The organism is Ferriphaselus amnicola, assembly GCF_000974685.2.
In the GTDB taxonomy this organism is placed as follows: Bacteria; Pseudomonadota; Gammaproteobacteria; order Burkholderiales; family Gallionellaceae; genus Ferriphaselus; species Ferriphaselus amnicola.
This window is the reverse complement of the sequence record NZ_AP018738.1, coordinates 1826003-2056688: the sequence shown is the minus strand read 5'-3', so window position 1 is coordinate 2056688 and position 230686 is coordinate 1826003. Positions and strand designations below refer to the sequence as shown.

At 56.2% G+C, this 230686-nt stretch carries 217 protein-coding genes and 2 tRNA genes (2 of these 219 cut by a window edge); 140 read left to right on the top strand and 79 right to left on the bottom strand.

Translation table 11 applies throughout. The annotated features are described in order from the left end of the window. Nucleotides 1-1671, top strand: partial view of a chromosome segregation protein SMC gene (gene smc / locus OYT1_RS10245; protein ID WP_062626266.1) — the end only. Its footprint begins 1824 nt before the window's first position; 1671 of the gene's 3495 nt are visible here — the last part of the coding sequence; its start codon lies off the left edge, out of view; its stop codon occupies nt 1669-1671. A gap of 18 nt (nt 1672-1689) precedes the next feature. Here smc and OYT1_RS10240 read toward each other — a convergent pair whose 3' ends face one another. Together OYT1_RS10240 and OYT1_RS10235 are read right to left on the bottom strand one after the other, a co-directional pair. After that, entirely contained in the window at nt 1690-1878 is a 189-nt protein-coding gene (locus OYT1_RS10240) for a hypothetical protein (protein WP_062626265.1), read from the bottom strand. Nucleotides 1879-1996: 118 nt separating this feature from the next. Then, nucleotides 1997-3481, bottom strand: coding sequence for a leucyl aminopeptidase (locus OYT1_RS10235; RefSeq protein WP_062626264.1), 1485 nt, complete (start codon nt 3479-3481; stop codon nt 1997-1999). Nucleotides 3482-3518: 37 nt separating this feature from the next. Between OYT1_RS10235 and lptF the strand changes: the two genes are divergently transcribed. Both lptF and lptG read left to right on the top strand, forming a co-directional pair. Beyond that, nucleotides 3519-4649: an LPS export ABC transporter permease LptF gene (gene lptF / locus OYT1_RS10230; RefSeq protein ID WP_062626263.1), complete on the top strand. Its 1131-nt coding sequence runs from the start codon at nt 3519-3521 to the stop codon at nt 4647-4649. After that, nucleotides 4646-5722, top strand: a complete 1077-nt coding sequence (lptG, locus tag OYT1_RS10225) for an LPS export ABC transporter permease LptG (protein WP_062626262.1) — start codon at nt 4646-4648, stop codon at nt 5720-5722. Before lptF ends, lptG begins: the two co-directional genes overlap by 4 nt. On the opposite strand, the gene OYT1_RS10220 is transcribed toward lptG, so the two are convergent. Genes OYT1_RS10220 through OYT1_RS10210 form a run of 3 tightly spaced genes read right to left on the bottom strand, consistent with a single transcriptional unit; the run spans nt 5719 to nt 7051 of the window. Continuing rightward, entirely contained in the window at nt 5719-6144 is a 426-nt protein-coding gene (locus tag OYT1_RS10220; RefSeq protein WP_062626261.1) for a DUF3106 domain-containing protein, read from the bottom strand. The two genes, lptG and OYT1_RS10220, sit on opposite strands and share 4 nt — an antisense overlap. Then, nucleotides 6144-6488: a DUF3619 family protein gene (locus OYT1_RS10215; RefSeq protein WP_062626260.1), complete on the bottom strand. Its 345-nt coding sequence runs from the start codon at nt 6486-6488 to the stop codon at nt 6144-6146. Before OYT1_RS10215 ends, OYT1_RS10220 begins: the two co-directional genes overlap by 1 nt. Beyond that, complete coding sequence (locus OYT1_RS10210; RefSeq protein ID WP_062626406.1) at nt 6485-7051, bottom strand: RNA polymerase sigma factor; 567 nt, start codon at nt 7049-7051, stop codon at nt 6485-6487. The genes OYT1_RS10215 and OYT1_RS10210 overlap by 4 nt, the downstream gene beginning before the upstream one ends. A 153-nt stretch (nt 7052-7204) precedes the next feature. Between OYT1_RS10210 and OYT1_RS10205 the strand changes: the two genes are divergently transcribed. The 5 genes from OYT1_RS10205 to OYT1_RS10185 all read left to right on the top strand — a co-directional run bounded on the left by OYT1_RS10205 (nt 7205) and on the right by OYT1_RS10185 (nt 13412). Next, nucleotides 7205-8911 (top strand): acetolactate synthase 3 catalytic subunit, encoded by a 1707-nt coding sequence (locus OYT1_RS10205; protein WP_062626405.1) that lies wholly within the window; start codon nt 7205-7207, stop codon nt 8909-8911. Continuing rightward, nucleotides 8911-9402, top strand: coding sequence for an acetolactate synthase small subunit (ilvN, locus tag OYT1_RS10200; RefSeq protein ID WP_062626259.1), 492 nt, complete (start codon nt 8911-8913; stop codon nt 9400-9402). The genes OYT1_RS10205 and ilvN overlap by 1 nt, the downstream gene beginning before the upstream one ends. A 19-nt stretch (nt 9403-9421) precedes the next feature. Beyond that, complete coding sequence (gene ilvC / locus OYT1_RS10195) at nt 9422-10438, top strand: ketol-acid reductoisomerase (protein ID WP_062626258.1); 1017 nt, start codon at nt 9422-9424, stop codon at nt 10436-10438. 155 nt (nt 10439-10593) lie between these two features. Continuing rightward, a complete protein-coding gene (pssA, locus tag OYT1_RS10190) occupies nt 10594-11346 on the top strand; it encodes a CDP-diacylglycerol--serine O-phosphatidyltransferase (protein WP_062626257.1) in 753 nt (250 codons plus the stop codon). A gap of 62 nt (nt 11347-11408) precedes the next feature. Beyond that, complete coding sequence (locus OYT1_RS10185) at nt 11409-13412, top strand: ABC transporter ATP-binding protein (RefSeq protein WP_232013170.1); 2004 nt, start codon at nt 11409-11411, stop codon at nt 13410-13412. 10 nt (nt 13413-13422) lie between these two features. On the opposite strand, the gene OYT1_RS10180 is transcribed toward OYT1_RS10185, so the two are convergent. Next, nucleotides 13423-14868, bottom strand: coding sequence for a transglycosylase SLT domain-containing protein (locus OYT1_RS10180; protein ID WP_232013168.1), 1446 nt, complete (start codon nt 14866-14868; stop codon nt 13423-13425). Between the two features lie 178 nt (nt 14869-15046). Between OYT1_RS10180 and OYT1_RS10175 the strand changes: the two genes are divergently transcribed. After that, complete coding sequence (locus tag OYT1_RS10175; protein WP_062626254.1) at nt 15047-15736, top strand: flagellar brake protein; 690 nt, start codon at nt 15047-15049, stop codon at nt 15734-15736. Between the two features lie 3 nt (nt 15737-15739). On the opposite strand, the gene OYT1_RS10170 is transcribed toward OYT1_RS10175, so the two are convergent. Genes OYT1_RS10170 through OYT1_RS10160 form a run of 3 tightly spaced genes read right to left on the bottom strand, consistent with a single transcriptional unit; the run spans nt 15740 to nt 18044 of the window. Beyond that, nucleotides 15740-16087 carry a SpoIIAA family protein gene (locus OYT1_RS10170; protein WP_062626253.1) on the bottom strand — a complete coding sequence of 116 codons (348 nt, stop codon included), beginning with the start codon at nt 16085-16087 and terminating at the stop codon, nt 15740-15742. Between the two features lie 11 nt (nt 16088-16098). After that, entirely contained in the window at nt 16099-16938 is an 840-nt protein-coding gene (locus tag OYT1_RS10165) for a DMT family transporter (protein ID WP_232013164.1), read from the bottom strand. Next, a complete protein-coding gene (locus tag OYT1_RS10160) occupies nt 16938-18044 on the bottom strand; it encodes an aromatic ring-hydroxylating oxygenase subunit alpha (protein WP_062626251.1) in 1107 nt (368 codons plus the stop codon). Before OYT1_RS10160 ends, OYT1_RS10165 begins: the two co-directional genes overlap by 1 nt. Before the next feature lie 148 nt (nt 18045-18192). Here OYT1_RS10160 and OYT1_RS10155 point away from each other — a divergent pair, with 148 nt between their 5' ends. Continuing rightward, entirely contained in the window at nt 18193-19371 is a 1179-nt protein-coding gene (locus tag OYT1_RS10155) for an MORN repeat-containing protein (RefSeq protein WP_145983703.1), read from the top strand. Nucleotides 19372-19375: 4 nt separating this feature from the next. On the opposite strand, the gene OYT1_RS10150 is transcribed toward OYT1_RS10155, so the two are convergent. The 3 genes from OYT1_RS10150 to OYT1_RS10140 all read right to left on the bottom strand — a co-directional run bounded on the left by OYT1_RS10150 (nt 19376) and on the right by OYT1_RS10140 (nt 22859). Further along, on the bottom strand, nt 19376-20725 hold the full coding sequence (locus tag OYT1_RS10150; protein ID WP_062626249.1) for an NTP/NDP exchange transporter: 1350 nt from the start codon (nt 20723-20725) through the stop codon (nt 19376-19378). Nucleotides 20726-20811: 86 nt separating this feature from the next. Then, nucleotides 20812-22605, bottom strand: a complete 1794-nt coding sequence (gene feoB / locus OYT1_RS10145; protein ID WP_062626248.1) for a ferrous iron transport protein B — start codon at nt 22603-22605, stop codon at nt 20812-20814. Further along, entirely contained in the window at nt 22602-22859 is a 258-nt protein-coding gene (locus OYT1_RS10140) for a FeoA family protein (protein WP_062626247.1), read from the bottom strand. Before OYT1_RS10140 ends, feoB begins: the two co-directional genes overlap by 4 nt. Before the next feature lie 119 nt (nt 22860-22978). Between OYT1_RS10140 and dapA the strand changes: the two genes are divergently transcribed. Genes dapA through OYT1_RS10125 form a run of 3 tightly spaced genes read left to right on the top strand, consistent with a single transcriptional unit; the run spans nt 22979 to nt 25777 of the window. Then, nucleotides 22979-23857: a 4-hydroxy-tetrahydrodipicolinate synthase gene (gene dapA, locus OYT1_RS10135; protein ID WP_062626404.1), complete on the top strand. Its 879-nt coding sequence runs from the start codon at nt 22979-22981 to the stop codon at nt 23855-23857. A 21-nt stretch (nt 23858-23878) separates the two neighbouring features. Beyond that, entirely contained in the window at nt 23879-25006 is a 1128-nt protein-coding gene (gene bamC, locus OYT1_RS10130) for an outer membrane protein assembly factor BamC (RefSeq protein ID WP_172588540.1), read from the top strand. A gap of 3 nt (nt 25007-25009) precedes the next feature. Then, nucleotides 25010-25777, top strand: coding sequence for an MBL fold metallo-hydrolase (locus OYT1_RS10125; RefSeq protein WP_062626245.1), 768 nt, complete (start codon nt 25010-25012; stop codon nt 25775-25777). A 60-nt stretch (nt 25778-25837) separates the two neighbouring features. Here OYT1_RS10125 and OYT1_RS10120 read toward each other — a convergent pair whose 3' ends face one another. After that, entirely contained in the window at nt 25838-26038 is a 201-nt protein-coding gene (locus OYT1_RS10120) for a hypothetical protein (protein WP_084611946.1), read from the bottom strand. Nucleotides 26039-26257: 219 nt separating this feature from the next. Then, nucleotides 26258-27469, bottom strand: a complete 1212-nt coding sequence (gene dapC / locus OYT1_RS10115; protein WP_062626243.1) for a succinyldiaminopimelate transaminase — start codon at nt 27467-27469, stop codon at nt 26258-26260. A 46-nt stretch (nt 27470-27515) separates the two neighbouring features. On the opposite strand from dapC, the gene OYT1_RS10110 reads away from it, so the two are divergent. The 3 genes from OYT1_RS10110 to zapE all read left to right on the top strand — a co-directional run bounded on the left by OYT1_RS10110 (nt 27516) and on the right by zapE (nt 30833). Beyond that, nucleotides 27516-28394, top strand: coding sequence for a DMT family transporter (locus OYT1_RS10110; RefSeq protein WP_232013162.1), 879 nt, complete (start codon nt 27516-27518; stop codon nt 28392-28394). 68 nt (nt 28395-28462) lie between these two features. Further along, complete coding sequence (gene purT / locus OYT1_RS10105) at nt 28463-29671, top strand: formate-dependent phosphoribosylglycinamide formyltransferase (RefSeq protein WP_172588539.1); 1209 nt, start codon at nt 28463-28465, stop codon at nt 29669-29671. 13 nt (nt 29672-29684) lie between these two features. Continuing rightward, the gene (gene zapE, locus OYT1_RS10100; RefSeq protein ID WP_062626241.1) at nt 29685-30833 is read left to right on the top strand and encodes a cell division protein ZapE; all 1149 of its coding nucleotides are present in this window, start codon (nt 29685-29687) and stop codon (nt 30831-30833) included. Here the strand turns inward: zapE and OYT1_RS10095 are convergent. Next, complete coding sequence (locus OYT1_RS10095; RefSeq protein ID WP_062626240.1) at nt 30791-31129, bottom strand: hypothetical protein; 339 nt, start codon at nt 31127-31129, stop codon at nt 30791-30793. The two genes, zapE and OYT1_RS10095, sit on opposite strands and share 43 nt — an antisense overlap. 265 nt (nt 31130-31394) lie before the next feature. Between OYT1_RS10095 and OYT1_RS10090 the strand changes: the two genes are divergently transcribed. Next, nucleotides 31395-31832 (top strand): DUF2721 domain-containing protein, encoded by a 438-nt coding sequence (locus OYT1_RS10090; RefSeq protein WP_172588538.1) that lies wholly within the window; start codon nt 31395-31397, stop codon nt 31830-31832. Between the two features lie 19 nt (nt 31833-31851). On the opposite strand, the gene OYT1_RS10085 is transcribed toward OYT1_RS10090, so the two are convergent. Then, entirely contained in the window at nt 31852-32244 is a 393-nt protein-coding gene (locus OYT1_RS10085) for a S24 family peptidase (RefSeq protein WP_062626239.1), read from the bottom strand. Between the two features lie 155 nt (nt 32245-32399). Between OYT1_RS10085 and OYT1_RS10080 the strand changes: the two genes are divergently transcribed. The 4 genes from OYT1_RS10080 to asd all read left to right on the top strand — a co-directional run bounded on the left by OYT1_RS10080 (nt 32400) and on the right by asd (nt 35406). Further along, complete coding sequence (locus tag OYT1_RS10080) at nt 32400-32669, top strand: hypothetical protein (RefSeq protein ID WP_062626238.1); 270 nt, start codon at nt 32400-32402, stop codon at nt 32667-32669. Nucleotides 32670-32695: 26 nt separating this feature from the next. Then, entirely contained in the window at nt 32696-33376 is a 681-nt protein-coding gene (locus tag OYT1_RS10075; RefSeq protein WP_062626237.1) for a hypothetical protein, read from the top strand. A 20-nt stretch (nt 33377-33396) separates the two neighbouring features. Then, nucleotides 33397-34464, top strand: a complete 1068-nt coding sequence (locus OYT1_RS10070; protein WP_062626236.1) for an RNA methyltransferase — start codon at nt 33397-33399, stop codon at nt 34462-34464. 102 nt (nt 34465-34566) lie between these two features. Then, nucleotides 34567-35406, top strand: a complete 840-nt coding sequence (gene asd / locus OYT1_RS10065) for an archaetidylserine decarboxylase (protein ID WP_062626235.1) — start codon at nt 34567-34569, stop codon at nt 35404-35406. A 141-nt stretch (nt 35407-35547) separates the two neighbouring features. Here the strand turns inward: asd and clpB are convergent, their stop codons facing one another. After that, nucleotides 35548-38130, bottom strand: coding sequence for an ATP-dependent chaperone ClpB (gene clpB, locus OYT1_RS10060; protein ID WP_062626234.1), 2583 nt, complete (start codon nt 38128-38130; stop codon nt 35548-35550). A 151-nt stretch (nt 38131-38281) separates the two neighbouring features. On the opposite strand from clpB, the gene glgB reads away from it, so the two are divergent. The 4 genes from glgB to OYT1_RS10040 all read left to right on the top strand — a co-directional run bounded on the left by glgB (nt 38282) and on the right by OYT1_RS10040 (nt 42781). Continuing rightward, on the top strand, nt 38282-40462 hold the full coding sequence (gene glgB / locus OYT1_RS10055) for a 1,4-alpha-glucan branching protein GlgB (RefSeq protein WP_062626233.1): 2181 nt from the start codon (nt 38282-38284) through the stop codon (nt 40460-40462). 52 nt (nt 40463-40514) lie between these two features. Then, the gene (locus tag OYT1_RS10050; RefSeq protein WP_084611945.1) at nt 40515-40874 is read left to right on the top strand and encodes a DUF2934 domain-containing protein; all 360 of its coding nucleotides are present in this window, start codon (nt 40515-40517) and stop codon (nt 40872-40874) included. 105 nt (nt 40875-40979) lie between these two features. Then, complete coding sequence (pgi, locus tag OYT1_RS10045; RefSeq protein ID WP_062626232.1) at nt 40980-42614, top strand: glucose-6-phosphate isomerase; 1635 nt, start codon at nt 40980-40982, stop codon at nt 42612-42614. A 90-nt stretch (nt 42615-42704) separates the two neighbouring features. Continuing rightward, a tRNA-Pro gene (locus OYT1_RS10040) sits at nt 42705-42781 on the top strand. 315 nt (nt 42782-43096) lie between these two features. On the opposite strand, the gene OYT1_RS10035 is transcribed toward OYT1_RS10040, so the two are convergent. The 4 genes from OYT1_RS10035 to OYT1_RS10020 form a co-directional block, all read right to left on the bottom strand. Further along, a complete protein-coding gene (locus tag OYT1_RS10035; protein WP_062626231.1) occupies nt 43097-43363 on the bottom strand; it encodes a Txe/YoeB family addiction module toxin in 267 nt (88 codons plus the stop codon). Beyond that, nucleotides 43363-43620 carry a type II toxin-antitoxin system Phd/YefM family antitoxin gene (locus tag OYT1_RS10030; RefSeq protein WP_062626230.1) on the bottom strand — a complete coding sequence of 86 codons (258 nt, stop codon included), beginning with the start codon at nt 43618-43620 and terminating at the stop codon, nt 43363-43365. The genes OYT1_RS10035 and OYT1_RS10030 overlap by 1 nt, the downstream gene beginning before the upstream one ends. A gap of 66 nt (nt 43621-43686) precedes the next feature. Further along, nucleotides 43687-44751: an acetate/propionate family kinase gene (locus OYT1_RS10025; RefSeq protein ID WP_062626229.1), complete on the bottom strand. Its 1065-nt coding sequence runs from the start codon at nt 44749-44751 to the stop codon at nt 43687-43689. Next, on the bottom strand, nt 44739-47111 hold the full coding sequence (locus OYT1_RS10020; RefSeq protein ID WP_062626228.1) for a phosphoketolase family protein: 2373 nt from the start codon (nt 47109-47111) through the stop codon (nt 44739-44741). Before OYT1_RS10020 ends, OYT1_RS10025 begins: the two co-directional genes overlap by 13 nt. Nucleotides 47112-47258: 147 nt before the next feature. Between OYT1_RS10020 and OYT1_RS10015 the strand changes: the two genes are divergently transcribed. From OYT1_RS10015 to OYT1_RS09975, 10 genes are all read left to right on the top strand, one after another. Next, nucleotides 47259-48152, top strand: a complete 894-nt coding sequence (locus OYT1_RS10015) for a recombination-associated protein RdgC (RefSeq protein ID WP_062626227.1) — start codon at nt 47259-47261, stop codon at nt 48150-48152. Between the two features lie 101 nt (nt 48153-48253). Further along, nucleotides 48254-49270 (top strand): sensor domain-containing diguanylate cyclase, encoded by a 1017-nt coding sequence (locus OYT1_RS10010; RefSeq protein WP_062626226.1) that lies wholly within the window; start codon nt 48254-48256, stop codon nt 49268-49270. 168 nt (nt 49271-49438) lie between these two features. Then, nucleotides 49439-51844: an acyl-CoA dehydrogenase gene (locus OYT1_RS10005; RefSeq protein WP_084611944.1), complete on the top strand. Its 2406-nt coding sequence runs from the start codon at nt 49439-49441 to the stop codon at nt 51842-51844. Between the two features lie 22 nt (nt 51845-51866). Beyond that, on the top strand, nt 51867-52538 hold the full coding sequence (locus OYT1_RS14025) for an AMP-binding protein (RefSeq protein WP_331838566.1): 672 nt from the start codon (nt 51867-51869) through the stop codon (nt 52536-52538). A gap of 4 nt (nt 52539-52542) precedes the next feature. Then, nucleotides 52543-53694: an AMP-dependent synthetase/ligase gene (locus tag OYT1_RS14020; protein WP_331838565.1), complete on the top strand. Its 1152-nt coding sequence runs from the start codon at nt 52543-52545 to the stop codon at nt 53692-53694. 81 nt (nt 53695-53775) lie between these two features. Then, nucleotides 53776-55698, top strand: coding sequence for a diguanylate cyclase (locus tag OYT1_RS09995; protein ID WP_062626225.1), 1923 nt, complete (start codon nt 53776-53778; stop codon nt 55696-55698). 179 nt (nt 55699-55877) lie between these two features. After that, complete coding sequence (locus tag OYT1_RS09990; protein WP_062626224.1) at nt 55878-57224, top strand: ABC transporter permease; 1347 nt, start codon at nt 55878-55880, stop codon at nt 57222-57224. After that, nucleotides 57221-58408 (top strand): elongation factor P maturation arginine rhamnosyltransferase EarP, encoded by a 1188-nt coding sequence (gene earP, locus OYT1_RS09985; RefSeq protein WP_062626223.1) that lies wholly within the window; start codon nt 57221-57223, stop codon nt 58406-58408. Before OYT1_RS09990 ends, earP begins: the two co-directional genes overlap by 4 nt. After that, nucleotides 58405-58968 carry an elongation factor P gene (gene efp / locus OYT1_RS09980; protein ID WP_062626222.1) on the top strand — a complete coding sequence of 188 codons (564 nt, stop codon included), beginning with the start codon at nt 58405-58407 and terminating at the stop codon, nt 58966-58968. The genes earP and efp overlap by 4 nt, the downstream gene beginning before the upstream one ends. A gap of 251 nt (nt 58969-59219) precedes the next feature. Then, nucleotides 59220-60422 (top strand): ammonium transporter, encoded by a 1203-nt coding sequence (locus OYT1_RS09975; RefSeq protein ID WP_062626221.1) that lies wholly within the window; start codon nt 59220-59222, stop codon nt 60420-60422. 146 nt (nt 60423-60568) lie between these two features. Here the strand turns inward: OYT1_RS09975 and pstB are convergent, their stop codons facing one another. From pstB to ppx, 5 genes are all read right to left on the bottom strand, one after another. Then, a complete protein-coding gene (pstB, locus tag OYT1_RS09970; RefSeq protein WP_062626220.1) occupies nt 60569-61342 on the bottom strand; it encodes a phosphate ABC transporter ATP-binding protein PstB in 774 nt (257 codons plus the stop codon). Between the two features lie 18 nt (nt 61343-61360). Next, on the bottom strand, nt 61361-62206 hold the full coding sequence (gene pstA, locus OYT1_RS09965) for a phosphate ABC transporter permease PstA (RefSeq protein WP_062626219.1): 846 nt from the start codon (nt 62204-62206) through the stop codon (nt 61361-61363). A gap of 2 nt (nt 62207-62208) precedes the next feature. Further along, nucleotides 62209-63165: a phosphate ABC transporter permease subunit PstC gene (gene pstC / locus OYT1_RS09960; RefSeq protein WP_062626218.1), complete on the bottom strand. Its 957-nt coding sequence runs from the start codon at nt 63163-63165 to the stop codon at nt 62209-62211. Nucleotides 63166-63248: 83 nt separating this feature from the next. Beyond that, nucleotides 63249-64298, bottom strand: a complete 1050-nt coding sequence (pstS, locus tag OYT1_RS09955) for a phosphate ABC transporter substrate-binding protein PstS (protein ID WP_062626217.1) — start codon at nt 64296-64298, stop codon at nt 63249-63251. Between the two features lie 446 nt (nt 64299-64744). Next, the gene (gene ppx, locus OYT1_RS09950; RefSeq protein WP_062626216.1) at nt 64745-66238 is read right to left on the bottom strand and encodes an exopolyphosphatase; all 1494 of its coding nucleotides are present in this window, start codon (nt 66236-66238) and stop codon (nt 64745-64747) included. Nucleotides 66239-66401: 163 nt separating this feature from the next. Between ppx and phoU the strand changes: the two genes are divergently transcribed. Beyond that, nucleotides 66402-67127, top strand: coding sequence for a phosphate signaling complex protein PhoU (gene phoU, locus OYT1_RS09945; RefSeq protein ID WP_062626215.1), 726 nt, complete (start codon nt 66402-66404; stop codon nt 67125-67127). Between the two features lie 15 nt (nt 67128-67142). Next, complete coding sequence (locus tag OYT1_RS09940; RefSeq protein ID WP_062626214.1) at nt 67143-67757, top strand: ParA family protein; 615 nt, start codon at nt 67143-67145, stop codon at nt 67755-67757. 50 nt (nt 67758-67807) lie between these two features. Here OYT1_RS09940 and OYT1_RS09935 read toward each other — a convergent pair whose 3' ends face one another. The 4 genes from OYT1_RS09935 to OYT1_RS09920 form a co-directional block, all read right to left on the bottom strand. Further along, nucleotides 67808-68554 (bottom strand): GNAT family N-acetyltransferase, encoded by a 747-nt coding sequence (locus OYT1_RS09935; protein ID WP_062626213.1) that lies wholly within the window; start codon nt 68552-68554, stop codon nt 67808-67810. A 94-nt stretch (nt 68555-68648) separates the two neighbouring features. Next, on the bottom strand, nt 68649-69527 hold the full coding sequence (locus tag OYT1_RS09930) for a lysophospholipid acyltransferase family protein (protein WP_062626212.1): 879 nt from the start codon (nt 69525-69527) through the stop codon (nt 68649-68651). 40 nt (nt 69528-69567) lie between these two features. After that, the gene (locus tag OYT1_RS09925) at nt 69568-71184 is read right to left on the bottom strand and encodes a methyl-accepting chemotaxis protein (RefSeq protein ID WP_062626211.1); all 1617 of its coding nucleotides are present in this window, start codon (nt 71182-71184) and stop codon (nt 69568-69570) included. A 4-nt stretch (nt 71185-71188) separates the two neighbouring features. Beyond that, nucleotides 71189-73072, bottom strand: a complete 1884-nt coding sequence (locus OYT1_RS09920) for a GGDEF domain-containing protein (RefSeq protein ID WP_084611943.1) — start codon at nt 73070-73072, stop codon at nt 71189-71191. Nucleotides 73073-73363: 291 nt separating this feature from the next. Between OYT1_RS09920 and ppk1 the strand changes: the two genes are divergently transcribed. Continuing rightward, nucleotides 73364-75448 (top strand): polyphosphate kinase 1, encoded by a 2085-nt coding sequence (gene ppk1 / locus OYT1_RS09915; protein ID WP_062626210.1) that lies wholly within the window; start codon nt 73364-73366, stop codon nt 75446-75448. 6 nt (nt 75449-75454) lie between these two features. On the opposite strand, the gene OYT1_RS09910 is transcribed toward ppk1, so the two are convergent. After that, the gene (locus OYT1_RS09910) at nt 75455-75835 is read right to left on the bottom strand and encodes a hypothetical protein (RefSeq protein ID WP_062626209.1); all 381 of its coding nucleotides are present in this window, start codon (nt 75833-75835) and stop codon (nt 75455-75457) included. Nucleotides 75836-75924: 89 nt separating this feature from the next. On the opposite strand from OYT1_RS09910, the gene sixA reads away from it, so the two are divergent. The 6 genes from sixA to OYT1_RS09880 all read left to right on the top strand — a co-directional run bounded on the left by sixA (nt 75925) and on the right by OYT1_RS09880 (nt 81228). Further along, nucleotides 75925-76377 carry a phosphohistidine phosphatase SixA gene (gene sixA / locus OYT1_RS09905; protein WP_062626208.1) on the top strand — a complete coding sequence of 151 codons (453 nt, stop codon included), beginning with the start codon at nt 75925-75927 and terminating at the stop codon, nt 76375-76377. 156 nt (nt 76378-76533) lie between these two features. After that, complete coding sequence (locus OYT1_RS09900; RefSeq protein WP_062626207.1) at nt 76534-77616, top strand: porin; 1083 nt, start codon at nt 76534-76536, stop codon at nt 77614-77616. Between the two features lie 212 nt (nt 77617-77828). After that, a complete protein-coding gene (gene sdhC, locus OYT1_RS09895) occupies nt 77829-78200 on the top strand; it encodes a succinate dehydrogenase, cytochrome b556 subunit (protein WP_062626206.1) in 372 nt (123 codons plus the stop codon). Then, nucleotides 78194-78541 carry a succinate dehydrogenase, hydrophobic membrane anchor protein gene (sdhD, locus tag OYT1_RS09890; RefSeq protein ID WP_062626205.1) on the top strand — a complete coding sequence of 116 codons (348 nt, stop codon included), beginning with the start codon at nt 78194-78196 and terminating at the stop codon, nt 78539-78541. The genes sdhC and sdhD overlap by 7 nt, the downstream gene beginning before the upstream one ends. Beyond that, nucleotides 78541-80304, top strand: a complete 1764-nt coding sequence (gene sdhA / locus OYT1_RS09885) for a succinate dehydrogenase flavoprotein subunit (RefSeq protein ID WP_062626204.1) — start codon at nt 78541-78543, stop codon at nt 80302-80304. Before sdhD ends, sdhA begins: the two co-directional genes overlap by 1 nt. Before the next feature lie 75 nt (nt 80305-80379). Beyond that, complete coding sequence (locus tag OYT1_RS09880; protein WP_062626203.1) at nt 80380-81228, top strand: HDOD domain-containing protein; 849 nt, start codon at nt 80380-80382, stop codon at nt 81226-81228. Nucleotides 81229-81249: 21 nt separating this feature from the next. Here OYT1_RS09880 and OYT1_RS09875 read toward each other — a convergent pair whose 3' ends face one another. Both OYT1_RS09875 and ffh read right to left on the bottom strand, forming a co-directional pair. Then, entirely contained in the window at nt 81250-81774 is a 525-nt protein-coding gene (locus OYT1_RS09875; protein WP_062626202.1) for an HPP family protein, read from the bottom strand. Between the two features lie 10 nt (nt 81775-81784). Next, nucleotides 81785-83134 carry a signal recognition particle protein gene (ffh, locus tag OYT1_RS09870; protein WP_062626201.1) on the bottom strand — a complete coding sequence of 450 codons (1350 nt, stop codon included), beginning with the start codon at nt 83132-83134 and terminating at the stop codon, nt 81785-81787. 54 nt (nt 83135-83188) lie between these two features. Here ffh and OYT1_RS09865 point away from each other — a divergent pair, with 54 nt between their 5' ends. Further along, on the top strand, nt 83189-84001 hold the full coding sequence (locus OYT1_RS09865) for a cytochrome C assembly family protein (protein WP_062626200.1): 813 nt from the start codon (nt 83189-83191) through the stop codon (nt 83999-84001). A gap of 7 nt (nt 84002-84008) precedes the next feature. On the opposite strand, the gene fliR is transcribed toward OYT1_RS09865, so the two are convergent. From fliR to fliF, 13 genes are all read right to left on the bottom strand, one after another. Beyond that, the gene (gene fliR, locus OYT1_RS09860) at nt 84009-84797 is read right to left on the bottom strand and encodes a flagellar biosynthetic protein FliR (protein ID WP_062626199.1); all 789 of its coding nucleotides are present in this window, start codon (nt 84795-84797) and stop codon (nt 84009-84011) included. 3 nt (nt 84798-84800) lie between these two features. Beyond that, the gene (fliQ, locus tag OYT1_RS09855) at nt 84801-85070 is read right to left on the bottom strand and encodes a flagellar biosynthesis protein FliQ (RefSeq protein ID WP_062626198.1); all 270 of its coding nucleotides are present in this window, start codon (nt 85068-85070) and stop codon (nt 84801-84803) included. 11 nt (nt 85071-85081) lie between these two features. Beyond that, the gene (gene fliP, locus OYT1_RS09850) at nt 85082-85828 is read right to left on the bottom strand and encodes a flagellar type III secretion system pore protein FliP (protein ID WP_062626197.1); all 747 of its coding nucleotides are present in this window, start codon (nt 85826-85828) and stop codon (nt 85082-85084) included. Beyond that, complete coding sequence (fliO, locus tag OYT1_RS09845; RefSeq protein ID WP_062626196.1) at nt 85818-86264, bottom strand: flagellar biosynthetic protein FliO; 447 nt, start codon at nt 86262-86264, stop codon at nt 85818-85820. The genes fliP and fliO overlap by 11 nt, the downstream gene beginning before the upstream one ends. A 1-nt stretch (nt 86265) precedes the next feature. Next, entirely contained in the window at nt 86266-86727 is a 462-nt protein-coding gene (fliN, locus tag OYT1_RS09840) for a flagellar motor switch protein FliN (RefSeq protein ID WP_062626195.1), read from the bottom strand. After that, nucleotides 86724-87722: a flagellar motor switch protein FliM gene (gene fliM, locus OYT1_RS09835; RefSeq protein ID WP_062626194.1), complete on the bottom strand. Its 999-nt coding sequence runs from the start codon at nt 87720-87722 to the stop codon at nt 86724-86726. The genes fliN and fliM overlap by 4 nt, the downstream gene beginning before the upstream one ends. 5 nt (nt 87723-87727) lie before the next feature. Continuing rightward, nucleotides 87728-88270: a flagellar basal body-associated protein FliL gene (fliL, locus tag OYT1_RS09830; protein WP_062626193.1), complete on the bottom strand. Its 543-nt coding sequence runs from the start codon at nt 88268-88270 to the stop codon at nt 87728-87730. An 89-nt stretch (nt 88271-88359) separates the two neighbouring features. Next, nucleotides 88360-89463: a flagellar hook-length control protein FliK gene (locus OYT1_RS09825; RefSeq protein ID WP_062626192.1), complete on the bottom strand. Its 1104-nt coding sequence runs from the start codon at nt 89461-89463 to the stop codon at nt 88360-88362. A gap of 2 nt (nt 89464-89465) precedes the next feature. Continuing rightward, the gene (gene fliJ, locus OYT1_RS09820; RefSeq protein ID WP_062626191.1) at nt 89466-89924 is read right to left on the bottom strand and encodes a flagellar export protein FliJ; all 459 of its coding nucleotides are present in this window, start codon (nt 89922-89924) and stop codon (nt 89466-89468) included. Between the two features lie 10 nt (nt 89925-89934). Further along, the gene (gene fliI, locus OYT1_RS09815; protein ID WP_062626190.1) at nt 89935-91344 is read right to left on the bottom strand and encodes a flagellar protein export ATPase FliI; all 1410 of its coding nucleotides are present in this window, start codon (nt 91342-91344) and stop codon (nt 89935-89937) included. Then, nucleotides 91329-91964, bottom strand: a complete 636-nt coding sequence (locus OYT1_RS09810) for a flagellar assembly protein FliH (RefSeq protein ID WP_062626189.1) — start codon at nt 91962-91964, stop codon at nt 91329-91331. Before OYT1_RS09810 ends, fliI begins: the two co-directional genes overlap by 16 nt. Next, complete coding sequence (gene fliG, locus OYT1_RS09805; RefSeq protein WP_062626188.1) at nt 91957-92952, bottom strand: flagellar motor switch protein FliG; 996 nt, start codon at nt 92950-92952, stop codon at nt 91957-91959. Before fliG ends, OYT1_RS09810 begins: the two co-directional genes overlap by 8 nt. After that, nucleotides 92945-94642 carry a flagellar basal-body MS-ring/collar protein FliF gene (gene fliF / locus OYT1_RS09800; protein WP_062626187.1) on the bottom strand — a complete coding sequence of 566 codons (1698 nt, stop codon included), beginning with the start codon at nt 94640-94642 and terminating at the stop codon, nt 92945-92947. The genes fliG and fliF overlap by 8 nt, the downstream gene beginning before the upstream one ends. 151 nt (nt 94643-94793) lie before the next feature. Between fliF and fliE the strand changes: the two genes are divergently transcribed. Both fliE and OYT1_RS09790 read left to right on the top strand, forming a co-directional pair. Beyond that, on the top strand, nt 94794-95120 hold the full coding sequence (gene fliE / locus OYT1_RS09795) for a flagellar hook-basal body complex protein FliE (protein ID WP_062626186.1): 327 nt from the start codon (nt 94794-94796) through the stop codon (nt 95118-95120). 12 nt (nt 95121-95132) lie between these two features. Continuing rightward, nucleotides 95133-95597 (top strand): rhodanese-like domain-containing protein, encoded by a 465-nt coding sequence (locus OYT1_RS09790; RefSeq protein ID WP_062626185.1) that lies wholly within the window; start codon nt 95133-95135, stop codon nt 95595-95597. A 661-nt stretch (nt 95598-96258) separates the two neighbouring features. Here OYT1_RS09790 and OYT1_RS09780 read toward each other — a convergent pair. Next, nucleotides 96259-96603: a HopJ type III effector protein gene (locus tag OYT1_RS09780; protein ID WP_062626183.1), complete on the bottom strand. Its 345-nt coding sequence runs from the start codon at nt 96601-96603 to the stop codon at nt 96259-96261. Nucleotides 96604-96671: 68 nt separating this feature from the next. Next, a complete protein-coding gene (locus tag OYT1_RS09775) occupies nt 96672-97361 on the bottom strand; it encodes a Bax inhibitor-1/YccA family protein (RefSeq protein ID WP_062626182.1) in 690 nt (229 codons plus the stop codon). A 170-nt stretch (nt 97362-97531) separates the two neighbouring features. Between OYT1_RS09775 and typA the strand changes: the two genes are divergently transcribed. Continuing rightward, nucleotides 97532-99361 (top strand): translational GTPase TypA, encoded by a 1830-nt coding sequence (gene typA, locus OYT1_RS09770; protein ID WP_062626181.1) that lies wholly within the window; start codon nt 97532-97534, stop codon nt 99359-99361. A gap of 87 nt (nt 99362-99448) precedes the next feature. On the opposite strand, the gene OYT1_RS09765 is transcribed toward typA, so the two are convergent. From OYT1_RS09765 to OYT1_RS09755, 3 genes are read right to left on the bottom strand one after another with little or no spacing between them, the layout of a single operon-like run. Continuing rightward, complete coding sequence (locus OYT1_RS09765) at nt 99449-99979, bottom strand: YgjP-like metallopeptidase domain-containing protein (protein WP_062626180.1); 531 nt, start codon at nt 99977-99979, stop codon at nt 99449-99451. A gap of 3 nt (nt 99980-99982) precedes the next feature. Beyond that, nucleotides 99983-100852: a PA4780 family RIO1-like protein kinase gene (locus OYT1_RS09760; RefSeq protein ID WP_062626179.1), complete on the bottom strand. Its 870-nt coding sequence runs from the start codon at nt 100850-100852 to the stop codon at nt 99983-99985. Then, entirely contained in the window at nt 100852-101553 is a 702-nt protein-coding gene (locus OYT1_RS09755; protein ID WP_062626178.1) for an rRNA pseudouridine synthase, read from the bottom strand. The genes OYT1_RS09760 and OYT1_RS09755 overlap by 1 nt, the downstream gene beginning before the upstream one ends. Nucleotides 101554-101624: 71 nt before the next feature. On the opposite strand from OYT1_RS09755, the gene OYT1_RS09750 reads away from it, so the two are divergent. The 8 genes from OYT1_RS09750 to OYT1_RS09715 all read left to right on the top strand — a co-directional run bounded on the left by OYT1_RS09750 (nt 101625) and on the right by OYT1_RS09715 (nt 115643). Continuing rightward, nucleotides 101625-101867 carry a VF530 family protein gene (locus tag OYT1_RS09750; protein ID WP_062626177.1) on the top strand — a complete coding sequence of 81 codons (243 nt, stop codon included), beginning with the start codon at nt 101625-101627 and terminating at the stop codon, nt 101865-101867. Nucleotides 101868-101913: 46 nt separating this feature from the next. Beyond that, entirely contained in the window at nt 101914-103728 is a 1815-nt protein-coding gene (gene uvrC / locus OYT1_RS09745; protein WP_062626176.1) for an excinuclease ABC subunit UvrC, read from the top strand. Nucleotides 103729-104055: 327 nt separating this feature from the next. After that, nucleotides 104056-106191: a UDP-forming cellulose synthase catalytic subunit gene (gene bcsA / locus OYT1_RS09740; RefSeq protein ID WP_062626175.1), complete on the top strand. Its 2136-nt coding sequence runs from the start codon at nt 104056-104058 to the stop codon at nt 106189-106191. Between the two features lie 35 nt (nt 106192-106226). After that, nucleotides 106227-108956, top strand: a complete 2730-nt coding sequence (locus OYT1_RS09735; RefSeq protein ID WP_084611942.1) for a cellulose biosynthesis cyclic di-GMP-binding regulatory protein BcsB — start codon at nt 106227-106229, stop codon at nt 108954-108956. Between the two features lie 7 nt (nt 108957-108963). Continuing rightward, nucleotides 108964-110073: a cellulose synthase complex periplasmic endoglucanase BcsZ gene (bcsZ, locus tag OYT1_RS09730; protein WP_062626173.1), complete on the top strand. Its 1110-nt coding sequence runs from the start codon at nt 108964-108966 to the stop codon at nt 110071-110073. After that, nucleotides 110061-114554: a CotH kinase family protein gene (locus tag OYT1_RS09725; RefSeq protein ID WP_119283533.1), complete on the top strand. Its 4494-nt coding sequence runs from the start codon at nt 110061-110063 to the stop codon at nt 114552-114554. The genes bcsZ and OYT1_RS09725 overlap by 13 nt, the downstream gene beginning before the upstream one ends. 65 nt (nt 114555-114619) lie before the next feature. Then, a complete protein-coding gene (gene pgsA, locus OYT1_RS09720; protein ID WP_062626171.1) occupies nt 114620-115195 on the top strand; it encodes a CDP-diacylglycerol--glycerol-3-phosphate 3-phosphatidyltransferase in 576 nt (191 codons plus the stop codon). A gap of 22 nt (nt 115196-115217) precedes the next feature. Beyond that, nucleotides 115218-115643 carry a protein YgfX gene (locus OYT1_RS09715; protein ID WP_062626170.1) on the top strand — a complete coding sequence of 142 codons (426 nt, stop codon included), beginning with the start codon at nt 115218-115220 and terminating at the stop codon, nt 115641-115643. Here the strand turns inward: OYT1_RS09715 and nadB are convergent. After that, entirely contained in the window at nt 115633-117273 is a 1641-nt protein-coding gene (gene nadB, locus OYT1_RS09710) for an L-aspartate oxidase (RefSeq protein WP_062626169.1), read from the bottom strand. The two genes, OYT1_RS09715 and nadB, sit on opposite strands and share 11 nt — an antisense overlap. A gap of 149 nt (nt 117274-117422) precedes the next feature. On the opposite strand from nadB, the gene rpoE reads away from it, so the two are divergent. The 11 genes from rpoE to motD all read left to right on the top strand — a co-directional run bounded on the left by rpoE (nt 117423) and on the right by motD (nt 130677). Continuing rightward, complete coding sequence (gene rpoE / locus OYT1_RS09705) at nt 117423-118022, top strand: RNA polymerase sigma factor RpoE (RefSeq protein WP_062626168.1); 600 nt, start codon at nt 117423-117425, stop codon at nt 118020-118022. A 2-nt stretch (nt 118023-118024) separates the two neighbouring features. After that, nucleotides 118025-118525, top strand: coding sequence for a sigma-E factor negative regulatory protein (locus OYT1_RS09700; protein WP_062626167.1), 501 nt, complete (start codon nt 118025-118027; stop codon nt 118523-118525). Then, a complete protein-coding gene (locus tag OYT1_RS09695; RefSeq protein WP_062626166.1) occupies nt 118522-119484 on the top strand; it encodes a MucB/RseB C-terminal domain-containing protein in 963 nt (320 codons plus the stop codon). The genes OYT1_RS09700 and OYT1_RS09695 overlap by 4 nt, the downstream gene beginning before the upstream one ends. A 2-nt stretch (nt 119485-119486) precedes the next feature. Then, nucleotides 119487-119936 carry a SoxR reducing system RseC family protein gene (locus OYT1_RS09690; RefSeq protein WP_172588536.1) on the top strand — a complete coding sequence of 150 codons (450 nt, stop codon included), beginning with the start codon at nt 119487-119489 and terminating at the stop codon, nt 119934-119936. A gap of 19 nt (nt 119937-119955) precedes the next feature. Beyond that, nucleotides 119956-121368 (top strand): DegQ family serine endoprotease, encoded by a 1413-nt coding sequence (locus OYT1_RS09685; protein ID WP_062626164.1) that lies wholly within the window; start codon nt 119956-119958, stop codon nt 121366-121368. A 172-nt stretch (nt 121369-121540) separates the two neighbouring features. Next, nucleotides 121541-123625 carry a flagellar biosynthesis protein FlhA gene (gene flhA / locus OYT1_RS09680; protein ID WP_062626163.1) on the top strand — a complete coding sequence of 695 codons (2085 nt, stop codon included), beginning with the start codon at nt 121541-121543 and terminating at the stop codon, nt 123623-123625. 192 nt (nt 123626-123817) lie between these two features. Continuing rightward, the gene (locus tag OYT1_RS09675) at nt 123818-126799 is read left to right on the top strand and encodes a PAS domain S-box protein (RefSeq protein ID WP_062626162.1); all 2982 of its coding nucleotides are present in this window, start codon (nt 123818-123820) and stop codon (nt 126797-126799) included. A 297-nt stretch (nt 126800-127096) separates the two neighbouring features. Beyond that, the gene (flhF, locus tag OYT1_RS09670) at nt 127097-128371 is read left to right on the top strand and encodes a flagellar biosynthesis protein FlhF (RefSeq protein WP_062626161.1); all 1275 of its coding nucleotides are present in this window, start codon (nt 127097-127099) and stop codon (nt 128369-128371) included. Nucleotides 128372-128452: 81 nt separating this feature from the next. After that, nucleotides 128453-129163 carry an RNA polymerase sigma factor FliA gene (locus tag OYT1_RS09665; protein WP_062626160.1) on the top strand — a complete coding sequence of 237 codons (711 nt, stop codon included), beginning with the start codon at nt 128453-128455 and terminating at the stop codon, nt 129161-129163. Continuing rightward, nucleotides 129163-129903 (top strand): flagellar motor protein, encoded by a 741-nt coding sequence (locus OYT1_RS09660; protein WP_062626159.1) that lies wholly within the window; start codon nt 129163-129165, stop codon nt 129901-129903. The genes OYT1_RS09665 and OYT1_RS09660 overlap by 1 nt, the downstream gene beginning before the upstream one ends. 6 nt (nt 129904-129909) lie before the next feature. Continuing rightward, complete coding sequence (motD, locus tag OYT1_RS09655) at nt 129910-130677, top strand: flagellar motor protein MotD (RefSeq protein WP_062626158.1); 768 nt, start codon at nt 129910-129912, stop codon at nt 130675-130677. Between the two features lie 95 nt (nt 130678-130772). Here motD and OYT1_RS09650 read toward each other — a convergent pair whose 3' ends face one another. Together OYT1_RS09650 and flgM are read right to left on the bottom strand one after the other, a co-directional pair. After that, on the bottom strand, nt 130773-131222 hold the full coding sequence (locus OYT1_RS09650) for a flagella synthesis protein FlgN (protein WP_062626157.1): 450 nt from the start codon (nt 131220-131222) through the stop codon (nt 130773-130775). A 17-nt stretch (nt 131223-131239) separates the two neighbouring features. Beyond that, on the bottom strand, nt 131240-131557 hold the full coding sequence (gene flgM / locus OYT1_RS09645) for a flagellar biosynthesis anti-sigma factor FlgM (RefSeq protein WP_062626399.1): 318 nt from the start codon (nt 131555-131557) through the stop codon (nt 131240-131242). A gap of 239 nt (nt 131558-131796) precedes the next feature. Here flgM and dnaB point away from each other — a divergent pair, with 239 nt between their 5' ends. The 18 genes from dnaB (at nt 131797) to mutY (ending at nt 150854) form a co-directional block, all read left to right on the top strand. Continuing rightward, nucleotides 131797-133182 carry a replicative DNA helicase gene (gene dnaB, locus OYT1_RS09640; RefSeq protein ID WP_062626398.1) on the top strand — a complete coding sequence of 462 codons (1386 nt, stop codon included), beginning with the start codon at nt 131797-131799 and terminating at the stop codon, nt 133180-133182. 242 nt (nt 133183-133424) lie between these two features. Next, complete coding sequence (locus tag OYT1_RS09635; RefSeq protein WP_062626156.1) at nt 133425-133781, top strand: NADH-quinone oxidoreductase subunit A; 357 nt, start codon at nt 133425-133427, stop codon at nt 133779-133781. Further along, nucleotides 133772-134248 carry a NuoB/complex I 20 kDa subunit family protein gene (locus OYT1_RS09630; protein WP_062626155.1) on the top strand — a complete coding sequence of 159 codons (477 nt, stop codon included), beginning with the start codon at nt 133772-133774 and terminating at the stop codon, nt 134246-134248. The genes OYT1_RS09635 and OYT1_RS09630 overlap by 10 nt, the downstream gene beginning before the upstream one ends. A gap of 8 nt (nt 134249-134256) precedes the next feature. Then, nucleotides 134257-134853 carry an NADH-quinone oxidoreductase subunit C gene (locus OYT1_RS09625; protein WP_062626154.1) on the top strand — a complete coding sequence of 199 codons (597 nt, stop codon included), beginning with the start codon at nt 134257-134259 and terminating at the stop codon, nt 134851-134853. A 14-nt stretch (nt 134854-134867) separates the two neighbouring features. Next, a complete protein-coding gene (locus OYT1_RS09620; protein ID WP_062626153.1) occupies nt 134868-136121 on the top strand; it encodes an NADH-quinone oxidoreductase subunit D in 1254 nt (417 codons plus the stop codon). After that, the gene (gene nuoE, locus OYT1_RS09615) at nt 136121-136594 is read left to right on the top strand and encodes an NADH-quinone oxidoreductase subunit NuoE (protein WP_084611940.1); all 474 of its coding nucleotides are present in this window, start codon (nt 136121-136123) and stop codon (nt 136592-136594) included. Before OYT1_RS09620 ends, nuoE begins: the two co-directional genes overlap by 1 nt. A gap of 3 nt (nt 136595-136597) precedes the next feature. After that, nucleotides 136598-137863 (top strand): NADH-quinone oxidoreductase subunit NuoF, encoded by a 1266-nt coding sequence (nuoF, locus tag OYT1_RS09610; protein WP_062626151.1) that lies wholly within the window; start codon nt 136598-136600, stop codon nt 137861-137863. 12 nt (nt 137864-137875) lie between these two features. Continuing rightward, the gene (gene nuoG / locus OYT1_RS09605) at nt 137876-140218 is read left to right on the top strand and encodes an NADH-quinone oxidoreductase subunit NuoG (protein WP_062626150.1); all 2343 of its coding nucleotides are present in this window, start codon (nt 137876-137878) and stop codon (nt 140216-140218) included. Next, complete coding sequence (nuoH, locus tag OYT1_RS09600; RefSeq protein WP_062626149.1) at nt 140218-141234, top strand: NADH-quinone oxidoreductase subunit NuoH; 1017 nt, start codon at nt 140218-140220, stop codon at nt 141232-141234. The genes nuoG and nuoH overlap by 1 nt, the downstream gene beginning before the upstream one ends. 18 nt (nt 141235-141252) lie before the next feature. Then, nucleotides 141253-141735, top strand: a complete 483-nt coding sequence (nuoI, locus tag OYT1_RS09595; protein WP_062626148.1) for an NADH-quinone oxidoreductase subunit NuoI — start codon at nt 141253-141255, stop codon at nt 141733-141735. Nucleotides 141736-141750: 15 nt separating this feature from the next. Next, entirely contained in the window at nt 141751-142365 is a 615-nt protein-coding gene (locus OYT1_RS09590) for an NADH-quinone oxidoreductase subunit J (protein WP_062626147.1), read from the top strand. A gap of 24 nt (nt 142366-142389) precedes the next feature. Further along, complete coding sequence (gene nuoK / locus OYT1_RS09585; protein ID WP_062626146.1) at nt 142390-142695, top strand: NADH-quinone oxidoreductase subunit NuoK; 306 nt, start codon at nt 142390-142392, stop codon at nt 142693-142695. A 4-nt stretch (nt 142696-142699) separates the two neighbouring features. After that, nucleotides 142700-144799, top strand: coding sequence for an NADH-quinone oxidoreductase subunit L (nuoL, locus tag OYT1_RS09580; protein ID WP_062626145.1), 2100 nt, complete (start codon nt 142700-142702; stop codon nt 144797-144799). 25 nt (nt 144800-144824) lie between these two features. Continuing rightward, nucleotides 144825-146309, top strand: coding sequence for an NADH-quinone oxidoreductase subunit M (locus OYT1_RS09575; RefSeq protein WP_062626144.1), 1485 nt, complete (start codon nt 144825-144827; stop codon nt 146307-146309). Nucleotides 146310-146331: 22 nt separating this feature from the next. Then, entirely contained in the window at nt 146332-147783 is a 1452-nt protein-coding gene (gene nuoN, locus OYT1_RS09570) for an NADH-quinone oxidoreductase subunit NuoN (RefSeq protein WP_062626143.1), read from the top strand. Nucleotides 147784-147846: 63 nt separating this feature from the next. Beyond that, a complete protein-coding gene (locus tag OYT1_RS09565) occupies nt 147847-148392 on the top strand; it encodes an NUDIX domain-containing protein (protein WP_062626142.1) in 546 nt (181 codons plus the stop codon). Between the two features lie 8 nt (nt 148393-148400). Continuing rightward, nucleotides 148401-149798 (top strand): glycoside hydrolase 5 family protein, encoded by a 1398-nt coding sequence (locus tag OYT1_RS09560; RefSeq protein WP_062626141.1) that lies wholly within the window; start codon nt 148401-148403, stop codon nt 149796-149798. Then, a complete protein-coding gene (gene mutY / locus OYT1_RS09555) occupies nt 149799-150854 on the top strand; it encodes an A/G-specific adenine glycosylase (RefSeq protein ID WP_062626140.1) in 1056 nt (351 codons plus the stop codon). Between the two features lie 707 nt (nt 150855-151561). Here the strand turns inward: mutY and OYT1_RS09550 are convergent. The 3 genes from OYT1_RS09550 to OYT1_RS09540 are packed head-to-tail and all read right to left on the bottom strand — an operon-like array spanning nt 151562 to nt 153522. Next, nucleotides 151562-152317 carry a fused MFS/spermidine synthase gene (locus OYT1_RS09550; RefSeq protein ID WP_062626139.1) on the bottom strand — a complete coding sequence of 252 codons (756 nt, stop codon included), beginning with the start codon at nt 152315-152317 and terminating at the stop codon, nt 151562-151564. Nucleotides 152318-152325: 8 nt separating this feature from the next. After that, nucleotides 152326-152676: a hypothetical protein gene (locus tag OYT1_RS09545; protein ID WP_062626138.1), complete on the bottom strand. Its 351-nt coding sequence runs from the start codon at nt 152674-152676 to the stop codon at nt 152326-152328. A 3-nt stretch (nt 152677-152679) separates the two neighbouring features. Next, on the bottom strand, nt 152680-153522 hold the full coding sequence (locus tag OYT1_RS09540) for an NAD(P)H-hydrate dehydratase (RefSeq protein ID WP_062626137.1): 843 nt from the start codon (nt 153520-153522) through the stop codon (nt 152680-152682). 71 nt (nt 153523-153593) lie between these two features. On the opposite strand from OYT1_RS09540, the gene purL reads away from it, so the two are divergent. Further along, nucleotides 153594-157490 (top strand): phosphoribosylformylglycinamidine synthase, encoded by a 3897-nt coding sequence (purL, locus tag OYT1_RS09535; RefSeq protein WP_062626136.1) that lies wholly within the window; start codon nt 153594-153596, stop codon nt 157488-157490. Nucleotides 157491-157614: 124 nt separating this feature from the next. Here the strand turns inward: purL and OYT1_RS09530 are convergent, their stop codons facing one another. Further along, a complete protein-coding gene (locus OYT1_RS09530; RefSeq protein WP_062626135.1) occupies nt 157615-158286 on the bottom strand; it encodes a response regulator in 672 nt (223 codons plus the stop codon). Continuing rightward, on the bottom strand, nt 158279-159502 hold the full coding sequence (locus OYT1_RS09525; RefSeq protein ID WP_062626134.1) for a GAF domain-containing sensor histidine kinase: 1224 nt from the start codon (nt 159500-159502) through the stop codon (nt 158279-158281). Before OYT1_RS09525 ends, OYT1_RS09530 begins: the two co-directional genes overlap by 8 nt. Before the next feature lie 237 nt (nt 159503-159739). Here OYT1_RS09525 and OYT1_RS09520 point away from each other — a divergent pair, with 237 nt between their 5' ends. The 11 genes from OYT1_RS09520 to OYT1_RS09470 all read left to right on the top strand — a co-directional run bounded on the left by OYT1_RS09520 (nt 159740) and on the right by OYT1_RS09470 (nt 171058). After that, complete coding sequence (locus tag OYT1_RS09520; RefSeq protein ID WP_062626133.1) at nt 159740-162646, top strand: molybdopterin oxidoreductase family protein; 2907 nt, start codon at nt 159740-159742, stop codon at nt 162644-162646. Continuing rightward, nucleotides 162643-163365 carry a sulfite dehydrogenase subunit SoeB gene (gene soeB / locus OYT1_RS09515; protein WP_062626132.1) on the top strand — a complete coding sequence of 241 codons (723 nt, stop codon included), beginning with the start codon at nt 162643-162645 and terminating at the stop codon, nt 163363-163365. Before OYT1_RS09520 ends, soeB begins: the two co-directional genes overlap by 4 nt. Nucleotides 163366-163374: 9 nt before the next feature. Next, nucleotides 163375-164277, top strand: coding sequence for a dimethyl sulfoxide reductase anchor subunit family protein (locus tag OYT1_RS09510; protein WP_062626131.1), 903 nt, complete (start codon nt 163375-163377; stop codon nt 164275-164277). Next, nucleotides 164277-165257 carry a sulfite exporter TauE/SafE family protein gene (locus OYT1_RS09505; RefSeq protein WP_084611939.1) on the top strand — a complete coding sequence of 327 codons (981 nt, stop codon included), beginning with the start codon at nt 164277-164279 and terminating at the stop codon, nt 165255-165257. The genes OYT1_RS09510 and OYT1_RS09505 overlap by 1 nt, the downstream gene beginning before the upstream one ends. 7 nt (nt 165258-165264) lie before the next feature. Next, nucleotides 165265-165666 carry a hypothetical protein gene (locus OYT1_RS09500; protein ID WP_062626130.1) on the top strand — a complete coding sequence of 134 codons (402 nt, stop codon included), beginning with the start codon at nt 165265-165267 and terminating at the stop codon, nt 165664-165666. Between the two features lie 9 nt (nt 165667-165675). After that, nucleotides 165676-166503, top strand: a complete 828-nt coding sequence (locus OYT1_RS09495; RefSeq protein ID WP_062626129.1) for a universal stress protein — start codon at nt 165676-165678, stop codon at nt 166501-166503. A 135-nt stretch (nt 166504-166638) separates the two neighbouring features. Then, nucleotides 166639-166866 carry a sulfurtransferase TusA family protein gene (locus OYT1_RS09490; protein ID WP_062626128.1) on the top strand — a complete coding sequence of 76 codons (228 nt, stop codon included), beginning with the start codon at nt 166639-166641 and terminating at the stop codon, nt 166864-166866. Between the two features lie 30 nt (nt 166867-166896). Next, nucleotides 166897-167364: a sulfur carrier protein DsrE2 gene (dsrE2, locus tag OYT1_RS09485; protein WP_062626127.1), complete on the top strand. Its 468-nt coding sequence runs from the start codon at nt 166897-166899 to the stop codon at nt 167362-167364. Nucleotides 167365-167446: 82 nt separating this feature from the next. Further along, on the top strand, nt 167447-168754 hold the full coding sequence (locus OYT1_RS09480; RefSeq protein WP_062626126.1) for an OmpP1/FadL family transporter: 1308 nt from the start codon (nt 167447-167449) through the stop codon (nt 168752-168754). Between the two features lie 165 nt (nt 168755-168919). Further along, the gene (locus OYT1_RS09475) at nt 168920-169522 is read left to right on the top strand and encodes a DUF4126 domain-containing protein (RefSeq protein ID WP_062626125.1); all 603 of its coding nucleotides are present in this window, start codon (nt 168920-168922) and stop codon (nt 169520-169522) included. A 117-nt stretch (nt 169523-169639) separates the two neighbouring features. Continuing rightward, nucleotides 169640-171058, top strand: coding sequence for a phosphomannomutase (locus tag OYT1_RS09470; RefSeq protein WP_062626124.1), 1419 nt, complete (start codon nt 169640-169642; stop codon nt 171056-171058). 72 nt (nt 171059-171130) lie between these two features. Here the strand turns inward: OYT1_RS09470 and OYT1_RS09465 are convergent, their stop codons facing one another. From OYT1_RS09465 to OYT1_RS09405, 13 genes are all read right to left on the bottom strand, one after another. After that, the gene (locus OYT1_RS09465) at nt 171131-171751 is read right to left on the bottom strand and encodes a hypothetical protein (protein ID WP_062626123.1); all 621 of its coding nucleotides are present in this window, start codon (nt 171749-171751) and stop codon (nt 171131-171133) included. 196 nt (nt 171752-171947) lie between these two features. Further along, nucleotides 171948-172136, bottom strand: a complete 189-nt coding sequence (locus OYT1_RS09460) for a hypothetical protein (RefSeq protein ID WP_119283531.1) — start codon at nt 172134-172136, stop codon at nt 171948-171950. A gap of 87 nt (nt 172137-172223) precedes the next feature. Next, on the bottom strand, nt 172224-172568 hold the full coding sequence (locus OYT1_RS13580) for a hypothetical protein (protein WP_172588535.1): 345 nt from the start codon (nt 172566-172568) through the stop codon (nt 172224-172226). Between the two features lie 509 nt (nt 172569-173077). After that, complete coding sequence (locus OYT1_RS09450; RefSeq protein ID WP_062626120.1) at nt 173078-173950, bottom strand: TauD/TfdA family dioxygenase; 873 nt, start codon at nt 173948-173950, stop codon at nt 173078-173080. A gap of 2 nt (nt 173951-173952) precedes the next feature. Next, complete coding sequence (locus OYT1_RS09445) at nt 173953-174549, bottom strand: hypothetical protein (protein ID WP_062626119.1); 597 nt, start codon at nt 174547-174549, stop codon at nt 173953-173955. A gap of 2 nt (nt 174550-174551) precedes the next feature. Continuing rightward, on the bottom strand, nt 174552-175025 hold the full coding sequence (locus tag OYT1_RS09440; protein ID WP_062626118.1) for a sulfurtransferase TusA family protein: 474 nt from the start codon (nt 175023-175025) through the stop codon (nt 174552-174554). A gap of 34 nt (nt 175026-175059) precedes the next feature. Continuing rightward, nucleotides 175060-175389, bottom strand: a complete 330-nt coding sequence (locus tag OYT1_RS09435) for a TusE/DsrC/DsvC family sulfur relay protein (RefSeq protein ID WP_062626117.1) — start codon at nt 175387-175389, stop codon at nt 175060-175062. A 33-nt stretch (nt 175390-175422) separates the two neighbouring features. Then, a complete protein-coding gene (gene cas6 / locus OYT1_RS09430; protein ID WP_172588534.1) occupies nt 175423-176025 on the bottom strand; it encodes a type I-MYXAN CRISPR-associated protein Cas6/Cmx6 in 603 nt (200 codons plus the stop codon). Then, nucleotides 176022-176237 carry a DUF6967 family protein gene (locus OYT1_RS09425; protein WP_062626115.1) on the bottom strand — a complete coding sequence of 72 codons (216 nt, stop codon included), beginning with the start codon at nt 176235-176237 and terminating at the stop codon, nt 176022-176024. Before OYT1_RS09425 ends, cas6 begins: the two co-directional genes overlap by 4 nt. A 183-nt stretch (nt 176238-176420) precedes the next feature. Continuing rightward, a complete protein-coding gene (locus OYT1_RS09420) occupies nt 176421-177245 on the bottom strand; it encodes an alpha/beta fold hydrolase (protein ID WP_062626114.1) in 825 nt (274 codons plus the stop codon). A 72-nt stretch (nt 177246-177317) separates the two neighbouring features. Then, nucleotides 177318-178418 (bottom strand): FAD-dependent oxidoreductase, encoded by a 1101-nt coding sequence (locus OYT1_RS09415; protein ID WP_062626113.1) that lies wholly within the window; start codon nt 178416-178418, stop codon nt 177318-177320. Further along, nucleotides 178415-178978 carry a DUF1264 domain-containing protein gene (locus OYT1_RS09410; protein ID WP_084611936.1) on the bottom strand — a complete coding sequence of 188 codons (564 nt, stop codon included), beginning with the start codon at nt 178976-178978 and terminating at the stop codon, nt 178415-178417. Before OYT1_RS09410 ends, OYT1_RS09415 begins: the two co-directional genes overlap by 4 nt. 27 nt (nt 178979-179005) lie before the next feature. Next, nucleotides 179006-180418 (bottom strand): cytochrome B6, encoded by a 1413-nt coding sequence (locus OYT1_RS09405; RefSeq protein WP_232013158.1) that lies wholly within the window; start codon nt 180416-180418, stop codon nt 179006-179008. Between the two features lie 518 nt (nt 180419-180936). Here OYT1_RS09405 and dsrA point away from each other — a divergent pair. The 28 genes from dsrA to mog all read left to right on the top strand — a co-directional run bounded on the left by dsrA (nt 180937) and on the right by mog (nt 203674). Continuing rightward, nucleotides 180937-182232, top strand: coding sequence for a dissimilatory-type sulfite reductase subunit alpha (gene dsrA / locus OYT1_RS09400; protein WP_062626111.1), 1296 nt, complete (start codon nt 180937-180939; stop codon nt 182230-182232). Nucleotides 182233-182243: 11 nt separating this feature from the next. Further along, on the top strand, nt 182244-183341 hold the full coding sequence (dsrB, locus tag OYT1_RS09395) for a dissimilatory-type sulfite reductase subunit beta (protein ID WP_062626110.1): 1098 nt from the start codon (nt 182244-182246) through the stop codon (nt 183339-183341). 12 nt (nt 183342-183353) lie between these two features. After that, nucleotides 183354-183713 carry a sulfurtransferase complex subunit TusD gene (gene tusD / locus OYT1_RS09390; RefSeq protein ID WP_062626109.1) on the top strand — a complete coding sequence of 120 codons (360 nt, stop codon included), beginning with the start codon at nt 183354-183356 and terminating at the stop codon, nt 183711-183713. Nucleotides 183714-183724: 11 nt separating this feature from the next. Next, complete coding sequence (gene tusC / locus OYT1_RS09385) at nt 183725-184090, top strand: sulfurtransferase complex subunit TusC (RefSeq protein ID WP_062626108.1); 366 nt, start codon at nt 183725-183727, stop codon at nt 184088-184090. Nucleotides 184091-184100: 10 nt separating this feature from the next. After that, a complete protein-coding gene (gene tusB / locus OYT1_RS09380; protein WP_062626107.1) occupies nt 184101-184397 on the top strand; it encodes a sulfurtransferase complex subunit TusB in 297 nt (98 codons plus the stop codon). Between the two features lie 27 nt (nt 184398-184424). Beyond that, nucleotides 184425-184760, top strand: coding sequence for a TusE/DsrC/DsvC family sulfur relay protein (locus OYT1_RS09375; RefSeq protein WP_062626106.1), 336 nt, complete (start codon nt 184425-184427; stop codon nt 184758-184760). A gap of 75 nt (nt 184761-184835) precedes the next feature. Further along, nucleotides 184836-185561, top strand: a complete 726-nt coding sequence (locus OYT1_RS09370; RefSeq protein ID WP_062626105.1) for a respiratory nitrate reductase subunit gamma — start codon at nt 184836-184838, stop codon at nt 185559-185561. 1 nt (nt 185562) lies between these two features. Then, nucleotides 185563-187101 (top strand): sulfate reduction electron transfer complex DsrMKJOP subunit DsrK, encoded by a 1539-nt coding sequence (dsrK, locus tag OYT1_RS09365; RefSeq protein ID WP_062626104.1) that lies wholly within the window; start codon nt 185563-185565, stop codon nt 187099-187101. 26 nt (nt 187102-187127) lie between these two features. Next, nucleotides 187128-189098: an NAD(P)-binding protein gene (locus OYT1_RS09360; protein ID WP_062626103.1), complete on the top strand. Its 1971-nt coding sequence runs from the start codon at nt 187128-187130 to the stop codon at nt 189096-189098. Nucleotides 189099-189108: 10 nt separating this feature from the next. Continuing rightward, complete coding sequence (locus OYT1_RS09355; protein WP_062626102.1) at nt 189109-189480, top strand: hypothetical protein; 372 nt, start codon at nt 189109-189111, stop codon at nt 189478-189480. After that, nucleotides 189477-190208 (top strand): sulfate reduction electron transfer complex DsrMKJOP subunit DsrO, encoded by a 732-nt coding sequence (gene dsrO / locus OYT1_RS09350; RefSeq protein WP_062626101.1) that lies wholly within the window; start codon nt 189477-189479, stop codon nt 190206-190208. Before OYT1_RS09355 ends, dsrO begins: the two co-directional genes overlap by 4 nt. 1 nt (nt 190209) lies before the next feature. Next, complete coding sequence (nrfD, locus tag OYT1_RS09345; RefSeq protein ID WP_062626100.1) at nt 190210-191391, top strand: NrfD/PsrC family molybdoenzyme membrane anchor subunit; 1182 nt, start codon at nt 190210-190212, stop codon at nt 191389-191391. Between the two features lie 18 nt (nt 191392-191409). Next, complete coding sequence (locus OYT1_RS09340) at nt 191410-192810, top strand: cobyrinate a,c-diamide synthase (protein WP_062626099.1); 1401 nt, start codon at nt 191410-191412, stop codon at nt 192808-192810. Next, the gene (locus OYT1_RS09335; protein ID WP_062626098.1) at nt 192807-193406 is read left to right on the top strand and encodes a DUF4202 domain-containing protein; all 600 of its coding nucleotides are present in this window, start codon (nt 192807-192809) and stop codon (nt 193404-193406) included. The genes OYT1_RS09340 and OYT1_RS09335 overlap by 4 nt, the downstream gene beginning before the upstream one ends. 1 nt (nt 193407) lies before the next feature. Then, entirely contained in the window at nt 193408-194787 is a 1380-nt protein-coding gene (gene cysG, locus OYT1_RS09330) for a siroheme synthase CysG (protein WP_062626097.1), read from the top strand. Nucleotides 194788-194828: 41 nt separating this feature from the next. Continuing rightward, a complete protein-coding gene (locus OYT1_RS09325; protein WP_062626096.1) occupies nt 194829-196316 on the top strand; it encodes a 2Fe-2S iron-sulfur cluster-binding protein in 1488 nt (495 codons plus the stop codon). A gap of 24 nt (nt 196317-196340) precedes the next feature. After that, nucleotides 196341-197234 carry a hypothetical protein gene (locus tag OYT1_RS09320; protein WP_062626095.1) on the top strand — a complete coding sequence of 298 codons (894 nt, stop codon included), beginning with the start codon at nt 196341-196343 and terminating at the stop codon, nt 197232-197234. A 42-nt stretch (nt 197235-197276) separates the two neighbouring features. Continuing rightward, the gene (locus tag OYT1_RS09315) at nt 197277-197849 is read left to right on the top strand and encodes an ankyrin repeat domain-containing protein (protein ID WP_062626094.1); all 573 of its coding nucleotides are present in this window, start codon (nt 197277-197279) and stop codon (nt 197847-197849) included. Nucleotides 197850-197852: 3 nt separating this feature from the next. Beyond that, complete coding sequence (locus OYT1_RS09310; RefSeq protein WP_062626093.1) at nt 197853-198080, top strand: hypothetical protein; 228 nt, start codon at nt 197853-197855, stop codon at nt 198078-198080. A 14-nt stretch (nt 198081-198094) separates the two neighbouring features. Beyond that, a complete protein-coding gene (gene moaA, locus OYT1_RS09305; RefSeq protein ID WP_062626092.1) occupies nt 198095-199078 on the top strand; it encodes a GTP 3',8-cyclase MoaA in 984 nt (327 codons plus the stop codon). Between the two features lie 3 nt (nt 199079-199081). After that, the gene (gene moaC, locus OYT1_RS09300) at nt 199082-199567 is read left to right on the top strand and encodes a cyclic pyranopterin monophosphate synthase MoaC (protein WP_062626091.1); all 486 of its coding nucleotides are present in this window, start codon (nt 199082-199084) and stop codon (nt 199565-199567) included. Continuing rightward, the gene (locus OYT1_RS09295; protein WP_062626090.1) at nt 199564-199803 is read left to right on the top strand and encodes a MoaD/ThiS family protein; all 240 of its coding nucleotides are present in this window, start codon (nt 199564-199566) and stop codon (nt 199801-199803) included. Before moaC ends, OYT1_RS09295 begins: the two co-directional genes overlap by 4 nt. A 1-nt stretch (nt 199804) precedes the next feature. Next, nucleotides 199805-200230, top strand: coding sequence for a molybdenum cofactor biosynthesis protein MoaE (locus tag OYT1_RS09290; protein ID WP_062626089.1), 426 nt, complete (start codon nt 199805-199807; stop codon nt 200228-200230). 319 nt (nt 200231-200549) lie between these two features. Next, nucleotides 200550-200657 carry an excalibur calcium-binding domain-containing protein gene (locus tag OYT1_RS14015; RefSeq protein ID WP_232013255.1) on the top strand — a complete coding sequence of 36 codons (108 nt, stop codon included), beginning with the start codon at nt 200550-200552 and terminating at the stop codon, nt 200655-200657. Between the two features lie 88 nt (nt 200658-200745). Beyond that, nucleotides 200746-201231: a molybdopterin-guanine dinucleotide biosynthesis protein B gene (gene mobB, locus OYT1_RS09280; RefSeq protein WP_062626088.1), complete on the top strand. Its 486-nt coding sequence runs from the start codon at nt 200746-200748 to the stop codon at nt 201229-201231. Next, a complete protein-coding gene (gene mobA / locus OYT1_RS09275) occupies nt 201228-201806 on the top strand; it encodes a molybdenum cofactor guanylyltransferase (protein WP_062626087.1) in 579 nt (192 codons plus the stop codon). The genes mobB and mobA overlap by 4 nt, the downstream gene beginning before the upstream one ends. A 4-nt stretch (nt 201807-201810) precedes the next feature. Beyond that, a complete protein-coding gene (locus OYT1_RS09270; RefSeq protein ID WP_232013156.1) occupies nt 201811-203052 on the top strand; it encodes a molybdopterin molybdotransferase MoeA in 1242 nt (413 codons plus the stop codon). A gap of 79 nt (nt 203053-203131) precedes the next feature. Beyond that, entirely contained in the window at nt 203132-203674 is a 543-nt protein-coding gene (gene mog, locus OYT1_RS09265) for a molybdopterin adenylyltransferase (protein WP_062626085.1), read from the top strand. Nucleotides 203675-203720: 46 nt separating this feature from the next. Here the strand turns inward: mog and OYT1_RS09260 are convergent. Both OYT1_RS09260 and OYT1_RS09255 read right to left on the bottom strand, forming a co-directional pair. Further along, nucleotides 203721-203814: transfer RNA gene (locus OYT1_RS09260), tRNA-Ser, on the bottom strand. A 43-nt stretch (nt 203815-203857) separates the two neighbouring features. Further along, the gene (locus OYT1_RS09255) at nt 203858-205093 is read right to left on the bottom strand and encodes an aspartate kinase (RefSeq protein WP_062626084.1); all 1236 of its coding nucleotides are present in this window, start codon (nt 205091-205093) and stop codon (nt 203858-203860) included. A gap of 130 nt (nt 205094-205223) precedes the next feature. On the opposite strand from OYT1_RS09255, the gene recJ reads away from it, so the two are divergent. From recJ to prfB, 3 genes are all read left to right on the top strand, one after another. Further along, nucleotides 205224-207014, top strand: coding sequence for a single-stranded-DNA-specific exonuclease RecJ (recJ, locus tag OYT1_RS09250; protein ID WP_062626083.1), 1791 nt, complete (start codon nt 205224-205226; stop codon nt 207012-207014). A gap of 21 nt (nt 207015-207035) precedes the next feature. Further along, complete coding sequence (locus tag OYT1_RS09245) at nt 207036-208298, top strand: MgtC/SapB family protein (protein WP_062626082.1); 1263 nt, start codon at nt 207036-207038, stop codon at nt 208296-208298. Nucleotides 208299-208331: 33 nt separating this feature from the next. After that, a protein-coding gene (prfB, locus tag OYT1_RS09240) for a peptide chain release factor 2 (protein WP_110818379.1) occupies nt 208332-209436 on the top strand; the annotation gives its coding sequence in 2 pieces (ribosomal slippage) (nt 208332-208412 and nt 208414-209436; 1104 coding nt in all). Nucleotides 209437-209609: 173 nt separating this feature from the next. On the opposite strand, the gene OYT1_RS09235 is transcribed toward prfB, so the two are convergent. The 3 genes from OYT1_RS09235 to OYT1_RS13575 are packed head-to-tail and all read right to left on the bottom strand — an operon-like array spanning nt 209610 to nt 211464. Next, nucleotides 209610-210572, bottom strand: a complete 963-nt coding sequence (locus OYT1_RS09235) for a nuclease-related domain-containing protein (RefSeq protein ID WP_062626081.1) — start codon at nt 210570-210572, stop codon at nt 209610-209612. 14 nt (nt 210573-210586) lie between these two features. After that, on the bottom strand, nt 210587-210907 hold the full coding sequence (locus OYT1_RS09230) for a hypothetical protein (protein ID WP_172588533.1): 321 nt from the start codon (nt 210905-210907) through the stop codon (nt 210587-210589). Then, on the bottom strand, nt 210877-211464 hold the full coding sequence (locus tag OYT1_RS13575; protein WP_145983699.1) for a hypothetical protein: 588 nt from the start codon (nt 211462-211464) through the stop codon (nt 210877-210879). Before OYT1_RS13575 ends, OYT1_RS09230 begins: the two co-directional genes overlap by 31 nt. A gap of 581 nt (nt 211465-212045) precedes the next feature. Here OYT1_RS13575 and OYT1_RS09225 point away from each other — a divergent pair. Then, complete coding sequence (locus OYT1_RS09225) at nt 212046-212936, top strand: DMT family transporter (protein WP_062626079.1); 891 nt, start codon at nt 212046-212048, stop codon at nt 212934-212936. Nucleotides 212937-212984: 48 nt separating this feature from the next. Then, nucleotides 212985-215009: an excinuclease ABC subunit UvrB gene (gene uvrB, locus OYT1_RS09220; RefSeq protein WP_062626078.1), complete on the top strand. Its 2025-nt coding sequence runs from the start codon at nt 212985-212987 to the stop codon at nt 215007-215009. A 54-nt stretch (nt 215010-215063) separates the two neighbouring features. On the opposite strand, the gene OYT1_RS13685 is transcribed toward uvrB, so the two are convergent. After that, complete coding sequence (locus OYT1_RS13685) at nt 215064-215234, bottom strand: hypothetical protein (RefSeq protein WP_172588532.1); 171 nt, start codon at nt 215232-215234, stop codon at nt 215064-215066. Between the two features lie 153 nt (nt 215235-215387). On the opposite strand from OYT1_RS13685, the gene OYT1_RS09215 reads away from it, so the two are divergent. From OYT1_RS09215 to OYT1_RS09170, 10 genes are all read left to right on the top strand, one after another. After that, on the top strand, nt 215388-216095 hold the full coding sequence (locus OYT1_RS09215; RefSeq protein WP_062626394.1) for a type 1 glutamine amidotransferase: 708 nt from the start codon (nt 215388-215390) through the stop codon (nt 216093-216095). Between the two features lie 99 nt (nt 216096-216194). Next, nucleotides 216195-216626 (top strand): ribosome maturation factor RimP, encoded by a 432-nt coding sequence (rimP, locus tag OYT1_RS09210; RefSeq protein ID WP_062626076.1) that lies wholly within the window; start codon nt 216195-216197, stop codon nt 216624-216626. Between the two features lie 42 nt (nt 216627-216668). Next, nucleotides 216669-218141 carry a transcription termination factor NusA gene (gene nusA, locus OYT1_RS09205; protein ID WP_062626075.1) on the top strand — a complete coding sequence of 491 codons (1473 nt, stop codon included), beginning with the start codon at nt 216669-216671 and terminating at the stop codon, nt 218139-218141. A gap of 32 nt (nt 218142-218173) precedes the next feature. Continuing rightward, a complete protein-coding gene (gene infB, locus OYT1_RS09200) occupies nt 218174-220843 on the top strand; it encodes a translation initiation factor IF-2 (RefSeq protein WP_062626074.1) in 2670 nt (889 codons plus the stop codon). Next, on the top strand, nt 220843-221208 hold the full coding sequence (gene rbfA, locus OYT1_RS09195) for a 30S ribosome-binding factor RbfA (RefSeq protein ID WP_062626073.1): 366 nt from the start codon (nt 220843-220845) through the stop codon (nt 221206-221208). Before infB ends, rbfA begins: the two co-directional genes overlap by 1 nt. A 10-nt stretch (nt 221209-221218) precedes the next feature. Further along, the gene (truB, locus tag OYT1_RS09190) at nt 221219-222139 is read left to right on the top strand and encodes a tRNA pseudouridine(55) synthase TruB (RefSeq protein WP_062626072.1); all 921 of its coding nucleotides are present in this window, start codon (nt 221219-221221) and stop codon (nt 222137-222139) included. Between the two features lie 55 nt (nt 222140-222194). Then, nucleotides 222195-222464 carry a 30S ribosomal protein S15 gene (gene rpsO, locus OYT1_RS09185; RefSeq protein WP_062626071.1) on the top strand — a complete coding sequence of 90 codons (270 nt, stop codon included), beginning with the start codon at nt 222195-222197 and terminating at the stop codon, nt 222462-222464. A 100-nt stretch (nt 222465-222564) separates the two neighbouring features. Beyond that, entirely contained in the window at nt 222565-224700 is a 2136-nt protein-coding gene (pnp, locus tag OYT1_RS09180) for a polyribonucleotide nucleotidyltransferase (protein ID WP_062626393.1), read from the top strand. Between the two features lie 59 nt (nt 224701-224759). After that, nucleotides 224760-226616 carry a bifunctional tRNA (5-methylaminomethyl-2-thiouridine)(34)-methyltransferase MnmD/FAD-dependent 5-carboxymethylaminomethyl-2-thiouridine(34) oxidoreductase MnmC gene (mnmC, locus tag OYT1_RS09175; protein WP_062626070.1) on the top strand — a complete coding sequence of 619 codons (1857 nt, stop codon included), beginning with the start codon at nt 224760-224762 and terminating at the stop codon, nt 226614-226616. A 13-nt stretch (nt 226617-226629) separates the two neighbouring features. Next, complete coding sequence (locus tag OYT1_RS09170) at nt 226630-227289, top strand: YceH family protein (RefSeq protein WP_062626069.1); 660 nt, start codon at nt 226630-226632, stop codon at nt 227287-227289. Here the strand turns inward: OYT1_RS09170 and OYT1_RS09165 are convergent. Further along, nucleotides 227227-230686: the 3' portion of a bifunctional diguanylate cyclase/phosphodiesterase gene (locus OYT1_RS09165; RefSeq protein ID WP_062626068.1), read on the bottom strand. 671 nt of this gene lie beyond the right edge of the window; only the last 3460 of its 4131 coding nucleotides appear in the window; the start codon falls outside the window, past its right edge; its stop codon occupies nt 227227-227229. The two genes, OYT1_RS09170 and OYT1_RS09165, sit on opposite strands and share 63 nt — an antisense overlap.

The following is a 230686-nucleotide window of genomic DNA, read 5'->3' as shown; positions in this document are numbered from 1 at the left end:
GTGGCTGACGATATGGATGACGGGCTGGCGCGGCGGGGCGAGTTGCCGTTAGGTGCATGTTTCGTGACACCGCAAGGACACCAGATCGGGGCGCACAGTGTGGTATTCCATGCGCCGGACAGTGCGGTGCATGGCGTGTTGGCGCGCAGCCGCGAGATTGCTTTGCTTGAACAGGAGGTGGCGGAGCAGCGCACTGGCGTGGAGTTCGCCCGTCAGCAGATGCAGGATGCTGAGCACGCCTACCAGCAGATCGAAGCGCAGATCGCACCCGCGCGTCAGCAGGTGAACGAGGCGCAGCAACGTCAGCACGCTTTGCAGTTGCAGGCGCTGAAGCTGACACAGGCCAGCGAACGCAGCCGGGAGCGCCGTGCGCAAATCGTCCACGAGCTGGAGGAGATCGCCGCACAACTGGTAAGCGAAGAGTCGCAGCAGCAGGCGTTGGCGGGGCAGGTGGACGAGCTGCGCGACAGGATGATGGGCTTTCAGCCGCAGGTTGAGCAGGCGCAACGTCAGGCACATCAGCAGGAGTTGGCGTTGCGCCAGCAGCGTGCCCGCGCCCAGCAGACCCAGCAGGCTTTGCAGGAGGCAGGGTTCTATGCCAAAACCTGCGCCGACAAGATCGTCGATCTGGAGCAGGATTCCCATCGCGTCGCGGTATCGCTGGCGCAGATTGAGCATGACATTAGTCTGCTGCGCGAAGAGCAGGCTTCCTTGCAAGATGACGATGCACAGCAGACCTTGCAAACTGCGCTGCAAACCAAGGTGCGGTGCGAACAGGCGCTGGCTGAGGCTCGCAATGCGCTGGAGCAGGCCACGCAGGTGTTGTCACGGCGGGATCAAGAGCGGTTGGCGGGTGAGCAGCGTTTGCCGCCGCTGCGCGATAAGGTGGCTGAGCTGATGCTGAAGGAGCAAGAGGCGCGTCTGCACTACGAGCAGTGGGCGACCGAGTTGCACGGTGTCAACGAGACGGAGTTGTTGCCCTTGTTGGCCGACGGCGTGCGCCCCGGCGTGTTGCAGGCCGAGCTGAATCGGCTCGATGCGGAAATCGCAGCGCTGGGCGCGGTCAACCTCGCCGCGCTGGAAGAGTTGCAAGCCGCGCAGGAGCGTAAGACTTATCTGGATGTGCAGGCGGCCGATTTGCGCGAGGCGATGGATACGCTGGAAGCGGCCATACGCCGCATCGACAAGGAATCGCGCGATTTATTGATGGGCACTTTCAATGAGGTGAATTGCCACCTATCGGAACTGTTCCCTGTGCTGTTTGCGGGCGGCGAGGCGCGGCTGGTGCTGACCGGCGACGAGATCCTCGACAGTGGCGTACAGGTCATGGCGCAGCCGCCGGGCAAGAAGAACAGCAGCATCCACCTGCTGTCTGGCGGTGAAAAGGCGCTTACTGCCATCGCGCTGGTGTTCTCCTTGTTTCAGCTTAACCCCGCGCCGTTCTGTTTGCTCGACGAGGTGGATGCGCCGTTAGACGATACCAATACCGAACGCCTGTGCCAGCTCATCAGGAAGATGTCCGCCCACACGCAGTTCGTTTTCATCAGCCACAACAAGCTCACCATGGAGCTTGCGCAGCAATTGGTCGGCGTGACTATGCAGGAAAAAGGTGTGTCGAAGGTGGTGGCGGTGGATATCGAAGCGGCGTTGAAGCTGGCGGAGGAGTCCTGAGCTTCACTGCGTAGGTGTTTATTTCTTGAGTTCCTTCAACTGCTTCTGAATATCAGCGATTTCTGACTGGCTCAGAATCGCGGTATCCAGTTTCTTTTCAAGCATTTTGATCTTCTCGTCCCGAGCGGAAGGGTGATTTTTGCCACGAGCACTGACCAGCGCATCATGCACGACCTTGTCGAACCCGATGTAGTTGTGTTTCGTCATATTCCACTCCCCGAATCAACGCAGTAGCCGTATTACAACATAACTTGCTAACGGTTTGTGCAGTAGCTGCGCGGGATCGTGGCCTGTGACGCTCCATGAGCCCGCGCTGATCTGGCGATTACTTTCCGGCGCGATTCACTAGGAATTGCGTCAGCAAGCCGACCGGACGACCCGTGCCGCCCTTTTCCTTGCCGGATTTGTTGGCGGTACCCGCAATGTCCAAGTGTGCCCAGCGGTAGTCCTTGGTGAAGCGCGCGAGGAAACATGCCGCTGTGATGGTGCCACCTGCGCGACCGCCGATGTTTTGCATATCGGCAAAATTGGAGTCGATCTGGGCTTGGTAGTCGTCGTACAAAGGCAAGCGCCATGCGCGATCCCAGCTTTGCTCGCCCGCATCCAGCAGTTCTTGGGCGAGGTCGTCCTGATTGCTTAGCAGCCCACTGACTACGTGGCCGAGCGCGATGACACAAGCGCCTGTCAGTGTCGCGATGTCCACCACGCACTCGGGTTTGAATTTGGCGGCGTAGGTGAGCGCGTCGCACAGGATGAGTCGGCCTTCGGCGTCGGTGTTGAGGACCTCGATGGTCTGTCCAGACATGCTGGTGACGATGTCGCCAGGCTTGGTGGCTGTGCTGCTAGGCATGTTTTCGCAGGTGGGAATGACACCGACAACGTTGAGCGGCAGCTTCATCTCGGCGATGGCCTGAATCGTGCCGAGCACGCTGGCTGCGCCGCACATGTCGTATTTCATCTCGTCCATGTCTGCTGCGGGTTTTAGCGAGATGCCGCCCGTGTCGAAGGTGATGCCTTTGCCGACCAAGACCACCGGCTTTTGCTTCTTGTCGCCGCCGTGGTATTCCAAGCTGATGAGCTTAGGCGGCTGTGCGCTGCCGAGCGTGACGGACAGGAATGAGCCCATGCCGAGTGCTTCCATGTCGGCGCGTTCCAGTACGGTGACTTTTAGCTTGTGCTGTTTTCCCATCTCTAGCGCTTGTTCGGCAAGATAGGTCGGCGTGCAGATGTTGCCGGGCAGGTTGCCCAACGTCTTGGCCAGCGCGATACCGTTCGCGGTCGCTTGGGCTTGGGCGACGGCGGTTTCCAGTTTGCCACTGATCTTGCCAGTGCTGGCGAGAGTCAGGCTGCTGAGCTTGGCGGCTTCGGCGGGTTTGCTCTTTAGGCTGTCGCTGCGGTAGCTGACATCGCTCGCGGCCAAAACAGCTTGTGCAGCCAGCCAAGCGGCGTCGCGTCCGGCGACATCCCAGTCGGTGCAATATAGCGTGGCATCAGTCGCCGGGGTGGCGAGAACAGCGCGCATCGCGGCGCGCATCGCTTCTAGCGCGGTCTTGCTGTTGAGTTCGCTGTGCTTGCCTAGGCCAACCAGCAGGATGCGGTCAGCAGCGGCCCCAGTTAGTTGCTGCAATAGTACGGTGGCTCCTGCTTTTCCGTTGAGATCGCCGCGAGTGATCAGCGCGGTGAGTGCGTGATCGGAGGCTTTGTCCAGTGCCTTGGCGGCGTCGCTCAGCTTTCCGTTTTCATATACGCCAACGATGACGCAACCGCCGGGCTGTTTTTCCGGGCTAAGCTGTTTTGTGCTAAATTCCATTGCCGCTCCTTTTTTCATTGAACTGGTTTTTCAACCGATGCAGGATTATCCGCAAACTTCTCTTCAAAAGTCAAAGACAGTTCGCGGCGGACTGTTTCAACGCGAATTGCAACGTGAGTTCATGGCGACGGGTGCGCCGGTGTTTGCGGTGCTCGTGAGTCTTGTCGTGCTGTCTCAGTTGATTCGCCTGCTGACGGAGTCGGTGAGTGGTTCGCTGCCGGTGGATGGCGTGTTGGTGATGCTGGGATTCTCGGCGCTCAATTACCTGCCGGTATTGCTCTCGGTCAGTATGTTCTTGGCGGTGTTGCTCACGTTAACGCGTTGTTACCGCGATAGCGAGATGGTGACTTGGTTCTCATCTGGGTTGGGATTGACCCAGTGGATTCGGCCAGTGCTTGGGTTCGCCCTTCCGGTGGTTGCGCTGATCGGCTTGATGAGCTTAGTGTTTTCGCCTTGGGCGTTGTCGCAAGCGGATGAGTACAAACGTCGTTTGGACAGTCGAGATGATGTCGCGGCCGCTCAGCCAGGTATGTTCCGCGAGTCCAAGCAAGCTGATCGGGTGTACTTTCTGGAAGATGTCGATGTGCATAAAAAACGCATTGGCAATATCTTCGTGCAGTCCAATCAAAATGGGATCAATAGTGTCATGATGGCCAAGGAAGGCTATCAGGAGACTGCGTCCAATGGTGATCGCTTTCTGGTTCTGCTCAATGGTACACGCTATGAGGGAGTGCCGGGGCAAAGTGATTTCAGGATGGTGGAGTTCGCTCGCTATGCGGTCCGTATCGAAGCAGTGGAAACCAAGTTGCCCTTTGTGAATCCCAAAGCTTTATCCACGCTTGCTCTGGTTGAGCAGCCGACGAGTTGGCACTTGTCGGAGTTGGAGTGGCGGTTGGGTTTGCCTATCAGCGCCTTGATCCTTGCCGTTATGGCAATCCCTTTGAGCTTCGTTAATCCGCGTGCCGGGCGATCGCTCAATCTGATCATGGCCATCATGATCTATATGCTCTACAACAATATGATCAGCGTTACCAATGCCTGGGTGGGGCAGGGGAAGTTGGGGCCGATCGCTGGGCTGAGCTTGCTGCATCTGGCGATGCTGTTGTTGGTGGCGATGCTGTTCTATCGGCGGATGGCTGTGTTTTCTTGGCGAAGGCTGGCGCGATGAACTTACTTACCCGCTATTTGGCGCGTGAGATATACGCGGGCATCGCATTGGTGTTCGCCGCACTTATCCTACTGTTTGCCTTTCTGGATTTGATCTACGAGTTGAACTCGCTAGGACAAGGCAATTATGGTTTGGGATATGTTTTGTTGTATGTCTTGCTTACCGTTCCTGGCCACATTTACGAGCTGTTTCCCGTTGCGGTGCTGATAGGCTCAATCCTTGCGTTGGTGCAGATGGCGGCCCATTCGGAATTGACGATCTATCGCTGCTCTGGGGCGTCGTTAGGGCAAATGGTGCGCGCTTTGTTGGTGATTTCACTTCCCTTGGTGTTGCTGAGTTTTCTCTGCGGTGAATTCGTTTCGCCTCCCAGTGAAAGGATGGCACAGAGCTTGCGGCTCAAAGCGAGTAACGCACAGTTGCAGCTGAAAGAGTTTCGCTCCGGTGTGTGGGCGAAAGACGAGCACAGCTTCGTGAACGTAAAGAATGTGTTGCCGGATAGCTCATTGCTGAATGTGAATATCTACGAGTTTGATGAAGATCGTCATGTGCGTACGATGACGGTGGCGAAACGAGCGACTTTCATTCGGGCTGGTCGATGGAGGTTAGAGCAGGTCGCACAAACTGTGTTTGATGGACATGGAGCAACTGCGCGTATCTTGCCGGAAATGGAGTGGCAGTCTTCGCTTGGTCCTGGGATTTTGAATGTATTGCTGGTTGTTCCTGAGCAGATGTCGGCTTGGAGTTTGCGTCAATACATCAATCATCTTGAGGATAACCACCAGAAGACGGCTCGCTACGAGGTTGCATTCTGGAATAAGTTGGCCTATCCACTTTCTTTGCCAGTGATGTTGTTACTGGCACTTCCTTTTGCCGCTGTTCAGAATCGATCTGGTGGTGTGAGCGGCAAGATATTCGCTGGTATCGTGCTGGGACTGACTTTCCACTTCGTCGGTAAATTGTTTGGTAATCTTGGTGCAATCAACGATTGGCCAGCGCTGCTCAGTGTGGCGGTAATGCCGATCTTATTCCTAGTATTAGGATCGACGATGCTCTGGTGGACGGAGAGGCGCTAGGGCTGCTTTGCAGTAGCTGGAGTAGGCGCGCTGACGGGCTGAGGCGGCGTGCGTGTGGCTTGCTGCTCTTTCACCATACTCTTCACCATCTCCCGTTTTTCAGGTGGAACTTTCTGGAAGGCGGTGTATTTTTGGCGCGCTTGCACACGTTGTTGTGGGGTTAGTCTGCTCCAGTCCAATAGTCGATTATGCAGTCGAGTCTTTTGTTCTGGTGTGAGATTATCGTAGTGGTTCGCTAGTTTTAGCATATCTGCCTGATATGGATCTGGCAGATTGTTCCATTGACTGGCTAACGGAGAGAGCGCTTCCTGTTGCAACGGGGTAAGCTTCGCCCAAGGGATCGGCGATGCTTCTACGCCCGCCGATAACAGGCAGGCTGCGAGTGTCGCGTAACCGAGGTGGAGGCGGGTAAAGAACAGCATCAATCTGCGTACATTTCAACCGGCAAGTCATCGATCAGGATGGCGATATCTACCTCATCGTCGCTGGGCGCGGATAGCTGCTCCCAATAGGTGACGCAGCTGAACATGCCTAGCGCCAGCAAAAGAATCAATCCCCACTGCTGTAAGCGGTGATGCGAGTGTTCAGAGTGGGACGCAGTGTTGCCGCGTGACTCGGCCAAAACGGGGATGCGAATATCCTCAGTGTGAGCGGTGAGTGCTCGCTGACGTGCCTCGCTCAGTCGGACTAGCGTGGGTTGATCCAGTTGCGTCAGTGAGCGGTTCAGCAGTCGCTTGACTGAGTCAATGTTGAAGTCGTTGTTCATGGTAGCTTGATTCCTTTTGCATTGAGACATTCCGCGAGGGCGTGAGTGGCGCGCGAACAGTGAGTCTTGACGCTTCCCTCCGAGCAACCCATGATCGCTGCCGTTTCCGCAATATCCATCTCTTCCCAGTAACGCAGCAGAAATGCCTCGCGTTGACGCGCGGGCAAATCTTTTAGTGCCTCCTCAATGGCGGACAGGGTTTGTGCTTGCTCAAGTGAGGTCTCTGGAGCATCGTGCTGCTTGGTTTCATCCAACAAGGTTTCCAGCGGATCATGCTCTTCTTCGTTGTCGTGCCGAGGTGAGAGTGCTGACAGCAGCGTTGTCCACAAACCTCGCACTTTCTGGCGGCGGAAGTAGTCGTGGATGGTGTTTTGCAGGATGCGGTGGAATAGCATCGGCAGCTCTTCCACGGGTTTCTCAGGATATTTCTCGGCAAGTTTGAGCATTGCATCTTGCACGATGTCGAGCGCGGCATGTTCGTCGCGTACCGCATAGAGTGCGTGCTTGTAGGCGCGACGCTCGGTTGCGACGAGGAAGCCGGAAAGTTCGGCGTGGGTGGCCAGTTGAGTTACTCCGTTGAGGGTGGGCAAATACTAGCAAAATACAGACAAATTAGCGAAAAATGGATGACCGTACCGCGTCAGGGGTTGACCAAAGCGGCTGAAATCATTACCCTGCGCGGTTCTTTGATAGGGTGCATCCTAAGGTCACTACGTATGGAAATGACGGGCGCAGAAATAGCCATCCGCTGTTTGCAGGAAGAAGGAGTCGAATATCTGTTCGGCTACCCCGGCGGAGCGGTGTTGTTCATCTATGATGAGCTGTACAAGCAGGATAAGGTCAAGCATATTTTGGTGCGCCACGAGCAGGCTGCCATTCATGCGGCTGACGGCTATGCGCGCTCCACCGATAAGGTGGGTGTGGCGTTAGTGACCTCCGGTCCCGGTGCGACCAATGCCGTCACCGGCATTGCCACTGCTTACATGGATTCCATTCCGCTGGTGATTATCAGCGGTCAGGTGCCGACCAGCTTCATCGGTGAGGATGCTTTTCAGGAGGTCGATACCATTGGTATCACGCGTCCTTGCGTGAAGCATAATTTCTTGGTCAAAAATGCCAAGGATATTGCGACCACTATCAAAAAAGCGTTTTACCTCGCCAAGAGCGGTCGCCCTGGCCCGGTCTTGGTGGACATTCCTAAGGATGTGTCAGCGCAGAAGGTCGAGTTCAGCTATCCGACTTCGGTGAATATTCGCTCTTACAACCCTTCGCAGCATGGAGACATCGGCGCGATTCGTCAGGCCGCACAATTGTTGCTGAATGCCAAGCGTCCGATGATCTATGCGGGCGGTGGTGTGGTGCTGTCGAGCGCAGCCAGCCAGCTGACCGAATTGGTGCGTCTGCTCGGCTTTCCCGTGACCAATACCTTGATGGGCTTGGGTGGTTATCCGGCGACGGACAAGCAGTCGCTCGGCATGTTGGGTATGCACGGTACGCTGGAAGCCAATATGGCGATGCAAAACTGTGATGTGCTGCTGGCTGTGGGTGCGCGCTTCGATGATCGCGTGATCGGAAACGTTGCGCACTTTGCGCAGAATCCACGCAAGATCATTCACATCGATATCGACCCGTCGTCAATCTCCAAACGTGTGAAAGTGGACGTGCCTATCGTCGGTGATGTGGCGCATGTGTTGGGTGATTTACTGGCGGTGCTGCATTCCTCGCGCCAGCAGCCTGATGCGCAGTCGCTGGCCGCTTGGTGGGCGCAGATCGCCGATTGGCGCAGCAAGAATTCGCTGATCTATCGCAACTCGGATGAAGTCATCAAACCGCAGTTCGTGATCGAAACGCTGTACGACCTGACCGGCGGCGATGCGTTCGTGACCTCGGACGTGGGACAGCACCAGATGTGGGCAGCGCAATATTACAAGTTCGATCAGCCGCGTCGCTGGATCAATTCCGGTGGCTTGGGCACGATGGGCTTTGGTTTGCCTGCAGCGATGGGCGTGCAATTGGCGCATCCCGGCGCACAAGTGGCGTGTGTCACCGGCGAAGGTAGTATTCAGATGAACATTCAGGAGCTTTCAACCTGCAAGCAGTTCCGTCTGCCGATCAAGATCATCGCGCTGAATAACCGCTATCTGGGCATGGTGCGCCAGTGGCAAGAGTTCTTCCACGGCAATCGTTATTCCGAGTCCTACATGGATGCGCTGCCTGATTTCGCCAAGCTGGCCGAGGCTTATGGCCACATCGGTATTCGTGTCGAGAAGCCGTCAGACGTGCGTCCAGCTTTGCAGGAAGCCTTTGCGCGTAAGAACGATCTGGTGTTCCTCGACTTTCAGACTGACCCGACCGAGAACGTCTATCCCATGGTTCCAGGTGGCAAGGGCTTGTCCGAAGTGATTTTGGCGGAGGATCTGTAATGCGGCACATCATTTCTCTGCTGATGGAAAACGAAGCTGGTGCGCTGTCGCGCGTGGCGGGGCTGTTCTCGGCACGTGGTTACAACATCGAGTCGCTCACGGTGGCGCCTACAGAAGATGCCACCATGTCGCGCATGACCATCGTCACCAGTGGTTCTGACGACGTTATCGAGCAGATCAACAAGCAACTCAATAAGTTGATCGAAGTGGTTGCGGTGATGGATCTGACGGAAGGCGCACATCTGGAGCGCGAGCTGATGCTGGTCAAGGTGCGTGCGGTGGGTGAGGGGCGCGAAGAGTTGAAGCGCCTGACCGACATCTTCCGTGGCCGTATCATCGATGTGGATGCCAGTAGCTACACCATCGAATTGACGGGCACCGGCTCCAAGCTGGATAGCTTTGTTCAGGCGATAGATGCCAGCTTGATGCTGGAAGTCGTGCGTACCGGAGCATCCGGTATTGGTCGCGGCGAGCGAATTCTCAAACTTTAATTTAATCGACGAGGCAAACATGAAAGTTTATTACGACAAAGACGCAGACCTGTCCCTGATCAAGGGCAAGCAAGTGACCATCGTGGGCTACGGCTCACAAGGCCACGCACACGCACAGAATCTGAAGGATTCTGGCGTGAACGTGACAGTTGCGTTGCGCAAGGGCGGTGCTTCTTGGGACAAGGCAGTGAATGCGGGTCACCAAGTGAAAGAGATCGCCGATGCCGTGAAGGGCGCTGATCTGGTGATGATCTTGCTGCCGGATGAATCGACACCTGCGGTGTACCACGCTGACGTTGCAAAGAATCTGAAGTCCGGTGCTGCGCTGGCATTCGCGCACGGCTTCAACATTCATTACAACCAGATCGTGCCGCCCGCTGACGTGGACGTGATCATGATCGCCCCCAAGGGCCCAGGCCACACTGTGCGTTCCGAGTACCTCAAGGGTGGCGGTGTTCCCACGTTGATCGCTGTGTATCAAGACAACACCGGCAAGGCCAAGGACATCGCGTTGTCTTACGCAGCAGCCAACGGCGGCACCAAGGGCGGCGTGATCGAGACCAACTTCCGCGAAGAGACCGAGACCGACCTGTTCGGCGAACAAGCTGTGTTGTGCGGTGGAGCAGTCGAGTTGGTAAAGGCTGGCTTCGAGACATTGACCGAAGCGGGTTATGCACCAGAGATGGCTTACTTCGAGTGCTTGCACGAACTGAAGCTGATCGTTGATCTGATGTACGAAGGCGGCATCGCCAACATGAACTACTCCATCTCCAACAACGCCGAATACGGCGAGTATGTCACCGGCCAACGCGTGATCGCCGACCAGGCCCGCGCCGCGATGAAGGAATGTCTGGCTAACATCCAGAACGGTTCCTATGCCAAGCAGTTCATTCTGGAAGGTCGTACCAACTATCCAGAGATGACCGCCCGTCGCCGTCTGAACGCCGAGCATCCGATCGAAGTCGTCGGTGGCAAACTACGCGCCATGATGCCTTGGATCGGCAAAAACAAGCTGGTTGATCAGTCCAAGAACTAATCGTTGAAAAGGGTAAAGGGGGAAGAGGGATGAGCAGGATGCTGCTTTCCTCTTCTCCCTTTTCCTTTTTTGCGAGTATTTTCACCGCCCGTCTCATGGGCTGTGCCGCTGTCACGGTTGTGGCAGTTTTGCGCTAGAACTGATAGCCTTAGACCATGACCCAATTCCGTAATCGCAAACCTCTTGATCTGCGTCGTCGCAGCATCTATCTATTACCTAACCTGTTCACCACGGGCGCACTGTTTGCTGGCTTCTATGCCATCGTGCAATCTATGAATGGCCGGTTCGAGTTCGCCGCCATTGCTATTTTCGTCGCGATGGTGCTCGACGGATTGGATGGTCGCGTCGCGCGTATGACTCACACCCAGAGTGAGTTCGGGGCGCAATACGATAGTTTGTCAGATATGGTGTCATTCGGTGTTGCCCCCTCGTTGGTGATGTACGAATGGGCACTCAAAGGCTTGGGCAAGTGGGGCTGGTTCGCCGCGTTCATCTATTGTTGTAGTGCTGCGCTACGCTTAGCGCGCTTCAATACCAATATCGATGTGGTGGACAAGCGATACTTCCAAGGACTGCCGAGCCCAGCAGCAGCAGCTTTGGTTGCGGGTTTTGTCTGGGTGATGCTAGACAATCACTATTCCGGTGAGCAAATGCGCTGGTACGCAGCGGTACTCACTACCTTTGCTGGTGTGAGCATGGTCACTAACTTGAGGTTCTACAGCTTCAAAACCATCAACATGCGCAAGAGTGTGCCGTTCATCGTGGTCTTCATGATCGCCTTGTTCTTTATCTTGATCTCGGTCGATCCACCCATCGTGCTGTTCCTGCTATTCCTAGGCTACTGCTTATCCGGCTACGTGCTCTGGCTGCTGGACTTGCGAGCACGTCCATCAACTCCGCAACACTAGTTCCACCTTTCGCAATGCGTTTACATCAAAGCGATTGCGATGACTCATTATCAGGCGTGCCTGTGAGCGAAGTCCTGAGCGTTGAGTCACTGGTTGCGCAGTTGCGCAATGGCGCGGTCATTGTGGATGGAATATCGTTCGCTATCCGCCAGAGTGAGACATTTGCGCTTCTGGGCGAGTCTGGTTGCGGCAAGTCAATGACAGCACTTTCTTTGCTGCGCTTGATGCCGGATGGCGTAGCGCTGACTTCTGGCTCGGTGCGCTTGCAAGGTGATGAGTTGCTCCACTTGACGGAAGCAGAGATGTGCCGAGTGCGCGGCGGATGCATGGCAATGATTTTTCAGGAGCCGGGGCTGAGCCTGAATCCAGTGTTGACGGTGGGGCAGCAGATCGGTGAAGTGCTGGCTTTGCATGACCGGCTTGCTGGTACAGCGGTGCAGGCCCGTATCGTGGAGTTGTTGCAACAAGTTGGTATCCCCGACCCTGAGCGGCGTGCAGGCGAGTATCCCTTTCAGCTTTCGGGTGGCATGAAGCAGCGCGTGATGGTCGCGATGGCGCTTGCTGGTGAGCCTCAGTTGCTCATTGCCGACGAACCGACCACGGCACTGGATGTGACGATACAAGCGCAAGTGCTGCAACTGCTGCGCGATACGCAGGCTAGTAGCGGCATGGCAATATTGCTCATCACGCACGATCTCGGCGTGGTGGCTGAGATGGCGCATCAAGTGGCGGTGATGTACGCCGGACAGATTGTCGAGCGAGCCTCGCGTCCGCAACTGTTCTCGCAGCCTTTGCATCCTTACACTCAAAAGCTGTTTGCAGCCCTGCCTGATGCCCGGCGCGATGGGGCTCCGCTGGAAGCTATTCCCGGAAGTGTTCCCGCGTTGAATGCGATGCCAACCGGCTGTCGCTTTGCTCCACGCTGTGATCGGGCATGGGAGTTGTGTCGCGCCGAGGCCCCTGAGTGGACAGAGTTGGAGGGACGGGGGGTGAGGTGTCATCTGTATTCGGAGTCGGTAGTAGATCACTTGCAGTCATTAGCTGAAAAATCCGCACCAGCACCTAACGATTCGCCACCTGCTAGTCGCGACGAGCTTCTGCACGTCCGCAACTTAAAAGTCCACTTCCCTATTCGTCAGGGTATCTTGCAACGTACCGTCGGTCATGTACGGGCGGTGGACGGTGTGTCTCTGGAAATTGCTACTGGGCGTACGCTGGCGCTAGTGGGTGAGTCTGGTTGCGGCAAGACCACGGCGGGCAAGGCGATGTTGCAGCTGACAGCCCCTACGGCAGGCACCGTACGCTTCTGCGGGAACGAGTTGATCGGTTTGTCGGCTCAGAAATTGCGTGAGCACCGCGCAGGTATGCAGATGGTATTTCAGGATCCCTATGCTTCACTCAATCCTCGGATGCGGGTGGCGGAGATTCTGGACGAAGGTATGGCTGCCTTGGGCGTAGGAGGTGATGGAGCTTCACGGCAGGGGCTGATGGATGCCCTGTTGGAGAAGGTCGGGCTGAGTGCGGCAGCGAAGTGGCGTTATCCGCATGAGTTCTCCGGCGGTCAGCGCCAGCGTATCGCCATCGCCCGTGCTTTGGCGGTGAACCCAAAGCTGCTGATCTGCGATGAGCCGACTAGTGCGCTGGATGTCTCGGTTCAGGCGCAAATCCTGAATCTGCTCAAATCGCTGCAGCAGGAGTTGGGATTGAGCTATCTGTTCATTACCCACAATCTGGCAGTCGTAGAGTACCTAGCCCACGATGTGTGTGTGATGTATCTCGGGCGTATCGTTGAGCGTGGGGCGACGGCTAAGGTGTTGGGTAGCCCACGCCATCCTTATACGCAAGCCTTACTGTCGGCCGTGCCGCGCGTGGATGGGAGTGGTAGAGAGTTTGTGCACTTGATCGGTGAAATGCCATCTCCGGCAAATCCGCCACACGGTTGCCACTTTCATCCGCGCTGTCCTCAGGTGATGCCGCTGTGTCGAGAGCGCTATCCTGATGAAACTGTGCTGGATGGTGGGCAGCGAGTCCACTGCCATCTGTACGCTGGTTCGTTGAGCCGCTAGCGAACTGAAATCAGGGGTTGGATGCGACGTGTAGACGGCGGGTAGATTTGCTGTTGCGAGTGGTGGACTGCTTACCTGAGCGACTTAAGCTAGCCAGCTTAGTGCCTCGGGCTGGAGTCTCCCTGCGAGAAGAGACTTTGGTGCTGCGTTTGCTGGATTTGTCGCGTTTGCTCAACAGTGCAACTTTACTGCGCTCTTTGGACTTGCTCTTACTTCCCTTACTGTCCTTACTCTTTTTGGAGGAGGTCATGGCCAAGGCATTGGGAGCTAGGTGCAGATTGAAAGCTTCGAACTCATAATCTGCATCGCCGTCACGCATGGGAACTAGCAAAGTTTGCCCTGAGCTGATTTTGGCGCGAGCAGACAGACCGTTGATCGAAATCAGCTTTTCCACAGTCAAACCAAAGCGCGGGGCGACTTTGTCGAGACGTTCACCTTTGCGGGTTTGATAGCCTTGCCAACTCACCAGCGGCTGATCGAAGTGTTCAAGGTTGCTGTAAAAATCATTAACCTTATCCACGGGTAACAGGATGGTGTTGGTATTGTTTTGCAGCATCACTGGGCGGTTATGTGCTGGGTTGAGTGCAAGAAACTCGCCCATGCTGATATTGGCTAGCTTTGCGGCAACCTGAACGTCCATGTGTTCCTTGGTGGTCACGGCAGTGAAGTAAGGCTGATTCGGGACAGATGGCAGTGTCAATCCATAGTTCCACGGGCTGGCGATGATGTTTTTTACGGCGAGCAACTTAGGTATGTAGTTTCGAGTTTCTTCCGGCATGGTCAGGCTGGCATAGTCAGTCGGCAAGCCGCGTGCGCGGTTACGATCTTGGGCGCGTTGTACAGCACCTTCGCCCCAGTTGTAGGCGGCCAAGGCTAATTGCCAATCGCCGAATTGGTCATGCAGCTTTTGCAGGTAGTTTAGCGCGCCTCGTGTGGCGCTGAGAATATCGCGGCGACCGTCATACCACCAGTTTTGTTTCATGCCGTAGTCTTTCCCTGTGGAAGGGATGAACTGCCAGATGCCAGATGCGTTTGCGATCGAGTAGGCTGAAGGATTGTAGGCGCTCTCGATCATCGGAAGCAGCGCAACTTCGGTTGGCATGCCGCGCTTTTCGACTTCTTCGATGATGAAATATAGATAGCGTCCAGCGCGCTCGGTCATGCGCGCAACGTATTCTGGGCGGTTGGCATACCATTGCTCATGACGCGCAACCAATGGGCTATCCAGCTCGCTGAGTGTGAAGCCGTTGCGGATACGCTGCCAAAGGTCGTCTTGCGCCACTTCGTTCAGTAGCGGAGCCATCCGGTCGCTTTCGCTCACCGGAACTGGATGAGTGGCTTGAACTTGGGTGACGAAAGAAAGTGCTCCTGAATCGTCATCCGCCCAAGCTGACGCGAACGGAACGACCGTCAGTGCGGCAGAGATAAGCAGAGATGATAGGTGGCGATTCAGCACGGGCATTTTGAAGGGTGAAATTACTATCGTCCGATAGTACCTGACGCATCTTTGATGCGTCAACAATATGTTTTATCGATGAAATGTCGAGCTCTGTCGTGGGTTATTGTGGATCGAATTCCTTAGGCTGTGTTTTCACGGGATTTTCTATACAATCTCGGTAAAGGGGGCGGGAAAAATGAAGAATGCGGGCGAGTCTGCGAACATCCTGATGCTGGATCAAGTGAAGCTGCATGTGGGCGATATGATGCAGCTTCATATCCAGTCCGAGCAGGGGGATGCTCGTTATTATGTATCGTTGATCGGTTACCTCAAGGGGCAGAGTGTCATTGTCACGACCCCAGTGGCGGACGGTAAAGTGATGCTGATCCGCGAAGGTCAGCCATTCGTTGTCCGCTTTTTCGGCGGGAAGAATGCCTATGCGTTCAGCGCGATCGCAAAGCGTGTGACCAATGTGCCGTTCCCCCATCTACATCTCAGTTATCCCAAAGAGGTACGCGGGATGGCGGTGCGTCATAGCTCGCGCGCTAGAGTCAATTTGATCGGATCGGCGGTAACCAAACTAGGCAAACGCATTGCCTGTCAGGTGCGCGATATCAGCATGGGTGGGGCGCTGCTGGTAGCTAAGGAGGCGATGGGTGAGGTTGATGAGCACCTTGGGCTGAATCTGCGTGTGAAGGTCAGTGGCTTTGAGCACATCTTGGACTTGGAAGCCAAGATACGCTCATGTCACGACGAGGCTCCGCAAGCTGACTCAGCTGCCTTATTGTTGCACGGGGTTTGCTTCGATAATATGTCACCCCAAGATGGCTTGGTATTGACAGCCTTGCTGTACAACAGCCAACTGGGCCAAGCGGATGAGCTTTGATGGCTATTCAGCTACCCAAGCAGCCGCTTCAGTGTAATCGGCAAAGGCACGGATGTCTGCATCTACAAACGCGCGTGACAGCCAAGTTGCCCACGATTGCCATTGGTCATTAGTCACTACGGCGATTTTACTGAAGTCGTGTTGGTGGTCGCGACTGAAGAACTTGATCTCTTCCCAAGCTACATCCACCGTGTAACTCACCATATCGCGTAGGTCAAACAGCAAGTTCACCGAACCGGTGGACTTCAGTTTGTACAGCGTCTCTTCCTCGAATTGCTTGAAGTCGGCTAAGGTGAATTCGCCTAGTACAGCGGCGTTGAGTAGGTTTTCGGATTGTTGAATGGTGATCATGTTGTTTCCAGTTAGAGCTTGGTTGGCAGTTTCAATGCTATCACACCGCTGGCGATAATGAGAGCCATCCCCGCCCAGCTGGAGGGTGGCAGAGTTTCGCCCCACAGCACGATACCGAAAAGACTGGCAAATACCACTGTGCTGTAGGCGAGGCTACCGACAACTAGAGTCTTTCCTGTCCGATACGCGCTGGTCATGGCCAGTTGTGCGAGTGTTGCGCTTGTGCCCAATCCAAGTAGTACGGGTAAACTGCTCAGACTGGGTAAATGAATAGGGTTAAAGAGCATAGCGACTCCACTGGCAACGGATGCGATGAGGCTGAAGTAGAGCACGACTCGCCATTCTGGCTCCCCAAGTTTGCCGAGTTGCTTGACGTTGAGGTAAGCGACGCCGGCAAGGAAGCCCGAGATTAGGCCAAGAAAGCCGGGAATGATCTGTTCTTTTTCTAGGGTCGGATGTAGCAGCAAAACCACTCCGACGAAGCCGAGGGCGACAGCGGCAGCTAAATGCGGGGTTGGGCGATCGCCAGAAATCAGTACCGTCAGTAGAGCCAGGAATAATGGTGCGGTGTAGTTCAGCGTGACAGCCGTAGCCAATGGTAGCGCGGTGATGCAATAGAAAAACAGGGTTAGCGCGACGGTGCCAGAAATGCCGCGCCACGCGTGGGCACGCCAGTGCGGGGTGGTGAGCGTGCCGTTACGCTGGCGAGCGATGATATAGACGACGATCAATCCGATGAATGATCGCCAAAATACTAGTTCGATATTGGTAAAGGTGGCGGCACCGAGCTTTACGAATATACCCATACAGCCGAACAACAGTCCGGCAACGAGCATCCAGAGTGCTCCCATTACTTCAGGTGCGGATCCAGATTTCGGCGTAGGAACTCTTGGAAGTGCAGCAGTCCGTCTTCAGTGGGGGATTGATACGGGCCGACTTCTTCAATGCCCTGTTTGTACAAGGCGCGGCGGCCTTGGTGCATACGCAGGCAGATGATGTCGTCTTCCTCGGCTGTTTCGCGGTAAGCCTGCTTTTCGGCCTCAATGTAGTCCCGCTCGAATAGCACAATTTCTTCGGGGTAGTAGAACTCGATGATGTTGCTGCAAGCGTCTGGGCCGCGCGGGATTATCGTGCTGACCACCAGCGTGTTCGGATACCACTCGATCATGATGTTGGGGTAGTAGGTCAGCCAGATCGCGCCGTATTTCGGCAGCTCGCCATTGTTGTAGCGCAGCACCTGATCCGCCCATTTTTGGTAGATGGGGCTACCTGCTTTGCGCAATGCATGGTTGATACCCACAGTTTGTACGCTGTACTGCTCACCGAACTCCCATTTGAGATCGTCGCAATCGACGAATTGGCCTAGGCCTGGGTGGAACGGCACGACGTGATAATCTTCCTGATAGACCTCGATGAAGGTCTTCCAGTTGAACGCGTATTCGTCCATTTCGACGCGATCTAGCATATAGCCGGAGAAATCGATCTCCTTGAAGGCTGGCACAGTGGCGAGGTCTTTGGCGATGTCGCGCTGCCCAGAGAACAGTAAGCCGTTCCAGCGTTGCAGCGGTGTCTTGTTCAGGTGTAGGCAGGGGTTCTCGGGGAAATGGGGGGCGCCGATTAACTGACCATCGGTTTGGTACGTCCAGCGATGCAGCGGACACACGATGTTCTTGGCGCTGCCGCGACCTTCTAGCATCGTGGCTTGGCGGTGGCGGCAAATGTTAGAGAGCAACTCGACGCCCCCCTCGTTGCGCACCAGCATCTTGGCGCTGTCCATCCAGTCCAGCACGTGGTAATCGCCAAGATTCGGCACCAGTAATTCGTGGCCGACATATCCAGGCCCTGTATCGAACAGCGTGCGTTGTTCGACCGCCAATATTTTGGGGTCGAAGTACCAGCTTAGCGGCGGTTGTGGTGAAGTGCGGTCGAGTTGTTTTGGTTTTGCGATGTCGGACATATCCACATCCTCTTGTGGAAAATGGTGAATACGGTTTGGAGGGCGCGAATTTTCGCTTAATTTGGCAGGGGGGGCAACCGATTATTCGCAATGTCAGGGTTTGTGATAGATTTGTTCTCACTGAGTTTTCAATCAAAATGGTGCGATAGTGAATAGACGAAATTATGGGGTGCTGGCTGGGAGTGTTGGCGGCGCGTATTTGATGATGGGGGCGGCGACCGCCTTCGCGGGGCCTATCGCTGGTGGAGAGCCGGGTGCACCGAAATATGATGTTAAGATCAAACCGAAGGCCGAAATTCTAGCGCCGCCAGTGGTGCGCCCTTCTGGAAAGGTGAAGGTGCCGCCGAAGAAGGATGGATTGAATGGCTTGAAAGAGTACCAATGGGAAAGTGGTGACGGCTACAAAGGGGGCTTCGCCGGTAATCAGATGCAGGGGCGCGGAGTATTTACTTGGGCTAACGGGAATCGCTATGAGGGGGCTTTCGTTAACGGGTTGATGCATGGGCGAGGTATCTTTACTTGGGCTAATGGCGATTATTACGAAGGTAACTTTGTGCGTGGTCATCGCGCCGGTATGGGCATCTTCATCTGGCCGAGTGGGGATCGCTATGAGGGGAAGTTTGTTGCCGACAAACGGAGCGGCTATGGTGTGTTGACTTGGAGCAACGGCAATCGCTACGAGGGTAATTTCCATAACGACATTCGCTCGGGCAAGGGCGTGTTCACTTGGCCGAATGGCAGTCGCTACGAAGGCGACTTTGTTAATGACAAGGAAAGTGGCAAAGGGATTTTTGTTTGGTTTAACGGAGAGCGCTACGAGGGCGACTTCGAGGATGATAAACGTACTGGCAAGGGTGTATTGACTTGGCCTAACGGTAATCGCTATGAGGGCGATTTCGAAGAGGATCTGCGCACGGGAACGGGCACGTTCACTTGGATCAATGGCAATCGCTATCGAGGTGAGTTTAATAGAAACCATATTACTGGCCAAGGGCAGTTCAAGTGGCCCAATGGTGATAGCTATCGCGGTGCGATGGTGCGCGGGCAGATGTCTGGATGGGGCGTGTTCGTTTGGAATAACGGGGATCGTTATGAGGGCGAATTCGTTGAGAACAAGCGCACGGGAAAGGGAGTTTATATCTGGGCTGATGGCCGCTGGTTCGAGGGAAATTTTGTACGCGATAAGCTGGTTGGAGAGGGCGTGCTCAGCTCTGCCAAAGGGGAAAGAGTTAAGAGTGAAGGTAATGAGCGTATCAACGGTCAAATGAATCCCGGCGGGGAGACATCCCCAATCCGAGAATCAAAGCCTATGAGAGTCAGTGAATAGGTGATTATTTTGCGTGTTCTGTGTTGGAAGAGGGGCGCGCGCGCTTATAGCTGATGCCTATACCTACGGCCACGACCAGCCAGATAGTGGAGAGTGCGAAATTGACCATTGCAAAGTGTTGCAAGCCGAACCCGAACACATTCATACCAAGATAGACCAATAGCGCTTGGATCAGGTCGCCCAGACGCCAGATGAAGGTGTCAATGCAAGTCTTGCCCTTGTATTTCTTTTCTCGATCCACGGGGAGGAATAAGGCGTGGCGTGTGGTGCTCTGGATAGAGTAGTCAGTGCTGTTCTCTAGGATTTTGACCATGTAGATCACCCAGAATGAGGGCAAGAACGAGATCATTCCGTAACCGAAGAATACGATGATGGGCGAAATCAGCAGGGCCCCCTGAATGCCCACCGCTTGCCAGATGCGGCGAACGAACATTAATTGGATGACCAGTGTCAGGAGATTGACGAAGAAGTAGAAGTCGCCATACGTGTTGCCGATCGCATCGCCCTTGGTGAGTGTGTGCGTCACGTCAGCCAGCACTTCTGCTTCAGACTGGGCGATAATGATCTTAGCTAAGATATATTCGCCAGTGCTGTTGATGCAGTTGAGTAGGAGTACGAATACTCCGATCAGCATCAGGTAGCGGTCTTTCAGTACGATTGAGAAGCCGCTCAGAACGCCGGCGTGTTGCTCAGTCCAGTGTCCATCTTCGGAGTGGCCACGCGATTCTTCAGGGATGTTGGCATCAGCGCGGGCGCTTAATAATACCGATAGGCTAAGTATGATGGCAGCGGTCATCATCATGCCGTAGGGGCCGATGAAGGGAATTCCGATCGTGGCGACCTCCGAGCCTACTAGCGAACCCAAAGTGGAGCCGACAGCAATGAATGCGAATAGTCGATGTCCAGCTTCGACGCTGTAGATGTCGGCCGCAAACGCCCAGAATTGGGCGACCAAGGTGACGCTGAGAATGCCCAGCCAGACGAAAAAAGGAACGCCGATGTTGACGCCAGCCTCGGCCAATATGAAGAACAAGACTAGGTTCGAGGCAAAGAAAAAGATGATGGTGCGCAGTAATGCTAGGCGCTTACGCCCCTGAAATAGCATGCCATAGACCGGTATGGCGACCAAGAGCAATATCGCCTGCATGGCGACAGCGTAGCTGCGTAACTCCGCGCCTCCTTGGGTCAGAATCAGTGCCTCTCGTACCGGTTTGAGTAGGTAGTAAGCGAACAAAAGGAGGAATGAGTTGGCGAACAGATAAGCGACGCTGACTCCTTCCTTGGGGTGGATCTTTGTGAAGTAGGAAAGGAATCTTTCCAGAGGCGTCATATCCGCTTTGTTCGGGGTGCTCATGGGAATTTTCGGGTTGCCTGATAGGCTCGGCACGGAGTCATGGTTAGTTTGGGGGCCGATTCTAGCTTACTTTTAGTCATTTCCGCTCAATATCCTAGTGCCCGTGCGCCCTGATAGAACAAGAAGCTAATTAGCCACGCGAGCCATAGAGACCAAGCTAAAGCCAATAGGGTGAAACCATTATTTTTTGATTCCGAGCGCAGTGTGGCGATGGTAGATAGGCATGGCGTATAGATTAGGGTGAACAGCATGAAGCTGTAGGCTTGTACCCAGTCGAGTTGATGAGCCAATGTGGTTGAAAGTGCATCCAGCGCATGGTGTCCATAGATGACGGCTAGCGAGCCGATGACGATCTCCTTGGCGATGAATCCCAGTATCAATGCGATCGTTAGTTCGGGCGGTATTCCGAGCGGCGCGAACATCGGAGTCAGCTCGCTGCCAATTATTCCAGCCCATGTGTCTAGGCTGCCAGGGACTGCGTTCCTAGGGAAGTTGGTGAGCGCCCAAGCTAGTACTACGCCAGCTATGATGAACAGGCTGGCACGCCTTAAGAAGTGGGAAATCTCATGCCAGCCACGTAGCCATAATTGACGTATCGTTGGGAAGCGATAAGGGGGGAGTTCTAGTACAAATGGCTCTTCGCTTGAGAATTTACGCTTAAAGATCAATGCGGTGAGTAGGGCTGCGGCAAAGCTGGATAGATACAGGCTGAACAATACAAGCGGCGCATGGTCGGGGGAAAACATGGCTGCGCTGATGAATACGAATACTTGTAGGCGTGCTGAGCAGAGCGAGAATGGGATCACCAGCATGGAAAGTAAGCGCTGTCCCCGTGAGCGGATCACGCGCGTGCCCATCAAGGCGGGAACATTGCAGCCGAAGCCCATCAGTAACATGACAAAACTGCGGCCATCCAAACCCATCTTTGCCATCAGTGCATCCATCAGGAAGGCCGCGCGTGATAGGTAGCCAGTGTCCTCAATGACTGCCATGAATAGGAAGAACAGTACGATGACCGGAACAAAGGAGGCGACGGTGGCGACGCCGTTGTAAACGCCATCGAGTAAGAAACCATGCAAAGTGGGTGGCAGGACGGAGATCAGTAGCGGTTCAAGCGCCATTTCACGAATCGCAGTGAAAATCGACGCTACTTGGCTTTGTAGAGGCTGCCCAAGCAGAAAGATGCATTTGAACAGCAGGAACATGATGAAGAAAAAGACGGGCAGCCCCAGTAGTGGATGCAACATCAACTTATCCAGGCGGTCAGTGTTCGAGTCCGACAGGCGAACTGGGATTTGCACAGATTGGCTCAGCACGCGCGCCATCTCGGTTTCGATATGGTCATCATTTTCAAGCTGAGCGCGCAGATCTTCTGCCATGCCGGGGGTTGGATAGCGCAGGGTTCGGCTGATCGCCTCCAGCGCTTCAGGTACGCCGCGCCCAAATTTGGCGCTGACGAGATGAATGGGGAGTTCCAGCATTCTGGACATTGTTCGGCGATCGATGGTGATGCCCAGTTTGCGTGCCTCGTCTGCCATGTTGAGCAGCACGATCAGATTTAGATCCAGATTTCTGAGCTGAAGGAGTAGGCTGAGTTGACGCTCGATCTGGGTCGCATTCAGAACGACGACGACGAGGTCGGGGACGTTGTCGTGCAGAAAGTGCCGTACTACTTGCTCGTCATCAGAGTAGCCGTGCATGTCATAGATGCCAGGCAAATCAATGAATTCGACCATCTCTCCACCGAGTAGTATCTTGCCCGAAAGTAGATCGACTGTGATGCCCGGCCAGTTGCCTACGCGCGCCGAGCCGCCAGTGATGCGGTTGAATAGAGTGGATTTGCCCGTGTTTGGCATCCCCAATAGTGCGACACGTTTCATGATTTTTGTACGCTGATCTTGTTGGCTTCGCTAGTTCGGATAAGTATGTCGGTCGATCCAATGCGGACCTGAAGTGGTCCGCCAAACGGAGCTTGACGCATGATTGTTATGGATTTTCCGACGCGCATGCCCAATGCAAGCAGGCGCTGATACAGAGCCTCATCACTCGTGTGTAGTGCGATGATGGTGGCAAAATCCCCAGGGCGCAAATCCGATAATACTTTTGAAGCTGGGGCTGATGAATCTTTAGGCATGCTGTGATTATTTCACAGATTGCAGCTTGCCGCTTTGGTGCGATGGCGGATTCGGGTAGAATTGAGCGTCTTCTTGTGGAGCGCGCGCTGGGCGCGAGTCGAGTAAAACGATGACGAATATGGTTAAGGGCAGTATCGTTGCGATAGTTACCCCGCTGCATGAGGATGGCAGCTTGGATCTGGTGAGCTTTCGCACGCTGATCGATTTTCATATCGCTGAAGGTACGGATGGTATCGTTGTGGTAGGTACCACGGGCGAGTCTCCCACGGTGGATGTCGATGAGCATGAGTTGTTGATCGCCGAGGCGGTCAAGCATGCTGCCGGACGCATCCCTATTATTGCGGGTACCGGTGCTAACTGCACAAAAGAGGCGATCGAGCTGGCCGCTTTTTCCAAACGCGCTGGTGCGTACGCTTCGCTGACGGTTGTGCCGTACTACAACAAGCCGACTCAGGAAGGCCTGTATCTGCACTTCAAGACCATCGCCGAGGCGGTGGATATGCCGCATATCCTGTATAACGTGCCGGGAAGAACCGGTGCGGATATGAGCAACGATACCGTGCTGCGTTTGGCGCAGATTCCCAATATTGTGGGTATCAAGGATGCGACGGGTAATCTGGAGCGCGGCAGCGATCTATTGTTGCGCGCCCCCAAAGACTTTGCCGTGTATAGCGGCGATGATGCAACCACCATGTCCTTGATCTTGCTCGGGGCGGCGGGGACGATCTCGGTGACGGCCAATGTTGCGCCGCGTCTGATGCACGAGATGTGCGCGGCTGCATTGGCGAGTGATGTGGCCACGGCGCGTGAAATCAATTTCCGTTTGCTAGCTTTGCATCGCCATCTGTTTGTCGAGGCAAATCCGATTCCAGTGAAATGGGCGGTAGCACGCATGGGGTTGATTCAAAATACGTTGCGCTTGCCGCTGACGCCGCTCTCCACTTCCGCTCAAGGCGTGGTGGAAGAAGCTATGCGTCGCGCGGGCGTGATTAACTGAACTGAATTTCCAAGGATGAACATGAGAAATATGAAAAAAGCTGCGCTGTCCGCGACTCTGCTTGCGTTGGCAGGATGCAGCATGCTTGGTTTTGAGAGTAAGCGAGTGGATTACAAATCGCAGGCGCAGCGTGCGCCCTCCTTGGAAGTTCCACCTGATCTGACTACGCCGAACACCGAAGGTCGTTACACCATTCCTGGCAGCGAAGGGGAAACCGTCGCCAGTTACTCTGAGTATGCTCATGGTGGGGCTACACCCGCTGTGGCTCCAAGTGCTGAGTCGGGGCAGTCGGTTGCGCAACCAATGACTCCGGCCCATGTGCAGGTGCCGTCTGGCAAGGCGCGTCTAGAGCGCGACGGCGCGAGACGTTGGCTGGTCGTGGGCGAGTCTGCCGAGACGATTTGGCCACAGCTCAAAGCTTTCTGGGATGAACGAGGCATCAAGTTGGTGGCTGACGATGTTCACGCGGGTCTGATGGAAACCGAGTGGCATGAAACGCGCGCCAAGATCGAGGAAGGCGGCATTCGCGGTGTGTTTGGTAAGCTTGCTGATGGCATGAGCTCTACCTCGAATCGAGATATGTTTCGGGTTCGCGTAGAGCGAACTAATGCCGGTGCGATCAGCGAGGTTTACATCGCTCACTATGGCAAAGAAGAAGTCATGGATGCCAGTGGCAATGCCTTTAAGTGGCAAAATCGTCCAAGTGACCCTGAGTTGGAAGCGGCTACGTTGCAGCAGTTGATGGCTAAGTTGAATAGTGCTGTAGTTCAGAAGATGTCCGTGGGGCCGAACGGACAAGTTGTGGCGGTTATGCCAGCGAAAATCATCGAACAGGCTGATGGAAAGCGAGTTATCCAATTGAGCGAGCCCTTTGATAAGGGGTGGCAGCGCGTGGGACTGGCGCTCGAACAGGCGGGCCAGAACGTCGAAGATAAGAATCGTGCAGATGGCATGTTCTTCGTGAATACCACCAAACCAGAGCAAAAGAACTTGCTGTCCATTTTGGGCGGCGGTAGCCGGCCAGAGATATTGCACGTCAGTGTACGTGAGGCGGGAGGCATCACGACAATAGTGGTGACTGACGATGAGGGCTCTTCCAGCAAGGCTGCACAAAAGCTATTTGATAAGTTGTATTTGCAATTGAAGTAAGTGATGCGTTTCGCTTCGCTTGGTAGTGGCAGCGAAGGGAATGCCTTGGTGGTTTGTGCCGGCCAGACTTGTGTGCTGGTGGACTGTGGTTTCAGCTTGCGTGAAACCGAGCGCCGGCTGGCTCGCTTGAATTTAACCGCGAGCCAGTTGAGCGGCATCCTAGTCACACACGAGCATGGTGACCACATAGCTGGCGTGTCTAAACTAGCCAAACGCCACAACCTTCCCGTTTGGATAACTCACGGTACGTTGAGAGCGCAGCGGTCGGCCTTTGAGCGCGACGTTATCCTCACTGAGATTCACCCAGAGGAGTCATTCTCTGTGGGTGATATCGAGGTGCATCCGTATTCAGTTCCGCATGACTCCATCGAGCCAGTTCAATATGTCTTGTTCGATGGTCAGCATCGTTTAGGTGTGCTGACTGATGCGGGTCATGTCACACCGCATATTGAATCCATGCTGAATGGTTGTGATGCCTTGGTTCTGGAGTGTAATCATGATGCTGAGATGCTGGCACGAGGGAATTATCCGCAGAGCCTGAAGCAACGTGTCGGCGGGCATTACGGGCATTTGAATAACCAGCAATCGGCTGCGTTGCTCAGTAAGATCGATTGTGGGCGGTTGCAGCATCTCGTGGCTGCGCATTTGAGTCAGCGAAACAATAGTCCAGAGCTAGCTGTCCGTGCGTTGAGTGGGGCGTTGAATTGCACGGCAGACTGGATCGCTGTGGCGACGCAAACTGAGGGAGTGGGATGGCGTGAACTTGTTTAGTTCGTCACGGAAAACAAAAAAGCCGACTTGCGTCGGCTCTTTTGTTGGTTCCTAGCTGTATTACTTAGCAGCAGGAGCGGCTTCAGCAGCAGGAGCGGAAGCTGCTTCAGCAACAGGAGCGGAAGCAGCTTCAGCAACAGGAGCGGAAGCAGCTTCAACAGCAGGGGCTTCAGCAGGAGCAGCAGGAGCTTCTGCAGCTTTTTCGCCACAAGCGGTCAGAGCCAGAGCCAACAGGGCAGCAATCAGAGCGGACAGTTTCATTTATTTTCCTTCACATTAAGTTAACAAAAACCGGGTAAATCCGTTCGTCCATGGTCAGGCTTGGACGAAAGACGGCGCATTCTATCAATTCTTGGAAAAATATCTAGTCACCGATGTAAATTTACAACATTCTTCTGGATGTTTACGTAACCCTATCATTGTTGTGGACTATTTGCGTCTGCATTTTCGTGATTCGTGTGAGTCGATCTGACTTGCCGATCACCGATGGACGCTAGATCGCTCTGTCAGTTTCGCGCTGAAATTTGCGATACGTCGGGCGGCTTCTATCGTCTCGTCCACGCTTGCTACAAGTGCGAAACGCACGAAACCTTCACCAGGGTTGACCCCGCGCGCTTCCCTTGCGAGGTAGCTTCCTGGCAATACGGTCACATTTTGCTCACGAAGCAAACCTTGCGCGAAGACCGTGTCGCTAATTGGCGTGCGTAGCCACAAGTAAAAGCCGGCATCGGGCAGGGAGATCGGAAGCACTGGCTGCAAAGTTTTCAGTACGAGTGCAAATTTTTCACTGTACAGACGACGGTTTTCGGCAACGTGCGCCTCGTCGTTCCAGGCGGCGAGGCTGGCGGCTTGCACCGCCGGGTTCATGGCGCAGCCGTGGTAAGTGCGATATAGCGTGAACTTGGCGATGATGCTCGCATCGCCAGCCACGAAGCCGGAGCGCAGGCCGGGCACGTTGGAGCGCTTGGACAGGCTGGAGAACACGATCAGGTTCCTGTAATCATCGCGCCCCAGTTGGCGGGCGGCTTGCAGCGCGCTTAGCGGTGGCTCGTCGAAATAGATCTCCGAATAGCACTCATCGGCGGCGATGATGAAACCGTAACGGTCGGCTATCTCAAAAAGGTCGCGCCATTCCTCCAAGTCCATCACATGACCATTCGGATTGCCCGGCGAGCAGACGTAGATGAGTTGGGTGCGCTGCCAGACGTCTTCCGGCAATTGCGCGTAGTCCATGCGGAAATCGTCTTCCGGTAGGGTGTTGATGAACTGCGGTTCGGCTCCGGCCAGTAAGGCCGCGCCTTCGTATATCTGGTAGAACGGGTTGGGGCTGACCACTACTGGATTCGGCTTGCTGCGATCCACCACGGCTTGGGCAAAGGCGAACAATGCTTCGCGGCTGCCGTTCACCGGTAACACCTGCGTTTTTGCATCCGGCGCTGGGATGGCGTAGCGGCGCGCGAGCCATTGCGAGATCGCGCCACGCAGGGCATCGCTGCCCGCTGTGGTAGGATAATTCGCCAGTCCGCCCAGCCCCGCGATGAGCGCTTCCTTGATGAACTGCGGCGTATCATGCTTGGGTTCGCCGATGGACAGGCTAATCGGTTTCAGCGCTGGATTGGGCGTGATGTCGCGGAACAGCGCAGCCAGCTTCTGGAACGGGTAGGGGTGCAAGTGATTTAGGTCTGGATTCATGATCTTGGTTTGAGGCGCAACGGGCGGAATTATAAAGGTGCAGCGAGTGGCTTCAAAACAAAAAGTTGTAGCGGTGATCGGTCTAGTGACGGCGGCGATGGTCTGGGGACTGATCTGGTATCCGTACCGTGTGCTGGACGCAGCGGGAGTCTCCGGCATGGCCGCGACGGTGATTACCTACACGTTCGCGCTGAGCTTGGGCGTGCTGTTGAGCGGCTCGGTTTGGCGCGAATGGCGCGTCGCCGGTTGGATCGGTATCTTGCTGCCCTTGACTGCGGGTTGGTCGAATCTCGGATACGTATTGGGGATGCTGGACGGCGAGGTGATGCGCGTGCTGTTGCTGTTCTACCTCGCGCCGTTGTGGACGGTAGGGCTGTCTCGGTTATTGCTGAATGAGCAGCTCAATCGCTATGGTTACGCCGTTGCTGCCTTGTCTCTGGCAGGTGCGATCGTCATGTTGTGGGAGCCACATCTCGGCTGGCCGTGGCCGCAAAATCAGGCGGAATGGTTTGGCCTGAGCGCAGGCCTGAGTTTCGCCCTAGCCAATGTATTGGTACGACGTGCCGACCACCTGAGCGTGAATTACAAATCATCTAGCATCTGGTTGGGCACGGCGCTAATCACTATGCTGGCGATGCTGGTGATGGGCAGAACCCATGAGTTGCTGAGCATTTCACCGGATTATTTCTGGCTACTGGGTTTGCTTGGCGTGGTGTTGTGCGCCGCCAGCTTCATCGTGCAATTCGGCCTGACCCATCTTCCCGCGAACCAATCCATTGTTCTATTCCTTTCTGAGTTGGTATTCGCTGCAATTGCCGCTTACTTTCTGGCAGGGGAGTCGATGGGCGTGCGCGAAATAATCGGGGCGGTGCTGATCGTCTCCGCCAGCCTGATGTCGGGCAAGATGCAGAGTGGGGATTCATAACCGGAACGCAGTGAGGATGCCCCGCTGTGTATAATTTTGTCTATTCCAACTTGCTCGATGATCGCTCCATGAAACCCATTACCTTAGGTACGCCGCTTTCTCCTTCCACAACCAAAGTTATGCTGCTAGGCAGCGGCGAACTCGGTAAGGAAGTGCTCATCGCCTTGCAGCGACTCGGTGTGGAGACCATCGCGGTGGATCGTTATGCGAATGCGCCGGGGCAGCAGGTGGCGCATCGCGCGCACGTCATCAACATGGCTGACGGTGCAGCTTTGCGTGCGCTGATCGAGCAGGAAAAACCCGACCTGATCGTGCCGGAGATCGAGGCCATTGCCACCGATATGCTGGTACAGATCGAGAGCGAGGGACTGGCGCGGGTGATTCCGACGGCTCGTGCCGCGCAACTCACCATGAACCGCGAAGGTATCCGCCGCTTGGCGGCAGAAAAGTTGTGGCTGCCGACTTCACCGTACAAGTTCGCCGACAGTCTGGAGGAGTTGCAGGCGGCTATCGCAGTCATCGGTTATCCGTGCATCATCAAGCCGGTGATGTCGTCTTCAGGTAAAGGGCAGTCGAAAGTGGATAACGCCGACGAGGTCGCTGCCGCTTGGGATTACGCTGCAAGCGGTTCGCGGGTGAATCAAGGTCGAGTCATCGTCGAAGGTTTCATCGACTTCGATTACGAGATCACGCTGCTCACCGTGCGCGCCATGGGGGCAGACGGTTCGGTCGAAACCCATTTCTGTGAACCTATCGGCCATATTCAGGTGAGTGGCGATTACGTGGAAAGCTGGCAGCCGCAAGCGATGGCGCCGTTGGCGCTGGAGCGCGCCCGCGAGATTGCTCGTAAAGTCACCGAAGACTTGGGCGGCCTAGGCCTGTTTGGCGTCGAATTGTTCGTGAAGGGCAATCAGGTCTGGTTTTCGGAGGTCAGCCCGCGTCCGCACGACACGGGTATGGTGACGATGTGCAGCCAACGCCTGAATGAATTCGAGTTGCATGCGCGCGCTATCCTCGGCTTGCCGGTGGATGCCAGTCTGCGCGCGCCGGGCGCATCTGCCGTGATCTACGGCCAGTTGGACGAAGTCGGCATCGCCTTTACTGGCGTGGATGAGGCGATGCGCGTGCCGGAGTCGGAGGTGCGCCTGTTCGGCAAGCCTGAGTCGTTCAAGAAGCGCCGCATGGGTGTCGCGCTGGCGAATGGCGTAGACACTGACGAGGCACGGACGCGCGCCAAGCTTGCGGCCAGTAAGGTCGTGCCGGTGTCAGGTCGTTAGTGGTCACGGTTTGATGCAGCAAAGTGTACTCCCTGGGCCGGAGCTCAGCCCCAAAGCATGGTATCAAGCTGCGTGCGAGCGTTCAGGTATCGTCTGCGATGCTAGCCAATCGGTGGCCATCGACCAGCTGGAGATGCTCTGGCGGCAGTTGGTCGAGTTCAAGGCCAAGCGCAACCGTCTCCTCGGACGTAGTCTGCTTAGCCCGGACGTGCCCAAAGGTCTGTACATCTGGGGCGGTGTGGGGCGCGGCAAGACGTTTCTGATGGACGGCTTCTATCACTGTCTGCCGTATCGCCGTAAACGCCGCATCCATTTCCACAACTTCATGCTGGAAGTGCATCACGAGATGAGGTTACTAGCCGATCAGCGCGATCCGCTGCTGGCTCTGGCCGATAAGATCGAACGCTCCACGCGCTTGTTGTGTCTAGATGAATTCCATGTGGTGGACATCGTGGATGCGATGATCCTAGGGCGATTGCTGGCAGCGTTGCTGGAACGTGGCGTAGTATTGCTCACCACCTCCAACTACGCGCCTGACGACCTTTATCTCAATGGCTTGCAACGGCAGAACTTCCTGCCCGCTATCGATTTGCTCAAGCGCGAACTCAAAGTGCTGAACCTCGACGGCGACACCGACTATCGCACGCTCCAGATGGCGCGCGATCCCTTGTTCATGCGGACGAGTGATGCGACGGCAGAGGAGAGAATGCTGACGTTGTTCCAGCGTTTGGCGGCGGGCGCTTCGGATGACGCGGCATCTATTATTCACGTGCGCCAGAGCAGCATTCCGGTCAAACGTGCCGCTCGTGAAGTGGTCTGGTTCGACTTCGCTGTCTTGTGCGGTGGCTTTCATGACCAAGCTGACTATTTGGAACTCGCGCATCGCTATCCGACGTTGTTCCTGTCTGGCATCCCTAGACTGAGCTCAGAGAACGGTGCGGAGGCGCGGCGCTTCACCTGGTTGATCGACGTGCTATACGACAATCGCGTCAAACTGGTTGCTACGTTCGAGGTCGCTCAAGACTCCCTATTCGGCGCAGGCCTGCTTGACAGCGAAACTCAGCGCACCGCCAGTCGTTTGACCGAAATGCAGACGCACCGCTATTTAGAATTGCCGCATCACGGTCGAGGCGTGTCGCTAACCGAACTCGTGGCGGATTGATTTACACGCACCGCTTCGCCTTCGATCACATCACCTACAAACCTCTCGCCTTGGAATACATCACTTCCCGCTTGCGTACGGTAGGGCGGGAAGTCGCGCATCTGCTTACGCATCGCGCGCGTCTTCCACCAAAGATAAGCGCCGACAATTAAGGCAAGAATCAGAATCAAGGTGAGTGCCACGGCCGAGAACATCAGCGCGACCGCAGCCAGCGCCGCTGTTACTACGAGCGTCGCCGCCTTACGCAACAGGCTGGGAGGATTCGCGGCGGCGGGAGGGATGAATTTGATCTGCATGGCGCAAGTTTAGCGCATCCTTGCGCGGATAAGAGGCCACTTGAACGTCGAGCTCGGCCTAGTATAAATAGGCGGAACGGGGTGGGCAGCAATCAGACTTTGAATCGAAGTCAATCGCGACTAGCACCTCAACATCATTGTTTCGAGTCATGCGAGAATGCACTTGAGCACGCACGCAGCGGGAGGTTCATGTCTTTGATATGGCAAAGTCTGCTTCCAATCGCGCTGTGTGTATTTTCTAGCTAACTGAACTGAAAGAAGATTTATGGTAAATAGTTTGCCTGAGATTCAGAGCGTCTCCGTTGCCATACGCGATGCCGTAGCGCCGGTTTTTCTGCTGACAGGTGTGGGTTCCATTTTGGCTGTGCTCGTTAACCGTCTGGGGCGGGCCATCGACCGAGCTCGGGTCGTCTATGCGATGAGTGAAGAGCTGCGCGTGAACGTGTCGGGCGAATTCGCCATCATCGTCCAGCGCACCGGCTGGATTCGGCGCGCCATCGGACTCATTACGCTGGCTGCGCTGTGTGTTTGCATGACCATCGTCTCTTTGTTCATTGAAGTGAAAATGGGGCTGAATGCGCCTGACCTAGTTTCCAACTCCTTCATCGCAGCCATGTTCTTTCTCATTCTTGGATTGCTGTGCTTCCTGCGTGAGATCGCGTTGGCATCGCGCGAGATCATCTTTCTGAACCGACCGGAGTGAGCGCGCAGCATTCGTGTGCTCAGTAATTTGCTGGTGTTAGGTAGTATTTAACTGACTTGCGCGAGCCGGGCCGTTTCTTGTGAATGACCACGCCTTTGAGTGTATCTAGACCTGAGATGGCGATATCGGGGTAGGCAGGGTTGAGTGCATGTAGCTGCCAACCGCCAGAGTCATCACGCTTGAGTTGACGAAAGATGAACTCTTCGTTTGCTGTGCCGATGACGAAGTGGCCATCGCTCGCAGGTGCCCCCATCTCGATGACTAGAATCTCTCCTTCGACGAACTCCGGCTGCATGCTATCGCCTAGCACCATCAATGCAACCAGCTCGTTGCCAGAACAGTTGCTGCCAGCCATCGCCTCTTCCTGAGTGGCGGAGACGATGGGGATATTGATAGGCTTGCGTGTGTGCATGATCGGCGTCCGAAGTAAGGTGGGTGGATGATAGTCTCAAACCGCTAGAGGATGAACCACCAGAAAGGCGAGCTATGTACTCCCCAAAGGGGGCGTAGCGGCGCCAGATCAATTCCAGTAGAGTCGCTTCCCGCCATTCACACTGACAGATCACCATGGACATTGAAACGTTGAGTAAAGAGCAAAGCATCTTGCGTACGATGCGCAAGACATTGGCTAACGTCGTTCGAGACGTTACGCCGCTCGGCGGGCGTACTAACCCGCTGACAGCTGACACGATCGAAGGCATCAAGGATTGCTTCGCCCTGATTTCCGAGCGGGAAAATGAATTGGCCGAGCTGCTCAATTTCGATCAAGCCCGGCCTTATTACAAGGATGGCGAACAACAAAATGCTCAAGTCATTAGCTTCGTTAAACCCGCCTAGCAGGAATGCAACCTTGGTAACACAACATGAGTGAGAATCTGGTTGAACTCAAGGGGGGCAAGGAAGCCAGTGAGCGGGCCGAATTGATGCAGCATTTGGCACAGCAGTTGCATACATTGAATGAGTTGCCCGATGATGCGCAACTAGAGCGTATGCGCCTGCAGTTGGATGTGGCGGAAAGCTTGATAGCACTAGAACGCAAGCTCGAAGCTTGGGCGTTGGCGCGATCAGCGTTTGATGTCGCATTGCGTCATGATGCGTGGAAAGATGCGGTGGAGGCGTGCGATGTGTTGTATCAGTGCGAACAGCCAGGGTCGGTCGCAGCGTTGGGCATGGGCGTATGGTTGGCGGTGAGCTTCCCCGTCGATCCCGAGCTGACGCTGGCGATGCTGATGCACATCGTCGAAGAGACACCGGATAACTCTGACGGCGCAGCGCTGGCCGCTGTCGCTGCGCGTTATGTGATCGACCTGCGTGCCGAAGAGGCAAGCTACGAGAGCCTGAGCTTCCTTGCCAACGCGCTGATCGGCCGTGTAGCGGAGCGACATAGCAAGGTGCGAGACCAAGCTGCGCTCGACCAGTGGATGAATAAATTACAACTGCGCGACCCCGCGATATTCTTGCCACGTTTGAGCAAGGTGGTGAACATCATCGTCGGCGACACTTGGTGGTTCGATCGCGACGCGTTACGCAATAAATTCAATTAATTTTCGCTACGCCTTTTCCTATGCGCATCGCTCACCTCCGATCACGACTGCAACAGCTTGGCGCTAAGCCCTGTCATGAAGATCGTCTGCTGCGCGGCTGGTCGCAGGTTTGCTCATATGACCGGAAGGGCAGTCCAGCGGCGACGTTCTTTCCAGCTGCGCTACGCGCCGAATTAGCGGACATCGAAGCGCAGTTGAGTGGATTGGCACGCTTGCACGGTGAGTATCCCGTCGATGAGGAAGTGGCGCGGCTGTTGTTAAGGCTGGCTGACGGACAAATGGTGGAGAGCGTGTTGCTGCCGCGCGGTGGGTTGTGCATTTCCACGCAAGTAGGCTGCGCCGTGGGTTGCGTGTTCTGCATGAGCGGTCGTGCTGGGCTGATACGCCAACTCGGCAGCGCCGAGATCGTCGCCCAAGTGGTGCTGGCGCGCCGCCGCCGCAAGGTCGAAAAAGTGGTGTTCATGGGCATGGGCGAACCAGCGCACAACCTCGACAACGTGCTGGAAGCGATAGATGTGTTGGGTACGCAGGGCAACATCGGCCATAAAAACCTAGTGCTCTCTACCGTGGGGGATGAGCGGGTGTTCGAGCGCTTGCCACAGGGAAGCGTGAAGCCCGCGCTTGCCCTGTCGTTGCACAGCACCGATACCACCTTGCGCGCCAAGCTGTTGCCGAATGCGCCGCAGATATCGGTGGAAGAGTTGGTGGCGCGTTGCGAGGAATATGCCCGTGCCACCGGCTATCCGGTGCAATATCAATGGACGTTGATCGAAGGCGTGAACGATGGTGATGCTGAGTTGACACGCATCGTCGAGTTGCTTTCCGGCAAATACGCGGTGATGAACTTCATCCCGTTCAACGCGGTGGACGGGTTGGAGTATCGCCGCCCCTCCGACGAACGCATCGCTTTCATGGTGGGTACGCTGAAACAGCAAGGCATCCTCGCCCGCATCCGCGACTCTGCCGGGCAAGAGGTGGAAGGTGCCTGCGGGCAACTGCGGGCGCGGGCGGAGAACGAGAAACGTAGAAAAGTCGTTGGAGCGGGCACCTCTGCTCTAATCCCTTTCCCCTTGCAGATGGAAGGTTAGGGTGGGGTAAAAGGGGATACTAAATCCACGCCCTCAAATCTACCCGCATCAACTTTTCACGCCCCGCTATAATCCGCCCCTTTCGCGTCGCAGGAAATTCCCGTGTCTGATCGTCTCGCGGTTTTGCCGCAATACCTGATGCCCAAGCAATTGCTCACCGAACTGGCGGGAAAATTCGCCCATGCTCGCCTAGGAGGGTTAACCACGGCGGTGATCCGCCGCTTTGTGGCGCGTTACGGCGTGGACATGCAGGAAGCCGCCAACCCAGACATCGCCAGTTACGCCAGCTTCAACGAATTCTTCACTCGCCCCTTGCGCGAGGGCGCGAGGCCACAGGCCGATGCGGCTTTCATCTGCCCGGTGGACGGAGCGATCAGCCAGTTCGGCGCGATCGAGCGCGACAGCATCTTCCAAGCCAAAGGCCACAGTTACACCACCACCGCGTTGGTCGGCGGCGACGCAGGGCTGGCGGCGCAGTTCGAGAACGGCAGTTTCGCCACGCTCTACCTCAGCCCCAAGGATTACCACCGCATCCACATGCCCTGCGCGGGACGTTTGCGCCGCATGATCCACGTGCCGGGCGAACTGTTCTCGGTCAACCCGACTACCGCGCGCGGCGTGCCCGGCCTGTTCGCCCGCAACGAGCGCGTGGTCTGCGTGTTCGACGGCGAAACTGGCCCCTTCGTGCTGACGCTAGTCGGTGCCACCATCGTCGGAAGCATGGCCACTGTCTGGCACGGCACCGTCAACCCGCCGCGCCTCGGCACTGTGCGCGAATGGCGCTACGACGATCAGGAAATCACCCTGCAAAAAGGCGAAGAAATGGGCCGTTTCCTGCTCGGCTCCACCGTCGTCATGCTGTTCCCGCAAGGCGCGCTGGAATTCAACCCGGCATGGCAACCCAGTAAATCGCTGCGTATGGGCGAGGCGATGGGTTCTTGATTCGATCAAAGTGGGCTAACCACGGAGCGGGTGTTTTCTATTGCGCACATATACCGAGGTCTGAGCCAACCCAATTAAGAAGGAGCCCAGCATTGCTGGGCTCCTTTTCTTTCGCTCTTCGACTAGCTTAGTTCTGGGTTCTTACTTCTCGAACTTCATCACGCCGCCCTTGCAATCCACCTTGATGGTGTCTTTCGCGGCGAACTGTCCTTCGAGGATGTGCTTGGCGAGTGGATTCTCCAACTGCGCTTGTATCGCACGCTTCAGCGGACGTGCACCATACACCGGATCGAAGCCTGCGTTGGCGATCTCTGCAAGTGCGGCTTCGCTCACGTCTAACTTCATCTCCATCGCTGCAAGGCGTTTTTCCAGATACTGCAACTGGATGCGCGCGATACTCTTGATGTTCTTCTCGTCCAGCGCATGGAACACCACGACCTCGTCGATACGGTTGATGAACTCGGGACGGAAGTAGGTCTTCACCTCGCCCATCACGGCCAGCTTCACCACCTGATAATCGTCGCCTTGCATCTGCTGGATCATCTGCGAACCCAAGTTCGAGGTCATCACGATGACGGTGTTCTTGAAGTCCACGGTACGGCCCTGGCCGTCGGTCATGCGGCCATCGTCCAGCGCTTGCAGCAGCACGTTGAACACGTCCGGGTGGGCCTTCTCCACTTCGTCCAGCAGGATGACGCTGTACGGTTTGCGGCGCACGGCTTCGGTCAAGCCGCCACCTTCCTCATAGCCGACGTAGCCCGGCGGCGCGCCGATCAGGCGGGCGACGGAGTGTTTTTCCATGTACTCGCTCATATCGATGCGGATGATGTGGTCTTCCGAGTCGAACATGAATCCGGCCAGCGCCTTGCACAGCTCGGTTTTGCCCACGCCGGTGGGGCCAAGGAACAGGAAGGAGCCATACGGACGGTTCGGGTCGGACAGGCCGGAGCGCGAGCGGCGGATGGCGTCGGACACCAGGCGCACCGCCTCGTCCTGCCCCACCACGCGCTCGTGCAATTTCTCTTCCATCTTGAGCAACTTGTCGCGCTCGCCTGTCATCATCTTGCTGACGGGAATGCCCGTCGCGCGGCTCACCACTTCGGCGACCTCTTCCGCGCCGACTTGGGTGCGCAACAGTTTGTTCTTCGAGGTTCCACCTTCTGCTTCGCGCTGGGCGGCTTCTTTCATCTTGGCTTCGAGTTGCGGCAGCTTGCCGTATTGCAGCTCGGCGACCTTTTCCAGTTTGCCTTCGCGTTGCAGACGCACAATCTCAGCACGCATGGCCTCGATCTCTTCCTTCACGGTGGCCGCACCTTGGGCTGCGCCCTTCTCTGCTTTCCACACTTCTTCGAGGTCAGCGTATTCGCGTTCCAATTTCTTCATCTCGACTTCGATCAAGTCGAAACGTTTCTTGGAAGCTTCGTCCTTCTCTTTCTTCACCGCTTCGCGCTCGATCTTCAGTTGGATGAGGCGGCGTTCGAGTTTATCCATCACCTCTGGTTTAGAGTCGATCTCCATCTTCATGCGCGATGCGGCCTCGTCGATGAGGTCGATGGCTTTATCGGGCAGGAAGCGGTCGGTGATGTAGCGATGTGACAACTCCGCCGCCGCGACGATGGCGGGATCGGTGATCTCGACACCGTGGTGTACTTCGTATTTTTCTTTCAAGCCACGCAGGATGGCGATGGTGGATTCCACGCTCGGCTCATCCACCAACACCTTTTGGAAACGACGTTCCAGCGCGGCATCTTTCTCGATGTATTTGCGATACTCGTCCAGCGTGGTCGCACCCACGCAGTGCAACTCTCCGCGTGCAAGCGCAGGCTTTAGCATATTGCCCGCGTCCATCGCACCATCCGCCTTACCTGCACCCACCATGGTGTGCAGTTCGTCGATGAAGACGATGTTGTTACCTTCGTCTTGTGCTAATTCTTTCAGCACGGCTTTGAGACGCTCTTCGAACTCGCCGCGATATTTCGCACCCGCCACGAGGGCGGCCATGTCCAGCGACAACACCTTCTTGCCTCTGAGTGAGTCGGGTACTTCGCCATTGATGATCCGTTGAGCTAAACCTTCAACGATCGCGGTCTTACCCACGCCGGGTTCGCCGATGAGCACTGGGTTGTTCTTGGTGCGGCGTTGTAGCACTTGGATGGCGCGGCGGATCTCGTCGTCACGACCGATGACGGGATCTAGCTTACCCAGACGGGCACGCTCGGTCAGATCGACACAGTATTTCTTGAGCGACTCGCGCTGACCTTCCGCCTCTTGCGAACCCACCGATTCGCCACCGCGTACGGCAGCGATGGCGGTCTCCAGCGGTGCACGCGAAACGCCATGCGTCTTCAGCAAACGGCCTGTCTCGCCTTTGTCGTTAGTGAGTGCCAGCAAGAACATCTCGGAGGCGATGAACTGGTCACCGCGCTTCTGTGCCTCTTTGTCGGTGAGGTTGAGCAGGTTGCTCAGGTCACGCCCGACCTGAACTTCGCCGCTATGGCCTTCCACTTTGGGCAAACGTGAGACGGCATCCGTCAGCGCGGTCTTCAGCGCATTGGTGTTGCCGCCCGCACGGGCCAGCAGCGAGCCTACCCCGCTGTCGGCATCGTTAAGCAGAGCCAGCAACAGGTGCTGTGGCTCGATGAATTGGTTGTCCGCACCCACGGCCAGCCCTTGGGCATCGGACAGCGCTTGTTGCAACTTGGTGGTGAATTTATCGAAACGCATGACAACTCCTCGAAGAAGATTGATTGACTTCCTAGTTGGGGCAGGTCGCGCCGATTTCAAGAGCTAGCGCAGGTGATGCCTGCTATGCGGGAGATGTTCAGGCGCACTCAGTTTCAGGTATAGTTCGCCCGTCACCGACACCGAGCCAATCATGAAAAAGAATACGCGCTCCACACCAGACACACGGGCTGAATCGCTGCTAGAGGGACGTTTGCACGATCCTTTCGGCTATTTGGGTTTGCACAAAGAGCAGGGTGGTTATGTGCTGCGTTCTTTCAACCCCTACGCCGACGAGGTGTGGCTGGAGACGGAAGCGGGCAGTGAGCCATTGCAGCGTATCCGCCCCGAGGGGCTGTTCGAGTGGCGGGGCAAGGCCGAACCTAAGCGCCCTTGTCGCTTGCGCATCAAATCCCATGAAGGTGAGCGCGAGGTCTATGACCCCTACACCTTCGCTCCGCAAATCTCTAGTTTTGATCTACACCTGTTCAACGAAGGTCGCCTGCATCAGGGCTATCGCGTGTTGGGGTCGCATCCGGCCCAAGTCGATGGCGTGATCGGTGTGCGTTTCGCTGTTTGGGCGCCGAACGCCGAGCGCGTCAGCGTGGTGGGTGAGTTCAATCGTTGGGACGGGCGCGTGAACCCAATGTCGGTGCATGGCAGCAGCGGCGTGTGGGAATTGTTCCTGCCTGAGCTGACGACCGGTGCGCTGTACCGCTACGAGATCCGCAATACCACGGGCAACCTGCTAGTCAAGATCGACCCGTACGCCCACGAATTCGAGGTGCGCCCAGGCAATGCCGCGCGCGCCGGGGCGAAACTGTCGCATCTGTGGAAAGACACAGGCTGGTTGGATAAGCGCGCCAAGCTGGATTGGCTGCATGCGCCGATGAATATCTACGAGATCCATGCTGGATCGTGGAAGCGCCATCCCGATGGCCGTTTCTATAGCTATCGCGAGTTGGCCGATCAATTGGTGCCTTACTTGCAGGATATGGCGTATACCCATGTCGAGTTGCTGCCGGTCTCTGAGCATCCGCTGGATGAATCTTGGGGTTACCAGTGCACCGGTTATTTCGCCGCCAGCAGCCGTTTCGGCTCGCCGGATGATTTGGCTTACTTCATCGATACCTGCCATCAGGCCGATATCGGCGTGCTGCTGGACTGGGTTCCCGCGCACTTCCCGCAGGACAGTTTTGCGCTGGCTCGCTACGACGGCACAGCGCTGTACGAACACGAAGACCCACGTCTGGGCTTCCATCAGGATTGGGGTACGCACATCTTCAACTTTGGGCGCAACGAAGTGAAGAGTTTCCTGCTTTCCAGCGCCCATTACTGGCTGTCTGAATTCCATTTCGACGGTCTGCGCGTAGATGCGGTCGCTTCCATGTTGTACCTCGATTACTCGCGCAAACAGGGTGAGTGGATACCGAACAAGTACGGCGGACGCGAGAATCTCGATGCGATGGCTTTCCTGCGTGAGCTCAACATCATGGTGCATGACAGCTTCCCCGGCGCGCTGACGGTAGCGGAAGAATCGACCTCGTGGCCTGCGGTGTCGCGTCCGGTGTATCTAGGCGGACTCGGTTTCTCGATGAAGTGGAACATGGGCTGGATGAACGACACGCTGAGTTTTATTCAGCATGATCCGATCTATCGTCGCTACCATTTCAATCAGCTTACCTTCGGCCAGCTCTACGCCTATTCAGAGAATTTCGTGCTGCCGTTCTCGCATGACGAAGTAGTGCATGGCAAGAGTTCGTTGCTGGGCAAGATGCCCGGCGATGCTTGGCAGAAGTTCGCGAACTTGCGCTTGCTTTTGGCTTATCAGGCGGCCAGCCCCGGCAAAAAGCTTAACTTCATGGGCAACGAACTTGGGCAGGGTCACGAATGGCGTTCAAGCTGGGAGGTGGATTGGTGGCAACTTGGACAGAGCTATCACCAGGGCATACAGAATCTGTCGCGAGATCTGAATCGTTTGTACCGTGATCTGCCGGCGCTACATGGCTTGGATTTCGAGCAGGAAGGCTTTGGCTGGATCGACTGTCAGGATGCAGATCGTTCGCTGATGTCATTCCAGCGGCGCGGACGCAACGGCGAGGTGGTGGTGGTGGTGATGAACTTCACGCCTGTCCCGCATCACAATTTCCGCCAAGGTCTGCCGTTAGGTGGTGCATGGCGTGAGATTTTGAATAGCGATTCGCAGTATTATGGCGGCGGCAACGTGGGTAATGGCGGCGAGTTGTATGCTGAAGAGATGCCATGGATGGGCCAATCCCATTCCGCCAGGTTTGAATTGCCACCGCTGGCCTGTATCATTTTGCAACCGGTGTGACTTTTTATGGTGGGGCCGTAAATGCTGCCCCGATACTACAAGGGAAATCAATATGACCGAAAATACCAAACCCGCTGAAACTGTTGCCAAGAAACCACGTGCCAAGAAGGCCGTTGTTACTCCTGAGGCGGCGCCCGTTCAAGTGCCTGCCGCTGAAGCCGCTCCGGTAAAGAAGCCACGGGCTACCAAGGCGAAGGTGGCTGAGTCAAGTGAAGCCAAGCCCGCCGCTAAGCCACGCAAGGCTGCGGCGAAGAAGTCGGAAAAGCAGCAGGTTACGCCTAGTCAGCGTCACGAGATGGTGTCGATGGCGGCCTATTTCATTGCAGAGCGTCGCGGCTTTATGACCGGTTACGAGCATGAAGACTGGGTCGCGGCCGAGCGTGAGATCGATGTTCGTATCGAACTGATCTAGTTTCAAGTTGAAGCGTGACTTCGGGCGAGCGGGAGGTGCATCGCTCGAAGTGTTTTACTGGTTGTTGCTGCGAACATTGTACTGCCTATCCTAACGAGAAGACCCATGTCGAACCTGACTCAATCCCCCGCGTGGCAAGCGCTGCTTGCCCATCAATCGCAGATCAGCAACCAGACTATGCGCGAGATGTTCGCGGCTGATGCGGATCGCTTCGACACGTTCTCCCTTCAGCTTGATGGTCTGCTGTTTGACTACTCCAAGAATCGCATTAGTGCAGAGACGCTCAAGCTGCTGCTCGATCTGGCGCGCCAGTCTGATCTTTCTGGCTGGATCGCCCGCATGTTCGGTGGCGAAAAGATTAATGCCAGTGAGAATCGCGCCGTTCTGCACACTGCCTTGCGAGCGCCGCGTGATGCCGTGGTGATGGTGGATGGCAAAAACGTGATGCCAGATGTACATCGCGTACTCGACCATCTGCGTCGATACACCGAGGCTGTACGTAGGGGTGAGTTGTGTGGTCATACCGGCAAGCCTTTGCGTCATATCGTCAACATCGGCATCGGTGGCTCTGCGCTTGGCCCCATGATGGTGTGCGAAACGCTCAAGCCTTATGGGCATCCAGAAATGCGGGCGCATTTCGTGTCTAACGTGGATGCCACTGACTTGGTGGAAACGCTCAAGCTGCTGGATGCCGAGACGACGCTGTTCATCGTTAGCTCCAAAACATTTACCACGCAGGAAACCTTGACCAATGCGCGCACTGCACGCGCTTGGTTGGTGGAAAAATTGGGCTGTGAGGAAGCGGTAGCCAAGCACTTTGCTGCCGTCTCTACCAACCTTAAGGCAACTAGCGAATTTGGTATCAATCCCGATAACGTGTTTGAATTCTGGGATTGGGTCGGTGGGCGCTACTCGCTGTGGTCGGCTATCGGCCTGCCCATTGCTTTGTATGTGGGCATGGATAACTTCGAGCGTTTGCTGGCGGGCGCGCATGCGATGGACGTGCATTTCCGCGATGCGCCATTCGAACGCAATATGCCGGTCATACTCGGCATGCTGGGTGTGTGGTACGGCAACTTCTTCGGTACCGGCTCCTACGCTGTATTGCCCTACGACCAATATCTGCATCGCTTGCCCGCCTATCTGCAACAACTGGAGATGGAGAGCAACGGCAAGAGCGTGGATCGCGAAGGTCAGCCGGTAGATTACGACACCCATTTCACCGTATGGGGCGAGGCGGGAACCAATGGTCAGCACTCGTTCTACCAGTTGATCCACCAAGGTACGCGCATGATCCCGGCAGACTTCCTTGCCCCGATCCGCAGCCACAACCCAGTGGGCGATCATCACGCCATGTTGTTGTCCAACTGCTTCGCCCAAACTGAGGCGCTGATGCTGGGTAAAACCGAAGCCGAAGCCCGCGCCGAATTAGTTGCTCAGGGCATGAGCGGCGAAGCATTAGAAAAACTGCTACCGTTCAAGGTGTTCCCCGGCAATCGTCCGACCAACACCTTCCTGTTCGACCTGCTCGACCCCTACACGCTGGGAATGCTGATCGCCCTTTACGAGCACAAGATCTACGTGCAGAGCGTGGTGTGGAACATCAACGCCTTCGATCAGTGGGGTGTCGAATTCGGCAAACAGCTCGCAGGGAAGCTGCTGCCCGAGTTGCAAGGCAAGCAGCCTCTATCTGTCCATGACGCCTCGACGATCAATCTCATGCAGCGCTGCTTGGGCTGAGCTGCACTCGGCACGATGCGTGCTAAGCTGGCTAATTCACGAGCAACAAGTGCTTTCCCATTCGTCCTGCTCTGTTATAATCCGCGCCCTCGGGGCGTAGCGCAGCCTGGTAGCGTACATGCATGGGGTGCATGTGGTCGGAGGTTCAAATCCTCTCGCCCCGACCAGTAAAATCAACGGCTTATCGTTTATTCGGTAGGTCGTTTTTCTTTGTGGCGGGCGGTCATCAAAAAATGTGCCCAATAATGTGCCCAATGATTTTGGTGGTTAGGCATGACGCATAGACCGCTTGCTAGTAAGTCGTGCAATTTTTCTAGCACTTGATCTAGTTCCTACCTTGAGTGTCTTTCCACTGTCCAGCCGTTGCCTATGATGCACCTCCAATAGCTTGTTAGCGTGTCGCGGGTGTTGGTAATTGGTTAGAGATTCGCCTTGCATATTCTTTCAACTGCTTCTTGCTCATATCAAGCCACCTTCAGCACTCAGCCGTCGTAATGAAAGAGGCACGCGATCACCACTAACTCGGTATCCGTTACTTGATACACCAGTCGGTTGGTGTCGTCGATACGCTTTGACCATAAGCCGGATAAATCACCTCTCAGCGGTTCAGGCTTGCCGATACCTCCGAAGGGTTCGCGGAGGGTGTCATTTAGCAGCGCATTGATCCGGCGCAAGGTCTTTTTGTCCTGCCCCTGCCAATAGAGATAATCACCCCACGCGGAAGGGGTGAAGGTCAGCAGGCGCGGCATCAGTCGGGCAACAGTTCGCGAGGTTGTGCACGGCCTTCGCGGTATTCTTGAATGGAGCGGGCAAGGTGGGCGGCATTGGCTGGGTTGCTGGTAAGGTGCAGGGTTTCCATGATGCTGTTGTAACTGTCCAGCGACATTACCACGGCATCGCCTTCGGCATCGCGGCGGCTAATGATGGTTACATCGGCATCTTGCACTACGCTATCCAAAACCGATTTCAGCGAATTGCGCGCATGGGAGTAGGTCACGACTTTCATTTTTCGCCTCACTTGATCATTAAGTTGTTCAAGTATAGGGTGCGGGGCGGTCTATGGCAATGCCGCTCATTGTGATTGGGTAGTCAGTTCGGCGATCTCGGCTTCTTCGTCAGCTGGGATCAGCAATATGGGTTTGCTGGAGGTGTTATTTAGGCGGGGTGAGTTGTTTCGGTTGGCATTGGGGTCAAGCTCAAAACCCAAGAATCTCAGCGGGTCACAGATCAGAGCGCGAACAGCGGCAGAATGTTCGCCGATGCCACCGGTGAACACCAGTGCATCTATGCCTCCGGCTTTGGCGGCGTAGCTGCCGATCGCGGCGCGTACTTGGCGGGCGTAGTACTCGACGGCGAAGCGGGCATCGACACTGTTGCTTTTTGCCAACTCAGACATTTCGCTGGACTCGCCTTGCGAGAGCGCCAGCAAGCCCATCTTGCGGTACGTCAGTTTTGATAACTCTTCAACATCAAAGCGTTGCGCTAGCTCCAGCATCACGCCGGGGTCGAGGTCGCCGCTGCGCGTGCCCATCACGATGCCGCCGGCTGGGGTGTAACCCATGCTGGTATCGACCGAGCGTAGGTTCTCTAGCAGACACAGGCTGGAGCCGCTGCCGAGGTGGGCGACGACGACGGGGCCATGCGCGATTTCGCCCAAGAGTGAGGGCAACTGCCGAGCGATATGTGCGTAATTGAGGCCGTGAAAGCCGTAGCGGCGTAATCCTAATTCGTTGGGAATGGGCAGGCGGTACGCGAGTTCGGGCAGTGTGGCGTGGAAGGCCGTGTCAAAGCAGGCGATTTGCGGTACGTCGAAGTGCTGCGCGCACAAATCGACTCCCAATAGATTGCCCGGCAGGTGTAGCGGTGCGAGATGGGTGATGCTTTCCAAGCGCGTGCGCTCTTGGCTGTCGATCAGTCTAGCGGCATCGGTGATGTCGCCGCCGTGGACGAAGCGATGGCCGATGGCGCGGGGCTGATGTCCAGCCAAGTCACGCAGCAGCGCGGCGAACGCGGCAGCGTGATCTTTGAACTCGCCCGAGCCAATACGCTCGTAGCGAAAGTTCAGCCGCGTCCCGTCCGACTGGAACAGGCTCGCCTTGAGACTGGACGAGCCGCTGTTGACCGTTAATACGGCCATGTCCAGTCGTTGGCTTCCGGCAAGTCCACCCCGTGCTCGTAAGCGTAGTTGCAGCACTCGATCTGCTTGTCGCGCAGTCTGTCTTTGACATGCGCTCCCGCGACTTGCAGTGATGGGATGCGGTCGATCACATCGATGGCCAAGCTGTAACGGTCGATCTGGTTCTGGATGGCCAGTTCCAGTGGCGTATTGATGCTGCCTTTTTCCTTGTAGCCGCGCACGTGCCAATTTTTGTGGTTGCTACGACGATAGGCGAGGCGGTGGATCAGCCAAGGGTAGCCGTGGAAGTTGAAGATCACGGGCTTGTCGAGGGTGAACAGGCTGTCGAAATCGCGCTCGTGTAAGCCATGTGGATGCTCGATGTTAGGTGTCAGCTTGTACAGATCGACCACGTTGATGAAACGTATCTTGAGCGATGGGAAGTGCTCACGCAGCAGCACGACCGCAGCCAGCGCTTCCTTGGTCGGGATATCGCCGGCACTGGCGATCACGACATCGGGCTCGCAGCCGTCATCGTTGCTGGCCCATTCCCAGATGCCGATGCCTTTGGTGCAATGGGCGATCGCGGCATCCATATCCAAAAATTGCAGGTGCTTTTGCTTGTCGCACACGATCACATTGATGAGGTCGGTGCTGGTCAGGCATTGCTGAGAGATCGCCAGCAGCGTGTTCACGTCGGGCGGCAGATAGATGCGTGTCACCTCAGGACTTTTGTTCACCACCACATCGAGGAAGCCGGGATCTTGGTGTGTGAAACCGTTGTGATCCTGCCGCCATACGGTGGAGGTGATAAGCAGGTTTAGCGACGAAACTGGCGCGCGCCAAGATACGGCCTTGGACATATCCAACCACTTGGCATGTTGGTTGAACATCGAGTCGATGACGTGGACGAAGGCTTCGTAAGTGGAGAAGAAACCGTGGCGGCCGGTGAGCAGATAACCTTCCAGCCAGCCTTCCAGTGTGTGTTCGGACAGCATTTCCATCACGCGGCCATCCGGCGAGAGTTCACCGCCGTCGGCATCTTCCGGCAGGTAGTCCGCCATCCATACTTTCTTGCTGACTTCGTAGATGTTGTCGAGCTTGTTGGAGGCGTTCTCGTCCGGGCCGAATACGCGGAAGTTGTGCATGTTCTGCGCCATGATGTCGCGCAGGAACTTGCCCAGCGGGCGGGTGTTTTCTGCGGATGCCTTGCCGGGGCCGGCCAGAGTTGCAGCATACTGACGATAATCAGGCATGCGCAGAGCCTTGCGTAGCAAGCCACCGTTGGCATGCGGATTCGCGCTCATGCGGCGGCTGCCTTGGGGGGCAAGTGCCTTTAGTTCTGGGCGCAAGCGCCCCGTTTCGTCGAACAACTCTTCAGGTTTGTAGCTCTTCAACCATGATTGCAGCTGTGCCAGCCGTTCCGGCTTGCTGCGGACTTCGCCCATAGGTACCTGATGTGAGCGCCAGTAACCTTCGACCTTGTGTCCGTCCACTTCTTTCGGGCCGGTCCAGCCTTTGGGCGAGCGCAGCACGATCATCGGCCAACGCGGACGGACGGGAATGCCGGAACTGCGCGCTTCCGTCTGAATGCGGCGAATCTCCAGCAGGCACTGCTCCATCGTGATCGCCATAGCGCGGTGCATGGTGGCAGGGTCACTGCCTTCGACGAAATAGGGCGTCCAGCCGTAACCTTTGAACAGGTTCTCCAGCTCTTCGTGCGAGATGCGCGAGAGCAGGGTGGGGTTGTTGATCTTGTAGCCGTTCAGATGCAGGATGGGCAGCACTGCGCCATCGCGGATCGGGTTGAGGAATTTATTGGAGTGCCAGGCGGTGGCCAGCGGGCCAGTCTCGGCCTCGCCGTCGCCGACCATCACCGTCACTAGCAGATCAGGGTTGTCGAAGGCCGCGCCGAACGCGTGCGAGATGCTATAACCCAGTTCGCCACCTTCATGGATGGAGCCCGGTGTTTCCGGCGTGCAATGGCTGCCGATGCCGCCGGGGAATGAGAAATCCTTGAAGAATTGGCGCAAGCCATCTTCATCTTCGCCTTTGTTTGGATAGACTTCGCTGTAGGTGCCCTCTAGATAGGTCGGAGCCAATACGCCCGGTGCGCCGTGACCTGGGCCGGCGAGAAAGATCGCGCTCTGGTCATATTTGTTGATGAGCCGGTTCATGTGGACGTAAGCGAAGCTCAAGCCGGGGCTGGCACCCCAGTGTCCTAACAAGCGTTGCTTGATGTGCTCAGGTTTGAGCGGCTCTTTCAGTAGCGGGTTGTCACGCAGGTAAATCATGCCCGCAGCCAGATAATTGCAAGCGCGCCAGTAGGCGTCGATGGAGTTCAGTTCCTGTTCGGAAGGGGATAATACTTGAGCGCTCATGTGAGAGTCTCCTTGGGTTAGATGTGGCAAATAGTAACACTTCAGTATGGCAAAACCCTTACAATCGCCGCCGAAAAACGCTCTATGAGCGGCTGCTTTTCGAGTGTGCAAGTCTCCTAATTTTCAATCTGAAAGCCTAAGTCCATCATGTGGTTCAAGAATCTCCAACTCTATCGTCTTTCTCGTTTTGACCTAACCCCCGCCGCATTTGCCACCGCACTGGCGGAGCATACTTTGGAGGAAACCGGCGGCAGTATGGATATGCAACGTCTCGGTTGGGTGCCGCCCAAAGGTGAGAACGAGCCGTTCGTGCATCAATACGGCGAGCAGATGCTGTTCGCGTTGGGTGTGGAAAAGAAATTGTTGCCCACTACGGTCGTCAACCAGTTCGCCAAAGCGCGCGCGCAGGAGATCGAAGAGCAGCAAGGTTACAAGCCCGGTCGTAAGCAGATGAAGCAGATCAAGGAGGCGATGACGGACGAGCTATTGCCGCGTGCCTTCGCCCTGCGCCGCAGCACACGTGTTTGGATCGACCCGACCGGACAGTGGTTGGTGGTTGATGCGGCCAGTGTCGCCAAGGCTGATGAGGTGGTGGAGATGTTGCTCAAACACGTCGAAGGCATCGCCTTTTCAATGCTCAAAACCCAACTTTCACCGACCACGGCGATGACCGAATGGCTGCTGGGCGGCGAAGCGCCTACCGGTTTTACACTGGACGATGATTACGAGTTGCGTGGCGTTGGTGAGGGCAAGTCCAGTGTGCGCTACACCAAGCACACGCCGGATGCCGACGAGATACGTAAGCACGTTGAGTCTGGCAAGCAAGTCAGTCGTCTTGCCCTGACTTGGAACGATCGCGTGTCCTTCGTGTTGGACGAGAATCTGCAACTGAAACGCTTAGCGCCGCTGGATGTCATCGCCGAGCAAGCAGATGCCGATGATGATGTTTTCGACTCCGATTTTGCCTTGATGACAGGTGAGGTCTCCAAGCTGCTGACGGACCTTGTGGCGGCACTGGGTGGAGAAGTCGTAGTCTCCTGAGTTCGAGCCCCCTAGGGCACAACCTCAGCTAGTGCGTTTCAGTAGCGTTACTTTGTGGTCATCAGCGTTAGAATGCGAGACATGCACGGTAAGCTATCCGTATGGACACTCTAAATCTTCTGCTCACTCTGGCTGTGGCGCTCGTCCTTGTTTTGGGTGCCTTGAGTCTGCGTCTTATGCGCCTCACGCGTGAGCTTCGCGCAAGTGAGGAGCGCTGGAAGTTCGCGCTTGAAGGTGCGGGTGATGGTGTCTGGGATTGGAATGTGCCCGATGATACGGTTGTATTCTCAACACGCTACAAGGCGATGGTGGGTTATACCGATGCGGAAATCGCGGCCAATCAAGAGGCTTGGCTGAAGCGTATCCATCCTGATGATCGCGTCAAAGTGGATGAAGATATTCACGCCTATCTGGAGGGACGGACTCAGACCTATTGTAACGAACACCGCGTGATATGTAAGGATGGCAGTATCAAATGGGTACTGGCACGCGGCATGATCGTCAGCCGGCTGCCCGATGGACAGCCGCTACGCATGATAGGTACGCACGCGGATATAACTGATCGCAAGGATATGGAAGAGCGGATGCGCCATCTGGCGAATTACGATCCGCTGACCGAGCTGCCGAATCGCTCGCTCATCACCGATCGCCTTCGGCAAGCCGTGATCAAAGCTCGGCGAGACAAGGCGCACTTGGCGGTGATGTTTCTAGACTTGGATAAGTTCAAACCCGTGAATGACAGCTTAGGTCATGACATGGGCGATTTGCTGTTGAAGCAAGTCGCATCGCGGTTACTTTCCAGCGTACGCGCTTCGGATACGGTTGCGCGTATCGGCGGCGACGAATTTGTTGTGCTTCTGACGACTGTCGAGCAAGAGCGAGATGCCATTCTCGTAGCAGAGAAGATATTGCAAGCGCTGAAGCTGCCCTTTGATTTGGTCGGGCACCGAGTCGAGCTTTCTGGGAGCATAGGCATCGCCGCCTATCCCGAGCATGGCGATAACGAAAAGTTACTGCTGATCAATGCCGATATTGCGATGTATCACGCAAAACGGGCGGGCAGGAACGACTATCAGATCTTTGCGTACAACATGCGTAGTGAGGATTCTGGTGTCTGACGTTTTCCTTCTATTTCCTGCTTGACTGCGGCACTAGGGTCTCGCGGTTTTTGCGGGGGGAGCTGGGTCATTTTGCTTGACGAATATTCGGCGGATGCGTTCTACTTCGCAGTCGCGCCCGCCTTGGATATGGGGCAGGTCTATTGAGGAGCCCATGTGTCACTCGTAATGATCGTGATGGTTTTGTTGGTTTGCCTAGGCTTGGCGATATTTCGCATCTCGGTGCAAAGTTGGCTACTGGCGGCATTGGTGTTGGTGTTTATCGTCGCTAGCGCAAGCCGTATCTCACCCGCAGCACTTCAAATCATCTACTTCGTTCTCGGTACGATCATTGCCGTCATCGGTGTGCCGCAGCTGCGGCGCAGGCTGGTGAGCGGGCCGATGCTGCGTTTGTTCCGTAAATTGCTTCCCCCCATTTCCGCGACCGAGCAGGTGGCGTTGGATGCGGGCACGGTCTGGTGGGAAGGCGATCTGTTCAATGGCTTGCCCGATTGGGATAAGTTGTTAGCCATTCCCAAACCCGAGTTGAGCCCGGCAGAGCAATCGTTTCTGGATAAGCAAGTGACGCAACTCTGCTCCATGCTCGACGACTGGGACATCACGCATCAGCGCCGCGATTTGCCGCCAGAAGTCTGGCAGTTCCTCAAAGACCAAGGTTTCTTCAGCCTCATCATCCCCAAGGAATATGGCGGCCTACAGTTTTCGGCGCAGGCGCACTCGGCCATCATCGCCAAAGTCGCCTCGCGTAGTTGGTCGGCTGCGGTGACGGTGATGGTGCCGAATTCGCTGGGTCCGGCTGAATTGTTGCTGCATTACGGCACAGATGAGCAGAAGCAGAAATACTTGCGCCGACTCGCCACCGGCAAGGAAATTCCTTGCTTTGCTTTGACGGGACCATTCGCTGGCTCGGATGCCGGCGCTATCCCAGATACGGGCGTGGTCTGTCGCGCCAATTTCGGTAAACAGAAAAACGTGCTCGGCATTCGCCTCAACTGGGAAAAACGCTACATCACCTTGGCGCCCGTGGCGACACTGCTGGGTCTGGCGTTCAAGCTGTACGACCCAGAAAAACTGCTGGGCGGCGAGGTGGATCGTGGCATCACACTGGCGCTGATTCCGACCGACACACCGGGTGTGGAGATCGGGCGGCGGCATAATCCGCTGGACGCGGCGTTCCTGAATGGTCCGACCGTAGGCCGCGATGTGTTCATCCCGCTGGAGCAGGTCATTGGCGGGGTCGATCGGGTGGGGCAGGGCTGGCGTATGTTGATGGAGTGTCTGGCGGCGGGGCGGGCGATTTCCCTGCCAGCCAGCGCGACCGGCGGCATGAAGTTGGCGGCGCGTACTAGCGGTGCTTACGCCCGCGTGCGCAAACAGTTCAAGCTGCCCATCGGCAAATTCGAGGGGATCGAGGAGGCCCTGGCGCGCATCGCTGGTCACACCTATATGATCGATAGCGCGCGGCAGCTAACGGCAAGCGCGGTCGATTTGGGCGAGAAGCCTTCGGTGGTTTCGGCCATCGTCAAATACCACGCTACCGAGCGCGGGCGCAGTGTCATCAACGATGCGATGGATGTACATGGCGGCAAGGGAATCTGCCTGGGGCCGAATAATTACTTGGGGCGTAGCTACCAGCAAGCACCCATCGCCATCACGGTAGAGGGTGCGAACATTCTGACGCGCAGTCTGATGATCTTTGGTCAGGGCGTGGTGCGCTCCCATCCTTACGTACTCAAAGAAATGTCGGCCACGCATCTGAGCGATCCTGAACGTGCGTTGAATTACTTTGATCTCGCCTTGTTCGGGCACATCAGTTTCGCCTTGAGCAATGCGGCGCGCTCCTTCTTGTTCGGCCTGACTGATGGCTGGATCGTGCCGGTTCCTAGGCGGCGTGAGACTTTTCGCTATTTTCAGAAGCTAACTCGTTTTTCGTCAGCTTTTGCGCTGATGTCTGATGTGGTGATGCTGGCGTTTGGCGGCGGACTGAAGCGTCACGAGAAGATCTCTGGGCGCATGGGCGACGTGCTGAGCCAGCTCTATCTGGCTTCGGCCGCACTCAAGCGATTCGAGGACGATGGTCGTCCTGCGGAGGATATGCCCTTGCTGGACTGGGCAGTCAGCGATGCGCTGTACCGTATCCAGCAGGCGTTGGACGGAGTGCTGGCAAATCTTCCGCTCTACTTGCGCTGGCCGCTGCGAGCGCTGGTGTTTCCGTATGGTCTGCGTCTTCGTCCGCCGTCGGATATGTCCACCCATCAACTTGCGATCCTATTGATGCAGCCGGGTGCGGTTCGTGATCGGCTTACCGCCGGCATTTATCTGCCTCAGGATGAGCAGGAGGCAGTGGGTGCGTTGGAAGCTGCATTGGAAAGTGCGTTACGTTGCGAAGCGGCGTATGCCACGTTGGAAAGTGCGATGCGCGAGGGGAAGTTGACGTTGCATCAGGAATTGGAGCGGATACAGGAAGCACAGGAAAAAGGCGTGATCAGCGCCGAGGAGGGGGCGATGCTGGAGCGTGACTATGCCCTGCGTCGTAAGGTCATCATGGTGGATGATTTCGCTACGTTGAACTAGGGTTTAGGCCCAAGGGGAAGATATGCAGAACAAAATAGAGCTCGACGTGATCGAGCCGGAATCGGTGAGTTCCTTGCATGGTTTGTTCGTGGAGCGGGTGCGTCGCTCGCCTGATTTGGGCGCATATCGCTATTTCGATGCTCCGCGCAATGAGTGGCAAGCGTTGACGTGGGCGCAGATGGCGGAGCAGACGGCACGCTGGCAGGCTGCGCTCATCGGCGAAAGACTGAATCCCGGCGACCGAGTGGGGATCATGCTACGTAATTGTCCGCAATGGATCATGTTTGACCAAGCGGCGCTGTCCTTGGGGCTGGTGGTGGTGCCGCTCTATACGGTGGATCGGCCGGACAGTGTCGCTTATATCACCCAAGACTCAGGGATGCGTGTGTTGTTGATCGAGACCCGCGAGCAATGGCAAGCTTTACGGGGCGTGGCTGGGCACATGGAGACGGTGCAGCGTTTCGTCAGCCTAGATACGTTTGCAGACGAGAGTGAACCGCGCTTGACCTCGGCTAGCACATGGCTGCCAACTCAAGCAGCTTTGCAGCCGGAACCGTCGTGTGATGTCCATGCCTTGGCGACGATCATGTACACGTCGGGTACGACCGGAAAACCCAAAGGCGTGATGCTGTCACATCGCAATATCCTGGCTAATGCGCGCAGGGCTCAAGACTTTCGATGTCCGTCCAGATGACTGCATGCTTTCTTTCCTGCCCTTATCTCACGCGTTTGAGCGCACGGCGGGTTATTACCTGAACGTGATGGCGGGCGGACAGGTAGCCTTTGCTCGCTCGATCTCGCATTTGGCTGATGACTTGCAGTTGATCCATCCGACGATACTGGTGTCGGTGCCGCGTATCTTTGAGCGTATCCACGGCGGCATACGCGCAAAGCTGGAGCAGGTGTCTTCTACTCGGCGTAAGTTGTTCGAGCTGACGCTAGAGGTTGGCTGGTTGCATTTCGAGCATGCACAAGGCCGCGCTACTTGGCATCCGAAACTACTGTTGTGGCCACTACTCAAGAAACTGGTTGCCGATAAGGTGATGACGAAATTAGGGGGTGAGTTGCGTCTAGCCATCAGTGGCGGTGCCGCGCTGCCGCCGACGATCGCCCGGTTCTTCATTTCTCTTGGTTTGAATATATTGCAAGGTTATGGCTTGACCGAAACTAGCCCTGTCGTCAGTGTGAATCTGACACAAAGCAATTTCCCGGAAAGCGTGGGGCCACCTTTACCTAGTGTGGAAGTGCGGATCGGTGATCAGAGTGCACTGATGGTGCGTGGGCCGAGCGTGATGTTAGGGTACTGGAATAATGTTGAGGCAACGCGCAGCATGATTGCTGAGGATGGTTGGCTGAACACGGGAGATACGGCACGTATTTCGGAGACAGGCCACATCTATATTACGGGCAGATTGAAAGAGATCATCGTTTTGTCTAATGGCGAGAAGGTGCCTCCCGGTGATATGGAGTTCGCCATCATGCACGATCCGTTGTTCGAGCAGGTGATGGTGCTGGGCGAGGGTAAAGCGTTCCTCGTGGCATTGGCCGTGGTGAATGCTGATGCTTGGCGGCAGTTTGCTGTTGAGGTCGGGATTCAGCCTGATATGCCGGAGTCATTGCAGGATGCTCGGGTAGAGCAAAAGGCGTTGGCACGTATCACACGCCAGATCCATGAGTTCCCAGGCTATGCCAAGATTCGGCGAGTATTGTTACTGAAAGAGCCGTGGACTATCGAGGGCGGACAGCTCACGCCAACGCTCAAGTTGCGCCGTAATCGCGTAGTGGCTCAGTATGAGGATGAGCTCCATAGGCTCTACGGTGAAAATAGTAGAAGAATGGATCGTCTTTAGTGCTAAAGAACTGCGTCATAATGTCGATAGGTGACCGTGAGTGGCGTTTTGCCCCTTCGTCGATAACGAGTCAAGGTGTCTATGAGTTTGCTCGGTAATCCAAAATTTGAAGAGTTCAAAGCCAAGGGGCATCTCCCCTCGCCTAAAGGCGTGGCGTTGCAGGTGGTTCGACTGACTCAGCAGGAGGAGGTGAGTAGCCAGCAGATCGCTCATGTCATTAAGGCTGACCCCGCACTCTCCGGGCGACTTATCAAGGCTGCAAATGCGCTGATGGTTTATAACACTCGCCCAGTAGTGGCGGTGAGCGATGCCGTGACGGTGCTTGGTATCAATATGGTACGTCAGTTGGCGCTGGGTTTTTCGCTGGTGGCAGATTCGCGCGAAGGATACTGCAAGCGTTTTGATTACACAGGATTCTGGGCGCAGTCGTTGCTGACGGCCATCGCTGCGCAACATTTGATTCGGCACAAAGGCATCGGCTCGGGCGAGGAGATATTCATCCTTGGTTTGCTTGGGCAAGTCGGGCGCTTGGCTTTGGCTACGATCTATCCCGAAGACTACGCCGAGTTGCTCGCAAAAGCATCCGAAGACGATAGTGTGGATATCGCAGCGCGTGAGCAATCGAAGTTTGGCTTTGATCATTGTCAGTTGACGCAAGCGATGTTGGCCGACTGGGGGATGCCACGCTCGTTCCAAGATGTGGCGCTGCTGCATGAGCATCCTGAAGAAGCCCACTTTGCCGAAGGCAGTCGCGACTGGAAACTGCTGAATGTGATGCATATTGCCTCCGAATTGGCGGCAGTGTGTATGGCGCCTACTCAGCGGCGGCGCAAGATGGTGCCTCATCTGATGTTGATGGCAGCGCGTTGGGGCGTTGAAACCGAGATGCTGATCGAGTTGGGTGATGGCGTCATACGCGGTTGGGCGGAGTGGGGGCGCTTGTTGGAGATACGTGGTGTTGAGTTCCCGCCGTTCTCTGAATTGCTGCGGGCGACGCAGTTGTTACCTGGGACAATGGATGTGCCAGCTATGACCAGTGGCACCGCGCAATTCTTCAAGTTGCGTATCCTGCTGGTGGACGATGATCGCACCATCCTGTTATTGCTTAAGACGATGCTGTCCAATGCCGGACATGAGGTGGAAACGGCGCGCAATGGTGTCGAAGCGCTGGCGATGGTGGAGAAGATTACACCGCAACTCATTATCAGCGATTGGATGATGCCGGAGATGGACGGCATCGCTTTCTGCCGGAAGCTGCGTGAAAATCCAGCATGGCGCAGTATCTACGTTTTCATCGTCACTGCGCAGGAAAGTGTGGATAGGCTGGTCGAGGCATTCGAGGCGGGCGTGGATGATTACCTGACCAAGCCGATCAATAGCAAAGTGCTGGGCGCTCGTTTGCGCGCCGGTCAGCGCGTGGTGCAACTCCAGGAAGAGTTGGCCTTCGATCGTCAGCAGCTTCGTGAATTCGCTGAGGAGTTGGCGACATCCAATCATCGCTTGCAGCAACTAGCGCTAACCGATGTGCTGACTGGCTTGCCCAATCGTCGTTATGCCATAGATCGCATGGATCAGGAGTGGGCTCTGTCGAAACGAGTGCAGCGCCCTCTGTCTTGCATGATGGTAGATATTGATCGCTTCAAATCGATTAACGATACTTTTGGCCATAAGGTCGGTGACGAAGCGCTGAAGCACGTGGTGCATGCATTGCGTTCGTCATCGCGCAAGCAGGATGTGATCTGTCGTTTGGGGGGGGAAGAGTTTCTCGTGATCTGCCCCGACACCTCGCTCGAACAGGCATGGCAGCAAGCCGAACGCCTGCGTCAGCAAGTCGAAGCGCTCAAGCTGAATACGGCAGGCAAGCAGATACAGATGACAGTTAGCATAGGCGTGTCGAGCAATGCCGATACCGAGATACTTAGCCCAGATATGCTGATGCAACAGGCTGATCGCCGTCTTTATGCCGCCAAGTCTGCAGGTCGAAATCGTACGGTCAGCGACTGAACTACCACCTCCATACCGCGTGGCGCTACACTATCTGTACACATGTTGGCGAGCTTGATTCTGCACGTCGCTGGTCAGGTGATAGGCTGGACTTTCGTTGAGTCGCCCCCTAATATCCGCCAGATGAAAAATACCCCCGTTTACCTGATGCAAGTTGCCCAATTGAAAGGCTTGTTGGCATGATGCCCATCATCTTGCTGACGGATGCGATGGTCTTTCTGCTGATCGCAGTTGGCGTGACCGGTGCGATTTCGATACGCCGCCGTCCGCATCTGCTATTGCCTTGGCAGCGAGTTGCTCAAAGTGGCGTCGGTATGGTGTCGCTGCTGGTGCTCTCTCTGTTTCTGGTGGTTGGTTTCCTCGACTCGCTCCATTATCGGACGGCACTGCCGGAGAAGAATGGCGGCCAAACCATCTATTCGCCAGAAGTGCTGAGCGCATTTGATGCCGTAGTGAGTGGGTTGCGCAGTCATACCGAGAAGACATACTCAGCGCCGCTGGCCGCCTATTTGTACTCAAAGGAAAGCTTTGAGACGGCCGATGGCAAGGTCTTGCGCGATTATCCGCGCTTGAAATATGGTGGCGCACATCTGAGTGATCCGCAGCACGATTTGGTCGGCGATGTGGTTCAGCGCGCAACGGTGGGCGCCGCACTGGGATTGCTGGCTGGAGGATTGTTGATCCTAGCGATCAGGCCCTTTATCCGAGGCCAGTGGCGTGCCACACTCGTGGCGATGTTGCTCACCGTCGCTTCGATAGGCGCAGTTGTCAGTCTTGCTAATGTCTATCACATCTTCGGCACCGATAAGGTTGGTCAGGATGTGCTCTATCTTTCCCTGAAGAGCATTCGCACGGGCTTGGTGATCGGCACGGTCACTACCTTGGTGATGTTGCCGTTCGCGCTTTTTTTAGGCGTGGCGGCGGGCTATTTCAGGGGCTGGGCTGACGATTTGATCCAGTATATTTATACGGTGTTGAGCTCCATTCCCGGCGTGTTGCTGATCGCGGCGGCGGTGCTGATGATGCAGATGGTGATCGAGCAGCATGCTGATTGGTTCGATACTGCGGCTGCGCGTGCCGATGTTCGCCTGCTCTGCCTGTGTTTGATTTTGGGCGTGACTAGCTGGACCAGTTTATGTCGCTTGCTGCGCGGCGAGACACTCAAGCTGCGTGAGTTGGAGTATATCCAGGCGGCGCAAGCCTTTGGCGTGTCCTCGTTTCGCATCTTGACTCGCCACATCGTGCCCAACGTGATGCACATCGTACTTATTTCAGTGGTGATGGATTTTTCCGGTCTAGTGCTGGCCGAGGCGGTGTTGTCCTACGTCGGCGTGGGCGTTGATCCTGCTACCATCAGCTTCGGCACCATGATCAATGCCGCACGCATGGAGATGGGGCGTGAGCCCATGGTGTGGTGGACGCTGGCAGCCGCGTTCAGCTTCATGTTGGTGCTGGTGCTTTCTGCCAATTTGTTCGCCGATGCGGTGCGGGATGCTTTCGATCCGCGTCTGAACCGAACCTCATGAGTTTCAACTGCGATATTTTTTGTGCTGTGGTGGATAACTACGGCGACATCGGCGTGTGTTGGCGACTAGCGAAGAATCTCAGCGCCGAGGGGTTGACGGTGCGGTTGTGGGTGGATGATCTGGCGAGTTTCGGCAAGCTTTGCCCCGAGCTGGATGTCGCTTGTGAGCAGCAGCATTGTCGGGAGATCGAAGTGCGGCGCTGGTCGTCCCACTTCCACGATGCCTTACCTGCCCAGCTGGTCATTGAAGCTTTTGCCTGTGAGCTGCCGCCGAGCTATGTTGTTGCAATGGCGGCGCAATCGGAGCCACCGCTGTGGGTCAACCTGGAATATCTCTCGGCTGAAGATTGGGTCGAAGGCTGTCACGGATTGCCCTCGCCGCATCCGACCTTGCCGCTCACCAAACATTTCTTCTTTCCCGGCTTCACGCCGAAGACCGGTGGGCTGTTGCTGGAGCGCGACCTGCTGGCGCGGCGCGATGTCTTTCAGTGCGACCCGCAGACCCTCGCCGACTACTGGCAGTCGCTTGGTCTGACTGCGCCGCAGCCGGATGAATTGCGTATCTCACTGTTCGGTTACGAGAACGCCGCCGTGGGCGAACTGTTGCAAGTTTGGAGCGCAAGCGCCACACCCATCACTTGCCTCGTGCCGGCGGGGCGCATCCTGCCGCACGTGGCGCAGTTCTTCGGTTCAGACGAAGGTGCGGCGGGGCAAGGCTGGCAGCGCGGCAATCTGTGCGTGGCGGTACTACCCTTCGTCGAGCAGGAGCGCTACGACTACTTGTTGTGGGCGTGTGACGTGAATTTCGTGCGCGGAGAGGATTCCTGCGTGCGAGCGCAGTGGGCGGCGAAGCCTTTCATCTGGCAAATCTATCCGCAGCACGATGGTGTGCATCTGGATAAGTTGCAGGCGCTGGCGGCGCGTTACAGTGCGGGCTTGTCGCCAGAAGCGGCAGGGGTGCTGATGCAGTTGTGGCAATCATGGAATGATGAGCATGGCGTGGCGCTGGCTTGGGGGCGATTCGCTGCGCAGCGCGAGGAGCTGGCGCGGCATGCTGCGTGCTGGTCCAAGCAGTTGGCGGGCAACAATCTGGCTTTGAATTTGCTGGATTTTTGCCGTAATAAGGGTAGAATGCGCGCCTTCGAATTTAGCCCCTTAAAACCTTTTCAAGGACAGACGAAATGAAGATCGCACAGGAATTGCGCGCGGGTAACGTGGTGATGGTCAACAACCAGCCGCTGGTGGTGCAGAAGGCTGAATACAGCCGTTCTGGCCGTAATGGCTCGGTAGTGAAGATGAAGTTCAAGAACCTGTTGACTGATGCGCCTAGCGAAGCGGTTTACAAGGCCGACGATAAGTTCGATCAAGTCATCCTTGATAAGAAGGAATGTACCTACTCCTACTTCGCCGATCCGATGTATGTGTTCATGGACGAAGAATACAACCAGTACGAAGTCGAAAAGGACAACGTCGGTGATGCGCTGAACTTCCTGGTGGACGGCATGGAAGACAAGTGCGAAGTGACTTTCTACGATGGCAAGGCCATCTCTGTGGAATTGCCCACCACCATCGTGCGTGAGATCGAGTACACCGAGCCAGCCGTACGTGGCGATACCTCTGGCAAGGTGATGAAGCCTGCCAAGTTGAAGGGCTCTGGCTTTGAGTTGCCCGTGGCTGCTTTCATCGACATTGGCGACAAGATCGAGATCGATACCCGCACTGGTGAGTTCAAGAAACGCGCGTAAGCACGGTACTTGGTTTTGCATCAACAAAAAGGAGCCTTTGGCTCCTTTTTGTTTTTGTGCGCTGTTTAGTGAGTGGCTGCGCGCACTACAATAGTGCTAAACGTGGTGCTTAAGTTTATATGATGCACCACACTGGAGCGAAAGTGCATGTTGTGGATGAGTTGTCTTTGTATAATCATTTATATATCAACTTGATATGATTATTGGCATAACAATTGCTTTTTCACGTCAGTTTGCACTTGGAGATGAACATGGAAAATCTAAAGGTCAGTAACGATGCGTTATTCATATTGCTTGGTGCCATCATGGTGCTGGCGATGCACGCTGGATTCGCCTTTCTTGAATTGGGTACAGTACGCAAAAAAAATCAGGTCAATGCGCTGGTCAAGATACTGACGGACTTTGCCATCTCGACGCTGGCGTATTTCTTTATCGGTTACAGCCTCGCTTATGGTGTGAACTTTTTCACCGGTGCAGAGGAGTTGGCGCAAAGGAATGGCTATGAGTTGGTTAAGTTCTTCTTCCTGCTGACATTCGCAGCGGCGATTCCTGCCATCATCTCCGGTGGTGTGGCCGAGCGCGCCAAGTTCAATCCGCAACTGGCAGCCACCTTTATGCTGGTCGGCTTCGTCTATCCCCTCTTCGAGGGCATTGCGTGGAACCATCGCTTCGGCATTCAGGACTGGCTGAATGCCAGTTTCGGTGCGGAGTTCCATGACTTTGCGGGTTCGGTGGTGGTCCATGCTGTGGGCGGCTGGATCGCGCTGGCAGCGGTCTTGCTGCTGGGCGCGCGCCGTGGGCGCTACAACAAGGAAGGTCGCATCTCCGCGCACCCGCCGTCGAGTATCCCGTTCCTAGCGCTTGGAGCATGGATTCTGACTGTGGGCTGGTTCGGTTTCAATGTGATGTCCGCGCAGACCATCGACAAGATCAGCGGCCTCGTTGCGGTCAATTCTCTGATGGCGATGGTGGGTGGCACGCTGGTTGCATTGTGGGTGGGTAAGAACGACCCCGGTTTCGTCCATAACGGCCCGTTGGCTGGGCTGGTGGCTGTGTGTGCCGGTTCTGATCTGATGCACCCAGCAGGTGCATTAGTCACGGGTGGCGTGGCGGGAGGCCTGTTCGTCTGGATGTTCACTCTGACCCAGAATCGCTGGAAGATCGATGATGTGCTTGGTGTTTGGCCGCTGCACGGCCTGTGCGGCGCGTGGGGTGGTATTGCAGCGGGAATCTTTGGTGCAAAGGCGCTGGGCGGACTTGGCGGTGTGAGCTTCGCTGCGCAACTCATCGGCACGCTGATGGGTATCGCTATCGCACTGGCCGGCGGATTCTTCGTCTATGGCATATTAAAGAGGACGGTTGGTATTCGCCTTGATGCTGAGGAGGAATTCAATGGTGCTGACTTGAGCATCCATAAAATTTCTGCCACTCCGGAAAGAGAGTCGGGCTGGTAGTTTGTCAGTTTCGAACATGCAAAAGGGCAGCGAACGCTGCCCTTTTTTATTGGTTGAACGACGGGAGAGGTGGCGACTCCAGATGTCTGGTTTAACTTAACTTGTGTTGCGGATAAGTTGGTTTATGTCGCTACATCGCAGGCAGGTTATCCAAATCTACCCGTGATGTAATCTTCAGTCTCTTTACGCTTCGGATTTGTGAATACGCTGCTGGTGTCGCCAAATTCGATCAGGTCGCCCAGATACATATAGGCGGTGAAGTCTGAGACGCGTGCTGCCTGCTGCATGTTGTGGGTCACGATGACGATGGTGAACTCTTCCTTCAGTTCGTCGATCAGTTTCTCGATGTGCGCTGTAGAGATCGGATCGAGCGCGGAGGTGGGCTCGTCCAACAACAGTACTTGCGGTTTGACGGCGATGGCGCGGGCGATGCACAAACGCTGTTGCTGGCCGCCGGATAGTCCGGTGCCGCTCTGCTTCAGCTTGTCTTTCACTTCGTTCCACAGTGCCGCTTTTTTCAGCGCCCATTCCACGCGCTCGTCCATGTCGTGACGACTCAGATTCTCGTATAGCTTTACGCCAAAAGCGATGTTGTCGTAGATCGACATCGGGAAGGGCGTGGGCTTTTGGAACACCATGCCGATCTTGGCACGCAGCATGTTCAAATCCTGGCGCTTGTCGAGCAGGTTGCTGCCGTCGAGCAGGATCTCGCCAGTGGCCTTCTGTTTGGGGTAAAGCTGGTACATTCGATTGAACGTGCGCAGCAGGGTGGACTTGCCACAGCCGGACGGACCGATGAAGGCGGTGACCATCTTTTCTGGGATAGTCAGGTTGATGTCCTTCAGCGCACGGTATTCGCCATAGAAAAAGTTGAGATCGCGTACGACCAGTTTCGGAGTGATGTTCTTTTCAGCAATCATGCCGTTTCCTTAGGCTGCTTAGTGATGGGACGAACTCTGGCGGAACATGACGCGCGCCACGATGTTCAAGGTCAAAACGCTGAAGGTAATCAGCAAGGCACCCGCCCAAGCGAGGCGTTGCCAGTCTTCGTAAGGGCTCATGGCGAACTGGAAGATGACCACTGGCAGATTGGCCATCGGTTTGTCCATGTTGCCGTTCCAGAACTGGTTGTTGAGCGAGGTAAAGAGTAGCGGTGCCGTTTCGCCAGAAATGCGTGCCACGGCCAGCAAGATGCCAGTGATGATGCCGGCACGAGCGGCTCGCAAGGTCACGAAGTTGATGACCTTCCATTGGGGAGCGCCCAGTGCAGCAGCGGCTTCGCGCAGAGTATTGGGTACCAGGCGCAGCATGTTCTCAGTCGTGCGGATCACCACGGGGATTACAATGATCGATAAGGCTAATGCGCCTGCCCAGCCGGAGAAGTGGCGGACATGGACGACATAGACTTCGTACACGAATAAGCCGATCACGATAGATGGGGCAGATAGCAATACGTCATTGATGAAGCGCGTGATCGGTGCTAGCCAGCCGCGTTGCCCGAATTCAGCTAGATACGTTCCCGCCAGAATGCCGATAGGCGTACCGATCAGGGTGCCGAGTGCAGTCATCATCAAGCTGCCAGCGATGGCATTGAGCAAGCCACCATCGCTGCCGGGGGGCGGAGTCATCTTGGCGAACACCGCAGGAGTCAAGCCGGGCAGTCCGTGTTCGAGCAAGGTTAGTAGAATCCAGCCTAACCAGAATAGGCCAAATGCCATGGCTAGGAAGGAAACGCCTAGACTGAGGTAGTTGATGAAGCGGCGGCGGTTGTAGAGCGAGAACATGGTCAGCTTCCTTCTCTCTGGCCGAGTTTATAGAGCATGAAGCGTGCGATGGAAAGCACGACGAAGGTGATGAAGAATAGGATCAAGCCGAGCTCTACCAGTGAGGCGGTGTAGAGATCGCCGACAGCTTCGGTGAATTCGTTAGCCAGCGCCGAAGAGATACTGTTGCCTGGCATCAGCAAGGAGCCGGAAAGCTCGTTCGCATTACCGATGACGAACGTGACTGCCATCGTTTCGCCTAACGCACGTCCCAAGCCCAGCATGACACCGCCGACTACGCCGATCTTGGTATAGGGCAGCACCACATTCCACATCACTTCCCAGGTGGTGGCGCCTAAGCCGTAGGCTGACTCCTTGAGTAGGGTAGGGACGACATCAAATACGTCGCGCATCACGGAGGTGATGAAAGGAATGACCATGATGGACAGAATCAAGCCGGCGGTGAGCATGCCGATGCCCATGGGTGGGCCGGAGAACAGTGGCCCGATCCACGGCATAGTACCTATGTGGTCGTTAATCCAAGGCTCGACGTGGTCGGCAAACAGCGGCGCGAACACGAATAATCCCCACATGCCGTAAATGATGCTGGGGATGCCTGCCAATAGTTCGATGGCGATGCCCAGCGGCCGACGCATCCAACGCGGCGAAAGTTCGGTAAGGAATAATGCGATGCCAAAGCTGACTGGGATGGCAATGACTAGGGCGATAGTCGCCGTGGCCAATGTGCCGATGATAGGCACTAATGCACCGAAATGATCGTTGACCGGATCCCACTCGGCGCTAGTCAGGAAGCCGAAGCCGAAGGCTTTGATGGCCGGCATACTGCCAACGACCAGTGAGCCGATGATGGCAGTCAGCAACGCCAAAACGGCGAATGCGGAGACTCGTGTCAAGCTGCGGAACACGATGTCCAGAATGTTCTGGCGCTTCAAGCGCGCTTCGCGTAAAAACGTCTGCATGGGTGGAAGTCGGTTTCTATTAATGGATTCGCGGGGGTCTTGCCCCCGCGAATTATAGCTTGTAATCGACGTTTGTCAGCCGCTTACTTCCATACAGGCTTGCCAGCAGCGTCCTTGATGTTAGCTTTCCAAGATTCGCGGATCTGCTTTACTACGCTATCTGGCAAAGGAACGAAGTCCAGATCAGAGGCCATCTTTGCGCCGCTAGCATAGGCCCAGTCGAAGAACTTCAGGACTTCCTTGCCGTTCGCTGCATTCTCCTGTGTCTTATAGACCAAGATGAATGTAGCGCCCGTGATCGGCCAGCTTTCCTTACCTGGCTCGTCAGTCAGGATCTCATAGAAGCCGTTGGCCTTGTCCCACTTGGCATTCGCTGCGGCAGCCTTGAATGTGGTGTCATCCGGTTTGACGAAGAAACCGTTGTGGTTTTCCAGTTGGGTGAAATTCATCTTGCTTTGCAGCGCATAGGCATATTCGACATAGCCGATCGCGCCCTTGATACGTTGCACGTAAGATGCTACGCCTTCGTTACCCTTGCCGCCGGTGCCAGTCTTCCATTGCACTGCTTTGTCAGCACCCACCGTGGTCTTCCACTCTTGGCTGACTTGTGCCAGATAGGTGGTGAAAATGAAAGTGGTGCCGGAACCATCTGCGCGGTGAACCACGGTGATGGCTTGGTCAGGCAACGCTATGCCAGAGTTCAGCGCGGCGATGCGCTTGTCGTTCCACTTAGTGATCTTGCCCAGATAAATGTCAGCCAACACTGCGCCTGTCAGCTTGAGCTGGCCTGCAGCAACACCTTCCAAATTGATGACCGGAACCACACCGCCGATCACGGTCGGAAACTGGGTCAGGCCATTCTTAGCTTGTTCTTCAGGAGTCATCGGTGCATCAGTTGCGCCGAAATCAACCGTCTTGGCCAAAATCTGCTTGATGCCGCCGCCCGAGCCGATGGATTGATAATTCATGCCCACGCCAGTCTGTGCTTTGTAAGCTTCAGCCCATTTGGCATAGATCGGGTAGGGGAAAGTCGCGCCTGCGCCGGTCAGATCGACAGCATGGGCTTGCGTTGTGAATGCGAACGAGGCGGCAATTCCCAGTGCAACAAGAGTGCGATTCAGTTTCAGGGTCATGGTATTACTCTCCAGTATTTAAGTGTGAATTCGGTTGCTGTCGCTAGGTGTTTGTCGAGTCAGCCTGCGTATCATAGGACATTTATGTTGCACAATTATTACAGAAATCCATCGTTTGCTCATTGTCGATGAGCGACATTCGGCGCTGCTTAGTCTCGTTCGTATCGATCGACTCTGTGCCGCTTGTTGGTTTGTGTGTGCTCGGGGCTGTTTTTCGCTATACGTCTAAATATATTCCTTAGTCGGAGTGCAAAGCTTGATGAGGTAGGCGCGGCATTGGCTAACGCGTAGCCTTCTGCTGAACCCGCGTAGAACAGGCTGTCGGGGTGTACCGAGTATTCGAGTTGAGTATCGTGCTTGGTCATTTTATGCTCCTTGTTTACGTTGACTCGAAGCAGATGCTACGTGCCTAGTGTTAAGGAATGATGACAGTCAAGCGAGGCTACTTAATCGACTTCCAAAGGTCGTAACTTCAACTGGATGCCGATCTGTTTCCATTCGGCGACTTCAGCTTCGAGTGCGGCTAACGTGAGCGGATGACGCTTCAGCCAGGACTTGTTCAGCGCGAGTTCCACATGCTGCTCATTCACCTGAAACGATATAGCTGTCAGAGCCAAGTCGTTACGACTGCGATAGAACAAGGCAGCCAAGCGGAGTGCTAAGGCGGGCATCCAGAGCTCATGCCCTTGCAGCGAGCCATTCATCTTCTTGAGCGAGCCACGATGCGCTAGTACCAAGCGGCTCAACGCGCCTTGTTCGTCGTTGGAGAAACCAGGCATATCGGCGTTGCTCAGGATGTAGGCGGCGTGTTTGTGGTGGCCACTGTGGGCGATGGACAAGCCGATCTCATGCAGGCGTGCGGCCCAGCCTAGCATCTTGTGGTGCGCGTCGCGCTTGCCTGTCAAGTTGGCGGTCAGCTCATTCAGCAGCGATTGCGCCAGTGATTCCACGCGCTGCGACTGTGCGAGATCGACCTGATAGCGCTGCATGAAGTTGTTGACGGTGACATCGCGTACGTCGTGGTCGTGGAAGCGTCCGAGCAGATCGTGCAGGATGCCGTCGCGCAGGGCGAAGCGGCTGGTGGTCAGGCGCGGGATGTCGAGCTCGGTCATGATCGCGTGCATGATGGCGAAGCCGCCGGGAAGCACCTGCATGCGGTCGGCGCGGAAGCCGAGTTTGTCCAGCTGGGACGTGTCACCGATCTTCAGCAGGTGATTACGCAACGAGATCAAGCCTTCTTGCGTGATGCTACCGTCCGACCACCCGTTGCGCTGCAAGATGCCTGCGAGGGTACGTGCCGTGCCGGACGAGCCGATGGCTTCGCTCCAAAACTCATTGGAGTACTCGGAGACGATGCTTTGCAGCTCATTGCGTGCCGCTAGCTCTGCCGCTGCTAGTGATTTCTTGGTGATGGCTCCATCAGGGAAGAAGCGCAAGGTATAGCTGACACAGCCCATGTATAGACTTTCCAGCTTTTCCGGTTGTGTACCGCTGCCGATGATGAGCTCGGTCGAACCACCGCCGATGTCCACCACCAAGCGGCGCTCCGGCGAGGGCGGCAGATTGTTGGCTACGCCCAAATAGATCAAACGCGCTTCTTCGCGCCCAGCAATGACCTCAATGGGAAAGCCCAAAGCCGCTTCGGCGCGCTGCAAGAACTCCTGTGAATTCTTGGCTACGCGCAAGGAATTGGTGCCCACCGCGCGCACCGCACTTTGTGGCAACTGGCGCAGACGCTCTCCAAAACGAGTTAGACACTCCAGAGCGCGTTGTTGCGTTTCTTCGGTCAGCTGCTTGTCCGGTGTCAGCCCTGAAGCCAGTCGTATCGGCTCACGCAGTGTGTCGAGCGGAAATATCTGGTCGTTGATGACGCGGGCGATCTCTAGGTGGAAGCTGTTTGAGCCCAGGTCGATCGCTGCAAGGGTGGCGTATTTGAGCATGGCAGATCCGAAGTCGTGACTTGAGTTGAGGCTACATTTTTGAGTGCGACAGCATAGCGTAATAATATTACAGTTTTGTATCACTTCGGTGCAGGCTGTCCCTATGTCATAAAACTGTTACATCCAACGCTTACTATGGCCAATCATTTCAGGAGTGACTAGCATGGTAGGTGAGCATACATCCAAGCAGTTCGACGCAGAGCTTGAAGCGGTGCGCGCTCGCGTGCTGCAAATGGGCGGTCTGGTGGAGAGTCAGGTCAGACTGGCGATGGCAGCCTTGATCGCGGGCGACCTTAACCAGATGAACGTGATCGTGGACAACGATTTTCAGGTCAATACCCTAGAAATGGAGATCGACGAGGCGTGCAGTCGCATCATCGCTCGTCGCCAACCCGCCGCCTCCGATCTACGCGTGTTGCTGACCATCGTCAAAACCATCACCGATTTGGAGCGTATCGGCGATAGCGCCAAGAAGATTGCGCGCATGGGCATTTTATTGTCTGAACGCAATTCGCTTTACTTGCCGCGCTATAGTCAGCTTGAATACGCCACCTCGTTGGCGCTGGAAATGCTGCGAAAATCCCTCGATGCCTTTGCTCGCCTTGATCTTAATGTGGCGGCCCAAGTGGTGCGTCAAGACGAGAAAGTGGATGACGAGTTCCAATCCATCATGCGTTACCTCATCACGTTTATGATGGAAGATCCGCGCACTATTTCGACTTCGTTGGAGCTGTTGTTCGTGGCCAAGGCGATCGAGCGCATCGGCGATCACGCCAAGAATATCGCAGAGTATTTGATCTATCTAGTCAAGGGGCGCGATATGCGTCATGCTTCGGTCGAAGAGATCGAGCGGGAGGTTCTTGATTCCCCTTCGCCTCGCTCCAACTGACGCGAAAGGTTCATCATGCAAGCGGTTCTGATCGCCAATCCCAAAGGCGGCAGTGGCAAGACTACTCTTGCAGTCAATGTGGCAGCCTATCTGGCTAGCACGGGGCATCACGTTGCTTTGCTAGATATGGATAGGCAGCAGTCAGCTCGGTTATGGCTGGAGCAACGCCCAGCTGAGTTGCCGATGATCTGGCCGCTCGAAACTAAGCGCGAAGAGCGCCCAGATTCGGACTGGCTGGTGATCGACTCCGCAGCCGGCTTGCATGGTAAGAATCTGGAGCGGGCGATCAAGCTGGCTTCCAAGATCATCATTCCCATCGGGACATCCATCTTCGATATGCGTGCGAGCCAGAATTTCCTGCATGTGCTGAGTGAAGAAAAAGCCATACGAAAAGGCAAGTTACACGTCGGTGTGGTCGGGATGCGTATGTCCGCGCGTACCCGCGCGGCGGCCACGCTGGAAGAGTTTTTGACGGGCTTGGAGTTGCCCGTGCTGGCCTGTTTGCGCGAGGCGCAGGTCTATGTGAATACGGTCATGGAAGGCAAGAGCATCTTCGATCTGCCGCTGCATCAAACGGTGCGCGAGCGCGAGCAGTGGGCTGGGTTACAACGCTGGTTGGAGAAGCCATAAAAAACGCGCACCAGAACCGCGTGCGCGCAAACCTCAGGGGAGGGAAAAGATCAGCGGATGAAGTGCTTTGCGTAGCGCGGGTTCATCCTCGAAAGTGGCAGCAGGATGAATACATCCGCCGTATTGAAATCAGGATCCCAGGCGGGTTCGCCGCCGATATACGCACCCAGTCGCAAATAGCCTTTGAGCAACGGCGGGATGTTTACTTCCAGTGACTGATTCAGCGCGGCCAGCGGCAATGGGCAATGTGGGAATACGCGATACTCGGAAGGCGCCGCGTGCCGTTGATAGATACGTTGGAACACACTAGCCGCGTAATGTCCGCCATCACCCATGCCGATACTGGCGCAGCCGATCAGATATTGATACTTGTTCCGCACCATGTAGTCAGCCAGACCGCCCCAGAGTTGGGTGATGGTGGCTCCGTCGCGGTAGGCTGGGTGCACGCAGGAGCGACCGACCTCGACCATTTGGCTGCGCAAATTGCTTAGCCGGTCGAGGTCGAACTCAGTTTCAGAATAGTAGCTACCCAAGGCATGAGCACGAGAGGGCGATAGGATGCGGTAGGTTCCGACGACTTTGTGGTTGTCGCCATCGCGCACCAGCAGATGCTCACAGTGACGGTCGTAAAGATCGCGATCCAAGCCCTCTTCGGCGGAGGGTAAGCGAGCTCCCATCTCTTCCGAAAATACCTTGTACCGTAGGCGCTGCGCCTCTTCCACTTCGGAGAGGTAGCGAGCCATGCCCATACTTAGACGGCGAGACGGTGACGAGCTCTGTGTGTTCAGTTCTAGCATATCGGCCTCCAAATCAGTTGCGATGGGGAAAGCTTAGCGCTCAGATGTTTCCGCAGGATTTCCGAAAAGTTAACCATTCGTTACTCAGCCTGATCTAGCGCGGCTCCTGCTCCGCCACATTCAAGTTGCCGGGTAACATCAGCGCATAAAACGAAGGGTACGCTGGCTCAGTCTCAACCCAGCAGGTGCTGGTGTCGGCCAAAGGATGGAATGCCAGTTGTGGATGTGCTAACGCTAGGCTGATGGCCGAGTGTGCTGCACGAGCCAGCGAACGGCGGTGTTCGTTGGCGCTGGAGATCGAAGGGAGGCGGGTCAACGTAACGTGCAGGGCTGGGTTGGTCAGCACATTCCAGAGTGAACGGGCGAAGCTCATATCGCCGACGAAATCAGCCGTATGAGCTAGCTCTCCCTGAGAGTCATGATAGCGGAGAGCGATCGGATGGATATCGGTTCGGCTATCGATCGCACTTTGCAGCAACGAAGAGTGGAAATAGTGTGGTGCATGTCCGCCGGTGGTCGTTCCCTCGGGGAAGATGGTAACGCAGTTGCCCGCATTCAGTAGCTCAGTCACCTGTTGATTGATACGTAATGTGTCGCGCCGATCATTGCGTTCGATGAAGAGGGTGCGCGCACGCTGGCACAGCCAGCCGATCAAGGGCCAGTCGCGCAACTCGGATTTGGCAACGAAGCAGTTGGGCACGGCTGCATTCATGGCGACCACATCCAGCCATGACACATGGTTTGCAACTAACAACCCGACCGGTCTGACACCATGCTGCACATATCCGCACATATTCAGTTGAACATTCAGAATGTCGAGCAACTCACGGCTCCAGCGGCGCAGCACACGCCGTTGCTGGGATCGTTTGAGGAACGGGAAGAGGCTGCCTAGCAGCGTGCCATAAGCCAGATGAATGACAAAGCGTAGCAGGCGAAATATCGAAACAAGTAGCGTCGGACGAACAGTGTGCATGATGTTAAATCCTCTTCATGATGGGAATCTCAGGCATGACTTACGCCCATAGTTCGCTGGTGTTGCCGCCAGCGGAGGGGGTGAAGCGGAACTGCGAAATGGTGCGGTGCAAGACTTTGGAGGTTTGTGCCAAGCCGACCATCTCATCGCGAGTCATCTGGATATCGTCAGTCGTTGCTTGTGTCGCGGTGAACACTGCTCGGATGTGCTGCGTGATCTGGTCACTGTTGCGCGACTGCTCCTGAGTGGCTTGGGCTATCTGTTGCATCATGTCGGCGACCAACTGCATGGAATTCTCGATCTGCCCAAGTACATCGCCGATCTTTTCGCCGTGATTGGCGCTGGCTTGCACTTCTCCGCGTGCGGTGTGCATTGCAGTGACGGCTTCGCCAGCGGAAGATCGGACGGCATTGAGTAGGTTGGATATGTCGATGGCTGAGCTGGTGGTGCGGTCGGACAAGGTGCGCACTTCGTCAGCCACCACGGCAAAGCCACGACCATAGTCACCCGCGCGGGCAGCTTCGATGGCGGCATTCAGCGCCAGTAATTTGGTCTGTTCGGCGATTCCCTTGATGATGTTGCTGATCGAGTCGATCTGTTGCAAGGCTAAGTTCAGCCCATCCATGGTCTGAGCTGATGTACACATCGTGGCATCGAGACGAGTCAAGGTGGCGATGGTTGCTTGCCCGACTTGCGCGCCTTCTTTAACCTGCTGGCGGGTGTTCAGTGCGGTTTCGGCAGCCAGGTTGGCACTTTGGGCTATCTCGGTAGCCGTGCGATGCATCGCTTGTATCGACTGGCTGACATTGGACACTCGGTCGGTCTGTATCTGTGCGTTCTCACTGACCGCTTGAGTCATCAGACTCACCCGATTGCTGGTTTGCAGGGACTGGCCGGCTGAAGTGTTGACTTCCCCTAGGATGGCTTCAAATCGGGCGATGAACGCGTTGATGGTGCTGGCCATTTTGCCGATCTCATCGGCGTACGTGGCGGGAAGCCGATGAGTCAGATTTCCGTCGATCAGGCAATTCATCGCGGTCAAAACCTCCTCCACTCGTCCTTTCAATCGGCGACTGAACACCGACTGGAAGATCACGATGACGAGTCCGGCCACGACTAAGGGCAGCACGATGATCCATAAGATCCGGTCTAGGGCTTGGAGTATCGACTGCTCTGCCTGCATCTTTCCCAAGCGATTGGCTTCAGCCATTCGATCCAGCTCGAGGATCAGCGGTTGCAATTGATTTCGGTAAAGTACATCGGGTAGTGTCAACGCATCCTCTGGGTTGGTCTCGGCAATTTTGATTGCAGAGGCAAATCGCTTGGCGTAATCGGCCCAGACTGTTTCGATCTTTTGTACTTGGGCCTTATCCAAGTTGGGAGTCTTCAGCGTGATCAGTTCGCGCTGAAGCGCCTGAATGCGTGAGCTGGTGACCGTCAATTGCTGGCTGGTTTCGATCAATACCGGGTCGGCGCGCGAAATGGTCAGTAGTTCACTTTTGATTTCTGCCAGATTGCGGGTCAAGGTTTGTCGAGACTGGTAGTTGCTAAAGTCAGCTTGCAGTCGCTGCAATTGGATGGCCGCAAAGATGACGACGCTGGTGATACATGCCAGCGTGATTCCAGCGATCAGACGATTTTGTGATTGCAGGGTCATATCGCTACTCCGGCTGGTGTGGCTTGCGTTGCTCGACGAATAGGCTGTTGCCGTGGATCTGCTTGGCCATTTTCTTGGCGCGGGCGGTTGCGGCCGACACGTCGTGGTGTGATGCGAACTGTTCTGGATCGATGTACACCGCGCCGATGGACAGTGTCGGCAGTGTGTTGAACACGACTCGGCCTTGTCGGTCTTCGCTCTCGTAGCCGCCGCACCAGCGATGTTGGTCGCTGGCGAGTGAGGTAGATAGCTCGGCGAAGGATTGCAGCGCACCGTCGCAGCGTTTTTGCCAGTCGGTGCTTTGCAGGATTAGGATGAAATCGTCACCACCGATATGTCCGAGAAAATCTAACTTAGGGTCACAAGACCAATGCAAGATACGTCCGGTCATCTGGATCATCTCGTCACCTTTGCGGTAACCATACACATCGTTGAATGGCTTGAAATTATCCAGATCGCAGTAGCAGGCATAGAACGGCTCGCCACTTTCGAGTAGGCGCTCGATGTGCTCGTTGATCGGCACATTGCCGGGCAGCATCGTCAGCGGATTGGCGTAACGCGCGGCCTCGATCTGCATCTGCGTGATGACGCGCAGTAAACCTTGGCCGGTGCCCACGCCTAGATAACGGCCTTCCTCGGTGATGATGAAACCATCAGCGAAGTGGCGGCCCTCGGACTCGGTCAGGAATTGGCTGAGTTCCTGTACTGGCGTACTCCTTTCAACCAGTAGCGGCTTGGTGAACATCAGTTGGCTACACGGTTTTTTACCTAGCAGTTCGCGGCGATAAGGTTGGGCGAAGCAGTCGATGAAGGCATGGCGATTGATCAAGCCGACGGGTTTTCCATGCTTGACCACGGGTAAGCTATCTAGCCCAGGGTTTTCTCCGAAGCAGATAAAGATCGAGTCGTTATCCGTCTCTGGGGTGACTGGCTCCACATACACCAGTAGCTTATGGGCGGTGACGCTGCGGTTCGCCAGAAAAGCATTCTTCGGATAGCCCGCTGTGCGCGCGCTATTCAGCACTAGACTGGCTTCGGGGGGCGCGACCAGTGGCGGAGTGGGGCTGGGGCGGGCGATGAAATAGCCTTGTCCCATCGCGATACCGATGTCGCGAATGGTGCGTAACTCGGCCTCGGTCTCCACGCCTTCGGCAATCACCTGAGTGCCACAGCTTTCAGCGATCTGCTGAATCGACTTCAGGAATTGCAGCTTGAGTGGATCGGTGTTCACCCCTTGTACAAAGTGCATGTCGATCTTGACGAACTCTGGGCGCAGCTCTGACCACAGCCGCAAACTGGAAAAGCCTTCGCCCAGATCATCCATGGCGATTTTGAAACCCATCTGGCGATAATGCAGCAACGCATTGCGTACCGCTTCAAAGTCGAAGATGGGTTGGTTCTCGGTGATCTCGATGATTACGTGTTCAGGAGAGATGCCGATCTTCTTCATGAACTCCAGCGTTTGGCCATTCTTGAAACTGGGGTGAGTCAAGGCATCCGGGCTGACATTAAGGAATAACTTTCCCGGCAGGCGGAGCTGGGCGAATTGCTCCAGCACGATCTGTCGGCACAGCATTTCGACTTCTAGCATCCGGCCTTGTTGCTTGGCGGCACTGAATAGATTGGCCGGTGAGTGTAGGGGGCTGTTGGCGGGGCCTCGAATCAGTCCCTCGAAGCCGATCAATTCGCCACTGCTCATATCGAGGATCGGCTGGAACAAGGCGGATAAATTACGCTTGACTAGAATCTCGTCGAGCGGAGTATTGCTTTCCTCCGCTGGGATGCGAAATCGCGTGCCGATGCTATAGTGCTGTGCGCCTTCGAATTCACCCAGGCTCCATAAGGAATTCAGTGTGGGAGACGGTTGGCATTGTGCTGTTTGTGGCATGATCTTCCTCCTGTTAGAGCGGGATGCTTGGATGACTCGTTCTGGTTGGATAGGCAGATTAGCCCCTTGTTGTTGCAGGAAAATGACAGGAAGTTTGAGTGTGTTGAAAGAATGGTGCGGTTAGGCGGCGGTGAGTGAGACTGTCATATCCTTGTCATAAAACCTGCATAAACTGGAGGGATGAATGAATCAACAGATAAACTCAATCAGGTGGAGTCAGCGCCTATTCCAACGCATGTTGAATTGCCAGCGACAGGCGCTGGGCATTCCGCAGTTCGCTCGGGTGGCCGGATGATGAGCAAAAAATATCCTCCCCAATTATTCATCAATCGAGAGTTGGGCTTGTTGGAGTTCAATCGGCGAGTGCTGGCACAGGCAGAGGATGAGCGCGTGCCATTGCTGGAGCGGCTCAAGTATCTGTGTATCGTCAGCAGCAATCTGGATGAGTTTTTTGAGATCCGCGTGGCGGGCCTGAAGGAGCAGATCAAGCACGGTGGCGGTGCGACCGGTGCGGATGGTCTCGATGTGCATCAGATATTTCAGCAGGTACGTGTAGAGGCGCATCAGATCATTGGTCAGCAGTATCAGTTGCTGAATGCTCAAATCCTGCCTGCCTTATCTCACCACGGCGTGCGCTTTTTGCGGCGCACGCATTGGAACGAGGCGCAGCAGGCGTGGGTGAAGGATTATTTCTTTCGCGAGGTGATGCCGGTACTGACGCCGATCGGCTTGGATCCGGCGCACCCATTTCCTCGTGTACTCAACAAGAGCTTAAATTTCGCGGTCGAGTTGCAAGGCAAGGATGCCTTTGGGCGTAGTTCGGCCAAAGCCATTGTGCAGGCGCCGCGTGTGCTGCCGCGCACGATTCCGGTTCCACCTGAAGTGGCCGGCTGTGCCCATGGTTTCGTGTTCCTGTCCTCGGTTTTGCATGCGCATGTCGGTGAGCTGTTCGCTGGCATGGAAGTGCTGGGCTGCTATCAGTTCCGCGTCACGCGCAACAGTGATCTGTTCGTGGACGAGGAGGAGGTCAAGAATCTGCGCACCAGCTTGCAGGGCGAGCTACCGCAGCGGCACTTTGGCGATGCGGTGCGGCTGGAAGTGGCCGATAACTGCTCGCCGCTGATGGAGGAGTTCTTGTTGCATCAATTCGGCCTGACGGCGGACGATTCGTATCGTGTGCATGGCTTGGTCAATCTGGTGCGGCTAATGGGCATTCCCGATCAAGTTGCGCGCGACGATCTGAAGTTTCCGACCTTTGTGCCCGGCATCCCGACTGTGTTGCAAAAAAAGGGGGCGGACATGTTCAAGGTCATCCGCAAAGGCGATGTTCTGCTGCATCATCCCTTCCAGTCGTTCAAGCCAGTGATTGATTTCATCGTGCAAGCGGCTTCCGATCCAGCGGTGGTCGCGATCAAGCAAACTATCTACCGCACAGGCGCCGACTCGGCTTTGATGGAAGCACTGATGCTGGCGGCTCAGCACGGCAAGGAAGTCACCGTGGTGGTGGAGTTGTTGGCTCGCTTCGACGAAGAGGCCAACATCAACTGGGCGAGCCGTTTGGAAGAGGCGGGGGCGCATGTGGTGTATGGCGTGGTCGGCCACAAGACGCATGCCAAGATGTTGATGGTGGTGCGGCGCGAGGATGGTAAGCTGCGCCGCTACGTGCATCTAGGCACCGGCAATTATCATCAACGCACCGCGCGGCTCTATACGGATTTTGGCCTATTCACCAGCGACGAGGCGATGTGTGCCGATGTGAATGAGCTGTTCGTTCAACTCACCGGCTTGGGGCGGGCGGGCAAGCTACATCACTTGTGGCAGTCGCCATTCACCCTGCATGAAGAGACGCTGCACGCCATTCGAAATGAAACTAAATTGGCGAAATCCGGCAAGACTGGCCACATCATCGCCAAGATGAATGCGCTCTTGGAGCCTGAAGTCATCATGGCGCTGTATGAAGCGTCGCAAGCGGGAGTGAAGGTCGAGCTGATCGTGCGCGGCGTGTGCGCGTTGCGTCCGGGTGTCGAAGGCTTGTCCGAAAATATCCGCGTGATCTCGGTGGTCGGGCGATTCCTCGAACACACGCGCATCTTCTACTTCCGTAACGATCTTGCACACGATGTCTATCTATCGAGCGCGGACTGGATGGGACGTAACTTCTTCCGCCGCATCGAGGCGTGCTTCCCCGTGCTGGATAAGAAGTTGAAGAAGCGGGTGATCGAAGAAGGGCTGAAGTCGTATCTGCGTGACAATGCCCAAGCTTGGGTGATGGATGTTGACGGTCACTACAAGCTGAAGGCGGCGCGCCGAGCTGCACCGAAGTGCGCGCAGCAACTATTGCTGCAAAGCCTCGCTAGCCAGCCGCCCCAGCCTTGATGAAACTCAGGAAGCCTTGGGGCGGCCGGTCTTGATCTTTTCCAGCGCATCGAGTTCGGCGTGCAACTGCGTGGCATCGAGTTTGCTCAATAAACGCAAGCCTGCACGAATCAACTCACTCTTTTTCACATGCAAGCCTGCCTTGAGGCAGGCCTGCTTGAGTTCGGCGATCTTGGCGTAGTCGTCCTGCGGTAGAGTGAAGCTATCGCGGATGACCTTCTGCTTTTGTTTCTTCTCTTTTTTGGCTTCGGGTTTAGTCGCCGCTACCACAGGTGCCACCGCAGCTGGTTTGCTGGTTTTCGCAGCAGGTTTGGTCGCTGCAACGGGTTTCGTGGGAGTTGTTCTTTTCTTGGTGATGGTTGGCGTTGTGGTGGGCTTGTCGGTCATGGCGTTCTCCATAGTGGTTGTTGCGTCGATAACAATATATACAGTATTACCTCATGTGTAAATTGTAATAATTCAATAGGGACAATGAGATGGAGTTGATTCTGTGGCGTCATGCTGATGCGGAGTTTAGCTATCCTGATCTGGAGCGGCCTTTGAGCGAAAAAGGGCATAAGCAGGCGCGCAGGATGGCGAAATTCTTGTTGCCTAAGCTGCCGGAGAGGGGGGTGATCTTGGTCAGTCCAGCGTTACGGGCGCAACAAACCGCAGCAGCACTAGGCGTTGCATTCATTACAGAATCTCGCATCGCTCCTGACGCTACAGCTGATTCCGTGTTGCAGGCAGCAGACTGGCCCAATGGGGATGGCTGTGTGCTGATCGTGGGGCATCAGCCTACCTTAGGGCGTGTGGCTGCACGAGTATTGTTCGGTAGTGAGATTGAGTTGAGCGTCAAGAAAGGTTCGGTTTGGTGGATGTCTGCTTCTGATCAGAGGCGCTCTGATGCCGGAAATTTGAAATTAATGATTACGCCGGAACAGGTGTGAGTGGGGCGCGGTGACTGGAAAATTGCGCACAAAGGTGGTTTCGCTAGCTGTCTGTCATGATCTCGTCACATTAATTTCATTTGTATTTAACATGAGTTACCTAAGATGAGCTGGTCGCTAAATGCGGCAATTTCAAATTGATCTTAGGAGAGAAAGATGCAAAAGAAGCTTTTGGTGCTCGCGCTGGCGAGTGTAATGGCGCAGCCGATGATGGCTTCTGCCGATAGCAATGTGTCGGTTTATGGCGTGGCAGATGTGTCCGCTGATTCTGTAAATGACGGTAAGACTGCCAATGCAGTCACGAAGTCTAAGATTTCTAGCAATGTCTCGAAACTCGGCTTCAAGGGTTCGGAAGATCTGGGCGATGGTCTGAAGGCAATCTGGCAGATCGAGCAACAAATCAACATCGATAACTCAACGGCAACCGGAAATACCTTCGCGACACGCAACACCTTTGCTGGCTTGTCTAGTGCGAGTCTGGGCACGGTGATCATGGGGCGACACGACACGCCTTACAAGATCGCCACGAGAAAATATGACGTGTTCGGCGACAATATCGCAGATAACCGTTCGTTGATGGGCGGAGTCTCGAAAGCATCGGCTTACTCATCGTTCGATGGGCGCCCAACGGATGTCATCGCATACATCAGTCCTGAGATGGCAGGCTTCACGGCTATCGCTGGCTTTGTTCAATTGAACGAAAATCCAGCTGTTGGTAAAGCGAATGCAATCTCGGTGGCGGGAATGTATAAGGCTGCGGATTTTCCATTGACTGCTACATTGGCATATGAGCAGCACAATTTGGATGGCCTGCTGCTGATACCTGGCGCTCAAGAATCTGCGATCAAGGCGGGTGCCTCCTATGCTGTTGATGCGTTGACACTGGCGGCCGTGTATGAAAAGACAAGTGACAATCAAGGTGTGGTTGGCGCGAACAAATATGGTCACAGCAGCGTGTATGTCTCAGCTAAGTATGCGCTTGGTACAGGAGCGATCAAGGTTGCCTACACTAAGGCTGGAAGCCTTGCCCTCGCTAATACAGGTGCAAATCAATGGACGCTGGGTTATGACCACGGCCTGAGCAAGCGCACGATTGTGTATGGTTTGTACACCAAGCTGTCAAACAACACAGCCGCAAGCTATGGTTTGTCCGGCAATGGCACGGGTGCAAGCAATACCGCTGGTAATTTGGGCTCATCGCCGTCGGCATTTTCGTTCGGTGTGAAGCACTCGTTCTGATTTTAGCTATTGGATTGGGGTGACATGCGTCTCACCTGACCAAGATTCGCCAAGGCAAATCGAACAAATTGAGCACCTCCGGGTGCTCAATTTCATTTGACGGTCGATCACGAACATTGGTTACATCTCAGGGAAATTTTCTGGCGTATAGGAAGAAGTCGCATCCTCAGGTGTAAGATTGCAGCCATGTTGTTCTTGTCTGATATATCGCAATGCCCACCCGCCCCAAGCATCTCAATCTTTTGTTGATTCAACTTCCCTTGCCGGGATTCGTTTCCATACTCCATCGCGTCAGTGGGGCTTTGTTATTTATTGCCTTGCCGCTGCTGCTGTGGTTGTTGCAGCAAAGCCTGCGCTCGATCGAGACCTTTACGCGTGCGAGCGAATGGTTGCAGTACGGGCTGGTGAAGCTGGCGCTACTTGGTCTGCTGTGGGGCTTTTTGCACCACCTGTGTGCAGGTATCCGTTACCTGCTGATTGATGCGCATCTGATTTCCGGTTTGGCACAGGCACGAGCTTCGAGTTGGCTGGTGCTGATTGGTAGCTTATCGTTGACGCTGATCTTTGGAGTGATGCTATGGTGAGCCGCACAGTCACGGGGGCACATTACGGTTTGCGGGACTGGCTGGCGCAGCGCGTGACTGCGGTGGTGATCACGGTCTATAGCCTGTGCATCGGTGGCTGGCTATTACTCCATCCGCATCCTGGCTACGATGGCTGGACAGGTCTTTTTGCGAGCAACATCGTGCGTTCGTTCTCCTTGCTGTTCCTGCTCTGCGTGTATTTCCACGCTTGGATCGGTGTGCGCGACATCGTGATGGATTACGTTAAGCCGACAATCATCCGGCTGACCATCCATATCGTCGTGCTGCTGTTGTTGGTGCTTTACACCATCTGGTCAGTACAGATTTTGTGGGGAATGTGATGGCAGTCAATAAACGAACCTTTGACGTGGTGGTGGTAGGCGCAGGGGGCGCGGGGATGCGTGCGGCGTTGACGCTGGCGGAATCTGGGCTAAAAGTGGCAGTGCTGTCCAAAGTGTTTCCTACACGTTCGCATACCGTGGCAGCGCAAGGAGGTATCGCAGCCTCGTTGGGCAACGTCAAGGAGGACAATTGGCTGTGGCACATGTATGACACGGTCAAGGGTTCGGATTACCTCGGCGATCAGGATGCCATCGAGTATATGTGCCGCGCGGCGCCTGAGGTAGTGTACGAGCTGGAGCATTTCGGCATGCCGTTCGACCGTCTCGACAACGGCAAGATCTACCAGCGCCCATTCGGTGGACACATGCAGGCGTTCGGGCGCGAGTCGGTTCCGCGCGCTTGTGCTGCCGCTGACCGCACCGGTCATGCCTTGCTACACACGCTTTATCAGCGCAATGTGCAGGCGAACACCCATTTCTTCATCGAATGGATGGCGCTTGATCTGGTACGTGACGAAGACGGTGATGTGCTCGGCGTGACTGCGATGGAGATCGAGACTGGCGAGGTGACGCTGTTCCAGGCGCGTGCCACCTTGCTTGCCACCGGCGGAGCTGGGCGCATCTTCGCTTCCAGTACCAATGCTTATATCAACACAGGCGATGGCTTGGGTATGGCTGCACGTGCGGGTATTCCGCTTGAAGATATGGAGTTCTTCCAGTTTCATCCCACCGGCGTATATGGTGCGGGCGTGCTGATCACCGAAGGAGTGCGCGGGGAGGGCGGCTATCTAGTCAACAAGGATGGTGAACGCTTCATGCCGCGTTATGCGCCAACGGCGATGGACTTGGCGAGTCGTGATGTGGTGTCGCGCGCCATTGCCACTGAGATCAAGGAAGGGCGCGGCTGCGGGCCGAACGCCGATCATATCCTGCTCAAGGTCGATCACATCGGCGAGGATGTCATTCGTCAGCGCTTGCCCGGCATCCGAGAGATCGCCATCAAGTTCGCTCATGTCGATCCGGCTCGCGCACCGATTCCCATCGTGCCGACGGCGCACTACATGATGGGCGGCATTCCGACCAATTATCGCGGTCAGGTCGTCGCGCCTTATGGCACTGCGCCGGAAGAGGTGGTGCAGGGTTTGTATGCCATCGGCGAGTGCGCCTGCGTGTCGGTGCATGGGGCGAACCGGCTGGGCTGCAACTCACTGCTCGACCTGATCGTATTTGGTCGAGCAGCGGCCCGCCAGATCGTTGAAGACTTGCAGCGCAACCCGCACCCCAAACAATTGCCGCAAGATGCGACGGATCGTCCTTTGGCCCGCTTGGCGCGCATGGAGAGTCAGCAAAGTGGTGAACGAGTGGCCGATGTCGGTGCGGAGATGCGCCGCGTGATGCAGACGCATTGTGGCGTGTTTCGTTTCCCCGAACTGTTGGGAGAGGGCGTAACCAAGATCCGTGAGGTTGTGGAGCGTGGGCGTAATACCTTCATCACGGATAAGAGTCGGGTGTTCAATACGGCGCGTATCGAAGCGCTGGAGCTGGATAATTTGCTGGAAGTGGCGCAGGCGACCATGATCTCAGCCGAAGCGCGTAAAGAAAGTCGCGGGGCGCACGCCCGCGCAGATTTTCCTGATCGCGATGACAATCGCTGGCTCCGGCACTCCTTGTATTTCAGCGAGGGGCAGCGGCTGGACTATAAGCCAGTGCGCTTGAAGCCGCTGACCGTTGACTCTTTTCCGCCCAAGGTTCGGGTCTATTGAGCGAAGTCCATGGCGCGCTAAACTTTGCGTTATCTCTGCCGCTATCTGTAGCACGATTCAACACGGGAGAATCCCATGCAACAAGGTATTCAAGGGCTGGAAAATTGGGTGGCCTTTTTGAGCAAGGCCGATATTCCTGTGCTGAAACGAACCGGCCGCGAGTTGCTCGCGTTGCGGCAGGATCCCGATAGGCTAAGTGCGCGAGGTGTCGCGGAGGTCATTGCCCGCGACCCTTTGATGACCGTCAAACTATTGCGCTATCTGCAGTCTCACAAACACCGGAGTCAAACCAGTGATGTGATCGTGGTCGAGCAGGCGCTAATGATGCTGGGGCTGGATGTGTTCTTTAGCAAAATTCCTGCGTCACCGTTGGTTGAGGCTGATCTTCATACTCACCTAGATGCATTGACTCAGTTACTGCACGTGATTCATCGTGCTCAACGTGCTTCGATTTATGCCAGAGAATGGGCAGTGGTGCATTTGCATGACATGCGCTACGAAGAGATACGCATCGCTGCCTTGCTGCATGACCTAGCTGAGATGTTGATGTGGTGCTATGAGCCGGTTGCGATGTTGGAGATACGCTCCATTCAGCAGCATGATAAAGCGCTGCGTAGCCGAGCCGTGCAAGAGCAAGTGCTCGGGTTCGCACTTGCTGATCTGCAACATGCGCTGACGAAGGCTTGGGATCTGCCGGAACTGCTACTGACCTTGATGGACGATGAGCAGTCTCGCAAGCCGCGCGTCCGCAATGTCATTCTTGCGGTCAATCTGGCGCGCCATTCTGCGAATGGTTGGGACGATGCCGCATTGCCGGATGACTACAAGGATATCGGTGAGTTAATTCGCATGCCTGCCGATGAGGTCATGGCGATGGTGGCCGCCGATGCCGGTATGGCTTGTGATTTGACCCGCCCGCACTGAATCCAGTCTGTACTTCCAAGATTAACCTATCCAGTAGGCTGGATAGCTGCGTCCATGGCCGATGTTGTTGCTGACTAGACCAACCAATACCAGAATCACCGCTCCCACTAATGTCGGAGTGAACAGAAAATCCCAGTTCGGTTGTGTCGCCATGACGATAAGTACGTTGGCTCCACCGGGCGGATGGGCGGTGCGGGTGTAAAGCATTAGCGCAATCAATGTGGCCAATGCCAGCGCAAGGCTCCACCAAGTCGGACCGAATAGCTTGAGGAATAGTAGGCCTATGAAAGAAGCCAGCAAATGGCCGCCGATGACATTACGTGGTTGCGACAGCGGAAACCGCGGAAAACCGAATACCAACACGCAACTCGCTCCGAACGAGCCCATGATAAATAGGGTGTGTGACGTCTCGGTGAGCCAAGCGAGCAGGCCGATGGCGATGGCGCTACCCAGCCAAGCGTAGGCGATGTTGGGCAGAGACGGGCGGGGGGGCGCATGGCCACCGCCTTTTAACTGCTCCGCGAGGGTTTCATTTTCCTGACTCAAAGTGCGCCAATCAGCGCATGCCGGGCATCATGCCCTTCATGCCGCGCATCATCTTGGCGATGCCGCCCTTGCTGAACATCTTCATCATCTTCTGCGTCTGCTCGAACTGGCTGAGCAGCTGGTTGACGTGCATCACCTGCACGCCCGCACCGATCGCGATACGGCGTTTGCGCGAAGCCTTGATCAGTTCAGGCTTGGCGCGCTCCAACGGGGTCATGGAATTGATGATGCCTTCGATACGGTTGATCTGTTTGTCATCCACCTTGGCTCCCGCTGCGGCTTGAGAAAGCTGTGCCGGCAGCTTGTCCATCATGGCGGACATACCGCCCATCTTGCGCATCTGTACGATCTGCATCTTGAAATCGTTGAGGTCGAAGCCTTTGCCGCTCTGTACTTTCTTCGCCAGCTTTTGCGCTTCTTCGACATCTACTTCACGTTGTGCTTCCTCGATCAGCGACAGCACATCGCCCATTCCCAGCACGCGTGATGCCATACGCTCGGGATGGAAGGCTTCGAGGCCGGTCATCTTCTCGCTGACACCGACGAACTTAATCGGTTTGCCGGTGATGTGGCGCACCGACAAAGCCGCGCCGCCGCGCGCATCGCCGTCCAGCTTGGTCAGCACCACACCGGTAAGTGGCAGCGCCTCACCGAAGGCCTTGGCGGTGTTGACCGCATCCTGACCAGTCATGGCATCCACTACGAACAGCGTCTCGATAGGTTTGAGTGCAGCGTGCAGTTGCTTGATCTCGTCCATCATCGCTTCGTCGATGGCCAGACGACCGGCGGTATCGACGATCAGCACATCGTGGTAATGGCGGCGCGCCCAATCATGGGCGGCGCGGGCGATATCGACCGGCTTCTGGCTCAGGTCGGATGGGAAGAAGTCGATCTCCAGTTGCTGGCCCAAGGTGCGCAGCTGTTCAATCGCAGCTGGGCGATAAACATCGCAACTAACTAGCAGTACTTTCTTCTTCTGCTGGTCGCGTAGCAGTTTAGCCAGCTTGCCGGTGGTCGTGGTCTTACCCGCACCTTGCAGGCCGGCCATCAGGATCACGGCGGGCGGCACGGTATTGAAGTTCAACCCAGCATTCTCTTCGCCCATCAGCTTGGTCAGTTCGCGGTGAACTACGCCGATAAAGGCTTGCCCCGGCGACAGACTGCCGATGACTTCTTGCCCGAGCGCGGATTCTTTCACCTGTGCAATCAACTCTTTGACCACGGGCAGCGCAACGTCAGCTTCCAGTAGGGCAAGGCGCACTTCGCGCAGTGCATCCTGGATGTTGGCTTCACTCAAACGCGCCTGTCCGCGCAGATTCTTGATGACACCGGAGAGGCGGCTGGTAAGGTTGTCTAGCATGGTGATTTCGGAGATGGTGTAGAATTCCGCGCAGTCTAATCATCCTGACCTGAAATGTCGAACCTTCATCTCTATTTGCTCACTTTTTTGTCGTATGGCGCGCTGGCGGTGTTCTTTTGGCGTGCGCAGATGCGGGGCGAAGGCGAAGCGCTGAATCGCAGCTTCATCGGTCATCTGGTGCTGGTTCCGCTGCTGACGCACGGTTATCTGCTGTCGCACAGCCTGCGTATGCTCGGTGAATTCAACTTCGGGCTGGCAAATGCCGTCTCACTCATTCTGTGGCTGACCATGCTGGTGTATTGGGTGGCGCGATTCTTCTATCCGATCTGTAGCTTGCAGACATTGGTGCTGCCGCTGGCTGCCATCGGCGTGATGTTGCCAGCCTTGTTCCCTGCGCTGCACCCGCTCGAATACACCGTGACGCTGGCGTTCGAGGCGCATATCGCTGCCGCCATGCTGGCTTACAGCCTGCTCACCATTGCGGTGCTGCACGCTGTAATCATCTCCAGTGTGGAAAAACGTCTGCATCACGGCAGTCTTCCCGCGCTGTTACGTAACCTGCCACCGTTGTTGGTGATGGAAAGCTTGTTGTTCCGTATCATCGGCATCGGCTTCGTTGTACTGACGTTTACCTTGGCTTCCGGCATGATGTTCTCCGAGCAAGTATTCGGAAAACCATGGGAATTCAGTCACAAGACCGTGTTCGGCTTGCTGTCGTGGGCAGTGTTCGCCGCCCTGCTCGTAGGTCACCACCTCTACGGCTGGCGCGGCCGCACCGCCGTCCGTTGGACTGTAGGCGGCTTCTCCTTCCTGTTGCTGGCTTATCTTGGCACACAGTTCGTGCTGCAAGTCCTACTGAGCCGTTGATCTCTTTTTAAGGTTTTCCCATCTGGCGTGTTACGCGCAGCATGGTGTCGATGCCGTTATGGGTGAATTGATCGACGAGCGGGGCGAAGTAGGACATCGACAACGCGATGATGATGAAGCCGACCGTCAATGTGATCGGGAAGCCGATAGCGAATAGGTTGACCTGAGGCGCACTGCGGGACAGGATGCCCATCGCCAGATTGGTGATGAGTAGCGCACCCAGCACTGGCAATGATAGTTGCAGGGCGAATACGAAGATGCTGCCGCCCCACAGCGCGATGGTGTGCATGGCGTTAGCGGTCGGTGGCGTGGCCGAGATCGGGAAAGCTTGGAAGCTTTCGGTCAGTGTGGCGATCAGGTAGAGGTGGCCGTCCATGGTCAGGAAGGTGAGCGCAGCAATTACTCCAAGGAATTGCGCCAGGATGGGGGTGAATGAGGCGCGCTGTGGATCGTAGAAGCTGGCGAAGCCCAAGCCGATCTGCAAACCAGCGATCTCGCCGGCCATTTCGATCGCGGTGAACACTAGGCGCATGGTGAAACCCATCGCCACGCCGACCAGAATCTGTATCAACAGCACCAATATCCCCTGAGCAGTGCCCGGCTCGATGTCAGTTGGGATGCTCAGCGTGGGCGCGATAGCGACGGTTAGGATGAAGCCGAAGCCGATCTTGACTCGGTTGGGAATCTGACGGTTGCTGAGGATGGGCGCAGTGGCGATGAAGGCCATGATGCGCGCCAGTGGGAACACGAAAGTGGCAATCCAGAAATTCAGTTGCGCGCTGGTGAATGAGATCACGGCTTATCCTACCAGCCAAGGGATACTCTCGAACAGCCGCTTCATGTAGTCGGTCATCATTCCGATCATCCACGGCCCCGCGATGATCATCACTAAAAACATCGCAATTAGCTTGGGAATGAACGACAGCGTCATTTCGTTGATCTGCGTGGCGGCTTGGAAGATGCTGACCACTAGGCCGACGATGAGTGCGGTGAGCAGTAGTGGGGCGGACACCATCAGCGTCAGTTCCAGCGCCTGCCTACCTATCGTCATTACACTTTCTGGGGTCATCGCCGCTTACCTCAGGTGTAAAAACTCTGCACCAGCGAGCCGATCAACAGACTCCAGCCATCGGCCAGTACGAACAGCATGATCTTGAACGGCAGCGCGATGATGGCGGGTGACACCATCATCATACCCATGGACATCAGCACGCTGGCGACCACCATGTCGATGATGAGGAAGGGGATGAACACTACGAAGCCGATTTGGAACGCGGTCTTGAGTTCGCTGGTGACGTAGGCCGGCACGAGGATCTTCATCGGCACGGTTTCTGGACTTTCCAGTGGGCCGCTGTTGGATACTTTCACGAACAGAGCAAGGTCGGACTCGCGTGTCTGCCGCAGCATGAAGGCTTTCAGCGGGGCGCTGCCGGTATCATAAGCTTGTTCCAGCGAGATCTTGCTTTCGCTGTAGGGCACCCATGCGTCGGTGTAGATCTTCTCGAATACGGGCGACATGACGAAGAAGGTCAAGAACAGGGCTAATCCCACCAGCACTTGATTCGGCGGCGAAGATTGGGTGCCGAGGGCGGAGCGCAATAGCGACAACACGATGATGATGCGAGTGAAGCCGGTCATCATCAGCAGAATGGCTGGCAAGAACGTCAGCGAGGTGATCAGGATCAGCGTTTGAAGGCTGAGCGTCCACGTCTGGCCGCCACCGGCTGACGGTGTGCTGGTCAAGGCAGGCAAGCCAGCTTCGGCGGCGTAGGCAAGTGGCGCAGCCAACAGCAGCAGCGCCGACAACAGTGTGCGACTAAGCCGCATTCTTTTTCTCCATCACTTGCTTGAGCCAAGTCTGGAACTTGGTCTGATCGCCTTCGAGTGCGGAGGCTTCGCCGACGGGTAGGGCCGATTTAGGCAGCGTGTGTAATGTGCGTACAGAGCCGGGAGCCACGCCAACCACTAGCCAAGTGTCGCCGACCTCGACCAGTACGATGCGTTCACGCTGGCCCACGGCAACACCGCTGACGACCTTGAGTAAATTGCGGCCACCTTGTTGCGGCAGGTTGATGCGCTTGAGTAGCCAGCCAACCAGCACGATAGCGCCGAGCACCAGCAACAGGCTGAAGATCACTTGCAGGATGCTGCCCGAGGAAAGGGCGGCGGGTGCGGGCGGAACGTAGGCTGGGCGAGTGGCGGTTTCGGCCGCTGCGATGAGCGGAGAGCTGAGCGCGGCGAAGGTCGTGAGCAGGCGCAGCATGTCAGCGATTAAGTCGGCGCAAGCGTTCCGACGGCGTGATGATGTCAGTCAGGCGGATGCCCAGCTTGTCGTTCACCACCACTACCTCGCCCTGAGCGATGAGGAAGCCGTTGATGAGTACGTCCAAGGGTTCGCCCGCCATGCCCGACAACTCGACCACTGAGCCTTGTGCCAGTTGCAACAGATTCTTGATCGGCATCTTAGTGCGACCGAGTTCCACGGTAAGCTGCACCGGGATGTCGAGAATCATGTCCAGATCGTTGCGCGATGGTGCGGCGGTGCCGCTGCCAGCGAATTCTTCGAAGACGTGTGGTTTGGCTGAAGACAGACCTGCCGCTTGAGTCGTGGCCGCTTGTTCAGCCATGGCTGAGCCCCAGTCATCCGTGGTCGTGACGGCGGCTTGCTCTGCCATCGCCGCACCCCAGTCATCGGCACTGATTTGATCGCTAGTTTGGTCGTTCATGATTGTTCTCCATTGCTGTCACCACTTGTTCCGGTCAGCATTTTCTCTACCCGCAGGGCGTACTGCCCATTGAAAACCCCGTATTTGCATTCCATCACCGGCACCTCACCTACCATCGCCTGAATGGATTCATCGACCTCTAGCGAGATCACATCACCGGCTTGCATCTTGAGCACCTGACCCAAAGTGATGCGTGAGTGACCGAGCATGGCTTTGAGCTCAACATCGGCGGACTGTATCTGCTTGGACAGCATGTGTAGCCAGCGTTTGTCGGCGATGAGATGGTCGCCTTGCATCGAGCTGTACAGCAGCTCGCGGATCGGTTCAATCATCGCGTAGGGGAAGCAAAAGTGGATCGGGCCTCCCGAACCACCAAACTCGACCTCGAAAGTGGTCGCGACGACGACTTCGTTGGGTGTCGCGATGTTGACGAATTGTGGATTCATCTCCGAGCGGACGAATTCGAACTTCAGTTTATAGACCGATTCCCAAGACTTTTCGTAGGACTCGAACACCACGCCCAGCAGTTTCTGGATGATGCGCATCTCGGTTTGGGTGAATTCACGTCCCTCGACACGGGTGTGTATGCTCCCATCGCCGCCGAACATATTGTCCACCACCTGAAACACGAGGTTGGGGTCGAAAATGATCAGCCCGTTACCCCGTAGTGGTTTAGCTTGTACGAGATTGAAATTAGCCGGTACCGGAAGGTTGCGGATGAACTCGCTGAACTTTAGCACTCGCACTTGACCGACCGAGATCTCGGGCGTGCGGCGGATGAAGTTGAATAGATTGATGCGGAACAAGCGGGCGAAGCGTTCGTTCACGACTTCCATGGTGGGCATCCGCCCACGCACGATGCGTTCCTGTGTCGCTAAATTATAGGAGCGCACCCCGCCCGGTGCATCATCCGACTTTTTGTCATCGTCAGACTCCCCCGTGACTCCCCTGAGTAGGGAGTCAACTTCGTCTTGGGAGAGAAAGTCGCTGGCCATGATGGTTACTGGATGATGAATGAGGTGAATAGGACGTCTTCAACGCCTTCTTTAGCCTTAGGAGCGTGCTTAGACTTTTTGCCCTTGGCAGGAGCCTCTTCGTGGCTTTCGCCGGCACCAATCACACCATTGGTTTCTTCCACGATCTCGCTGGCAAGTTGCCTCTTGCCTTCAGGAGTGGAAATTTCTGAAGCGCGTTTGCTCGAAAGCAATAGCAGCAACTTGCTGCGAATCTCAGGTAGATTGGCTTTGATCTCTTCTTCCAGCTTGGGATTCATAACTTTCAGCGTCAGGCCGATCTGTAGGAATTGGTCACCCTCTTCGCGTTGCAGATTGACAGTGAACGCCTCCATCGAAACGAACACGGGATGGGAAGCTGGTTCGACCGTGGCTTCTTCCTCTTCTTCGTGATGGCTGCTTCCCATCAGAAAGAACGCAGCGGCTCCGCCAATCACCAGCACTAGAACCGCGACGATGATGATCAGCATCTTTTTGCTTTTAGGTTTCTCTTCACCAGCTGCGGCGGCGGGTTTCGCGGGTTTTGACATTGCGTGCTCCTATTAGATGGTTCTCATTATCGTAAAGTGTGTCGCGGTGGATCATCTGATTAACGCGACGATTTCCCGCTTATTCCCAGTCAGGCAAACGTGTCCAGCAGACCATTGTGACGACGTACCGGTGTGGCAAGAGCCACTGGCTGTTGCGCACCGGTCGCCATGTTATCCGAAATGCTGTCAGTGCGACCATTTCCGCTGCGTTGGTAAGCATCCTGCGCCGAGTCGCGCGCCTGATCGTTCACCGAGGCGTTTCCCAGCGTGATGCCGTTATCGGCCATCATTTCACGAAGTTTAGGCATGGCCTGCTCCACGGCATCACGCACGGCAGCGTGTGGCGAGGAGAAGAAGGCGGTCGCTTGATCGCCGCTGACGCTGATGACGACATCTAATGGCCCCAACTGCGGCGGATTCAGGTGCAGTTCTGCAGTTTGCTGATTGTTGGTCGCCAGCCAAGTGATTTTCTGGCCAAAGTCATCCCCCCAGTCTTTGCGGCCGACTGGCGTAGTGACAGCTAACTGAGTGGGGGCTGCTGCCATTGTTTGCTGAGCGAGATTCAGCATGGCGGGTTGGGAAGTGACTGCTGGGGTGTTGGGGGCGCTGATTTCAGGCAATGGACGTTCGAGAGGCATGGCCGTCTTGGCTGTGTCGAGTGCAGCGCCGAAGCGGATGCCAGCGTCAGCTGCGGTGTCTTTTCGTGCCGTCAGCTGGGCAGAGTCGTCGATGAAAGGTTGCTTCGCGATAGTTGATGACTCGCCGACTTCGGTGGCGCTCACGGCGAAATCGGGAGCAGTCGTGCCTTTGGTTTCTTTGCGGACTCCTGCTTGGGCACTGGCAAGTTGCTCGGCGATGCCAGTCATGGCCTCGCCGCTGGCTGTTGCGCTTTCGCTAGCGGAATTGGTAGTCGCTTTACCTTGTTTGATGAGCTGCGCCAGCATATCTGCGGGTAAGGTGGTCACACCTTCAGGGACAGGCGCTTGGGTGTCGCTCGCTTTGGATTCGGTCTTTTCCTTATGCGCCACGTGCTTATCGGTATGGCTCGGTTTGCTGCTTTCCTTGTTTGCTTGATGTGCAATTTGACCAGAGAGAACCGCGCCGAACGGTTGCGAGCTCTTGCTCTCCTCGTTCGGGCGTGTGGACGGTTTGTGTGATTGCGCGGCGGGTGCTGAAACTAGGACGGCGTTCATGGCTATTCCCCTTCTGGGTGCGGTTTTTGATAAGCGGCCTGACGGCCAGCATGCTCGTCTTGCACTTTCTGTTCAAGTTTTGCTTCAAGTCGCTTGCCCTCTTCGATATGGCGTTGAGCCAACGTGTCGAACGACTTCATCTTGACCTGAGCATTCATCAGATCCTCACGTCCGTGTTGTACTGAGCGCTCGGCGTAGCTAGTGACTTGGCGCTGCTGCGTGATGGCTTCGTCCAAACGATAGATGAATTCTTGAAAATTGCGTAACTCAGCTGGCTCGATACCGTTCTTTACAGCCTCTTGAAACTTGGTCTGATAATCCTTGCGATACAGCAGCAGCGCATCCAGCTTATCTTGCGCCGTTTGTTGCTGCTGATTGAGCTGGCCGAGCCGCTTGGTGGCGGCCTCGTTACGCTGTTGTGCCAGATTGACCAACGGTTGCAATGTGAAGGGCTTAGTCATACTGTGTTACCTAGTCTTCAACCAAGAGTGACGAGAATTGATCCATGCTGTGCGCCAAAGGATCGCTCTCGAACATGCCCTGCTTGAGGAACGATTCCATGCGTGGATGCAACACGATGGCGCGATCCAACAAGGGGTCGCTGCCGTTGACGTAAGCGCCGACGCTGATCAGATCATGGTTGCGCTGATAATGCGCATACATCTGCTTGAAGCGCTGCACTTGGCCAAAATGTTCGGGGCTGACCAAGTGGCTCATGGCGCGGCTGATCGAAGCTTCGATGTCGATAGCCGGGTAATGGCCTTCTTCGGCCAGACGGCGAGACAGTACGACGTGACCGTCGAGAATGGCGCGGGCACTATCAGCGATCGGATCCTGCTGGTCGTCGCCTTCGGTCAGCACGGTATAGAACGCCGTGATCGAGCCGCCACCCTCCACGCCGTTGCCTGCGCGCTCCACCAGCATCGGCAGTTTGGCGAACACTGAGGGTGGATAGCCTTTGGTTGCGGGAGGCTCGCCGATGGCTAAGGCGATCTCACGCTGAGCCATTGCGTAACGGGTGAGCGAGTCCATGATGAGCAATACATTCTTACCCTTGTCTCGAAAATACTCGGCGATGGTGGTGGCGTAGGCCGCCCCTTGCATCCGTAACAGCGGGCTGGTGTCGGCAGGGGCAGCGACGACCACCGAGCGCTTAAGACCTTCCTTGCCCAGAATGTCGGTGATGAACTCTTTGACTTCGCGACCGCGTTCACCGATCAGCCCGACCACGATCACGTCGGCGCTGGTATAGCGCGCCATCATGCCGAGCAACACGCTTTTACCTACGCCTGAACCAGCGAATAAACCCATCCGTTGGCCGCGACCGACAGTGAGCAGGCTGTTGATGGCGCGTACACCGACATCCAGAGCATCCTTGATCGGCGCCCGATCCAGCGGATTGATCGGGCGGCTTTGCAGTGCGGCACTTTCCTCTTCGAGCAGTGGACCGAGTGAATCGAGTGGACGACCCGCGCCATCGACCACTCGCCCCAACAGCATCTTACCCACGGGTAAGTGGCGGGCGAGGTCGGAGGCGCGACGACGAAGCTTGGGACGTTTGATCGCGTAAGTGATGATGGCCGAAGGTTCGATGGGAACGACACGCGCACCAGGAACCAAGCCTTGAACATCGTTCTCGGGCATCAGGAACAAGCGGTCGCCAGAGAAGCCAACCACCTCTGCTTCGATGCGGTTGCTGGGCAGCTCGATAGCGCAGGTGCTTCCTACCGGCATCCGCAAGCCGACGGCTTCCATCACCATGCCGGTGACTTTGGTCAAGCGGCCACTGAGCTGTAATGGCTTGCACTGCGTTACCACCTCGCGGCTGTCTTGCAGGCAATTGAGCCAGTGACGGGTATGAGGACTTACGTTTCCAGCCATGTCGAGTCACTCCCCAAAGAAGAGACGATGCGCCGCCAGCGAGTATCCAGTCCGGCGTCGATCTGGCTCTGGGCGGTATCTACGCGGCAACTGCCGCGCTCAATGCGGGTGTCTTCAGTGATCTTCCAGCCCAGATGTGAGAGTTGGTCGCCCATTTGGGTGCGCACCAGTTCTGCATCGGCTGGGCAGAGCACTAAATGGGCTGTTTGGCCGAAATGGGGAAGGGTGTTGATCGCCTCACGGATCACGCCGAGGATCAATTCGGGCTGCACGGTAAGTGCTTGATGCAGCATCTGACGAGCCACTTCCAATGCGAGGTCGAGCACTTCTTGTGCCAGAGCCTGATCGGCCTCGCGCAGCGAGATTTCGAGCGTAGTCATCAAATTGCCCAACTTCTCGGCATCTTCGGCCGCGCGTTGCAGACCTTCCGCATGTCCGGCCTGATAGCCCTCGGCATGTCCGGCTTGATAGCCTTCATTGCGCGATTGCTGATGGATATCCTCTAGCTCTGAGGCTGTGGGCAGGACGACGGGAACCGAGTCAGGTTCGACCACCGGTTTGGGCACGTCGAACGATGGCAGTTCCCAGCGTTGCCAAGCAGTGAGGCGCTCATTAGACATAAGCCTCGTCTCCCTTGCCGCCTAGTGCGATCTGACCTTCCTCGGACAGGCGTCGTACGATCTTGAGGATTTCCTTCTGGTTGGCTTCCACTTCGCTGAGTTTGACCGGCCCCTTGGATTCTAGGTCTTCCTTCATCATCTCGGCGGCGCGAGAGGACATATTCTTGAAGATCTTGGTGCGCATCTCTTCGCTGGCGCCCTTGAGTGCAACAATCAGGGTCTCGGACTGCACTTCGCGCAGGATGAGCTGGATGCCGCGATCGTCCACTTCCAGCAGATTCTCGAACACGAACATTTCGTCTTGGATCTTTTGCGCCAAGTCGGGGTCGTGACCGCGCACGGTGTCGAGCACCTGTCCTTCCAGCGTGGCACCCAGGTAATTGAGGATCTCTGCGGCGGTGCGAACGCCACCCTTGATGCTCTTCTTGCCCGCGCCGCCGGTGGTCATCAGCTTAGACAACACATCGTTCAATTCGCGCAGTGCGGCCGGTTGCACGCCATCTAGGGTGGCGATACGCAGCATCACATCGCCGCGAGTTCGCTCGGTCAGTAGCGCGAGTACCGAGGAGGCCTGATCGGGCTCTAGGTGGACCAGAATCGTGGCGATGATCTGCGGATGCTCGTTGCCGATTAGCTCGACGATGGACGGAGCATCCATCCACTTCAGGCTTTCAATGCCGGCGGTATCGCTGTTTTGCATGATGCGATCCAGAATGCCGGCGGCCTTCTCATCGCCCAATGCCTTGACTAACATGCTGCGGATATAGTCGTTGGAGTCCATGCCGATGGTGGTCTTGGTCGCTGCGATAGTCATGAACTCTTCGTACACGGCAGCGATCTGCTCGTGCGTCAGATTCTTCAGATTGACCATCTCGGCGCTGATCTTTTGCACTTCCTTGGGGCCGAGGAATTTCAGCACCTCGGCGGCCTCGGTTTCGCCCATCGTCATTAGCAGGATGGCGCTCTTGGTTGCTCCATCGTTACTCATTGCCGTTCACCCATTCCTTGACCACGGTAGCTACAATCTTCGGGTCTTGTTGTGCGAGTTGTTTGACTGCTTGAATCTGGTTTTCATAGGACGGTGTGCCGCGACTGAATCCTGCTTCGCCGGAACCACCTTCACCGCCAGTGGCTCCATGCCCACCATGACCGCCTTGGCCCTCTTCGCCAGCGTTGCCTTCACCTGTGCCGCCTTCACCTTCTTCATCACCCTCAGCAGGCTCGGGCGGAGGAGGAGGCGCAAGATTCTTGAAGGCAGGTCGGATCACCATGAAGATCAGTGCCAGCATCACACCGGCGATCAGCAGATATTTCAGCAACTCTTTCGCCAAGTCCAGCATGCCGGGTTGCTTCCAGAACGGCACATCAGGCAAGACCTCTTTGTCGTCGTTGAAGGCACTGTTGATGACTTCCAAGCTGTCGCCGCGCTTCGCGTCATAGCCCATCGCTTCTTTCACCAAGGCGGTGATCTGCGCTTTCTCTTCGTCGCTTAACGGTTGAGTGGAAGGATTGCCCTTCTTGTCGGTCACCGTACGATGGTTGACGACCACGGCCACCGAGATGCGCTTGATCGCGCCGACGGGCAGCTTGGTGTGGCGTATCGTGCGATCAACCTCGAAGTTGGTCGTTGCTTCCTTGTGCGTATTATTGGTGGCGGAATTCCCAGCCACAGCACTCGCTGGATTGACGATGGGAGCCGTAGCCGGCACGGGCGGCTGATTGGATAGCGCACCCGGCACGCCGGAAGGGCCGCCGCTGGTATTGACCGACTCGGTGGATTGTTGGCTGCGTACTGCGGCCTGATTCGGCGGCTGATTCGGGCCGTAGCTCTCGGCGGTCTGTTCAGACTGCGAGAAATCCAGATCGGCGGTGACTTGGGCGCGTACATTGTTCGCGCCGACCAGCGGGATGATGATGTCCTGAATACGCTTCACGTAATCCTGCTCGATCTGGCGCAGATACTTGAGCTGACTGGCATCCAGCACTTCGGTGCCGCTTTCGCGCATGGCCGAGAGCAGGGTGCCGTTCTGATCTACCAGCGTGACGCTCTTGGCCGACATCTCTGGCACGCTGCTGGAAATCAGATGGACGATCGCGCTGACTTGTCCCGCATCCAGCGCGCGACCAGCATTCAAGGAAAGGATCACCGAGGCGCTAGGCTTCTGTTGATCTTTGACGAACACGGTGGGCTTGGGAATGGCCAGATGCACGCGGGCGCTTTGCACCGAGGCTAATGTCTGCACCGAGCGCGCAAGTTCGCCTTCTAACGCGCGCTGGTAATTCACTTGTTCGAGGAATTGGCTAGTGCCGAACTTCTGGTTTTCCATCAGCTCAAAGCCGACATTGCCGCCCTTGGGCAAGCCTTGCGAGGCCAGTTTCAGGCGAGCCTCATGCACCATGTTGGCGGGAACCAGCACCGCACCGCCGCCTTCGGTGAACTTGTATGGCACATTCATCTGTTGCAACGATTCGATGATGGCACCGCCGTCACGGTCGGATAGATTGCTGTAGAGCACGCGATATTCCGGTGTTTGCCCCCACATTACCGAGCCGGCGACGATGGCGATGATGGCCGCGATGGCGACCATCAGTCCGATCTTTTGTGAGCCGGAGAGTCTGCCTAGCGCCTGTGTGAGTGGCGAGCCGGGCGTTGCTGTGTTGTTGTCTGTATCCGCCATGGTGTGAGTCAAACCTGATTTCCCTGTTGCGCATTATCCTCAGACAGCGCAACTGCATTCATGGGAATAGCGGTGGAATTCGCAGGCTTTTCGCTTAATGCCGATTGAATCGTCCTTGCTATCGTGCGTCCATCAGAAATGGAGGTGCATCATGAATGTCTCAGGTGTGGATAATTTACTGGCGCAGATGCGCACCATCATGGCTCAGTCGCAGAACGGCGTGGGCTCATCGCAAAGTGTCGGCGGCGCAGGGCAGGTGAATTTCGCCAGCGCGCTCAAAGCACAACTGGATGGCGTATCGAGCAGACAGCACGTTTCCGAAGATATGCAGAAGGCATTTGTGCTGGGCGACGACAAAGTCAGCCTGAGCGACACCATGATCGCCATGCAAAAAGCCAGCGTCGCGTTTCAAACGACCGTTCAAGTGCGCAACAAGGTCGTTGCCGCTTACAATGACATCATGAATATGCAAGTCTAAGTGAGCGCGTAAATGGTTGGATACGATGGAATCGTGGCGGAGGCCTTGCAGCGCGTCCGCGAGATCATGCCGTGGGATTTGAGCCGAATGTTAGCGGCGGGTGATCGCCCCATCCTGCTAGACGTGCGCGAACCCTCGGAATTCGCCTCGCTGCACATCCCCAACTCCATCAACGTCCCGCGTGGCATATTGGAACAATCCTGCGAATGGGATTATGACGAAACCGTACCGGAGTTGGCCGCCGGACGCGAGCAAGAGATCGTCGTCATCTGCCGCTCCGGCAAACGCTCAGTACTCGCCGCCGACACCTTGCAACGCATGGGCTACGTCAACGTAGTGTCGCTGAAAACCGGCGTGCGCGGCTGGAACGACTACGAACAGCCACTACAAGACAGCGAGGGCAACGCGGTGGATGCGGATAGCGGCGACGAAAGACTCGCTCCGCGATTGCGGGCGGAGCAGCGGAAACCGAAATAGCCCGTGGGTGCTTGCCAACCCGCTGCTCCCGAGAGCGCAGACATTAGAACAAGAAATTTGTTATGACTGCTTTGTGCCATAAGCGGACGTTTCTCTTTCTTCACCTTATGAACATAATGAATCTGATAAGCTCGCCGCAAGCGTTGCGGCCATCAATTTCAGGTAGGCCATAAAATATGCGTGTTATATGGCTATTCATCTGTATCAATTGGGGACTGGTGATATCAATCAATGCACCTGAAGAAATAGGTACGATTGAAGACGTCTTAATTGCGTTCCCACTAATGGCGGTCGGGGTCTCGCTGGGTACATTAAATCTCATGACATGGGTGCCGCCACCTAGTGATGTACGTTGCATTGGTATGGGGCTCAATCCCTGGATTCCCCTTGGATTATTGAAGGTTTGTACGGGGACATTTCTTTTCACGGGCCTCTCAGGCTTGATATTCTCGCTACTCGGCATCGGGCATGCGCTATGGATGCATCTTCAGCTTGTCAGCGTGGGATCCGGTGGACTTGTTGGAGTGTGGGCTGCATGTTTCATCTACAGGAAATCGCATGAAGCCTAACCCCAGAGAGTGTCCTGCGTTTTATGTACTCGATCACGTCTGCTTTGGGTCGGAAGCGGAAGTTGCTACTAAATCACTCATCGCTTCCCGGTTTACTTTTTCTTCAGTGTCTCGCCCATAAACTCCACACCTTTCCAGCCAGTGTTCATGAAGTTTCGGATGTTCTGGTGGTCGGTGGCTTCGGGGTGTTCGAGCACGTCTTTGCGGTAGTAGTCGCCAAAGCAGTGCAGGGTTTGCGCTGGCGTGAGTCCTTGCAGTTTGGCGAAGGAGAAGATCTTGCAGGAGCCGTTGTTCTTGCCGGCTTCGTTGAGTAGATCGCCGTTGCGGAATTCGGTTGGGGTGAAGTCATACAGTGCTTCGATGACGGCGAGGGTGTCGGCGAAGGCGATGGTTTCCGGGGTGTCGTTCAGGCGTTGCAGGAAAGTGGTCAGTTCCAAGATTATCTCCAGTGGTTTCGTGAAATGAAAAAGGCGGCCATCGGCCGCCTTTGCTATTGCGTGAGAGCTTAGTCGCGCTCGCCGGTGAAGGCCATCAGCAGGCTCAGTAGGTTGATGAACAGGTTGTAGATGTCCATGTACAGCGCCAAGGTTGCCATCAGGTAGTTGGTCTCACCGCCGCGCACGATCTGGCTCACGTCGTACAAGATGTAAGCGGAGAAGATCAGCACGGCCATCGCGGAGATGGTCAGCGACAGGGCGGGGATGTGCAGGAACACGTTGGCCAGCGAGGCGACCAGCAGCAGGATCAGTCCGATGAACAGGAACTTGCCCATGAAGCTGAAATCCTTCTTGGTCACGGTGGCGATGGTGGCCAAGCTGCCGAAGATGATGCCGGTGCCGCCTGCGGCCATGCCGACCAGTTGCGCGCCGTTCTTGAAGTGCAAGGCGACTTGAAGGATGGGGCCGAGCAGCAGGCCGGCGACGAAGGTGAAGCCGAGCAGGGCGACGATGCCCCAAGCGCTGTTGCGCAGGGCGGTGACGGCGAACAACATGCCCATCATCGCGCCGAACATCAGCAGTGTGGACATGATCGGGTGTTCGGCCATGAACGAGAAATTGATCGAGGTGCCGATGAACGCGCCGATGACCGTGGGGATCATGGTCAGCGCCAGCATCATGTAGGTGTTGCGCAGAACCTTGTTCTGGTCGGCTACAAACGAGCCAGTCTGCGTTGCGGTGATGGGTTGGTAGTGCATGGTGCCTCCGAGTGGTTAAACAGCGGAGCTAAGACTACAGAAGGCGAGAGAAAGTTTCAACCGCGTGAACATCACAGGATAATGAGGCGAATTAACAGATTTGACACAATAATCATAGGGGTGGCTGTGCTAGAATGCGCGCCCCTAAGTATTCAGCTAGAAAGTTAATCATGTCTCGCCTCCTTCGAAACATTGCCATCATTGCCCACGTTGACCATGGTAAGACCACCTTGGTTGACCAACTGCTGCGCCAGTCAGGCACATTCCGCGACAACCAGCAGGTGGATGAGCGCGTGATGGACAGCAACGATCTGGAAAAAGAGCGTGGCATCACCATTCTGGCGAAGAACACCGCGATCACCTACGGCGAGTATCACATCAACATCGTGGATACCCCCGGTCACGCCGACTTCGGCGGCGAGGTCGAGCGCGTGCTGGGTATGGTGGATGGCGTGGTGCTGCTGGTGGATGCGGTCGAAGGCCCGATGCCACAGACTCGTTTCGTGACTAAGAAAGCACTGGCGCTGGGTTTGAAGCCTATCGTCGTGATCAATAAGGTTGACCGTCCGGGCGCACGTCCTGACTGGGTGCTGGATCAGACCTTCGATCTGTTCGACAAGCTGCATGCGACCGACGAACAACTCGACTTCCCCGTGATCTATGCTTCTGGCCTGAACGGTTGGGCTTGTCTGGACCTGAAGGATGCGCCTTCCAACGGCGGCGCGGCCGACAACATGAATCCGCTGTTCGACACCGTGCTGGCACACGTACCAACACCACCGGGCAGCCCTGACGCTCCACTGCAATTCCAACTGGCTGCGCTGGATTACTCGACCTTTACTGGTCGCCTAGGTATTGGTCGCGTGCTGAATGGCCGCATCAAGACAGGTCAACAAGTCGTGGTGATGAACCATGAGCAGCAAGTTGGCTCGGGTCGTATCAACCAAGTGATGGGCTTCCGTGGTTTAGATCGTATCTTGGTGGATGGCGCTGAAGCTGGCGACATCATCATCATTTCTGGTCTGGACGAGATCGGCATTGGCGTCACGATCTGTGATCGCGATAATCCTGTCGGTCTGCCGATGCTGACGGTGGATGAGCCGACGCTGACCATGGACTTCATGGTGAACAGTTCGCCGTTGGCCGGTACTGAAGGCAAGTTCGTCACTTCGCGTCAGATTCGTGATCGTTTGAACAAAGAATTGCTGACCAACGTCGCGCTGCGAGTGGACGACACTGGCGATGCCGACGTGTTCCGTGTTTCCGGTCGTGGCGAATTGCACTTGACCATCCTGCTAGAGAACATGCGCCGCGAAGGTTTTGAGATGGCGGTGGCCAAGCCGCGCGTGGTGTACAAAGAGATCGACGGCGAGAAGTGCGAGCCGTACGAGAACCTGACCATCGACTTGGAAGATGGACACCAAGGTGGCGTGATGGAAGAGATCGGTCGTCGTCGCGGCGAACTGACCAACATGGAATCCGACGGCAATGGCCGTACTCGTCTGGAATATCACATCCCAGCACGTGGCCTGATCGGCTTTCAGTCCGACTTTATGACCATGACTCGCGGTTCCGGTCTGATGAGCCACGTGTTCGACGACTACGGTCCGGTCAAGGCTGATCTGCCAGGCCGTCACAACGGCGTGCTGATCTCGCAAGAGGACGGCGATGCGGTGGCTTACGCGCTGTGGAACTTGGAAGATCGCGGCCGGATGTTCGTGTCCCCCGGCGACAAGTTGTACGAAGGCATGGTCATCGGTATCCATAGCCGCGACAATGATCTGATCGTCAATCCGATCAAGGGCAAGAAGCTGACCAACGTGCGCGCCTCCGGCACCGACGAAGCTGTGCGCCTGACAACGCCGATCAAGCTGACGCTGGAATCCGCCGTGGAATTCATCGACGACGACGAACTGGTCGAACTGACACCCAAGTCGATTCGCATCCGCAAGCGTTACCTGAAAGAGCACGACCGCAAGCGCGCCCTGCGTTCGGAATAAGCGTTACGCGATAATAAAAAGCCCCGCCTGATTCTCGGCGGGGCTTTTTGTTTGTAACGTAGTGTTTCGAATCGGCGTGATGCGGGTCTAAGCTGGCTGTGTCACCCACAGCGCGGCACCACCTTGTTCCAGATATGTCAGGTACGCCCGCAGTTCGAATTCCAGTTGGGCATACGTCGGTTCGATGTGCTGGCAGAGTTGGTAGAACGCTTTGTCGTGATTGCGTTGCTTGATGTGCGCGAGCTCATGCACCACGATCATGCGCAAGAAGTCAGGCGGCATCTGGCGGAACAGTGTGGCTATCCGAATCTCCTGCTTGGCTTTCAGTTTGCCACCTTGCACCCGCGAGATATTGGTGTGCGTCCCGAGTGCGTTCTTGATGATGTGTAACTTGGGGTCGTAGGCGACGCGGCTAAGTGAGCCAGCATTGCGCAGGTGCTGGTTCTTGATCGTATGGACGTAATCATAGAGCGCCGCATCGGTGCGTATGGCGTGAGCTTGCGGATATTTGGCGAGCAGCCACGGTGCCAATCTGTCCTGTTCGATCAGGCGGCTGACTTGCTCGATAAGCGCGGTGGAGTAGCCAAAGAGGTAGTTGGGTGTTGATCTGGGGCGCATCGTTCAGGGCTGGAATCGTTCCTCTTGCGCCCGTAACGCGCGTGCTAGCTGTCGTGCTTCTTCTTCCTTGAGCGTGTCGTTGATCTCGCGCATCACGCTGTTCAGATCGACCGGCTTTTCTTCGTGGGTGAAGTGGCCGGTCAGTGTGCTTTCGGTGCTGAGTTCACCCCGTGCGAACAGAGCCCAGATCTCGTTGCCGTAGTCGGTGGCGAGTAGTTCTGGTGCGTATTGGCCAAAATAGTTGGCGAGGTTCTCCACGTCGCGCAACAGCATGGACTTGGCATGGTTGTTGGCGGCGGCGTCAATGGCTTGCGGCAGATCGATGATGACGGGGCCTGTAGCATCCACCAGCACATTGAATTCGGACAAGTCGCCATGCACGACCCCGGCGCACAGCATTCGCACCACTTGGGTGATGAGCTGGCGATGGTAGTCGAGCGCGACTTCGGCGGTGAAGGCCAGATCGTTCAGGCGTGGCGCGGCGTTGCCGTCCGCATCGGCGACCAATTCCATCAGTAGCACGCCTTCGTGGAAGGTGTAAGGCTTAGGAACTCGTACTCCAGCCGCCGCGAGGCGATACAGCGCGTCCACTTCGGCGCTCTGCCACGCCTCTTCCTGCGCTTTGCGCCCGTAATTCGTGCCCTTTTCCATGGCGCGGGCACGGCGGCTGTTCTTCACTTTGCGGCCTTCGGTGTAGTCCACACTTTGGCGGAAGGCGCGCTTGTTCGCCTCTTTATAGACTTTTGCGCAACGCACTTCTTCGCCGCAGCGCACTACGTAAACCGTGGCCTCTTTGCCGCTCATCAATTGGCGCAGCACTTCATCGACGAGGCCATCTTCGACCAGAGGGGCGATGCGTTTTGGAGTCTTCATCAGAAACGCTCGTATCCGGCCAGATAGCGCCATTGCCCCGGCGGGATCTTGCCCATCGCCAGCCGCCCGATGCGCAGCCGCTTCATCGACTGAACCTGTAGGCCGACGCTCTGGCACATGTGGACGATCTGGCCGGGTTGCACGCCTTTGAAGGCGAAACGCAGCCGAGACTCGCTCTGCCAACTGACTTTCATCGGTGGCAGTGCTTTGCCGTTGAAGCTGAGGCCGTGATTGAGCCGCTTCAGGCCGTCTTCGATCAGTTCGCCCTTGACTTCGACGACATACTCTTGCTCGATGGTGGCTGCGTCGTCACTGAGTTTTCGCGCTACTTTCCAGTCTTGGGTATGGACTGTCAATCCGCTCGCACCTGCTTGCAAGGGCAGGTATTGCGTCAGTTTGACGAAGTGTTGCTTGAGTAGATGAACGCCGGTGTGGTCATCTGCCATGCGAGTGTCGGCGCTCGGCGGGTGCTGAGCGTCGGCTTCGGCAACTTGGTTCAACATCATCGTCACCGGAGTGACGGGAGTGAGCGTCGCTTCTGGGTGCAGCTCCACCCGCTGCTCAGCGACCATGAACTGCGGCTCCTCCACTGTCTGACCATCCACCGACACCCAGCCGCCCGCGATATACAGCTCTGCTTCGCGGCGCGAGCAGGGCACGATCTCGGCCAGACGTTTAGCGAGACGTACAGAATCAGTCATAAGTGGGACATCCAAAAATAAGTCTCGCATTGTAAACGCTCAAGTCTGCTCATCCTCTGTAAAATGCGCGCATGAATAGTCTCTCAAAATCAGTGAGCCCTCCGACTTTGGACGGGATCACGCTCGAAACTCTCGTCACGCTATTGTCCGAGCGATTGGGCTGGGACGAGATGGCGGCTGAGGTGCCGATCCGTTGCTTTACCCACGACCCCAGCATCAAATCCAGTCTGAAGTTTTTGCGTAGAACGCCGTGGGCGCGAGCCAAGGTGGAGCAGTTGTATTTGCGCGAGGCGCGTTATTGGCCTGCGACGTGAGATCGTCGGTGTCAATTCTTTTTGATGATTTCGGCGGAGTTGAACCATGACCGCGAGTAAGCCATTCGATCCCAAGCCGATTCTCGATCACCTGCCGCTGCTTCCGGGCGTGTATCGCATGCTGGATGCCGATGGACAGGTGCTCTACGTCGGCAAGGCCAATCAGCTCAAGAAGCGCGTCAGTTCTTATTTCCAGAAGACCAACATCTCGCCGCGCATCCGGCTGATGGTGTCGCACATCGCCAATATCGAGGTGACCATCACGCGCTCGGAGGCGGAGGCGCTGCTGCTGGAGAACAACCTCATCAAGTCGCTCAAGCCGCGTTACAACATTCTGTTTCGCGACGACAAGAGCTACCCCTACATTGTGCTGAGCGGCCATGCTTATCCGCGACTGGCCTACTATCGCGGTGCACCGACCCGGCATAACCAGTATTTCGGGCCTTACCCCAACGCCAATGCGGCCAAGGAGAGCATCGCGCTGTTGCAGAAGGTGTTCCGCATCCGCACCTGCGAGGACAGCGTGTTCAACAACCGCACTCGGCCTTGTCTGCTGCACCAGATCCAGCGCTGCACCGGGCCGTGCGTAAATCTGATTTCTCAGGACGATTACGCCGCCGATATCCGCAACGCCTCGCTGTTGCTGCTGGGCAAGCAAGGCGAAGTGGAAGCGCATCTGCGCACGGCGATGGAGGTGGCGGCGGAAGCGTTGGCGTTCGAGCAGGCGGCGGCGTTGCGCGACCAGTTACAGGCGCTGCGCACCGTGCAGCAAAAACAGTTCGTGGAAAGCACTGGCAGCACCGATGCCGACATCGTGGCGGTGGCGACGCTGAACGGCGCGCTGTGCGTGGCGCTGGCGATGGTGCGCGGGGGGCGGCATCTGGGCGACAAGCATTTCTTTCCGCAGAACGCCGATGGGCAGGAGCCGGGCGAGGTGCTGGAGGCCTTTCTGGCGCAGCATTATCTGGAGCGCAGCGTGCCGCCGCTGGTGCTGGTCAATGTACCCGCGGCGGCGGAAGCGCTGGAAGAGTTGTTGGGTGAGCAGTCCGGCCACAAGGTCGCCATCCGTCATCAGGTCAACGGTGAGCGCCGTCAATGGTTGGAGATGGCGGAGCAGAATGCGCTGCTGGCCTTGCAGCAGCAGGCCGGTTTGCAGGCTGGTCAGCAGGTGCGGGTGGATGCGTTGCGCGAGGTGCTGGGGCTGGAACAGCTGGCGCGCATCGAGTGTTTCGACATCAGCCACACCATGGGCGAGGCGACAGTGGCCTCGTGCGTGGTGTATGACAATCTTGCGATGCGTAATGCCGAGTATCGCCGTTACAACATCACCGGCATCACGCCCGGCGACGATTACGCCGCGATGCGTCAGGCGGTGACGCGGCGCTATCAAAAATTGCAGGCAGGTGAAGGCAAACGGCCTGACCTCATCCTGATCGACGGTGGGGTAGGACAGTTAGGTATGGCGGTGGACGTGATGGCCGAGCTGGGCTTGCCTGAGATCCAGTTGGTGGGTGTGGCCAAAGGCGTCGAACGCAAGGCTGGGCTGGAGCAATTGATACGCCCTGGAGAAGATGAGGCGCTGTCTTTGTCGCCAGATAGTTCAGCGCTACACTTGATTCAGCAAGTACGCGACGAGGCGCACCGTTTTGCAATCAGTGGTCATCGAGCAAAGCGCGGGAAAATTCGCACGACATCGATGTTGGAAGAGATCGAGGGAGTGGGGGAGAAGCGCCGTCGTAACCTGTTGGCGCGTTTCGGTGGGCTAAGGGGGGTGCAGTTGGCGAGCGTGGAAGATCTAAGCCAAGTCGAAGGGATCAGTCTGGCCTTGGCAAAAAAGATACACCAGCAGCTAATGGCTTGATTGTATCCCCTAGTCTGTCAGCTTGTTTTATTAATATTGTAGTTTACTCCCGATGTGATTCTAACTATTTGTATGAGATGCGTTATATAGAGTCTAGTCATCTTGTTTCGTTCATCTTGCTAGGGAATTCTATGTGAGAAGGTGCAGGGTTGGCTCTGAGCTTTGTTCGGGTTGAATCACGTAAAAGGATATAGGTAAAAGGATATAGTCCAATCTAGTGCTTGACACTAGGGGGATAGCTCTAGAGAATGCATCCAAAGGCTTAATTGCAATGCAGAGTCTCAATGTGTCGAAATTCGGCTGCAGGATAAATCAGGGAATATAAATATGGAACGGACAGGTCGCTATCTCTGGGGTGTTCCCAACAAACTGTTGGAGCTATTGACGAATTGGTCTGGCTGGCGCTTTCGCACCATTCGTTGGCTAGTGACCGTGGTCGGGTTGGTTGTCGCTGGTTGGCTGGTGATTATGCCGCTGGATGGTATCGAGCAGCTGATTTTTGGTTTGCTGGTCTTCGTCTTCGTACTTTACATTCGTAGTTATGCAGGCTCCTTCATCACCTTGCTGTTAGTGGGTGTGTCGGTGCTCATGTCAACGCGCTACTTGTATTGGCGCGCAACCGAAACACTCAATGTAACCACGCTATTGGATGGGGTCTTCAGTATAGGTTTGCTGCTTGCGGAGACCTATGCGTGGGTAGTGCTCGGGCTGGGGTTCTTGCAAACCATTTGGCCACTGCGTAGAAAAACGGAAGTGCTACCTGAGAATAAGGCGCTTTGGCCTACGGTCGATGTGCTGATTCCGACTTACAACGAACCGTTGGAAGTGGTCAAGGCTTCGGTGCTTGCGGCGCAGGTCATGGATTGGCCGGTGGAGAAGATTAAGATTTACCTGTTGGATGATGGGCATAGAGAGGAGTTTCGCTCTTTTGCCAATGAGGCTGGGGTTAGATACATCGCTCGCGAAGATCATGTCTATGCCAAGGCTGGCAATATCAACAATGCGCTAAAGCAAGCTACCGGCGAATTTGTCGTGATCTTCGATTGTGACCATATTCCTGTACGCTCATTCTTGACGTCGACTATGGGTGGTTTCCTTAACGACCCCAAGCTTGCTTTGGTTCAAACTCCTCACCATTTCTTCTCGGCTGACCCCTTTGAGCGTAATTTGGGAACGTTCCGCAAGATTCCTAATGAGGGTGCATTGTTCTATGGTTTGGTGCAGGACGGTAATGATCTTTGGAATTCCGCATACTTCTGTGGTTCGTGTGCTGTACTGAAGCGCTCGGCTTTGGATGAGATCGGTGGCATTGCTATCGATACCGTGACTGAAGATGCTCATACTTCAATTAATCTTCATGCAAGAGGCTATAACTCAGCCTATTTGAATGTCCCTCTGGCAGGTGGCCTTGCTACAGAGTCCTTGAGTGCTCACATCAAGCAACGGATGCGCTGGGCGCGTGGGATGGTGCAAATCTTCCGAATCGACAATCCATTCTTCAAGCGCGGATTGTCGTTCATGCAGCGCCTCTGTTACGCCAATGCCATCTTGCACTTCTTGTATGGTTTCCCGAGGTTCTTCTTTATGACCTCGCCGTTGGCATATCTGTTCTTGGAGGTGCACGTTATTGATGCTCCGGCGGGGATGATCGCAGTGTTTGCTTTGCCGCACTTGATCATGTCGTCCATCGCCAATTCACGGATGCAACAACAGAACCGCCACTCGTTCTGGAACGAAGTGTATGAAACCACTCTGGCGTGGTACATCATGTGGCCGACTTTGATCGCGTTGGTCAGCCCGAAGCTAGGCACATTCAATGTGACTGCAAAGGGTGGGCGTGTGGATGAGGAGTATTTCGACTGGAAGATTTCCATACCTTACGTGATTCTGTTCATTCTGGATCTGTGCGGCCTGATCGTTGGTTTGGCGCGTATGTTCTGGTGGAATACCTATGAGTGGGACACGGCGGCAATGAACGTGGGTTGGGCGCTCTACAATCTGGTGATGATTGGAGCAACTATTGCTGTTGCACTGGAAACCAAGCAGGTGCGCAATGCAAGCCGCGTCAGAGCGTCTATTCCTGCGGGTATCGTTCTGCCTGGGAAAACGATCAGTTGCTTTACTCAGGACTTTTCGATTGGTGGTGTGTCGGTTGATTTGCCTGAGCCGGTTGGGCTAAAACGAGGGGATACCCTTACGCTGACCTTGGAGCGCGACGGTATGGCACATGCCTTTCCTGTGGAGGTGGCGGGTGTCGTTGAGAAGTCGCTTAGATTACGCTTTACCAGCATGCCGGTTGATACAGAACGTAAGCTGATTTCGACGACTTTCTCTAGGGCGAATGCTTGGGAGAATTGGTTGGAAGATGTCGATTTGGATCACCCGCTACACGGGTTCCGTGAGTTGTTGCGGTTCAGTGAGCTTGGCTTTGAGCGGTTGCTGTCATCCGCTCACAAGGGTTGAGTTAGGCGCGTATTACTCATAGTAGAGTGAATAGAATGAATAAAATACTACATCTGTCTCTGGCGTGCCTGTTTGCCCTTACACAGGCGAGCGCCACTTTTGCGGCTCCGGATGCTGCTGAACAAGGTGTTGGATCGGCTGATGCCGGAGTGGCGCAGAGTTCGCCAGTGACGCGCCCTTCCGCCCCCGTGGTCGGTAAAAGTAAACCGGTGGCTCAGCCAGCAACCAAAGTTATATCCAGCTCGATTCCTGACGCTAAAGTAAAACAGGTGCCAGCTCCCTTGGTGATGCCTCAGCCAGTCAAGGCGGTGAAGCAAGAGCCAGTGAAAGTTGAACCAAAACCAGTTGCTGCTCCGGTTAAGGTGGTTGAAAAACCAGTTCCTCCGCCCGTAGAAGAGAAAAAGATAGTAGTTGCACCCGCGCCAGCTAAGGTGGTGGTAAAGCCTGTTACTCCCCAGGTGGCTAAGGAGCCAGTTCCACAGACAGCTTCTGTTCCGGCTAAAGTGGCAACGCCGCCCAGCGTAAAGGTGGCGGCTCCACTGGCTCCAGCTCCAGCGGTGTCCGCCAAGTCATCGCCCACCCCGATTGCAACTAAGGAAGTAGTTACTCCTGTGGCAATGGCCAACGCATCAACTTCTCCAGCGGTGCGCAAAGAGGTTCTGAGCCTAAAAAGCTTGGGTTTGTCGAAACCGATCAAGTTGCTCGGTGATGAGGCCGAGTCCTCGATTGACTTCTCTTTCCATACATTGGATATCGTCAAGAGCTTGCATTTGCAATTGAAGTACGACTACTCGTCAAAGTTGGATCCGCAGACGAGTAAGTTGGTGGTGTTGGTGAACGGAAAAGAAGTTGCTGCGTTCCCACTTGACCCTGAAGGTGCAGCAGGATCGTTTAGAACCATCGAGGTCGATCCTACATTGTTGTCAGAATGGAACCATCTATCCTTCCGCGTAGCATCTCATTTGAAGGATGATGCGTGTGACGATCCACGTTCAATCGAAAAATGGGTGCGTATCTATCACCGTTTCAGTGAAATCGATGCTGAGTCGTTCTCTCTGCCTCTGACGAACGATCTAGCCTTGTTCCCGATGCCCTTCTTTGATAAGCACGAGACCCAGCCGATTCGGATTCCTTTCGTCTTCTCAGGCAAGCCTAGCAATAACACCATTAAAGCCGCAGGCGTACTGGCGTCGTGGTTTGGGAATTTGGCTTCGTGGCGCGGCACGAATTTTTCCACCAAACTTGGCTCCCTACCTCAGTATGACTCCATTGTGCTCGCAACCTCTGACGAGCATATCGATGGGATCGAGTTGCCCCCTGTGACGGAGGGGTTTGCACAGATATCGATGATTAACAATCCTGTTAATCCAGTTAACTCGCGTCTTTTGCTGATCGTGGGAAGAACAGATAAGGATTTGGTTGATGCGGTGAATGCCCTCGTGCTGGGAAAATTGAAGCTCGAAGGTGCGACAGCCACTGTCTTTAATCGCGAAATTACCCCTCAACGGGCTTTGAACGATGCCCCGAATTGGTTGCCGACCAATAGGAAAGTATTGATTGGCGACTTACTGCCAGCAGACCAGTTGAAGAGTAAGGGCGTGTTCGTATCGCCTTTACAGCTTAATGTAAGGTTGCCATTCAACTTGTTTAGTACGGAAGAGCAGACTATCCCGGTTACCTTGAAGCTACAGGCATCAAACGGTGGAAGAAAGCTGACCCAAATTGAAGCGGTTCTGAATGGTGAAAAGTTCGATACGATCTCAATTAAGACAACCGAAACTCAAGGTATGGTGGCCATTCAAACAGTGTTTTCTGTTCCTGCCGCCAAAATGACCGGTAAAGATAACCTGACCTTTAACTTTATCTTTACACAAACTGGCGAGGCTCAGTGTGCTATCAATGGCATTGTGTACGATGAGATTCGAGTCGATCCGACCTCATCGCTGGACGTGTCTGCCTTGCCGCAGTACGTGGAGTTGCCTAACCTTTCATACATGGCCTATACAGGCTACCCATTCAGCAGCAAGGCGGATCTTTCTGGAACTGTTGTGCTGGTTCCTGAGCAGTTCAGCGAACAGGAAATCAGTAGTCTGATGACAGTGATTGGTCATATTGGTGAGAAAACCGGCTACCCTGCAACTGGCTTGGCTGTGTCATCGTTCCGTAGTGCTGATCAGTTTGCCGATAGGGATGTGCTGCTAGTAGGAACGACGGCACATTTAGAGCCGCTGTTCGATGATTGGAAGTATCGCATCACGGTGAATCCGCGCGGATCGTTGCAGCCGTTCCCGTGGCCTGTCAACTTGTTCGGCTCTTGGCAGCTGTTCACAGAGGATGGCAAGGGCTATTCCGATAGGCTGGGTGCATGGGCGAATGTCTCTCTAGATTTGAAGGATCGTTTACATACACCAGCACTGGTTGCTGCTTTTGAGTCGCCATTACAGAATAAACGCAGCGTGGTTTTGATAACGGCGGGCAGCGATGGGGATTTGCGTAATGCTGCTCAGGTACTGGCTACATTTGATCGTGCGAACAACTTTTCTGGTGATGTCTCTCTGTTGGACGTGCAAAAGGAAACAGTCAAATCTTATCGTTTGGCCCCAACCTATTCAATTGGTTACATGTCCGTTAAAGAGCGGATGCAGCGTTTAGCATTGCATAATCCTTGGGTCGCATTTTTGCTGATCTTCTTGCTAGTAATGCTCGCTCCAGAGGTTTTATTCAATCGCCTGAAGAGCAAGGCAGAAGATCGGTTGGGAAAGTAGGTCGCTTATGTGGCGGATGCTAGTCACAGTGATTGCGTTATCTCTATCACCGGTAGCTTCGGCTGCCGATGAGTGCCGCAAGCCGTGGTTTATGTGGAGTGAGTTCAAGCGAAACTATATCCAAGCCGATGGCCGGGTGATTGATGACTTTGAGGGCAAGGCCATTACCACTTCAGAAGGGCAGGCTTACGCATTGTTCTTTTCCTTGGTTGCCAATGATAAGGAGCAGTTCGATAAGATATATCGCTGGACAGTCAATAATCTGATGCGAGGCGATGCAAAGACTTATTTGCCTGCTTGGAAGTGGGGTAAGGACGAGCAAAGTGGCACATGGATGCCGTTGGACTATAACTCAGCCAGTGACGCAGATATCTGGATAGCTTACAGCCTATTTCAGGCGGGAGAGATTTGGAAATCGGCGCCCTATCGAAAGGCTGCTTTTCAGTTGTTGACGAATATGGCTCGTCGAGAATTGGTTGATATGCCCGGCGTTGGTTGGATGTTGCTGCCTGCACCCTACGGTTATGCCTTGAACTCATCGAGTTGGAGATTGAATCCCAGCTATATGCCAATTCAAGTTTTGAGATATTTTTCAAAGGTGAATCCTGATGGGCCGTGGGGCGAACTGACGACAAATGCGATACAGTTGCTTCAATCCTCTGCCCACCATGGCGTGGTTCCCGATTGGGTGTCGTATTCTGCGGCTAAGGGTTATGCTTCAGACCCTGATATGGGGCGTTTTAGCAGCTATGAGTCGATTCGCGTTTATCTGTGGTGGGCGATGATGGATCAGGCGGATCCAGCATTCAAATTACTTCAGCCACAAATGAGTGAAATTAGCCAGTTCAGGCCTGACTCGGGTAGGTTGCCTGAGAAGATTTCAACTCAAGGTGGGGCGAGTGAAGGGGTGGCGCCTGATGGTTTTATTGGCGCACTAGCGCCATATCGATGGGTGCTTTACAAACACAAGGATGCACAAGTGCCAAAGATAGTTCCAACGAATCAGTATTATAGTTCTGTATTGAAGTTATTCGGCTATGGATGGGTGGACGGGCGTTTTCAGTTTCATCGTGATGGCAGTTTGTCTACTAAAGTGAGCAAGCTATGTTCAAATTAAAAAAATTATCTGGAATTATCTCATTGCTGGTGGTTGGCGCATTGGACATGCCTTGCTTTGCCGAGGATGTGTTGGCAGCACCAGGGGATGGCTCTGTTCAATCCATAAGTGCGTCGAGGCCGGTGGCACCATCAAAGCCTGCTGCTGCGGAAAAGTCCAAGGAGGCAAAGCCTGTTAGCCCGGCTATAGAACAAGCCATGGCCACAAAGCAGGCAGATGCGCCTAAGCCGGCAGAAATAGTTAAGCCTGAGGTTGCATCCAAACCGGTTGTAGACGCGAAGCCGGTTGAGTCAGTCAAGAAATCTCCTGCAGTTGTTGATGCTGCGCCAAAGCAGCAGCCTGTTGTTGATAAATCCTCAGCCAGTCCTTCCGTAAAAGTGGCTCAGGAGGCGAGTGTTGCGGATAAAAAAGTTAGCAAAGCATCTCCTTCGGCTTCAGTGCGAGAGGGGGCGGCAGACAAAGGTGCCATGGAGACCTTGTTGGAACGAGCCCGTTATTGGCAACGCACGGGTCAGATGAGCCTGTCTGTCAGTGCTTGGCAGCGAGTCTTGATTAGCGAACCGAAGCAGGAAGAGGCGTTGGCGGGCTTGGCGTCTTACTACACAAAGTCTGGGCAGCGCGATCAGGCTGCCCCGTATCTAAAAAGGCTGCGTGAGGTCAACCCACTGAGTCCGACCGTGAAACTTATCGTCGAGGCTGGAGTTATTCGTGATGCAGCACGCGGTAAAGCTGACGGTCAACAGAATGAGACGGTTGATACGAAGTACTACACAGTGCTTGACGCTGCAAATCAAGCTCATCAGCAAAAGCGCCTGAAAGACTCTGAGCGGCTCTATCGAGAAGCGATGGGGCTTGCTCCTCAAATGCCAGAAGCACCGTCTGCGCTAGGTGACGTGCTTATGGAGCAGGGGAAGACGAGTGAGGCTGAGGCTGAGTACAGAAAGGTATTGACACTCTATAGCGATTACCCTGAGGCGCTGCTCGGTTTGGCCAAGATTGCAGCCGATCGAAAAAATTTCAAGGAGGCATTACGGTTGGTGGATCGTCACGACCAACTGCTGCCAGGCACAAGTGTTTCCAAACTACTGCGCTCAAGTATCTATCTGCGCATGGGGCAGCAGGCCGAGGCTGATGGGAAGCTAGGTGATGCGCTTGATTTGTTTAAGCGTGCTGAAGCAATGAACCCAGTGGATGCTTGGCCGATCTTTGCTCAGGCTCGCTTACATTGGAAAGCGGGCAACCTTCCCGCCGCTGAAACGGCTGTAGGAAAGCTATCTCGCCTGACATCGTCGGATGCTAGGTTTGCGTCTGCACTGTATTTCTCGGAAGTTGGGTTGTGGGAGGATGGCTATAACAACCTCAATAGAATCCCCGCGAAAGATCATACAGATGAAATGAAGAAGCTGCGTCGGCGTCTGGAGGTTCATCTTGCGCTCGAAAATGCAAAAACTTTATTTGATCAAACAAAAAAAGAAGAGGCGCGTGAAAAAATCGCATCCATTGAGCAAACTGCCAATGGAGACGCAGAGTTGGTTACTGCCGTTGCGCAGGCTTGGGCCTATATCGGGCGGAGTGATTTGGCCGCTTCATTATTGGAGCGCAATCGACCGCTGAGCATTGGACTTGAGGTAATGTACTCGGGCTACTTGCTAAGTACCAAACAAGGCGAAAAGCTGGACAAAGAAATAGCTGATATTTTAGCTCGCCCAGATTATGTCAAGCTGAATGAGATTCAGAAGCATGACTTCGGTCGCATCCGTGTGTTGCGTGCTATTAGACGTTCTGATGAGCAGCGTGACTCCCATCGCCTCGAGGATTTATTGAAAGAGTTTGATGGTTTGCAGGCAGAGTATCCTAAGGATATCGATTTGCTGCAAACCAAGGTCAAGTTGCTACAATTGCACGGTCAATATGATGAAGCGGAAAGGATCGCGCAACTTGTTGTAGCGCTGACCGAAGCGCAGGAGCTTCCCGCTGATATCGGCGATATCAATTCTTCTGAATACGTTGGTTACGACCTTGCTGCCATTCTGCCTGAGGGTAAGGTCGAGTCGGCTGGTCCGAATGGTCAGGTCACTCAGGATGCAGTGAAGTTCTCTGACGTTCATATTGAAATGAATCCGACGGAGGCAAAGATCCTCTTTTATAAGCAGTCTATTGATGATTCAAGTTTCCCTGTGACCTTGTTGGTTGATGGCGTACGCTTGAGCGGCAGAATCGCGGTTAAGGGGAAATCCACCCGCAAATTTATTAAGAAGTCGCTTGCAATCACACTAGACAACAATGCCCAGGGTGATTGGAACGGGCAGCGGAGGATTTCGTTGAACTCAATGGCGACCGACCCTAGTACGATGCGCGAGTGGCTATCTTGGGACTTGGCGCGAGCACTCGGTTTGCCTGCACCAAAGAATCAATACGTCCGGTTGCAAATCAACGGTAAATACTCTGGTCTGTTCATGTTTACTGAGTGGGTATCCACAGAGGCGTTCGATCGTGTGGGATTCGGCAAAGATGGTGAGCTGTTTGAGCCTAATGAGAGCGCATTGCAGGTTTGCGGGAATCTTTCCATGGAGTCGGCCAAAACGGGCGATTGCTATGCCAAGGTTTATCCTAAAGATAGTAACTACGCTTCGTTGAATCAGCTGATTGCTGGTATTGATAGTGCCAAGCCCTCCGAGTTCAACGCGTTCATCAATGAAAACTTTGAATCTAATGAGTTGGTCAGTTGGATCGCACTCAATGGTTTGATTCAGAACGGCGATACTTACAAGAAAAACTACTTCCTTTATCAAAATCCTAAGAACAAAAAATGGGTGGTGATGCCTTGGGATTTGGATTTATCGTTTGGTAGAACCTTTGATCCGTATTTTGTCTTCCCGTATGCCGTGTTCAATGAGGATTATGCGTACTACTACGGACCAGAAGTTGGATCTGCATCCGTACTTAAGCAGAAACTCTTGGAAAGCCCAGAAGTACTTAATCGTCTCAAGGCTAGACTGCGTCATTTGCTGGGTATTGAGTCCGACGGTAGTCAGGAAACTTTTGGTTGGTTTGCGCCTGATCGAGTTGCGGCTAGAGTGAATGCACTCAAGCTGGCTACTAAGGAGGACGCAAAGAATGATCCATTCTCTGAAAGTCGTCAGGGCGAGTATGAGGAGCATGCTGATGCTCTGAAATATTTTGGGCTGGCTCATGGCGCTTTCCTCAAGTCATTTGTGGTGGGTGACGATTCCCAATGGAAATTTATTTACAACTTAGATATTCCTAACTCAGCCCCGCCTCTGTTGGTGCCTACTGCGCTTAAGGCTCACTGGACGGCGTACAAACCGGGGTATGAAGTTCCGCTGGTCGATGAGATGAGTGGTAAGTTGGTATCGGTGATTAAGGTTCGTTCGTTGGATAAGCCTTCAACCATCTTTGCTGACACGTTGGGTTACCAAGTTCCGGCTGAGCTACCTAAGGGGCTTGTGCAAGATCAGTGCTTGAAGCGTACATGGTTCCTTACCTCGAGAACCGTCGCCCCTAATCGCTTGGTGGCTGACTTAACTCTTGAGTATCAGCAAGAGAACTATAAGAACACTGAGGTCGGTGTGGCAGTCGGAGATCAGCGGAATCTTAAGCTGTGGGTAAATGCGGGTTCTGGATGGAGAGAGTTGCCTACGCGGACAAACTCAGTTTCAAAGACGTTGGCGACAGAAAGCTTTGTCGTTCCAGAAAATACCAAGCTCCGCTTCGTGTCTTGCGTCAAAGAGCCTCAAAGAGTTGTGGAGAATGATCCCCGTCTTAATCCAGTCGTTAAGCCGGGAGGTCAGTTGGAGCCTGTCGAAGTAGCGAAGCCTGTCGAAGTGGCGAAGCCTGTCGAAGTGGCGAAGCCTGTCGAAGTGGCGAAGCCTGTCGAAGTGGCGAAGCCTGTCGAAGTGGCGAAGCCTGTCGAAGTGGCGAAGCCTGTCGAAGTGGCGAAGCCTGTCGAAGTGGCGAAGCCTGTCGAAGTGGCGAAGCCTGTCGAAGTGGCGAAGCCTGTCGAAGTGGCGAAGCCTGTCGAAGTGGCGAAGCCTGTCGAAGTGGCGAAGCCTGTCGAAGTGGCGAAGCCTGTCGAAGTGGCGAAGCCTGTCGAAGTGGCGAAGCCTGTCGAAGTGGCGAAGCCTGTCGAAGTGGCGAAGCCTGTCGAAGTAGCGAAGCCTGTCGAAGTGGCGAAGCCCGTCGAAGTGGTTGTCACCCCATTGGGAGGTTCAAAGCCTGTTGTTAAGGCAGCACAGAAGTCCGTGGTTGCTCCAGCTAAGCCGACTAAAGTGGAGTCACAACTTCCGGTTGAGCAATCGAAGCCGATGGTTGTGCCTAAGCCAGTGGCAAAGAAGAGTGTGGCCGAAAAGCCAGCCGTGAGTGAGGTGGCCGTGCCAGAAATTTCGCTCCAGCCGGAGGCCGTTCCGGAAGATGCGGCTCCCACTCAGCCTTTTTCTCCCTCACGTCCAGTGAAAAAGTAGCAGATAAATTTTAATGATGTGCGAATGCGCCCCCGCTGGGGGCGTTTTCGTTTGTATAATCGCCCATGCCTATCAATATCCCCAATTTGCTGACTTGGTTCAGGATCTGGATGATTCCAGTATTCGTGGGCCTGCTTTATCTTCCCGACTCATGGTTGGATGCTCACCAGAAGCACTTGTTCAGCATGCTAATCTTTGCGCTGGCGGCGGTGACTGATTGGTTGGATGGCTACTTGGCGCGATCATTAAATCAAACCTCAGCCTTTGGTGCATTTCTTGATCCAGTTGCGGACAAATTAATGGTCGCTGCTGCGCTGATCGTATTGGTAGCGTTGGGGCAGGTGGCGGCCTTCATCGCCTTCATCATCATTGGTCGCGAGATTACCATTTCCGCCCTGCGTGAATGGATGGCGCAGATCGGCGCGGGGAAAAGTGTGGCTGTGTCGATGATTGGCAAGATCAAAACCGCATTTCAGATGCTCGCTATTTTGTTGCTCCTTTATCAAGAGTCATTGTTCGGATTGCCGATACATCGGATAGGTACTTGGTTGATCTACCTTGCGACCATACTGACACTGTGGTCGATGGTGTACTACCTGATGTTGGCTATGCCGCAGATTGCTCGCAAGCAGCGCGAGTAAGTCACTCGGTCTGGAGCGAGCGTTGCAACGTCAGTTCCATCTCAAACCTTCCTACCTGTTTACTATCGTCTTGCTGGTAGGTCATCTGGTGGTTATCGTTACGATAACCTTGTTGGCCCTCCCGCTGTGGGCCAGTTCGGCCTTGATCGTTTTACTGGCGATCAACCTTGCATATGTGCTCTGGCTTTCCGCTCTGCTGCGTTCGCCGCAGTCATGCGTGGCTTTTAGGCTGAATGTTGATGGTATTGAGTTAGAGTCTTTTAGCGGAAAATTACAGGCAGTACGACTTGGCTCCGACAGCGTAGTGACCTCATGGTTGACAGTGATAACTCTGGTAGCTGAGTCGGGCGAGCGGCGGCGGATGTTGATTTTTCCAGATAGTCTGGATGCTGAATCTTTCCGCCAATTACGGCTTTGGCTGAAATGGGCCGGTCAACCTACACAGTGAGTGTTCGATAATTCTTCGGTGTAAGAATGGTTGGGGATGCATCAGATAGGGTGGTCGGATAGTCCTTGCTGTAGTGCAATCCTCGGCTTTCGTGGCGTAGTTGCGCACTTTGTACGATTAAGTCGGCAGATAGAACCAGGTTGCGCAGTTCTAGTAGGTCTGAGCTGACGCGAAAATGAGCGTAGTACTCATTAATTTCCTCATGCAACAGGCGGATGCGATTGGCGGCTCTTTGCAGGCGTTTGTTAGTGCGAACGATGCCGACATAGTCCCACATGAAGCGACGTAGCTCGGCCCAGTTGTGAGAGATCACAACCTCCTCGTCTGCATCGGTGACCTGACTCTCATCCCAGCGAGGTAGCTCAGGCATGATGGCGGGAACTTGGGTAAGTATATCTTGCGCAGCGGATTCAGCGAAAATTAAGCACTCCAGCAGCGAGTTGCTGGCTAGTCGGTTGGCGCCATGTAGCCCGGTGTAAGCGGTTTCGCCAATCGCGTAGAGATGCCTAACATCTGTGTGTCCATTCAGGTCAGTAATCAAGCCGCCACAGGTGTAGTGGGCCGCCGGAACGACGGGAATCGGCTCGCGGGTGATGTCGATGCCAAGCTCATGGCAGTGCGCGAGTATGTTCGGAAAGTGCTCATGCAGGAATGCCTCTGACTGGTGTGAAATGTCCAAATAGACACAGTCGAGCCCGCGTTTTTTCATTTCAAAATCAATCGCTCTAGCGACTACATCGCGTGGCGCAAGCTCTGCTCGTTCGTCGTGCCAAGGCATGAAGCGAGTGCCATCCGGCAGCTTGAGTAATCCGCCTTCGCCACGCACTGCTTCGGAAATTAGGAATGATCGAGCGTGTGGGTGGTAGAGGCAAGTGGGATGAAATTGGATGAACTCCATATTGGCGACGCGGCAACCTGCACGCCAGCCCATGGCGATGCCGTCGCCGGTGGCTGTATCTGGATTTGTACTGTACACATAGACCTTGCCTGCACCCCCGGTGGCTAGCACGGTGTTTCGTGCGGCGAGAGTGGCCACTTCACCAGTGACACAATCGAGCGCGTAAGCCCCGTAGCAGCGATTGTCATTTAGTCCTAACTTTACGCCGGTGATAAGATCGACCGAGTTGTATCGTTCAAGTACCGTGATGTTAGGGTGAGCGGCGGCACGCGCTGCTAGTGTCGCTTGGACGGCGTGGCCAGTGGCATCGGCAGCATGGATGATCCGACGGTAACTGTGACCACCTTCACGTGTTAAGTGATAGCCACGTTCGCTGGCTTCATCACGGGTGAAGGCTACGCCCTGCGCGATCAGCCACTCAATGGCGGCTTTCCCATGTTCGACCACAAAGCGGGTAGTTGCTTCGTCGCATAGTCCGGCTCCGGCGATAAGTGTGTCTCGGATATGCGCCTCGAATGAGTCTTCGGAAGACAGTACTGCAGCGATGCCGCCTTGAGCTTGTCCGCTGGCACCGTCCAAAGTGGATTTTTTTGTGATGAGGCCTACCTTTTGCCGGTCAGCTAGCTTGAGTGCCAGTGAAAGGCCGGCGAGGCCACTGCCGATGATCAGGGTGTCGAATTGCACGGGCTTTTGAAGGTAGAGAAGGTGTCGAACTATATCCGAAAATGTCATATGCGGGGAATGTGAGAAAAAGTCTTACATTTGGGTGAACTAATTAGAAGAGGGCTTGTCTTTGTTACGGTTTTGGAAGCTGACTGAATTATCCCTGTGCGGTTATACTAGCGCGCCTCAGTGGTAGGCTCACAAAGTGAAAGACAGGGATGGGTGATAGGGAAGTAGATCAGCAACTGGTGGAAAGGACGCAGCGCGGAGATAAGCGCGCGTTTGAGCTGCTGGTCGCTAAATATCAGCGCAAGCTGGGGCGGCTGATCTCGCGCTTTATCCGTGACCCAGCAGAAGTTGAAGATGTGACCCAGGAGGCATTCATCAAGGCGTATCGGGCATTGCCGGCGTTTCGTGGTGAGAGTGCGTTCTACACATGGTTGTACCGCATAGGCATCAATACCGCCAAAAACTACCTTTTGGCGAGTGGGCGACGTGCTCCAACGAGTACGCCCTTTGACGCCGAGGAGGCTGAAGGTTTTGAGGATGCGGGGTTGTTGCACGAAGTCAGTACGCCAGAAAATGAACTGATGAGTAAGCAGGTGGTCGAAGTGGTGAATGCGTCCTTGCAGCAGCTCCCAGATGATCTGCGTACTGCACTGACCTTGCGTGAGATTGAAGGCTTGAGTTACGAAGAGATCGCAAGTGTGATGAATTGTCCGGTCGGAACGGTGCGCTCCCGCATTTTCCGAGCTCGCGAAGCTATTGCACAGAATTTACGCCCATTGTTGGGCACCAATAAAGATACGAGGTGGTAACTATGAAACAACAGATTTCTGCGCTGATGGATGGTGAACTGTTTGACGATGATGCTGAAACACTGCTCGACGTCATGAAGCGCCACCCCGAAGCGGATGAGGACTGGCAGACTTACCATCTGATTGGGGATATCCTGCGCCAACCAGATCAAGCGCATGCTGACATTAGCACTGTGATGCGCCAGCGTTTACAGGCAGAACCTACGGTGCTAGCTCCTAAGGCTAGAACTCGTCAGCAAAAGGCGCGCTGGTTCGCTCTGTCGGCGGCAGCATCGGTCTTGGCAGTGGGTGTGGTTGCTTGGATGTCTGTCCAAATTTCGCCGGAAGTCACACCGCAACTGGCCGCGCAGCAGCAAGAGTTCAATGTGCGCCCTGCCAGCTATTCTGTCGAAGGTGGTGTCAATGACTACCTGATGGCTCATCAGGAAATGTCGCCTAGTTCCGATATTCAGGGTGCGGTACCCTATGCTCGTGCCGCAGTTTCCGGACAGCAAGGTCGATGATAGCCAGCTGTCTGCGTATTTTGGTCGCAGGCGCTTTGTGTGCGACTGTCTCTGCTTACGCGGAGTCTGGTAAGCCCGTTGATCCTGGTTGGCTGCAAACTTTGGCTTTTGCGGCACATAAAACTGAATTCAGCGGCACTTTTGTCTATCAGCACGGCAATCATGTGGAGACCTCCCGCATTGTTCATTTGGTGGATGCCAAAGGCGAACATGAGCGTCTAGAGTCATTGGACGGCCCCCACCGAGAGGTTTATCGTGACAACGGACTAGTCTGGTGCGTATTGGGCGACCATCACAGCGTGCGCATAGAGAAAAGCGCGAATCGTCGTTCCTTTCCTGATTTGTTGCCAGAGCAGTTGATTTCGTTGAATGAGAACTACCAGATTCGCGAGGGAGAGCGTTCACGCGTTGCCGGATTCGAGGCGCAAGCAATTATCTTCAAGCCGCGCGATGGTTTGCGCTATTCCCATAAAATGTGGGCTCACCTCGATTCTGGCCTTCTTTTGAAAAGTATCATGTTGGACGAGAAGGGCATGCCAGTGGAGCAGTACGCCTTTACTCAGTTGAGTTTTGGTAGCAAGCTGGACCGTGCGTGGCTTGCTACGGTGACGACGCCACCTGAAGCTATTCAGTCAAAGTCGGTGGCGGTGAAGCTGGAAAATACCGGCTGGCGCGTGGATGCAATGCCGATCGGATTCAAAAAACTGACTGAAATGCGCCGCCCGCTGCGTGACCGCAAGCAACCGGTGATTCAGCAGGTGTACAGCGATGGTCTGGCGGGCATCTCGGTATTTATCGAACCTGAGCGTCGCCCTGATGAGGTGGTTGGGCTGACCAGTCATGGAGCGATTAACATCGTTAGCCGCTCTATGGATGGCTTTAGGGTGACTGTCGTGGGCGAGGTGCCTGCGCGTACCGTGGTTCAAATCGCCGACTCCGTGCGCTACGCCGGTCAATAATCGTGTTGGAAGCCCGCGCTGTTGTCATTCGTACCGATGCCAAACAAGCCTGGGTCGAAGCGCGGCATGATGTCTCTGGGTGTGGTACGTGCCAGGGAAACGGCTGTGGTAGTAGCAAACTATCCCAAATGTTCTGCTCTAACAAAGAGCGTCTGTTCAGCGTCAATAATCCGATCTCTGCACAGGCGGGTGATGAAGTGGTCATCGCGGTCAATGAAGGTGCGGTACTGCATGGCGTGGCGATGGTCTATCTGCTGCCATTGACTGGGTTGTTATTAGGGGGAGTGTTAGGAGCTTCCTTTGTGCAGCAGGCTGGGCAGCGTGATGCTTATGCGGCGTTAGGGGCTGGTTGTGGTTTGTTGTTGGGTTTTTTCTTTTCACAAATACTGACGCAGCGTCGCCGTAAGGCAGGAGGGCAGGCTTATATCGCTCGGCGCTGGCAGGGAGATTGACAGCTAAACAGGAGGAAAGATGTTGTTAAACTTGCTCAAATTTGCAGTCGCTATTCTATTTTTGCAGGTGGGTGTGGTTTCGGCCAAGGAACTGCCGGATTTCACCGAATTAGTCGAGAAACAAGGCCCCGCCGTCGTCAATATCAGCACCGTTCAGGTGTTGAAGTCTCCGCAGCAGATGTTCCCTGGGATTTCTGAGAATGATCCGTTCTTCGAGTATTTCCGCCATTTCTTTCCTCAACAGGCTCCGCGCGATCAGGAAGTTCAGTCGTTAGGTTCCGGCTTCATCATCAGTCAGGATGGCTATATCTTGACCAATGCTCATGTGGTCGAGAGCGCCGACAAGATTACGGTGCGGCTGACCGATAAGCGTGAATTTAAAGCTAAAGTGATTGGCGCAGACAAACGTACGGATGTTGCTGTACTCAAGATCGAGGCTAGCGGTTTGCCGATGGTGGCGACCAGCGAGCCGGATGCGCTGAAGGTCGGGGAGTGGGTCGTGGCGATAGGCTCGCCGTTCGGTTTCAGCAATAGCGTGACTGCCGGCATCGTCAGTGCTAAGGGGCGATCATTGCCCAATGACAAGGGCGAGAACATCGTGCCGTTCATTCAGACGGATGTGGCGATCAACCCAGGCAACTCTGGTGGCCCGCTGTTCAATATGAAGGGCGAAGTAGTCGGCATCAACTCGCAGATATATAGCCGTTCCGGCGGTTACATGGGCTTGGCCTTTGCTATTCCTATCGACGTGGCTCTAGATGTGGCCGGGCAATTGCGCACTAGCGGCAAGGTCACCCGAGGACGCATTGGCGTTTCTATCGAAGAGGTGACTAGCGAGAAGGCTGAGTCCTTTGGTATGGGACAGGCGCAGGGCGCACTCATCAGTAGTGTGGAAAAAGATGGTCCGGCGGATAAGGCCGGAGTTCGTTTTGGCGATGTGGTGCTGAAATTCAATGGCAAAGCTGTCGTGACGTCGGGCGATCTGCCTAAAATGGTGCGTACCGCTCGCCCTGGCAGCAAGGCGGTGATTGAGGTGTGGCGCAATGGCGCGACGAAGGAGTTGAGTTTGACCGTTGGTGAGATGCATGAGGACGCAAAAGCCGCCAGTGTGCCGCGCGTTGGAAAGTCGCCCGCTGTAGAGGCCGCGCCACTTGTGCGATTGGGAATCAGCGTCATTGAGTTGACTGCCGAGCAGAAGCAGCAGCTGCGCGTCAACGGCGGATTGGTCGTGGAGGAGGTGAAAAACAGCGCGGCGCGTCAGGCGGGGCTACAACGTAGCGATGTGATTCTTGCCATCGGCAATATCGAAATCGTATCGTTGGCGCAATTCAACCACGTGCTGAAACAAGCGCCGACGGGTAAGAACGTCGCTCTTCTGGTTCGACGCGGAGATGGCGCCTCCTACTTGGCGATCAAGTTGGACGAGAAGTAGCTCGATGAGGAATTAGAGCAGAGGGCAGTTCGTGCGAGCGGACTGCCCTTGTTATTTGTGAAACGCGAGTCCAGTCGAATTGCTACGCGAATTCCCCGTTATTCCTGACATTGTATTTCTTCTTGGCGCTGATAATAGCGATCAGGAAAACTGCCATTGAGGCGACAAAGTAATGGACTGGCTGCTTAAACTGCAAGAAATTATCAAGCGTGCGGGACTGCGCTCACTGGCGGGGCCGGTGCTGATCATCATGATCCTGGGCATGATGGTGTTGCCGTTGCCCCCGTTCCTGCTCGATATATTATTCACCTTCAACATCGCCATCGCCATCATGGTGTTGCTGGTGAGTATGAACACCACCAAGGCACTGGATTTTGCCGCTTTCCCGACCGTGCTATTGATGACTACGCTGCTGCGATTGTCACTGAACGTGGCTTCTGCGCGTATCGTGTTGTTGGAAGGGCACACCGGGCCGGACGCGGCGGGTAAAGTGATCGAGTCGTTCGGCGAGTTTCTGGTCGGCGGCAACTACGCCGTGGGTATCGTGGTGTTCGCGATTCTGGTGGTGATTAACTTCGTAGTGATTACCAAGGGTGCTGGCCGCATTGCTGAAGTGGGTGCGCGGTTCACTTTGGACGCGATGCCGGGCAAGCAGATGGCAATCGATGCCGACCTCAATGCGGGTCTGATCGGCGAGGATGTGGCGCGCAAGCGTCGTGCCGAGATCGCTCAGGAAGCTGATTTCTACGGGGCGATGGACGGCGCCTCTAAGTTCGTGCGCGGCGATGCTGTCGCCGGCATCATCATCTTGCTCATCAACATCATCGGCGGTTTTGTGGTTGGCGTTTTGCAGCATAATCTGGACGTGGCGACCGCTGCTCGTAACTACACTTTGCTGACCATCGGTGATGGTCTGGTAGCGCAAATACCTGCGCTGGTGATTTCGACAGCTGCCGGTGTGGTCGTCAGTCGCGTATCCACGGAAGAGAATATCGGTCAGCAGATCATCGGCCAGTTGTTTAGTCAGCCACAAGTGCTGGTGCTGACCGCCATCATCATCGGCATGATGGGCGCGATTCCCGGAATGCCACACTTTGCTTTCCTGTTATTGGCTGGATCGTTGGGCGGCTTGGCTTACTGGCTCATCAAAAAGCAACAAGTGGCGGCTGAGAAACCTGTCGTTGAGGCGGCGCCAGTCGCCCTAACCGAGTCGCAAGAAGCGAGCTGGGAAGATGTTGCGCAAGTCGATGTGCTGGGCTTGGAAGTTGGCTACCGTTTGATCGTCATGGTGGATAAGACCCAAGACGGCGACCTGTTGCGGCGCATCAAGGGCATCCGCAAGAAATTTACCCAAGACATCGGCTTCCTGCCGCCTCCGGTGCATATCCGTGACAACCTCGATTTGCGTCCGAACTCCTATCGTATCAGCCTGAAGGGGGCCGAGATCGGCATGGGTGAGGCATTTCCCAATATGTTCTTGGCGATCAATCCCGGTAATGTGCTGGGCGATCTGCCCGGCACGCCGACTAAAGATCCCGCTTTCGGCTTACCCGCTGTGTGGGTGGATGCCCCTATGCGCGAACAAGCACAAAGCATGGGTTATACCGTGGTGGATGCTGGAACGGTGGTCGCAACGCATTTGTCGCACCTGATCCACACCTATTCCGCCGAGTTGCTGGGGCGGCAAGAGGTGCAGCAACTGCTGGATCATTTGACCAAGATCGCACCCAAGCTGACCGAAGATCTGATACCGAAACTGATGCCACTTTCTACGGTACAGAAGGTGATGCAGAGTCTGCTCGACGAGGGCATGCACGTGCGAGATATGCGCACCATTATCGAGACGCTGGCCGAATATGCGCCGCAGACTCAAGACCCATATCAGCTCACTTCGCTGGTGCGCATCGCCTTGGGCCCTGCCATCGTGCAGCAATACTGCCCGTCGGCACAGGAGTTGCAGGTCATCGGTATGGACAAAGAGCTGGAGTACATCCTGATGCAAGCGATGCAGGCCAGTGGCGGGCATTCCGCCATCGAGCCAGGGCTTGCCGATACTTTGTTGCGTGAGGCGCGTTCTGCTACTCAGGAACAAGAACAGCTGGGCTTGCCCACGGTCTTGCTGGTGCCAGGGCAGCTTCGTGTCCTGCTTGCGCGTTTCCTCAAGCGTGCTCTGCCGCAGCTGCGTGTTATTTCGCATGAAGAGGTTCCCGATTTCAAATCGGTGCGTGTCACAGCCATGGTGGGCGGTCGTGCTTGATTCGGCCATTTGGGTAGGGGAATCCAAATCTGAAGACACCTGAAGTCTGCCAAATTTGGTTGGTCGAGCTGTCGGCTTGAGTCGGGGTCAAGCTTTGTCAGTTTGTGCCGAAGTCACGACAGTTGGCAGTATTTTGCCTGGCGTAAAAGGGGAGCGGGTTTGCCATACTTCAAGAGAACCAAGTTGATCATAATGCTGATGGCTACGGCGTTGTGTCTATGGGTGGTACTGGCGTGGTTTGTTTCTAGCAGCTTATACAATCGAGAGCTTGATACCTTGGTCGGCAATGAGCAGCGACACGCTCAGGAGTTGTCGGACGATGTGGCTGATAGTATTCGTAGAAACCTGCATTATGTGTCTGGAATTCCAGATACTTTTCAACACGCTCTGCGAGTGTGGAAAAGTGTCGAGAAGTTTGGCCCCACAGCGCAAGCGACCCGCTTACCCAAGGATGTAGTCATCAAGCAATGGAGTGCCGATGCTGAGCTGAACGATCTCAGTCGCTATCTAGAGCTAATCCAGAGTTCACTCGGTGTCGATGGCCTATTCGTGGTTAATGCCGCTGGTGATTGCGTGGCGGCTAATAACTGGAATAAACCCGACACCTCGCTTGGGACGAATTTCGTTGATCGTCAGTGGTTTGTTGAGGCTCGCAACGGGCATCGCGCCATGCAGTATGCGATGGGTAGAACCACTCACGTTCCTGGTTTGTTCTTTGCGACACCCATCAACTTGAATGGGCAGTTTATGGGGGCGATCGTCGCCAAGATGAACCTGTCCTCATTGTCGTTTTTGACGCGCCAAGCGGATGCCTATGTGGCCGACTCGAATGGAGTCATCATTCTTGCGCACGACGCCACCATGTTGATGAAAAGCATACCGGGAAACTTGCTGAGCACGATGAGTGAGCGCGATAGGTTGGCGCTCTATCAGCGCAGCAGTATTGCTGAGTTAAACGTGGAGTCTTGGGGTGATCAAGATCATGCGCAGTTGAAACGCATTCAAGGTGAGCCGTTTCCACATTTACTGGCATCGACCAAACTGACCGAATACGGCCTAACGACTTTTGCTGAGAGCGATCTTCAGGGCCTATCCACCATCGAAAGTGAGCGGCGAGGACGGTTTATTATCTTCAGCCTGTTGGGGAGTGTATTGATTGTCATCGGCGGCGGCGTACTGCTGTATTTTCGTTCGGTTAGTGAGTCTAGGTTTCGGGTGGAGGCCAGTGAGGAACGCTTGCGCCTTTTACTGGAATCAGTAAATAGCGGGATTTGGGGGCAGTCATCTGAAGGGGTTTGCACTTTTGTCAATGCGGCGGCGGCCAAGTTGCTGGGTTATGCACCCGAAGAGTTGATCGGGCAGCCCCTTCATGCCTTGGTGCATCACAGTCACCCTGATGGTCAACATTACCCTCAGGCAGGCTGTCCGATGTTTGCTACCGGAGTCGATGGTGAGCCGCGTATTGCTGCCGATGAAGTCTTGTGGTGCAAGGATGGACAGAGTATTCCGGTTGAGTATGCGACGTATCCGATGCGTAAGGACGGAGTCTTGACAGGGGCGGTCATTGTTTTTGACGATATGTCCAAGCGCAAGGCCCTAGAGAAGCAAATGCAGGAGCAAGAGGCCGTTTATAGTGCGGCTATCCAGACCTCGGTCGATGGTTTCTGGGCGGTCGATATGCGCGGTAACTTTGTGGACGTGAATGATGCTTACTTAAAGCGATCTGGCTACAGTCGAGATGAGATGCTTGGGATGAGCATCGTAGATGTCGAAGTGTGTGAGCCACCCGTCACGGTTTTAGATATCGCCAAGGTCGTTGCGTTGGGCAGCGATAGCTTTGAAAGTCAGCATAAGGCCAAGACGGGCGAACTGTGGGAGGTTGAGGTTTGCGTTTCACATGTTGCCTATGCGGGTGGGCGCATGTTCTGCTTCATCAAGGACATCACTGAACGGAAACTGCAAGCACAGCAGTTGGAAAGTGCGCGGCAAAAGGCCGAGTCCGCCAATCGTGCCAAGAGCGATTTTCTGGCCAATATGTCTCACGAGATACGCACCCCTATGAATGCGGTGATCGGCTTGTCTGGTTTGGCGCTGGATAGCGTAGATAAAGAGGAACAGTGCAGTTATTTGCGTCAAATTCTGGACTCTTCAAAATCATTGCTTGGCATTCTCAACGACATTCTTGACCTATCCAAGATTGAGGCGCGGCAGATGTCCATCGAACCACATGAATTTTCGCTGGATGGATTGCTTGATAGTTTGGTGCGTATGTTCGAGTTGCGAGCCAAGGAACAAGGGCTTATATTCAGTCTTGAGCGTGACGCTCACGTGCCGAATATCCTCATCGGAGATCAGTTGCGTCTGAAGCAGATTCTGATAAATCTCTTGGGTAATGCCTTCAAGTTCACCGCGCGAGGACAGGTCAAACTTCACGTGCTACAACTGAGCAGAGATGGCTCTGAAATCACACTGGATTTTGCGGTGCAGGATAGTGGCATCGGTATGACACTGGAACAGCTTGGTAATTTGTTCCAACCCTTTGCTCAGGCAGACAACTCGATCACCCGTCGTTTCGGAGGTACGGGTTTGGGTTTGGCGATTAGTCGCACTCTGGCGCAACTGATGAAGGGCGACATTCGAGTCGAGAGTCAATTGGGTATAGGTAGTACGTTCCATTGCCAGATCAGCTTGGTCGTCGCAGATGAGAGGCAAGTGGCGGCCTATGCGTCCCACGATAAAGTCGATAACACGGTGTCAGTACTCAAGGATGCTGCGGCAACTTTGCGTAGCAAGCGGGTCTTGTTGGTCGAGGATAATCGGGTTAATCAGATGGTTGCCAGTCAGATGCTAAAAAAGCTGGGAATGGAAGTGGATATTGCTAACCATGGTGTAGAAGCGATCGGGCGAGTGCAGAACGGGCGCTATGATGTGGTGCTGATGGATATTCAGATGCCGGTAATGGATGGGCTAGAAGCGACTAAACTTATCCGTCAGGAGTCGCAGTTCGCTACTCTACCCATCGTGGCAATGAGCGCAGGCGTGACCTTGGATGAGCAGGAAAAGTGTACCAGCGCTGGGATGACATCATTCATCGGTAAGCCGATAGATTTGGGGCAACTCACCCAGAAATTGCTCGAACTTTGTCATCAGGATGGTTCTGGAGTTGCGGATTAGCAGATGATTCGGTCTTGGGGAAGTATGTTGCGATCGGTCAACTTTAGTCTGGGGGCGGCGGCTCCCCGCAAGAGTTTTTCAGCCGCCGCCTTACTTAGAGTGGCGGATCATGCGCTCTATCAGGCAAAAATGGTGGGCGCAATCAGTCGGTCCTAGCCCTCACCAACGCGGAATAGTGCCGCAATCCCCCCTTTATTCGCCTGTTTGATTTGACACCATTTCCTGATAATGAACATCACTGAAGGAGCCTCGTCGAGTTGAGGGGCGATGGAAGAGAGTGATTCGAGGGGGTGGAGTATGAACGCTAAAAAATTTGTGGCAGCGACTTCGCGCGATGCATTACGGATGGTACGTGATGATCTGGGGCCGGATGCGGTGATCTTGTCCAATCGTAAGGTTGATGCGGGGGTTGAGATCGTGGCTTTGGCTGGCTCCGAGTTGTCCGCGCTGACTGAAATGCGCACCCAGCAAGCGGCTCCTGCGCCTGCGCCCAAGAAGGTGATGAGCGGTACGCAGCAACTGCTTGCGAGCTATACGGCTCGAATTCCAGATGCGGCGCCTGTCGCGCCAATGGCTCCTCAGCCTGTCCGTATGACAGCATCTGCAGTGCCTATCGCGCCAGTACAGGATCAGCAAGGTGCGCTGATGAGTGAGATTAAATCAATGCGCAATATGCTGCAGGAGCAGTTGGCGTGCATCGGTTGGTCGGAGATGCAGCAGCGTAGCCCCGAGCGGACGAAGTTGTTGCGCGAATTGTTGAATGCGGGCTTTAGTGCGACGTTGGCACGCCATCTGTTGGAAAAGCTGCCTGACGATGCGGGCCCCTCTTGGATACGTAAGGTGGTCGAACACAACCTACGGGTCATCAAGCAGGAAGATAGCCTAGTCACGCGCGGTGGTGTGTATGCTTTGGTCGGGCCGACGGGTGTGGGCAAGACCACGACGACGGCCAAGCTTGCCGCTCGTGCTGTGGTGCGCTACGGTGCAAATAAGGTGGCGTTGATCAGTAGCGATAGTTACCGGATCGGAGCCCATGAACAATTGAGCATCTACGCCAAGATGCTGGGAGTGTCGGTTCATTCGGTGCATGACGTTGCCGAACTCAAGCGCACACTGGCTGCGCTACGCGACAAACATCTGGTGCTGATCGATACCATCGGTATGGGGCAGCGAGATGGTCGAGTCGCATCACAGACGCAGATGTACGACTCCTGCGGAGTGAAGCGGTTGCTGTTGCTGAATGCGACCAGTGGCGGCGATACGTTGGAGGAGGTGGTACGCAAATACCGTACAGTGGGTGTGGTCGGCTGTATCCCTACCAAACTTGACGAGGCGGTTTCATTGGGTACGGTGCTTGATGTTGCCGTACGTCACCAGATTCCACTGCATTACATCGCTAATGGTCAGCGTGTTCCTGAAGATCTGCATGAGGTGAATGTGGATTATTTGCTGCACCGAGCCTTTAAGCCCGCTGCCCAGTCGGCTCCCTTTGCGTTGAACGAGCTTGAGATGCCTGCTCTGATGTCGGGGCAGGGGGTGGCGCCTGCTGCGAGTCGGAGATTGGCAGCCTAGTGCAGTCAGTGGGAACAAACTATGTGCGCTGAATGTACAATGCTGGGCGGGGAGTCAAGAAAGCCAAAAAAATTTCAAACCATGTACACGGCGACCGGAAAGAATGACAAGGAGCAGTGCCTGAAGGAGTATGCGCCGCTGGTAAAGCGTATCGCGCATCACATGATGGCAAAACTGCCGAGTAGCGTCGAGGTGAATGACATCATTCAGGCGGGTATGATTGGACTGCTAGATGCTGTTGGACGTTACGACGAGCTGCGTGGGGCGCAGTTCGAGACCTATGCTGCGCAACGTATTCGCGGAGCTATGTTGGATGAGCTGCGTAGTGCGGATTGGTTGCCGCGTAGCCTACGGCGAGATATGCGTCGTATCGAAGCGAGTATCAGCACGTTGCAGCAAAAACTAGGTCGGGCACCTTCCGAGAGTGAAATCGCTAAGGAAATGGACATTCCGCTGGCCGAATATCAAGAAATGCTGGGTGGGTCGCGCGGCGCGCAATTGGTCTATTACGAGGATTTTCATGAGGAGGGTGATGAGGACTTCTTCGAGCGTCACGAGTTCGGCGAGGATGCCGATCCGCTCGAATTGATTCAGGATGCGCGTTTCCGTAATGCCCTGATGAAAGCGATCGAGAACCTGCCTGAGCGCGAACGCATGATGATGGGTATGCACTACGAGCAGGATATGAACCTGAGGGAAATCGGCGAGGTGCTTGGAGTCAGTGAGTCTCGTGTGTGCCAGTTGCATAGTCAGGCGGTGTCACGCTTGCGTACTAACTTGAAAGGTCACTGATGGATAAGCTCAGTTTATTCGGGTTGCTGATCGCTATCACGGGGATTTTCGGGGGGCAGTTATTGGAAGGTGGCACCTTGGGCAGTCTGTTCCAAACGACAGCATTCCTCATCGTGTTCGGTGGCACTTTGGGGGCGGTAATGTTGCAAAGCCCACGCAAGGTCTTCTTTACTGGGATCAGTATGGGGCGCTGGGTGTTCTTTCCGCCGCATCCTGATATGCAACAGCTGATCGCTCAAGTGGTGGAGTGGAGCGTGCTGTCTCGTCGCGATGGTATCCTGATGTTGGAAAACCGAATTGCAGAGATTCGTGAACCTTTTATGCAAAAGGGTTTGCAGTTGTTGGTGGATGGCAATAGCGCCGAGAAGATTCGCGAAGTGCTGGAAGTTGATGTGGATACGCACGAACAGCTAAGTTGGCAATCTTCGCGGGTGTGGGAGTCGGCGGCGGGTTATGCTCCTACCATCGGTATCATAGGTGCCGTGCTGGGGCTGGTGCATGTGATGCAGACACTGGGTGAGCCGTCTAAGTTGGGGGCGGGCATCGCGGTGGCTTTCGTTTCTACTATCTACGGCGTGGGTTTGGCCAATCTGGTATTCCTACCCATAGCAAATAAGTTGAAGGCGCACATCATGGCGCAGTCAAAACGACAGACTTTGGTGATTGATGGACTGATGATGATCGCTAACGGTGAGCATCCGCGTTTCATCGAAACCAAGTTGCAAGGGTATCTGGAGTAGTCGGTCATGGCGCTGCGTCGTCGTAAAAGGCAAGACCATGAAAATCACGAGCGCTGGTTGATTTCTTACGCTGATTTCATCACCTTGTTGTTTGCATTCTTTGTGGTGATGTATGGCATCTCCTCGGTGAATGAGGGTAAGTTCAAGGTGTTTAGCTCATCTTTGTCGGAGGCTTTTAACAGTAATCAATCGTCTGCTAGTACGGTCATCGCGCTGACGCAAGAAGAGCTGTTTCTCCGCTCCTTAGCTGATCGTCGTAATGCCAAAATGGCGGAAGCGCAGCGTAAGCGCGATGAATTCATCAAAAAGGTGACCGGTGACTTGAATCGGGTCATGGGTGCACTGATCAAGAGCGGGCAGGTCGCAGTTTCACAAACTAATCGCGGTATTGAGTTGGAGATTAATGCCAGCGTGCTATTCGAGACTGGGCAGGCTGAAATCCAAGCTGCGGCGGTCGGCACGTTGTCTGAGGTCGCGAAACTATTGGTGGCGGATGATCACAGCATCGAGGTGAATGGTCATACGGATGATATTCCCATCCATACGCCGCTCTATCCATCCAACTGGGAGTTATCTTCGGCGCGCGCTTCTAGTGTTGTGCGTTTGTTCATTACGCAAGGAGTCGCCTCCAAACGTCTAACCGCGGTAGGTATGGCGGACAATCAACCGTTAACGCTGAATGCCACCCCTGAAGGGCGCGCCAAGAATCGGCGTATCGCCATCTCCATTCTCGCGCCACAAGCTGAGCGGACTGGGCAAGTACCAGTCCAGTGATGCTGGCAAGCGCAGCTGTAACGCTGTCTAAACAGTGATTTTTCATCGTAAAGAAAGCAGGGTTTTCGCCGATCTGAAGTGCTGAGATGCGGCTATTAAACTGTGCCTAGAGTGCGGCGAGCGCTGGGTAGATTGGGCTGGCCATCGCGGCCATATAGTCCAGCACTATTGCTGGCTGCGCTATGTAACACGCCAAGGGCTTGTTGATTGTGGCGCATACGTACTTGAATCAGCTCGCCGTTCGTGTTGTTCAGTTGCTGCGCACGCTCAGCCAGTTGGAGTATCTCGAGCCAGATGGGTAGGGCATTTGGGGCAACTGACTGTAGCCAAGAGCTCATGTCTAGGCCGCCTGTATTGCGTAGTGCATCGCGGCGGGCGTTGATGATGACGGTGAGGCGATTGGCGGACTTGCTCTTAGACTCAGCTAAATCCAAGAGCGGGGAGGTGTCCTCGCTGGTCAGAATGACTTGTTCAGTTTCGAGTAGAGTTACAAACGCATTCAATGCGTCTCGCTCGTCATGTAGGCGGGAGGTGACGTCAGACATTGCTTGCTAAGACTCTATCAATGTGCGCCAGCGCCTAGTAGCTCACGCGCGGTTGCGATGAGGCGGTCAGCAACGACGCCGGAGTTGATCTGGAAGCGACCTTCGCTGATGGCTTGTCTGATTTCGGCGACCTTGGCGACATCAACAACAGGCGTGTTGCTCATGCTGCTTTCCATGCTGCGTAGCTGCGCCGACGTCGCCCCGAGATGAACTGAGGTGCTTGTGTTGGGATTGCTGGTGGTGGCACTGCCCGCTTTGCTTGACGGAGATCTGGTGCTGCCTTCGCCTATCGGAGCGGAGGGTAATGGCTTGCTGCTGGGCTTTTCGATTTTCACGGGATTCACCTTTTGCTAGATCTGTATGCCGTCTTCATCGGCAGTGGGATGCAATACTTTAGGAGTGGGCGGTAAGTATATTTGTTACACGGATCCAGTCTTATTGCTTTCCCGTAGCTTTATACCGGATGGGAGCCTTGCATACAATGCTGAAACCGCTGGTGGCGGGAGTCGAAGCGGGGAATCTGGCTACGAGAAATGCTAGAATCAAGCCCAGTATTTTTCTGCTTGGCTCTGAGATGCAAAACTATTCCGCTCCGCCCGCTGACCCTCAATTGGATCAAATCAAGTTGCCGCCGCACTCGGTCGAGGCCGAGCAGTCAGTGCTTGGTGGCTTGTTGCTGGATGTTAGTGCGTGGGACAAGGTCGCCGATGTCATTCATCTGGATGATTTTTATCGGCGCGAGCATAGGCTAATCTTTGAACATATCATGCGCTTATCGGAGCGGGCGCGTCCGGTGGATGTGATCACTGTGGCAGAAGCACTGGAAATCGCGGGCAAGTTGGATGAAGCGGGCGGATTGGCTTATCTAGGTTCGCTGGCGCAGAACGTGCCTTCTGCAGCAAACATCAAACGTTATGCCGAGATCGTGCGTGAGCGCGCCATCATGCGTCAGTTGGTTGAAGTTGGGAACGACATCGCCGCCAGTGGTTTCGCTCCCGCCGGGCGTGATGCTGGGCAGCTGCTTGATGAGGCAGAAAGCAAGGTGTTGAAGATCGCGGAAGCGGGTTCGCGCGGTAAGCAGGGTTTTCTCTCTATGCCGCCGTTGCTGACCCAGGTGGTGGAGCGCATCGAGACACTTTATGCGCGGGAAAATCACAGTGAAGTGACGGGAGTGGCGACCGGCTTCACTGACTTGGATCGCATGACATCAGGTCTGCAACCGGGCGACCTCATCATTGTGGCCGGACGTCCGAGTATGGGTAAGACGGCTTTTTCCATCAATATGGCGGAAAACATCGCGCTGGAGACTTCCAAGCCGGTGGCGATTTTTAGTATGGAAATGGGTGGCGCGCAACTAGTGATGCGGATGATAGGCTCGATCGGGCGTTTGAATCAGCACTCGTTGCGCACGGGCAAGCTGGAGGATGAAGACTGGGGGCGCTTGACTCATGCCATTGGTCTGCTGAACGATGCGCCGATTCATATTGATGAGACTCCAGGTTTGAATGTGTTGGAGCTGCGCGCGCGCTCGCGTCGCTTGGCTCGCCAAAGTGAGCACGGATTGGGCTTGATCGTCATCGACTATTTACAGTTGATGAGCTCTCCCTCCGGCAAGGCTAGCGAGAATCGAGCCACCGAGATCTCGGAGATATCCCGCTCACTTAAGGCATTAGCCAAGGAGTTGCACGTGCCCGTGATTGCGCTGTCGCAGCTCAATCGTAGCTTGGAGCAGCGTCCGAATAAGCGCCCCGTGATGTCTGATTTGCGCGAGTCTGGCGCTATTGAGCAGGATGCCGACTTGATCTTGTTCATCTATCGTGACGAGGTTTACAACTCGGATTCACCGGATAAGGGTAGGGCGGAGATCATCATCGGCAAGCAGCGTAACGGCCCTATTGGCACGGTCTCGCTGACCTTCCGTGGCGAATACACGCGCTTTGAGAGCTATGCTCCCGGTTAGTGCAATTGCTGGATTAGATGCGGCGAAGTATGGAATTTATGTTGACCGGCTCACGCCCTGTCGGTAATAATCCGACACCTCAAATGGGGCAGCAGATTCGGTAGTTGAGCGGTGTGTTGTCGACTACGTGAGTGAGTAGCTAGGGTAATAATAAAAATAAACTCGGTTTACTCTGTTTAGCCAATAACAATGACGGACGCATATAGCGTCGCCGTAATGTAGCGCAGAGGGGAGAAGCTCTGATGTTGGAAAACTATTTTCCAGTTCTGTTGTTCATCTGTGTCGGATTGGCAGTGGGCGTAGTTCCTATGGTGCTGGGTAGGCTTGCCGCGCCGAATCGTCCCGACGATGCCAAGTTGTCGCCTTACGAGTGTGGCTTTGAAGCCTTTGAAGATGCGCGCATGAAGTTCGATGTGCGCTACTACCTCGTGGCCATTCTGTTTATTCTGTTCGATCTTGAAATTGCGTTCCTGTTTCCGTGGGCTGTTGTGCTCAAGGAAATCGGCATGTTCGGTTTCGTTTCCATGATGATCTTCTTAGCCATCCTCGTGGTTGGCTTTGTGTACGAATGGATGAAGGGGGCTTTGGAGTGGGAATAGAAGGCATTCTTGAGAAGGGGTTCGTGACCACTTCGCTGGATACGGTAATTAACTACACCCGTACCGGTTCCTTGTGGCCAATGACCTTTGGTCTGGCATGTTGTGCGGTGGAGATGATGCAGGCGGGCGCTTCACGCTACGACTTGGATCGTTTCGGTATCGTGTTCCGTCCCAGCCCGCGTCAATCTGACTTGATGATTGTGGCTGGTACGCTGTGCAACAAGATGGCCCCAGCTTTGCGAAAGGTGTATGACCAGATGGCCGAGCCGCGCTGGGTGCTTTCCATGGGTTCCTGTGCCAATGGCGGCGGCTACTACCATTACTCGTACTCTGTGGTGCGCGGCTGTGATCGCATCGTGCCGGTGGATGTCTATGTTCCTGGCTGTCCGCCCACCGCTGAGGCGCTTTTGTACGGTTTGATCCAGTTGCAGAACAAGATCAAGCGCACCAATACCATCGCTCGTTAGGACTAGATATGGCTGACCTGAATGTATTGGCTAGCAAGCTGAGTGAGGCGTTCCCAGAATGTCTGGTGAGCAGCACGGAAGCGCTGGGTGAACTGACCATTGTGGTGCGCGCGCGTGACATGTCCGACGTGATGCTCAAGCTGCGCGATGCTGATGGCTTGCGTTTTGAGCAGTTGATTGACTTGTGCGGCATGGACTACTCCGCTTTCGGTGGCGACGATGTCTGGGAAGGCAAGCGCTTCGCCGTGGTGTATCACCTGATGTCCGTGGCGAATAACTATCGTCTGCGCGTGCGAGTGTTTGCCGAGGAAGATGACTTTCCTGTGGTGGCTTCGGTCAATGACATCTGGCCAGCTGCCAACTGGTTCGAGCGCGAAGCCTTCGATCTGTACGGCATCATCTTTACCGGTCACCCCGATCTACGTCGGATCCTCACTGACTATGGTTTCATCGGCAGCCCGTTCCGCAAGGACTTTCCGTTGTCTGGCCATGTCGAGATGCGCTATGACGCCGAGCAACGCCGGGTGGTCTATCAGCCGGTGACGGTCGATCCGCGCGAAGTCACGCCGCGCATCGTGCGCGAAGAAAACTTTGGCTGCAACTAACAGGGTACGTTGCGATGTCTGAAATCAAGAATTACACAATGAACTTTGGTCCGCAGCACCCGGCCGCTCACGGTGTGCTGCGTCTGGTGCTGGAGTTGGATGGCGAAGTGATCGAGCGCGCCGATCCGCACATCGGTCTGCTGCATCGCGGCACCGAAAAGCTGGCCGAGCATAAGACCTTTTTGCAATCCGTGCCGTATATGGATCGTCTCGACTACGTGTCGATGATGTGCAACGAGCACGCTTACGTGATGGCGATCGAAAAGCTGGCTGGCATCGACGTGCCGATCCGTGCTCAATACATCCGCGTCATGTTCGACGAGATCACTCGCATCCTGAATCACCTGTTGTGGCTGGGTGCGCACAGTCTGGATGTCGGCGCGATGACCACTTTCCTGTACGCTTTCCGCGAACGTGAAGACTTGATGGATGCTTACGAGGCGGCCTCGGGTGCGCGCTTGCATGCAGCCTACTATCGCCCAGGTGGTGTGTACCGCGATCTGCCGGATTCCATGCCGCAGTATGAATCGTCCAAGATTCATAGCCCAGAGGCTGTTCGCAAGTTGAATGAGAATCGCCAAGGCTCCTTGCTCGACTTTTTGGAAGACTTCACCCGTCGTTTTCCTACTTATGTGGATGAGTACGAGACTTTGCTGACCGATAACCGCATCTGGAAGCAACGTCTGGTCGGTATCGGCGTGGTCACGCCTGAGCGTGCGCTGGCGTTGGGTTTCACTGGCCCGATGCTGCGTGGCTCCGGTATCGCTTGGGATCTGCGCAAGAAGCAGCCGTATGAAGTCTATGACAAGATGGATTTCGATATTCCCGTCGGTACCGAGGGTGACTGCTATGACCGTTATCTAGTACGTGTCGAAGAAATGCGTCAGTCGAATCGCATCATCAAGCAATGTATCGACTGGTTGCGCGTCAATTCCGGCCCTGTGATGTCAACGAACCTGAAGTATGCACCACCGAAACGCGCCGACATGAAGGACAACATGGAAGCGCTGATTCACCACTTCAAGCTGTTCACGGAGGGGATGCACGTCAATGCAGGCGAATGCTATTCCGCCGTGGAACATCCCAAGGGTGAGTTCGGCATCTATCTGGTGTCGGATGGCGCCAACAAGCCGTACCGCCTGAAGATTCGTGCGCCGGGCTATGCTCACCTTGCAGGGCTGGATGAGATGTCGCGCGGTCATATGATTGCAGACGTGGTGACGATTATCGGCACTCAAGATATTGTGTTTGGGGAGATTGACCGCTGATGTTATCCGAACAAGTTCAAGCCAAGACTGACCGCGAACTGAAGAAGTACCCGGCAGATCAGAAGCAGTCGGCCGTGATGGCTGCCCTGCGATTCGTGCAGGATGAGAAGGGCTGGATCTCCAGCGACGACATGGCTGATGTGGCTGCGTATCTGGGCATGCCCAAGATGGCGGTCTATGAGGTCGCGACCTTCTATCACATGTACAACCTCAAGCCCATGGGCAAGTACACGCTGACTGTGTGCACCAATCTGTCCTGTCAGCTGATGGGTGCCAACGAGACGTTGGATCACCTGCATCACAAGTTGGGGATTGGTATCGGCGAAGTTACGGCGGACGGCAAGGTCGGCCTGCGTGAAGCGGAATGTATGGGTGCCTGCGTGGCTGCGCCGTTGTTGACGGTGAACAATAAGCGGATGTGCTCACACCTCACTCCTGAAAAGATAGACCAGATTCTGGCGGAATTGGAATAAGCGATGAGCGGACCGGTTATTTACACGACGAATGGATTCGACCAGCCGTGGACGCTGGAGAACTATCTCAAGGTGGGTGGCTATCAAGCCTTGCGCAAGATCCTGACGGAAGAGATCGCGCCGGATGCCATCATCGCCGAAGTTAAGACTTCGGCCTTGCGTGGTCGCGGTGGTGCGGGCTTTCCTACCGGCTTGAAGTGGAGCTTCATGCCACGTAACTATCAGGGCGATAAGTACATCGTCTGCAATACTGATGAAGGCGAGCCGGGTACGTGCAAGGATTGGGACATCCTGCGTTACAACCCGCACGCGTTGATCGAAGGCATGGCCATCGCCGCCTACACCATGAACGTGAAGACCGGCTACAACTACGTCCACGGTGAGATTTTCGAGGCTTACGAGCGTATGGAAGCGGCTTGCGAAGAAGCTCGTGCCGCCGGTTATCTCGGTAAGAACATCCTTGGCTTCGATTTCGAATTTGATCTGCACAACCATCTAGGCTACGGCGCGTATGTGTGTGGCGAAGAGACGGCACTGCTGGAATCCATCGAAGGCAAGAAGGGTCAACCACGCTTCAAGCCGCCGTTCCCAGCCAGCTTCGGTCTGTACGGCAAGCCGACCACCATCAACAACACCGAAACTTTCGCCAGCATCCCCTACATCATCCGTGAGGGCGGGCAGAAGTTCTTGGAGCTGGGGCGCCCCAACAACGGCGGAACCAAGCTGTTCTCCGTGTCGGGTCACGTCAACAATCCCGGCAACTTTGAAGTACCGCTGGGAACGCCATTTGCTACTTTGCTAGAAATGGCGGGCGGCGTGCGTCATGGTCACAAGCTGAAGGCAGTCATTCCTGGCGGATCGTCCATGCCAGTGCTGCCCGGTGACATCATGATGCAATGCGACATGGACTATGACTCCATTCAGAAAGCGGGTTCCTATCTAGGGAGTGGGGCGGTGATCGTGATGGATGACACCGTGTGCATGGTTAAGGCATTGGAGCGACTGTCCTATTTCTACTTTGAGGAATCCTGCGGTCAGTGCACGCCGTGCCGTGAAGGTACCGGTTGGCTGTATCGCATCATTCATCGCATTGAGCATGGCGAGGGCAAGCCGGAAGATCTGGATCTGCTGTTGAGTCTGTGCGACAACATCGCCGGACGTACCATCTGTGCTTTGGGTGATGCCGCCGCGTGGCCGGTGCAGGGGATGCTCAAGCATTATCGCAGTGAGTTCGAGTATCACATCGAACACAAACGTTGTCTGGTGTAAGGCGGGAAAGCAATGATTAACCTTGAGATTGACGGACAAGCAGTCGCGGTCGAAAACGGCAGGACGGTGATGGATGCCGCCCACGATGTCGGCGTGTATATCCCGCATTTCTGCTACCACAAGAAGCTGTCCATCGCGGCCAATTGCCGCATGTGTCTGGTGCAAGTTGAAAAAGCTCCGAAGCCGTTGCCAGCCTGCGCTACTCCAGTGGTCGAAGGTATGAAGGTGCATACGCGCTCGGACTATGCAGTCAAGGCGCAAAAAGGCGTGATGGAGTTCCTGCTCATCAATCACCCGCTGGACTGCCCGATCTGCGACCAAGGCGGTGAGTGCCAGTTGCAAGACGTAGCGATGGGTTATGGTGGTGTCGGCTCGCGTTTCTCGGAAACTAAACATCAAGTATTAGGCAAGCCGCTAGGTGCGCTGATCTCAGCTGAGGAGATGAGCCGCTGCATCCATTGCACTCGCTGCGTGCGCTTCGGCCAAGAGGTCGCGGGCGTAATGGAGCTAGGCATGGCCAATCGCGGCGAGTTTTCCGCCATCATGACATTCGTGGAGAGCTCGGTCGACTCCGAACTGTCCGGCAACATGATCGACCTGTGCCCAGTGGGTGCGTTGACCAGCAAGCCGTTCCGTTATACCGCCCGCTCTTGGGAGTTGTCACGCCGCAAGTCGGTTAGTCCACACGACAGTTTAGGTTCCAATCTAACAGTGCAAGTCAAGAATGGCCGCGTTGCTCGCGTCACTCCGCTGGAGAACGAAGCTGTCAATGAATGCTGGATCGCTGACCGTGACCGTTTCAGCTACGAAGGTTTGAGTTCGGCTGAACGGCTGACCAAGCCGATGTTGAAACAGGACGGCAAGTGGATCGAAGTCGAATGGCAAGCGGCTCTGGAGTATGTGGCTAATGCGTTGCGTCAGATCGGCAGCGGTGCGGGGGCTGAGCATATCGGCGCATTGGCGACCGGTTCGTCCACGGCTGAAGAGCTTTATCTGTTGCAAAAACTGATGCGTGGTCTGGGTTCCGAGAACGTCGATTTCCGTCTGCGCCAGTCTGATTTCTCCGCTGATGGCAAGCGTGTAGGAGCCCCTTGGCTGGGTATGGAAGTTGCCGAGATCACCGGCGCAGATCGTCTTTTCGTGATTGGTAGTTTCCTGCGCAAGGACCATCCGCTGCTGGCGCATCGCGTACGCGATGCCGTCAAGAAGGGTGCCAAACTCAATGTGCTGCACTCTGCGGACGATGACCTGCTGATCGAGGTGGCTAACAAGGCCATCGTTGCTCCAGGCGAGTTCCGTTCCGTGCTGACTCAGGTTCTGGCGGCGTTGGCCGAGTCCAAGCAGGCCATGCTATCCAACGATGTGCAGGCTGCTGTCGCAGGTGTGGTTCCATCGTCCGACGCGCGTGCCATTGCGGCTAGCCTGGCGAGTGGCAAGAGTGCAGCCGTGCTGTTGGGGAATTTTGCTGCGCAGCATCCTGAAGCTGCTCAGTTGCAGCGTCTGGCTCAAGAGATCTCCGCACTGACTTCTGCCAAGTTCGGTTTCCTAGGTGAAAGCGCGAATAGCGTGGGTGGTTATCTGGTTAATGCTATTCCAAGTAGCAACGGTTTGAATGCGGCGGCGATGCTGGCTACTCCGCGCAAGGCTTATCTGCTGCTGAATGTTGAAGCTGAGCTCGATTGTGCGAATGCGCAGCAAGCGGTTGCGGCGATGAAGGCCGCCGATCTGGTGGTGGCGATGTCCGCTTACAAGCACGGCGCAGTCGATTACGCCGATGTGCTGTTGCCTATCGCTCCGTTCACCGAGACTTCCGGTACCTTTGTCAGTACCGAAGGCCGCGTGCAGAGCTTCAAGGGCGCAGTCAAGCCGTTGGGCGAAGCGCGTCCGGCATGGAAGGTTTTGCGCGTGCTCGGCAACTTGCTGGATGTGGCTGGTTTCGATTACGACAGTAGCGAAGCGGTGCGTGATGCTGCCTTGCCCGAGAGCGTGGCTCCTCAATTGAACAACAAGCTGGATGGCGTGGCAGTGAGTGCAACCGCGAACAGCGCGGCTGGTTTGCAGCGCGTGGCTGACGTTCCGATCTACGCGACTGATTCCATCGTGCGTCGTGCATCCTCCTTGCAGCAGACGCGTGATGCGGCAACGCCGAGCGTCTCAATGAACTCTGCGGAACTGGCCAAGCTGGGAGCGAAATGCGGAGACAGCATCAAGGTCAGTCAGGGGCAGGGCAGTGTCACATTGCTTGCAACTGCTGATGACATGCTGCCGGTCGGTGTGGTGCGTGTGGCTGCTGGACATGCCGCAACGGCAGCGTTGGGCGCGATGTTCGGTACGATTTCCGTGGAGCGTGCGTGATGATTGAGACTTTGCAAAACCTGTTGGGTGTGGCGTGGACGCCGCTGTGGACGCTGGTTAAGATCGTGCTGATCGTGGCGCCACTGATGATAGGCGTGGCTTACCTGACTTACGTCGAGCGTAAGGTGATTGGCTATATGCAGGTGCGTATCGGCCCGAACCGCGTGGGTTACTACGGTCTGTTGCAACCGCTGGCTGACGGCATGAAGCTTTTCTTCAAGGAAATCATCATTCCGGCAGGCTCGAATAAATTCCTGTTTGTGTTGGCTCCTGTGCTGTGTCTGATGCCGGCGCTTGCAGCGTGGGCGGTGGTACCGTTCAATGCCGAGCTGGTGCTGGCGAATGTGAACGCGGGTCTGCTCTACATTTTGGCGATGACTTCGTTGGGTGTGTACGGCGTGATTTTGGCGGGCTGGGCATCCAACTCCAAATACGCTTTCATCGGCTCCTTGCGTTCCGCAGCCCAGATCGTGTCCTACGAAATCGCTATGGGCTTTGCGCTGGTGTGCGTGTTGATGGCTTCCGGTAGTCTGAATCTGGGCGAGATCGTCGCCGGACAAAAGGGCGCGGGACTGTTCAGTTGGTACATCATCCCGCTGTTCCCGATGTTCCTCGTCTATCTGATCTCTGGTGTGGCTGAAACGAACCGTGCGCCGTTCGACTTGGCCGAAGGAGAATCCGAGATCGTGGCAGGTTTCCACGTCGAGTACTCCGGCATGGCGTTCGCGCTGTTCTTCTTGGGCGAATACGCAAACATGATTCTGATCGCGTTCTTGACCTCGATCATGTTCATGGGCGGCTGGTTGTCACCGGTGACTTTCTTGCCGGACAGTATCGTCTGGCTCGGATTGAAGGCTGCATTCGTTCTGTTCCTGTTCCTGTGGTTCCGCGCGACCTTCCCGCGTTACCGCTATGACCAGTTGATGCGTCTGGGCTGGAAGGTGTTCATCCCCATTTCCCTGATTTGGGTGGTGGTGGTGGGCTTGTGGATGCAGACACCGTTGTGGCTGTGGTAAACGGTTGAGGATTTGACGATGATCCAAAGATTTTTCAAGACATTCCTGCTGGTTGAGCTGCTCAAGGGCATGGCCTTGACCTGGCGTCACCTGTTCAAGCGCAAGATCACAGTGCAGTACCCGGATGAAAAGACGCCGCAAAGCTTCCGTTTCCGTGGTCTGCACGCCCAGCGTCGCTATGCCAATGGCGAAGAGCGTTGCATCGCATGTAAGCTGTGCGAGGCCGTGTGCCCTGCGCTGGCGATCAAGATCGAAGTAGCCGAACGCGCTGATGGTTCACGTCGCACCACGCAGTACGACATCGATTTGACCAAGTGCATCTTCTGCGGATTCTGCGAAGAATCTTGCCCAGTCGATGCCATCGTTGAAACACGCATCTTCGAATATCACGGTGAGAATCGCGGCGACTTGTATTACACCAAGGAAATGCTGCTGGCCGTGGGCGACAAGAATGAAGCTCAGATCGCCAAAGATCGGGCGGCTGACGCCAAGTACCGTTAAGGAAGGGTGGAATCGATGAATCTGGAATCACTGGTTTTTTACGTATTCGCCGCGCTGCTGTTGTTTGCTGGATTGCGTGTCATCACGGCTCGCAACCCGGTGCACTCGGCGATGTTTTTAGTGCTGGCATTCTGTTGTGCTTCAGGCATCTGGATGTTGCTGGAAGCGGAGTTCCTGTCCATCACGCTGGTGTTGGTCTATGTTGGTGCGGTGATGGTGCTGTTCCTGTTCGTAGTGATGATGCTTGACATCAATCTGGATCAGTTGCGTGAGGGTTTCTGGCGCTGGTTCCCGTTTGGAGCAGCGCTGGCACTAGTGATGGTCGGTGAAATGATCTATGTGTTGGGCAATCGCAAGACTGCCGCGACCGAAGGCATGGTGCGTCACGCGGCTGACTATAGCAACATCAAGGAACTGGGGCGTCTGATCTATACCGATTACGTCTATCCGTTCGAGATCGCAGCGGTGATTCTGTTGGTGGCGATGGTGGCTGCAATCGCGCTGACGCTGCGTCGCCGTATCGGTGTGAAGTCGCAGAATCCGGGCAAGCAAGTGCAAGTTAAGAAATCGGATCGTCTGCGCATCGTACAGGTGGCAGCCGAGAAGTCCGGCAGCGACAGCGCCGCTTAAGGTATCGGGGGAGAAAAGAACAATATGTTGACCTTGTCGCATTACTTGGTACTGAGCGCGATCCTCTTCGCAATCAGTGTGGTGGGGATATTCCTCAACCGCAAGAACGTGATCATCTTGCTGATGTCCATCGAGATGATGTTGTTGGCGGTGAATACCAATTTCGTCGCGTTCTCGCACTATCTGAACGACCCATCCGGGCAGATATTCGTGTTCTTCATCCTGACTGTGGCTGCTGCTGAAGCGGCTATCGGTCTGGCGATTCTGGTGGTGCTGTTCCGCAATCTGCGCACTATCAACGTGGATGACCTAGAAAGCTTGAAAGGCTGACCCGATGAGTATGCAATCAACCTACCTGATGGTTCCTGCCGCTCCGCTTCTCGGAGCGATCGCAGCGGGTCTCTTCGGCAAAGTCTTGGGACGCGCTTGGTCCCATCGCATCACCATCCTGATGGTGGCGATTGCCTTCGCCCTGTCCGTGACCATCTACAACGACGTGATGGCTGGACATACGTTCAATGGCTCGGTCTATACCTGGATGATGGCGGGCGATACGCGCTTTGAAGTCGGCTTCCTGATCGACCGTCTGACCGTGATGATGATGCTGGTGGTGACCTTCGTGTCGCTGATGGTTCACATCTACACTATCGGATACATGCAGGAAGACCCTGGTTATCAGCGCTTCTTCAGCTACATCTCGTTGTTCACCTTCTCCATGCTGATGCTGGTGATGTCCAACAACTTCATGCAGTTGTTCTTCGGCTGGGAAGCGGTGGGCTTGGTTTCTTACCTGCTGATCGGTTTCTGGTTCACCCGTCCGACGGCTATCTATGCCAATCTGAAAGCATTCTTGGTCAACCGAGTTGGTGACTTTGGCTTCCTGCTTGGAATCGGCTTGGTGCTGATGGTGTTTGGTACGCTCGACTACGCAGCGGTATTCGCCGCTGCTGGGCAGCATGCTACCGATATGACTCCGATTCCTGGCATCTCTGCCAATCTGATCACAGCGATCTGCGTGCTGTTGTTCATCGGAGCGATGGGCAAGTCGGCGCAATTCCCGTTGCACGTCTGGTTGCCTGATTCGATGGAGGGCCCGACACCGATCTCCGCACTGATCCACGCCGCGACCATGGTGACCGCCGGTATCTTTATGGTGGCACGTATGTCGCCGCTGTATGAGATGTCGGAGGCTGCGCTGTCCTTCGTAATGGTCATCGGTGCGATCACTGCGCTGTTCATGGGCTTCCTTGGCATCGTTCAGCATGACATCAAGCGCGTGGTGGCGTATTCCACGCTGTCGCAGCTGGGCTACATGACTGTGGCGCTGGGTGCCTCCGCTTACTCGGTCGCCGTGTTCCACCTGATGACCCATGCGTTCTTCAAAGCGCTGTTATTCCTTGCCGCAGGTTCCGTCATCATCGGCATGCACCACGATCAAGACATGCGCAACATGGGCGGCTTGAAGAAGTACATGCCCATCACTTGGATCACTTCCTTGATTGGCTCGCTGGCTTTGATCGGTACACCGTTCTTCTCCGGCTTCTACTCCAAGGACAGCATCATCGAAGCGGTCGGTCTGTCGCATCTGCCGGTGGCTGGCATCGTCCACGTTGCGGTTCTGATCGGCGTGTTTGTGACTGCGTTCTACTCCTTCCGTATGTACTTCTTGGTGTTCCACGGTGAAGAGCGTTTCGGTAAGGCTCATCATGATGATCATCACGCCGGCCACGCCGATGCAAAGCACGACGACCATCATGCCGTTCACACTGATGAACATGGTAGCCATGATGCCCATGATGGCGATCACGACGAAGAAGAAGTTGCGCACGATCACCACCACGGATTGGCTCCCGGCCAGAAGCCGCACGAATCGCCTTGGGTCGTCACCTTGCCGTTGATCTTGTTGGCGATCCCGTCCGTGGCTATCGGCTTCATCGCCATCGAGCCGATGCTGTATGGCCACTACTTCACCGATGCGATCTTCATTTCCGAGCATCACGAGGCGTTGCACGAGATGCATGAAGAGTTCCATGGCCCCGTGGCGATGGCATTGCACGCGGTGACCAGCTTGCCGTTCTGGTTGGCACTGTCAGGTGTATTGACCTCTTGGTTCTTCTACATGAAGCGTCCGGATATTCCTGAAGCGATCAAGCAGCGTTTCTCCGCCATTCACAATCTGCTGGAAGAGAAGTATTTCTTCGACCGCTTCAACGATTGGTTCTTTGCTGCGGGTGCGCGTGGCGCCAGCAGATTCTTGTGGCGCTTCGGTGACGTGCGCCTGATCGACGGTTTGGTCGTGAATGGCTCTGCGTGGTTGGTTGGCCGCGTGTCCAGCGTGGTTCGCCACGTGCAGTCCGGCTACATCTACCACTATGCTTTCGCCATGATCACCGGGGTATTCGTCCTGTTGACCATTCGGAACTGGTTTGAATAAGCGCAAGATTTAGAGGAACGACAGCATGATTCTTGGATTACCTGTACTGAGCGTCGCCATCTGGCTGCCCATCATCTTTGGCGTGCTGGTGATGGCTACTGGTGACGACCGCAATGCGCCCTTGGCGCGCATCATCGCGTTGGTAGGCGCGGTGCTGGGCTTCTTGGTCACCATCCCGCTGTACACCGGCTTCGACAAGGTGACTAGCGCCATGCAGTTTGTGGAAATGAAGGATTGGATCATCCGTTACAACATCCACTATCACTTGGGTGTGGACGGTATCTCGGTTCTGTTCATCATCCTGAACAGCTTCTTCACGCCGCTGGTGGTCATCGCCGGCTGGCAAGTGATCGAGAAGCGCGTGGCTCAATACATGGCGGCCTTCCTGATCATGTCCGGTATCGTCAACGGCGTGTTCGCTGCGCTGGATGCGGTGCTGTTCTACGTGTTCTGGGAAGCGATGTTGATCCCGATGTTCATCATCGTGGGCGTATGGGGCGGTGCGAACCGCGTCTATGCGGCGGTCAAGTTCTTCCTCTACACCTTGCTCGGCTCGCTGCTGATGTTGGTCGCACTGTTGTACCTGTACAACCAGTCCGGCGGCAGCTTCGAGATTCTGGACTTCCACCAGATGCCGATCCCAATGACCGCGCAGATCTTGGTGTTCTTGGCGTTCTTCATGGCGTTCGCGGTGAAAGTACCGATGTTCCCGGTTCACACTTGGTTGCCCGATGCTCACGTGGAAGCACCTACCGGCGGTTCCGTGGTGCTGGCGGCGATCATGTTGAAGGTGGGGGCGTATGGTTTCCTGCGTTTCTCCATGCCTATCGCGCCTGATGCCAGCCATTCATTAGCCGGCATGATGATCGCGCTGTCGCTCATCGCCGTGGTGTATATCGGCTTGGTGGCGCTGACTCAGTCTGATATGAAGAAGCTGGTGGCGTACTCCTCCATCTCGCACATGGGCTTTGTGACCCTAGGTTTCTTCATCTTCAATACCTACGGTATGGAAGGTGCGCTGGTACAGATGATTTCGCACGGCTTCGTCGCGGGGGCGCTGTTCCTGTGTATCGGTGTGCTGTATGACCGTATGCACTCGCGCAAGATTTCTGATTACGGTGGCGTTGCCAACACCATGCCGGTGTTCTCTGCCTTCTTCATGCTGTTCGCCATGGCTAACTCCGGCTTGCCCGGTACCAGCGGTTTCGTCGGCGAGTTCATCGTGATCATGGGCGCGGTCAAGGCTAATTTCTGGTACGCCTTCTTGGCAGCCTCTACCCTGATCTTCGGTGCGGCTTATACGCTGTGGATGTACAAGCGCGTGATCTTCGGCGCAGTAGCCAATCACCACGTGGCTGAACTGACCGATCTGAATGGACGTGAGAAGCTGATATTCATTATTTTGGCGATCACTGTGTTGGGCATGGGTCTGTATCCGCTGCCGTTCACGGAAATCATGCACGCATCGGTGAACGACCTGCTGGTGCATGTTGCCCGTTCCAAGTTGTAAGCCCTAAGTTACTGAGGTTGATATGAATCTGGCTACCAATCTGTTCCACGCTGGCGCGGAAATCTTCCTGCTGACGATGGTCTGCGTAATTCTCATCGCTGATTTGTTCGTTACTGGGCGCGGCAAGATGTTCACCTACATGATGGTGCAACTGACGCTGCTGGGCTGCTCCTTTATCACGGTGGCGACTCACACCGATGGCATCGCCAATGTGTTCAGCAACATGTATGTCGATGATCTGATGTCCGACGTGCTGAAGTTGCTGGCTTATCTGGCCGTCTCCATGATGCTGGTCTATTCCCGCACCTATTTGCTGGCGCGAGGTCTGTTCAGTGGCGAGTTCATGTCGCTGACCTTATTTGCATTGCTGGGCATGATGGTGATGATCTCTGCTAGCCACTTCCTGACGCTGTATCTGGGCTTGGAATTGCTGTCCTTGTCGTTGTACGCGATGGTGGCATTGCAGCGTGACTCGGCTGTGGCGACTGAAGCAGCGATGAAGTATTTCATCTTGGGCGCCTTGGCATCTGGCTTGTTGCTGTACGGCATGTCTATGATCTATGGCGCGACCGGCTCACTGGAAATCTACAAGATCTCCGATGCGATCCAACAAGGTGTCTATAACAAGCAACTGCTGGTGTTCGGTCTGGTGTTCGTTGTTTCTGGTTTGGCCTTCAAGCTGGGCGCGGTTCCTTTCCATATGTGGGTGCCGGACGTGTATCACGGCGCACCGACACCGATGACGTTGCTGATCGGCTCTGCACCTAAGCTGGCTGCCTTCGCTTTCGTGATGCGCATTCTGGTTGAAGCCTTGCAGCCGCTGGTGGTGGAGTGGTCGAGTATGTTGGCGATACTGGCTATCTTGTCCATCGCTATCGGTAACCTCTCAGCGATCGCGCAGACCAATATCAAGCGCATGTTCGCCTACTCGACCATCGCACATATGGGCTATCTGTTGTTGGGCGTGCTCAGTGGCAATATCGAGGGTTACAGCTCGGCCATGTTCTACGCTGTGACTTACGTGCTGATGACGCTGGGTGGTTTCGGCATGATCATGTTGATGTCGCGTGAAGGATTTGAGGCTGACAATCTGAACGATTATAAGGGGCTGAATCAACGTAGTCCTTGGTTGGCCTTCATGATGCTGTTGCTGATGTTCTCGATGGCGGGTGTACCTCCGACCGTCGGCTTCTACGCCAAATTCTCGGTGTTGCAATCGGTCGTTCAAACTGGCCACATCCCGCTGGCGATCATCGCTGTACTGTTCTCGCTGGTGGGCGCGTTCTTCTACCTGCGCGTGGTCAAGCTGATGTACTTCGATACCCCGGAAAGCCACGAGCCTATCCAGTATCAGGCGGATACTTCCTTGCTCATCACGTTCAATGGACTGGGCGTTTTGTTCCTCGGTATCTTGCCCAGCACGCTGATGTCGATTTGCGCAGTGTCCGTGCAGCAGTCGCTGTTGCTACACTAAGCGGCGGCGATTTTACGACGATGCTCCCGCCTAGTGCGGGAGTATTCATTTGTGGAGTAGGAAATGGAATTGAAAGAATCTCAACTTACTACCGCGCTGGTGTATGACGGCGCCTTCCTCAAGGTACACAAGGACGATGCACGCTTGCCCGATGGCAGCGTCAGTCAGCGCGAGTACATCACTCATCCCGGAGCTGTCGCTGTGTTGGCGATACTAGATAACGGCAATCTGTTGTTCGAGCGCCAGTACCGTTACGCTCCGGCGCAGGAGTTCATCGAGATTCCCGCTGGCAAGATCGACCACGGAGAAGACATCCTACTCACCGCCAAACGTGAATTGCTGGAAGAGACCGGCTACGTTGCTCGCGAGTGGACGCATCTGACCACGGCTTGGCCATGCATCGGTTATGCCGACGAGCGTATGGAGTATTTTCTAGCGCGCGGCTTGACCCACGAAGGTCGCCAATTGGACGAGGGCGAGTTCCTTGAGGTGTTCGAGCTGCCTTTCGATGAGGCGATGGCCTGGGTGAAGGACGGTCGCATCAACGACAGCAAGACCATGCTTGGCCTGTTCTGGTTGGAGAAGCACTTGGCGGGTTGGGCTAAGTAGGCTGCATCATGGATATGCTACGTAATTTCCTGCTTTCGGCTTTTCTATTGACTACGTTAAGCGCGTCGGCACACGAGTCGTTCGTCACCCGCAATGGCAGCAGCCTGTTGCTCGATGGCAAGTCTTACCGCTTCGTCTCCGTCAACATTCCCAATTACTTCATCCTCGAAGATACCGGTGATGTGCGTGAGCCATCTTGGCATCGCGTCACGGCGTTCGAGCAGCGTGATGCAGCGCGGGCGGTCAAGCGTCTGGGCGGTCAGGTGTTTCGTGCCTATTGCTTCGCCGTCGAAGGTGGCCGCAACGTCGATGGCCGCATGGCGCATATCTACGCCGATGCGAACGGCAAGATCAGCTACAACGAACAACTGTTCCGCGACGTGGATCGTGGCCTAGCCATCGCGGCGGAGGAGGGCGTGCGCGTCATCATCCCGTTGGTGGACAATTGGGAGTGGTTCGGCGGCTATGCCGAGTGGGCGAAACTGGCGGGGGCGCAGGATTTTTGGACGGATGCCAAGGCCAAAGCCGCTTACAAGGATTTTCTCACTTGGTTGCTGAATCGCAAGAACACCGTCAATGGCCGCCTCTACAAGGACGATCCCACCATCATGGCCTGGGAGCTGGGCAACGAGATCGACAAGGCCAATGCGAACTGGCTCAGCGAGATGGCCGCGCATCTCAAGCGACACGATCGTAATCACCTCATCGTCGATGGTGGCCACAAGACTATTCCCGCCGTGTCGCTGCAAGATAGCAATATCGACATCGTGACGACCCATTACACCGACGATCAGTTCGTTGGTTTTGCCGAGCAGGCGGCGCGTGCGGGCAAGGTGTATTTCTATGGTGAATTCAACCCGTCCAGCGTGCAACAAGTGAGCAAGATCGTCAGCCAGACCATGACTTCGCCTGCTGCGGGCGCGCTGGCTTGGTCCTTACGTTTCCGGGCTGAAACGGGCGGCTTCTACTATCACTCGGACTTCGACGGCAATAGCGACTCACTGCAATATCCGGGTTTCAGTTCCAATCTTCCTAAAGGCGAGCGGCAGATCTTCTCCGCGCTGCGCCAAGCCGCGTTCGCCATCCGCGATCTGCCCGTGCCGCCTGAAGACTCGCCGGATGCACCTACGCTACTGCCGATTCGCTTTCCCGTTGCGCTCAACTGGCAAGGCTCGACCGGAGCCGATAGTTACGAGGTGCAGCGCGCCGGAGCGGACGGACGCTGGCAGACGCTGGCCACGGACATCGGTGATGCCCAGCCGCAGATGCTGGACAGCAAACCCATTCCACGCCTTTCCCTGTACCGTGACCATCCGCCAGCGGGCACGTGGAGTTATCGCGTCATTGCGCGCAACGCCAATGGCGACTCCGCGCCTTCCAATACCGTGCAGGTGGTCGTTCCCTAGATGGCGGGAGACTCCTTCGCAGTTCGGTTGATCCGCTGGCAGCGCCAGCACGGACGCCATGATCTGCCTTGGCAAGGTGCGGATGCCTACCGCGTGTGGCTGTCGGAAGTCATGTTGCAGCAAACGCAAGTCACCACCGTCGTGCCATATTTCCTGCGCTTCATCGAGCGCTTTCCTGATGTCGTCGCGCTTGCCGCTGCCACCGAAGACGAAGTGTTGGCGCTGTGGAGCGGGCTGGGTTATTACTCGCGCGGCCGCAATCTGCATCGTGCCGCGCAGAAAGTGGTGAGCCAGTTTGGCGGCGTGTTCCCCGAGCACTTCGAGCAGTTGCAAGAGTTGCCCGGCATCGGGCGATCCACCGCTGCCGCCATCTGCGCGCTGGCGTTCCACCAGCGCCGAGCCATTCTCGATGGCAACGTCAAGCGCGTACTGGCGCGTCACGGCGGAGTCGCCGGTTGGCCGGGCGATGGCAGGGTGGAAGCGGAGTTGTGGAAGCTGGCCGAAGCGCGGTTGCCAGCAAGCGATGTCGCCATCTACACCCAAGCGCTGATGGACATGGGCGCGACGCTGTGCCGCCGCAGTAAGCCGCGCTGTCAGGAGTGTCCAGTGCATACCGATTGCGCCGCGTATCAAGCTGATCGCGTGGCGGAGTTTCCCGCGGCACGTCCCAAGAAGGTTGTGCCCGAGCGCCAAGCGGTATTTCTGCTAGCGATGCACGGCAATGACATTTTGCTGGAAAAGCGCCCGCCGTCTGGCATCTGGGGCGGTCTGTGGAGCTTGCCGCAGTTCGATACGGCGGAGGAGGCGCGAGCCTATTGCACGCGCACCGGAATTGAAACGAACGAGTGCCGCGAATTGCCCGGCTTCGTCCACACCTTCAGCCACTTCAAGTTAAGCATCCATCCCTTGCTGGTGAGCTCGCAACGCATACCTACTCAAGCAGCAGAGGCGGGCACTGTCTGGCTGGAAGTTAGCGATGCCCTGCAAGCCGCCATCTCGACCCCGGTCCGGCAGTTGCTGCTAACTCTTAACGCAGGGCGTGCGACAGGGATTTGACTTCGTACAATTGCCTGCGCTCCGTTGGCTGAAAGTTGCTAAGAAACGAGACATACATTCGGGGCACTATTGAGTGTGCCCTACCTTGTTTTTTTGTCATGCATGCACATTACTTCATATACATGTGTTCCTGGCCCAACAAAGCAAAAATACATCATATGAAATATCCATGCCATTCCAGGTAGCAGCATATATCTGGAATCTGGAAGCAGATACGCGAGGTAGCATATCGAACTACTGACAGCAAATGCGGTTATAACAGCTTTTCTTATATTGCCAAGCTCACCGTACCTCCAATAAACCACCACAAGCAATACAAATGAGAATAATGCTCCCCCGAGCCATTCGAGCACTTTTCCGTGAAATAAATATGCCGTTGGGCCAAATATCGATGTCAGAAATAGGCAGAAATAAAATAGCGAAGCTCTAGGATACTTTCCCTCATTTTTTAGATTATTTCCCATATATCGCTTTACCCCAGTCGATCATTATATTTACTGCATCTGCAGTAGGTTTTCAAGCCGGGCTAATCAAGTTAAGTCCTTGTTCAAGAAAGTTCTACTGGAATCTAACCAACTTGGATCCAATCCTTGCCCTAAGGCTGGTGAACAGGTCACCCTCCCCCACTTAACTGCCCGCTGACCGTGGCGTAATTTATGCCGAATCGATCCGCTATTCCAACTCTGGTCAGACCATACTGTTTGCGATCAAAGCGTAAACAGTCCGCCCTCACACGTCTGCGCCTGTTCCAGTCGCGTGAGCGTGGGCAGCAGGTTGAGGCCGGTGCGTTCTTTCAGTTCGCGGGCAGCGTCCTTGAGGTCGAGCAGGGAGGTTTCCACAGCATCGCCCGCCGCTGCAAAGGCGATGGTGTTGCCGGAATCGCAGGAGGGGAAGCACAGTGCGCGGCCATCGAATGCTTCGCGGATGCGTTCGACGCTGGCTTTGAAGCCCCGGCTGCGACCCAGCAGGTTCACCGCCATGATGCCTTGCTCGCTCAGGTGGGCGCGGCACATCAGGTAGAATGTCTGCGTATCCAGCACCCCAGCGCGACCGAGTGCATCGAAGCCATCGACTAGGATCAAGTCCCATTGCTTGCCGGTGTTCAGCAGAAAGTCTGCGCCGCAAGAGATGTGCAGGTGGAGGCGCTGCGGGTCGTCCGGTAGCTTGAAGAACTGCCGAGCGGCAGCGACCACGCCGGGATCGATCTCCACGACATCGAGTTTCGCCAGCGGGTAGTTGCGATAAAGGAACTTGGTGAGTGACGCAGAGCCGAGGCCGATGAGCAGCACTTTACGTGGGTAGCGCGAGTCTTCCCGAAGTAAGAGCGAAGTCATCATCTCGCGGGTGTAATCTAGCTCCAGATTCCACGGACGGGCGATGCGCATCGCGCCTTGTATCCAGTCCGAACCGAAGTGCAGCGTGCGCACGCCCGCTTCTTCGCGTATGTCGATCGAGGTTGCCATCGGATTGCCTATACGAATAATTGATTTTGTTGTGGTGCATGCAGTTGCTGGTCGAGCTTGTCCAGCGCCTGTCGGGCAGCTTGCGTGGCGCCCAGTTGTTTACTCAAGGCGAGCAGCTTGGGTAACGCTTCATCGACTGGAAACTCGGCGTCCGACCAATGTTCCACCAACTCTTGTGCCGTGTGTTTGGTCAGCCTCATCAAGCCAGACTTTTCTCGTACCAGATGCACATGCACATCATCTTTTCTGGCGACGATGGCGAGCTGCTGTTGTCTGTCCATCAGCACTTGGCCGCAAGCTACGTGCAGCTCGGGCGGGATGAAGTCAACAGTGCTGTAATCGGTGATGTCTTTTGCCATGCTTCACTTGGTTTGCCATTGATTCAATACGTGCCGCGCGCTGTCAGTGAGTTCGCTCGCAGTCATCCCTAGTTTTACGCCGAACTCGGCCAGTGCGTCACCCGCTGCACCGTGCAGATAGACCGCGAGTTTAGCGGCATCCGTGGTGGCAACCCCTTGCGCGAGGAATGCCGCGATCATGCCCGCAAGCACATCGCCCATGCCGGGCGCACTCATGCCGGGATTGCCAGTGGTGTTCTGATATAGTGTGCCATCCTCGCTGGAAACAAGGCTGGTAGCGCCTTTCAGGGCGACGGTGCAACGGAATTTTTCCGCTAGTCGGCGGGCGGCGGCGGGGCGGTCGGACTGGATGTCGGCGGTGCGACAAGCCAGCAAGTGTGCGGCTTCGCCGGGATGCGGCGTGAGTACGGTCGCCGCAGTTCGCTCGCGCAGCAGTGTGGCAAGGTCAGTATGAGCAGCGATCAGATTCAACGCGTCGGCATCCAGCACCAAGGGCGCATCCAGCCACAGCGCGTCATGCAACAGACGTTGCGCATGCGCCGAAACGCCCATGCCGCAGCCGATGGCCAGTACATCGCCGACAGCAGGCAAACCTTGTTCGATGCGATGCAGCATCAGTTCCGGCTGTACGAAATCCACGCTGGGCGCATCGCTCGCCAACAGTCCGATATGCACGCAGCCCGCTCCCATCTTCAAGGCCGCCCGCCCAGCCAACAGTGCGGCGCCTACCATCCCGCTGCCGCCACCGATCACCCAGACGCTACCGAACATGCCTTTGTGGCTGTCCGTCGTGCGAGGTTTGAGCAAGGGGGCGACTTGCGGCTGCGTTATGGTGGAGATGGGCACGAGTTTTCGTTCGGTCGTCGTTGGGGCGCATAGTATAATCGCAACTCATTATTTCGCCCCGAGTGCTTGTTATGTCCCTCGTCTGCCCTGGCAAATCCGCGTTATCCGCGTTCCGTCTCGAAAAATTGCGCGCCGCCGCGTTGTTGCTCGCTCCCAATGTCACCATCGCCGATACCCGTCACTGGTATTTTGTGGCGACTAAATCGGCGTTGTCGGCAGAGCAGGGCGGATTGCTGGATCGCTTGTTGGGACTGGATGTAGGCGCGGGTGAGCCGGATGCCGCTGCCGCATACACCCGTTTATTGGTGGTGCCACGGCTGGGCACGATCTCGCCGTGGTCGTCCAAGGCAACAGACATCGCCCTGCATTGTTCTCTACCTTCCGTCGAGCGTATCGAGCGCGGCGTGGTGTTCTATCTGGCGAGCAAGAATGGTGCGGCGCTGACGCAAGCCGAAGTGCAAGCGGTGCTGCCGCTGCTGCATGACCGCATGACGGAATCGGTGCTGAACGAGATCGATACCGCAGTCGATAAGATATTCCGCCACGGCGAACCTCAACCGCTGTCCAGCGTGGATATTCTGGCGGGTGGCAACGCCGCGCTAGCTGTTGCTAACCGCGAGCTCGGCTTGGCGCTGTCGCCGGACGAGATCGACTATCTGGTGGAGAATTTCACCAAGCTCAAGCGCAACCCGACCGATGTCGAGTTGATGATGTTTGCGCAAGCCAACTCCGAGCACTGCCGCCACAAGATCTTCAACGCCGACTGGATCATCGACGACGAACAGCAAGCCATCTCGCTGTTCGGCATGATCCGCAACACCCACAAGCTGCATCCCGAAGGCACGGTGATCGCCTATTCCGACAACTCTTCGGTGATCGAAGGGGCTGAGATCGAGCGCTTCTATCCGCGTGCAGGTGGTGCGTATGCGTTCAGCAGCGAGTTGACTCACACCCTGATGAAGGTCGAGACGCACAACCATCCGACCGCCATCGCGCCGTTCGCTGGCGCAGCTACGGGCTCTGGTGGCGAGATTCGCGACGAAGGCGCGACCGGCATCGGCTCCAAGCCCAAGGCGGGTTTGGCTGGATTTTCTGTGTCCAATCTGCACATCCCCGGCTTCGAGCAACCTTGGGAAGCTGACCCCATCGGCAAGCCAGGGCGCATCGTCACTCCCTTGCAGATCATGGTGGATGGCCCGCTGGGTAGCGCGGCGTTCAACAACGAATTCGGTCGCCCTAATCTGGCGGGCTATTTCCGCACCTTTGAAGAGAGCGTCAACGGCGAGGTGCGCGGCTATCACAAGCCCATCATGCTGGCGGGCGGTGTCGGCAGCATCGCAGCTTCCCACACCCACAAGCACGATCTGCCGGAAGGCGCGCTGCTGATCCAGTTGGGTGGCCCCGGCATGTTGATCGGCCTCGGTGGCGGGGCGGCATCGTCGATGGATACGGGCGCGAACGCCGAGAATCTGGACTTCGACTCGGTGCAGCGTGGCAACCCTGAGATGGAGCGACGTGCGCAGGAAGTCATCGACCGTTGCTGGCAACTGGGCGACAACAATCCCATCCTGTCCATCCACGACGTGGGCGCGGGCGGCATCTCCAATGCCTTGCCGGAACTGGTGCATGGCGGCGGTAAGGGCGCGCACTTCGAACTGCGCAACGTGCCGAATGAAGAGCGCGGCATGTCGCCGATGCAGATATGGAGCAACGAGTCGCAAGAGCGTTACGTGCTGGCGATACCAGCGGAACGTCTGGACGAATTTGCGGCCATGTGCGAACGCGAGCGTTGTCCATTTGCTGTGCTGGGACGCGCCATCAGCGAAGACCGCTTGGTGGTGCACGACGAAGAATTCAGCAACGATGCGGTGGATATGCCGTTGTCCGTGCTGCTGGGCAAGCCGCCCAAGATGACGCGTAACGTAGTGCGTGAAACAGTGAAACTGCCAGCGTTCGATACCAGCGGCATTGCCCTCAAGGACGCTATCGAGCGCGTGCTGCGTTTGCCCTCCGTTGCCGACAAGACGTTCCTCATCGCCATCGGCGACCGCACTGTGGGCGGCTTCACCGCGCGCGATCAGATGGTCGGCCCGTGGCAGGTTCCGGTGGCGGATGTGGCCGTCACTACGATGGGTTACAACTCCTACCTCGGCGAAGCCTTTGCCATCGGTGAACGCACGCCTATCGCCGTCATCAACGGCCCAGCCTCCGGCCGCATGGCCATCGGTGAAGCCATCACCAATATCGCCGCCGCGCGCATCGCCAAGATCGGCGACATCAAGCTCTCCGCTAACTGGATGGCTGCCGCCGGTCATCATGGCGAAGACGCTGCCTTGTTCGACACCGTGCAAGCGGTCGGCATGGAGCTGTGTCCAGCGTTGGGCATCAGTATCCCAGTGGGCAAAGACTCGATGTCGATGAAGACGACCTGGAAGGACGGCGGCGAGAGCAAGGCTGTCACCGCGCCGCTGTCGCTCATTGTCTCTGCCTTTACGCCCACACCGGACGTGCGCAAGACGCTGACGCCGCAGCTGGCAAACGATGCCGATACGGTGATCTTGTTGATCGACTTGGGCTTGGGCAAGAATCGTCTCGGCGGTTCGGCGCTCGCGCAAGTGTACAAGCAGGTCGGTGATGTTGCGCCGGACGTGGACGATGCCGCCCGCCTCAAGACTTTCTTCGAGGTGATCCAGTCGCTCAATGCCGACGGCAAGTTGCTGGCTTACCACGACCGTTCCGACGGCGGTATGTTGGCGGCGCTGTGCGAAATGGCCTTCGCTGCCCGCACCGGCCTAGACGTGAATCTGAACGAGATGCACGGCAGTACGATGAGTGCGCTGTTCAACGAAGAATTGGGCGCGCTGCTGCAAGTGCGCCGCAGCGAATTGGCCGAGGTGTTGGGGCGTTGCTACGACGCCGGTCTGGTCGAGATCCATCCCGTCGCCACGCTGAATACTTCCGGCAATATCGTCATCAGCCGTCAAGGCGAAACGCTGTTCAGCGACAGCGTGGTCAACCTGCACCGCATGTGGTCGGAAACAACCTACCAGATGCAGAAACTGCGCGATAACCCCGCTTGCGCGCAACAGGAGTACGACCGCCTACTGGATGCCAATGATCCTGGCCTGCACGTCAAACTCAGCTACGACCCGAATGCGCCCCACTCAGCACTCGGTACTCAGCCCTCAGTATTCAGTACCCGCCCGCGCATGGCTATCCTGCGCGAACAAGGCGTGAACGGCCACGTCGAGATGGCTGCGGCCTTCGACCGCGCCGGCTTCGCCTCCGTCGATGTCCACATGAGCGACATCATCAGCGGTCGCGTCAAGTTGGATGATTTCAAGGGCGTGGTCGCCTGCGGTGGCTTCTCTTACGGCGACGTGCTCGGCGCAGGGGAGGGTTGGGCCAAGTCCATCTTGTTCAACCCGCGCGCGCGCGACGAGTTCGAGGCCTTCTTCCAGCGCAACGACACTTTCGCGCTGGGCGTGTGCAACGGCTGTCAGATGATGAGCAATTTGCACGAGATCATCCCCGGCGCGGAGCACTGGGCGCACTTCTCGCGCAACCAGTCCGAGCAATTCGAAGCCCGTTTCGTGATGGTGGAAGTACAGCCGTCGCCGTCCATTTTGTTCGATGGCATGGCCGGTAGTCGCATGCCCATCGTCGTGGCACACGGCGAAGGCTATGCCGACTTCAGCAATGCCGACAAGCTGAAAGCTGCGCAATCGCTGGTCTCGCTGCGCTACGTAGATAACTACGGCAGCCCCACCGAAACCTATCCGCTCAACCCCAACGGCTCGCCGCAAGGCATCACCGGCCTCACCACGCCGGATGGTCGCTTCTCGATCATGATGCCGCACCCCGAGCGCGTGTTCCGTGCCGTGCAGAACTCTTGGCATCCCAAGGAATGGCAAGAGAATGGAGCGTGGCTGCGCATGTTTGAGAATGCAAGGAAGTGGGTGGGGTAACGTCACTTCCGTGAGAGCGGGAGTTCAGAACAAAGGCGACCGAATGGTCGCCTTTAATTTAACAATCGAAAAACTGTGGATCAGCTAACTCGGATCAGTCCCTCATCTCTGTTCCCTAGCATGCTCAGCGCGAGGTGGTGTCTTCCTTGGGCGTATTCTGCTCAGTAGCGAACAGCACAGCGGCTTTTACCCGCGACGATAGGTTGAGTTTGGTGAGGATGTGGCGGACGTGGAGTTTGACGGTGTCGTAGCTGATGGACAGGGTTTGGGCGATGGCTTTGTTGCTTTCGCCGCGCGCTAGCAGTTGCAGGATCTCGCGTTCGCGTTCGGTGAGCAGCTTGAGCGAGTTCTTCGGTTCTTGCCCGGATTTATCGCCGCGTAGCAGGTTGATCATTTTGACGGTCATGGTCGGGGCGACGACCAACTCGCCTGCCGCCACGCGGCGGATGGCATCGACCACTTCGTCGGGGGCCATGTCTTTGAGCAGATAACCGCGCACACCCGCGCGGATTGCATTCGATAGATCGGTTTCGGAGTCGCTCATGGTGAGCATGACGGCAGGAGTCTCGTAGCCTTCGCGGCGTAACTGCTCCAGCAGGGCGATACCGTCCAGCGGTTTCATGCGCAGATCGACGATCAGCAGGTCGGGCTTTTGATCGAGCAGGAGGCGCAATTCGTCGATGCCTCCAGTCGCGCCCAGCACGGTGAAGCCGTAGCAATTCGCCAGTAGCTCACTCAAACCACGCCGACACAGGCTTTGGTCATCGACCAGGACGATCTTCAATTTCTCAGTCATTTATTGCTCTCCAGTCCAGCGAGGGTTCGGGGAAAGATAATTGCACTTGGGTGCCTCTGCCAACTTTGCTGCTGACGGTGATCGCACCATCGATACATTGTGCTCGCTCGCGCATGATCATGATGCCATAGTGGCCTTCCACTGGTGTGAAGGTGAGCGAGCCGCTGCCATTGTCTTCAACGGTGAAGTTGTAATAGCCGTTGCGGGCATCGACGAACAGCCGCGCATGCGTTGCGCCGGAGTGCCGGGCGACGTTGGTCAGCGCCTCGCGCACGATGTGATAGACCTGAATCTCATGCTCAAGCGGTAATTCGAGATCGACCAACTGGTTGTGGTAGTCGAGGGTGATGGCGTTGCGCTCGCGGAATTGGTCGGTGAGTTCGAGCAAGGCAGGCAGCAAACCACCCGCGTCGATTTCGCCACGGAAATCGGTGATGAGAGCGCGCGCGCTTTTCTGGCCGATCTCTAGCGCCTCGTCTAGGTCGCGGGCGTACTTGGTGGCCATCGCTTCGTTACCTAAGCGCACGGCTTCCAGTACTAAGCTGACGCGCATCCGCGCATAGATCAAGGTCTGTGCCAGTGTGTCGTGGATATCGTTCGCCATCGCCTGGCGCGCGCTCATGCGTTCGATGCGCTTGATCTCGCGGTTGATGCGGGTGTGTTCGATGCTCGCACCCATCACCTCGGCGAAGGCGGCGATGATGTTCATGCTGTGGCTGGAAGCATCGCGCTGGACATCAAAGAACACGGTCAGGATACCGAGTGGCTTGCCGGGCGCACCGGGGGCTTCCAGCGGAGCAGCGACCAGCGATTGGAAGCGGCAGGTCGCATGCGGACAACTATGGCGGGAGTTACACTCGCTGATGTCCGATGTATGGATGACGTGTCCCAGTGTCGCGCAGTCGCGAACAGCACAGTCTAGTTCAGCGAAGTCTTCAGCTTCTTGCCTCAACTCGGCAGATAGCCCCGCCGAACTGATGATCCGCATGGTGCTGCCGTCGGGCGAAAGCAAACGCACGACACCGGCGGTCGCATTGACAGTACCGATGATGCTTTCTAACGTATTTTTCAGCAGTGTGCGCAATCTGCCAGCCTGAGGTGCGGCATCTGGGTGAGCGGAGTCGCCGCTTTCGCCGGGCGTGACGAATTCGGGATCGCTGGGCCAAGCGAATCCTATAGGGACGTTTTTTTGAATGAGTAACTTATTATTTTGCATCGGCCTGAGCCTGATTACGGAGAGCGCCCGCGAGACTAAGCTGAATCCTTCAAAATATCAACAGACTAAATGAATTTATCAACTATCCTCCCCATCAGGGTTATGTCGCGCCCCACCCAATGAGGTTATAGACACCCAGATGCGGGATTCCGCCTAATAGCGCACCTTGCAAAAGCGGGTGTGCTGCCATGATTTTCAGAGCAGCCGTTGCGACAAAATCCAAATATAAGAGCAGATATGTCCTCGCCCATACATGATCCGATAGCGACACCCCTTCCTGATGCGTCCACCACGACGAAAACTACGACGTGCTACATGTGCGCCTGCCGCTGCGGCATCAAAGTACATCTGCGCGACGGCGAGGTGCGCTACATCGAGGGTAACCCCGACCATCCGCTGAACAAGGGCGTGATCTGCGCCAAGGGCGGCTCGGGCATCATGAAACAATACTCCCCGGCGCGGCTGACCAAGCCTTTGCGCCGCAAGCCGGGCAGCGAGCGCGGCGCGAACGAGTTCGAGGAGATTAGCTGGGACGAGACCTTCGACATCCTCGAAAAACGCCTGTCGCACCTGCGCGCTACTGATCCTAAAAAATTCGCACTGTTCACCGGCCGTGACCAGATGCAGGCGCTCACCAGTTTGTTCGCGCGCCAGTTCGGCACGCCTAACTACGCGGCGCACGGCGGCTTCTGCTCGGTCAACATGGCCGCAGGCATGATCTACACCATCGGCGGCTCGTTCTGGGAATTCGGCGGCCCCGATCTGGAGCGCGCCAAAGTGTTCTACATGATCGGCACGGCGGAAGACCATCACTCCAATCCGCTGAAGAGTGCCATCGGCGATTTCAAACGCAACGGCGGACGCTTCGTCGCCATCAATCCGGTGCGCAGCGGCTATGCCGCCATCGCCGACGAGTGGATCCCGATCAAGCCCGGCACCGACGGTGCGCTGATCCTCGCCATCATCCGCGAGATCATCGCGCTCGGTCTTTATGATCGCGATTTCTTGGCGCGCTACACCAACTCCGGTCAGTTGGTGAATCAGGACGAGGCCAGCAACGAGTTCGGCATGTTCGTGCGCAACCCCGAAGGCGACAAGATCAACCCGCTACGTCCGCACAATTTCTACTGGTGGGATCGCTTGAGCAACAAGCCGGTGGACGATCACGCCAAGGGTGCGGATCCCTGTCTATACGGTACCTTCACCATGCCGGACGGTACGACCGCCAAGCCAGCATTCCAATTGCTGAAAGAGCGCGTGGCTGACTGCACGCCGGAGTGGGCTGAGGGCATCACCGGCATTTCCGCCGACACCATCAAGCGCATCGCGCACGAGATGGGCGTTACTGCGCGCGACCAGAAGATCGAACTGCCTATCCCATGGACGGACTGGTGGGGTGAGGAGCACGAGACCGTCACCGGCAATCCGGTCGCTTTCCACGCCATGCGCGGCTTGGCTGCGCACTCGAACGGTTTTCAGAGCATACGCGCGTTGGCGATTTTGATGTCGTTGCTGGGTACCATCGACCGTCCCGGCGGCTTCCGTCACAAAGCGCCGTATCCACGCGCCATTCCGCCGAATGCGCGCCCGTCCAAAGGCCCTGAGGCAGTGCAGCCGAACACCCCGCTGGGCGGTGCACCGTTGGGCTGGCCGGAAACACCGGACGATCTATTCGTTGATGCGGAAGGCCAGCCGGTGCGTATCGACAAGGGATTCTCGTGGGAGCATCCGCTGTCGGCACACGGCCTGATGCACAACGTCATCACCAATGCATGGCGCGGCGACCCGTATCCGATCGACACGTTGCTGCTGTTTATGGCTAACATGGCGTGGAACTCCAGCATGAACACAGCGCAGGTGCGCGACATGTTGGTCGATAAGAATCCAGATGGCGGCTACAAGATCCCGTTCATCGTGGTGTGCGATGCCTTCCAGTCCGAGACTACGGCGTTCGCCGATCTGATCTTGCCGGATACAACCTATCTGGAACGGCATGACTGCATGTCCATGCTCGATCGTCCGATCTCCGAGTTCGATGGCCCCGTGGATGCGGTGCGTATTCCCGTGCTGCCGCCCACGGGCGAGTGCAAGCCCTTCCAAGAAGTGCTGGTGGAGTTGGCCAGTCGTCTCAAGCTGCCCGCGTTCACTACTGCCGAAGGGGGGCGCAAGTTCAAGAGCTACCCGGATTTCGTCATCAATTATGAGACCGCTCCGGGCTCAGGTATCGGTTTCCTGACTGGCTGGCGCGGTAAAGATGGCGACAAGGCGATGCGTGGCGAGCCGAACCCCAAGCAGTGGGAGATGTACGAGAAGAACGGTTGTTTCTTCCAGTACCACCTGCCGCCGTCCAGCCAGTACATGCGCAATTGGAACAAGGACTACATGGAGTGGTCCCAGCAAGCCGGTCTGCGTCGCGACAACGATCCCATCATCATCCACATCTATTCCGAACTGCTACAGGGTTTCCGTCTGGCAGCCGAGGGCAAGCGTCCCGGTAAGCAGCCGCCGGAGGAGTTGCGCGAGCGCGTCGCCACCTATTTTGACCCGCTGCCGTTCTGGTATGCGCCGCTGGAAGACGAGCAGAGCGACCTGAAGAAATATCCGCTGAACGCGCTGACCCAGCGCCCGATGGCGATGTACCACTCGTGGGATTCGCAGAATGCTTGGTTGCGCCAGATCCACACTTACAACTACCTGTACGTGAACTCGGCGACCGCCGAAGCGGCAGGTATCGCTGACGGTGGCTGGATGTGGATCGAGTCGCAATGGGGCAAGGTGCGCTGTCTGTGCCGCTACTCCGAAGCGGTGGAGCCGGGCACGGTGTGGACGTGGAATGCCATCGGCAAGTCGTCCGGCGCGTGGAGCCTGAGTAAAGATGCCAACGAATCGCAGCAAGGATTCCTGCTCAATCACCTAATCTCGGAAGAGCTGCGCGGAAAGCGGCACGGTACGCATTTTTCCAACTCCGACCCGATCACCGGACAAGCGGCTTGGTACGACGTGCGCGTGCGCATCTATCCAGCGGAAGCGGGCGAGCCGGAGCACAGCTTCCCGCAGTTCGAGCCTATGGAGCCAGTGCCGGGTATGAAGCCTGCCAAGCAGGGCTGGCAAGCGTGGTTCGCCGGTAAAGGAAAGAACAAATGACTCAACTTGCTCTTGTAATCGACCTGAATGTTTGCGTGGGCTGTCATGCCTGCGTGACCAACTGCAAACAATGGAATACGTCCGGGGCGGCGGGTTCTCTGGTGGACCTCAACCCCTACGAAGCCGAGCCGAATGGCACGTTCTTCAACCGGGTGCAGACCTTCGAGGTGGGCTGCTTCCCCAACACTGAAACGGTGCATTTCCCCAAATCCTGTTTGCATTGCGAAGATCCGCCCTGCGTGCCAGTGTGCCCGACCGGCGCGTCCTACAAACGCAAGGAAGACGGTATTGTGCTGGTCGATTACGACAAGTGCATAGGCTGCAAGTATTGCTCTTGGGCGTGCCCTTACGGTGTGCGTGAATTCGATGAAGAGCGCAAGGTGATGACCAAGTGCACCTTGTGTGTGGATCGAATCTACGACGAGAAACTGCCGGAGGATAGGCGTAAGCCGTCCTGCGTGCTGGCTTGCCCGCCGGGTGCGCGCTTGTTCGGCGATGTGCATGATCCTGATTCCGAGGTGTCGGTGGCGATCCGCGAACGTGGCGGCTATGCCTTGATGCCGGAGGCGGCCACCAAACCGTCTAACCATTATCTGCCGCGCCGCAAGACGACGATCCCAGTGCGTGCCGACGAGCTGTACCGTGCAGACAATCCGCACAAGATCGACGGAGCACCGTTCGACAAGAACCTGCCGCCCACCACCGAAGAACTCAACTGAGGCTAAAAGATGCGTCCAGCTTTTTCCGTATTGTTCCTGACCACGCTGATCGGCGCGGGGCAGGGTTTGTTCATCGCACTGTTCTTCTGTGAACTGCTCGCGCCTACGCTGGCTACGCCGAATTTCCTGATCGGCGGCACCGCTATCGTGGAGGTACTGTGCGGCTTGGGGCTGATCGCCTCGTTCTTCCACCTCGGTCATCCCGAGCGTGCTTGGCGCGCAGCGACGATGTGGCGCACGTCTTGGTTGTCGCGCGAAGTGATCGCCTTGCCCGCGTTCATGGGGGCTGCGTTCGCTTACGGCGTGGCGCATTACAGCGGTCTGGGTTACACGCTGACCTTGGGCGTGATCGGCGTAGTGCTGGCGCTGACATTGTTCATCTGCACCGGCATGATCTACGCGGCGATCAAGGTGCTGAGGGAATGGGCGCATCCGCTGACGCTGGTGAATTTCACTGTGCTGGGTACGGCTTCGGGCATGACCTTGGCGGCCGCCTATGCTGGGTTCGCTGCACCTGAGCTTGCTGCCGCATTGGCTCAAGCTGCTTTTGCCTTGACCTTGTTCGGCTTGTTCACCCGCTCAGTGGCGCTACTGCGCAATGCCAGACTCAGTCCGGCCAGTACCATGCAAAGTGCATTGGGCATCCGCCATCCGAAAATCGTCCAAAAATCGCAAGGTGCGATGGGCGGCTCTTACAATACGCGTGAGTACTTTCACGGCAAGAGCATTGGCTTTGTGCGCGCCATCGTGCCGACCTTTCTGATCTCGACGTTCTTCCTGCCGCTGGCCTTGGTTTACGCCTTGCCTTTGTTGGCCTTCATTGTGCAATACGGAGGTCTGCTGGCTGAGCGCTGGTTCTTCTTCGCTGAAGCCCGCCACCCGCAGAATCTCTACTATCAGGGGAAATCCTGATGTTGCGTGATCTCAGTTCCCGCTTGGAAAACCTGTCGGGTTTATTACGTGCCAATGGTTTGTTGTTAGTGCTGTCGCTCTCGCTGTTCACGGCGGGAGCCTATGCCGCCGAAAGCGTACCCGTCGAGAGTGAGATGGCATGGTGGGTGTTGCCGCTTGCGCTGTTCTTTGTATGCTTTTTGATGGGCATCGTTGCGGTCCCTTCCGGAGTGGGTGGTGGCGTGCTGTTCGTGCCTATCGTCGGAGGCTTCTTTCCGTTCCATCTGGATTTCGTGCGTGCCGCCGGTCTGCTGGTGGCACTGGCCAGTGCGCTGTCCGCTGGGCCGATGCTGCTGCGCGGTGGGCTAGCTAATCTGCGGCTGGCACTTCCGATGGCGCTGCTGGCTTCGGCGAGTTCCATCGCTGGCGCGATCATGGGGTTGGCGTTGCCGGCTTCAACGGTGCAGGTTGCGTTAGGGATCACCATTCTGGGTATCGTGATCCTGATGTCGTCTGCAAAAAAATCGGAGTTTCCTGATGTGCAGAAGCCAGACCGACTTTCAGCTGCACTGGCTATGAACGGCATCTTCCATGATGGCGCGACCGGCAAGGATATGCCTTGGCAAGTGCATCGCACACCGCTGGCATTGTTGCTGTTTATTGGCATCGGCTTCCTCGCGGGCATGTTCGGCATGGGTGCAGGTTGGGCCAATGTGCCGGTGCTGAATCTGTTGATGGGCGCTCCGCTCAAGGTGTCGGCGGGTACGTCCAGCTTCATCCTGTCGCTGGTGGATTCGTCGGCTGCTTGGGTGTACATCAACAAGGGCGCGGTGTTGGCGGTGATTGCCGTACCATCGGTGGTCGGTATGATGCTGGGGGCGATGATCGGCGCACGCTTGCTGCATGTGCTGCGCGCCTCGGTGGTGCGCCGTATGGTGATCTTCCTTCTGCTCTTTGCCGGGCTGCGCGCTCTGCTCAAGGGTTTGGGTATCTGGGTGTGAGGATGCGATGAGTCAGAACTTTCCTGAGCAACAACACTATTCCACGCTGCTGAACTGGGGCTCGCGCTCGGGCTTAGCGATTCTGGTGGTCAGCTTCGCCGCCTATGTCACTGGGTTCTTGCCCGCACATATTCCTTTGGATCAGCTGCCGCAGGTGTGGAGTTTGCCATCTGGTCAATTCATCCAGCAGACCGGTGCGCCGACTGGCTGGGGCTGGCTGGGCCGTATCGGTGAAGGCGATTACGCCGCTATCCTCGGCATCGCTTGGTTATCGGGTTGTTCATTGCTGCCTCTGCTGGCGGTGATTCCGATCTATCTGGGGCGACGTGATCGCGTCTTTGCCACGATCTGTGCCGTGGAGATCGCTATCTTGTTGTTGGCAGCCTCTGGTATCCTCGCTGCACATTGAGAGAACACCATGAAACCTGCTTTCGAACGTATCCTGTTAGCCACTGAACACACCGAATTCGATGTCGGTGCAGAGCGTGTCGCTTTTGCTCTTTCCAAGCATTGTGGGCTGCCGCTCGACGGCGTATTCCCGATGCGCAGCAATCCTGAGTACGAGATCGAAGCGCCGCAATTGGTGGTCAAGGCCGAACGCGAAGCCGCCGCCAAGATCGCCCAGATCTGCGCCGCCGCTGAGTCGCAGGGGGTGGAACTCAATGTCAGCGCCCGCCGAGGCGAGATGCGCTACCGCGAGGTGGTGGAAGAGGCGACTCGGCTGCACAGCGACATCATCGTAGTGCGCCGGCGCGGCAAGCGCGGCTTTCTAGCTCAACTGATGATAGGCGAGATGGTCAGTAAGATCGTCGGCCATGCGCCATGCAGCGTACTCACCGTGCCGCGTGCGGCGCAGATGTGGCAGCGCGGTATTTTGGTCGCTGTCGATGGTGCGCCTTCTGCCGCCAACTCGGTCAAATTGGCGATCCAGATCGCGGCGACCTGTGGTCTGCCGTTGACAGTGTTGAGTGTTGCTGCGCTCGATTTTGCACCGCAACGTGCCGAGGCAGAATCCATCGTCGCGCATCATCTGGCCACGATCCAAGCGGCTGGTTTGCAGGGATCTGGCATGGTGCGTACTGGTAAGGCATTCGAACAGATCGTGCAAGGTGCGCAAGCGGCAGGGGCGGATCTGATCGTGGTCGGACGTCAGAGCGATGGCGGCATCGTCAAGGCCATGCTGGGCGGAACGGCACAAAAAGTCATCGGACTGGCAGAGATGCCGGTATTGGTGGTTCGTAACTAACCCTTATGGGTAACCCCGCATATCTCGTAGCGGTTATAGACGCAGAGGGCAGGAATTCCGCCTAATAACGGAACTTGGGGCAAGCCTGCCGATAACCAAGCATTGATACAATCGACATCACAGAGGAGAAGCACAATGAATTTCGATAAAGAGCTAGACGCTCGCGGCCTGTCTTGCCCACTTCCTATCCTGAAGACCAAAAAATCTCTGGCCGACATGGGCAGCGGACAAGTGCTTAAAATCGTTTCGACCGATTGTGGCTCGGTGAAAGATATGCAAGCGTTCGCTAAACAGACCGGAAACGATTTGGTTTCGCAGACCGAAGCCGGTGGCGAATACACGTTCTTCATCGCTAAAAAATAATCAGCTGACTACGGCTTCAGGGAGAGACGCATGAGCAAGAAAATGGCGATCATCGCTACCAAAGGTACGCTAGATATGGCTTATCCGCCATTCATCCTCGCTTCCACCGCTGCCGCGTTGGGCTATGACGTGCAAATCTTTTTCACCTTCTACGGCCTGCAATTGCTGCGTAAGGATCTTTCCGATGTGAAGATCAGCCCACTGGCCAATCCAGCCATGCCCATGCCTATCCCGATGCCGGTGATGGTACAGATGCTGCCCGGTATGGAAAGCATGGCGACCATGATGATGAAACAGAAGCTACAGAAGCACGGCGTGGCTCCATTGGATCAGCTGCGCGACCTGTGCTTGGAGGCGGATGTTAAATTCGTCGCCTGCCAGATGACGGTGGACCTGTTCGAATTCGACAAGAGTGAGTTCATCGACAATGTCGAGTACGGAGGCGCCGCGACCTTCATGGAGTTCGCAGGCGAGACAGACATCTGTTTGTTCGTTTGACCCGACAACGCCGTGGTACTCCCACGGCGTTGTCGTTTTAGCAATATCTGCATTCAATAATTACACCCAGGGAGAAAATAGAATGAAGCAGAAACTACTCGTTGCAGCATTGGTCTCCAGCGGCCTTGTCTCGCCGCTGGCTCACGCCACCAATGGTATGAATCTTGAAGGTTATGGTCCGATCGCGGCCGCCATGGGCGGCGCGTCGATGGCTTACGATAACGGCACCGCCGCAGTGATGAACAATCCTGCTACGTTGGGAATGATGAAAGGCGATGCGCAACTGGATGTGGCCGTCGGCGTGTTGGGACCCAGCATCACTGCGAAAGCCGGCCCGATGGTGGCAGACTCCTCCGCCACTGCGTTCTACATGCCCGCAGTCGGTTACGCTAGACGAAGCGGGCAGTTGGTCTATGGCGCAGGCGTATTCTCGCAAGGCGGCATGGGGACTGAATATGGGGCAAATACTTTCATGGCGGCTGGCTCGGGGCAGAATGTCCGCTCTGAAGTAGGCGTGGGGCGCGTCATTCTTCCGCTCGCATACCAAGTGAATGAGAGGTTCACTTTGGGCGGCAGCGTGGATTATGTGTGGGCAGGCATGGATCTGAAGATGGCTATGCCGGCCATGCAGATGGCGGGTCTGGCTACAGGTGGGTCTTTGCTCCCAGGGCTAGGCGCCGCAGTGGGCGCTGGCGCAACGTGGGGACGGGTAGATTTCTCCGATAGTAGCGCGTTTACCGGTGCGGCCAAAGGTTCCGGTTATGCCTTCAAATTGGGCGGTACGTTCAAAGCCACCGACAAGGTGACACTGGGAGCGACTTATCACAGCAAAACTTCGATCTCTGACCTAACGAGCAGTGCGGCCCTTTCTCTTGGAAATGCGGCTGGCGTAATGCAGAACATCGTCGGTTCCATCTCTGTTCATAACTTCCAGTGGCCAGAAACCTACGGTCTAGGTATGGCTGTGCAGGCAACAGATCAGTTGATGCTGGTGGCGGACTACAAGCGCATCGGCTGGAAGAGCGTCATGCAGAATTTCAGTATGTCATTCACTTCTGCGGCTGGAAATGTCAACTTCGTCTTGCCTCAAAACTGGAGTGATCAAGACGTATTTGAGTTCGGTGGTGCCTACAGAATGTCGGATGCACTCACTCTGCGAGCCGGGGTCAATATCGCCAATAATCCGGTCCCTAACAGTCTTATGAATCCGCTCTTCCCAGCGATCGGCAAGAGTCATGAGACTGTGGGTGCAAGTTACGCGTTCAACCCCGTTTCCAGCCTGCACTTCAACTATGTTTATATGAACAAGGTGACAGCGACCAATGCTCAGGGGGTAGCCGTCGATTTCGGCGGATTTAGCTCGCAATTGCTGTATAGCCATAAGTTCTGATCAACGCAGTACCGCAACATCATGGGCTGACAGTTTCGACTGTCGGCCCTTTTTGTTTTAGGCAGTCACCGATCACTGGGTTGCTCCGAGAGTTGAAGCAGACTTTGCGTTAATATCTGCCGACACATTTGTAGTAGTCGAAGTTCAAAGAACGAGGGGAGCGGTATGGACGCGATTTCCAGCGTGGCGCTGGCGACGGGACTGAGCTGGGCGAGCGGTATTCGCCTGTATGCCACGGTGTGTCTCATCGGCATATTGGCGAAGTTCGGCTACATCCAGCTTCCCGATGCGCTCGACGTGCTGTCGAACCCCTATCTCATCGGCTTGTCCGGTCTTTTGTTCGTCGTCGAATTCATCGCCGACAAATCCCCAGTAGTCGATAGCGCGTGGGACAGCATCCATACCTTCATCCGCATTCCTGCGGGTGCACTGCTGGCCATGGGGGCGATCAACAGCGCCGACCCTCTCATCGCTACCTCCGTCGCTTTGTTGGGCGGCACTTTGGCGGGAGGCACCCATTTCGCTAAATCCGGCAGCCGCGCGCTCATCAATACCTCGCCCGAACCGTTCAGCAACTGGACGGCCTCGTTCGGAGAAGAAGGGCTGGTCGCCGTCGGCCTGTGGCTGATGCTGGCCCATCCGGCGCTGTTCTTGGTGTTCCTTGTGATATTTATTGCCGGTGTGATCTGGCTGCTGCCGAAACTGTGGCGGGGGATACGCTTGGTCTGGCAGCGTACCGCGGGCGTAGGGCGTTCTGGGGTGGCGTAGTAACAGCGTTTTCTGCTCGATCAGTGATCGAAATACTCAGCCCGATGCGATAATCCAGCCTTGCTGTGACGTAAATCTTTTTGTTTTATCCCGACAATCACTACTCCAGATATTTTTATGACGACAATCAACATTCAACAGATGATGGCCGACAGCGGCGTGGCGTTCGGCACTAGCGGTGCGCGCGGCTTGGTCAGCCAGATGAGCGGCGAGGTATGCGCGGCTTACACGTTGGCGTTCCTGCAAGGACTGGGTTCGGCTTGTTCCGGGCAGAGAATCGCGCTAGGGATAGATCTGCGTCCCTCCAGCCCGGCCATCGCCCGAGCCTGCGCGGCGGCGATCCGTGAGGCAGGCTGCGTGGTGGATTATTGCGGCGTGTTGCCGACTCCGGCGCTGGCGTTGCACAGTCTGGCGCTGGGCATTCCGGCCATCATGGTCACCGGCAGCCACATCCCGTTCGACCGCAACGGCATCAAGTTCTACACCGCTCAAGGCGAGATCAGCAAAGCCGACGAGGCCGCCATCGCCGGAGCCACGGTCGAGGTCGGCGAACTCGCTGGCGACCTACCCGCCGTCAACCCCGTTGCACTCGATCAGTTCCGTCTGCGTTATACCGAGCTGTTCTCGGCGGACCTGCTCAAAGGCTGGCGCGTTGGCGTTTATGAGCATTCCAGCGCCGCGCGCGACGTGCTGAAGCAGATCCTGTCCGACCTCGGCGCGGAAGTGCTGGGACTTGAGCGCACCGATACCTTCGTACCCATCGACACCGAGGCCGTGGGCGAAGAAGACCGCCAGCGTGGACGCACCTGGGCGGCGCAACATAAGCTGGACGCGATCATCTCCACCGACGGCGACGGCGACCGCCCGCTGATCGGCGATGAGACCGGCGACTGGCTGCGCGGCGACGTGGTCGGCCTGCTGTGCTCGCACTTCCTCGGCGCGGACACCGTGGTCACTCCGGTGAGTTGCAACACCGCCATCGAAGCCTCCGGCTGGTTCAAACAGGTCATCCGCACCCGCATCGGCTCGCCCTACGTCATCGCAGGGATGGAGCAGGCCAGTGGCGGGGTGGCTGGGTTCGAAGCCAACGGCGGCTTCCTCGCTGGCAATAATCTGGTTGTCAACGGGCACCCGCTGGCCGCGCTCCCTACCCGCGATTCCATCCTGCCCGCGCTCGCGCTGCTGGCGATGGCGCGGCAACAAGGCTGCAAGATGTCCGAACTTTTGAATGGCCTGCCGCAGCGTTTTACCGCCAGCGACCGTTTGCAGAATTTCGCCGTCGCTGACAGCCGTGCCTTGCTGGAGCGTCTGCAAGCGAGTGAAGATGCTTATCGCAGTCTGTGGGGCGACGCGCTGGGTGCGGTGGTTAAACGCGACACTACCGACGGATTGCGTCTGACTTTCGCCAACGGCGAGATCGCCCACCTGCGTCCCTCCGGCAATGCACCCGAACTGCGCTGCTACGCCGAAGCCGACAGCGTGGAGCGCGCACAAGTGTTGGTGAACGAGACGCTGGCGAAGATCGCCCAGGGGTAAGAAGTGAGTAGGGTGTGCTTGCGCACCCTATCCAGAGTGCGCTTAGGCTAGGCTGACTTCAACGAGATCGCATCAAAACTTGAAGTCCACGCTATAAGTGGGATACCAAGCGGAGGGGTTCCACTGATTGCTGGCGTTCTTGAATAGTCCTACCGCAACCTTGATGTCCTTGATCGACGAGGGAATCATGTCTTTGGGGACGGGAATGCGTAAAGCGATATCGAACGTGCGTCCTCGGCCATAGCCGCCGTTGGTGTTGTGGACATTGGTAAAGCTGCCCGCCACTTCAAAACGCTCAGGAAGTTTGAAGGTGTACAGTAATTGAGGAACGATAGCATCGACTTGCTGAAGCCGATGTCTGGCTCCTACCGCTGTAGAAAGATCCATCCAGTCACTGCTGTAAAAGTTGTACATCAACCCGTAATACACCTGATTGGTCCCCGCCGCTTCATGCGACACGTAACCGTGAAAATCCAAGCGATCCGTCAGCCCGTAGCCCCAAACAACGTAGGTTTGGCCTTTGTCGTATAGCCTTCTCGGCCCGCCACTGTAAAGATCGCCGGGGTTGATCGTCACATCCAGATCGAGATTGCCTTTCCCCGCTGGTGTACCGTGGTCATAGCCCCCAGAGGCATAGGCCAAGGAGGAGGGAAGGAGTGAGGCGAGGAGGATATATTTTGTGAGGGTGTGCATTTTCAGTTACTTCTGGAGACTAGAACAGGAACTCCGAGGATGCCCGTTTGTTGTTTCTAAGTCTAGAGGAAGGGAGCAATAAGCAGTGAGCACTGTGCTTAAAACGAAGATGATCGGTGAGATACTGCTGATAAGAATCGTGGTCTGATACCTATTGCTATCAGGGCAGTCCGGCATCCAGCAACGACAGCAGTTTCTAACTGAACAGAGTGAGCAGGAAGCGCTGGGGGCGGGTGAAACGGAAGGTCGGCAGAGCAAACCCGCCCGACGACACCACCCGATACCCTTGAGACTCGGCGAGGCGTACCGCCTCTTCGACGCTGGGTGCATCGAAGTTCAGGCGGACGTTGCCTTGGCTGGGGTGATGGGCGGTTAGGGTGGGCATTGAAGTTCGGTAATTCATTGAAAAAAGAATACCGTGATACGTCCCCATTGATCCCTGTGCCTATTTGCGCCAATTTTTAGATTGGAGTTACTGCGGCAATTGCTTGAATAATGCTGTTCCGCGGGTTTCAGAACGATGCTGAAATAACAGGAATTGCCTAGATTGATTCTCTACGCTCCATTGAAGTTCGACACCTTTCGCATCAACTCGAATAAAGTGAATAACAGAAGTCTGATGAAACGAATGCCCATCCGAGTGCAGGTCATTTTCATCACGGATAATCAGTTTTCCATCCACGCAAGACGCGCTATGACGAACTATTATGGCATCTTGGTTTCCAGCGTCTCTTACAAACAAAATATTATTACTTTCGTCGAAGGCTAGTTTTACTTTTTCCACTGGACGATTGTGATGTAAAACATACATTGCCATACTGACCGACATTCCAACCTCAGGAATTATGGATGATTTGTTTTGAAAGAATGATGAAAGAACCACCCCGCTATCATCATAGACACCATTTATTCAATGACATCTACTTTCAAAAGCATCACTGTACTCATGAGCTGATGCACTGGTTGAGACAGCTATCAATAATGTTAATAACCAGCGAGTGAAGCCGGGGTCAAGTCTTGCATTCATACATATCTCCTAGCTTAATTGCCCTGCTGGCCGGGGGACGATAGGGGACGGTTTTCAAGGATTGGGGCACGTGCTTCACGAATCACAAGATATCGTGCTGTCCCCTACTTGCGCCCCCAGCTTAAATAACTTGCATTGAATGTCGCCTGACTCAGGTGGGCTTGTCAATAAAAAGTTAGAAATATCAATGTAACCAGTCTATTGCTGTATCTGTTGATATAGGTTGCTCGATATGGACGGCCTCAAGTCTTGTGGGTGGAAGCTTGAGTGTTTGTTTGGCAATCTCGTTGCCATGCGATTCAGGGCGTGATGCGATCCAGATACCGTGCCCGATACAGCAGCCGTTGCTCTGCTTCTGGGGCATCGGTGAAGGCGGCGCGGTCGTGCAGGACGTTGTTGCAGAGCAGGCCCATGCCGGGGGAAAGGCGGGTGCGGAGGATGTGGGGGGCGTCGCTTTCGAGCAGGTGTTCGAGGGCTTTGACGGCGGCGCGGGTGGTGTCGTCGTCCTTCCATTCGATGCTGCGGGTGCGGGCGGTGTAGCGCATGTGCAGATGGCCAGTTTCATCCACGGAGAATACTGGGCCGGTCTGAGCTGGGCGGGCGACGCCGTGTTCGTCGGTGCGTTCGGGGATGGTCATCGCATCGGGGACGGAAAGGGCGCGGATATGCTCGGGTTCGGCATCGCGCAGCAGCAGGTAGGCGATCTCGTGATCCAGCAGCCGATTCTCGCCGCCTTGGGCCGCGTCATGCGCGCAGTGCAGCACCATCGCGCGAATCTGCCGTTCGGGCGGGTTGTAGTAGCCGTCGGTGTGCCATTTGATCGGGCGATTGGTGTAGGGGATGTAGGCTTGCCGCTGGCCTTCCTCTTGGCACACGGTGATGCGGGAGATGCCGAGGTCATCGGCCAGCCAGTTAGCATCCAGCCTATGTAAGCCGAACTGTTCACCTAGCGCCTTGATGTCCGGCTCCGATATGTCGCGGCGGGTGGCGTAGATGGCCATGTTGCTGTGCTGACAGCGTGAGAGCAGGGCGGCGTGTTCGGCGGGGGTGAGTGTGGCGGGGTCGTCAATCTCGACGACGAACTGGTTCAAGTCGGTGATGGCGTGCGCCAGCTTGTGCTCACGCCACCGTTGGTAGGCATCGTGATCGTTCAGATCGAACGGCTTGGGCATGGTCAGTCGCCGCTGCTGGAACTACGGCGGCGCGGCGGGCGCGGTTCAGTCTCGAACAGGTCGCGCAGCGTCTTTTCCATCATCTTCACCGCTTCGGGCGCTTCGATGCTAATGATCTGGTCGATGATCCAGTCACTGTCCTTGGCATCCATGATGCCGCTCAGACAGAAGGCCAGATAGCGCATGAAGGTGTAATCCGGGCCATCTTCGCCGTAGCCGAAGTCGGCGTACTCCCCGGCGCGCAGGTTGACCTGAGCGATGAAGCGCTGCTTGCTCTCGGCTTGCGTGCCGCCCATCAAGCGACTTTCGTTCTCGGCAAAGGTCTCCGCCAAGCGGTTCGCCAGCGTGCCGGTGAAAGAGTTGCGCTCCTCAGCGGAAAGCTGTCGGTAGGCGATGCGGTCGGCCACCATGATGAGGAAGTGTAGAAATTCGGCCAGGAAGCTGAAATATTGCACCCCGACCGCGATCTCGAAATCGGCCTTGCGTGTGTTGCGCAGCGCGTTATCTGCGATGCGCCAAGCGACGAACGCCAGTGCATCCGCGATCTCTTGCGGCGTGCGTTCGCGTCCGTCCTTGAACCAGTGGCTTTTGATGCGCAAGGTCAGCCTTTGCGGATGTAGAACTCGTGGATGCCAGCACCCGATTCGAGGGTCTCCAGCAAGGTCATGCCGGTGGCCGAGGCCCAGCCGCCGATGTCAGTCTTCACGCCGGGGCAGTCGCTCACCAGCTTGAGTACTTCGCCGGTCTGCATGCCGTTCAGCAGTTTTTTGGCTTCGATGATGGGGCCGGGACAGACCGCGCCACGGATGTCCAGCGTGACGTTGGCGTTGAGTACATGCCCCTGACCTTTCTGGACGTAGTAACCGGTGCCGCCTTCGGGCATCTTCTCGCTGCGGAGGATGTGGTTGCCGGTCTGTTTCGCCCAGACGAACAAATCATCTGGCGTGCCCGGACAATCCGAAACCAGCAGCAAGACTTGCCCTGCTGCGAGTTCGTCCATGATGCGCTTCGCCCCGATGAGCGGTCTGGGGCAAGACAGCCCCTTCATATCCAGCACGATGTTAGCCATTTCCATTTGCTTCTCTCCTTATAACCAGCCCGGCTGGCGTTTAGTATCCGCCTTTGCCCAGTGGTTGCGGCAGACCGGCGACTTTGGCGGCCTGTTTGGCGGGGCCGACGGGGAATAAATCATACAGCGCCTTGCTGTCCGCTTCCGGCCAGAATTCATTCACGCCTTTCAGCATGTTACGGAAATTGGGTGTGTGGCCATTTTCGCGGTATTCGTCGCGCATGTAGTTGACCACTTCCCAGTGCTTAGGAGTCAGTTCGATGCCTTCGGCGGCGGCGATCACGGTGACCACTTCCTCACTGTAATCCGGCTCCAGCAGATAGCCTTCTGCGTCGACTTCCAGTTCGTTTCCTGCGACTACATAGCTCATTGCTCTCTCCCTTTCTTCTTTAAGTAAAAAACGTCACTCCAAACTGGAGATGACTTTGTAAGGCACAAATACGCCGCATCCGTAACGGCGAGCGGCACCCATGCCTGCGCATTGCAACATCAGCGAGGATTCAGGTTTGAGGTCGTGCAGCACCAGACTGAATCCCGAGATCGTTTGCTGACCGTCGGACAGCTGCCCTTGTCTGCCGCAGATGATCTGAGCCTGAATGCCTAACTCGGCAAGCCGAGCCAGAACCTCATCCATGAACACGGCCTCATCTCCGGTGGCCGCGACCAGATGGGCGTGCAGCGTAGGATAGGACTGGAGTGGGCGCAGTTTGCCCGCGCCTAGCGTGAGTGTGTTGCCAGCCACATCCAGTTGAGATCCGGCCAAGCCGAGCGCGACGCTGGCGAGTTCCTGCGGCAGGCGCAACACCAATTTGGCGCGCTTGGGGAGTAGATGGAGCGTGTCGCTCTCGGCAGTGCGTAACGGCAAGACGGCGATGCGGTCATCGTTCGCCAGTGCGGGTTCGATCTGTGTCAGTTCCGTCCAGAGCGCGAACGGATAAGTGGCTGGCAGCGAATCTCCGGCCAGATCGAACACCACATCGGTCATGTCGATGGGGGCGAGGCTCACTTGCGCTCCTGCGACTTGGCCCAAGTTTGCATGGCGGCTGCCCATTGCTCGGCGCTCTCAGGGTCGATATCAAAGATGGTAAAGCGCTTGCCCTCGCGGATGCGGATGCGCAAGAGGCTCATGCCGCCTTCGGCATGATCGATCTGTTGCAGCTCGATCTCTTGGCTGCCCAGCGGGACTTTGAACTTTGCCAATGCGGTGATTTCGGCCATATTTGACGCTCGATGTGGGTGGAAGCTGTGAGGCGCGAGTCTATCGCCATTCCATCCGGCTTTGGAATACTACTAGGGGTGGGGCGGTGTCACCCGTAAGGGTAGTAAAAGTAGCCGCTACGGGTGGTTGCTTGCGGGATTAAGCCGCCAACAGCGCGTACATCGGCGGCTTCGGGAAAACGATCAGCTTTTAAGGAAGGCCAGCAGGTCGGCGTTGAGTTGGTCTTTGTGCGTGTCCGCGAGGCCGTGGGGCGCGCCCGCGTAGATCTTCAGCGTCGCAGTCTTGATCAGTTTAGACGAGCGGAGAGCCGTAGCGCCGATAGGCACGATCTGATCGTCGTCGCCGTGGACGATCAGCGTCGGCACATCGAACTTCTTGAGGTCTTCGGTGAAATCCGTCTCCGAGAACGCCTTGATGCAATCGAAGGTGTTCTTGTGACCGGCCATGATTCCCTGATGCCAGAACGTGTCTATCATGCCCTGCGAAACCTTGGCGCCGGGCCGGTTGGCACCGAAGAACGGGCCGCTGGCGAGGTCTTGGTAGAACTGCGAGCGGTCGGCGAGGCAAGCCTGACGAATCTCGTCGAACTTTTCCATCGGTAATCCACTGGGGTTGCTCGCCGTTTTCAGCATCAGCGGCGGGACGGCGGCGATCAGCGCCGCCTTGGCTACCCGTTGCGTACCATGACGGCCGATATAGCGCGCGACTTCGCCGCCGCCAGCGGAGAAGCCGACCAACACGACATCGTTCAGGGCTAGCGTTTCAATGAGCTCCGCGAGGTCGTCGGCATAAGTGTCCATATCGTTGCCATTCCAAGGCTGGCTCGACCGCCCGTGGCCGCGACGGTCATGGGCGATGCAGTGATAGCCATTGGCGGCGAGGAACATCATCTGCGCTTCCCAGCTGTCCGCACTGAGTGGCCAGCCGTGGCTGAACACTACCGGCTGACCGCTGCCCCAGTCCTTGTAATGAATTTGCGTGCCGTCTTTGGTCGTGATCGTGCTCATGATTGATTCCGCCTTCCTTGATGAATTGTTGAGATGCGAAACTTGTGTGAAGTTCATTGCCGCTTTGATTCTTTACGGCATGGCCGCTGCTTCACGCATACTGATAATCCGTTTGACGATTTCCTCGGCGCAGCCCCAAGAAAAAGTGAATCCTGAACCGCCGTGACCGTAATTGTGAAAGATCCGATAGGGCGTCTCTTGTTCTAAGCGGACGTTCTTTTTTCGATACGGTCTAAGCCCGACGCTCAGAGGGTCGGATTCATCGAGCACCGCAGATTTGAGCGTGGGCAAGAACTCTTGACATCTTTGCAAGATCCCCCGGACGGGCGCGTAGTTGCCAAGTCCGATGTCCATATCCCATTCCCCTAACTCTGCAATTCCACCAAGAATGAGATGATCGGGGCCACGGGGGATGATGTAGATCATTTGCTGGTTTTCGACCTTGTCGTCGAGTGCGACGCAGTGAGCTGCGGCGATTCTGGGCATCGTGCTTCCATCGTTCATGACTCGAATCAACGCGCCTCGTAACGGTTGCATCGAATGATCTCCGGCTAATTCGATCGAACCGAGACCTGAGCAGTTGACGATGGCGCACACCGTGTATTCATCGCAGAGTGATGGTTCCAAGTCCGCCAAGGGCTGTAGTAGTTTGCGTTGCTCGAATCGGCAACCCAGCCTCACCAGCTCGCTGCGCAGCCATTCCATATAGACATCGGTTTCGATCAGCGGCGACAAGTAGCTATACGCATCACACAATCCCAGTCCGCGACTGACACCATGCTGATCGATCAGGCTCGGTGTGTGCACGAAGCTTTTTACGTGTAGTTTGGTTTCCTCCATTTTTTGCAACTCTGCGGGGGTGTCTTCGACTCGATCCCTAAAATAAAAGACAGCAGGAATCATCCTGACCCCAGTCTTAGACTGTGTGGAAAGTCCATTAAATCGTTCATACGAAGTTGTCGCCCATTGCTTCGACCTGCGTAGTGATTCCGAATCGGTATGGTAGCCACAGACGGCGGGAGGCCATTCCCAAAGCGCGCCGGCTACGACGGATGGCGTGAATTCAGCGGTCTTTTCCGCTAGAACGGTCACCTCGAATCCAGCATCGAAAAGACACCTTGCCGTCGTAAGTCCGCTCACTCCGGCGCCAACTACAAGAACGCGGTTACTCATCGGGCATCCTTCTCAATTTCAAGCTTAGTGACAGGCTTATGGCTGATGGACGTTGGGAACATCACCTCGCCGTTCGGAACCTTAGTGCCCTCCGGCCACAAATGAAAAATGATGCCGTCGGTTTTGGAGGCGGCTTCGGCAATCTCTTTCGTCTTTGCGGGTGAGACATCAAGAACCTGCACGCGGCCTGAGGCAACCTCTACTTTATGGTCGTGGTAGTGCGTATTCCATTGTTCCAGCGTCACGTTGCTACGCACCAGCTTCTGATCAATGAAGTATTCGATTTCAATAAGCTCGGCATTTGGATCGGTGGATAGGAAGATCATGCACTGCATGATCTCCGGCTTAATTGGCTTGCAATAGTGGTGATACGGACCATGCACTGCACCGTCTTCATGGCGATGCGGCGCGACGATGTGAATGTTGTAGCCATCCGCTGGGCTTTTGGGCTGCTCTCCGGCAAGCACAGGGCAGGTCGCAACGATGGCTGCACTAAATGCTGCGAGGAGACGAGGCCAATTTTGCCTATTTATCTTCTCTACAAAACTATGTGGCCACATGACGATCTCCCGTAGAAATTGGCGGCGCTACAGCACACGCATGAAGGCCACAAGATCCTTCTTTTCCTGTGCATTCAGCTTTAATTCCAGTACCAGATTGAAAAATTCCACGGTGTCCTCCAGCGTCAGCAAACGATCATCGTGCAGATACGGGGGCGAGTCCTTGATGCCGCGCAGTGGAAAGGTTTTGATCGGACCGTCCGCTGAGGCTGTGCGACCGTTGATCGTGACCTCTTTGAAGAAGCGCTCCACTTTCAGGTTGTGCATGGAGTTGTCGGTGTAATACGGCGGGGTGTGGCAGGTTGCACACTGGCCTTTGCCGAAGAAGACTGTCTGGCCACGCAACTCGCTTTCGCCAGCGTTAGCGGGATCTAGCTTGCCAAAGACGTTCAATTTGGGCGCGGGCGGGAAGTCGAGCAGAGCCTGAAATTCCGCCATGAAGTGCACTTGGCTGCCGCGCTCAAGGACGTTAGTGCCTTTACGCGTAGCATCTGCCGGGATGCCGTCGAAGTAGGCGGCGCGCTGCTCGAATTCGGTGAAATCCTCCACGGTCTTTAGCGCGCGCTGCGAGCCGAACAGGCGCTGAATGTTCACACCGCGCAGCGATGGCGTATCGATCCGATGACGATGTTCGTTGGGGCGAATGTCACCGACGGTATGCGTGGAGGCGTTGGTATGTCCGTTGGCGTGGCAATCGAAGCAGGCCACGCCCGGATGTGCTTTCAAGCTGCGGCGGTCTGCGGTGGCGTTGAACTGTTGCTGGGGAAACGGCGTGACCAGCAAGCGCAATCCTTCGAGTTGCTTGGGATTGAGGATGTCTTTGAACAACTCGTTGAAACTGGCTAGCGTCACCAGCTTCCCTTGCGACACGTCGCCCAGATCGGGCCGTGTCGTCAGGTAGATCGGAGCTGGGAATTCGGGCAAAAAATGATCCGGCAAGTCGAAATCCAGATCGAAGCGCGTCAAATCACGCTCAGTCTGTCTCTTCGTTTCCTCGATCAAGAATTTGGGGAAGATCATGCCGCCCGCTTCATGGTAAGGGTGCGGTAATGGCAGGAAGCCGGCGGGCCAGAGCTGCTTTTCTCGGACCTCATCCGGCGTCAGAGCGGCGAGTTTCTCCCATGTCATGCTACGGGGCAGCTTGACGTGCACACCTACTTGAATCGGCTTGCCGCGCGACATGGTCGTTGTGTCGCTAGGCCGGTTATCTAGATCGTAGCGTTCCGCGAGCAAAGCCTGTTGGCGCTGCGCAAATTTCGGTTTCTCCGCTTGCATGCGTTGGCTCAAGGTGGAGAAATCTTCATCGGCGGCTGTAGCTGTTAGCGCGAAGCAAACGGCCGCTGGGGTGAGCAATGCCGTAGATAGCCAGCCGATTCGATCCCAAACAAACATGACTTGCTCCTTCTCGATGTGGTGGCAGGCATGCACCTTGATCGCCATTTTTACCGCGCGCGAATGTGATTAGAACGAAAGCTGTCCTAAGCTATCTTTGTCCTCAGAGCGCACTACCTACACTTTTGCTCGCGCTTGGGATGAGTGCGGAAGTGTTCGTGGATGAAGGCTAATCTCGTGATCCGGCGCGGTCTGTTTGTTGGCGCACATAGATCTGAGCTTGTTCACAAGCGAGCGCATCGTAATAAACCACTCCATGGGTAAAGAGGGAGCAGGGCTGCATTAAATGCAGCAAGAAGCGATAAGCAGGATAAGAGGGTATGGGTGAATCTCTGGTCGCATCGCCCAGAAGATGCTGTGATACCACCCGTAAGGGTTATAAAAAATAGCCGCTCTGGGTGATGGTTTGCTAGCTTGATGCCCCGTAGTATGCGACTCCATCAACAAAAGGTTGTCGCCGGATAGTTATGGCGCAGTCAGTCGTTCCAATTACTTGTTCCAGTCATTACCGGGTCATTGAATGAGTTGTCGGGTGCTGTCACTCGATCCAACTGAAAGGAAGAATTATGGCGAAGAAAATGCATGATACCCCCAACCTCGATCAATTGGAGGATGGTCCGTGGCCCAGTTTTGTGACCGGTCTGAAGGACCTGGCCAAGGATAAAGATTACGTCGTTGACCTGCTGGGTCAGCTTGAAGAGTCTTATAAGACACGCAAGGGCTACTGGAAGGGCGGTACCGTGGGTGTCTATGGTTATGGTGGCGGTGTGATCCCGCGCTTTACCGAGCTAAAGAACGAGGACGGTACGCCAAAGTTCAAGGACGCAGCTGAATTCCATACCCTGCGCATCATGCCTCCCCCCGGCATGCACTACGACACTGGCACTTTGCGCCAATTCTGTGACTTGTGGGAGAAGCACGGCTCCGGCCTGATCGCTTTCCACGGACAGTCCGGCGACATCATGTTCCAAGGCGCGACCACCGATAACGTGCAAAAGGCGTTCGACGAGCTCAATGAGATGGGCTTTGACTTGGGCGGTGCTGGCCCAGCAGTGCGTACTTCGATGTCCTGCGTGGGTGCGGCGCGTTGCGAGCAGTCCTGCTACGACGAAGCTAAGACGCATCGTGCGGTACTCAATACTTTCCTCGACGACATCCATCGTCCTTCGCTGCCATATAAGTTCAAGTTCAAGTTCTCGGGTTGCCCGAACGACTGCATGAATTCCGTACAGCGCGCTGACATGGCTGTGATCGGCACTTGGCGCGACAACATCCGCACCGACGAAGCGCTGGCGAAGAAGTGGTTCGTCAAGCACGGCATGGACGAGCTGGTGAACGACATCGTGGCGCGTTGCCCGACCAAGACCTTCCAAGTCAAGGAGTTGAGCAAGATCAAGGGTGGCGAGCATATCTCTACTGTAGCGGTGAACGACACTCACGGCATCGAGATCAATAATCAGGACTGCGTGCGCTGCATGCACTGCGTCAACGTGATGACCGGCGCGCTGGCGCCGGGCAAAGACAAGGGCGCGACTGTGCTGGTGGGCGGAAAGAGTCACCTGAAGATCGGCGGCCTGATGGGTACCGTGGTCATTCCGTTCATCAAGCTGGATACGGATGAAGGCGTGGAGCAACTGGTCGATTTCGCCCAGCGCACCATCGAATTCTTCGCTGAGAACGCACTGGAACACGAGCGTACCGGCGAGATGATCGAGCGTATCGGCCTGACCAACTTCCTGGATGCGATGGAGATCGATGTCGATCCGTCCATGGTCAACTCGCCGCGTATGAACCCTTACGTGCGTACCGATGGTTGGGACGACGAAGTCGCCAAGATCAACGCCAAGAAACAAGCTGCCTGAGGAGATAGACAATGAATCAAGCTGTTCAAGCCGCCGCGCCTGCTCAAAAGCGCAAGCCCAAAGAGACGGGCGTACCGGATAACAAGAAATTCCTGCACCCAGCGTTGGTGAAGAACTACGGCGACTGGAAATACCACGACCGTCCCCGTCCCGGTGTGCTGCATCACGTCGCGCATGGTGGCGACGAAGTGTGGTCAGTGCGTGCCGGTACGCAGCGTCAGATGGATGTACATACCATCCGCAAGCTGTGCGACATCGCTGACAATTTCGCTGAAGGTCGAGTGCGTTTCACCATTCGCTCCAACATCGAATTCATCGTGTCGGACGCGGCCAAGGTTGATCCGCTGATCGCTGAATTGGAAAAGAGCGGCTTCCCTGTTGGCGGCACCGGTAACTCGGTTTCGATGATCGCCCACACGCAAGGCTGGCTGCACTGCGACATTCCAGGCACCGATGCGTCTGGCGTGGTGAAGGCGCTGATGGATGAGTTGTATGACGAGTTCAAGCGCGAAGAGATGCCGAACCGCGTACACCTTTCGACCTCCTGCTGCGAGATCAACTGCGGCGGGCAGGCTGACATCGCCATCATCGTGCAACACACCAAGCCGCCGGTCATCAATCACGATCTGGTCGCTAACGTGTGCGAACGCCCGACCGTGGTGGCACGCTGCCCCGTTGCGGCGATCCGTCCCGCGATGGTCAACGGCAAGCCTTCGTTGGAGATCGATGAGACCAAATGTATGTGCTGCGGCGCGTGCTACCCACCTTGCCCTCCGATGCAGATCAACGATCCAGAGAATTCCAAACTGGCGATCTGGGTGGGCGGTAAGAACTCCAATGCGCGCGGCAAGCCGACCTTTATGAAGATGGTTGCTTCCGGTCTGCCCAACAACGCACCGCGCTGGCCTGAAGTCGCCGAAGTGGTGAAGAACATCATCGCGGTTTACAAGGCGGATGCTCGTCCTTGGGAACGATTGGCTGACTGGATCGACCGTATCGGCTGGCCGCGCTTCTTCGAGAAGACCGGATTGCCGTTCACCAAGTACCTGATCGACGATTGGCGTGGTTCGCGTGCCAATCTGAATGCTTCGACACACATCCGCTTCTAAGAGGACTTGAGGATGAAATTCGGAATCGTTGTGAATGAAGGGCCGTACCAGCATCAAGCCAGTGATTCGGCCTACTTGTTTGCCAAGGCAGCTATCGCCGCCGGTCACGAAGTGTGGCGCGTGTTCTTCTACCATGATGGCGTGAACAATGCGTCGCGACTGACCGCGCCACCTCAGGATGATCGTAATGTCGTCAACCGCTGGAGCAAGATGGCTGATGAACACAAGGTTGATCTGGTGGTGTGCGTGGCGGCAGCTTTGCGTCGCGGCATTCAGGAAGAGAATCTGGCGGCCGGATTCCGTATCTCCGGTCTCGGCCAGTTGGTCGAAGCAGGCATCCAGTGTGACCGTCTGGTCACCTTCGGCGATTGAGGAGTAGCGAGATGAGTGATACGAAAAAATTCATGTTCGTCAATCGCAAGGCCCCTTATGGGACGGTCTATGCGCTGGAATCGCTGGAGGTGGTGCTGATCACCGCCGCCTTCGATCAGGACGTGTCGCTGGTGTTCATGGACGACGGCGTCTATCAGTTGAAAAAGGGCCAGCAGACCAAGGGCATCGAGACCAAGAATTTCTCGCCAGCCTACCGTGCGCTGGAAGGCTATGACATCGAGAAGCTGTATGTCGAGAAGGAAGCCATGGAAGCGCGTGGTCTGACTGAAGATGATCTGCTGGTCGATGTCACTGTGCTCAGCCGCGCCGAGATGGGCGCGTTGATGGATGAGCAAGACGTGGTCTTGAGTTTCTAAGGGGGAACAGATGCTACATATCATCAATCAGTCACCCATGAACAGCACGACACTAGACAGTTGTCTGAATACCGCTAACGGCGGCGACATTCTGCTGATCGAAGATGCTGTGTATGCGGCAACGCGCGGCAGTGCGACTGAAGCCAAATTGCGTTCAGCGATGGGACGTTTCAAGATACATGTGCTGATGCCAGATCTAGAGGCACGTGGTCTGGGCGACCGTCTCATGGATGGCGCGACGCCCGTGGACTATAGTGGCTTCGTCGAACTGACAGTCAGCAACAAAACCAGCCAATCCTGGTTGTAATCATCAATTCTTACAAAGGAGAACAGCATGGCCAATATCGAAGTCGGTGGTAACAGCTACGAAACAGACGAAGAGGGTTACCTCGTCAACCTGTCGGATTGGAACGCCGATATCGCGAATTACATCGCAGCCACCGAGAGCATCAACATGAGTGAGCAGCATTGGGAAGTGGTCAACTTCCTGCGCGAGTATTTCGAGGAGTATCAGATCGCTCCCGCCGTGCGCGTGTTGACCAAGGCCATCGGTAAGAAGTTGGGTGCAGACAAAGGCAACAGCGAATACCTGTACGGCCTGTTCCCCTATGGCCCCGGCAAGCAGGCGTGCAAGATCGCCGGTCTGCCCAAGCCAACAGGTTGCGTCTAAAAAATGGGCTGAGTGCTGAGTGCAGGGTGCTCAGCACTTCCAATACTCAGAACTCAGCACTCAGAACTGAATAACATGAGCCTACTCTTTGCGATCCTGTTCTACGCGGCGACCTTGCTGTTCGTCGTCGGGCTGTTCCAGCGTATCCGTACTTATGCCAATACACCGGCACCGCTGAAGATACCCACTACCCCTGCACCGATCACGACGGGCGGAGTGGTGTTGCGCATGACGCGTGAAGTGGTGTTCTTCGAGAGCCTGTTCAAGGCCAATCTGTGGACATGGGCAATGAGCATCATGTTTCACGGCAGTTTGCTACTGGTGGCATTGCGTCACCTCAGATATTTTACCGATCCCGTCTGGGGATGGGTTGCCATGATCCAACCATTCGGCACGTATGCTGGTTTTACCATGCTGGCAGGCTTGGGCGGATTGTGGGCTCGACGCCTGTTCGTCGAGCGCATCCGCTACATTTCTACCTTGTCCGACCATTTGATGCTGGTGTTGCTGATGGGCATCGCCGCCTCGGGTTTGATGATGAAATTCATTACGCACACAGATGTGGTCGCGGTCAAAGGCTTCTTCTTGGGCTGGCTGCATCTCAGCATCCAACCGTTGCCTGCGGAGGCGATCCTTGCGTTCCACCTGTTGTCGGTTGTCGCGCTTCTGGCGATTTTCCCCTTCAGCAAACTGCTACATGCGCCTGGAATATTTTTCTCGCCTACCCGCAATCAGACTGACAATCCGCGCGAGAAGCGTCATCTGAGCGCTTGGGCTGCCAAGATGGAATCGGAGAACTGAGATGGCTGACGTCGCCGCACCTGCCTACCGCATCATTCCCATCATTCCTGCGCTGAAACCGGGCGCAATGGAAGGGAAGGGGCCGTTCGTTGCTAATGAGAAAATCAACGAAGCACTCGGTTTTCCCGGAAAAATGGCCGAGAACTGGCAAGAGACGCACGATGCAGTCATCGCCAAGATGGGCGAATTGCTGGGCAAGTACCGTTCGCTCAAAGTCTATATGGATGCCTGCGTTCATTGCGGCGCGTGCTCCGATAAGTGCCACTATTTCATCGGCACGCAAGATCCGAAGAACATGCCGGTGGCGCGTCAGGACTTGATGCGCAGCGTGTACCGTCGTTACTTCACACTGCCCGGCAAGCTATTCCCCGCGCTGGTCGGTGCGCGTGATCTGACGCGCGAAGTGCTGGACGAGTGGTACAACTATTTCAATCAGTGTTCCGAATGCCGCCGTTGCTCGGTGTTCTGCCCTTACGGCATCGACACCGCCGAAGTCACCATGGCCGCACGCGAGATCTTGGATTCCGTTGGCTACGGCCAGAAGTATTCCAACGAGATCATCGGCAAGGTACACAAGATCGGTAACAACCTCGGTTTGCCCGCTCCGGCGCTGATCGACACGCTGGAAGGTCTGGAAGAGGACGTGAAGGATGCAACAGGCATCGATGTACGCTTCCCCATCGACGTGAAGGGCGCAGAAGTGTTGTTGATCACGCCGTCTGCTGATTTTTTTGCCGAGCCGCACATCGACAGTCTGATCGGCTACGCCAAAGTTTTCCATGCCACTGGCACCAGTTGGACACTGTCGTCGATGTCGTCCGAGGCCGGTAATTTCGGCATGTTCATCGGTAACTACGACCAGTTGCGCACCATCGCCATGCGTATCCGTCAGGCCGCGCTGGAATTGGGCGTGAAGCGCATCGTAGTCGGTGAGTGCGGCCACGCTTGGCGCGTCGCCTATAGTTTCTGGAACACCCTGACTGGCGTGGGTGATGGCGCAGATGCCAACGACCGTTTCGCGCAGATGTTGCAGAAACAGCTCGATCATCGTTACAAGCAGCCCGCACATATCTGCGAATTCACTTGGGACATGATTCAGGACGAGCGCCTGAGTTTTGATAAATCCAAGAACGACAAACACATCATCACGTTCCATGATTCCTGCAACGTGGCGCGGGGTTCGCGCATGGGCGATTTTGCGGGCGGTCAGTTCGAGATACCGCGCAACATCATCAAGGCCGTGGCTAACAACTATGTCGAGATGCGCGACGGCACTACACGCGAACAGACCTTCTGCTGCGGTGGTGGTGGTGGTTTGCTGACTGACGACCTGATGGATTTGCGGGTCAAAGGTGCGCTGCCACGCATGGAGGTGTTGCAACAGGTGGTGGACGGGCATGGTGTGAACTTCATGGCGACCATCTGTGCGATCTGCAAAGCACAGTTCACCAAGGTCATGCCCATCTACGGCTTCGACCGCAGGATGGTGGGTGGCGTACATCAATTGGTCAGCAATGCGATCATTTTGGGCGATAAGTAACAAGCGATTTAATCTGGAGGCTGGACATGTCGGCAACAACTGAAACCCCGCAAAATCTCACTTTCCGTCGCTATAAAGACGGTGAAAACAAGGTGCGTCGCCTGAATCAGAAGATATTTCAGGCCAGCTACTCCTACAAGTGCCCCACTTACATCCAGTCCACTCCGCCGTGTCAGGGCAGTTGCCCAGCAGGTGAGGATATTCGCGGTTATCTGGCCATCGTGCGCGGAACAGAGAAGCCGCCGGTTGGCGCTGACGGTAAGCCTGTCATGCCTTGGCAGGAATATGCTTGGCGTCGTCTGACCGAAGCCAACCCGTTCCCGTCGGTGATGGGGCGGGTGTGTCCAGCTCCGTGTGAATCCGGCTGTAACCGAAACGAGGTTGAAGATCACGTTGGCATCAACTCGGTCGAACACTTCCTCGGTGAATATGCGGTCGCTAACAATCTTAAATTTAAGCAGCCTGTCGTCGAAGCTTCCGGCAAGAAGGTCGCTATTCTCGGCGGCGGCCCTGCTGGCCTGTCCTGTGCCTATCAACTGGTGTTGAAGGGCCACGAAGTCACCATCTTTGACGAACACGCATTCCTTGGCGGCATGATGCGTTATGGCATTCCTGGCTTCCGTACACCACGCGATGTGTTGGACGCTGAGATTCAGCGCATCCTCGATCTGGGCGTGAAGACACGCATGAACTGCCACGTGGGCAAGGACATCACGCTGGAGCAGATCCGCCAAGAATTCGATGCCGTGTTCTTGGGTATGGGCGCACAGGCAGGTCGTGCATTGCCTATCGCCGACAGCGAAGCACCCAATGTGGTGACTGCGACCGCTTTCCTGAAAGCCTTCAATGACGGGCGGTTGCAGCACGTCGGCAAGCGTGTGGTCGTGGTCGGCGGCGGTGACACTTCGATCGACGTGGCGACGGTCGCACGCCGTTTGGGACATATCTCCCATGCCAATCCAACCGATACCGAACATGCTATCGCCGGACGCATGGCGCATGACGTGGCGGAAATCTCGGCCAAGGAAGGCGCGGATGTGACGCTGACTTCGATCTTCAATATCGATAAGATGCAGGCCAACAAGCATGAGATCGAGCAGGCGCTGGCCGAAGGTATCCACATTCGCGGCAGTCTGGTGCCGGTCGGCATCGTGCGCGGTGCGGATGGTCGCGCCACGGCTCTGCGTGTGATGCAGTGCGAAGCCAAGATGGCGGGTGGGAAGCTGGAGATCAAGAACATCGAAGGATCCGAGCAGGACATCGAGGCCGATCTGATCGTCTCGGCCATCGGGCAGGCGGTGGACTTTACCGGGCTGGAAGCCTTTAACAACGGCAAAGGTGCGGTCTCGACCGATCGCAACTATGTGGTGAATGGACAACAGGGCGTGTTCGCCGGCGGTGACGTGATCCGTCCGCATCTGCTGACCACTGCCATCGGTCATGGCTCCATCGCGGCTGATGGTATCCATAACTTCCTATTGGGACGAGATCTAGAGAAGCGTCCCAAGATCGATGCGCATCAGTTCGACCTGATGCGTAAATTGGCAGAGAAGGGCATCAAGATCGAGACAGCCAGTGAGCCGCTGCGCGGCACCTGCGATTCCAATGTCGCGGTGCACAACTTCGATGACCGTTCGGATCGCTACATCATCCCGCACGACAAGCTGTTCCTCGGGCATTTTGGCTACACCGCGCGCAACAAGCGCAATGTGGTGACGCTGGATAAGGAAAGCGCGCTGGGCAACTTCGATGATCGACTGGGTGTGCTCGGCGAGAAGGACGCAGTCTCCGAAGCCAAGCGCTGCATGAGCTGCGGCATGTGCTTCGAGTGCGACAACTGCGTGGTGTATTGCCCGCAGACCGCTGTTTCCCGCGTGAAGAAGAGCGAGGCAACTACGGGCCGTTATGTGAAGACCGATTACGATAAGTGCATCGGCTGCCATATCTGTGCGGATGTCTGTCCGACCGGCTACATCCAGATGGGCCTTGGGGAATAGCGAGCGCCAGATGTTCAGACTGCTCACCGCCATTTTGCTTGCCTGCTGCGTCAGCCTGACGGCCAGCGCACATGAAAGTTCGTTCACACCCAAGCTGGACATCGGCAAGGGAGGGAAGTGTGTGGAAGATGAATCGACCATGCGCAACCATCATTACGAGTTGATCCGTCATCAGCGCGACGATACGATGCGTAAGGGCATCCGTGGCGGCAAGTACAGTCTAGCCGGTTGTGTCGATTGTCACGCCAGCAAGAAGAACAACAGTGTGTTGGGCAGCAGCGAGAATTTCTGCCAAGGGTGTCACGAGTATGCAGCGGTCAAGCCGGACTGCTTCGAGTGTCACAGCAGCAAGCCACGCAAAGCCGTCGGAGAAGCCAAATGAGCGAGATCAATAACGACCGTCGCCAGTTTATGGGCAAGGCACTGGCCTTGGCTGGTTTGGCCATCGCGCCGGGTGTGATGCTCTATGACGTGGCACACGCTGGCAACGACGGCAAGCCCGCTTCCAGCAAAGTCCGTTGGGGCATGTTGATCGACTCCAATCAGTGTCAGGAGGGGTGCGACGATTGCGTGACCGCCTGCAATACCGAAAACGGCTTGTCCGGTGGAAAAAAATCCACCGATTCGCAGTGGATACGTAAGGTCGAGCTGAAGGACATGCGTAGTGGCCGCAGCCTCAATCTGCCGATGATGTGCCAACACTGTGCCGAGCCACCTTGCGTCGATGTTTGTCCGACGCAAGCTTCATTCAAACGTGCCGACGGTATCGTGCTGGTCGATAAGCACCGCTGCATCGGCTGTCGTTACTGCATGATGGCGTGTCCGTATAAGGCGCGTTCCTTCGTGCATGAGGAACTTCACGATCAGAACCCTGATGTGCCGCGCGGCAAGGGGACGGTGGAGAGCTGTACCTTGTGCGTGCATCGCGTGGATCGCGGCGAATCCCCCGCTTGCATGGAAGCTTGCGCTAAGGCTGGGCACAACGCCATTCTGTTCGGCGATCTGAATGACCCGGAAAGCGAGATATCCAAGCGTATCAGCAGCGTTGCCACGTCGCAGATTCGCGCCGATCTGGGCTTGAACCCAGGCATCCGTTATCAGGGAGTGTGACATGCCTACACCAGCGTCCTTAAGGGCTAAGAATCGACTTTATTATGTGCTGCTGGCCTTAGGCGGAGTGGTTGCTCTGGCTGGACTATATGCCGTGCACATGATGGAAGAACATGGCCATATCATCAGCGGAATGAACAATCAGGTCGTGTGGGGCATCCCGCATGTGTTCGCCATCTTTCTGATCGTTGCTGCGTCGGGTGTGTTGAATGTTGCCTCCATCGGTTCGGTGTTCGGCAAGGCAATCTACAAGGCGCGCGCACCGTTGGCTAGCTTACTGTCGCTCGCGATGCTGTCGGGCGGGTTGACTGTGCTGATGCTGGATCTGGGGCGTCCTGATCGCGTCATCGTTGCTGCGACCAACTACAATCTCACCTCAGTGTTCGCTTGGAACGTGGTGTTGTATTCGGGCATGTTCTCGCTGGTGATCGTTTATCTGTGGACGATGATGGAGCAGCGCATGAACCCGTTCAACAAGGCAGCTGGCTTGGCCGTGTTCGTCTGGCGTTTCGTGCTGACCACCGGTACTGGGCTGATCTTTGCATTCCTGACCGCACGTCAGGCTTACGGCTCAGCACTGCTGCCGCCGATGTTCATCGTGCTGTCGTTTGCATGGGGGCTGGCGGTGTTCCATGTGGTGCAGACCGTCATTTACGCGTGGAACGACAAAACACTCGACCCAACGATCCTGCAACGTAAAAAGAACCTGCTCGGCGTATTCGTCATCGCATCGCTGTACATGGTTGCGGTCTATCATCTGACCAATCTTTATTTTGCGCACCAAGCTCGATTCGAGCATTTCATCCTGAGCGATGGCGGTGTCTATACCTTGCTGTTCTGGCTTGGTTATGTCATGTTCGGCAATGCGATCCCGCTCGGTTTGATCTACGCGCCGGGACTCGGCAAGACTCGATGCGTGATGGCGGCTTCGATGCTCGTCGTATTGGGCGCTTTCTCTTTGCTGTATGTGTTCATCATCGGTGGTCAGGCGTTCCCACTCAACATCTTCCCCGGCTATGAAGCCAGTAGCAGCTTTGGCGATGGGCAGATCGCGAGTTATCAGCCATCGATCTACGAGTTTCTGCTGGGTTTTGGTGGCTTGGCAATCGCCTTCATCATCACCACGGTCAGCGTGCGTGTGCTGAATTTCATGCCACAGGACAAGGCTTACATCGCCGACTAACACTTTCGGAAGGCTGCCATGAATCGTATGCTCATTTCGGCAGCACATAAATCGTCCGGCAAGACCATGGTCAGCATCGGTTTGTGCGCTGCACTCGCAGCGCGTGGCCATGTCGTGCAACCGTTCAAGAAGGGCCCAGACTACATTGATCCGATGTGGCTGAGCCAAGCCGCTGGACGTTCCTGCCGTAACCTTGATCTTTATCTGATGGAGCGCGACGACATCGTCGCCACGTTCGCTCGCCATGCCACGGAAGTAAACATAGTTGAAGGTAACAAGGGCTTGTATGACGGCCTTGCGCTGGACGGCAGCAACAGCAACGCGGCGTTGGCCAAGATGCTCGACTTGCCGGTGATACTGGTGATCGACGCACGCGGCATGACGCGCGGTATCGCGCCGCTGATCCTCGGCTATCAAGCGTTTGATCGCGACATCAACATCGCCGGAGTCATCCTCAACAACCTAGGTGGATCACGCCACGAATCCAAGCTGCGCGCGGTGATCGAGCACTATACCGATGTGCCGGTGATCGGTGCGATTCACCACGATGAGCGCCTTGCCATCGTCGAGCGGCACCTCGGCCTGATGCCGAGCAACGAGTCGCATGTTGCTAGTGCCAAGATCAAACAGATCGCCTCGGCCATCGCCGAACAAGTCGATCTGGACAAGCTGCTGGTACTGACGCAGAAAGAATCGCTGGCTATCCCGCACACGGCCACGGTGAGCCCATTGCCATGTGGCGAGAAGGTGCGCATCGCCATCGCGCGCGACCGCTCGTTCGGTTTCTATTACGCGGATGATCTAGATGCGTTGGAGGCGGCGGGGGCGGAACTGGTGCCCTTTGACACCTTGCGCGATGCGCATCTACCTGACGTGGATGGGCTGTACATCGGTGGCGGTTTTCCCGAGACCTGCGCTACTGAACTGGAAGCGAATGTGACGTTGCGCGGAGAGATCAAACGCGCCATCGATCAGGGAATGCCCGCCTACGCCGAGTGCGGCGGGCTGATGTATCTGTCGCGCGGCATCACTTACGAAGATCACACCTTCGAGATGGTCGGCGCCATCCCCGGTGATGTGCAGATGCACGCCAAGCCCATAGGTCGTGGCTATGTCCATCTGCACGAAGATTTAGAGCATCTTTGGCCGCGCCCCGATACTCCGGCTAAGCAGATCAAGGCGCACGAATTCCACTATTCCAAGCTGGTGAACCTTCCGCCAGACAGCCGCTTCGCTTACCATGTGGCACGCGGTTACGGCATCGATGGCGACCGAGACGGGCTGGTGGTCAATAACCTTCTAGCTTCCTACACTCATTTACGCACCATTGGCAGTTGCTATTGGGCGACCCGTTTTGTCGCCTTCGTGCGCCGTTGCAGTTTTCGATCATCTACCTTAATCAACGAGAAGGCATTATGAGCACAAGTTTGTATCTAGCAGCGATCGCTGCATTCGACCGGGCAAACTCGGAAGACCCGAACAAGGAAGTGTTTGACGGTAAGGAATATCCCAAGGAGTTGCTCTACGCGCAGCGCATGACGGAGATGCAGGAGCGTTTTGCGCCTGAAGCGTCCGAGGCGGTGAAGCTGGCCGTGCGCGCCCAGCACATCCAGCGCTGGAAGATTCCGCGCAGCGACTATGCGATGGATAAGCCAGGCTACATGCTGTGGCGTACCACGCTGTACAAATTCCACGCGGATACCGCTGGCAAGCTGATGCAGGAGGTCGGCTACGATGACGAGATGATCGCCCGGGTGAAGACCATCGTTGGCAAGAAAGACCTCAAGACAAACCCTGAGACGCAGATGATGGAAGACGTCGTCGATCTGGTGTTCATTGAGCACTACATGCTGGCATTCGCCGGCCAACACGCCGATTACGACGAAGCCAAGTGGATCGTCATCATCAAGAAGACTTGGAACAAGATGTCCGAGAGCGCCCACGCATTCGCACTGGCAGGCAAGATCAAACTGCCGGAAGCTCTGGTTCCGCTGATTCTGAAGGCGGTCGCTTAACATGGATTTTCTGCCGATCTTTGCCAATGTCCGCAACAAACCCTGCCTCGTAGTCGGCGGCGGTGAAGTCGCCAAACGCAAGGCGGGTGTGCTGCTGGAAGCAGGCGCGCAGGTATGTGTCGTCGCTCCCGAGATCGACGAAGAGTTGGCTCAGACTCCGGGTATCGAAGCCATCCACGCTCGTTTCGATGTACCGCATCTGGATGGCATGACGTTGGTCATCGCTGCGACCAATGATCGTGAGGTGAACAAGCTGGTCTCGGCCTTGGCACAAGAACGCAATATCCCAGTCAACGTGGTGGACGATCCCGAGCTGTGCAGCTTCATCATGCCTGCCATTCTCGACCGTTCGCCGCTGATGGTCGCGTTCTCCAGCGGCGGCGCTTCGCCCGTGCTGACGCGCATGATGCGCGGCAAGATGGAGACGGTCATCCCGCAGAACTACAGTCGTCTGGCCGGATTCGCCGAACGCTTCCGTACCACCGTGAAGCAGCGCGTAACCAATCCCGCCAAGCGTCGCATCTTCTGGGAGAACGTGTTCGACGGCGTGGTGGCAGAGAAAGTGCTGACCGGTGACGAAGCCAGCGCCGAAGCGATGCTGGAACAGATGCTGGCGGACGAAGACAACATCGTGCGCGGCGAGGTGTATCTGGTTGGTGCCGGCCCCGGCGACCCTGATCTATTGACCTTCCGCGCGCTGCGATTGATGCAGAAAGCCGATGTGGTGGTCTATGACAACCTCGTGTCCAAGCCCATCGTCGATATGACGCGGCGCGACGCTGAGCGCATCTTCGTTGGCAAGAAGCGCAACGACCACACCTTGCAGCAGGAGGAGATCAACGAGTTGCTGGTGCGTCTTGCTAAAGAGGGCAAGCGCGTGTTGCGCCTCAAGGGCGGCGACCCGTTTATCTTCGGGCGCGGCGGCGAAGAGATCGAGACGCTGGCGGCCGAAGGCATCGCCTTTCAAGTCGTGCCCGGCATCACGGCCGCTTCCGGCGTGGCCTCGTATGCCGGTATCCCGCTGACCCATCGCGACCATGCGCAATCCTGCGTGTTCGTCACGGGTCATCTGCGCGACGGCACGATGAATCTGGACTGGGAGCAACTCGCCCGTCCTCGTCAGACCGTGGTGGTCTATATGGGCTTGCACGGGCTGGATACGCTGTGTGCCAAGCTGGTCGAGCACGGCCAGCCCGACACCACGCCGATTGCCATCGTGCAGCACGGCACACAACCCACGCAGCGCGTCATCACTGGAACGCTGGCGACGCTGCCGGCCATCGCTGAACGCGAGAAGCCGCAAGCCCCGACGCTCATCATCATCGGCGGCGTGGTCACTTTACGCGACAAGTTGTCCTGGTTTCACCCCGGCGCGAACTAGCGCTCGCCCTGACGTGATGCGAGAGCGAAACGGGGGCGAGCATGGGTGAGTTATTGAGTCTGACACGAGCGGCCAGGCTGGTCGGTGCGCCGCGTACCGAGTTGCAGAAGCGGATACAACTCGGGGAGCTGCTCTCCCACGATGGCATGGTTGCGGTGAGTGACCTGCTCGCCTGTTATCCGAATGTGCAGATGGAAGATAACGTCGAGCTGCTTCGGGTCGCGCAGATAAAAGAGCGGGCATTCGGCAAGCGGGTGTTCGAGCGTGCCTTGCCCGATGCCGAGGTGCTGGCGGCGCGCATCACCGAACTGAGCCGGTCACTGGCGCAGAGCCAGAGCCAAGTCGGGCGATTCAGCGCGATGTTGGGGAAATTCTGGGACAAGTTGGGTGAGCTGGATCAGGTACAGCCGATGCCGTCTGCCGCCATCGCAGATTTGAAGACATGGTTAGTCCAGGAAGTGGAGGCGGCGATGGAACCGGGAAGCAGTAATCCTCTGGCGATCAAGGACGGCTGCCTGCGGGTGATGACCGCCCAAGTGACGTTGCTGCCGAGCAAACAGGACTTTCTGGTGGAAGGCCAAGATACTTTGCTGGAAGCGGCGATGCGCGCGGGCATCTCGCTCAACTATGGATGCAGTGGCGGGAATTGCGGATTGTGCAAGGCCAAGGTGCTGACTGGCGAGGTGAAGAAGACCCGCCATCATGACTATGTGATCAGCGAGCGTGATAAGCAGAGCGGCTATGTTTTGCTGTGCAGCAACACCGCCGTCAGTGATTTGACCATCGAAGCCGTTGAAGCGGGTGGGGTGCAGGATATTCCCTTCCAGCAGATCGCCACCAAGGTCAAATCGCTGGAGTCGCTGTCGGACGAGATGATGGCGCTGCATCTGCAAACGCCGCGTAGCCAGCGTTTACGTTTTCTTGCAGGGCAGCGGGCGATGTTGCGTGTCGGCTTATCTTTCACGGCGACATTGCCCATTGCCAGTTGCCCGTGCGACGACCGGAATCTGATCTTTCACGTACGTCGCCAACCTGGAAACCTGTTTTCGGATTACGTCTTCGACCGTTTGCATGCGAACGCAGTTGTGGAACTGGAAGGGCCGCAGGGAGAGTTCATCCTGCACGAAAAATCTTCGCGTCCGCTGTATTTCATTGCGCTGGATGATGGTTTCGCGCCGATCAGAAGCCTGATCGAGCACGCGCTTTCGCGTGAGGTAGCGTCCATCCAGCTATGGTGGGTCGCATCGGGCTTGGCGCAGCTGTATCAGCGCAATGTCGCCCGAGCTTGGGCTGACGCGCTGGATGGGTTTAGTTACACGGAAACAATAGCGGGCTTCGACCTGAGAGCTTGGTCGCTCAAGCGTGAGGATACGTTGCTAAAGATGATGGGCGACTTCGTCGCCGAGCATGCGGATATCGCCGATGGCGACATCTATATCGCAGGCCCAGAAATCGTAGTGCGGCGTGTGGAACGGTTCTTCCGGGAGCGCGGGATGCCGAAGACACGGGTTTTTGCAGAGCCAGTTTGAGTGACCTAACCCAAGGAGTGGAAGATGAAACGTGTTAACAGATACATGCTGCCCATGCTGTTCTTGCTGGCCTCTAGTGGTGTACAGGCCGCCGACGCTTTGCTTAAACCTTTTGTGCTCGGCTCAAAAGGGGCGGGTAGCGTGGCCGAGAAATCGGTGCAAACGAAAGCGGCGCTGACGAGTGCGGGTTTCGCTGTGGTCGGCGAATATGCGCCCTATGCCGGAGCGAACGTCATCGTGGTGACCAGTGATGAACTTAAAAAGAACGCGGCAGCTTCGGAGTTCGGCGGCTATGGCGCCGTACAGCGCGTCTCGGTGACCGAGGCGGCAGGTCAGGTTCAAGTCAGCTATAGCAATCCGGTGTACATGTCCCATGTGTATCGCATGAAAGGGGATCTGACGGGAGTCTCGTCAGCACTGGCGGGCGCGGTCGGCAAGATGGAAGAGTTCGGTGCGCAAGGTATGACAGCGAAATCGGCACGTAAATACCACTACATGATGGGTATGGAGTATTTCGATGAGCCCAGTGTGTTGGCCGAGTACGGCAGTTACGAAGAGGCGGTGCAGGCGGTCGATGCGAAGCTCTCGAAGGGTAGCAACGGCGTGAGCAAAGTCTATCGAGTGGATATCCCCGGCAAGCAGGAAAGCGTGTTCGGTGTCGGCCTGAAAAGCAGCAGCGACAAATACCGAGATGATCGTTTCATCATGTCGGAGATCGATTTCCGGGATGTGAAATCTACCGCACATCTTCCCTACGAGGTGCTGGTTTCTGGTGGCAAAGTCTATGCTCTGTATGCGCGCTTCCGCATCGCTATCAATTTTCCGGATCTCAGCATGATGGGTAGCAACAGCTTCATGAATATCATGAAGACACCCGAAGCGATCCGCACCGTATTGCAAGACACTGTTAAAAAATAAGCGTCCACCGAGTCAGGTGGCAGAGTCATCGAGGAGAGAGTTATGAGCGAAAAACTATTTGCCGCGATCAATGCGGGTGATGTGGCCACGACGCAGCGCATTCTATCGTCTGGCGCGTATGCCAAGACGCGGGACGTCGAGGGCAACACTTTGCTGATGCTGGCGGCGCAGCGGGGCGATCTGCCTATGGTCGAAATGCTGCTCGGTGCGGGTGCGGAAGTCGATGCGGTCGATGCCGCCGGTTGGTCAGCCTTGACGCGGGCGGTGTACAACCCCGAGTTGAAGCACGGATTCGCTGACGTGGTGCAGGCGCTGATCACGGCGGGTGCAGACATCGAGGCTCCCATCGGTTACGGCGTGCGCCCCTTGATGTTGGCCGCAGGCTATGGCGAAACAGCGGTGGTTGAAGTGCTGCTGAGTGCGGGAGCCGATGTCCTTGCGCGCAACGAAGGCGGTTATACTGCGCTGATGATGGTCAAACAAAAACACTACGTCGATGTGATCAACCTGCTGCACGAAGCCGAGCAGTTGCTGGGCGTGGGCGAAGGTTCGTGCGAAAGCAAGAACGCACCGGGTTCCAATGTCGTCACATTCATGAAGCGCCCGGCACTCTGAGCCATGCCCTATTTCATCTACCGTATCGACGCGCGGCCCATCCGCATGTTGGAAAAACTGGAAGAGCACGAGACTTACCGCGATGCCTCGGCGCGGGTCAAACAATTGCGCGCAGCACAGGCCGAAGGTTCGACCGCCCTCATCAAGATGATCCATGCTGAATCCGAACTACACGCCGAGGACTTACTCAACGAAGTGCGCATGGCTGCGCCGGTGCTGGGCGATGACTGAGCGGAGTCGCCAACGTGCAGCCTGACGTTTTGCAAGACCGCTTCGGTCGTCGTATCGACTACCTGCGCATCTCGGTCACCGACCGCTGCGACATGCGTTGCAGTTACTGTATGCCGCAGGGATTCAGCGACTACGAAGAGCCGCAGGACTGGCTCACCTACGCCGAGATCGAGCGCGTCGTCGCGGCGTTCGCGCGCTTGGGTACATCACGTTTTCGCATCACCGGCGGTGAGCCGTTGCTGCGCCGCAACCTGAGTAGCTTGGTCGGTCGGCTGGCTACTGTGCCCGGCGCGCAAGATATTTCGCTGAGCACCAACGCTACGCAGTTGGCGAAGCAGGCCGCAGTACTCAAATCGGCGGGGATCTCCCGCCTCAACGTTAGCCTCGATTCGCTCTGCGCTGAGCGCGTGTTCGACATCACCCGCCGCGACGCATTGGCGCAGGTCCTCGACGGTCTAATCGAGGCCAAGCGTTGCGGCTTCGCGCCGATCAAGATCAACATGGTGGTGATGGCGGGTGTGAACGAAGACGAGATCGACGACATGGCCGAGTTTTGCGCCCAGCATGGTTTCGTGCTGCGCCTGATCGAGACCATGCCGATGGGCGAGACCGGACGCAGCGCTGGATTCGTCGATCTTCAGCCCATCCGCCAGCGTCTGCAAGACCGTTTCGGTCTGGTCGATGGCATCATCAGCGGCGGCGGACCGGCGCGTTATCTGGTGTCGCCGGATGGCAGTTTCAGCGTCGGCTTCATCACGCCGCTGTCGCAGCATTTCTGCGAGACCTGCAACCGTGTGCGCCTGTCGGTAGACGGCACGCTGTATCTTTGTCTGGGGCAGGAACACCAGTTCCCCCTGCGTCCCTTGTTGCGCGTGGGTATCAGCGATGCCGAACTGGATGCCGCCATCCGCAGCGCCATCGAACTCAAGCCGCAACGCCACGAATTCCGCGAGCAGCCCGGTAAAATCATCCGCGTGATGTCGAAGACCGGAGGTTGAACCATGAACGATGAACTTACCCATTTTTCCAGCGCGGGCCGTGCCCGCATGGTGGACGTGTCTAATAAGCCGGATACCCAGCGCGTCGCCGTCGCCAGCGGCATCATCCGTATGCAGCCGGAGACGCTGGCGCGTATCCGAGAAGGGCGCATCGCCAAGGGTGACGTGCTGGCGGTGGCCGATGTTGCAGCGGTGATGGCCGCCAAACGCACGCCGGACATCATCCCCATGTGCCACAGCCTGCCGCTTACCGGCGTGGAAGTCAGCTTCAGCGAGACTGCCGACAGCGCCGGACTGCGCGTCGAAGTCATCGCCAAATGCGTTGGTCAGACCGGTGTGGAGATGGAGGCGCTGACCGCCGCCAGCACCGCGTTGCTCACCGTGTACGACATGTGCAAGGCGATGGATAGAGGCATGCGCATCGAATCTATCCAGCTCGAAGAGAAGCGCGGCGGCAAGAGCGGCATCTGGCGCAGGGGCGAGGCATGATCCGCCTGTTGTTCTTCGGCCCGGTGGCCGATCGGGTAGGGCGGCGCGAGCTGGACCAGCCGTTCGCGGCCGGGATGTGCTTGCAGGATGTCATCGAGAGCTTGAGCGTTGCGCACCCCGGCGCGCTGGACATCGTCAGTTTCATCGCCGTCAACCAGACGCGGGTGACCGACCGGCAACTGGCGCTGGCCGATGGCGACGAGATCGCCTTGATGGCGAAATTCTCGGGAGGTTGAGATGGAAGATCCCGTTCGTATCCAGCAAGAAGATTTCTCCCAGGATGCCGAGATCGCCGCACTGAAAGCCAGCTCGCTGCGCATCGGCGGCATTGCCACCTTCCTTGGTTGTGCGCGTGACTTCTCCGAAGGGCGCGATGTCAGCGAAATCAGCTTTGAAGCCTACGGCAGCATGGCACTCGCCGAGATGAACAAGCTGCGCACGGAAGCCATCGCGAATTTCAAACTCATCGATGCCCGCATCGTCCACCGCGTTACCACCGTCCGCGCCGGTGACAACATCGTCTTCATCGCCGCCGCCGCCGAACACCGTGCTGCCGCCTTCGATGCCTGCCGCTGGATCATCGACGAACTCAAACAGCGCGTACCGATCTGGAAGAAAGAGATCACGCCAGCAGGCGAGGCGTGGGTTACGCCGCATCCGTAGGAATCGATGAAAATCTTTCGACCAGTTGTGTAAAGATGCACAACATTGAGCACACATTATTGGAGGTTGAATCTTGAGGAAGATTGTCATCCTGTCTGTTCTAGTTGCTTTGATTTGGAATGGCTATACAAAATTCGAGAATGAGCGGGCTGCAGTGGTTGGCGAACAGCAAAGCACACCGAGCAAGGATACAAGGCCATCGACGCAGGACGTAATTGGTATTGAAGCGTCGGAAGCTGGGCATGGGTATAGCGAGCCCGTAGTCGTAACACCGCCCACACATGCATTTAGTTGCGACGGCAGAATCTATTGCTCTCAAATGACCTCCTGCGAGGAAGCTAAGTTCTTTTTACAAAACTGCCCTGGAGTCAAAATGGACGGGGGACGCTCTAATGGCATTCCTTGTGAGACACAATGGTGCAACTAATGGCGCAAACTTTTGAGCCTCACTATTAAAGTGGCGCGACGGTTGGTTGACGACTCTCAATACGCATGAAAATGGCGGGTTGTTTCTTATGGCAAAAACACTAACCTTCGTCGGCCATTCCGGCTCCGGTAAAACTACTCTAGTCGAGAAATTGGTGCGTGAGTTTGCACAACGCGGACTGCGGGTCGCGACAATCAAGCACGCGCATCATCAGGTGCAACTCGATACGCCGGGCAAGGATAGCTGGCGCTACACCCAAGCGGGGGCGGCGTTGAGTATGCTGGTGACGGGGGAGGGCGTGCAGTTGGTCGCGAAAGAGATTGTTGAACGCGATCCGCAGCAATTGGCGCAGCGCTTCATTGGCGAGGCTGATCTGGTACTGGCGGAGGGGTTTTCGTTGGCTCCGGGGGCGAAGATCGAGGTGGTTCGCCGTGCGCATAACCCGACGCCGCGCTGTACGGTCGAGAATGGTTTGGTCGCGCTGGTGACCGATGTTGATGAGGCATTCCCGCAGTTGCCGCATTTTGCGCTGGACGATGTCGATGGCATTGTTGATTTCATCCTGAAACTATGAGCATCGAGGATTGCACCGCGCTGATTCTTGCAGGCGGCGATTCGCGTCGCATGGGGCAGGATAAAGCGACGCTGGTGCTCGATGGAAAGAGTTTGCTGGAGCGGGTGACGGGGACGATGCAGGCGATCTTTCCCCGCGTGATCGTCAGTGTTCGTCAGCAACGTGTCGGTTTGGAATTGCGGCAAGTGTGCGACGAAGTGACGGCTAGCGGGCCGTTGGCCGGCTTGATTGCCGGGCTTGCACAGGCTGAAACGCCGTGGGTGTTTGCGGTGGCGTGCGATATGCCGTTCGTGTCGCCAGCGTTGGTCGTGAAGCTGGCAGATTTTCGCGCTGGACATCAGGCGGTGGTGCCGATGGTGGGCGGGCATCCGCAGCCATTGGCGGCATTCTATGCGGCAAGTGCATTGGAGGCGATGCGCACATCTCTGGCGAGTGGCGACCTCAGCTTGCGCGGGATGTTGGGCAAGCTGGACGTATGCTTTGTGGATGAGGCGGAGTTGCGGGCGTGCGATCCGCAGCTCCGTAGTTTTTTTGATCTGGATACGCCGCAGGATGTCGCGGCGGCACGGCAATGAGGAAATGATGAACGGTTTGACGGTGGCAGCGGCGCAGCGATGCGTGATCGAAACGATGAGACGACTCGGTACGGAATCTGTGCCTTTGCAGCAGGCGTTGGGGCGGGTGCTGGCAGACGATGTGCGCGCCAACCGCGACCAGCCGCCGTATGACGTGTCGGCGATGGACGGCTTCGCTATCCGCAGTGCGGATGTGGCGAATGCTCCAGCGGTGCTGGAGATCATCGAGGACATCAAGGCGGGCGACATGCCGCAGAAAGTGCTGGCCGCCGGTCAGTGCGCGCGCATCATGACCGGTGCACCGGTGCCTCAGGGAGCCGACGCGGTGATTCGTGTCGAGGATACGCATGCGCAGGTCGATGACCACGTGCAAATAGCTGTTACGGTGAAGTCTGGCAACGATATCCGCGAACGCGGTGAGAGCATGAGAACCGGCGAGGTGGTGCTGGCTGCGGGTACCGAGATCACGCCGGGTGTGGTCGGTATGTTGGCGATGGTCAAGGCGAGCAGCGTGCTGGTCTATCGCCAGCCGCGCGTGGCGATCCTTTCCACGGGCGACGAGTTGGAAGGGCTGGACGAGCCCATCGATGCCAACAAGATCCCCGATGCCAATAGCTACGCGCTGATGGCGCAGGTGCAGGCGCTGGGCATCGAGCCGGTGCTGCTAGGCATCGCCCGCGACGATCCCGATCACCTGCGCGGCTTGCTGCAACGTGGCTTGCAGTTCGACGTGCTGCTGGTGTCCGGCGGCACCTCGGTCGGCGTACACGACTACGTGCGTCCGACACTGGAAGCGCTGGGCGTGCAGATGAAGTTCTGGGGCGTGGCGATGAAACCGGGGCATCCGATGGCATTCGGAGTCGCTCCGCTGACTTGGATATTCGGGCTGCCGGGCAATCCTGTTTCCAGCATGGTGTGCTTCGAGCAGTTCGTCGCACCGGCATTGCGATCCATCATGGGGCTGGCCAAGCTGCATCGCGCCACGGTGAGCGTCAAGCTGGCGCGTGATGTGAAGCACAGGCCAGGTCGGACGGACTTCGTGCGCGTCATGCTGAGTAAGGTGGCTGACGAAAGGTTGGCAACGCCGACGGGCAATCAGGGGAGCGGTATCTTGCACTCGATGGCGATGGCGGAAGGGTTGATGGTGATTCCCGCAGAGAGCAAGGGCATCGCAGCCGGTGAGATGGTCACGGTGCAGTTGCTCGATGGCACGGGTTTTCAAGGTGAGTCGGGCGGGGAATGGTGATTTCGTCGGTGAAACTACGTTGGCTTCGTCGTTCGCTCGTCCTCGCCTTATTTGACCTTTGAAATAGAAATGGAATGCTATGAAAGCACGTATCGGTTTTGTGACAGTCTCTGATCGCGCCAGTCGCGGCGAGTACGAAGACAAAGGCGGCCCAGCGATGCAGGCTTGGTTCGCGCGGGTATTGACCTCAGAATGGGAAGCGGTGTCGCGGGTCATTCCCGACGAACAGGGGCTGATCGAGCAGACGTTGATCGAGCTTGCTGACGTGGAAAATTGCAGTTTGATCGTCACCACTGGCGGCACTGGCCCAGCGCTGCGCGATGTCACGCCGGAGGCGACTGAAGCGGTGTGTCAGAAGATGATGCCGGGCTTCGGTGAATTGATGCGCGCAGCTTCGTTGAAGTTCGTGCCGACCGCGATCCTGTCGCGGCAGACGGCAGGCATCCGTGGTAAGTCGCTCATCGTGAATTTACCCGGTAAACCTTCTGCTATCGATGATTGCCTGAATGCGGTGTTCCCGGCGATCCCATATTGCATCGACCTGATCGAAGGTGCTTATCTGGAATCCGATCCGCGACAGTGCAAGGCATTCCGGCCAGCTCACGCCAAATCGAACGCCTAAGCTAGAAACAAAAGAGCCCTTGTTTCCAAGGGCTCTTTGTTGCAACTGGCGGAGAGGGAGGGATTCGAACCCTCGATACAAGTTTTAGCTCGTATGCACCCTTAGCAGGGGTGTGCCTTCGACCTCTCGGCCACCTCTCCAACGGGCGCGGAGAATACCCCATCGCCCTGTTTTGGTCAAACGTTATGCGTCTTCCTGATCCAGATCGAAGGCCTTGTGCAGTACGCGCACGGCCAATTCCAGATATTTCTCGTCGATGACGACAGAAATCTTGATCTCGGAGGTGGAGATCATTTGCAGATTGATGCCTTCTTCGGCCAAGGTGCGGAACATCTTGCTGGCGATGCCGACATGCGAACGCATGCCTACGCCGACGACGGAAACCTTGGCGGTCTTGTTGTCGCCGACCACGTTGCGTGCGCCAATGTGCGGCTGAACCTGATTCTTCAGAATGTCCATCGCCTTGGTGAACTCGCTGCGGTTGACGGTGAACGAGAAGTCCGTGCTGCCATCGGTGCCGACGTTCTGAATGATCATGTCCACGTCGATGTTGGCATCCGAGACTGGGCCGAGGATCTGGTAAGCGATTCCGGGCTTGTCGGGTACGCCGATGACGGTGATCTTGGCTTCGTCGCGGTTGAAAGCGATGCCGGAGATGATGGCCTGTTCCATTTTGTTATCTTCCTCAAACGTGATCAGCGTGCCTTCGCCCGGTTCTTCGAGGAACGAGGAGAGTACGCGTAACTTTACTTTGTATTTGCCAGCGAATTCGACCGAGCGGATCTGTAGCACCTTGGAGCCGAGGCTGGCCATTTCCAGCATCTCTTCGAAGGTGATGCTCTTCAGGCGGCGCGCTTCAGGTACGACGCGCGGGTCGGTGGTATAGACGCCATCCACGTCGGTGTAGATCTGGCATTCGTCGGCCTTGAGCGCAGCGGCAAGTGCTACGCCGGTGGTGTCCGAACCGCCGCGTCCCAGCGTGGTGATGTTGCCGTGCTCATCGACGCCTTGGAATCCCGCGACGACGACGACGCAATCGTTGTCCAGATCGGCGCGGATGTTCTGCTCGTCGATGCTGATGATGCGAGCTTTGGTGAAGGCGCTGTCGGTGAGGATCTTGACTTGGTCGCCGGTGTAACTCTTGGCTTTCAGACCTTGCTCCTTGAGCGCCATCGCCAGCAGGCCGATGGTGACTTGCTCGCCGGTGGAGACGATCACGTCAAGCTCGCGCGGATCGGGTTCAGACTGGATCTCTTTGGCCAGTGCGATCAGGCGGTTGGTTTCACCACTCATGGCGGAGACGGCGACGACGACTTGGTGTCCTTGTGCCTTGAATTTTGCGACACGGCGCGCGACGTTCTTGATGCGCTCCGGGGTGCCGACGGATGTGCCGCCGTATTTTTGAACTATCAGTGCCACGATATTCCTAAAAGTTTATGTGTTTCAAAACGGTGCGCATTTTACCTGAGTGCAGGATAAAGTGGACAAAAAACGCGGCGCTCCGTCTCTGCTAAACTTCGCCTCACTCCATACATCACTCAGGCTGACCATGCCAAGAATCGCTACTCGAAACTACTCCGCTGAAACGGCCCAAACGCTAGCCGATTCTGGGATCACGCCATTGCTTGCGCGCGTCTATGCGGCGCGTGGCGTGACACATGCGGACGAGTTGGCCGGTGGTTTGACGCGGCTCTTATCGTTCGAGACGATGAAGGGCATTACTGCGATGGCGGTCAGACTTGCAGATGCGATCGCTGACGGGAAAAAACTATTGGTCGTGGCTGATTACGACGCCGACGGCGCGACTGCGTGTGCCGTGGCGGTGCGCGGCTTGCAGATGTTCGGTGCGCGGGTCGAGTTCATCGTGCCCAATCGGTTCGAGTACGGCTACGGGCTGACACCGCAGATCGTGCAGCTTGCCGCCCGATTTGAGCCAGATATCATCGTCACCGTGGACAACGGCATCGCCAGCGTGGACGGCGTGGCCGAAGCCAATAGGCTCGGCATCGAAGTGCTGGTGACTGACCACCACTTGCCGGGAGATGAGTTGCCAGATGCAGCTTGCATCGTCAATCCGAACCAGCCGGGTTGCCCGTTCCCAAGCAAGAATTTGGCGGGCGTGGGGGTGATGTTCTATGTGTTGCTATCGCTACGGGCGGAGCTGCGCCAGCGCGGGGTATTCAACTCCCCTCTCCCGCAAGTGGGACTGCGGGAGGGGCGCAGCGAAGCTGCGGGGCACCCACCGGCGTACTCCTTGCGGGTAGAGGGGGCGGGGGAGAGGGGCATCCAAGTTGAGCCGAATCTAGCTACCTTGCTCGACCTCGTCGCACTCGGTACCGTCGCCGATGTCGTCAAACTCGATCAGAACAACCGCATCCTCGTCCAGCAAGGTTTGGCGCGCATCCGTGCTGGGCGTGGATGCGCCGGTATCAACGCACTGCTGAAAATGGCACGCAAACAGGTGGAGCAAGTGTCTAGCTATGAACTCGGGTTCGTCGTCGGGCCGCGTTTGAACGCCGCCGGACGATTGGAGGACATGAGCTTGGGCATCCGCTGCCTGTTGACCGATGATCCCGATGAGGCTGCTGAGCTGGCGCGGCAGCTCGATGAGCTGAACCGCGCCCGGCGCGACATCGAAGCCGATATGCAGGAATCTGCGCTGGCGGCGCTGGAACAGGTCGATCCCAGCGATGGCCATACGCTCACTCTATACAACGAAGATTGGCATCAGGGCGTGATCGGCATCCTCGCTTCGCGCCTGAAAGATCGATTCCATCGTCCGGTGATCGCGTTTGCCCGCGCCAACGAAGAGGAATTGAAAGGTTCTGGGCGCAGCATCCCCGGCCTGCACCTGCGCGACGCGCTCGATCTGGTGTCCAAACGCCACCCGCAGTTGATCCAGAAGTTCGGCGGCCATGCGATGGCGGCGGGCGTGAGCGTGCGCACCGAGCACTTCGAGGCGTTCCGCGCGGCATTCGAAGCCGTCGCGCAAGAGTTGCTCAGCACCGCCGACCTGACCAAAGTCATCGAGACCGACGGCGAACTGACTGCCGCTGAATTTTCGTTGGAGTTCGCTCGTTCGCTTGAACAGCAGGTATGGGGACAAGGTTTCCCTCAGCCTAGTTTTGAGGGAGAGTTCGGGGTGGCGAGCCAGCGTGTGGTGGGCGAGAAGCATTTGAAGCTGAAACTGGAGCGGGAGGGCGTGCCGATCGAAGCGATCATGTTCAACCATGCGGACGAACTCCCGCCTCGGGCCCATTTCGTGTACAGCCTGAGTGTCAATGAATACAATGGCAGGCAAAGTTTGCAATTGGTCATCCAGCATTGTGAATACGAGTAAGCCTGAAGGGAGTCGGCTGGAATGGACATGGGGTTTTTGCAGAGCGATAGTATTGAAGCCTTACCGCAGTTCTTGACCAGTCTAGCCATCGGCCTGCTGATCGGGCTGGAGCGTGAGCGCAATCCTTCCGCCAAGGCTGGGCTGCGGACCTTCGCGCTGGTGGCGGTGTTCGGCACACTGATGGCGTTACTGGCCACGAGGTCCGCCATGCCTTGGCTGCTCTTGGCCGGCTTGTTGGCGGTAGCCGCCATGATCATTGCTGCTTATATGAATTCACGTCGGCAGGAGGATGATCCGGGTACGACTACCGTGATCGCTTTGCTGCTGAGTTACGGGCTGGGAGCGTTGGTCTGGTATGGATCGACCAAGCTGGCTGTGATGCTGGGCATAGGCGTGACATCCTTACTGTACTTCAAGCCCGAGCTGCGCGGCTTGTCGCAACGACTGACTCGGCGCGATCTGATGGCGGTGCTGCAATTCTCAGTCCTGACGTTCATCGTCTTGCCCATCCTTCCAGATCAGGATTTTGGCCCCTACGGCGCAGTCAATCCGCATCAAGCGTGGCTGATGGTGATTCTGATCTCCGGCCTCAGTCTGGCGGGATATGCGGCTCTGCAAATCGTCGGTAGTCGCTATGGCGCACCATTACTGGGATTTCTCGGCGGCTTGGTTTCCAGTACGGCCACCACGTTGATCTATGCCAAGCACGGCAAGCAAGATGCCGCCATGGAAACGCTGGCTACTTTGATCATTCTCATCGCCAGCATGGTCGTGTTATTGCGACTACTGATCGTCAGTTCGGTCGTGGCTTTTGGGGCTGTGGCAGGCTTAGCGCCCGTGTTGGTCAGCGGCTTGGTGAGTGGCTTGCTCGCGTTGTTGTATGGCTGGCGCAAATCGGTGCCGAGCTCAGAGCTTTACCTACCAACCACCCGCAACCCGGCAGAGTTGCAAGCTGCCATTGGCTTCGGGCTGCTTTATGTGTGCGTATTGATGGGCTCGGCATGGATGGCAGATGTGGCGGGTAGCCAAGGCTTGTACGTGGTCGCGCTGATCTCAGGGTTGACCGACGTTGATGCCATCACCTTGTCCAGCCTGCGATTATTCAATCAGGGTACCTTGAGTGAACATCAAGCGGTGACAGCCATCACGCTCGCTTTTCTGGCCAATCTCCTATTCAAGCTTGGCATGGTGTTCTTCATCGGCGGCAAGCAACTGGCACGTCGAGTGGCCATCGGTTTCGGCGCAATGGCCGGCGGCGTGTTGCTTGGATGGATTGCGCTATAATCCGCGCCTTTCCCAGAATCGCGGAGCAGTAACATGGAAGCCGAACAACTCAACGCCCTCACCAACTTGCTGGCCGACCTGCGTGTGCGCAGTGCCGAGCTGCGGAGGTATCTTTGACTTCGATGGCAAAGAAGAACGCCTGACCGAAGTCGAACAACTGTCCGAAGACCCCGCGCTGTGGCAAGACGCCAAGCGCGCCCAAGAGCTGGGCAAAGAGCGCAAGGCGCTGGAAGCGGTGGTGGTGACGTTGCGCGAAGTGGCGCAGTCGCTGGACGACAACGCCGAGCTGCTGGAGATGTCGCTGGAAGAGAACGACGAAGCCAGCCTGCTGAGCGTTGAGGCCGATGTGCAAGCCGTGGCGCGCCGCGTCGAAGAGCTGGAGTTCCGCCGCATGTTCTCGGGCGAGCTGGATGCCGCCAACTGCTTCATCGACATCCAGTCCGGCTCGGGCGGCACCGAAGCGCAGGATTGGGCTTCCATGTTGCTGCGTATGTACATCCGTTACAGCGAGCGCAAAGGCTACGCGGTGGAAATCTTGGAAGAGTCCGATGGCGACGTGGCCGGCATCAAAGGCGCGACCATCAAGGTCTCCGGCGAATACGCCTACGGCCATCTGCGCACCGAATCCGGCGTGCACCGCCTAGTGCGCAAATCGCCGTTTGACTCCAACGCCCGCCGCCACACCTCGTTCGTCAGCGTGTTCATCTATCCCGAAGTGGACGACTCCATCGAGATCGACATCAACCCCGCCGACCTGCGCGTGGACACCTATCGTGCCTCCGGCGCGGGTGGCCAGCACATCAACAAGACCGACTCGGCGGTGCGTATCACCCACGTTCCCACTGGCATCGTCGTGCAGTGCCAGAACGACCGCTCGCAACACAAGAACCGCGCCGAAGCCATGTCCATGCTGAAATCGCGCATGTATGAGGAAGAACTGCGCAAGCGCAATGCCGAGAAGCAAGCGCTGGAAGACACCAAGTCAGACATCGGCTGGGGCCACCAGATTCGCTCTTACGTGCTCGACCAGTCACGCATCAAAGACCTGCGCACCAACTACGAAGTCGGCAACACCCAAGGCGTGCTGGACGGCGATCTGGATGACTTCATCGCGGCGAGTCTGAAGCAGGGCGTGTAACCGCGCCTGAAGCGCCGTGCCACCACGGCGCACTCATCGCGTATCCTCCTTTTGGTAGCCACCGTAGGCTGGGGTGAGCCTGCGAACCCCAGCAAGGCGGCTCGTTCCGAGAGGGAAATGCCTTGGCTGTATAACCGACTCATGGTGTCGCAGTAAAAAGTTTAGCGTTTAGTTCACCCGGGTTGGGGCGCGGTTTTTTGGCAGTTCATGCAATAAATGTCGCCACCGAAGCGTCGATTGTTATTCCAGCAAAACTTAGCGACATTGTATGTAACTGAAACCTCACACGCTTTGCATATCAGTTTGGATTTCTTTGCACTCGGTTGCTCCTCGGCCTTTGGGGCGGGCGGCTCTTCAACTTTCAGGACCGTTGGCAGCACCTCTATTATCGGTGAGGCAGGTTGTACTTTCGAGAGACCAAACTTGGCATGCCAATCGACAAGGATCGGCCTATGACGTGCGGCAAACCCTCGGGCGAAGACCTGCAAGGTATCCGAGGCGACGAGCTTCACCGCTCCTAAGATGTTGTTATCCGCATCGATGGCTTTGTCGATCGCAGCCCTGATCTGGTCGGCCTTGATGACGCTCGTGCTCCACCAGCCATTCTCCTTCGGACGCGAGATACGCGCACCTTTGGAAACGGCTACCATCCCGATGTAAGTGGGCTTTATGGAGATGCCCAGTCGAGTCGGCAAGGGGATGGCACCACTGTCACCCATCGCCTTCAATACAGCAATATGCTTGACGTTTTGCTCATAGGGAGATGGAATGCCGCGCGGCTTACCATTCCAGAAAATGGTGCACTCGCCTTGCTCGTTGATGGCGATGCCCTCACTGAAATGCTTACTCTCGAACACCCAACATTCTAGAAACCGATTGATCAACAAATGGTCGATCTGGGCAACGCGACCCGCATGTTCCACACGCAAGTCGTGAATCACTGCCCAGTTCTTCGAAGGTCCGAAATAGAAGTTGATCTCGTAGGCGGCATCCTGCTCGCCCTTGATCCCAGCCTGCATCTTTTTTATCTCTTGTTCGACCCTCGCTTTGATATCGGCACTGGCCGCCGGGTGATCGAGTAGTGATCTAAGTGTCGCTAAATCCCTGTCCCTACTATCTGCATTCTTGATGAGCATCGCATTCCCTTGTATTACAAAAAACAAATAACGGTATTCCACACCACGACATTGGCCGTACGTCTACTGTACCCAGTCGCCAATCCTTTACCCCAGCACCACAATGCCCTGCTGCGGATGCAAAGCCACGAAATCAGGATGCCTGCCGAAAGGCCCGACCGGGATGTTGTGCCACAGCTAACCCCCACCCCCAACCAAGCATCCGAAGTCAGCGGCTCCTTCAGCGCAGGCAGTGTCTCTTCCAGCCAAGCTAGCGCCAGCTTTTCCTTCTCGCGCCACAACGCTTCGCCCAATCCCTTCTTCATCATCTGAATCGGTGCGCTGCCCTTGACCATGCTGTCCCAGAATTCGTCAGTGCTGCCGACGGGGAAGGCCAAGAGCCTGTCTCGGCAGATTTCATACCCCGCGCCACTCTCCTGCGGGATGCAGTGCAAGGCGCGGCTTGCGCAGTGTAGTTATTCTCCACAAGCAGGCCGCAACGCCGCAATGCGCCCGCAGGAGAGTGGCCCTTCGGGTTGGTGCGGGGCGCGGCGTCTGCTGCGTTGCACCGCTCGCCAATGGAGTGACCATTGGCAGCGCGCTGCGACTTGCATCCATCCACGCCCCGCGCCAACGCGGGGTATGAAACCTGTCGAGACAGGCTCCGGGTGATGCTGCGTATCGCGACGTTGCGGAATCCGGCTTCTTCCATCTCTTGTTTGAAGCGTTCGGGGTTTTCCCGTGTGGTGACGGAGCGTTGCGGTTGCGGCAGGTCGGGCTTGATGGCGCGCAGTGCGCCGAGCATGGTGGTCTCGGCATAGCCATCGGCGACGAGATTCCAGGGTTCGCTGGCGGAGCGCGGGTTATGGCTTGCAGCGGGTTTGAGCGCGGGCTGTTCGGATGCGTAAGACAACTATTTCCCCTTGTGTCGAATGCTGGCCACCCGCTGTGCGGGTTCTTGTCTTGCGCCAGCTCCTAATTCTGGGGGGATTTTCCTTGAGCCTCGCGCCGTTCGTGCGGTGCGATGTGCGTGGGGGAATCTGCAAGTGGGCTGAACTGTATTGGAACGCGGCAGGGTGTGTCAATGCGGACGCAGGGTGCTGAACGCGCCACACTGTTTTCAGGTGTCGGGTGTGCCTTCACTACCGGTGAGTTAGGAGGGGCCGCGATAGACACCTTCGGTTGAAGGCGATATGCCTGCGATCCCCGACTTAAGCCTCAAGAATGGTTCGGTGGCGGGCTGATGCTTGTGCTTGGATTGACACTGCCTGACTTTTGCCTTGATAATCCGCGCCCATGAAACCGATCTCGTCCAACTTCTCCGTCCGAATCCGCGTATGTGCCGCCGTGCGCATGGCGTGGCTGCGTCCGTCTGGTGGTCTGGAGAGTTAGCGTTTCGTTTCAATAGCGACTTTCGACAGGCCACAGATTGTTTCTGTGGCCTGTTTTTTTTGCGCCTTTGCCATGAGGGCTGGGCGTTATTTGGAGATAAGCATGTCGCTTCCGGCTGCATTCGTTTCAGTGATTTTGATCTGGTCAACCACGCCGCTCGCCATCAAATGGAGTGCGTTGGAGGCGGGATTTAGTTTTGCCGTATTTTCGCGCATGGTGATCGGCACGGCGCTGTGCGCGGCTTTGCTGGTGTCACTGCGCGTGCGATTCCCGCTGCATCGTCAAGCGAGATTGGCGTATGTCGTCAGCGGCACGAGTATGTTCGGCGCGATGGCTTTGAGCTATTGGGCGGCGCAGTTCATCAGCTCGGGCATGATCTCGGTGTTGTTCGGCTTGACGCCGCTCATCACTAGCTTGGGTGCGGCGATGTGGTTGAGCGAGGAGGCGTTATCGCCCAATAAACTCGCAGGGATCGTGTTCGGCTTGCTGGGTCTGGTGATGGTGTTTTACGGCAATCTGCATTTGGGGAGCGGTGCGGCCATCGGCTTGGCGGCTTTGTTGCTGGCTGTGGCGTTGCAGTCGCTGGGCTTGGTCTGGCTCAAGCGCATCGGCGACGACAGCCCACCTTTGGCGACGACGCTGGGCAGCTTGTTGGTGGCGCTGCCGCTCTTCTTTGCTGAATGGATGTATGCGGAGGGTGGTCACGTTCCGAACGGGCTTTCGTTGCGCGCCATAGCGGCGATCCTATATTTGGGGGTGTTGGGCTCGGTGCTGGGCTTTGCGCTCTACTATTACCTCATCAAGCACATGGATGCGGGGCGTATCGCGCTAATCACGTTGGTCACTCCGGTATTGGCTTTGCTGCTCGGGCATGGGCTGAACGACGAGGTCGTGTTGCCTCAGGTTTGGTTGGGTACGGCCAGCATCCTGCTGGGCTTGTGCCTGCATCGATGGGGCGGGCGGTTGGGGCTGAGTTTTAAGCGGATTGGATGATGGATCGGTTCTGGTGAGCGTTATTTGCCCGTACAATGCACGACTGCCATGAACATCCAAACTTTTCCCGATAGTCCTTACCGCTTGCACCTGCCGTTCGAACCGGCGGGCGATCAGCCGACGGCGATCGCCCAGTTGGTGGAGGGCATCAACGACGGCTTGGCGTTCCAGACGCTGCTTGGGGTGACCGGCTCCGGCAAGACTTTCACCATGGCGAACGTGATCGCGCGTACTGGGCGGCCCGCCATCGTGATGGCACCGAACAAGACGTTGGCGGCGCAGTTGTATTCCGAGATGCGCGAATTTTTCCCCGAGAATGCGGTCGAGTATTTCGTCTCCTACTATGACTACTACCAGCCCGAGGCGTACGTGCCGTCGCGCGATGTGTACATCGAGAAGGACTCCAGCATCAACGAGCAGATCGAGCAGATGCGCCTTTCCGCCACGAAGTCGCTGCTGGAGCGGCAGGATTCCATCATCGTTGCCACGGTGTCGTCCATCTACGGTATCGGCGATCCTGTGGATTATCACGGCATGATCTTGCACCTGCGTGAGGGCGAAAAGATCCCGCAGCGCGATGTGATTCAGCGGCTGGTGGCGATGCAGTACGACCGCAACGATGTGGACTTCGCGCGTGGCAACTTTCGAGTGCGCGGCGATGTGATCGACATCTTCCCGGCAGAAAGCAGCGAACATGCCTTGCGGCTGTCGATGTTCGATGACGAAGTGGAAACCTTGTCCTTGTTCGATCCGCTCACCGGCCACATTCTCACCCGCGTGGTGCGCTTCACCGTCTATCCGTCCAGCCATTACGTCACACCGCGCGAAACCACGCTGCGCGCCATCGAAACCATCAAGGTCGAGCTGGCCGAACGCATCTCATTCTTTGTGAAAGAGGGTAAGCTGGTGGAGGCGCAGCGCATCGAACAGCGCACCCGCCATGATTTGGAAATGCTGGCCGAGATCGGCTTCACCAAAGGCATCGAGAACTACTCCCGTCATCTTTCTGGGCGACCGGATGGTGCGGCACCTCCCACGCTGCTCGACTATCTGCCGCCGGAAGCGCTGATGTTCCTCGACGAGAGTCATGTGATGATTCCGCAGATCGGCGGCATGTACAAAGGCGACCGCGCGAGAAAAGAAAATCTCGTCAACTACGGCTTTCGATTGCCATCGGCGCTGGATAATCGTCCGCTGCGCTTCGACGAATTCGAAAAAGTGATGCGCCAGGCGATCTTCGTCTCCGCCACGCCCTCAACTTACGAAGCCGAGCACACTGGCCAAGTGGTCGAGCAAGTGGTGCGCCCGACCGGACTGACCGATCCGGTGATCGAAGTGCGTCCGGCCACTCATCAGGTGGATGATCTTATGTCGGAGGTGAATCTGCGGGTGAAAGAGGGCGAGCGCGTGCTAGTGACCACGCTCACCAAACGCATGGCGGAAGACCTGACTGACTACTTCACCGAGCACGGCATCAAGGTGCGTTACCTGCACTCGGACATTGAAACGGTGGAGCGCGTCGAGATCATCCGCGACCTGCGCCTAGGCGTGTTCGACGTGCTGGTCGGCATCAACTTGCTGCGTGAGGGGCTGGATATTCCCGAGGTGTCGCTGGTGGCGATCTTGGATGCGGACAAGGAAGGCTTCCTGCGTTCCGAGCGCTCCTTGATCCAAACCATAGGACGCGCTGCGCGCCACCTGAATGGCAAAGCCTTGCTCTACGCCGACCGGATTACCAACTCCATGCGTCGCGCCATCGACGAAACCGACCGCCGCCGTACCAAGCAAATCGCCCATAACCTAGCGCACGGCATCACGCCCGTCGGTGTGGTCAAGCGCATCAAGGACATCATCGATGGCGCTTACGACGTGGATGCTGAACGTAAATCGCTCAAGGCTGCGCAGAATGAGGCCAAGTATCTGGCGATGAGCGAGAAGGATGTCTCCAAAGAGATCAAACGGCTGGAAAAAGAAATGCTGGCAGCGGCAAAGAATCTGGAGTTTGAGAAAGCTGCCGAGCTACGCGATCAGCTGAAGAAGCTGCGGGAAAGTATATTTGTGTCGCCGCTGTAAAACAAAACGGGCGCAACCTTGCGATTGCGCCCGTTTTAACCTGACAAATCCAAATTACTGCTTCGGGATCTGTGGGCAGTCGGAGTTCATCATCGAGCCTGCGCCGTAGCCGATGGAGCCGATGGCCAGCATGGCGAAGCCCATACCCAAGAAGGTTTTTCCGCTGGCGAAGGCCAAGGCTACACAGGCCAAGCCGAATACGATAGTCATCACTGGTTTGCTCATTCCGTACCCCTTAAATTTTGGAAGTTGTTGAATTCGTTTCAAGCGCTGCTGCTTGAGTGGGCGTGATTCTACCGGAATCCTGTCGCCTTGCAATTTGATATTGCGGGCGCGGCACTTTACCATGTGGCCTCCGTATCTATGCTTGGGGTCGCTATGAAGCCAGTCGCTATTTTTCGCCATGCTGCCATCGAGGGGCCGGGCTTGCTTGCTGAGTTTCTGGATGAGCAGTCCATCCCGTGGCAGCTGATCTGCATTGATGCCGGCGAGGCGGTGCCGATCTCGGCATCTGCTTTTTCTGGGCTGGTGCTCATGGGCGGGCCGATGAGTGTGAATGATGAGTTGCCGTGGATTTCGCCAGTGCTGGCGTTGATCCGCGAAGCGGTCGCGCTCGACATTCCCGTGCTGGGGCATTGTCTGGGTGGTCAGTTGATGAGTAAGGCGCTGGGTGGGAGTGTGACGCGCAATCCAGTGAAGGAGATCGGCTGGGGTAGGGTTGCGGTGGTCGATCGTGAGATCGCCAGTGATTGGTTGGGCGATCGCTATGAGTTCGAGGTGTTCCATTGGCACGGAGAGACATTCTCCTTGCCGGCGGGGGCGCAGTTGCTGCTGTCCAGTGGATATTGTGCTCATCAGGGGTTTGTATCGGGCAAGCATCTTGGCTTGCAGTGTCATGTCGAAATGACCGAGGCGATGATCCGCGACTGGTGCGAGGTCGGTGCGGACGAGATAGCGAGCTGTCCCGTGGGTTCGGCGGTACAAACACCCGCGCAGATACTGGCCGAGATGACTGCTCGATTGCCGCAACTCCATGCCGTGGCACGCCGCATTTATGCTCGCTGGGTGAAGGGCTTGCGTGACTGATCGAAAAGAGAATTTTCTATTGGGCTGATTCTTTGTTATAATCCCGCCGCAGTTTTGAGATGGGCCTTGAGCCCGTTTTTTATTTGTGGAACAGAAAACATGGCGGATGTAACAAAAATAATCGAAACGACAGTGACTGGCCTCGGTTACGAGCTGGTGGATTTTGAAATCTCCGGTCGTGGACTGATGCGTGTGTTTCTGGATAAGCCGGAAGGTATCGCGCTGGAAGATTGTGAGCGAGTCAGTCATCAATTGACGCGTTTGTTCACGGTAGAGAATGTCGAGTTCGATCGATTGGAAGTTTCGTCGCCGGGTTTGGATCGGCCTTTGAAAAAAGAGGTGGACTTCGTTCGCTTTGCTGGCGCTAAGGCGCAGTTGAAGCTGCGGATGCCACTCAATGGTCGCAAGAATTTTATTGGCATTCTGGGCGCAGTTCAGGATGGGGTGTTGCAGTTGGATGTCGAAGGTGTGCAGGTGGCCATCGAATTGGCTAGTGTGGACAAGGCGCGCCTAGTGCCGGTGTTTGAGTGAGTTGCCGCGAGCGGCCAAGTTTGAATTGTTGGAGACGGTGAGATGAGTCGTGAAGTTCTGTTGTTGGTAGATGTCCTGGCGCGCGAAAAGAACGTGGATCGGGAAGTGGTGTTCGGTGCGCTGGAGTCGGCTTTGGCGTCTGCCACGAAGAAGCGTTTCGAGGACGAGGCCGATGTGCGCGTCAGTATCGATCGCAACACCGGCGAGTACGAATCGTTCCGCCGCTGGCAAGTGATGGACGACGAGACTTTCGAGACGCCGGATCTGCACATCAAGCTGGAGCAAGCGCAAAAATCTAATCCTGGTGTTCAACTGGAAGAGTTCGTTGAAGAGCCGTTGGAATCCATCGACTTCGGTCGTATCGGTGCGCAAGCGGCCAAGCAAGTGATCTTCCAAAAGATCCGTGATGCCGAGCGCGAGCAGATCTTGAGCGACTTCATGGAGCGTAGCGAGCATCTGGTGTCCGGTACAGTCAAGCGCTTGGAGCGCGGCAATGCCATCGTTGAATTCGGCAAGATCGAAGCACTGCTGCCGCGCGAGCAGATGATCCCCAAGGAGAATCTGCGCGTCGGTGATCGCGTGCGTGCTTATCTGCTGCGTGTGGATCGCACCGTGCGCGGCCCGCAGATCGTGCTGTCCCGTGTTTCGCCCGAGTTCTTGGTCAAACTGTTCGAGCTGGAAGTGCCGGAGATCGAAGAAGGGCTGCTGGAGATCGTGGCTGCTGCGCGTGATCCTGGTTCTCGTGCCAAGATCGCTGTGCGTACGCACGATCAGCGTCTTGATCCGATCGGTACCTGCGTAGGCATGCGCGGTTCACGCGTTCAGGCCGTGACTAACGAATTGGCTGGCGAGCGTGTGGACATCGTGCTGTGGTCGGAAGATCCAGCGACCAATGTCATCAACGCGCTGGCACCTGCGGATGTCACCAGCATCGTGGTGGATGAAGAGCAGCACAGTATGGACGTGGTGGTCGAAGAGGAAAGCTTGGCGCAGGCCATCGGACGCGGCGGTCAAAACGTGCGTCTGGCCAGTCAGATGACTGGCTGGGAATTGAATATCATGACCGTTGAGGCCTTTGAGGCTAAGAGTGGTCAAGAGACAGCCAAGGTGCGTGACCTGTTCATCGCCAAGCTGGATGTGGACGAGGAAGTCGCCGACATTCTGGTGCAAGAAGGTTTCAACACGCTGGAAGAAGTGGCTTACGTGCCGCTGGATGAGATGCTGGAGATCGAAGCATTCGACGAAGCAACCGTTGAGGAGTTGCGCAGCCGCGCCCGCAATGCACTGCTGACCGCTGCGATCGCCAATGAGGAAGAAGTGGAACACCATATCGAAGACCTGCACAAGCTGGATGGCATGGACGACGAGACTGCACGCATCTTGGCAAGCAAGGATGTGGGTACGCAGGAAGCGCTGGCCGATCTGGATGTGGAAGAGTTAGTTGAAATGACCGGCATGGACGCAGAACGCGCCAATGCGCTGATCATGGCAGCGCGCGCTCCCTGGTTCGCATAAGGCACTTCGATACACACTGAGGGGTAGTAGTAATGGGAAAAATGAATGTAGCGCAGTTTGCCGGCGAGCTCGGTCAGCCGGTATCGCTGCTGCTGGAACAGTTTCAGGCCGCTGGCGTCGCCAAGCAGTCGGAGGCGGATCAAGTGTCCGAGCAGGATAAGGCGCTGTTGTTGGCGCATCTACGTAACGCACATGGCGGCGTGAGCAAGAGCAAGATCACTCTGACCCGGCGCGAAACCACCGAGATCAAGAAATCTGACAGCACCGGTAAGGCGCGTACCATCCAAGTGGAAGTGCGCAAGAAGCGCGTGGTCGCACCGCAGCAGCCAGTGGAGGCGCCGGTGGTGGTTGCCGCACCTGTAGTTGCCCCCGTAGTGGCTGCGCCAGTCGCTCCTGCTGCACCCGTCATCAGTGTGCTGGGCGAGCGTGAGTTGGCATCGCGCCAAGCGGAAGCGCGTTTGCAGGCCGAGTTGGCTGCGCGCCAAGCGGCGGATGTGCAAGCCAAGCTGGAGCGTAACAAGCGCAAGAGTTTTGAGCATGAAGAGCCGCAGCCGGTTGCTGTCGTAGCAGCGCCGCAACCTGTCGTCGAAGTCGTGGAGCCTGTTGCAGCTGTCGTCGCTGCGCCTGAAGTCGGCGAGGCAGCTGTAGTTGCTCCAACTTCTGCTCCTGCAAATTTGGCCGATGGTACGTTGCATAAGCCTACTCCGCGCCCAGGTGATAAGGTATCTAAGCCGGTCATCAAGAAGGGTGTCAAGACTGCGCCTCCGGCCAAAGATAGCCCGTGGGATGCTGATGGCCATAAGAAACGTACACCAGCCAAGCCTGCGGCGGACACTCGCGCACCTAGCGGTGGTCGCAATGTCGGCCACGGTCGTGCGCCACGTCATGATAAGCACAGCAAGCAGGATGCTGGGCAACATGCGTTCTCCTTGCCGACCGAACCGATGGTGCGCGAGGTGATGGTGCCGGAAACCATCACTGTGGCCGAGTTGGCGCAGAAAATGGCGATCAAGGCCGCCGAGATCATCAAGGTGCTGATGAAGATGGGTTCGATGGTCACCATCAACCAAGTGCTGGATCAGGAAACCGCGATGATCGTGGTGGAAGAGTTGGGTCACGTCGCTAAGGCGGCTAAGGCCGACGATCCTGATGCGTATCTGGTGGATGATGCCGAGCACAAGGATTTGGTGATGGAGCATCGCGCTCCCGTGGTGACCGTGATGGGTCACGTGGATCACGGTAAGACCTCGCTGCTGGATTACATCCGTCGCACTCGCGTCGCCTCGGGCGAAGCAGGTGGCATCACTCAGCACATCGGCGCGTATCACGTCGATACTCCGCGCGGCATGATCACATTCTTGGATACCCCAGGTCACGAAGCCTTTACGGCGATGCGTGCCCGTGGTGCCAAAGTGACCGACATCGTGATTCTGGTGGTGGCGGCGGATGACGGCGTGATGCCGCAGACGCGCGAAGCGGTTCACCATGCTAAGGCAGCGGGCGTGCCCATCGTGGTTGCCGTGACCAAGATCGATAAGCCGGATGCCAACTCTGAGCGCGTCAAGCAAGAGCTGGTGACCGAAGGCGTCGTGCCGGAAGATTGGGGTGGCGATGCCATGTTCGTCGAAGTCTCGGCCAAGAGTGGCCAGGGTATCGACACCTTGCTGGAAAGCATCCTGCTGCAAGCCGAAGTGCTGGAGTTGAATGCCTCCAAGGATTCCAACGCCAAGGGTATCGTGATCGAAGCGCGTCTGGATAAGGGTAAGGGGCCGGTCGCTACCGTGCTGGTGCAATCTGGTACCTTGAAGCGCGGTGACACCGTGTTGGTGGGTGCTGTGTTCGGTCGTGTTCGCGCCATGCTGGATGAGAACGGCAAGCCAGTGACGGAAGCGGGTCCATCCATTCCGGTCGAGATCCAAGGTTTGTCGGAAGTGCCGATCGCAGGCGAAGACTTCTTGGTGTTGTCCGACGAGAAGAAGGCGCGCGAGATCGCACTGTTCCGTCAAGGTAAATACCGCGATGTGAAGCTGGCCAAGCAGCAAGCGGCCAAGCTGGAGAATATGTTCGAGCAGATGGCCGAAGGCGAAGTCAGCACCTTGGCGCTGATCATCAAGTCCGACGTGCAAGGTTCCTGCGAGGCGATCGCTCATGCGCTGGGCAAGTTGTCCACGCCTGAGGTCAAGGTCAACATCATCCACAGCGCGGTCGGTGGTATCACCGAATCTGACATCAACTTGGCGCTGGCCTCCAAGGCGATCGTCATCGGCTTCAACTCACGCGCCGATGCAACGGCACGCAAGCTGGCCGAGTCTGCCGGTGTGGAAGTGCGCTACTACAACATCATTTACGCGATGGTCGATGAGATCAAGGCGGCGATGTCTGGCATGCTGGCACCTGAGAAGAAGGAAGTCGTACTCGGCGCTGTCGAGATCCGTCAGGTGTTCCACATCTCCAAGGTGGGTACGGTGGCTGGTTGCTATGTGACCGAGGGTCTCATCAAGCGCAGCGCCGAAGTTCGCGTGTTACGCAGCAACGTGGTGATCCATACCGGCGAGTTGGATTCGCTCAAGCGCTTCAAGGATGACGTGAAGGAAGTGAAGTCCAACTTCGAATGCGGTCTGTCGCTCAAGGGCTACAATGATCTGGAAGTCGGCGATATGCTGGAAGTGTTTGAGATCGTTGAAGTGGCGCGCGCTCTGTAATGCCTAAGGACTACGCTCGCACCGACCGTATCGCGCAGCAGATCCAGCGTGAGCTGGCTGAAGCGATCCGTTTGGAGTTGAAAGACCCGCGTGTGAAGCTGGTGACTGTGACTGATGTCGAGGTTGCCAAGGACTATTCGCACGCCAAGGTGTTCTACACCGCGCTGGAGGGGAAGAGTCCTGAGTTACAGCAAGGTTTGGAGCGCGCCAGCGGTTTCTTGCGACGCCATGTTGCGCAGGCGATCAAGCTGCGTATCGTGCCGCAACTGCATTTTGCCTATGACGCCTCGGTCGAGCGTGGTTCGCAATTGTCGCAATTGATCGACCAAGCGGTTGCCAGCGACCAGCATCCAGAAAAGGATTGAGGTAGGTTGCATGGCGCGTAATTACCGTGCGCTGGACGGCGTATTGCTGTTCGATAAGCCTCTGGAATTGAGCTCCAATACCGCGCTGCAAAAGGTGCGCCACTTGTTTCAGGCGGATAAGGCGGGTCATACCGGTACGCTTGATCCTTTGGCGACCGGCTTGCTGCCGGTTTGTTTCGGCGAGGCGACCAAATTCTCCACTGCGCTGTTGGATGCCGATAAAACCTATCTGGCCAAGGCCAAGCTAGGTCAGGTGACAACGACCGGCGATGCCGAGGGTGAAGTCATCGCTAGTCACGAAGTGACGGTGAGCGAGGCGCAAGTTGTCGTGGCTTTGCAGCATTTCATTGGCGAGATCGAGCAACTTCCGCCGATGCACAGCGCCATCAAGTTTCAGGGTAAGCCGCTGTACGAGTACATCCGCAAGGGTGAAACGATAGCGCGCGAGAAGCGTCGTATCACCATATATGCGCTGACGCTGGTGAGTTTTTCGGGCGATGAGCTGGAATTCTCAGTGCGCTGTAGCAAGGGTACGTATGTACGTACGTTGGCCGAAGATATCGGCGCGCATCTGGGTTGCGGTGCTCATCTGATCGGTTTGCGCCGTACCGCCATCGCTGGGCTGGACTTGGTTGATGCGGTGAGTTGGCCTGAGTTGCAGGCCATGAGCGCAGCCGAACGAGATAGTCGTGTGTTGCCTGTGGATACGCTGTTGCCGAACTATCCGTCATTGACTTTAGATGTTGAGCAGACCAAGCGTTTGGCGCAAGGTCAGCAGCTCGTAGTATCGACAGAACTGCCCGAGGGTAAGTTGCGTTTGTATAGCGCCGATCAGTTCATCGGTGTTGGAAGTTTGAATGGGGGACGCTTGTCCCCAGAACGTCTATCAGCGCGTGTGGCAAAAAGTGCCGCAAATGCTGATTTGACTTGAGAAATCGGCCCGATCAAGGGTAAAATGCCGCACTTTTTTTAGGAGAGAGTAAGAGATGTCCATCACCACTGCGCAAAAGGCGCAAATTGTTACTGATTATCAACGTGCCCAAGCCGACACCGGGTCCCCCGAAGTGCAAGTGGCGCTGATGACTGCCCGTATCAACTATCTGACCGATCACTTCAAAGAACACACCAAGGATCACCACTCCCGCCGTGGCCTGCTGCGTTTGGTGAGTCGTCGTCGTAAGTTGCTCGACTACCTGAAGAGCAAGAACGAAGACAGCTACCGCACGCTGATCAAGCGCCTAGAACTGCGCAAGTAATTCAGAATACGGGGCGCGCAAGTGCCCCGTGTTTTATTTCGTCCATCCGGTCGAATCCGCTGGCGCGTCTCGCGCCACATCAAGCACAGAGAGGTTCATCTTGAGTCACTATAAAAAAACAATCACTTACGGAAAACACCAGCTGACTATCGAAACCGGCGAGATCGCTCGTCAGGCATCGGGTGCAGTGATGGTGAGTCTGGACGACACCGTGGTGCTAGTCACGGTAGTTGGTCGCAAGGATGCCAAGCCTGAGCAGGACTTTTTCCCGCTGACCGTGGATTACCAAGAGCGCACCTATGCCGCTGGCAAGATCCCCGGCGGATTCTTCCGTCGTGAAGGCCGTCCTTCCGAGAAAGAGATCCTGACTTCCCGTTTGATCGACCGTCCGCTGCGTCCGCTGTTCCCCGAAGGCTTCTATAACGAAGTGCAGATCGTGGCGACCGTGATGTCCTGCGATCCGCAGATCGATGCTGATATTCCCGCCGTGATCGGCGCATCCGCTGCGCTGGCGCTGTCGGGTATTCCATTTGACGGTCCCATTGGTGCGGCACGTGTGGGTTACCTGAATGGCGAATACCTGCTGAATCCGACGGCTGATGAGCTGAAAACGTCGCAGATGGATCTGGTTGTAGCTGGTACTGACCGAGCTGTGCTGATGGTCGAGTCCGAAGCTAAAGAGCTGTCCGAAGAGATCATGCTGGGCGCGGTGGTGTTCGGCCATGAGCAGATGCGTGCCGTGATCGACGCGATCAATGAAATGGCTGACGAAGTCGGCGCAGATGCGTGGGACTGGACTGCTCCTGCCAAGGACGAAGTGCTGATCGCGCGTTTAGCCGAACTGGCTGATGCTGATCTGCAAGCCGCTTACGCCGTGCGCTCAAAGCAAGCTCGTACCGTGCAAGTCAACGAGATCAATAAGCGTGTGGTCGATACCTTGCTGGCCGAAGATGAAACTCGCCAAAAGAATCACGTCAATGACATGTTCAGCGCCTTGGAAGCCAAGATCGTGCGCGGTCAGATCCTGAGTGGCGAGCCACGCATCGATGGCCGTGACACTCGCACCGTGCGCCCGATCACCATTCGTACCGGCGTGCTGCCACGCACTCACGGTTCCGTATTGTTCACCCGTGGCGAGACACAAGCGCTGGTGGTGGCAACCTTGGGTTCCATGCGCGATGCGCAAAAGATCGATGCGCTGGAAGGTGAGTACACCGACCGCTTCATGCTGCATTACAACTTCCCGCCATACTCCACCGGCGAAACTGGCCGTGTGGGTACGCCCAAGCGCCGCGAAATCGGCCACGGTCGTCTAGCCAAGCGTGCGATCGTTGGCGTGTTGCCCAGTGTGGATGAGTGCGGCTACGCGATGCGCGTGGTGTCCGAGATCACTGAATCCAACGGTTCCAGCTCGATGGCTTCGGTTTGCGGCGGTTGCTTGTCGTTGATGGATGCGGGCGTGCCGCTGACTGCACACGTAGCCGGTATCGCTATGGGCCTGATCAAGGAGGGCAATCGTTTCGCTGTGCTGACCGACATTCTGGGTGATGAAGATCATCTGGGCGACATGGACTTCAAGGTGGCCGGTTCCGATGCAGGTATCACTGCGTTGCAAATGGACATCAAGATCAACGGCATCACCAAGGAGATCATGGAAGTCGCGCTGTCCCAAGCTCGTGAAGGCCGTATGCACATCTTGGGCCTGATGAAGACCGCGCTGCCATCGCCACGCACCGACGTGTCTGACTTTGCACCGCGTATGCTCAAGATGAAGATCAATCCAGAGAAGATCCGTGATGTGATCGGCAAGGGCGGCGCAGTCATCCGCGCGATCACCGAGGAAACTGGCGCAACGGTGGACATCGACGACGAAGGTAATATCACCATTTCCAGCGTGAGCGCCGAAGCAGGTAATGCTGCTCAGCAACGCATTCTGGACATCGTGGCCGAAGTCGAGGTGGGCAGAATCTACGAAGGCCCCGTGGTCAAGCTGGCCGAGTTCGGCGCGTTCATCAACATCCTGCCGGGGAAGGATGGCCTGTTGCACATCTCGCAAATCTCCAGCGAGCGTGTCGAAAAGGTGTCTGACTACCTGAAGGAAGGCCAAGTCGTGCGCGTCAAAGTGCTGGAAATTGACGACAAGGGTCGTATGAAGCTGAGCTTGAAGGCTGTCGCAGCGGAAGAAAAAGCCGCAGCGGAAGCCAAAGCTGCCGAAGATCAACCTGCAGCAGAGTAAGCGGTCGGTGACTCATTAAATGCCCCGCTGATGCGGGGCATTTTCATTTTGGTGTAGCCATGCTGGACTGGAAAGACGGACAACCATACTCGAATCGCTACGGCGATGTGTATTTCTCTACCGATTCAGGGCTGGAGGAGTCGCGCCATGTCTTTTTACAAGGCAATCGGCTGGCCGAGCGTTTTGCAGGGCTGCGCTCCGGTGAGGTCTTTACTGTGGGTGAGACTGGTTTCGGCACCGGATTGAATTTCCTGTGTGTCTGGCAACTGTTCGAGCAAACCGCGACTGCGGGAGCGACGCTGGATTTCTTCAGCATCGAGAGATTTCCCTTAGGCGACGAAGAAATACGTGCAGCCTTGCGACTTTGGCCTGAACTGGCAAGCCAAGCCCAAGTTTTGTGTGCGAACTGGAAGCGGCGAGTGCCCGGCTGGAACCGCTGGTCGTTCGCGGGTGGGCGGATACGTTTGACGCTGGCGATCTGTGATGTGGCTGATGCCTTACCCGAACTGATGGGTGAGTCAGTAGGGCTGGGGCGAGTCGATGCTTGGTTCCTCGACGGTTTCTCGCCTTCGAAGAACCCCGAGATGTGGTCGCCCGAGGTGTTCTCAGGCATCGCCAATGCCTCACGCTTTGGTGCGACGCTGGCAACCTACAGCAGTGCGGGCTGGGTGCGGCGCGGTCTATCCGAGGCTGGTTTCACGATGCAGAAATCTCCTGGATTTGGTCGCAAGCGCGAGATGTTGTGTGGCAAATTGACCGCAGTTGAACTGCCCGATGGACTGACTATCCCGCAAAGCGCAATCGTCATCGGCGGTGGCTTGGCGGGCTGCGCGGCTGCTTACGCGTTGGCGCAGCGCGGAGTGGCGGTCACGCTGGTCGAGCGCGCAGAGCAACTTGCTCAGGGTGCATCGGGGAATCCGCTTGGCATTCTGCATGCGCGTTTCAGTGCAGGGGTGAATCCACTGCATCGTTTTGTGCTGGCCTCTTATGGCCATGCGCTTTCACAAATGGATGCGATCTTGCCAGTGGATAACACCTTGCGCGCGGAGTGCGGTTTGTTGCAGTTGGCTTTCTCCGATGCTGAGATCAAACGCATCGGGCGCTTGGTCATGCTTGACTGGCCGATTCCCTTGTTCGAGGCGGTGGATGCAGAGGCGGCGACTAAACTTACCGGAATGAGGATGGAGCGCGGTGGCCTGTGGTTTCCGAGCGCAGGCTGGGTGGTGCCGCCTGCTCTATGTGAACGCTGGGCAGGTATGTCTGGAATTACGCAGCAACTCGGCCATGCGGTGGAAACGCTGACCCCGCTGGTGTCTGGCTGGCAGGTCGCGGGTCAGAATGCGCAAGGCCAGAAGTGGCAGATTAACGCTGATATTGTGGTGGTCTGTTGCGGCCATCAGGCTAAGCAACTGGCGCAGTTCGAGCATTTTCCGCTGACGCCGGTGCGAGGTCAGATCAGCGCATTGCCTGGAACCCAAGAAAGCATCGTGCTCAATTCGGTCGTATGCGCAGATGGCTACAGTTCGCCGGCTGAGTGCGGCGTGCATATCGCCGGTGCGACGCACAGTTTTGACGATGAAGGCACGGACGTGCGCAGCACGGATCATGCCGTGAATCTGGCGCGGTTGGAGCAACACATTCCCTCATTGCGCAGCGCCCTCGGTGACCTCGATCTCGATCAGCTCGACGGACGAGCGTCCATTCGTTGCTCTGCCCCCGGTGCTGTGCCGCTAGTCGGCAAGGTGGAGCAGGGGCTGTATTGCAGTTTGGCGCATGGCACACGCGGTTTGCTCACGGCGGGTATCTCGGGAGAGTTGATCGCTGCCTTGGCTTGCGACACCTTGCCTCCCTTGCCGATGACTATCGTCGTCGAACTCTCACCTGAAGCGCGTCTTCAGCGGAAAAAAACTACTTAACCGACCGAATAAAATGACCATACAGACTCTTTCCTTGCTCGAAACCCGTGTCCTTGGTGTATTGGCTGAAAAGCAGCGCACTGTGCCCGACACTTATCCGTTGACCCTTAATACCTTGCTATCGGGTTGCAATCAGAAGACCAGTCGCAATCCTGTGATCGAAGCGACCGAAGCTGAGGTGCAAGCGGCGCTGGACAGCCTGCGCGGGCAGACCTTGGTGGTTGAGTCCAGTGGTGGGCGGGTGGCGCGCTACGCCCATAACATCGAGCGCGTCCTGCGCGTGCCTACCCAATCCACCGCTTTACTCGCCACTCTCATGCTGCGCGGCCCACAGACTGCTGGCGAATTGCGTATCAACAGCGAACGGCTACATTCCTTTGCCGACATCTCCTCTGTCGAGAGCTTTCTCGATGAGTTGCGTGAACGGGAGGCCGGAGCGCTAGTCGTCGAACTTCCCCGCCAGCCCGGTTCCCGCGAGAATCGCTGGATGCACTTGCTCTCGGGCGAGCCAGTGATCGAAGCGATGGCTACTGCCCCGTACTCTGCGCCTTCCGGCGATGTCAGCCTTGGCGAGATCGCCGCCCTGAAAGCCAATGTCGCCCGATTGGAATCAGAGGTGGCAGAGCTGAGATCGCTGGTTGGACGGCTGTGCGAGTCGTTGGGGGTGAACTAGAGCTATAACTTGGCTCTCAAGCAAGGCCTCCACGTCATGGATAGGCATAGGTCTGGCATACAGATAGCCTTGATAGTTGTCGCAGCCGCGTAGTTCGAGGAACTCGCGCTGAGCCTCAGTTTCCACGCCTTCCGCAATCACTTCCAGCCCTAAGCCTTGCGCCATGGAGATGATGGTCTGGACGATGGCAGCGTCGTGCTGATCGGTGGTGATGTTGCGAACGAATGACTGGTCGATCTTGAGTTGATCGATGGGCAGACGGCTCAGGTAGGACAGGGACGAGTAGCCGGTACCGAAGTCGTCCATGGAGAAGCGTATGCCCAGACTTCTCAGTTCGTGCATCTTTTCTATACTGTGCTCGACATTGTGTAGCACCAGACTTTCAGTCAACTCCAGCTTCAGAACTGCCGGGTCGATGCCGCTGGTGGCGATGGCCTCGCGAACCTGGCTGACGAAACCCAGTTCCCGGAACTGTCGGGCGCTAACATTGACGGCGATGCTCAGGTGGGATAAACGTGGATCAAGCTGCCAGCGAGCCAATTGCGCGCAGGCGGTTTCGATCACCCAGCGGCCAATGGGCAGGATCATCCCAGTTTCTTCCGCGACGGGGATGAATTGTGCCGGCGAGACCATCCCCAACTTGGGATGTGCCCAGCGTAGCAGCGCTTCTGCGCCTATCGGTTGGCCAGAGTGATCGACTTGCAGCTGGTAGTAGAGGATAAGTTCGTCACGAACGAGGGCGGCGCGCAGGGCATTGTCCAGTTGGCTACGTTTTTCCAGAGCGTCCTGCATGGATGAGTCAAAGAAGCAGGTGGTATTGCGCCCGTTCGATTTTGCTTGATACATGGCGGAATCCACATGCGCGAGTAGCTCTTCATGGCTGTCCGAATGGCCGAGGAACAGGATGATGCCGATGCTGGAGCTGCTGTGGTACTCGAAGTCGCCGAAGTGATAGGGGCTACACAGTTCTGCACGGATCTTTTCTGCGACCTGTTCAGCCTGAATCGCGGCCTCGCTCCTGTCGCTGCTGAGTTCGGTGAGCACCACTAGAAACTCATCGCCTCCCAACCGGGCTACCATATCCTCCTCGCGTACCGATGCCTGCAAGCGGCGGGCGACTTCGAGCAGAAGCCGATCTCCCATGCTATGTCCCAAGGTATCGTTCAATTGTTTGAATTGGTCGAGGTCGAGTGCGAGTAAAGCGCCATGTTTTCCGCTGCGCGAGCTGGACGAAGCCGCTTGATGGATACGATCGATCAGTAAGCGGCGATTCGGAAGGTTGGTCAGAGCGTCGTAATTGGCTTGTGTCCAGATCAGCTCATCCTTGCGCTTTTTCTCAGTGATGTCAGAAAACTGTCCGACATGCCTGTAGATGCTGCCATCTTCGTGGTGTAGCACGCTGATGTTGAGCCACTTGGCTTGTAGTGTGCCGTCCTTGCGCCTATCCCATACTTCACCTTGCCAATGGCCTTTCTGGCGAAGTGCATCCCACATCTCGGCATAGAATTTTTTGTCGTGCTCTCCCGATTTGAGCATACTCGGATTGCGGCCATGCACTTCGCCCAAGGTATATCCGGTGATGCGGGTGAATGCCGGATTGACTTCGATGATATGGTTATTCTCGTCTGTCACGACGATGCCTTCATGGCTGGCCTGATAAACCGAAGAGGCCAGCATCAGCGCATCTTCACTCTGTTTGCGGTGGGTGACATCGCGCAGGATGGCGGTATAGTATTTCTTCCCGGCTACCTCGATCTTGGAGATGGAGGCTTCGAACGGAAACTCTTCGCCGTTGGCACGCAGACCAGATGACATACTGGACATGTCTAGGTTGCGCGTGGCTTTGCCGGAGCTGTCGAAGCGCTCGACATGTTGTTTGTGCATAGGGCGATAACGCACTGGGAACAGCTGCTCGATGGGCTGACCAAGAATGTCTCGGGCGCGATATCCGAATATCCTCTCGGCTCCTTGGTTGAAGATCGTGACCTTGTGATCTTCGCCCATGGAAATGATGGCATCCATCGCAGACTCAATCAGGCCGGTCAGCCGCGCTTGGTTTTCCTGCATCTGAAGCTCAGTTCGCTTGCGCTCGCTGATATCTTCCACGATCGACCAGATGTAGCGCTGTCCTTCATGCCCTTCGATCAGCATGCCGTTCAATTGAAGCGGAATGTGCGAGCCATCCTTGCGAACATATTCCTTCTCATAAGGCCCATACCGTCCACATCGCTCCAAGCTGTCTAGTTGGAGCGCTTCCTGATCGGCATACTCTTTAGGGGTCAGCTTCCAGTAGTCCAGTTGTCTCAATTCGTCTTCGGGATAACCGCAGATATTGCGGAACGCCTCATTGAATTCGATGTACTGGCCTTCCATATCTGTCAAGGCGATGCCGACCGGTGACAGGTCGAACAGGCCTCGCAGTTTCTCGTTCGTTTCGCGCAGTCGGTCTTCCGCCAGTTTTCGTGTCGTGATGTCTTCACCGACTCCAAGAATGCAGGGTTCGCCATCCAGAGTGATCCGTTGGGCAGACAAGCTCACCATGCCGGTTGCACCTGACTGCTTGCGATATTCAAGGACGGCATTCGTCAGTGCGCCAACCCGTTGGAGTTCTTCCAGCAACCGTGCGCGCTCCTCTAGGTTGCACCATAGATTAAGTTCGAGGCTGGTATGGCCGATCAGCTTATCCCGCGTGTAACCAAACATTTTTAGGAATGCAGCATTGGCCTCGATGATGCAGCCATCGGCCATGCGTGTGATCAGAATGGGAATAGGATTGGACTGCACGATGGTTTTGAAACGCTGCTCGCTACTGAGCAGAGCATCTTCCGTGGCTTTTTTCTCGGTATTGTCCTGACATACGACCACTACGCCGAGCAAGCTGCCCTGACTGCAAATTGGGTAAGAACTGTATTCCACGGGGAAGCTGCTGCCATCCTTGCGCCACATCACCTCGTCTTTGCGCATGCGCGGCTTACCATCGGCAAGTGTGGCGTGCATCGGGCAGGCCGCCAGCGGGTAATGCTCACCATCCCGATAGGAGTGATGCACCGTGACGTGCATCGGCTTGCCGATCAACTCGTCTTGAGCGTAGCCAAACATTCGTTCGGCTGCTGCATTGACGAACATGACATTGCCATCCGCATCCAGTCCCCAGACGCCTTGATTGACCGACTGAAGGATCAAGGTGGCGCGATCCTCTGCTCGCTTACGCTCGGCCAGCAAGGCCGTGATCATTAAGGCTGAGAACGCTAGGATACCCATATAAGCCCATAACAAAAACAGGCTATTGGGGTAGAACTGCCCTTTGCCGTGCGACGTTGACCACGCTGCGATCAGCGAGATTACTACCGTCGAGATCGCTCCGCCGGTTGCGCCAAAGCGTATGGCTGCCCAAATG

Coding starts and splice junctions, on each gene's coding strand:
- OYT1_RS10240 (WP_062626265.1), bottom strand. CDS start 1,878: ATGACGAAACACAACTACATCGGGTTCGACAAGGTCGTGCATGATGCG.
- OYT1_RS10235 (WP_062626264.1), bottom strand. CDS start 3,481: ATGGAATTTAGCACAAAACAGCTTAGCCCGGAAAAACAGCCCGGCGGT.
- lptF (WP_062626263.1), top strand. CDS start 3,519: ATGCAGGATTATCCGCAAACTTCTCTTCAAAAGTCAAAGACAGTTCGC.
- lptG (WP_062626262.1), top strand. CDS start 4,646: ATGAACTTACTTACCCGCTATTTGGCGCGTGAGATATACGCGGGCATC.
- OYT1_RS10220 (WP_062626261.1), bottom strand. CDS start 6,144: ATGCTGTTCTTTACCCGCCTCCACCTCGGTTACGCGACACTCGCAGCC.
- OYT1_RS10215 (WP_062626260.1), bottom strand. CDS start 6,488: ATGAACAACGACTTCAACATTGACTCAGTCAAGCGACTGCTGAACCGC.
- OYT1_RS10205 (WP_062626405.1), top strand. CDS start 7,205: ATGGAAATGACGGGCGCAGAAATAGCCATCCGCTGTTTGCAGGAAGAA.
- ilvN (WP_062626259.1), top strand. CDS start 8,911: ATGCGGCACATCATTTCTCTGCTGATGGAAAACGAAGCTGGTGCGCTG.
- ilvC (WP_062626258.1), top strand. CDS start 9,422: ATGAAAGTTTATTACGACAAAGACGCAGACCTGTCCCTGATCAAGGGC.
- pssA (WP_062626257.1), top strand. CDS start 10,594: ATGACCCAATTCCGTAATCGCAAACCTCTTGATCTGCGTCGTCGCAGC.
- OYT1_RS10175 (WP_062626254.1), top strand. CDS start 15,047: ATGAAGAATGCGGGCGAGTCTGCGAACATCCTGATGCTGGATCAAGTG.
- OYT1_RS10170 (WP_062626253.1), bottom strand. CDS start 16,087: ATGATCACCATTCAACAATCCGAAAACCTACTCAACGCCGCTGTACTA.
- OYT1_RS10165 (WP_232013164.1), bottom strand. CDS start 16,938: ATGGGAGCACTCTGGATGCTCGTTGCCGGACTGTTGTTCGGCTGTATG.
- OYT1_RS10160 (WP_062626251.1), bottom strand. CDS start 18,044: ATGTCCGACATCGCAAAACCAAAACAACTCGACCGCACTTCACCACAA.
- OYT1_RS10150 (WP_062626249.1), bottom strand. CDS start 20,725: ATGAGCACCCCGAACAAAGCGGATATGACGCCTCTGGAAAGATTCCTT.
- feoB (WP_062626248.1), bottom strand. CDS start 22,605: ATGAAACGTGTCGCACTATTGGGGATGCCAAACACGGGCAAATCCACT.
- OYT1_RS10140 (WP_062626247.1), bottom strand. CDS start 22,859: ATGCCTAAAGATTCATCAGCCCCAGCTTCAAAAGTATTATCGGATTTG.
- dapA (WP_062626404.1), top strand. CDS start 22,979: ATGGTTAAGGGCAGTATCGTTGCGATAGTTACCCCGCTGCATGAGGAT.
- bamC (WP_172588540.1), top strand. CDS start 23,879: ATGAGAAATATGAAAAAAGCTGCGCTGTCCGCGACTCTGCTTGCGTTG.
- OYT1_RS10125 (WP_062626245.1), top strand. CDS start 25,010: ATGCGTTTCGCTTCGCTTGGTAGTGGCAGCGAAGGGAATGCCTTGGTG.
- OYT1_RS10120 (WP_084611946.1), bottom strand. CDS start 26,038: ATGAAACTGTCCGCTCTGATTGCTGCCCTGTTGGCTCTGGCTCTGACC.
- dapC (WP_062626243.1), bottom strand. CDS start 27,469: ATGAATCCAGACCTAAATCACTTGCACCCCTACCCGTTCCAGAAGCTG.
- purT (WP_172588539.1), top strand. CDS start 28,463: ATGAAACCCATTACCTTAGGTACGCCGCTTTCTCCTTCCACAACCAAA.
- zapE (WP_062626241.1), top strand. CDS start 29,685: ATGCAGCAAAGTGTACTCCCTGGGCCGGAGCTCAGCCCCAAAGCATGG.
- OYT1_RS10095 (WP_062626240.1), bottom strand. CDS start 31,129: ATGCAGATCAAATTCATCCCTCCCGCCGCCGCGAATCCTCCCAGCCTG.
- OYT1_RS10090 (WP_172588538.1), top strand. CDS start 31,395: ATGGTAAATAGTTTGCCTGAGATTCAGAGCGTCTCCGTTGCCATACGC.
- OYT1_RS10085 (WP_062626239.1), bottom strand. CDS start 32,244: ATGCACACACGCAAGCCTATCAATATCCCCATCGTCTCCGCCACTCAG.
- OYT1_RS10080 (WP_062626238.1), top strand. CDS start 32,400: ATGGACATTGAAACGTTGAGTAAAGAGCAAAGCATCTTGCGTACGATG.
- OYT1_RS10075 (WP_062626237.1), top strand. CDS start 32,696: ATGAGTGAGAATCTGGTTGAACTCAAGGGGGGCAAGGAAGCCAGTGAG.
- OYT1_RS10070 (WP_062626236.1), top strand. CDS start 33,397: ATGCGCATCGCTCACCTCCGATCACGACTGCAACAGCTTGGCGCTAAG.
- clpB (WP_062626234.1), bottom strand. CDS start 38,130: ATGCGTTTCGATAAATTCACCACCAAGTTGCAACAAGCGCTGTCCGAT.
- glgB (WP_062626233.1), top strand. CDS start 38,282: ATGAAAAAGAATACGCGCTCCACACCAGACACACGGGCTGAATCGCTG.
- OYT1_RS10050 (WP_084611945.1), top strand. CDS start 40,515: ATGACCGAAAATACCAAACCCGCTGAAACTGTTGCCAAGAAACCACGT.
- pgi (WP_062626232.1), top strand. CDS start 40,980: ATGTCGAACCTGACTCAATCCCCCGCGTGGCAAGCGCTGCTTGCCCAT.
- OYT1_RS10035 (WP_062626231.1), bottom strand. CDS start 43,363: ATGCCGCGCCTGCTGACCTTCACCCCTTCCGCGTGGGGTGATTATCTC.
- OYT1_RS10030 (WP_062626230.1), bottom strand. CDS start 43,620: ATGAAAGTCGTGACCTACTCCCATGCGCGCAATTCGCTGAAATCGGTT.
- OYT1_RS10025 (WP_062626229.1), bottom strand. CDS start 44,751: ATGGCCGTATTAACGGTCAACAGCGGCTCGTCCAGTCTCAAGGCGAGC.
- OYT1_RS10020 (WP_062626228.1), bottom strand. CDS start 47,111: ATGAGCGCTCAAGTATTATCCCCTTCCGAACAGGAACTGAACTCCATC.
- OYT1_RS10015 (WP_062626227.1), top strand. CDS start 47,259: ATGTGGTTCAAGAATCTCCAACTCTATCGTCTTTCTCGTTTTGACCTA.
- OYT1_RS10010 (WP_062626226.1), top strand. CDS start 48,254: ATGGACACTCTAAATCTTCTGCTCACTCTGGCTGTGGCGCTCGTCCTT.
- OYT1_RS10005 (WP_084611944.1), top strand. CDS start 49,439: ATGATCGTGATGGTTTTGTTGGTTTGCCTAGGCTTGGCGATATTTCGC.
- OYT1_RS14025 (WP_331838566.1), top strand. CDS start 51,867: ATGCAGAACAAAATAGAGCTCGACGTGATCGAGCCGGAATCGGTGAGT.
- OYT1_RS14020 (WP_331838565.1), top strand. CDS start 52,543: ATGCTTTCTTTCCTGCCCTTATCTCACGCGTTTGAGCGCACGGCGGGT.
- OYT1_RS09995 (WP_062626225.1), top strand. CDS start 53,776: ATGAGTTTGCTCGGTAATCCAAAATTTGAAGAGTTCAAAGCCAAGGGG.
- OYT1_RS09990 (WP_062626224.1), top strand. CDS start 55,878: ATGATGCCCATCATCTTGCTGACGGATGCGATGGTCTTTCTGCTGATC.
- earP (WP_062626223.1), top strand. CDS start 57,221: ATGAGTTTCAACTGCGATATTTTTTGTGCTGTGGTGGATAACTACGGC.
- efp (WP_062626222.1), top strand. CDS start 58,405: ATGAAGATCGCACAGGAATTGCGCGCGGGTAACGTGGTGATGGTCAAC.
- OYT1_RS09975 (WP_062626221.1), top strand. CDS start 59,220: ATGGAAAATCTAAAGGTCAGTAACGATGCGTTATTCATATTGCTTGGT.
- pstB (WP_062626220.1), bottom strand. CDS start 61,342: ATGATTGCTGAAAAGAACATCACTCCGAAACTGGTCGTACGCGATCTC.
- pstA (WP_062626219.1), bottom strand. CDS start 62,206: ATGTTCTCGCTCTACAACCGCCGCCGCTTCATCAACTACCTCAGTCTA.
- pstC (WP_062626218.1), bottom strand. CDS start 63,165: ATGCAGACGTTTTTACGCGAAGCGCGCTTGAAGCGCCAGAACATTCTG.
- pstS (WP_062626217.1), bottom strand. CDS start 64,298: ATGACCCTGAAACTGAATCGCACTCTTGTTGCACTGGGAATTGCCGCC.
- ppx (WP_062626216.1), bottom strand. CDS start 66,238: ATGCTCAAATACGCCACCCTTGCAGCGATCGACCTGGGCTCAAACAGC.
- phoU (WP_062626215.1), top strand. CDS start 66,402: ATGGTAGGTGAGCATACATCCAAGCAGTTCGACGCAGAGCTTGAAGCG.
- OYT1_RS09940 (WP_062626214.1), top strand. CDS start 67,143: ATGCAAGCGGTTCTGATCGCCAATCCCAAAGGCGGCAGTGGCAAGACT.
- OYT1_RS09935 (WP_062626213.1), bottom strand. CDS start 68,554: ATGCTAGAACTGAACACACAGAGCTCGTCACCGTCTCGCCGTCTAAGT.
- OYT1_RS09930 (WP_062626212.1), bottom strand. CDS start 69,527: ATGCACACTGTTCGTCCGACGCTACTTGTTTCGATATTTCGCCTGCTA.
- OYT1_RS09925 (WP_062626211.1), bottom strand. CDS start 71,184: ATGACCCTGCAATCACAAAATCGTCTGATCGCTGGAATCACGCTGGCA.
- OYT1_RS09920 (WP_084611943.1), bottom strand. CDS start 73,072: ATGCCACAAACAGCACAATGCCAACCGTCTCCCACACTGAATTCCTTA.
- ppk1 (WP_062626210.1), top strand. CDS start 73,364: ATGATGAGCAAAAAATATCCTCCCCAATTATTCATCAATCGAGAGTTG.
- OYT1_RS09910 (WP_062626209.1), bottom strand. CDS start 75,835: ATGACCGACAAGCCCACCACAACGCCAACCATCACCAAGAAAAGAACA.
- sixA (WP_062626208.1), top strand. CDS start 75,925: ATGGAGTTGATTCTGTGGCGTCATGCTGATGCGGAGTTTAGCTATCCT.
- OYT1_RS09900 (WP_062626207.1), top strand. CDS start 76,534: ATGCAAAAGAAGCTTTTGGTGCTCGCGCTGGCGAGTGTAATGGCGCAG.
- sdhC (WP_062626206.1), top strand. CDS start 77,829: ATGCCCACCCGCCCCAAGCATCTCAATCTTTTGTTGATTCAACTTCCC.
- sdhD (WP_062626205.1), top strand. CDS start 78,194: ATGGTGAGCCGCACAGTCACGGGGGCACATTACGGTTTGCGGGACTGG.
- sdhA (WP_062626204.1), top strand. CDS start 78,541: ATGGCAGTCAATAAACGAACCTTTGACGTGGTGGTGGTAGGCGCAGGG.
- OYT1_RS09880 (WP_062626203.1), top strand. CDS start 80,380: ATGCAACAAGGTATTCAAGGGCTGGAAAATTGGGTGGCCTTTTTGAGC.
- ffh (WP_062626201.1), bottom strand. CDS start 83,134: ATGCTAGACAACCTTACCAGCCGCCTCTCCGGTGTCATCAAGAATCTG.
- OYT1_RS09865 (WP_062626200.1), top strand. CDS start 83,189: ATGTCGAACCTTCATCTCTATTTGCTCACTTTTTTGTCGTATGGCGCG.
- fliQ (WP_062626198.1), bottom strand. CDS start 85,070: ATGACCCCAGAAAGTGTAATGACGATAGGTAGGCAGGCGCTGGAACTG.
- fliP (WP_062626197.1), bottom strand. CDS start 85,828: ATGCGGCTTAGTCGCACACTGTTGTCGGCGCTGCTGCTGTTGGCTGCG.
- fliO (WP_062626196.1), bottom strand. CDS start 86,264: ATGCTGCGCCTGCTCACGACCTTCGCCGCGCTCAGCTCTCCGCTCATC.
- fliN (WP_062626195.1), bottom strand. CDS start 86,727: ATGAACGACCAAACTAGCGATCAAATCAGTGCCGATGACTGGGGTGCG.
- fliM (WP_062626194.1), bottom strand. CDS start 87,722: ATGGCCAGCGACTTTCTCTCCCAAGACGAAGTTGACTCCCTACTCAGG.
- fliL (WP_062626193.1), bottom strand. CDS start 88,270: ATGTCAAAACCCGCGAAACCCGCCGCCGCAGCTGGTGAAGAGAAACCT.
- OYT1_RS09825 (WP_062626192.1), bottom strand. CDS start 89,463: ATGAACGCCGTCCTAGTTTCAGCACCCGCCGCGCAATCACACAAACCG.
- fliJ (WP_062626191.1), bottom strand. CDS start 89,924: ATGACTAAGCCCTTCACATTGCAACCGTTGGTCAATCTGGCACAACAG.
- fliI (WP_062626190.1), bottom strand. CDS start 91,344: ATGGCTGGAAACGTAAGTCCTCATACCCGTCACTGGCTCAATTGCCTG.
- OYT1_RS09810 (WP_062626189.1), bottom strand. CDS start 91,964: ATGTCTAATGAGCGCCTCACTGCTTGGCAACGCTGGGAACTGCCATCG.
- fliG (WP_062626188.1), bottom strand. CDS start 92,952: ATGAGTAACGATGGAGCAACCAAGAGCGCCATCCTGCTAATGACGATG.
- fliF (WP_062626187.1), bottom strand. CDS start 94,642: ATGGCGGATACAGACAACAACACAGCAACGCCCGGCTCGCCACTCACA.
- fliE (WP_062626186.1), top strand. CDS start 94,794: ATGAATGTCTCAGGTGTGGATAATTTACTGGCGCAGATGCGCACCATC.
- OYT1_RS09790 (WP_062626185.1), top strand. CDS start 95,133: ATGGTTGGATACGATGGAATCGTGGCGGAGGCCTTGCAGCGCGTCCGC.
- OYT1_RS09775 (WP_062626182.1), bottom strand. CDS start 97,361: ATGCACTACCAACCCATCACCGCAACGCAGACTGGCTCGTTTGTAGCC.
- typA (WP_062626181.1), top strand. CDS start 97,532: ATGTCTCGCCTCCTTCGAAACATTGCCATCATTGCCCACGTTGACCAT.
- OYT1_RS09765 (WP_062626180.1), bottom strand. CDS start 99,979: ATGCGCCCCAGATCAACACCCAACTACCTCTTTGGCTACTCCACCGCG.
- OYT1_RS09760 (WP_062626179.1), bottom strand. CDS start 100,852: ATGAAGACTCCAAAACGCATCGCCCCTCTGGTCGAAGATGGCCTCGTC.
- OYT1_RS09755 (WP_062626178.1), bottom strand. CDS start 101,553: ATGACTGATTCTGTACGTCTCGCTAAACGTCTGGCCGAGATCGTGCCC.
- OYT1_RS09750 (WP_062626177.1), top strand. CDS start 101,625: ATGAATAGTCTCTCAAAATCAGTGAGCCCTCCGACTTTGGACGGGATC.
- uvrC (WP_062626176.1), top strand. CDS start 101,914: ATGACCGCGAGTAAGCCATTCGATCCCAAGCCGATTCTCGATCACCTG.
- bcsA (WP_062626175.1), top strand. CDS start 104,056: ATGGAACGGACAGGTCGCTATCTCTGGGGTGTTCCCAACAAACTGTTG.
- OYT1_RS09735 (WP_084611942.1), top strand. CDS start 106,227: ATGAATAAAATACTACATCTGTCTCTGGCGTGCCTGTTTGCCCTTACA.
- bcsZ (WP_062626173.1), top strand. CDS start 108,964: ATGTGGCGGATGCTAGTCACAGTGATTGCGTTATCTCTATCACCGGTA.
- OYT1_RS09725 (WP_119283533.1), top strand. CDS start 110,061: ATGTTCAAATTAAAAAAATTATCTGGAATTATCTCATTGCTGGTGGTT.
- pgsA (WP_062626171.1), top strand. CDS start 114,620: ATGCCTATCAATATCCCCAATTTGCTGACTTGGTTCAGGATCTGGATG.
- nadB (WP_062626169.1), bottom strand. CDS start 117,273: ATGACATTTTCGGATATAGTTCGACACCTTCTCTACCTTCAAAAGCCC.
- rpoE (WP_062626168.1), top strand. CDS start 117,423: ATGGGTGATAGGGAAGTAGATCAGCAACTGGTGGAAAGGACGCAGCGC.
- OYT1_RS09700 (WP_062626167.1), top strand. CDS start 118,025: ATGAAACAACAGATTTCTGCGCTGATGGATGGTGAACTGTTTGACGAT.
- OYT1_RS09695 (WP_062626166.1), top strand. CDS start 118,522: ATGATAGCCAGCTGTCTGCGTATTTTGGTCGCAGGCGCTTTGTGTGCG.
- OYT1_RS09685 (WP_062626164.1), top strand. CDS start 119,956: ATGTTGTTAAACTTGCTCAAATTTGCAGTCGCTATTCTATTTTTGCAG.
- flhA (WP_062626163.1), top strand. CDS start 121,541: ATGGACTGGCTGCTTAAACTGCAAGAAATTATCAAGCGTGCGGGACTG.
- OYT1_RS09675 (WP_062626162.1), top strand. CDS start 123,818: ATGCTGATGGCTACGGCGTTGTGTCTATGGGTGGTACTGGCGTGGTTT.
- flhF (WP_062626161.1), top strand. CDS start 127,097: ATGAACGCTAAAAAATTTGTGGCAGCGACTTCGCGCGATGCATTACGG.
- OYT1_RS09665 (WP_062626160.1), top strand. CDS start 128,453: ATGTACACGGCGACCGGAAAGAATGACAAGGAGCAGTGCCTGAAGGAG.
- OYT1_RS09660 (WP_062626159.1), top strand. CDS start 129,163: ATGGATAAGCTCAGTTTATTCGGGTTGCTGATCGCTATCACGGGGATT.
- motD (WP_062626158.1), top strand. CDS start 129,910: ATGGCGCTGCGTCGTCGTAAAAGGCAAGACCATGAAAATCACGAGCGC.
- OYT1_RS09650 (WP_062626157.1), bottom strand. CDS start 131,222: ATGTCTGACGTCACCTCCCGCCTACATGACGAGCGAGACGCATTGAAT.
- dnaB (WP_062626398.1), top strand. CDS start 131,797: ATGCAAAACTATTCCGCTCCGCCCGCTGACCCTCAATTGGATCAAATC.
- OYT1_RS09635 (WP_062626156.1), top strand. CDS start 133,425: ATGTTGGAAAACTATTTTCCAGTTCTGTTGTTCATCTGTGTCGGATTG.
- OYT1_RS09625 (WP_062626154.1), top strand. CDS start 134,257: ATGGCTGACCTGAATGTATTGGCTAGCAAGCTGAGTGAGGCGTTCCCA.
- OYT1_RS09620 (WP_062626153.1), top strand. CDS start 134,868: ATGTCTGAAATCAAGAATTACACAATGAACTTTGGTCCGCAGCACCCG.
- nuoE (WP_084611940.1), top strand. CDS start 136,121: ATGTTATCCGAACAAGTTCAAGCCAAGACTGACCGCGAACTGAAGAAG.
- nuoF (WP_062626151.1), top strand. CDS start 136,598: ATGAGCGGACCGGTTATTTACACGACGAATGGATTCGACCAGCCGTGG.
- nuoG (WP_062626150.1), top strand. CDS start 137,876: ATGATTAACCTTGAGATTGACGGACAAGCAGTCGCGGTCGAAAACGGC.
- nuoH (WP_062626149.1), top strand. CDS start 140,218: ATGATTGAGACTTTGCAAAACCTGTTGGGTGTGGCGTGGACGCCGCTG.
- nuoI (WP_062626148.1), top strand. CDS start 141,253: ATGATCCAAAGATTTTTCAAGACATTCCTGCTGGTTGAGCTGCTCAAG.
- OYT1_RS09590 (WP_062626147.1), top strand. CDS start 141,751: ATGAATCTGGAATCACTGGTTTTTTACGTATTCGCCGCGCTGCTGTTG.
- nuoK (WP_062626146.1), top strand. CDS start 142,390: ATGTTGACCTTGTCGCATTACTTGGTACTGAGCGCGATCCTCTTCGCA.
- nuoL (WP_062626145.1), top strand. CDS start 142,700: ATGAGTATGCAATCAACCTACCTGATGGTTCCTGCCGCTCCGCTTCTC.
- OYT1_RS09575 (WP_062626144.1), top strand. CDS start 144,825: ATGATTCTTGGATTACCTGTACTGAGCGTCGCCATCTGGCTGCCCATC.
- nuoN (WP_062626143.1), top strand. CDS start 146,332: ATGAATCTGGCTACCAATCTGTTCCACGCTGGCGCGGAAATCTTCCTG.
- OYT1_RS09565 (WP_062626142.1), top strand. CDS start 147,847: ATGGAATTGAAAGAATCTCAACTTACTACCGCGCTGGTGTATGACGGC.
- OYT1_RS09560 (WP_062626141.1), top strand. CDS start 148,401: ATGGATATGCTACGTAATTTCCTGCTTTCGGCTTTTCTATTGACTACG.
- mutY (WP_062626140.1), top strand. CDS start 149,799: ATGGCGGGAGACTCCTTCGCAGTTCGGTTGATCCGCTGGCAGCGCCAG.
- OYT1_RS09550 (WP_062626139.1), bottom strand. CDS start 152,317: ATGGCAACCTCGATCGACATACGCGAAGAAGCGGGCGTGCGCACGCTG.
- OYT1_RS09545 (WP_062626138.1), bottom strand. CDS start 152,676: ATGGCAAAAGACATCACCGATTACAGCACTGTTGACTTCATCCCGCCC.
- purL (WP_062626136.1), top strand. CDS start 153,594: ATGTCCCTCGTCTGCCCTGGCAAATCCGCGTTATCCGCGTTCCGTCTC.
- OYT1_RS09530 (WP_062626135.1), bottom strand. CDS start 158,286: ATGACTGAGAAATTGAAGATCGTCCTGGTCGATGACCAAAGCCTGTGT.
- OYT1_RS09525 (WP_062626134.1), bottom strand. CDS start 159,502: ATGCAAAATAATAAGTTACTCATTCAAAAAAACGTCCCTATAGGATTC.
- OYT1_RS09520 (WP_062626133.1), top strand. CDS start 159,740: ATGTCCTCGCCCATACATGATCCGATAGCGACACCCCTTCCTGATGCG.
- soeB (WP_062626132.1), top strand. CDS start 162,643: ATGACTCAACTTGCTCTTGTAATCGACCTGAATGTTTGCGTGGGCTGT.
- OYT1_RS09510 (WP_062626131.1), top strand. CDS start 163,375: ATGCGTCCAGCTTTTTCCGTATTGTTCCTGACCACGCTGATCGGCGCG.
- OYT1_RS09505 (WP_084611939.1), top strand. CDS start 164,277: ATGTTGCGTGATCTCAGTTCCCGCTTGGAAAACCTGTCGGGTTTATTA.
- OYT1_RS09500 (WP_062626130.1), top strand. CDS start 165,265: ATGAGTCAGAACTTTCCTGAGCAACAACACTATTCCACGCTGCTGAAC.
- OYT1_RS09495 (WP_062626129.1), top strand. CDS start 165,676: ATGAAACCTGCTTTCGAACGTATCCTGTTAGCCACTGAACACACCGAA.
- OYT1_RS09490 (WP_062626128.1), top strand. CDS start 166,639: ATGAATTTCGATAAAGAGCTAGACGCTCGCGGCCTGTCTTGCCCACTT.
- dsrE2 (WP_062626127.1), top strand. CDS start 166,897: ATGAGCAAGAAAATGGCGATCATCGCTACCAAAGGTACGCTAGATATG.
- OYT1_RS09480 (WP_062626126.1), top strand. CDS start 167,447: ATGAAGCAGAAACTACTCGTTGCAGCATTGGTCTCCAGCGGCCTTGTC.
- OYT1_RS09475 (WP_062626125.1), top strand. CDS start 168,920: ATGGACGCGATTTCCAGCGTGGCGCTGGCGACGGGACTGAGCTGGGCG.
- OYT1_RS09470 (WP_062626124.1), top strand. CDS start 169,640: ATGACGACAATCAACATTCAACAGATGATGGCCGACAGCGGCGTGGCG.
- OYT1_RS09465 (WP_062626123.1), bottom strand. CDS start 171,751: ATGCACACCCTCACAAAATATATCCTCCTCGCCTCACTCCTTCCCTCC.
- OYT1_RS09460 (WP_119283531.1), bottom strand. CDS start 172,136: ATGCCCACCCTAACCGCCCATCACCCCAGCCAAGGCAACGTCCGCCTG.
- OYT1_RS13580 (WP_172588535.1), bottom strand. CDS start 172,568: ATGGCAATGTATGTTTTACATCACAATCGTCCAGTGGAAAAAGTAAAA.
- OYT1_RS09450 (WP_062626120.1), bottom strand. CDS start 173,950: ATGCCCAAGCCGTTCGATCTGAACGATCACGATGCCTACCAACGGTGG.
- OYT1_RS09440 (WP_062626118.1), bottom strand. CDS start 175,025: ATGGAAATGGCTAACATCGTGCTGGATATGAAGGGGCTGTCTTGCCCC.
- OYT1_RS09435 (WP_062626117.1), bottom strand. CDS start 175,389: ATGAGCTATGTAGTCGCAGGAAACGAACTGGAAGTCGACGCAGAAGGC.
- OYT1_RS09425 (WP_062626115.1), bottom strand. CDS start 176,237: ATGGCCGAAATCACCGCATTGGCAAAGTTCAAAGTCCCGCTGGGCAGC.
- OYT1_RS09420 (WP_062626114.1), bottom strand. CDS start 177,245: ATGAGCACGATCACGACCAAAGACGGCACGCAAATTCATTACAAGGAC.
- OYT1_RS09415 (WP_062626113.1), bottom strand. CDS start 178,418: ATGAGTAACCGCGTTCTTGTAGTTGGCGCCGGAGTGAGCGGACTTACG.
- OYT1_RS09410 (WP_084611936.1), bottom strand. CDS start 178,978: ATGTGGCCACATAGTTTTGTAGAGAAGATAAATAGGCAAAATTGGCCT.
- OYT1_RS09405 (WP_232013158.1), bottom strand. CDS start 180,418: ATGGCGATCAAGGTGCATGCCTGCCACCACATCGAGAAGGAGCAAGTC.
- dsrA (WP_062626111.1), top strand. CDS start 180,937: ATGGCGAAGAAAATGCATGATACCCCCAACCTCGATCAATTGGAGGAT.
- dsrB (WP_062626110.1), top strand. CDS start 182,244: ATGAATCAAGCTGTTCAAGCCGCCGCGCCTGCTCAAAAGCGCAAGCCC.
- tusD (WP_062626109.1), top strand. CDS start 183,354: ATGAAATTCGGAATCGTTGTGAATGAAGGGCCGTACCAGCATCAAGCC.
- tusC (WP_062626108.1), top strand. CDS start 183,725: ATGAGTGATACGAAAAAATTCATGTTCGTCAATCGCAAGGCCCCTTAT.
- tusB (WP_062626107.1), top strand. CDS start 184,101: ATGCTACATATCATCAATCAGTCACCCATGAACAGCACGACACTAGAC.
- OYT1_RS09375 (WP_062626106.1), top strand. CDS start 184,425: ATGGCCAATATCGAAGTCGGTGGTAACAGCTACGAAACAGACGAAGAG.
- OYT1_RS09370 (WP_062626105.1), top strand. CDS start 184,836: ATGAGCCTACTCTTTGCGATCCTGTTCTACGCGGCGACCTTGCTGTTC.
- dsrK (WP_062626104.1), top strand. CDS start 185,563: ATGGCTGACGTCGCCGCACCTGCCTACCGCATCATTCCCATCATTCCT.
- OYT1_RS09360 (WP_062626103.1), top strand. CDS start 187,128: ATGTCGGCAACAACTGAAACCCCGCAAAATCTCACTTTCCGTCGCTAT.
- OYT1_RS09355 (WP_062626102.1), top strand. CDS start 189,109: ATGTTCAGACTGCTCACCGCCATTTTGCTTGCCTGCTGCGTCAGCCTG.
- dsrO (WP_062626101.1), top strand. CDS start 189,477: ATGAGCGAGATCAATAACGACCGTCGCCAGTTTATGGGCAAGGCACTG.
- nrfD (WP_062626100.1), top strand. CDS start 190,210: ATGCCTACACCAGCGTCCTTAAGGGCTAAGAATCGACTTTATTATGTG.
- OYT1_RS09340 (WP_062626099.1), top strand. CDS start 191,410: ATGAATCGTATGCTCATTTCGGCAGCACATAAATCGTCCGGCAAGACC.
- OYT1_RS09335 (WP_062626098.1), top strand. CDS start 192,807: ATGAGCACAAGTTTGTATCTAGCAGCGATCGCTGCATTCGACCGGGCA.
- cysG (WP_062626097.1), top strand. CDS start 193,408: ATGGATTTTCTGCCGATCTTTGCCAATGTCCGCAACAAACCCTGCCTC.
- OYT1_RS09325 (WP_062626096.1), top strand. CDS start 194,829: ATGGGTGAGTTATTGAGTCTGACACGAGCGGCCAGGCTGGTCGGTGCG.
- OYT1_RS09320 (WP_062626095.1), top strand. CDS start 196,341: ATGAAACGTGTTAACAGATACATGCTGCCCATGCTGTTCTTGCTGGCC.
- OYT1_RS09315 (WP_062626094.1), top strand. CDS start 197,277: ATGAGCGAAAAACTATTTGCCGCGATCAATGCGGGTGATGTGGCCACG.
- OYT1_RS09310 (WP_062626093.1), top strand. CDS start 197,853: ATGCCCTATTTCATCTACCGTATCGACGCGCGGCCCATCCGCATGTTG.
- moaC (WP_062626091.1), top strand. CDS start 199,082: ATGAACGATGAACTTACCCATTTTTCCAGCGCGGGCCGTGCCCGCATG.
- OYT1_RS09295 (WP_062626090.1), top strand. CDS start 199,564: ATGATCCGCCTGTTGTTCTTCGGCCCGGTGGCCGATCGGGTAGGGCGG.
- OYT1_RS09290 (WP_062626089.1), top strand. CDS start 199,805: ATGGAAGATCCCGTTCGTATCCAGCAAGAAGATTTCTCCCAGGATGCC.
- OYT1_RS14015 (WP_232013255.1), top strand. CDS start 200,550: ATGACCTCCTGCGAGGAAGCTAAGTTCTTTTTACAAAACTGCCCTGGA.
- mobB (WP_062626088.1), top strand. CDS start 200,746: ATGGCAAAAACACTAACCTTCGTCGGCCATTCCGGCTCCGGTAAAACT.
- mobA (WP_062626087.1), top strand. CDS start 201,228: ATGAGCATCGAGGATTGCACCGCGCTGATTCTTGCAGGCGGCGATTCG.
- OYT1_RS09270 (WP_232013156.1), top strand. CDS start 201,811: ATGATGAACGGTTTGACGGTGGCAGCGGCGCAGCGATGCGTGATCGAA.
- mog (WP_062626085.1), top strand. CDS start 203,132: ATGAAAGCACGTATCGGTTTTGTGACAGTCTCTGATCGCGCCAGTCGC.
- recJ (WP_062626083.1), top strand. CDS start 205,224: ATGCCAAGAATCGCTACTCGAAACTACTCCGCTGAAACGGCCCAAACG.
- OYT1_RS09245 (WP_062626082.1), top strand. CDS start 207,036: ATGGACATGGGGTTTTTGCAGAGCGATAGTATTGAAGCCTTACCGCAG.
- OYT1_RS09235 (WP_062626081.1), bottom strand. CDS start 210,572: ATGCTCATCAAGAATGCAGATAGTAGGGACAGGGATTTAGCGACACTT.
- OYT1_RS09230 (WP_172588533.1), bottom strand. CDS start 210,907: ATGGTCAAGGGCAGCGCACCGATTCAGATGATGAAGAAGGGATTGGGC.
- OYT1_RS09225 (WP_062626079.1), top strand. CDS start 212,046: ATGTCGCTTCCGGCTGCATTCGTTTCAGTGATTTTGATCTGGTCAACC.
- uvrB (WP_062626078.1), top strand. CDS start 212,985: ATGAACATCCAAACTTTTCCCGATAGTCCTTACCGCTTGCACCTGCCG.
- OYT1_RS13685 (WP_172588532.1), bottom strand. CDS start 215,234: ATGAGCAAACCAGTGATGACTATCGTATTCGGCTTGGCCTGTGTAGCC.
- OYT1_RS09215 (WP_062626394.1), top strand. CDS start 215,388: ATGAAGCCAGTCGCTATTTTTCGCCATGCTGCCATCGAGGGGCCGGGC.
- rimP (WP_062626076.1), top strand. CDS start 216,195: ATGGCGGATGTAACAAAAATAATCGAAACGACAGTGACTGGCCTCGGT.
- nusA (WP_062626075.1), top strand. CDS start 216,669: ATGAGTCGTGAAGTTCTGTTGTTGGTAGATGTCCTGGCGCGCGAAAAG.
- infB (WP_062626074.1), top strand. CDS start 218,174: ATGGGAAAAATGAATGTAGCGCAGTTTGCCGGCGAGCTCGGTCAGCCG.
- rbfA (WP_062626073.1), top strand. CDS start 220,843: ATGCCTAAGGACTACGCTCGCACCGACCGTATCGCGCAGCAGATCCAG.
- truB (WP_062626072.1), top strand. CDS start 221,219: ATGGCGCGTAATTACCGTGCGCTGGACGGCGTATTGCTGTTCGATAAG.
- rpsO (WP_062626071.1), top strand. CDS start 222,195: ATGTCCATCACCACTGCGCAAAAGGCGCAAATTGTTACTGATTATCAA.
- mnmC (WP_062626070.1), top strand. CDS start 224,760: ATGCTGGACTGGAAAGACGGACAACCATACTCGAATCGCTACGGCGAT.
- OYT1_RS09170 (WP_062626069.1), top strand. CDS start 226,630: ATGACCATACAGACTCTTTCCTTGCTCGAAACCCGTGTCCTTGGTGTA.